Consider the following 230,686-nt stretch of genomic DNA (forward strand, 5'->3'; position numbering starts at 1 on the left):
GTTTTTACACACTCTGGGCCGAAAGCAGTCTGGGCGGACACGCTGCTAACGGCCAAAAAGCGGTCCTACGCGATGTGTCTAGAATACGTGGGGCAATTCATTATGGTCCTCTTCGTAATCATCGAACATGGAGCGCACCAAACGCTCGCGCTTGACGTCAGCAAGTATTCTGAAAAAGCACGTCTCACACAGCCGGAGCTCGTAGCTCTCGCCATTATGGGAAGAGCCGGGCCCCCAGTTTGCTCGGAGCACCCCGAACTCGGGAGGTAGCTCTCCTGATCGAAGGCCTTCGTCACAGAAATCGCAGTTCAGGTCATGGACCGGCTCCCTTTGTTCCTCTGTTTCAATGTTCATAGATTTTCCTCACGTAGCAATGCTACTTTTTTGAGTTTATCTTATCCCAGCTTTGAGCCGGAAAAGCTCTGGCTTTTCTCGGCCCGCGGGAAACGACTGAGGCCAAAAGTCTAGATTCATCGTTAAAGAGCGATGTCGCTGCTGATGATTGCTTCTGCGTAGTGAGGATTAATAGTCCGTTCTCCTTACTTAGCTTCCTGCCTTACCCATGCAGCTGCGGCCTTGCGAGGACTGTATGTGGATTACGTGGATGAGTGAGTTCGCCATTGCTTTGCTTGCACATAACCAATGAGAGCGTCACAGTGCGGACCCTTTGCCCGGCCGAACGGCTTAGCAGTCGGATGTGAGGGTGCAGCAGTTAGTGCTCCCCGAGCAGCCCAAGCGAGCGAAGTCGCGGCCGGGAAGGCTGACGAAGAATGTGCTCGCTGTAGGGTTGGCTATGCCCGCAGCTCGTGCGGCTAGGAAGCTTGATATCTTGGGCGGACACGGTAGGTCGCGATTATTACCATAGTGTGGCCAAACCGGCCAATCTATGGTTCTAAGAACATTCTAAATGGCTGGTACGACAAAAAATGGTGGGCCCAGTAGGACTTGAACCTACGACCAAGCGATTATGAGTCGCCTGCTCTGACCAACTGAGCTATGGGCCCGCGCTTTTGTAGCAGTCGCGGATTATACGGGCTGCCGAGCGTGCTGGCTAGGCTGCTTTACTGTGCAATGCACAGGCTTTGGGTCCGCTTCGGATCCTGGCGGCGGTTGGCTGCACAGGATCCGAAGGGGAGGGCGTTACTCGTCGATGGTGATGCTGGACTCCAGCTCGGCCTCAATCTGCTCTCGGGTAAAGGGTACCCGGTGCCATTGCTTGGCTGAATAGGCTTCGGTGTAGTCCGAGTAGTGGGGGCTGCTCGGGTCTGTGGACTGGGCGTGGGAGACCAGGGTGTAGGCTCTTACCGGTTCATCCTCAGGAAAGTCCACTACGTGCATGTAGCTGTTGCGCAGCACGGTGAAATAGCCTTCGCTGCCTTCCCCGCCATACTGCGGAATCTGCTCGCCGGGCTTGAGGAAGAACTGCACCTCGCCCAGCCTGGCATCCAGTGCTACACCGCTGGCGACCACCTCGACGACGCTGGCCGAGAAGGCTTCGCGCAGGCTGTTCTGCACATCGCTGCTGTTGCTTAAGCCGTCTGGGGTGTTGATCGGGTCGTTGGCGTCGAACGGCGTTGCATACAGATCCAGATTTCTGACCTTGGCCCAGAATGCACTCCAGATATGCGCACCTCTGGAGTCCAGATTGCCGGTGTTGTCCCAGGCCGAGAGAACCAGGCAGGCCTGTTGCTCGCTGGCAGGCGCATTGCTGTCACAGACGGCCGCCAGTACCTGCGTCTTGAGCCGCTCGGCACTGTAGACACGACTGTTGAGCGAGATGTCGCGGATGTTTTCGCTGCTCGCCAAATGGCCGTTGAGTCCATCGGTCCCAGTAAGACGTTCCCGTGCCAGGGTATGGCCCATGCGGGTACGCAGGCTCTGGGCGTAGTCTTCCCGGCCGATGATGCCGGCAAAGCCGGTCAGGGGTTGCTCCGGATTGCTCAGCCAGTAGCTGTCGTTCATGTTGGCTACGTAGTCTGTGCTGAACAGGCTGGGTAGATTGCCTGGGCCGAAGGCGCCGGGTTGTGCTGAGTCAGCATCGGTGCGCCAGTTGCATGCTAAACGACTGCCATCCAGTAGCGGCAGGCCTGGCGCTAGCTGCAATACTGCGGCGCCGAGGCCCGGTACCAGACACTTAGCCAGCATGTTGTCGGGTACATTGGGTACGGTGGTGATGTCGGAGTAGAGTGCGCGCTTATCGCCGCGGCCGATGGCAGCGGTGTTGACCCAGGGTATGCCGACATACTCGCGGGCCAGGTTGTAGAAGTCAGTCAGGGATTCGGCGTGGTTCCAGGCCAGGAAGTTCTGGAAGGCGCGGGTGTTCTCGAGGTTGGCGTCACGTAGGGTGAAGGCCGTCTGATTATTCCAGCCTGGGAGTTTGAGACCGCTCAGGTCGATCATCGGTCCGTAACTTGAGCGATAGAGTGTGCGAGCCGCAGGCGCGAGGGAGCCGTCGCTCTGTTTAACCTGTACAGTGATCTCGCTGGCGCTCATCTCGTGCACTTTGTCGTCCACTAGGTAGCGGGTGGGATCCCCTTCAACCAGTTGTAACTGGAACAGGGTAAAGCGTCGGGCGGTCGAGACGGTATGGGCCCAGGCCACGTTGTCATTGAAGCCCATCAGCACCATGGGCGAGCCGATGATAGCCGCGCCGGAAATGTCCAGTTTGCCGGGGATGGTCATCTGCAGTTGATAGAAGCGGTCGACACCGAGCAGATACCAATGCGGGTTAGCAAGTAGCAAACCTCCACCGGATTCGGTGGCATCGCCACCAAAGGCGAAGGTGTTGCTGCCGATTCCCTGTTTGCGCCCGAGCAGGAAGCGTTCTGGGGTCGGCTCGATGGCCACTTGCTGTTGGTCAAGCGTGCGCAGGGAGGCGGCCCCGATGGCGGGTGGTTGGGCGTTGCTGATTTCTTCCACCCAGTTGGCGCTGCTGGCGGCCAGGTTCAGGGCGATCAGTCGTTGCAGCACGTCATCTTCGCTGATGGTTACCAGCCAATCTTCATTGCGGCAACTGGCATGGCGGCCGACATGTTGGCCGTCTCTAATCTCCTTGACGTAACGACTGTAGCCCGCTGCAAACCCTTGGCTCAGTTCAAGCAGTTCCGGGGTCTGCTCGGCCTTGAAACGGTCAATCTGCTGATCATCGATCAAAAAACGGAAGAAAAAGTCAGCTTCCAGATTGGGTGGCGTGCCGAAGGTGCCCATGGGCGAAGCCGGTTGGTCGGGGCCAAAGTATTGGGAGCGCTCGCCGCGGAAAGTGACGAAGGCGTCCGCGAGGACGCACAGGTTGTCTTCGGCGATAGCATAGCCATGGCCATATCCGGCGCCGCCGTAGTTGTCTGCGGTGATGTGCGGGACGCCATAGGTGGTTCGTTCGATGGTGGCGTTGTAGCTTGGTGCCGGCGTGGGAGGGGTGTCGTTGCTGCTGCTTCCGCCGCCTCCGCCGCTGAGGCAGCCACCGAGAAGTATTGCCGTGGTCAACAGGCCGAGGCGGGTGAACCCTCGATACTGCAGAGAATTATGCATTGTTGTTTCCTCTTGTTTTTATAGGGCCCCATGGGGCCACTCGAGGAGACTAGATCAGAATGATTCTCGATAATTGAACGCAGCGGCTATTTGCCCATCGTTGTCAGAGCATTTCCACCTTCATGCCCTTTGCTACAAAGGAAGGTGTCAGGCCAAAGAAGTGCCTGATGGTGCGGGTCAGGTGCGCCGAATCGGAAAAGCCGACGTCGTATGCGACCGCGGAGAGAGGTTCGCCCCGTGCTATCAGGTCGACGGCGCGGCGCATCTTGGCCCAAAGGATATAGCTCTTGATCGGGATGCCCAGCTTGTCGGAGAACAGGTGGGAAAGGCGGTCTGCAGACAGACCTACTTCGGCGGCGAGCTCGGCTACTGTGCTGGTCAGCGGCAGCTCTTTTTTGATCTTCTGCGCTACATGCAGGGCGCGCATATCCATGGGCATCTTTATCGGGCGGTAGCCGCAGATAGCCTGGGGCAGTTCGGTGGTGAGGCGAAATAGCGATGCCTTGTCCAGCGTGCCCGAACCTATTCTGTGCATGTTCTGCTGGTCGATGGCGTACGGCTTGAGGGTCACCGAGCGCACGACTTGGCCGCTCAAGAAGGCGGTCAGCGCGTGGTGTTCGTAGCTCTGTGGGTCAAAGTTGAGCGACAACAAGGCGGTGTCACTGGCGTCGAGCGAGCGTGGGGTGTGGCGCGCGACCAGTGCGGCCTGATAGCGCTGGCGCTGGCCGTCGGGGTTGCCCAGCACAAAGCCGGCATCGCTCAGGGCGACAAGCAGGGTTACGGTGTGACGCTGGGTGATCTCCGAGATCATGCCGGGGGTGATGTAGAGAAACCGGTCATCCCAAACATAAAGGCGATTCTGGTAAGACATCCTTGTGGCTCCTGAGCTGACTGCTGCACGTTGTTGCCTGGTGCCGAACAAGCAGAACTGTAACAGAAAACCAAATAAAAACGCCCGGCATATAGCCGGGCGTCGGGTGCTGCAGAGCGTTGCTTACTCGTCGAGGAAGCTGCGCAGGTGGTCGCTGCGCGTAGGGTGCCGCAGCTTGCGCAGCGCCTTGGCTTCGATCTGACGAATACGCTCACGCGTTACGTCAAACTGCTTGCCGACTTCTTCCAGCGTGTGGTCGGTATTCATATCGATACCGAAACGCATACGCAGGACTTTGGCTTCCCGCGCGGTGAGGCCGGAGAGGACTTCGCGAGTGGCTTCCTTGAGGCTTTCCACGGTTGCCGAGTCGATCGGCGATTCCATGGTCGAGTCCTCGATGAAGTCGCCCAGGTGCGAGTCTTCGTCATCACCGATCGGGGTTTCCATGGAGATCGGCTCTTTGGCGATCTTCAATACCTTGCGGATCTTGTCCTCAGGCATTTCCATGCGCTCGCCCAGCTCTTCCGGGGTCGGTTCGCGGCCCATTTCCTGCAGCATTTGCCGCGAGATACGGTTGAGCTTGTTGATTGTCTCGATCATGTGCACCGGAATACGGATGGTGCGCGCCTGATCGGCAATCGAACGGGTAATCGCCTGACGAATCCACCAGGTGGCGTAGGTCGAGAACTTGTAACCGCGGCGGTATTCAAACTTGTCCACCGCTTTCATCAGGCCAATGTTGCCTTCCTGGATCAGATCGAGGAATTGCAGGCCGCGGTTGGTGTACTTCTTGGCGATCGAAATCACCAGACGCAGGTTGGCTTCGACCATTTCTTTCTTGGCACGCCGGGCGCGGGCTTCACCGATCGACATGCGACGGTTGATGTCCTTGACCTCGGAGATGGTCAGTTCCGCGTCTTGCGCTAGCGCAGCGAGTTTCTTCTGCGCGCGGATAATGTCGGCCTTGCGCCCTTCCAGAGCTTCAGCGTAACGCGGCTTGTCGGCCAGTAAACTATCAACCCAGTCAGCATTGATTTCGTTGCCGGGGAAGCCACGCAGGAAATCGGCACGGGGCATGCGTACATCGCGTACACACAATTGCATGATGGCGCGTTCCTGGGCACGAATCTGATCCTGAGCGCCGCGTACACGCTGTACCAGGGCTTCGTACTGCTTGGGAATCAGCTTGATCGGCATGAACAGCAATGCCAGCTCTTCCAGCTCGGCAGTGACCTGCTTGCTGCCACGGCCGTGCTTCTTCAGCGCTTTTTTGGTTTTGGCCAGTTGATCGGCAATAGCGGTAAAGCGCAGGCGAGCGACCTCTGGATCAGGTCCGCCGTCGCCTTCTTCTTCGGCGTCGTCGTCGCTGTCATCGTCGTCGTCTTTATCGTCCTTGTCCTCGGTCTTGGCTTCGGCAGGCGCTTCTTGCACTGCGGGCGGGCCACCGGACAGGCCGTCGTCGTCAGGATCGATGTAACCGCTGAAGATATCAGACAGGCGGCCACTCTCTTCCACTACGCGGTGGTAGTCGGCGAGAATGCCATCGACGGTGCCTGGGAACATGGAGATGGCCGCCATGACTTCACGGATGCCTTCCTCGATGCGCTTGGCAATTTCGATTTCGCCTTCACGGGTCAGCAGCTCGACCGTACCCATTTCGCGCATATACATGCGCACTGGGTCGGTGGTGCGACCAATATCGCTTTCAACGGCGGCGAGAGCAGCAGCGGCTTCTTCAGCAGCGGCTTCGTCGGCATCGTTGTCTGCCAGGAGCAGGGCATCGGCATCGGGCGCCGTCTCGAAGACGGTGATCCCCATGTCGTTGATCATGCGGATGATGTCTTCAACCTGCTCCGGATCGGAAATGTCTTCCGGGAGATGGTCGTTGACTTCCGCATACGTCAGATAGCCTTGCTCGCGACCGCGGGCAATAAGCTCTTTCAGACGGGATTGCTGTTGCGCTTTTCCGGACATAACAACCCTTTGGATGCCTTGGTATACAAAAAAGTAAGCTGCGGATTATACCCTGATTTCAGGCCATAAAGCCAGTTGGGTAGTCCTTTGCTTGTCTGATTACTGGTCTTGCACGTGTGCAGGGCGCCTGTGCAGGAGCTCGCGCAGTTGTTGCTTTTCCTCAGTGGTCAGCGGTGTGTGCGACGATTTATCGAGGAGATGCTCGATACGTTGTTCAGTTTGGCGTGCTACTAGACTGTTAATGGTGTCGAAAAACTGTTGTTCAAGGTTTGCGTCGGGAATATTCAACAACCATTCCTTTTCCGCCAGTTGACTGAGTTGCTCGCCCATCTCGGTGCCGTGCCAGCGTGCCAGCAATTGTACGGTACTGAGTGTAGGCGTTTTCTGCAGAGCTTCAATCAAGCCGACCAGCAGTTGTGCTTGCTCGCCCTCTTCGTCGGCAAACTGGTTGGCCTCGGTTACCAGGCCGGCCAGCTGCGGATGGTGAAGCAACGTGCGCGCAGCGTTCAGCAGCGGGTTCTCCACGCCGGCGCGCTCAGTCTTGCGTGGCTTGCTGCTGCGTTGCGGTTGGCGCTTTGGCGAGTAATCCTGGTTGCCGGCCCAGGCATCGGTTTCCACATCCTGATAGTCGGCATAGTCGTTTGCCGAGGCGGGCGGTGGCGGTGGCGGCGGCAGGCTGTCCAGATCCATGCCGGTCAGTTTTTCCAGCGATTGACGCAATAATCGTTTGAGCATGCTGCCGGGGATTTGTTCAATTAGCGGCAGCGCCAAGGTCGCCAGATGGGCTTTGCCTTCCAGTGTATCCGGGTTGGCTTCCTCGGACAGATGGCGAAACAGGTAATCGGTCAGCGCCTGTGCCTGCTGGGCCATGCGTGCGCGGAAGGCGTCTTGCCCTTCGCTGCGAATCAGGGTGTCTGGGTCCTGGCCTTCAGGTAGAAACATGAAGCGTACGTGACGGCCGTCTTCGAGCACAGGCAGGCAGGCGTTCAGCGCCCGCCAGGCGGCTTGCCTGCCGGCTTTGTCACCATCGAAGCAGAACACCAGGGTATTGACGATGCGAAACAGCCGCTTGAGGTGCTCTTCGCTGGTGGCGGTGCCCAGCGTGGCTACCGCGTTGGTGACGCCGTGTTGGGCCAGGGCGATGACGTCCATATAGCCTTCGACGACCAGTACGTCATCCAGTTGCCGGTTCTGCTGGCGCGCTTCATACAGTCCGTAGAGTTCACGGCCTTTGTGATAAATCGGGGTTTCCGGGGAGTTCAAATACTTGGGTTTGTCATCGCCCAGTACCCGGCCGCCAAAGCCCAGTGTGCGGCCGCGGCTGTCACGAATCGGGAATATGATGCGGTCACGAAAGCGGTCATAGCGTTTGCCGCTGTCGGGGTTTTCCACTACTAGCCCGGCTTCGATCAGCGCTTTGACTTCAGTGCTGTCCTTGCTCAGGTGGTTCATCAGGTTGTCCCAGCCGGGTGGGGCAAAGCCGATATCGTAGAGTTTAGCGATCTGGCCGGTCAGGCCGCGCTGTTTCAGGTAGTCGACGGCCCGGCGTTTCTGGGCGTGATGACGCAGTTGCTGGCGATAATAGGCGGCAGCCTGCTCCAGTAGCGCGTAGAGCGGGCTGTCCTGGCGTGGTGCGCGGGGCTCCCGGTGTGAGCCGGGGCGTTGTTCTTCGCGAGGTACGTCAACGCCGGCATGCCGTGCCAGCTCTTCGACCGCCTGGGGAAAATCCAGCCGCTCGAAATCCATGACGAAGCTCAGCGCGTTGCCGCCAGCACCACAGCCGAAACAGTAATAGAACTGTTTGTCCGGGCTGACGCTGAAGGAGGGCGATTTTTCGTTATGGAACGGGCATAGGGCCGAAAAGTTCTTGCCAGTCTTCTTGAGCTTCAGGCGCGAGCCCACCACCTCAACGATATCGGTACGGCCGATGAGGTCGTCAATAAAGCCTTGGGGGATCAAGCCTGCCATCGGAATTGCCTTGCGATGTCGATAGTGGCCGCAGGAAATGCCGCGCAGCTCTCATCCGTACCCAACCAGGGTATACCTGCTTGGTCGGTGTTTGCGAAACACTATAGCAGCCATAACGAACAGCCAAGCACAAAAATCCAGCCATTTCCAAATGCTTGGAAGGCCGGAAAAATGCTTAGAGCTTAGCGGTATCAATCTGTCTGGATCGTCGCCTTGCGGTTCAGATTCGGCGAGTCCGCTCGGACTCGCAAACAGACAGATTGAAACTCAGTACAGGCGTACGTGACGACGCTGTTCGCGCTGCAGCTTCTTGGCGTGACGCTTAACTGCGGCAGCAGCCTTGCGCTTGCGCTCGGTAGTGGGCTTCTCGTAAAACTCGCGGCGGCGGACTTCAGCCAGCACACCAGCTTTTTCGCAAGAGCGCTTGAAGCGGCGCAGTGCGACGTCGAAGGGTTCGTTCTCTTTTAATTTGACGGCAGGCATTTCGTACCTTTCTGACAATTTGCTGTGGGTCATTACCCTCGACCGTGGCCGGGGGCGATTGCATTTCTAAGGGGAGCGGATGTTACCGCCTTCATTAGGGAAATGCAAAATAAGATTCGATGTCAGGGTGAAAATCCCCTGGGTGCTACTTGAGTGCCAAGGGCATCGATACCCGGAAAGTCTGGTCTGGCGGCCAAGGGGCGATTATCATGCATGCCCACTTTGCTGATGTCCATGGGTAGCCGACTTTATTATGCGTGTTCTGGGTATTGAAACCTCCTGTGATGAAACCGGCATAGCGATCTATGACAGCGAGCGAGGGCTGTTGGCAGACGCGCTATTTAGCCAGATCGACCTGCATCGGGTTTACGGCGGTGTGGTGCCTGAGCTGGCCTCGCGCGATCACGTCAAGCGACTGATACCGCTTATGCGGGAAGTCTTCGAGAGTGCCGGTATTGCCGAAGGCGATGTCGACGGCGTGGTCTATACCGCAGGCCCCGGCCTGGTCGGCGCGCTGCTGGTTGGTGGTGCCTGCGCTCGGGCGCTGGCCTTTGCCTGGGGCGTGCCGGCGCTGGGTGTGCATCATATGGAAGGGCACCTGTTGGCGCCGATGCTTGAAGCGTCGCCGCCGGCCTATCCTTTTGTTGCGCTGTTGGTGTCTGGCGGGCATACCCAGCTGGTGCGGGTCGATGGTATCGGCCAGTATCAGTTGCTTGGCGAGTCGCAGGACGATGCCGCCGGCGAAGCCTTCGACAAAACCGCCAAGCTCATGGGGCTGCCTTATCCGGGCGGCCCCGAAATCGCCCGTCTGGCCGTTTCGGGAACGCCGGGACGTTTTGTATTCCCCCGTCCGATGACTGACAGACCGGGCCTGGATTTCAGCTTCAGTGGCCTGAAAACCGCCACTTTAAATGCCTGGCAGCAATGTGTCGCCAACGACGATGCGGGCGAGCAAACGCGCTGTGACGTGGCGCTGGCCTTTGAGCAAGCGGTAGTCGACACCCTGACGATCAAATGCAAACGCGCGCTCAAGGCGTGCGGGTTGAACCGGTTGGTGATTGCCGGTGGCGTCAGCGCCAACCGACATTTGCGCGCCTCGCTGGAGGCTATGGCCAAGGGGCTCAAGGGCGAACTGTTCTATGCGCGGCCGGAATTCTGTACGGATAACGGCGCGATGATCGCCTATGCAGGTTGTCAGCGGCTAATGGCCGGCCAGCATGACCAATCCGGTATCGAGGCGCGGGCTCGTTGGCCGATGGAAGAGTTACCGCCGATCAATAGGGCGTGACGCTAATGCTTGAAGTGGTTTTCGCTGCCGGTCAGTAGGCGGCCAATATTCAGCCGATGGCGCGCCAGAATCAGTAGCACCATAATGCTGCAAGCCAGCAATAGTTCTGGCCTATACCAGGCGAGCCAGGGCAACAGAGCGACGCAGGCTGTTATCGACGCGACGGAGGCGATGCGCAGGATGGCGAAGGTGGCCAGCCAGATCGCACAGACGAGCAGCGCCACGGGCCAGGACAGCATCAGCAGTGCGCCTGCCGCAGTGGCGACGCCCTTGCCACCGCGCAGGCGATGAAATATCGGCAGAATATGCCCGGTAACAGCGGCCAGCGCGACCCAGCCTTGCGCTGCCGGCTCAAGACCCGCACGCTGGGCCAGCCAGACGGCCAGCGCACCCTTGCTCAGGTCACCGAGCAGGGTTGCCAGCGCCAGCGGTCTGCCGCCCAGACGCAGCATGTTGCTTGCGCCGGGATTGCCCGAACCCATGCTGCGCGGGTCGGGCAGCCGCCGCAACTGGCTGATGAGCACGGCGAAGGACACCGAACCCAGAAGGTAGGCCGTACACAGCAGCAGGATGAATAAAGGGGACATGGCTCTTGTCGTGATCAAAACCCGATTGTAGTCGACCTGTTTGTATTCGGCCTGGGCATAATTGACCCTAATTGTATTAAAGATCGGAGCTTCATGTGGATCAGGTATTTATCAAAGGGTTGGCAGTCGAGGCCGTGATCGGCGTTTACGACTGGGAGCGGACCATTGTGCAGCCATTGGTGCTGGATCTGGAGATGGGCTGGGACATCCGTATGGCCGCCGCCGGCGATGATCTTGGCGCCACCCTGGATTACGCGGCAGTCAGCATGCGTGTGCTCGACTATGTTTCCGCCAGCCAGTTCCTGTTGGTTGAGGCCCTGGCCGAGCACGTCGCAGCGCTGGTGATGCAGGAGTTTTCCGTGCCCTGGTTGCGTCTGCGGGTCACCAAGCCCGGAGCGGTCGCCCAGGCCAGCGGGGGGGTGGGCGTGGTCATAGAACGTGGAACGCGCCCGGCATGACCATGGTCTTTCTTGGCGTGGGCACCAATACTGATCGGGAACATCATCTCGGCCGGGGACTGGATGCGCTCAAGCAATTGCTGGGGGCGCTGGATGTTTCTCCGGTGTTTGAAAGTGATGCTGTGGGTGTATTGGGGCATCGATTTCTGAATATGATTGTGGGTGCGCAGACGCATCTGTCGCTGCTCGATCTGACATCGGGCCTCAAGGCAATCGAGGCTGCCTGTGGGCGGCGCGACTCACCCTCACCAGGACGTATCACGCTGGATATCGATATCCTTACCTACGGCGATCTGGCGGGTGAGCATCAAGGGCTGACCCTGCCGCGGCCGGAAGTACTGCGCAATGCCTTTGTGCTCTGGCCGCTGGCCCTGCTGGCGCCGCATGCGATGCTGCCCGGCAGTGGTCGAACCCACGCCGAGCTCTGGGCTGGGTGGCAGGGTGATCAGGCTTTGTGGCCGGTGGCATTTGACTGGCGGGGGCTGGCGTTGACGCCGCCGGAGCTGATTGGAGCGCATGCGTTGCGATCGACGCTCGGCGGGTAACTGGTGGCCTTCTCGCGCCGAAGCCGGCGCTCCCTCAGGGCCCGCTGACCCCGCAGGGGGTGGTCTTAGCCGCGGCTAACCTGCCTTGTACTCCGCAATAGCTCTTTCCCGCTCGCGTTCCAGCGCTTTCCCCAGTTCCGCCCCTTCCAGCCCCAATGCCAGCAGCGACTCGACACTGACGCCGCGTGCCGCCTGGGCGGCAGCGCGCAAGTAATCCGCCTGGGGGTAAGGTTCGTTCTCCAGGCCGGCCCGGCCGCGGGCATCGGCTTCGCAGGTACCGAGAAACTGCTCGAAACGCTCTGGGCGGCGGTAGATATCGAACGCTTTGAACAGCTTGAGCAGTGTGCCGGGCTTTAGCTCCCGTGCGCGGTGGCAGTGGGTGTGGTACTCGCAGGCCAGCAAGGCGAGTTCCTGACAGTCGCGCGGTGCCTTGCAGCGTTGGTTCGCTGCTTTTACTGCGGCCAAACCTTTGGTCTCATGGCCGTGATGTTTCGGCCAATGTGCCGGATCGGTCAGGCCTTTGCCCAAGTCATGTAGCAGGCAGGCCCAGCGGGCAGGCAGGGGCAGTTGCATCTTCGCTGCGGCGCGCAGCACCAGCAACAGGTGCTCGCCGGTATCCACTTCCGGGTGGTGCGCCTTGGGTTGTGGGACGCCGAACAGGCGGTCGACTTCAGGCAATAGCTCGGCGAGGGCGCCGCAGTCACGCAGTACCCGGATAAAAATCTCGGGGTTGGGTTCCATCAGTGCGCGGCTGATTTCCTTCCAGCTACGCTCGGCGGTCAGCGCTTTTAGCTCGCCACTCTCAGCCAGTTCACGCATCAGCGCCATGGTCTCCGGCGCAACGCTGAAACCCATGCGATGGTAGCGGGCCGCATAACGGGCGACACGCAGTACGCGCATCGGGTCTTCGACGAAAGCGGGTGAAACATGTCGCAGCACGCGTGCGGCGAGATCGCGCTGGCCGCCGTAGGGATCGATCAGGTGGCAGTCGGTATCCATGGCCATTGCGTTGACGGTCAGGTCGCGGCGAATCAGGTCCTGTTCCAGCGTCACCTCCGGACTGGTGTGGAAGGTAAATCCACCGTAGCCCTGGCCGCTCTTGCGCTCGGTCCGCGCCAGGGCATATTCCTCTCCGGTTTTAGGGTGCAGAAATACCGGGAAGTCCTGCCCAACAGGCCGAAAACCAGCCTCGAGCATCGCCTCCGGTGTGGCGCCGACGACTACCCAATCGTAATCGCTGAAGGGGTGGCCGAGCAGTTGATCACGCACTGCGCCGCCAACCAGATAGGTTTTAAAAGTGTTGTTCATCGTGTTCGCAAGCCGTGGCCCAATGCCGGATGTCAGTTAACAAATATCGGATAACAAGCTTCGGGCTTGCGGCGCTGCGGTTCAAGCTTTTGTTCAGATAGGTGGAATATTCAGGTCGAAACGCGGCGGCTTGTCGCTTTGAGATTCCGGCTTGGGCGGGATATGCATCTGCGTGATCATCCGCTCGCCATCCAGGCTGTGCAGATGTATGTCAAAGCCCCATAGCCGATGCAGGTGCTTGAGCATTTCGCCGGTCGATTCGCCCAGCGGTTTGCCGTCATGCCGTTGGTGGTGCAAGGTGAGCGACCTGTCGCCACGGCGATCGACCTCCCATACCTGAATATTGGGTTCGCGATTGCCGAGGTTGTATTGCGCGGCAAGGTGCTGACGCACCGCGCGATAACCGCTGTCGTCATGGATGGCAGCGATCTCCAGGTGGTCATCGCTTTCATTGTCGGCGATGGCAAAGAGTTTCAGATCGCGTATCACTTTGGGCGATAGATATTGCAGAATAAAGCTCTCGTCCTTGAAGGTGCGCATCGCGAATTTAAGGGTTTCCAGCCAGTCTGTAGCGACGATGTCGGGGAACCATCGGCGATCTTCTTCAGTGGGGTGTTCACAGATGCGGCGAATGTCCTGCATCATCGCAAAACCCAAGGTGTAGGGGTTGATGCCGCTGTACCATTGGCTGTCGAAGGGTGGCTGATAGATCACGCTGGTGTGCGATTGCAGAAACTCGATCATGAAACCTTCAGTGACCTTGCCCTCGTCATACAGGTGGTTAAGCAGCGTGTAGTGCCAGAATGTCGCCCAGCCTTCGTTCATGACCTGGGTCTGGCGTTGTGGATAGAAGTACTGCGCGACCTTGCGCACAATACGCACTACTTCCCGCTGCCAGGGCTCCAGCAGTGGCGCATTCTTCTCGATGAAGTACAGCAGATTTTCCTGCGGTTCACTAGGGTAGCGGGGCTCTTGAGCCATTTTGTCTCGCGAGTTGGCACTGATGGGTATGGTCCGCCACAACTCGTTGACCTGGCGTTGCAGATGCTCCTCACGTTCCTGTTGGCGCAAGCGTTCCTGTTCGGCGGAGATCGGATAGGGCCGCTTGTAACGATCCACGCCGTAATTCATTAGTGCATGGCAGGAGTCGAGAATATCTTCCACCGCGTCGATACCGTGGCGCTCCTCGCACTCGTTGATGTAATGCCTGGCGAACACCAGATAGTCGATAATCGCGCTGGCGTCGGTCCAGCTGCGGAACAAATAGTTGCCTTTGAAAAAGGAGTTGTGGCCATAACAGGCATGCGCGATGACCAGCGCCTGCATGGTCATGGTGTTTTCTTCCATCAGATAGGCAATGCACGGATCGGAGTTGATCACGATCTCGTAGGCCAAGCCCATCTGGCCGCGCTTGTAGTTCTTTTCGGTATGCAAAAAATGCTTGCCGTATGACCAGTGGTGATAGCCCAGCGGCATACCGACGGAGGCATAGGCGTCCATCATCTGCTCGGCAGTAATTACCTCAATCTGATTGGGGTAGGTGTCGAGTCCGTAGACATCACGGGCTATGCGGCCGATTTCCTGATCGTATTCGCGGATCAGATCGAAGGTCCATTCCGAGCCGGTAGAGATAGGTTGCCGGATCATGTGACCATCCTCTTCTGAAACAGTTTGCGAAATACCGGGTAGATATCACCGGCACCGACGATCTGCTGCTGGGCGAAACTGTCGGAAAAGGACTCCGCTACCTGCTGATATTCGTACCAGAGGGCCTGGTGCTCACGCGGGGTAATTTCCACATAACAGTAGTACTGCATGGCCGGCATGATCTGTTTGAGCAGCAGCTCGCGACAGATCGGCGAGTCATCGTTCCAGTTGTCACCGTCAGAAGCCTGGGCGCAGTAGATATTCCACTCGCCGGGTGCGTAGCGTTCATCAACGATCTGCTGCATCAGGCGCAGGGCGCTGGAGACGATGGTCCCCCCTGTTTCGCGGGAGTAGAAAAACTCTTCTTCATCGACCTCTTTGGCGCTGGTGTGGTGGCGAATAAAGACCACCTCGATGCGTTCGTAATTACGCCGCAGGAACAGATACAACAGGATATAAAAACGCTTGGCCAGGTCCTTGGTGGCCTGGGTCATCGAACCGGACACATCCATCAAACAGAACATCACGGCCTTGGAGCTGGGGTTGGGCTGTTTGGTAATCAGGTTGTAGCGCAGGTCGAAGGTATCCAGAAAGGGTATGCGGTCAATACGCTGTTGTAGTGCTTCTATTTCCTCCTGCAGCGCTTTCTGGTCGGTGAGGTTGTCCGGCTGTTGTTGGCGCAGCAATTCCAGTTCTTGGGTTGCTTCGCGCAGCCGTCGGCGGCTGCTGCCGCTCAAGGCAATGCGACGGGCGTGCGAGGCACGCATTGAACGCACGATATTTATCCGCGACGGATTGCCCTGCTGGCTGATGCCGGCACGCACTGGTTTGAAGGTGTCGGTGCCGGTGAGGTGGCGCTTGACCAGATTGGGCAGGGCGAGATCTTCGAACATGAAATCGAGAAACTCATCCTGGGTAATCTGGAATACGAATTCATCCATGCCCTCGCCGCTGTCACCCGCCTGGCTGCCGCCTTGACCACCGCCGCCGCCGTCGGGCCGGGGAATACGGTCGCCCGTGCTGAACTCACGATTGCCTGGATGCACCCCGGTCTTACGCCCGCCCTGACCGTGGTGAAAAATCGGCTCGTCGATATCCCGGCCGGGAATGCTGATCTGCTCGCCGCCGGCGATATCGGTAATCGAGCGGCGACCAACGGCTTCTTCGACCGCCTTCTTGATATGAGTCTTGTAGCGTCGCAGGAACCGTTGCCGGTTCACCGTGCTCTTGTTCTTGCCGTTCAGACGGCGGTCGATCACGTGGCTCATAGGCCCCTCCGGGGCCAGCGGCAGGCTGCAAGCTTCAAGCTGCAAGCGAAACGCTGGCGGTGCTCTGCTCAAGTTGCTGTTGCGTGTGTCTCCACGGACTGTTTGCAGCTTGCCACTACAAACCTGCCGCTGCTCAATAACGGCGGCGCCTTTATTGAGCTTTGCGCACGCGCAAATACCATTCTGAGAGCAGGCGCACCTGTTTTTCCGTATAGCCACGCTCGATCATGCGGCTGACGAAATCGCCGTGCTTCTTCTGGTCCTCTTTTGACGCTTTGGCATTGAAGCTGATCACCGGGAGCAGGTCTTCGGTGTTGGAGAACATCTTCTTCTCGATCACCATGCGCAGCTTCTCGTACGACAGCCACGAGGGGTTTCGGCCATTGTTTTGCGCTCGGGCGCGTAGCATGAAGTTGACTATTTCGTTGCGGAAGTCTTTAGGGTTGCTGATGCCCGCCGGTTTTTCGATCTTTTCCAGTTCTTCGTTGAGCGCGACGCGGTTGAGAATTTCACCGGTATCCGGGTCGCGATACTCCTGATCCTGAATCCAGAAGTCGGCATACATCACATAACGATCGAAGATGTTCTGCCCATACTCGCTGTAGGATTCCAGATAGGCGGTCTGTATTTCCTTGCCGATAAAGTCCACATAGCGCGGTGCCAAGTATTCCTTGATAAAGCGCAGATAACGCTCGCTGACCTCGTTAGCGAATTGTTCCTGCTCGATCTGCTGCTCCAGTACATAGAGCAGGTGTACCGGATTGGCGGCGACCTCGCTGTTGTCATAGTTGAATACTTTGGACAGGATCTTGAAGGCAAAGCGGGTGGACAGGCCATTCATGCCTTCATCCACCCCGGCGCTGTCACGGTATTCCTGGATGGACTTGGCTTTGGGGTCTGTGTCCTTGAGGTTTTCGCCGTCGTAAATACGCATCTTTGAGTAGACGTTGGAGTTCTCCGGCTCCTTGAGGCGTGACAGCACGGTGAACTGCGCGAGCATTTTCAGGGTGTCGGGCGCACAGTGCGCGTGGGCCAGTGAACTGCTGGTCAGCAGTTTCTGGTATATCTGGATCTCGTCGCTAACACGCAGGCAGTAGGGCACCTTGACGATATAAATACGGTCAATAAAGGCTTCGTTATTCTTATTGTTGCGGAAGGTATGCCACTCGGATTCGTTGGAGTGCGCCAGAATTACGCCGTTGAACGGAATCGCTCCGAGGCCTTCGGTGCTGTTGTAGTTGCCTTCCTGGGTGGCGGTCAGCAGCGGGTGCAGTACCTTGATCGGCGCCTTGAACATCTCGACGAATTCCATCAAGCCCTGATTGGCACGGCACAGCGCGCCGGAGTAGCTGTAGGCATCCGGATCGTTCTGCGGGAACTCTTCCAGCTTGCGAATATCCACCTTGCCGACCAGTGCGGAGATATCCTGATTGTTCTCATCGCCTGGTTCGGTTTTGGCAATGCCGGTTTGCTGCAGGATCGAGGGGTATAGCTTGACCACGCGGAACTGACTGATATCGCCATTGAACTCGTGCAGGCGTTTGACTGCCCAGGGTGACATGATGCTGTTGATATAGCGTCGCGGTATGCCGTAATCCTCTTCGAGGATGGCGCCGTCTTCCTCTGGACTGAACAGGCCGAGCGGCGACTCAAACACTGGCGAGTCCTTGATGGCGTAAAACGGCACCTGCTGCATTAGTGACTTGAGTTTTTCCGCCAAGGACGATTTTCCGCCGCCTACGGGCCCGAGCAGATATAGAATCTGCTTGCGTTCTTCGAGCCCTTGCGCAGCGTGCCGGAAGAACGACACTATGTGTTCGATGGCGTCTTCCATACCATGAAAGTCGGCGAACGCCGGGTAACGTCTGATCATTTTGTTGGAGAAGATGCGCGACAGCCGCGGGTCCATCGAGGTATCAATCAGCTCGGGCTCGCCGATAGCTTTTAGTAGTCGCTCAGCACTGGTTGCATAGGTCAGAGGGTCGGTTTTGCAGAGGTCAAGATACTCTTGCAGGCTGTACTCCTCCTGCCGAGTGGTTTCAAAACGGTTCTGAAAATGACTGAATATACTCATGACTGACCTCGCTGTTACCTGAATGAGGTCTGTGACTTCCGGCCATAGGCCAGCCTGACGGCCGTTAAAGGGCGACAGCATTTCCCTGATGCAACATCCCCCAGTACCAACACGCACAGGCATGGTCGGGGAGTCTGTCGAGCCGTCCAGCGGGCAGGGTAGGGCTGCGCGGTGGGGCTCGGCAGGCTCCCGTTTTATCGGAAGCCGGCAGACCGGCTTTCATGTAATGAATGCCTCAGCTACAGAATAGAACGTTTAGCCAGTGCTGGCACAACCGTTTGGAAAAAAATGCGGGAAAATAATATTGCCGGGTATTTGTCAGCGCAATGTCAGCTGTCTTGGATAGCATCGGGATACTGCTGGCGCCATAGCTCGAAACCGCCGTCCAGGCTGTACACCTGGTCAAATCCCAGGCTGGCTAGATAGGCTGCGGCAGGCTGGCTGGAATTCCCGTGGTAGCAGCAGATGATCAGCGGGGTGTGCTTGTTGGCTGTGGCTAGGTAACCGGGCAGGTTGTCGTTATCCAGGCGCACGGCGTTGCTAATATGGCCCAGTGCGAAGCTTTGCGGGTCGCGGATATCAACCAGCGCCGCGCCTTGTTCCAGCAACTGATTGGCCTGCTGCGGGCTGATACGTTGAAAATCGCTCACGTCGGTTCTCCACAGTGGCACTGGTGACGTTCACCAGTGTCCATGTTCATCAGCGTCATACTGTTGCCCCAGACGCAGCCGCTGTCCAGTGCATGTATGCCGGGCACCCCGGTGTTTGCCTCCAGTGCCGCCCAGTGGCCGAACACGACTTGCGTCGTCGGATCACGTCTGGGGTAGGTGAACCAGGGGGCAAAACCCTTGGGCGCGGAGCCCACGCCTTCCTTGGATTTCAGGTCCAGGGTGCCATCTTGTTTGCAAAAGCGCATGCGTGTCAGATAGTTGGTAATGCAGCGCAGGCGCGCTATGCCGGTGAGCGAGGGCTTCCAGCGATCTGGTTCGTTGCCATACATCTCATCCAGAAACAGCGGTAAGCGCTCATCGCAGCGTAGTACTTCCTCGACCTCGGCAGCGCGCTTGCGCGTTTGTTTCACGCTCCAGATAGGCGGCAGGCCGGCATGCGTCATGAGTATGCCCAGGCGTGCGTCCCAGTGGGCAAGGGGGCGCTGGCGCAGGTTGGCCAGCAAGCGGTCACGGTCGTCGGCCTGGAGAATGGGCAGCAGGGTATCGGATTTGCGCAGCCGCGAGGCATCCCGGCTGGTAGCCAGCAGGTGCAAGTCATGGTTGCCGAGTACGGCGATACAGGCATTGTCGAGGTTGTCGATAAAGCGCAGGGTATTCAGCGAATCCGGTCCGCGATTGACCAAATCCCCAACCGCCCAAAGTACGTCACAGGAAGGGTTGAACCCAACCTCGTCGAGCAGGCATTGGAGGGGCTTTAGGCAGCCTTGAATGTCGCCAACCGCATAAGTGGTCATATCAGATCAATTAAGGGCGTTGGGTTTGGCCAGACGGAATAGAGCAACTGGCGCAGTAAAGTGGTGACCATCACTAGCGCGCATGCCGTAGCGGCCCTCCATGGTGCCGACAGGCGTTTCCAGCAAACAGCCGCTGGAATAGGTAAACACGGCGCCAGGCTCGATCAACGGTTGCTCGCCCACTACGCCAGGCCCTTTGACCTCCTTCAATGCGCCATTGCCGTCGATGATCTTCCAGTGGCGATCAATCAGCTGGGCGGCGATCGCCCCGGTGTTCTCGATGTGAATGGTATAAGCAAAGGCAAAACGCCCGGCGTCGGGGTCCGATTGTTCCTGCAGATAACGGCTTTCAACGCGGACCAGGATGTTGTAGGTGACCGGCATGCTCATGGGTCTGCCTTCTCTTTGGCCAATCTATTGGCCAGTCGCACGAAGCCCGCCAGGTCGACCTGCTCCGGGCGTAACGTAGGGTCAAGACCTTCGGCCTCGATGCTTTCGGCATCCAGCAACGGTTTGAGCGTGTTGCGCAGGGTCTTGCGTCGCTGATTGAACGCCTCGCGCACGACCTGTTCCAGAATACTGACGTCGTCGGCTGGATGCGGTAGTTGTGCGTGCGGGGTCAGGCGGACAATGGCAGAATCGACCTTGGGCGCCGGGCTGAATGCGCCGGAACCGACGTCAAACAGATGCTCTACCTGGCAGTGATACTGGACCATGATCCCCAGGCGACCGTAATGGTTCATGCCTGCACCGGCGGCGAGGCGTTGCACCACCTCTTTCTGCAGCATGAAGTGCATATCGGCGACGCAGTCGGATTGGGCAATCAGGTGAAACATCAGTGGTGTCGAGATGTTGTAGGGAAGATTGCCGACAATACGCAGTTTCCGCTCGTCAGTTGCCAGCGAGCGAAAGTCGAACTTCAAGGCATCGCCCTTGTGCAGGGTGAATTGCGGGTTGTCGCCGAAGCGTGCGAGCAATAGCGGGTGCAGGTCATGATCCAGCTCGACCACCTCCAGCTGCGCGCCGCTGCTCAATAGGCCCTCGGTAATGGCGCCCTGGCCGGGCCCAATTTCAACCAGATGCTGGCCTTCACGCGGGGCCACTGCGCGGAGAATGCGATTGATGACGCCGGCATCATGCAGAAAATTCTGGCCAAAACGCTTACGCGCCCGGTGCGGGGCGAACTGTTTCATGCTGACTCCCTGGCTTCAATCATGCTGATAGCGGTGTTTAGTGCGACCCTCAGGCTGCCCGCATCGGCCTTGCCGCTACCGGCTAGGTCAAGTGCCGTGCCGTGATCGACTGACGTGCGAATGATCGGCAGGCCCAATGTGATATTGACCGCATTGCCGAAGCCCTTGTGCTTGAGCACCGGCAGACCTTGGTCATGATACATGGCCAAGACCGCATCGGCATGGTCCAGATGTTTGGGGGTAAACAGCGTATCGGCGGGGAGTGGACCCTGAAGCAGCATGCCCTCGGCACGCAGCCGATCCAGCACCGGGACGAGCGTGTCGATCTCCTCAGTGCCCATATGGCCACCCTCGCCGGCATGCGGGTTAAGACCGCACACCAGAATGCGCGGGGCGGCGATACCGAACTTGCGCTGCAGGTCCATATGCAGGATGCGGATAACCTGTTCCAGCACTGGCTGGGTAATGGCATCCGCCACGGCGCGCAGCGGCAGGTGGGTGGTGACCAGGGCGACGCGCAAGCCGGGGCAGGCGAGCATCATGACCACCAGCGGCGTGCCGGTCAGTTCGGCAAAGAACTCGGTATGGCCGGAAAAGCGGATGCCGGCATCATTGATCACGCCCTTGTGCACTGGCGCGGTTACTACCGCAGCAAAATGCCCCGCCTCGCACCCGCGGCCTGCCAGACTCAATGTCTCAAGAACGTACTGGGCATTAGCGGTATTTAGAACGCCGGGTGTACAGGGCTGGGCCAGGCTGACCGGCATCACGCTAAGCTGGCCGGCGGCTTGGGGTGCGGGAGTGGCGGCGGGATCAAAGGGGCTGAGTTCGATATGCAGACCCAGCAGGCGGGCTCGCTCGGCAAGCAAATCAGGGTCGGCGATAACCACCCGTTGGTGCCGGCTTGCTTGCGCTGCCAGCATAAGACACAGGTCGGGCCCGATGCCCGCCGGCTCGCCGGCGGTCAGGGCAATGGCTCTGCAAGGCACTATATCTTGATCTCGACATAAGCTTCGTCGCGGATTTCCAGTAACCAGGTCTGCAACTCCTGTTCGTACTTGCGATTCTGAATAAGATTGATCGCCTGTTGTTCGCGCATTTCCGCAGTCATGTCGACGTTACGGCTGCCCCGCACCTCAAGAATGTGCCAGCCAAACTCGGACTGAAACGGGCTTGAAACGGTGTCTTGACCAATGCTGGTCATGACTTCACGGAATTCCGGCACCATGCTGTCTGGGGTGACCCAGCTTAACGACCCACCATTTAACGCAGAGCCTGGGTCTTCGGAGTAGGCGCTAGCCAGCGTCGCAAAAGATTCGCCGTTCTGAATGCGCTCATAAATGCGCTGGATCAACTGGGCGGCTTCGCCTTCAGTTCTGATTTCGCTAGGCTTGATAAGAATATGGCGGACATCGAACTCTTCGACCATCTGGCCTTCGCCGCCACGGGTTTCCAATAGTTTAAGAATGTGAAAACCAGCGGGCGAGCGCAGTGGTTGGGTTACACCGTCGACGTCCAGCGACGCAACAGCGCTGGCAAAGGGGCCAGGCAGTTGCGCGCTACGGCGCCAGCCAAGCTCACCGCCTTCCAGTGCGGTATCGCCACGCGAGCGGGCGACGGCCAAACCGGTAAAATCGGCACCGTCACGCAGCTCCTGATAGATTTCGTTGGCGGTGTCGGCAATCTCGCTGACTTCAGCCGGGCTGGCACTGTCGGAAATCGGCAGCACAATCATGGCCAGGCGATATTCCGCCGCAGTCTCGATACGGCCCATCTCCGAATTGAGGAAGTTGCGGACCTCCTGGTCGGATACCTGGATGCGTTCTGCGACGCGGCGCTGGCGCACACGGTTGATGATCATTTCGCGGCGGATCTGCTCACGGGCCTGGTTGTAACTGATGCCGTCGCGCTCGAGTGCGGCGCGAAACTCTTCGGTTGTCACATTATTGCGCTGGGCCAGTTGTTGCATGGTCTGGTTGAGCGTGGCGTCGTCAATGCGAATGCCGGCCCGCTCGCCCATCTGCAACTGGATGCTTTCAACTACCAAGCGCTCAAGTACCTGTTCGCGCAGGACCTCATCAGGTGGCAGCTGAGTGCCGCGCTCACGCAACTGGCGTTGCAGCTCTTGCATACGTTGATCCAGTTGGCTGGCCATGACCACGTCGTTGTCGACGATCGCCGCGACCCGATCCAGAGGCACAACCTGGGCATGCAACCCGGTGCTGAAGATCAGACCCGCGCACAGGCTGAGTAGTGCAGGATATAACTTAGAAACCTTTGCCTTAAAAACCATTGTTTTCACGCTCTCTGTAACCAGGGATGCCTTGATCGAACAGGCTTTCGACACGGTTGCCGGTGACGTTACCCAGTCCTTTGAGCACGATCTGAATGAAAATGCCACGGTTGCCGGTATCGTCAGTCACCGTCTCATATTCGTCGTAGTCTACCCAGTACCGGTTGATGAAACGGACTTTGTAGCAGCAGCTGTCATATTCCAGACCACCGAACGCTTCAAGCGTTCGGTCGCGGTTGAAATCGTGCTGCCAGCGACCGATGAAGCTCCATTGATTGTTGATTGGCCAAATGGTAGACAGGTCTGATTGGTCTATACGGTCATTCGCGTTGCGTCTGAATGTGCCAGACAGAGCGTCAAAGGTATTTACGTTGTTTCTGAACCGATAACCTGCATTGATGATTTTACGCGGCTCAGGCTGGTAGTTGAAGATGGCGCTACCGGCATCTTCGCCGTTGTTATCCGGGTTCCAGATCACATCGCTTCTGAATCGCCAGGCATCGCTCATTTGATACATGAATTCGCCCGCATAGGCGGAACTGGACTGCGTCGGGTCGGTAGTCGCCCCGGCGCCATCCGGTAGCAGCGCTACATCGCGATCGCTGAAATAGAAGATTTGACCCAGGCTGGCGCGAATGCGTTCGCGGCCAGCGTCGTCGAGGATTCTGCTAGTGGCTCCCAGCGTGAGTTGATTCGCATCGCCTATACGGTCACTACCGCTAAACCGGTTGTCGCGAAACAGCGAGTTATAGCTGAAGGCATATTCATTCGAATCGAACAGTGGCTGGTCGCTTTGATCGCGATAAGGCGTGTAGAGATAATAGGCTCTCGGCTCCAGTGTCTGTCTGAAAGTCTGGCTGAACCAGTTGGTTTGCCGGTCAAAGTACAGCCCGCCATCCAGGCTTGCGATGGGCGTGACATTGCCGGGTGTCGTTTCGGCGCCGGCATAGTCGAAGCCGTCGGCTCTGCGATCAAAATCCAGATCGTACTGGGTCATGACCGCTTTAACTGTAGGGGTAAAGAAGCCCCAACTGGTGGTCATCGGGTACTCGATTGCAGGTGCTGCGACTACCCGGCTACCGGATGCCCGTTGCAGGCCAACCAGGCTTTCGTCGGGCTCGCGGATTGCAGCATTGGCATCATCAAACTGAATGCCATTACGCCCTGAGAGAAAACCGCTGTTCAGGTCACGGTCAAAGTAGCTGTATTCGGTGCTGTAGTTGAATCTTAAGCCAGTGTCGCCCAGGCGATTCGCGCCATCCAACCGCAGTTGGGGCAGCCGGCTATATGGCGTAACTGATGTAATGTCGGCCAATTCGTAGCTATGCACCGCAGCCGAAAACCGCCAAGTGTTGCCTGCGTAGGTGGTGCCGGCACGTTGGTTTACGTAGGTGTCTGGCCGAGACTCCAGTGATGAATTGAGGTTCTGGAAATAGAAGGGGTCGCTGATATCGCTGTAATCAACATTGGCTCGCCAGCGCGGGGCCAGGACGTGGTCATGTTGTAGCTGATACATCCAGCGAGTATCACCAAACTCACTGTCATCAAGGAACGCGGCATTGACCTGCGACTGGCTCTGCACGCCAAGGTGTCGGGCCTCACCCTCCATCAGCAGGCCACGCTTGCTCATGATGCGCGGATACAAGGTCGCATCGTAGTTAGGCGCAAGATTGAAATAATAGGGTACGGTGAGCTCGGAGCCACTGTCGGTGCTGGAGGAAAAGCTCGGCGTCAGCAGGCCTGACTTGCGCCGGTCATCCAGTGGGAAATTCATCCACGGAGTATAAAAGACCGGTACATCCTTGACCTTTAGCGTGACGTGCTTCGCCTCGCCCCAGCCTTTCTCGCGATCAAGCTCAATGTCCTTGCTGTGCAGTGCCCAGGTATTTTCACCGGGCTCGCAGGTGGTGTAGGTGCCATCGGTCATGACGATAACCGCGTCATCACGGCGCATCAATTTGGTCGCAGTACCTCTGGCGCGCGACTCGTGCACGACATAACGCACTTGATCGATACGCGTTTCACCGGTGTCGATCTGCATCCGTGCGCTATCACCCAGAACCAGTACGCCCTGGTCACGCAGGCGGACATTGCCATCCAGAACGATCAGGTTATTCGCCTGGTCGAAGCTGGCCCGGTTGGATTGGGCTTGCAGGCGACCCTGTTGTAGTAGAACGTCGCCTTCCAGCGTACCGGTCTGGCTGCCTTGCTCGAAACGGCTTGAGTCCGCTGCGGCGGAAACCGGCAACTGGTCAAAAGGCGTTTCATTGTCACGCCCCTCGCGTTCAGGTTCTACATAGGTACCGCCGCAATAGGGTGCGATAGCAGCCTGTTGCTCGCTGCTGAGTTGCTCGCGGGGAACCCAGTCCAGCTCGCTGTACTCACCAGAATCAGCAACCTGGCGGGCGGTAGCCACCGGGGCATCGCTTTCAGGCGACTCGATGGGTGCCCGCTCTGCTGCGCGCTGTACTGGCTGCACGGGTTTGGCTGGCCGGGGAGGCAAGGCAGCCGGAGCGGACAGCGGAGCGCAGTCCCAGCCTGCGCCGCCACTGCTGGCGCGACATTCAACCTGATTGTTGGCCAAGCTGCTCAATGGCTGGGCTAATAGCAACCCGCTGACCAGCAACATGGGAAAGGTAGGGCGAAACGGTGGTGTGCGGTAGGCCATTGTATGTTTATCCGGGCTTCCAGTCGGTGCGCGCGACGCTTGTGCGAGACGAATGCGATATGCATGCTGCGAGTAATCCGCAAGATAGGGGATAATAAAGCATTGTAGGACGCCAGAGCCAGCGTCCGTCTGAATGGGATGGAAATGATGGATGCTAGAAAAGCACAGCTGCAAGTCTGGTTGCCGCCGCAACTGGCGCAAACCTACGCTTCTCAAGGTTGGGGAGCGGTAGGTCAGGGCCAGTTGTCGGCAGCCAGCGCCGATGCCAGTTTCCGGCGCTATTTTCGTTGGAGCGATGGCTCACGTAGCCTTATCGTGATGGATGCGCCCCCGGAGCAAGAGGATTCCAGCCCTTTTGTCAGGGTTGCTGGGCTGTTGGCAACGGCTGGGGTGCGTACCCCGGAGATTTACGCTGCCGATGTGGATAACGGTTTTTTATTGCTGGAGGACATGGGCACCAGCACTTATTTGCAGAGTATTCAGCGCGGGCTGGATACGGCTGAGGTAGAGCGTCTTTACGCAGCCGCTATCTCGTCCTTGCTGCGTTGGCAGCAGATCAGTAGCCCGGGCGTGCTGCCGGACTATAATGAAGCCGTATTGAGTCGTGAGTTATCGCTGTTTCCCGAGTGGTATGTCGGCCGCCATCTGAATCGCCAGTTCAGCGTGGACGAAGCGCAGCAGTGGCAGGCGGTTTGCCGCCTGGTACTGGAGAGCAATCTGGCCGAGGCTCAGGTGTTCGTGCATCGCGATTATATGCCGCGTAACCTGATGACGGCAGAAGGTGAGCCCGGCGTACTGGATTTTCAGGACGCGCTCTATGGCCCCTTGAGTTACGACGTGACCTCGCTGTTTGCTGATGCCTTTTTCACTCTGCCACTGGAGCAGCGCGAAGCCTGGCTCGAGCGCTACTGGCAACAGGCGCAGCAAGCGGGCTTGCCGGTACCCGGTGATTTTCAGACTTTCCTCGATCAGTCGAGATTGATGGGGGTGCAACGGCATTTGAAAGTGCTGGGTATTTTCGCGCGGATCAACTATCGCGACGGCAAAGCGCATTACTTGGGCGACACCCCTCGCTTTGTTGGCTACCTGCGTGAGGCCTGCGAACGCGATCAGCGTCTGGCACCGCTTGAGCGGCTGCTGGATAGCCTTGGCATGCCTCTATGAAAGCGATGATTCTCGCCGCCGGGAAGGGTGAGCGTATGCGTCCACTGACCTTGCATACACCCAAACCCTTGCTGCCGGTGGCCGGCAAGCCGCTGATTCAGTGGCATATTGAGGCGCTCAGAGCGGCGGGTGTGACTGATTTGGTGATCAATCATGCCTGGCTGGGTGAGCAGTTGGAGCAGCATTTTGCTGCGGGCGCGGCTCTGGGCGTGTCTATTCAGTGGTCACCCGAGGGCGAGCCGCTGGAGACCGGTGGCGGCATTTTCAAGGCGCTGGGGTTGCTCGGCGAACAGCCCTTTCTGTTAGTCAATGGTGATGTTTGGGTGCCGTTCGAGTTTGCCGGGCTGGCGCTCCCGGACGGCATGCTGGCGCACCTGGTGCTGGTGGATAACCCCGAATTCAAAACCACAGCTGATTTCGTGCTGGTGGACGGTGCGCTGAGTAATCCGCAGCCTGGCGAGCAGGGGCTGACCTATTCGGGCCTGGCAGTGCTGCACCCAAAACTGTTTGAGCATGAGCGGGCTGGCGCCTTTGCTCTGGCGCCATTGCTGCGCCGTGCGGCCGATACTGGAAGGCTGAGCGGCGAATACTTCGCTGGTCCCTGGGTCGACGTTGGTACACCCGCACGCTTGGCTGACGCCGAACGCTTGGCGCAGGGGAGCTGACGCCTGTGCTCTGGCCAGTAACGGTAGTAGGTGCTGCTCTGGGAGGCGCGATTGCGGGTATCCCCGGCGGTATCTTCGGCGCTGTACTCGGGCATGCGCTGGATCGTCATTGGCAGTTGCAGCGCTGGAGCGACTTGCCACGTCGTTGGCGTGAGCTCAGTGGTCGGGAGGCGGGCTTTGAGCAGGTGTTGTTCCTCTGCTTGGGCCGACTGGCCAAGGCTGAAGGGCGGGTTTTGCCGGCCCATCTGCAATTGGCACGGGACCTGATGCAGCAGTATCGTCTGGATGACGGATTGCGACTGCAGGCGATGCAGTGGTTCAATCAGGGCAAAATCCCTAACCAACGATTGACTCCGCTGGTCCGGCGATTACTCAAGCGCGAGCCGGAACGGGCAGCAGAGTTGCTGGACTGCTGCTGGCGCATGGCCCTGGCGGATGGGGTGCTGGGCGCACAAGAGCGCGAACTGCTTGACGAATGGGGTGGCCACGCCGGGCTGGGTCGGGCAGAGCAGCAGCGCATGCACCAACGTCATCAGTCGCGTGCCGGCTACGCCCAGTCAGGCGCTAAGCCGCAGAGCGGCGGCGCGCGGACGGCCAGTCGTGATCGACTGCAGGAAGCCGCCAGTTTGCTGGAAGTCGACCTCAGCGCACCACCTGAAGAGATCAAGCGGGCTTATCGCCGCCAACTCAGCCGTTATCATCCGGACAAGCTGATTGCTCGAGGCATCGACGTCGGAGCCAACGGCGCTGGCGAGCGTATTCATCGGATTCAGGAAGCCTACGAACAGATCAAACGCTATCGGGGGTTTCGTTAAGCACCCGCTGCAGCCAGCCGTCCAGCCGCTTGATCAGTATCTGCTGTTGCAGTTCAGAGGTCTCGCCCTGCGGCCACAGCAATTGCCTATAGCGGTCATGCCCCAGACGTTTTGCTTGTAGCCTGCGCGCTTCGGCTTGTTCGGGGCGTGACATCAGAATGTCGTAAGTGGGGCCTGACCATTGCTCCAGCAAGTGGTTGGTGGTTGTTTCACCCTGCGTCGTTTGTCGCAGGCCCTGAAGTATCAGCGCAGCAGCTAGCGGATTAGCCGCCTCAGCTGTGCTTTCGACGGCCACTGCGGCGCTCAGAGCCCAGAAAGCCCCTTCGCCCCGCCCCAGTAATACAACAGGTAGATTCTGTTGTTCGCCGCCCTCGGCAATTAACACCTGCCGCGCGGCCTGAATACGCGCCAGGGTCTGTTCCCGGTAGGCGTCGTCGCGTGTCAGACGCTCTGATGCTTCGAGCCCGTGCTCGGGGGCATCACGTTCTGGCAGGCTAATAGCCAGAGTGTGCCAGCCCGCCGCGCTGAGCTGCCGGCGTGCCGGAGCAATCAGCATGGGCCAGTCTGCGTGCTCGTCCTGGCCCGCAATCAATATGATGCCGCCCCAAGGTTGCGGCTGGGCTGCAGGGAGGAACAGCCCGAGAAAGGCCTGCTCGCCGATATTCAGGCGGCGCTGCTGGGTAGCGGGCAACAGTCGCTCAAGGCTCAGCTCCTGCACCTGGCTACGTGTTGGCGTGAGCACTGCAGTCGTCTCTCTGGCTGTTTCAGCCGGTGCCTCGGACGTCAATGGAGTATCTGCAACGGGTTCTTGCGCCAAAGCAATAGGCGGCCCGGCGAGCATCAGCATTAAGCCGAGCTGGAGTCTATGGGTGTGCAGGCAGGACAGACTTGGTAGGGATTGCATGGCAGGCGTCCTTGGGCATTTCCTCCGAGTATAACAGGGCAGCACGAAGCCGCTTGAGGTAGACTATGGCCGTCCTGAATTCACTCCCGAGGTCCGTCATGCCTGATTATGCGATTGCCCCTTCGATCCTGTCCGCCGATTTTGCCCGCCTTGGCGAGGAGGTCGACAAGGTGCTGGCCGCGGGTGCTGATATCGTCCATTTCGATGTAATGGATAACCATTATGTACCCAATCTGACCATCGGGCCGATGGTCTGCAGTGCGTTGCGCAAATACGGCATTACTGCTCCCATTGACGTGCACCTGATGGTCAAGCCAGTGGACCGCATCATCGGTGATTTTCTCGAAGCGGGTGCGTCCTTCATTACCTTTCATCCAGAGGCCAGCGAGCATATCGACCGTTCTCTGCAACTGATTCGCGAGGGCGGCGCCAAGGCCGGCCTGGTATTCAATCCGGCGACTTCGCTGGACAGCCTCAAGTACGTTATGGACAAGGTCGACATGGTGCTGTTGATGAGCGTCAATCCCGGGTTTGGCGGGCAGAAATTCATCCCCGGCACCCTCGACAAGCTGCGTGAAGCACGCGCGCTAATTGATGCCAGCGGCCGTGATATTCGCCTGGAAGTCGACGGCGGCGTCAGCGAGCAGAATATTCGCCAGATCGCCGAAGCCGGCGCCGATACCTTCGTTGCCGGTTCGGCGATTTTCAACCAGCCCGATTACAAGGTAGTGATCGACCGCATGCGTGCCGAGCTGGCCCAGGTTGCGCGTTGAAGCTTGGGCGGCTGTTCGGCGGGCAGCTGCCGAAGCTAGTAATCTTTGATCTGGACGGCACCCTGCTGGATTCGGTGCCGGACCTGGCTGGCGCTATCGACAGCATGTTGCTTGAGCTTGGCCGGCCTGCTGCCGGTATTGAACGGGTACGCGACTGGGTGGGTAATGGCTCGGCAGTGCTGGTGCGCCGCGCGCTCGCTGGCTCCATCGAGCATGCTGGCGTTGATGCCGAGGAGGCCGAGCTGGCGCACCGAGCCTTTTTGCAGGCGTATTCCGCTGGGCATGTGCTGACCACCATCTACCCTGGTGTGATGGCGTTTCTTGATGCGCTCAAGAAGCAGGGCATTCCGATGGCGGTGGCGACCAACAAGCCGGAACGTTTTGTCGCTCCGTTGCTGGAAGAGAAGGGCATGCTTGGTTATTTCGACTGGCTGGTGGGCGGCGATACGCTGCCGGTGCAGAAGCCCGATCCTGCGGCCTTGTACTGGATTATGCGCGAGGCCGGCGTAGCGGCCGCCGATACGCTGTTTGTCGGTGACTCGCGCAATGATGTGCTGGCCGGTCAGGCTGCCGGGGTAAAAGTGCTGGCGGTCAGTTACGGCTACAATCACGGCCGTCCGGTCAGCCTGGAAAACCCGGATTTGTTGGTTGATTCACTGGACGTGCTCATATAACCTTTCGGGTGTCTCCACACCTTACCAAGACGGATCAGCCGTGTTTGTCAGCAACCGCAAACTGATGAGAGTGATCAAGGCGCTCGCCCGCTGGCGTTGGCGCACCTGATTCTGCCTGCCTGCGTCAAGCGCAGGTCTTCTGTGTTTGTCTGACAATTACCCGCCCCATGAGGCTGATCATGACCCGAGAAGAATTTCTAAGCCTGGCTGCTCAGGACTTTAACCGTGTACCCGTGGTACGCGAAGTACTGGCTGATCTGGATACGCCGCTGTCGACCTACCTGAAACTGGCTGACGCGCCCTATTCCTACTTGCTCGAATCGGTACAGGGCGGCGAAAAGTGGGGTCGTTACTCGATCCTCGGTTTGCCCGCCCGCACCGTGCTGCGCGTCTACGAGCATAGTGTTCAGGTGCTGGTCGATGGCGTCGAAACCGAACAGTATGATTGCGCCGACCCGCTGGCTTTCGTCGAAGAGTTCAAGGCCCGCTACCGGGTGCCGAGCATTCCTGGGCTACCGCGCTTCAATGGCGGTCTGGTCGGTTATTTCGGCTACGACTGCGTGCGCTATGTCGAACCGCGCCTGGCGCATTGCCCGAACCCCGACCCACTGGGCAATCCGGATATCCTGTTGATGGTGTCGGATGAGGTGGTGGTGTTCGACAACCTGGCGGGCAAGCTGCATGCCATCGTGCTGGCCGATCCGGCGGACGACAATGCGTTTGATGCCGCCAACGTCCGCCTTGAGCAAATACTCGACAAGCTGCGTCAGCCCCTGGCCCAGCGCAAGCCGCTGTCACTGGACAATCCGCCGGACCGCGATCTTGACTACCGCGCCAGTTTCACCCGCGAGGATTACGAGCGGGCGGTAGACACCGTCAAGGAGTACATCCTCGCCGGTGACTGTATGCAGGTGGTGCCCTCCCAGCGCATGAGTATCGACTTCAAGGCCGAACCCATCGATCTGTACCGGGCGCTGCGCAGCCAGAATCCGACGCCCTATATGTACTTCTTCAATTTCGGTGACTTCCATGTGGTCGGCAGTTCGCCGGAGGTGCTGGTGCGCGTGGAAGAGGGTGAAGTGACAGTGCGGCCGATCGCTGGTACGCGCCCGCGCGGCGCGACCGAGGAGGCTGACCATGCGCTGGAAGTGGATCTGCTCTCCGATGCCAAGGAAATCGCCGAACATCTGATGCTGATCGATCTCGGCCGCAACGACGTTGGCCGTGTGGCCCAGACCGGCAAGGTGCAGGTCACCGAGAAGATGGTTATCGAGCGCTACTCGAACGTCATGCATATCGTCTCCAATGTGAAGGGCCAACTGCTCGGGCATCTGAATGCGATGGATGCGCTGCGCGCGATTCTGCCGGCTGGAACCCTGTCCGGCGCCCCGAAGATCCGTGCGATGGAAATCATTGACGAACTGGAGCCGGTCAAGCGCGGGGTATATGGCGGCGCAGTAGGTTACTGGGCGTGGAACGGCAATATGGACACCGCGATTGCTATTCGGACCGCGGTGATCAAGAACGGCGAGCTGCACGTGCAAGCCGGCGGCGGCATTGTTGCCGATTCGGTGCCGGCGCTGGAGTGGGAAGAGACCATCAACAAGCGTCGTGCGATGTTCCGGGCCGTGGCCCTGGCCGAACAGTCAGTCGAGTGAGGGAAAAGACATGTTATTGATGATCGACAACTATGATTCCTTCACCTACAACGTGGTGCAGTACCTGGGTGAGCTGGGCGCCGAGGTTAAAGTTATCCGCAACGACGAGCTAAGTGTTGCTGAAATCGAGGCGCTGCAGCCTGAACGTATCGTTATTTCTCCCGGCCCATGCACGCCGAACGAGGCGGGTGTGTCGGTGCCGGTGCTGCGGCACTTTGCCGGCAAGCTGCCGATTCTGGGTATTTGTCTCGGCCACCAGAGCATCGGGCAAGCCTTTGGTGGTGAAGTGATACGCGCCCGCCAGGTCATGCACGGCAAGACCAGTCCGGTGTTTCACCAGCATCAGGGTGTATTTGCCGGGTTGGATAATCCGCTCACGGTGACCCGTTATCATTCGTTGGTGGTGCGCCGCGAGCCGCTGCCGGCTTGCCTGGAAGTAACCGCCTGGACCCAGCTCGAAGACGGCTCGATAGACGAAGTTATGGGCCTGCGCCACCGTGAGTACATGATCGAAGGCGTGCAGTTTCACCCGGAATCGATTCTCACCGATCAGGGCCACGAGCTGCTGGACAACTTCCTTAAACAACAGGGCGGCCTGCGCGGCTAAGCGGACTAGGAGTGAACATGGATATCAAGACAGCACTGGCGCGCGTGGTCGAGCAGATCGACCTGAGTACCGAAGAAATGCGCGCGGTGATGCGCGACATCATGACCGGGCAGTGCACCGACGCGCAGATTGGCGCCTTTCTGGTCGGCCTGCGGATGAAGGGCGAGAGCATTGATGAAATTACCGGCGCGGCGATAGTCATGCGTGAGCTCGCTTCGGGCGTGCAGGTCGGTGGTCAGCGGGTAGTTGATACCTGCGGTACCGGCGGCGATGGTGCGAATATCTTCAACGTGTCGACTGCGGCGGCGCTGGTGGTGGCGGCGGCCGGTGGCAAGGTCGCCAAGCACGGTAACCGTGCCGTCTCCGGTAAAAGTGGCAGTGCCGATTTGTTGGAAGCGGCGGGCGTCAATCTGGCGCTTACGCCGGAGCAGGTTGGGCGTTGTGTAGAGGCGGTCGGGGTGGGTTTTATGTTTGCACCGGCTCATCACAGCGCTATGAAGCACGCCGTGGGTCCACGCAAGGAGCTGGGCTTGCGCACGCTGTTCAATATGCTCGGGCCGATGACCAACCCGGCCGGGGTCAAGCATCAGGTTATCGGTGTGTTCACCGACAAGCTGTGCCGGCCCATGGCCGAAGTGCTCAAACGCCTGGGCAGTGAGCATGTGCTGGTGGTCAGCGCCCGCGACGGGCTGGACGAAGTCAGCCTGGCGGCGCCCACGCATGTTGCTGAACTCAAAGATGGCGAAGTGCGGGAGTACGATATCAGTCCTGAGGACCTGGGTATTCCCAGTCGCAGCTTGATCGGCTTGAGCGTCAATGATGCGGCTGAATCCCTGGCGCTGATCAATGATGCGCTGGGCAAGCGCAAGACCGAGGCTGGCGAAAAGGCCGCGGACATGATTATTCTCAATGCCGGCGCGGCACTCTACGCCAGTGATCAGGCAGGCACTTTCCTTGAAGGGGTGCAACTGGCCTCAGATGCGTTGCATTCGGGCCTGGCTCGCGAAAAGCTCAATGAGCTGGTCGCCTTTACCGACGTATTTCGCGAGGAAGCTGCGCCATGAGCGTGCCAACGATTTTGCAGAACATTATTGCCCGCAAGCATGAGGAAGTCGCCGAGCGCCGGCCGCGCGTCAGCCTTGACGAGCTGGAGCGTCTGGCCGTTGCCGCCGAGCCGCCGCGTGGCTTTACTGCGGCTTTGCAGCGATGCGCCGCCGCCCATAAACCCGGTGTGATCGCTGAAATCAAGAAGGCCTCGCCGAGCAAGGGCGTGCTGCGTGAGAATTTCGATCCGGCGGAGATTGCCCGCAGTTACGAGCAGGGCGGTGCAGCCTGTCTATCAGTGCTGACCGATGTGGACTTCTTTCAGGGCCACGATGACTACCTGCGCGCTGCACGTGCCGCCTGTAATCTGCCGGTGATCCGCAAGGATTTTCTGATTGATCCCTATCAGGTGCTTGAGGCCCGGGCGATGGGGGCGGACTGCATACTACTGATCGTTTCGGCGCTGGATGATGGGCTGATGGCAGAGTTAGCCGCCGAAGCGCGTCGCCTGAAGCTGGATGTACTGGTCGAGGTGCACGACGCTGATGAGCTGCAGCGTGCATTGCGCCTGGATACGCCACTGATTGGTATCAACAATCGCAATCTGCATACCTTTGAGGTGACGCTGGAGACGACGTTGGACTTGTTGCCCAGGGTGCCAGCCGATCGCGTGCTGGTGACCGAAAGCGGACTGCTTTCCCGTGCGGACGTGGACTTGATGTTGGCCCACGATGTTTACGGATTCCTGGTTGGCGAAGCCTTTATGCGGGCGCCAGACCCAGGTATGGAGCTCAAGCGGTTGTTTTTCTGATCGCAATTGTCCGATCATCCTGGTGGAGATGGCCTGGTGCTAATCGGGTCATCTTTTCGTTAAGCTTGGTATCTATCTGATTACCAAATAATTCAGAACCAAATATTGCGCTTTTTGTCTGACTGATTCGATGTGAGAATCCCACTCATTGACATATCGGACTGACGTCATGCAGATCAAAAACACCTCACATAGCTATGGCTCTGTCGCTATTGCTATGCACTGGCTGGTAGCCTTGACCGTTATCGGGCTGGCTATCCTGGGCCTGTGGATGACTGACCTTACCTATTATAGCCCCTACTATCGAAGCGCCCCGTTCTGGCACAAAAGCATCGGTATTTCACTGGCGGTGCTGCTAGTGCTACGCATGGTCTGGCGCTGGGCCAACCCTAAGCCGGCGCATCTGCCGGACCATAAGGCCTGGGAAGTTCGGCTCGCCACTCTAGTTCACAGACTGCTATACCTGTTACTGATAGTGATCGTGCTCAGCGGTTATCTCATTTCCACCGCGACCGGGCAGGGCATCGATGTGTTTGGCTGGTTCACCCTGCCTGCGTTGGTCTCCGGCCTGCCAGAGCAGGCGGACCGTGCCGGCTTGGTACATTATTGGCTGGCGATAACCGTGTTGGTGTTGGCCGGTTTGCATGCGCTGGGTGCCTTGAAACATCACTTTATTGACCGCGATAATACCCTGCGGCGCATGCTTGGCCTGCGCTCGCATTCATCTGAGGAGCATTAATATGAAAAAGACTTTCGCCGGACTCGCCCTGGGCGGCCTGATGGCCCTGAGCGGTAGCCTGCAGGCTGCCGATTATGTGATCGACAAGGAAGGCCAGCACGCCTTCGTCAACTTCAAGATCAGCCATCTGGGTTACAGCTGGCTGTATGGCCGCTTCAACGATTTTGACGGTACCTTTAGCTGGGATGCGGACAAGCCCGAGGCCAGCGCGGTGAATGTCACTATCAATACCACTAGCGTGGATTCTAACCATGCTGAACGCGACAAGCACTTGCGCAGTGATGACTTCCTTAATGTGGCCAAGCATCCGCAGGCGACGTTCAAATCCACTGCAGTGGAGATGACTGGCGACGATACAGCGAATATTACTGGCGATCTGACGCTCAACGGCGTCACCAAGCCAGTGGTGTTGGATGCCAAGTTTCTAGGTGAGGGCGAGGACCCCTGGGGTGGTTACCGCGCTGGTTTTGAAGGCAGCACCCGCTTGCGTCTGAAGGACTTTGATATCCCGATGGATTTGGGGCCGGCTTCCCAGGAAGTAGAGCTGATTTTGACGGTGGAAGGCATCCGTCAATAAAGGCTCAGGGCCTGTTCCCTGGCGGATAACTTCCGCCTTCTCCAGCCCGAACCGCAGACCTGCGGTTCGGGCGTCGTTCGGATACCCGCAACGGCCTGTTTCGGCTTTTGTGCCTGTCTGCTGCAAGGGTGCTCTGGTAAAATCTAAACAATAACTATTCGCATGAGTGCTTTCGTATGGGGTGCTCGTGTGACCTCTTTGTTTTGTCTATCAAGGAAATCCGATGTCGCTACCTTCTCTGCCGCTGGGCCGCGCCCTGTCTGGGTTGCTGCTGGCCTTTGTGCTGTCTTCTGCCGTACAGGCCGCCGACACCGTAACCATCACCCATAGCAGTGGCGAAACTCAGGTGCCGGTCAGTCCGCAGAAAGCGGTGGTGATCGACTGGTCGACCCTGGATACCCTGCAGCAGCTCGGGGTGCAGGTGCAGGGCACGCCGAGCAACAGCGCACCGGATCTGCTCGCGCGTTATCAAGGTGAGGGCTTTATCCGCGCGGGCAGTCTGTTCGAGCCCGATCTGGAGGTATTGAAGAACAGCAGTCCCGATCTGATCATTCTTGGTCGTCGCGCACAGGGTCAGTACGCCGAGGTATCGAAATTCGGCCCTACCATCGATCTGACGCCTGACCCGAACGACCTGCTTGGCAGTCTGGAGCGCAATACCCGCATTCTCGGTGAAATCTATGGCAAGCAGGCCGAGGCCGAGGAGCAGCTTGCGCGCCTGAATGCATCAGTCACCGAACTGCGTGAGCTGGCTGCCGGCCAGGGCAAGGGCCTACTGGTGCTGACGACCGGTGGGCGAATGGCGGCCTTTGGTGCAGGTACACGTTTTGGCATGATTCACGACGTATTTGGCGTGGAACAGGCGGTGGATGACCTGCAAACCGGCAGGCACGGACATTCGGTGTCTTTCGAGTTTTTGCTTGAGGCTAACCCTGACTGGCTGTTTGTCATGGACCGCGATGCGGCCATTGGTCAAGAAGGGGTTGCCGCTGCGCAACTGATGGATAACGAGCTGGTCAAGGCGACGCCCGCTGGCAACAAGGGGCAGATCGTCTATCTCGATCCGGTCAGTTGGTACTTGCTGGACAACAGTGGTCTGGGCGTCATGCAGGCGAGTGTCGATCAGCTGATCGAGGTCTTCTCCGCTGGCCGCTGAAAGCCGGATGGAAGTCTGGTGACCTATGCCGCAAGATAATCTTCTACAGCGTGCGGCTCCGAGTGCACGCATGAGCTGGGTGCTGTTGGTTGTGCTGCTGACATTAGTCCTGGGTCTGGCGATTTGGAGCCTGAATGTCGGTGCTAGCCGCATGAATCTGCTTAATGCGCTGGGCGCCGATCCGGACGACCGACTGTCCAAAATCCTCTTTGCCAGCCGCTTGCCGCGTACCCTGGCGCTGATGCTTGCCGGGGCCGGATTGGCGGTGGCGGGGCTGATATTACAGATGATGGCGCGCAATCGTCTGGTCGAGCCTTCTACGGTGGGCACCATGGAGGCGGCGGCGCTGGGCATGTTGATGCTCGCCTGGCTGGTGCCGGGGGCCACGCTAGCACTGCGCTTTGCCGTGGTCAGTTTGTTTGCCCTGGGCGGCACCTTGCTGTTTCTGGCGGTGTTGCAGCGCATTCCTCTGCGCTCCGCGCTGATTGTTCCATTGGTAGGTCTGGTACTGGTTGGGGTGGTGGCCGCGGGCAGCGGTCTGCTGGCCCAGCAACTTGATTTGGCTCAGGCGCTGCGGGCCTGGAGCAGTGGCGATTTTTCTGCGGTGTTGCGTGGGCGCTACGAGCTGCTGTGGGTCGCGGCTGGTCTGACGCTGGCTGCCATGCTGGCAGCCGATCGCTTTGCCGTGATCGGTATGGGCAAGGATTTTGCGACCAATGTCGGCGTCAACTACGGCCTGCTGATAGGGCTGGGGCTGCTGCTGGTGGCGATGATTTCCGCTAGCGTGGTGGTGGTGGCCGGGGTGATTCCCTTTGTCGGCTTGATAGCCCCGAATCTGGTGCGCTGGGTGTGTGGTGATCAGCTGCGCCGCAGCATTCCATTGGTAGCGCTGCTTGGAGCTGCTCTTTTGCTGGCGGCGGATATTGCCGGACGTCTGCTTATCCATCCCTTCGAAGTGCCATCCTCTAGTCTGCTGGCGATAGTCGGCTGTCTGGCCTTTCTGTTCATTCTCTTTCAGGGGCGCCGTCAATGGGTATGACGCCAGCATGGCGCCTGACCCTGCTGGCGGCGCTGGCGCTGTTGTGCATGGGCGCATTCATGACGCTGCGGGCGCAGAGCGACTGGGCTTTCATTATCGAATACCGCGGCCCGCGGCTGGCGGCCATGCTGCTGGTGGCCTGGGCGATCGGGATCTCCACGGTGCTGTTCCAGACCATTACCCAGAACCGTGTGCTGACACCCGCGCTGATGGGCTTTGATGTGCTTTTTATGCTGGTCCAGGTTTTGGCTTTGCTGATATGGGGCGCCGCCCAATGGCGCGAGCTGGCATTGCCCCTGCGTTTTTCGCTTGAGGTGCTGGCCGTGGTGTTGCTGGCGCTGCTGGTTTTTCGGTTGCTGTTCAGTGGTGCGGTGCGCAGTCTACACCTGTTGATCCTGGCCGGTATGCTCGGCGGTATTCTGTTCCGCGAGCTGACTGAGGTGCTGCTGCGGGTGCTCGACCCTGGCGTGCTGGTCATCGACCGGGGACGAGGTGCGGCTAGCTTCAATCGCATCAATCTGGGTCTGCTGGGCGTCGCAAGCCTTTTTGTGGTTGTTGCCAGTGGCTATGTGCTGTGGGTGCTACGCAGGCTCGACGTGCTGGCGCTGGGGCGGGATATGGCGCTGAATCTGGGCTTGGACTACCAGCGTCAGGTACTGCGCCTGCTGGCGGTCATAGCGATATTGGTCGCCGCGACCACGGCGCTGGTGGGGCCGACGCTGTTCTTCGGGCTGCTGGTGGCCAATCTCGCCTACTGGCTGATGGGCACCCAGCAGCACCGTTGGACTCTGCCCGCCAGCGTGCTGACGGGCGTCGTCTGTCTGGTCGGGGGGCAGGTGTTGCTGGAACATGTCCTGGCCTCGAGCCTGCCGTTATCGGGGGTGGTCGAGCTGGTGGGCGGGCTGTTGTTTATCGTCTTGTTGATGCGTGGAGTGCGGCAATGATTGAAGTCCAGAAAGTCAGCAAGCGCTATGGCCATAGCCTGGTCGTGGATGACGTCAGTCTGAACATTCCCAAGGGTGGCTTCACCGCCATCATCGGACCCAATGGCGCGGGTAAGTCCACCCTGTTGTCGATGATCAGTCGGTTGCTACCGATGTCTGCTGGTCGAGTATTGATTGATGAGCTGGACGTGACCCGCACTCCGGGGGCTGAGCTGGCGCGGCGTCTTTCGATTCTACGTCAGCACAACCAGAGCAGTCTGCGCCTGACGGTACGTGACCTGGTGGCCTTCGGTCGTTTCCCGCATTCCGGGGGCCGCCTGAGCGCCGATGACCAGCACAAGATCGATGAAGCCATCGACTTTCTGCGGCTGACTCCGTTCCAGCACAAGGCCATTGATGAATTGTCCGGTGGCCAGCGCCAGCGCGCTTATGTGGCAATGGTTATGTGCCAGGACACCGACTATGTGCTGCTCGACGAGCCGCTCAACAATATCGACATGCGCCATGCTGTGGATATGATGCAGCTGCTGCGCAGTGCCGCTGACGACAAGGGTAAAACCGTGGTGGTGGTGCTGCACGATATCAATTTCGCCTCCTGCTACGCCGACCAGATCATCGCCATGCAGGGCGGCAAGCTGGCGGGTCAGGGGAGCCCGAACGAGCTAATCCGCGAGGCTGTGCTGCGCGACCTGTACCAGTTGGATATCCGCGTGCATGAAATCGATGGTCAGCGGATCTGCACTTATTATCGCTAGCGCGCAGCCGCAAGCGGTCCGTGTCGAGGTTTGACTCCAGCTTGCCGCTTGTCGCTTGCAGCTGGAGGCTGAGAATCGCGGTACATTCGCGCTTCTTCCACCAGCCAGTCCCTGAACGCCTGCAGTGTGGCGGACTCGGCTTTACGCTCGGGGATCACCAGATGATAGGCGTGATCGCTGTCGAAACTGTGTGGGCAGGGGGTGATCAGGCGGCCGCTTTCCAGTTCATCGCGGATCAGGAAGGGCGGAATCAGCGCGACCCCCATGCCGTGCATCGCGGCCTTGGCGAGCATCGAGAACAATTCCAGGCGTGTGCCGTTCAGGTCGTGCGCAACACGCATATCAAGTGAGGCGAACCACTGGCGCCAGGCGTACGGCCGGGTGGTCTGTTGCAGTAGCGGCATGTGGCTGATCTGTTCCGCCGTCAACGATTTGTGCGGCGCAATCAGGTCTGGGCTACACACCGGTACTGGCGACTCCTTCATTAAAAAATGCGTCTCGGTACCGGACCAGTCGCCATCGCCAAAGTAGATTGCGGCATCGAATTCGGTATCGGCGAACAGGAATGGCCGCGTGCGGTTCGTCAAGTTCACCGAAACATGTGGATGCGCCAGCAGAAAGCCGCTCAGGCGTGGCAGCAGCCATTGGGTGCTGAAGGTCGGTACCGCCGCCAGCTCCAGGGTGGCGGTGCCCTGATTGCCCATGACCGAGAGCGTATCGCGCTCCACCGCATCCAGGCGACTGCTGATGCGTCTGCTGTAGGTCTCGCCCGCCTCGGTCAGTTTGACGCCGCGCCGGGTGCGACGGAACAACTGCACATCCAGGAACTCTTCCAGATTGGCGATCTGCCGGCATACCGCGCTTTGGGTTAGCGACAACTCCTCGGCGGCCTTGGTAAAGCTTTCATGCCGGGCCGAGGATTCAAAGCAGATCAGGGCCTGGGTCGGGGGGATCTTGCGGCGCATGGGTGGGCTCCTTTGGAGCAGCGGTAAGTTTTAAGCGTTACGCTGGTCGTGGACAATAATGTCCAGCACGATTGCGGTTTGCTTGTGGCTTGCCGTTTGTCGCTGGTTTACGGAGTTCCAAAATAGCACAGGTTACTGACAAAAACGCGTTTGCCGGCAGGGCTAATCGGGTCTAGTCTTATTGCCACTGCAAGCATCCCCGCGATGCTCATTTAATCCTGATAATACAACGGAGTTTTCATGGCCGATTCCAAAGCGAGTTTCAACTGGATTGATCCGCTGCTGCTTGATTCGCAGCTGACCGAAGAAGAGCGCATGGTGCGTGATTCTGCTGCTCAATACTGCAACGCCAAGTTGATGCCGCGGGTACTGGAGTCGTTCCGTAATGAAAATACCGATATAGCCATCTTTCGTGAAATGGGTGAGTTGGGGCTGCTGGGCGCCACTATCCCCGAGGAGTACGGTGGCAGCGGGCTGAATTATGTCTGCTACGGCTTGATTGCCCGTGAAGTCGAGCGTGTTGACTCAGGCTACCGTTCGATGATGAGTGTGCAATCCTCGCTGGTCATGGTGCCGATCAATGAGTTCGGTAGCGAAGAGCAAAAGCAGAAGTATCTACCCAAGTTGGCTAGCGGTGAGAGCATCGGTTGCTTTGGTCTGACTGAGCCCGATCATGGTTCCGACCCAGGCTCGATGATCACCCGTGCGCGGTCCGTAGAGGGTGGCTATTCGCTCAGGGGCGCAAAGATGTGGATTACCAACAGCCCCATCGCTGACGTGTTCGTGGTCTGGGCCAAGACGGATGACGACGTGATCCGTGGCTTTATTCTGGAGAAAGGCTGGAAGGGCCTTAGCGCTCCGGCGATCAAGGGTAAGGTCGGTCTACGTACGTCCATTACTGGCCAGATCGTAATGGAAGATGTATTTGTGCCGGAAGAGAATATGTTGCCCGGGGTGACCGGTCTGAAAGGTCCTTTTACTTGTCTTAATTCGGCGCGCTATGGCATTTCCTGGGGCGCTCTGGGCGCGGCGGAGTTCTGCTGGCATACCGCTCGTCAGTACACGCTGGATCGAAAGCAGTTCGGTCGCCCACTGGCACAGACACAGTTGATCCAGAAAAAACTCGCCGATATGCAGACCGAGATCACCATGGCCCTGCAGGGTTGCCTGCGTTTGGGCCGCATGAAGGATGAAGGGACTGCGGCGGTGGAGATCACCTCGATGATGAAACGCAACTCCTGTGGCAAATCGCTGGATATCGCCCGTGTGGCCCGTGACATGCTCGGTGGTAACGGCATTTCCGACGAATACGGGGTAATCCGTCACGTAGTCAACCTGGAAGTGGTCAATACCTACGAAGGTACCCACGATGTGCACGCGCTGATCCTGGGTCGCGCACAGACGGGCCTTCAGGCGTTCTTCTAACGTTTGAAGGTGGCGGCAAGCGGCAAGTCGGGCTGAGTAAGTCTGGTTTGCTGCGGCTTTTCCGAGGGCTCGTGATCATGTTCGTTACCCCTATTTTTTTTAACTGCAGGGCTGGCTTGTCGCTTACAGCTTGCCGCTTGTGGCTGCGCGCATGAGTGCGCTAGCCGGTCTGAAAGTCCTTGATCTTTCCCGCGTTCTGGCTGGCCCCTGGGCTGGGCAGATGTTGGCTGATCTTGGCGCTGACGTGGTCAAGGTCGAGCGGCCGGTCGTCGGCGATGATACCCGTGCCTGGGGGCCGCCCTACCTCAAGGATGCTCAAGGGCGTGACACCTCGGAAGCGGCTTATTATCTTTCCGCTAACCGCAATAAGCGCTCTCTGGCGATTGATTTTACCCAGCCGCAGGGCCAGCAGTGCCTGCGCGAGCTGGTGGTTAAAGCGGATATTCTGATCGAGAACTTCAAGGTTGATGGGCTAGCGGCCTACGGCCTCGACTATGTCAGCCTGCAGGCGATTAATCCGCGCCTGATCTACTGCTCAATAACCGGTTTTGGTCAGGACGGACCCTACGCCCAGCGTGCCGGTTACGATTTCATGATTCAGGGGTTAGGTGGCTTGATGAGCGTGACCGGGCGTGCCGATGACGAAGCCGGCGCCGGGCCGGTCAAGGTCGGCGTGGCGCTGACCGATGTTCTCACCGGGCTCTACGCCAGCAATGCCATTTTGGCTGCGCTGGCCGAGCGCGAGCGCAGCGGGCAGGGCCAGTACATCGACCTGGCACTGCTGGATGTGCAAGTGGCCTGTCTAGCCAATCAGGGTCTTAACTACTTGACCACGGGACAGGCGCCGAGACGCATGGGCAACGCCCACCCGAACATCGTGCCCTATCAGGATTTCCCCAGCGCCGATGGTGATTTTATTCTGACGGTCGGCAACGATGCTCAGTTCCGTCGTTTCAGCACAGTCGCCGGGCATCCGGAATGGGCGCAGGACCGCCGTTTTGCCAGCAATGCGGATAGGGTTGCTAACCGGGGGGAATTGATCCCGCTGATTCGCCAGGTCACTGTTTTTCGCACTACCGCCCAGTGGATTTCAGACCTGGAGCAGGCGGGCGTGCCCTGCGGTCCAATCAATGATCTGGCCCAGGTGTTCGAGGACCCGCAGGTACGCTCCCGCGGGTTGAAAGTACGCATGGGCCATCCCCTGGCAGGCGAGGTGGCGCTGGTTGGCAATCCGATTCGTCTGTCGCGCACGCCGATTGAGTATCGCCTGCCGCCGCCGCTGCTCGACGAGCATGCTGCGGCTGTCCTCGCTGACTGGCTCGGGAAGTAGCGCCAGACGCGAAACGGAGGGGCGGGTCTCAGGGCACCAGCAGCACCGGATGGTGTGATTCGCGCGCCACGGTCGCCGCCGTGCTGCCGAGCAGCATGTCGCTGATTGGTGTGGTGCCGCGTTTGCCAATGATGATCAGCGCGGCATTTTCCTGCGCGGCAGCCTTGACCAGTTCCCGTGCGGGTTCCCCTTTGAGGCGCTGGGCCGTGGCGTTGTCGAACTGGCCGCTGATCGTTACCAGCGCCTCCTGGGCCGTGGTGTCTTCAATGTGTTCACCATCATCAACCCAGACCACCAAGCCATGGTTGCCGCGCTGCATGAATTCGCCGAAACGGCGCTCGGCAGCCCGCGCCGAGGGCGAGCCGTCGGTGGCCAGCATGATGACCGCGTCAGGTTCGATCACCTTGCCGTCCATGGGTACTACCAGCAAAGGCAGACGGGTCATGCGCACCAGGTTCATGGCAATATTGCCGCGAAGAATTTCCCGCCCTGCGGAATGGCTGCGGTTAAGGACGATGATGCCGTCGGCATCCAGCCGTTTGGCGCAATCGACGATTTCCGAGGCGGCAAAGCCCTGCTCTACGCGGTAGTCGACCTGAATGCCCTGGTCCTGTTGCAGTTGCGCGGCCAGTTTCTTCAGATGTGATTCGGCGGCTTGCGGAGTGTCTTCGATATGCAGGCGCTTGAATGTCTCGACCACGTGGACCAGCGTAAGGTGGGTTAGGCCTGTCAGCGCGGTAATAGCTGGCAGATGCTCAAGCATTCTGCTCCAGCCATCTGAATAGTCGACGCTGAGTATATAATGTTGGGGCATGGGCAAGCTCCTGCTGGTAAGTGTTGTTGTTCAGGCCCGGCTGTCGGCAACGCCTGTATCCTTAGCCTAGCATCCCTGGCAGGCTTGGCTATGATTCAGGTCAATAGCGCTAAGTCCCTCAGTACTATATTGATTGCCGCGATCCTTCAGCGATCCTTGTATGTGTCGCGCCAAAAAAATAGCTTTTATAGCTTGCGTGGAAATATAGCGTCAATTTAGTATCATTTTTGCTTGATACTCCTTAACATTACCCTACAATTGTATTAACACTAATAAGCCATCACGATTCCTCGTGCATGGCTCTTTTGTCATATTTTCGCATTAGCATTAGAAAGGGGAGTGACCGAATTGCTCAGTAACTTAGCAGGGAGGCGAGTTATTGCTTGCTGTTTCTCCTTGGGTCTATCCTTGGGCTCCAGTTTCGTCTGGGCTGATCAGGCCTACAGCGATCTGATAGAGCGTGCGCGCCTTGGCGACCAGCAGCCCGCGCTGAATTATCTTCGACAGTTGCCATCGCTGACTCCCACGCAGCATATTGATCTTCTACTCATTGCCAGTTGGGCTGGCGAAGATGATGAAGTGTTGCGTCTTTACCAATCCAATCCTGCTATATATGCAAAGCATCCCGATACGGTAGCGGCGATGGCTCGTGCCAGACGCAACCGTGGTGAATGGGATCAAGCTGTCAATGGCTTCCTGCTCGCTCGCTCACTCGCACCAGCGCGGGCCGATCTGTTACAAGCGCAATTAATGACGATGGCCGATATGGGTCAGACGCCAGCCGCGATTAAACGCGCCCGGGTCTGGACCGAGCAGGCTCCAAAGCAATTGGAAGCGCGCCTGGCGCTGGGCTACGCATTGATGCTTGACGGGCAGCAGCACGCTTCGTTGGCAGAATATGACCGTGCCTGGACATTAGCTCCCGGACGTCGCGATATATTGCGCGAGTATCTGTTTGCCCTCCAGCGCGCGGGTCTGCCAGTGCAGGCCCTGAGCATTGCCGAGCAGCATTCGGAGCTGCTCGGGGAGGACGAGTTGCGTGTCATGCGCGCCGATGCCCTGGCCGAACGTGTACGTCTGGCAGATACCTCCAGTCGCTCCGAATCCGAGCGCTTTGTGATTGCCGACCGTGCATTGTCCCAGGCCGACGCAATGATGCAAGAGTGGGCAGCTTTACCCGAGGCGCAGGCCGACGTCGCTCGTGTCCGTGTCGACCGTATGGGTGCTCTGCATGCGCGCGTGGACATGCAAGGCGTCGTCGATGAGTACTATGCATTGAAAGACATGCAGGTCGCGTTGCCGCCTTATGCATTGCGTTGGGCCGCCAGTGCCATGCTTTACCTGCGCCAGCCCGAGTTGGCTGTCGAGCTATACCGCGAAGTGATAGCGGCCAGCAACGACAAAGACCAGAGCTGGTTGAGTGATCACCAGAGCCTTTATTACGCGTTGATTGAAAGCGAAGAGCTGGAAGAAGCTGATCAGCTCAGCAAGCAACTGGCCGAAGCCCAACCAGCGCGTATCTATCCCTTGGGTGTGCCTGAGGGGCGGCCAAACAATAACTGGCTCGACAGCCAGATTCTGGTTGCCAACAATGCCCTTTACCGTGACGACTTGCCAGCAGCGCAGCAGGCTTTCGAGAGTCTATCCGATGCCGCGCCAGGCAACGTTTCATTACGTACCAGCCGTGCCAGCGTATACGCCGCGCGAGGCTGGCCACGGCGTGCCGAAGAGCAGTTGAAGATTGCCGAGAGCACCGCGCCGAAAACCATAGAGGTCGAGGCGGGTCAGGCCACCAATGCGCTGGCACTACAGGAATGGCGGCAGGTCGATGTGCTTGCCGACGATCTGGTAGAGCGTTTCCCAGAAAATCTCCGTGTACAACGTGTTGATCGACTGCGCGATGTTCATCATATGGCCGAGCTGCGTGTTGCCGGCTATCGCGGCAGAAGTTCTGAGGATAGCGTTTCAGGCAACAGCGATTTTGGTCTGGAAACCGTCCTTTACAGTTCGCCGTTCAAGGAAGACTGGCGGGTGTTCGTCGGCGGCGGTATCGGTCGTGGTGATTTCCTTGAAGGAGATGCAGAGCACGACTGGCTGCGTGCCGGTATCGAACATCGTATTCGCAATAATACCCTGGAAGCGGAAGTGTCCAGTCATGAATTTGGCTTTGGCCGTCGTGCGGGCGCCAGGCTGGCTGGTATTCACGACATCAACGATGTCTGGCAGTACGGCTGGTCAGCCGAACTGCTGTCGGGCTCAACGCCGCTGCGGGCTTTGAACAGTAATGTCGACGCAGACAGTCTGTCAGGTTACCTGCGCTGGCGTGAAAGCGAGCGTCGGGAAGTCAGTTTGTCCATCTTGCCGATGTCGTTCAGCGACGGTAACGACCGGCTGAGTCTGGTGCTCGATGGTAGCCAGCGGGTCTTTACTGCCCCGCGCATGATACTGGATGCCGGGCTGGAGCTGTCGACCAGCCGCAACAGCCAGGGCGGGGAAGGCCCGTACTTTAATCCGGATTCAGATGTCAGTGTGCTCTCAACGCTCAATCTGTCACACATTCTGCATCGCCGCTACGAGACGGTGTGGAGTCAGGATCTGCAGTTCGGCCTGGGTTACTACGATCAGCGCGACTTCGCCGGTGGTGGTATGGGCTTGATTGGTTATGGGCAGCGACTACGTATGAACGACGTGTTCGACAGCGGCTTTATGCTGTCTGCTTTAAGCAGACCCTATGATGGGGACCGCGAGCATGAATACCGGCTGGTCCTCGATATCAACTTCCGTTTCAAGGGTCTGTGATGATATTGCTCGGACGAATTTTCCTGTTATTGACCCTGTTGCTTGGCGCAGCCTGTGCGCAACAGTCGGTACCCTTCACCGCTCCCCAGGATAGGCCAGAAACCGGCCGGGAAGCTGCCTGGCCGAAAAATCATGTTCTGGCCCTGGCCTACCATGACGTGCAAGACGTTGATCCGGACAACACCTTCCTGTCTGTGCGTACCCTCAATCTGCTCGACCAGCTCGCCTGGTTGCGCGAGAACGGCTACCAAGCGGTCTCCATCGATCAGATCCTGGAGGCTCGCCAGGGTGGTGCGGTGTTGCCGGAAAAAGCCATATTGCTGAGCTTTGATGATGGCTTCAGCAGCTTCCGTGAACGTGTTCTGCCGGTACTTAAAGCCTATCAGTGGCCAGCGGTGTTGGCCCCGGTCGGCGCATGGATGGATACCCCTGCAGATCAGAAGGTTGATTTTGGCGGCCTGCCGGTTCCTCGTGAGCGCTTTGCAACCCGTGCGCAGATCCGTGAAATAGCCGATTCGGGTTTGGTCGAAATTGGCGCGCACACGGACAACCTGCACTTCGGTACGCTGGCCAACGCTCAGGGCAATAAGCTGCCGGCCGCAGCCAATCGCCTATACGATCCGGTAACGGGCAAGTACGAGACCAGTGACGCTTATAAAGCCCGACTCAATACCGATATCCAGCGCATTAGCCAGAAAATCCGTGAAGTCACTGGGCGTAGCCCGCGAGTTTGGGTATGGCCCTATGGCGCTGCCAACGGCATGGCGCTGGAAGTGATGGACAAAAACGGCTACCAGATGGCGTTGACGTTGGAAGGTGGCCTGGCGACGGTAGAGAATCTGCGCGATACCGGGCGCTATCTGATCGGTGAAGACCCGAGCACGCAGAGCTTCGCTGCCGCAATAAGCGGCATGCAGGACATGCCAGCCATGCGCGTAGCGCACGTGGATCTGGATTATGTCTATGATTCTGACCCGGTGCAGATGGAGGTCAATCTGGGTTTACTGATCCAGCGGATTGCCGATCTGCGCATCAATACGGTATTTCTGCAGGCCTATGCTGATCCCGAGGGCGACGGCACGGTCAAGGAGCTGTATTTCCCGAACCGCCACTTGCCCATGCGTGCTGATCTGTTCAATCGCGCCTCCTGGCAATTGCGTACCCGTGCCGGTGTGGAAATCTATGCCTGGATGCCGGTCATGAGTTTTGATCTGGATCCGGCGTTGCCGCGCGTGACAGCGATTGCTGCTGCAGGAGCGCATGATGCGACCGTGGATCCGGTGCAATACCAGCGTCTGTCGCCGTTTGATCCAATAGTGCGCAAACAGATTGGCGAGATCTACGAGGATCTGGCGGGGCATGCCAGCTTTAGCGGGCTGTTGTTTCACGATGACGCCCTGCTGTCTGATTTTGAAGATGCCGGCAACGCCGCGCGGCAGGCCTATGCCGACGCTGGGTTGAGCCTGGATCTGACAGCGCTACGTGCTGATCCAGAGCAGATGGCTGCTTGGACGCGCTTCAAGAGCCAGTATCTGATCGATTTCACCCTGGAGCTGGCGGATAAGGTCAAGGCCATCCGCGGGCCGCAGGTGAAAACCGCAAGGAATATCTTCGCTATGCCGATCCTTGAGCCGGAAAGCGAGGCCTGGTTCGCGCAGAACATGCATGATTTTCTGAATAACTATGACTGGACCGCCATTATGGCCATGCCCTTGATGGAAGGCGTCAGCAAGGCGGACTCAGATGCGTGGTTGTCGCGCCTGGTGCGCCAGGTCAAGCAGTACCCCGATGCGATGGACAAGACCCTGTTCGAACTTCAGGCCCGCGATTGGCGTGTGGGTCAGGAAGGTCCCATAGATAGCGAGTTGTTGGTGCGCTGGATGCATCGCCTGCAGTGGGAAGGGGTGCGTCACTTTGGCTACTACCCGGATGATTTCCATACCGATAATCCGCGCCTCGAGCTAGTACGCCCGGCATTGTCAAATGCATGGAGTACCCAGCGATGAGAGAGCGGACAATTGCCATTGTGGTATTGGTGCTAGTGTTGCTTGGGCCGTTGGCGCTGGCGCTGGCCATCACCGGCACGCTGTTGCTTAACTTCGTGTTTTTCTACCCGCTGCTGATGTCCGCTCTGTGGATAGCCGGGGGGCTGTACTTCTGGTTTAACTGGGAGCGCAAGTGGCCCTGGTCGCGCGAGGGTGATGTGCCGGCTCCGGAGCTGGCGGGTAGCCCGCTGGTATCCATATTGATACCTTGCTTCAACGAAGGGCCACGCGTGAACGAAACGGTTCTCGCCGCCTTGGCTCAGCGCTATCAGAACATCGAAGTCGTGGCCATTAATGATGGGTCGAGCGATGACACCGGAGAAAGGCTAGACCAACTCGCCGAGCAAAACCCGCTGGTGCGCGTTGTGCATCTAGCCAAGAATCAGGGCAAGGCCGTGGCTTTGCGTATGGGCGCCTTGGCTGCCCGTAGCGAATATCTAGTGTGCATCGACGGCGATGCGCTGTTGGCCGAAGACGCCGTGGCTTATCTGGTAGCGCCCTTGATCGAAAATCCGCGCGTCGGCGCGGTAACTGGTAATCCCCGGATTCGTACACGCTCCACGCTGATTGGCCGCATTCAGGTTGGGGAATTTTCCTCGATCATTGGTTTGATCAAACGCACTCAGCGGGTTTATGGCCGGGTCTTTACGGTCTCTGGTGTGGTCGCTGCTTTCCGCCGCAGTGCGTTGGACCGGGTCGGGTACTGGAGCCCGGATATGATTACCGAAGATATCGACATCAGCTGGAAGCTGCAGCTGGATCACTGGTCGATTTTCTATGAACCCCGCGCGCTGTGCTGGATTCTGATGCCCGAAACCCTGCGTGGCTTGTGGAAGCAGCGCTTGCGCTGGTCACGCGGCGGGGCCGAGGTGCTACGCAAGAACATCGCCAGTATCTGGAAATGGCGTTTCCGTTATATGTGGCCGTTGCTGGTGGAGTTCTGTCTTTCTGCAATATGGGCGTTCACCTTCGCCATCACCATTGTGCTATGGGCGCTGGGGCTGTTCTTTGTGCTCCCCGAAAATCTCCAGGTGGTACGCATCGTTCCTCCTGGTTTTACCGGGCTGGTGTTGGCCTGCGTCTGTCTTATGCAGTTCAGTCTTAGTCTGTTCATCGAGCGGCGCTATGAGGAACGCCTGGGGCGTACGCTGTTCTGGGTCATATGGTATCCGCTGGTGTTCTGGATGATTACGTTGTTTACCACTTTGGCGAGCTTTCCCAGGGTCATGCTCAGGCCGCGGCAGGAGCGCGCGCGCTGGACTAGCCCAGATCGTGGTATTGCGAGGAGCAACAGATGAATCTGATCTACACACCAAGGCACTGGTTGCCGCGATTGATTGATATCATCCTCACGTTAATTGCCTGGGTGGTATTTGTCTGGCTGTTGTATAACGGGATCACCGATCTAATAGCAGACCAAAGACAGGGGCCGCGTATTGAAATGGGTACGCAGCTTCTATCAGGCTTGGATAGTTTGCTGTTATATCTGGTCTTGAGCCTGTTGGTGGCTTGTATTCTGAGTATCTGGGCGGCTTACCGAAAGAAGCAGGCGGCAGGATTCGAACGCCGTAAGCGCGTGCCGATCATGAGCGATGAAACGCTGTCGACTAGTTTTGGCGTGGATCATCGATTGCTCAAGCTGCTGCAGGAGCAGCAGGTATTGACCGTTCACAATGATGAGCATGGTCAGTTGCTGTCAGTGGAAATGCGGGATCTGAACAAGCATTACGCTGCTCGTAAGCCGCTGGTGAAGCCGGAGTTGGTTGGCGAGCTCTCCTGATAGCGTGCCGCAGCTTGCTCAGTTAGAAGCAGCGGGAGAAGATTGGTGCTAGCTCATTCTAGAATAAAAAAACGGGCCTGTTGAGGCCCGTTTTTTTGCTGGATGTCGGCTTTATCGGCCGAACAAGGCCGGCTTCTCACGCTGTGGACGATTGCCTGCCGGCTTGCGCGAGTTCTCAGTACGAGGTGTGCTGGGCGCGCTCTTGTTGCCATTCGCCTGATGGCGACGCTCTTCACTGACACTGTCCTGCGGCTCGCTGTTAGGGCGTGCGGCACGTGGCGGTTGGTTGCTGCGCGGGCGATCGCTACGCGGTTTGTCACTGCGAGGCTTTTCCGAACGCGGCTTGTCGCTACGGCCTTGGCCACGACCTGCACCAGCACCGGCACCGGCGGCAGGGCGTTGGCCGCGACCGCTGCTGGGTGCGCCGCGCGCGCGTTCGGGACGGTCACTGTTGAGTTCGCCCTGAGCTGGTGGCTCGAAACCTTCTAGAGTTCCCTCATCGATCTGTTGCTTGGTCATACGTTCGATGGCCTTGAGCAACTTTTCTTCGTCCGGGCTGACCAGTGATACGGCGCCGCCGCTGCGTCCGGCACGACCAGTGCGGCCGATCCGGTGCACGTAGTCTTCGGATACATTGGGCAGCTCAAAGTTGACCACATGCGGCAGTTGATCGATATCCAGACCGCGGGCGGCGATATCGGTGGCTACCAGAATGCGCAGCTTGTTGGCTTTGAAATCGGCCAGCGCTTTAGTTCGGGCGCTCTGGCTCTTGTTGCCATGAATGGCCGCAGCGGGCAGGCCGTTCTTGTCCAGATACTCGGCGAGGCGGTTGGCGCCATGCTTGGTGCGGGTAAAGACCAGCACTTGCTCCCAGGCGCCCATGGTGATCAAGTGAGCGACCAGTGCGCGCTTGTGGCCTGCGGGCACACGGTAAACCGTCTGGGAGATACGTTCGACCGTGGTGTTCGGCGGAGTGACCTGAATGCGTGCAGGGTTGTCCAGCAGCTTGTTAGCCAGGTCGGTGATGTCTTTGGAGAAAGTCGCCGAGAACAGCAGCGTTTGACGCTGGCTAGGCAATTTGGCGATGACTTTCTTGACGTCATGGACAAAACCCATATCGAGCATGCGGTCGGCTTCGTCGAGTACCAGGATTTCTACCTTGGATAGATCCACGGCACGCTGGCCGACCAGATCCAGCAGGCGACCAGGGCAGGCAACCAGCACGTCGAGACCGGGGGCAATGGCTTTCATCTGCGGGTTGGCACCCACACCACCAAAGACGCAGGCCGTTTTCATCGGCAACTCGCCACCGTAGGTGACGAAGCTTTCATGTACCTGTGCGGCCAGCTCGCGGGTGGGTGTCAGCACCAGGACGCGAACCTGTTTAGGCGTGCGGCGGTGGGTAGAGTCGGGGTGCCCACCAGGGAACAGTTTTTCGATAATAGGCAGGGCAAAGCCTGCAGTCTTGCCCGTGCCGGTCTGCGCGGCGACCATCAGGTCGCGACCTTCGAGTACGGCGGGGATGGCTTGCGCCTGGACAGGTGTAGGAGAGGTATAACCAGTGGCTGCAACGGCGCGCACGAGCACGTCGGAGAGACCGAGAGTAGCAAAGGACATTCAGATAACCCTGTGATGGCCGTTGCGAACAGGGGTTGTCCGTGCGGCCGATAATGAAGAGCGCGGAGTATAACAGAAAGCATGCTGCAGCGCAGTGCGGTCTGCTTGGCGGTCAGGGTGCAGTCAGGTTCAAGAAGCCGTCGCGGGATTCGAGCCCATATTCCTCAAGTATTTCGCGGTACCGCTCAGTCTTCTTGAACTGCCGCAGCGCCTGGGAAAACTGCTCAGCAGGGACTCGCCATTTTTCCGTACGGTGAAACACCAGATAAAAGTCGCTGCTACTCAATGCTTGGCTATGGAAGCCTACCTGGTTTTCTATGCCCAGTAAGCGGCTGGTATAGATCCCAACGGGGCGGCTCATTGCGACCATGTCGACACGCCCGCGCAGCAGTTTCTTCAAGTTGGCTTCAAAGCTGGGTGCGGGCTCGCGGAAAAAAGCGTCGGAACCGATAAATTCAGCATTGTTGTATAGATAGCCTGGTGACACACCGATAATCAGGCCATCAAGGTCGTTTAACTGGGTAAAAGCGAACGGGCGGCGCAACTCATGGAAGAGGACGGTTTCATGGCGGGATAAAGGTTCGCTGGTAAACAGATAGCTATTCTGGTGATCTTTGTGGGGGGCTATGTCCAAAATCGCATCTGCAGCGCCTGTTGCCACGTTATGCAGTACCCGTCGCCAGGGCATCAGGTTCCAGGTAGCCTGGTAGCCGAGTTGGTTGAGCACGTGCTCAGTAATGTCTTTGTCAGCGCCCTTTATTTGTCCTTGTTCCGTGTAAATAAAAGGCGGCCAATCCTCGCTGACAATATGCACCGACTTGGCTTGCACGTTCATGCAAGCCGTTAGCCATAGCAGTATCGTCAGAGATGACAGCTTCATACTTACGTTTCAGGCTCATGCTGGGGTTTGGGGTGCTGGAGCCGGATTACCTGCCGTGCAAGTTGCGCCAGACGGCCAGACTCGGCTCGGCCTGATTCAAGGTATAAAAATGCAGGCTCGGTGCGCCGCCGTCAATCAGACGTTGGCATAGTTCGCTAATCACTTGTGTGCCGAATGCGCTAATGCTCTCGCTGTCGTCGCCATAGGATTCCAGTTGCTTGCGAATCCAGCGTGGAATTTCAGCGCCACATGCGTCGGAAAAACGTGCCAGTTTGCTGTAATTGGTGATCGGCATGATGCCCGGCACAATGGGTATATCCACCCCGGCCTTGCGCACGCGATCAACAAAGTAGAAGTAGCAGTCGGCGGTGAAGAAGTACTGGGTAATGGCGCTGTCGGCACCGGACTTTGCCTTGCGGATGAAGTTCTCCAGGTCCGCTTCAAAATGCCGAGCCTGGGGATGCGCTTCCGGGTAGGCGGCCACCTCGATATGAAAGTGATCACCGGTTTCTGCGCGGATGAACTCCACCAGTTCGTTGGCATAACGCAACTCGCCGGATGCCTGGCCCATGCCGGAAGGCAAGTCGCCACGCAATGCAACGATACGCTTGATGCCAGATTCGCGGTACAGGGTCAGCAGGCTGCGCAGATCTTCTTTGCTGTCGCCAACACAAGACAGGTGCGGTGCAGTGGGCACCTGCACTTCCTGATCCAGCTGTAGGACGGTTTTCAGCGTGCCTTCACGGGTCGAGCCGCCAGCGCCGTAAGTGACCGAAAAGAATTCGGGGTTTTCTGCCGCCAGCACCTTGCCGGTAGCAATCAGTTTTTCATGCCCGGCTTCGGTCTTGGTCGGAAAGAATTCGAAACTGACGGGTTTTTGTCTATTTGCACTCATGCTTTGTCTCACGCGAGCTTCAAGCTTTGAGCGACAAGCTACGAACGGTCAGTGCGCCGGGCACGTTGCGCTGGTAGCTTGCCGCAGACGGCTTGCCGCTGATTTTAGTAGCGGTAGTCTTCTGGTTTGAACGGGCCGTCGACGCTGACGCCGATGTAGTCAGCCTGCTTGCTGGTCAGCTTGGTGATCACGCCACCAAAGCCTTTGACCATTTCCAGGGCGACTTCCTCGTCCAGTTTCTTCGGCAACACTTCAACGCGCAGCAGCTCGGCTTTCTTCTCGGCTGGTTGCTTGGCATAGGCTTGGCCAAACAGGTGAATCTGCGCCAGAACCTGGTTGGCAAACGAGCCATCCATGATGCGGCTGGGGTGACCGGTAGCGTTACCCAGGTTGACCAGGCGGCCTTCGGCCAGCAGGATCAGGTAGTCGTCATTGGTCGGGTCGAAGTTGCTCTTGCCGGTGCGGTGCAGTTTGTGCACCTGCGGCTTGACCTCTTCCCAGTGCCAGTTGGCGCGCGTATAGGCAGTATCGATCTCGTTGTCGAAATGCCCAATGTTGCAGACAATCGCACGCTTTTTCAGGGCCTTGAGCATATTGGCGTCGCAGACGTTAACGTTACCAGTGGTCGTCACCAGCAGGTCGATCCGGCCCAGTACGTTGACGTTGATGCACTGTTCGGTGCCGTCATTGATGCCGTTGTTGAACGGGGAGACCAGCTCAAAGCCGTCCATGCAGGCCTGCATCGCGCAGATCGGGTCGACTTCGCTGACCTTGACGATCATGCCTTCCTGACGCAGTGATTGTGCCGAGCCTTTGCCGACGTCACCGTAGCCGATAACCAGTGCCTGTTTGCCGGACAGCAGGTGGTCGGTGGCGCGCTTGATCGCGTCGTTAAGGCTGTGACGGCAACCGTATTTGTTGTCGTTCTTGCTCTTGGTAACGGAATCGTTGACGTTGATGGCCGGGATTTTCAGCGTGCCTTTTTTCAGCATGTCGAGCAGGCGATGCACACCGGTGGTGGTTTCCTCGGTTACGCCATGGACCTTGTCGAGCATGGCTGGGTATTGGTTGTGCAGGATCTCGGTCAGGTCGCCACCATCGTCCAGTACCATGTTGGCTTCCCAGGGCTGGCCGTCCTTGAGGATGGTCTGCTTGATGCACCATTCATACTCTTCATCGGTTTCGCCTTTCCAGGCAAATACTGGAATGCCGGCAGCAGCGATGGCGGCAGCAGCATGGTCCTGGGTCGAGAAGATGTTGCACGAGGACCAGCGCACTTCGGCACCCAACGAAACCAGGGTTTCGATCAACACGGCGGTCTGGATGGTCATGTGGATACAGCCGAGGATCTTCGCACCCTTGAGCGGTTGTTCGGCGTTGTACTTGTTGCGCATCGCCATCAGGGCGGGCATTTCCGACTCGGCGATGATGATTTCACGGCGACCGTAGTCCGCCAGGCTGATATCGGCAACCTTGTAGTCATTGAAGTTCTTGTTGTTCATTACAGCACTCATGCGATTACTCCATTCGTAGTTAGCGAATGGGCGCGGTTGTTTCTTTAACGACCCCGCTCGAGCCTGACGACCTGTTAGCCTTCTGCTGGAATCGTGCCCGCATGGAGGCCCGGTGCCGGACTCGCCGTGAATACATCCCTGTAGGCTCATCGATGGCGTCCTTGCCATCGACGGTCCGACACCGAGCCTCCACGCAAGCACTCAGTGCTAGCTGAAAAAGCTGTCGGTCGCTGCAGCGCCCCTCGAGCGGGGTCAAAATCATTCGGCCAAGCACATACTGAAACAGCGCGTACTTGGCCCGCTTTGCGGAAGCCGTGATACTGTCTCCCGCTTTTTATCTCATCCTGATCGGGAAGAAACCATGCAATCTGTCTCCACCCGCAAAATACTGTCTTGCCTGTCCTTGACGCTACTGCTGACTGGCTGCGGCAGCCAGTCAGCAGATCCGGACTCGACCGAAGGCCAGCGCCAGGCCGTGTTCAAACAGTTCCTGGCGCACAGCGAGCCCATGGGCGGCATGCTCTCAGGCCGACTGGCCTTCGACGGCGAGGTCTTTGCCAGCCATGCCAGCCAATTGGCTGAGCTGGCCGACGCGCCCTGGGAGCATTTCCCCGAACCTGACCAGAACAACCCCCAGCCCAACACAGCGTTGCCTGAAGTCTGGTCCGATGCCGATGGTTTTGCCGAACTCATCACCCAGTATCAGGCCGCTGTAGCAGACTTGAGTCTCATCACTGCTGCAGGCATCGACAGCCCCGAGCAGGTGACCCCCGCGATGCAGGCGGTACAGCAGGCCTGCAAAGCGTGTCATGACGGCTATCGTCGGTAGTGATTCTAAGCTTGCCGCTTACAGCTTGAGGCTTGCCGCCGCTTTCAAAGCCTCGGCCTTGTCGGTCTTTTCCCAAGGGAATGCGGTAAAGGTATCGCCTTTAACCGTCATTTCCACCGGCGTGCGGCCGAAGTGACCGTAAGCTGCGGTGGCGCGGTACATCGGGTGCAACAGGTCGAGCATGCGCGTGATGGCGTACGGGCGCAGGTCGAAGTGCTCGCGAACCAGTTTGACGATCTTGTCGTCACTGATTTTGCCGGTGCCAAAGGTGTTGATCGATACCGAGGTGGGTTGTGCCACGCCAATGGCGTAGGACACCTGGATCTCACAACGCTCGGCCAGGCCCGCAGCGACGATGTTCTTGGCCACATAGCGGCCGGCATAGGCAGCGCTGCGATCGACCTTGGAGGGGTCCTTGCCGGAAAACGCACCGCCACCGTGACGGGCCATGCCGCCGTAGGTGTCGACTATGATCTTACGGCCAGTTAGGCCGCAGTCGCCGACCGGGCCACCGATGACGAAGTTGCCGGTCGGATTGATGTGATACTGGGTATCGGCGTGCAGCAGCTCGGCTGGGATCACATTTTTGACGATTTCTTCCATCACCGCCTCGCGCAGGTCCTTGAGGCTAATGTCCGGGTTGTGCTGGGTGGATAGCACGATGGCGTCGATACCGACCACCTTGCCGTTGTCGTAACGGCAGGTTACCTGGGATTTGGCATCGGGCCGCAACCAGCTCAGCGCGCCGCTCTTGCGTGCTTCCGACTGACGCTCCACCAGGCGGTGAGCAAAGGTCACTGGCGCAGGCATCAGTACATCCGTCTCGTTGCTGGCGTAGCCGAACATCAGACCCTGATCGCCGGCGCCCTGGTCTTCGGGGTTCTGGCGGTCGACGCCCTGGGCAATATCCGGAGATTGCTTGCCGATGATGTTAATCACGCCGCAGGTAGCGCCGTCGTAGCCAACGTCGGAGGAGGTGTAACCAACGTCCATGATCACGTTGCGCACCAGGTCTTCGAGGTCAACCCAGGCACTGGTGGTGATTTCACCGCCGACGATGGCAACGCCCGTCTTGACCATGGTTTCGCAGGCAACGCGGGCGAATTTGTCTTCGCTGATGATGGCATCAAGCACGGCATCGGAGATCTGGTCTGCGAGTTTGTCCGGGTGGCCTTCGGACACGGATTCGGAAGTGAAAATCGAATAATCGCTCATGCTGCGGTCCCTTCTGTTGGGAATAAGTTGTCAATGATCGGTTTGCTGAACTGTTGCAGCTGTATCTGGAAGCCGTTACGCAGGCCGATGTACAGGCTGTTACCCGGTACCAGTCCGGCTTCGCCGGCCCAGTAGCTTAGGTCAAGCTGGTCGAAGCCCAGCCACAAGTCACCGCAGGTGTCGCGTACCCAGCTCTGGTTGTGGCTGCACAGCTCGGTAAGGATCAGGCTGCCGCCGGGTTTGATCAGGCTGGTAAAGCGTTTCAATGCTTCTGCCGGGGCTGGCATATGGTGCAGCACCATATTGCACACCAGGCAATCGGCTGGGGCCAGAGGCTGAGGCACCAGTGCATCGGCGAGCAGGCATTCCACATTAGTAAGGCCGGCTTCGGCACACTGTTGGCGGGCGCGGTCGAGCATCGATGGCGCGTTATCTAGCCCCACGACTTTCTCAAAGCGGCTCGCCAGGTCAGGTAGAAAACCACCCTCACCGGGGCCCACTTCGAGCGCCAGCGCGTGAGCTGGTAGGGCCAGGCCGTCGATCAGGCTGAGCAGCGGTTCCCGATACAGACCGAAATGGGCAATCAGGTCCTGTTGTGCGGGTGTGCCATCGGTGAAGCGCGCGAAGAACTGCCGCGATAGGTCGGCCCGCTGGCTGTGCACGTCGGTTATGGCTTCGATCAGCGCTGGTTCCAGCGGCAGCGCATCAAGGCCATCCAATAGTTGGCTATGTACGCCGTACCAGGGCTGGCCGGTATCCGGCAGGCTGCGACGATAGAAAATCGAGTTGCCTTCGCGCCGGGTACTGACCAGTCCGGCATTGGCCAGAACCTTGAGATGGTGGCTCATGCCTGACTGACGCATGGCAAAGATCCTGGCTAGCTCCAGGACGCCGAAGGAGTCATTGCGCAGCACCCTTAGAATATCCAGACGCAGAGCATCGCCCGTGGCCTTGCAGAAGGCGGCGAGCTGTTCGGTAGCGCTGGAGGTGGGTGACACTAAGTGAGCTATAGGGTTCATTGGGGCAGTGTAGGTGCGCAAGCGGGTGGCCGCAAGACCTATATCAAAAAAAATTGATATAGGTTGCCGGATGTGACGGGCAAGGGTTTTATTCCAGTGGTGTTGTGACGGTGCGGGGTTTCTCGGGGTTTTCATTGCCCACGGGCGCTGTTTGCGCGAAAATGCCCGGCCTTGTTATTGGACTGCGGCCCGAAAAGGCGCCCGGTTCATCTGTCTTGTCAGCCACAGGAGTTACCCATGCCCAGCCGTCGTGATCGTGCCAATGCTATTCGTGCCCTCAGCATGGATGCCGTGCAGAAAGCCAACAGCGGTCATCCCGGCGCGCCCATGGGCATGGCGGATATCGCCGAGGTGCTCTGGCGCGACTATATGAAGCACAACCCGGTCAACCCTAACTGGGCTGATCGCGATCGTTTTGTGCTGTCGAATGGGCACGGTTCGATGTTGATCTATTCGCTGCTGCACCTGACCGGCTACGACCTGTCGATTGACGAACTGAAAAACTTCCGTCAACTGCACAGCAAAACGCCCGGCCACCCGGAATTTGGCTATACCCCGGGCGTGGAGACCACCACTGGTCCGCTAGGCCAAGGCCTGGCTAATGCGGTGGGCTTTGCGCTGGCGGAAAAGATCATGGCCGCGCAGTTCAATCGTCCTGGGCATGATGTTGTAGATCATCACACTTATGTATTTATGGGTGATGGCTGTCTGATGGAAGGTATCTCCCACGAAGTATGCTCGTTGGCCGGCACTCTGGGTTTGAACAAGCTGATTGGTTTTTATGATGACAACGGCATCTCCATTGATGGCGAAGTGCATGGCTGGTTCACCGATGATACGCCCAAGCGATTCGAGGCCTATGGTTGGCAGGTGATTCGCAATGTTAACGGTCACGACGCCGAAGAGATCAAGATCGCGATCGAGACGGCGCGCAAGAGCGATCGCCCGACGCTGATCTGCTGCAAGACTATCATCGGCTTCGGTTCGCCGAACAAGCAGGGTAAGGAAGACAGCCACGGTGCCGCGCTGGGTGATGCGGAAATCGCGCTGACCCGTGAAAAGCTCGGCTGGAAGCACGCTCCCTTTGAAATTCCGCAGGATATTTATGCCGAGTGGGATGCGCGCCAGGCGGGCGGTAAGGCGGAGGCCGAGTGGGACCAGCGGTTTGCCGCGTACCAAACTGCATTTCCGGAATTGGCCAGCGAGTTTGAGCGGCGCATGGCCGGTGAGCTGCCCGCCGACTTTTCCGAAAAGGCCTCGGCTTTTATTCGTGAAGTGGCGGACAAGGGCGAAACCATCGCCAGCCGTAAGGCCAGTCAGAATTGCCTGAATGCCTTTGGTCCCCTGCTGCCGGAATTGCTCGGCGGTTCGGCTGACCTGGCGGGCTCGAATCTGACCCTGTGGAATGGCTGCAAGCCGGTTACCCAGGAGGATGCGTCCGGCAATTACATGTACTACGGCGTGCGTGAGTTCGGTATGAGCGCGATCATGAATGGCGTGGCGCTGCACGGCGGCTTGATCCCCTACGGTGCGACCTTCCTGATGTTTATGGAGTACGCGCGCAATGCAGTGCGTATGTCGGCCCTGATGAAAGTGCGCGTGCTCTATGTATTCACCCACGACTCCATCGGCCTGGGCGAAGATGGTCCTACCCATCAGCCGGTAGAGCAGTTGTCCAGCTTGCGCAGTACGCCTAATCTGGATACCTGGCGTCCGGCGGATACGGTCGAGTCGGCTGTCGCCTGGAAATACGCGATGGAGCGCAAGGATGGTCCGAGCGCGTTGATCTTCTCGCGCCAGAATCTGCCCTATCAGATCCGTGATAGCGAAACCGAAACGGCGATTGCGCGTGGCGGCTACGTGCTGAAAAACTGTGAAGGTGAGCCGCAGCTGATTCTGATCGCGACTGGCTCCGAAGTGGGTCTGGCCATGCAGGCCTGCGACAAGCTGACCGAGCAGGGGTACCGCGTACGGGTAGTCTCCATGCCCTGCACCAGCGTATTCGATCAACAGGATGCGGAGTACAAACAAGCGGTGCTGCCGCTGGAAGTGGGGGCGCGGATCGCCATCGAAGCCGCCCATGGCGACTTCTGGTACAAGTATGTGGGTCTGGATGGTCGCGTGATCGGCATGAACACCTTCGGCGAGTCGGCGCCAGCGCCCGCTCTGTTCGAGGAGTTCGGCTTCACGGTCGACAATCTCCTGGCTACGGCCGAAGAGCTGTTGGAAGACTAACCCAGCGTCAAGCGGCAAGCAGCCTAGTGTAGCTTGACGCTTGACGCTTAACGGAGTTGCTGTATGCCTTCCCCCGGTCCCTACCGCATTGCGCTCAACGGCTATGGCCGTATTGGCCGCTGCGTGCTGCGTGCGCTGCATGAACGTGCCAGTGCCGGCATACAGGGGGCTGGCATGCAGATAGTTGCGCTGAACGATCTGGCCGATCAGGCCAGCATTGAATATCTGACCCGTTTCGATTCAACCCACGGGCGTTTTCCCGGTGAGGTCAGGGTCGAGGGTGACTGTCTGATGATCGATGGCCAGCCGGTACAGGTGCTGAGCCAGGCGCAGCCCGAAATGGTGGACTGGAAGGCGCTGGATATCGACCTGTTGCTGGAATGCTCCGGGCAATACACTACGCGTGAGGAGGCCTCGCGCTTTACCCATGCGGGCGTGCCTAGGGTGCTGTTTTCCCAGCCGATGGCCAATGAGGCTGCAGTGGACGCCACCGTGGTGTTTGGTGCCAATCATCATCAGCTCAATGGGCAGGCGCGGCTGGTTTCCAATGCGTCCTGTACGACCAACTGCAGCGTGCCTCTACTCACACTCTTGAATGAACAGATCGGCCTGGAATATGTCTCAATTACCACGATCCATTCAGCAATGAACGATCAGCCGGTGATTGACGCCTATCACCATACTGATCTGCGACGCACGCGGTCTGCGTTTCAGTCGATGATTCCAGTGTCCACCGGTTTGGCGCGAGGTATTGAAAGACTGATGCCGGAGTTGGCCGGGCGCGTTCAGGCCAAGGCGATTCGCGTGCCAACCCTGAACGTGTCGGCGCTGGACATTACTTTGCAGACTCGCCGCGATACCAGCGCCGAGGAGGTCAACAGGTTGCTGCATACGGCGTCTCAAGGCGTCTACAAGGGCTTGGTGGATTACACCGAGCTACCGCATGCCAGTTGTGATTTCAATCATGATCCGCACTCGGCGGTGGTGGATGGCAGCCAGACCCGGGTATCCGGGCCACGCATGGTGAACTTGCTGGTCTGGTTCGATAACGAGTGGGGTTTTGCCAATCGTATGCTGGATGTGGCGGACTACTGGTTGCAGATCGCCGGCCGGGACTGACCGAGCTCAGGATCTGAGTGCGGTTGCTGCGTACTCAGCGCTGAAACGAAATTGATGGCTTTATGAGGAGCAGGACATGAGCGTATTGACCATGAGCGAGCTGGAATTGAAAAACCAGCGCGTATTGATCCGCGAGGATCTGAATGTACCCGTCAAGGATGGCAAGGTTAAGAGCGATGCGCGTATTCTTGCTGCCCTGCCAACCATTAAGCTGGCGCTGGAAAAGGGCGCCGCAGTAATGGTCTGCTCGCATCTGGGGCGCCCGGAAGAAGGTGTGTTCAGCGAGGAGAACAGTCTGGCGCCGGTTGCGGCTTATTTGTCCGAGGCATTGGGCCGTGATGTACCTCTTGTGAAGGATTACCTGGCCGGCGTCGAGGTGCAGCCAGGTGAAGTAGTACTGTTGGAAAATGTGCGCTTCAACAAAGGTGAAAAGAAGAATACCGATGAGCTGGCGCAGCAGTACGCGGCGCTCTGTGACGTGTTTGTAATGGATGCCTTCGGTACGGCGCATCGCGCCCAGGGCTCTACCCACGGTGTAGCCAAATTTGCCAAAGTTGCCTGTGCTGGCCCGCTGCTGGCCACCGAGCTCGACGCGCTGGCCAAGGCGCTGCTCAAGCCCGCGCGGCCGATGACCGCCATTGTGGCTGGCTCCAAGGTGTCTACCAAACTGGACGTGCTTAACGCGTTGTCCGAGAAATGCGACCAATTAATTGTCGGTGGCGGTATCGCCAACACCTTTCTCGCTGCGGCGGGCTACCCAGTGGGTAAGTCGCTGTACGAAGCGGATTTGCTGGATACCGCGCGGGCGATCGCTGACAGGGTCAGCGTACCTTTACCTATCGATGTTGTGGTTGCCAGCGAGTTTGCTGAGAGCGCCAAGGCCACCGTCAAGCTGGTGGCCGAAGTGACCGCGGATGACATGATTCTGGATATCGGGCCACAAACCGCTGCGCATTTTGCCGAGCTGTTGAAGTCAGCCGGTACTATTCTGTGGAATGGTCCGGTCGGCGTTTTTGAGTTTGATCAGTTCGGCAACGGCACCAAGGCGCTGGCGCTGGCTATTGCCGAGAGTCCGGCGTTCTCGATTGCTGGTGGTGGTGACACCCTGGCGGCAATTGACAAATATGGTGTGGCTTCCCAGATTTCCTATATTTCCACCGGTGGTGGCGCCTTCCTGGAATTTGTTGAAGGTAAGGTGTTGCCCGCAGTAGCGGTGCTGGAAGAACGCAAGTCCAGCCAATAACTTGCAGCCTGTTGTCCGCTGCGGCAGGCTGAAACACGTTTTTTTTACTGATTACTGGAGATTATCAAATGGCCCTTATCAGCATGCGTCAGATGCTCGATCACGCTGCCGAATTCGGTTACGGCGTACCGGCGTTCAACGTCAACAATCTGGAACAGATGCGCGCCATCATGGAGGCCGCTGACAAGACCGATTCACCGGTGATCGTGCAGGCCTCGGCGGGCGCACGCAAGTACGCGGGTGCCCCCTTTCTGCGTCACCTGATTCTGGCAGCGATTGAGGAATTTCCGCATATTCCGATCTGTATGCACCAGGATCATGGCACCAGCCCAGCGATATGCCAGCGTTCCATCCAGCTGGGTTTTTCCTCGGTAATGATGGATGGCTCGCTGGGCGAAGACGGCAAGACCCCGACCGAATACGATTACAACGTTGACGTAACCCGTCGCACCGTTGATATGGCGCATGCCTGCGGTGTTTCGGTCGAAGGCGAGCTCGGCTGTCTAGGCAGCCTGGAAACCGGTCAAGCTGGCGAGGAGGACGGCATCGGTGCAGAAGGTATTCTTGATCACAGCCAGATGCTGACCGACCCTGAAGAAGCCGCTGACTTTGTCAAAAAGACCCATGTTGACGCTCTGGCAATCGCCATCGGCACCAGTCATGGTGCCTACAAGTTCACCAAGCCGCCGACGGGCGATATTCTGGCCATTGACCGGATCAAGGCGATCCACGCACGTATCCCCAATACCCATCTGGTGATGCATGGTTCATCGTCAGTACCCCAGGAATGGCTGGCGATCATCAACGAGTACGGCGGTGACATCAAGGAAACCTATGGTGTGCCGGTAGAGGAAATCGTTGAAGGCATCAAGTACGGTGTACGCAAGGTCAATATCGACACCGATCTGCGCTTGGCCTCTACCGGCGCAATGCGTCGGCATATGGCTAAATACCCTAGCGAGTTTGATCCGCGCAAATTCTTTGGCGAAACCGTCAAGGCCATGCGCGATGTTTGTATTGCTCGCTACGAGGCCTTCGGCACCGCTGGCCATGCCTCCAAAATCAAGCCGGTCAACCTGGAAGCGATGTTCATGCGCTACGCCAGCGGCGAACTGGACCCCAAGATCAACTGAACCGAGCGGAGGGGGGATACTCCCCCTCTGTTTGCCCTGCCGAGATGCCCACCATGCAAGCACCTGAAGACACCGCTTCCAACGATGAACAGGCTGACGCGCTTTTTGCCCATGAGCGTCTGCTTGAAGCCATTGAAAATCAGTTGGCTAGTAATGAGCCGGCTTTTGCCCAAGCGACGCTGAACAAGCTCACATTGGTTGGCTATAGCCGCGAGGACAGCATGGATTTGATGGCCGAAGTGCTTGCCCATTGCATTGGCGTTATGCTGGATCAGGATGCGCCTTTCGATATGGCCGCCTACGAAGCTGGCCTGCGTAATCTGCCGCAATTGCCCTCGGTGCAGGGCTGACAGGTTACATATCAGGTTACAGGTTCAGCGTGTCCGCTGAGCCCCCCAGATGTCACAATTTCGTTAATAAAACAGGATGTTCCGGCGATGCTGATAACTGTTCTGCGCGTTCTTTTCTTCTTTGTCGTCAGTGTGCTTGTGGCCACAGTGCTGGGCAGCCTGGCTCAGACTCAATTGAATCTCTTCGAGCTGCAACAACTGGGTACACCGATTTCGCTGGAGCAGCGTATGCTCACCAGTCTGCGTGATCTTACTGGGTTCACCCCGATCTTTGGCCTGATGGTGGCGGTTACCTTTATTTTTGCCCTGCCGGTGGCCGCGGGCCTGGGGCGTATTTTTAAGCCTTGGCGGGGGTTGTTGTTTGTGTTGGCCGGGGGTGTTGGAATCTGGGTAGCGTTCCGTATCGCTGACTATTTCCTGCCCATGCCAACCTTTATTGCCGCCACCAGGGACACCTGGGGATTGTTGCTGATGATGCTGGCAGTGGCTGTGGGGAGTTGGCTGTTTGGTCGGCTGACTCGACCTGTGGTCAAGCGTGGCTTGCGCGTACTGGGCTAGCACTCATTCAATTGGAGGGTTATGACATGTGGAAAAGAAGCGCCTTGCTGGCGGCTGTAGCAATGTCTTCTGCCTGGGCCGTGCAGGCGGCAGACTACCGCGTGGAAACACTGGCCGAAGGCCTTGAGAATCCCTGGTCGCTGGCGTTCTTGCCGGATGGCGGGATGCTGGTGACTGAGCGCACCGGTCAGCTTCGGCATATCAGCTCCGAGGGCGAGTTGCAGGCCGAGCCGTTCAGCGGTGTGCCGGAAGTTTTTGTTTCCGGCCAAGCTGGCTTGTTTGAAGTTGCCCTTGATCCAGAGTTCGAGCAGAACAATCGCGTGTTTCTCAGCTATGCCTGTGGGACCAGCAAGGCAAATCATACCTGTTTGGCTAGCGCCACCCTGGATGGCCAGGCGCTGACTGAGGTTGAAGAGATTTTTCGCGTTACGCCGGCCAAAGCAGGCTCGGCTCACTACGGCGGCCGGATTGCCTTTCTGCCAGACAATACCTTGTTGCTGAGCCTCGGTGACGGCTTTAATTACCGTGAAGAGTCGCAAAAAACCAGCAGCCACATCGGTTCAATCGTGCGCCTGAATCGCGATGGCTCGGTGCCCGAGGATAACCCTTATGTAGGGCAGGACGGTGCCTTGCCAGAGCTTTACAGCATAGGGCACCGCAATGTTCAAGGGCTTATATATGATGCCCAGGGGCAGCGCGTGCTCGCCCATGAGCATGGGCCAAGGGGGGGAGACGAGATCAACCTGGTCGAGCCAGGTAAAAATTATGGCTGGCCGAAAATCACCTTTGGCGTGGATTACAGTGGTGCCGTTATCAGCCCGCATACCGAACTGCCAGGTTTAGAGCAGCCGTTGCTGCATTGGACGCCGTCCATCGCCCCGGCGGGCTTTAGCCTATACCGCGGTGAGCTCTTTCCTGAGTGGGATGGCAATTTGATGGTCGCGGCACTGGCCGGGATGGAGGTGCGTCGCGTAGTCCTGAAGGGTAACGAGGTGGTCGAGCAGGAAAGTCTGTTCGGGGAGCTTGAAAGCCGCTTTCGCGATGTGCGCAGTGGCCCCGACGGCGCCTTGTATTTGCTCACCGACGCCGCGCAAGGCAAGCTGCTCAAAGTGCTGCCTGGCAACTGATTGGTGTGGGTGAGCGGTAGCGCTCACCCAGGGATCTATAGCCTGCAGTGCCAGCTCAGGCTAGTTGGTTGCTGAATTGTTCTTGCGCGTAGAAACTTACCCCCCCGCGCCCGCTGCGTTTGCGGTTGTACATCGCCATGTCTGCCTGACGTAGCATTTGCGCCATATCCAGCTCGGCTGAGCGCGTCATGCTAATGCCGATGCTGGCGCCCACGGCCACGCTCTGGGTATCCATATCAATAGTCAGGCTAAGCCTGTCGAGAAACCGCTCCGCCAGTGTGTGGGCCTGCTCTGGTGTACCGATATCCTCGGCGACCAGCACGAATTCGTCGCCACCCAGACGTGCGACGAAATCCGATTCCCTGGCGATGCTGCGTAACCGGTCGGCAATGGTGCGCAGAACCTGGTCGCCAGTTTCATGCCCAAGCTGATCATTGATCTGCTTGAAACCATCCAAGTCAATGAGCATGACCGCCAGGGGTGTATGTCGCTGCTGGGATCGGCGCAAAACATGGGTCATGTGCATATCCAACGCGCTCCGATTGGCCAGTCCGGTCAACGGGTCTTGCATGGCCATAGCCTTGAGCCGGACGTTGGCTATTTGCAGCTCTTCAGTGCGCTCTTGAACTTTTAACTCCAGTTCCTGCTCATGGGTTTTCAGGGTTTTGACCAGGTTAGCCTGGGTCTCCTCCTTCTGTTTTTTTAGCGTATTGAAGCGCGCCGCCAAAGCAAACGACAGTAACAGCATCTCCAGCGCCGAGCCCACATGCATAGCGTAGGTGGTCACCAGATTGGACGGGATAACGCCGAAGTTGCGTAATGACAGCAACACCACTCCGATAATCATACAGGCCCACGCCGTCAGGAAAATGCGCCCACCCGGCACCCGGTAACGTACGGCGAGCAGAATGCAGATCAGGGTCAGGGGTGCTCCAATCATGCCCAGTAACGACATGCTGAGGATCACCCAATGCACGGGGAGAAACAGGCTTGCGAGTGTGAGTATCAGGCTGGCCAACATCAGCGCGCAGAGCAGGCGGTGCCAGCCCGGCATATGCTGCCGCGTATTGAGAAAGCTGCAGGTGAACAGAGTGCCAATGGTGGCTGCCAGACACAGTCCCAGGGGTAATAGTCGCCCGCCCCAGGTGCCGATATCCGGCCAGATATACCGTGCGCCAAGACCGGTAAAAGCTAATGCACCCAGACCAAAGCTGAGCACGAAACACACATAGAGCAGATAACTACGCTCACGCAAAACGGTATATAGCAGTAGGTTGTAGAGTGCCAAGGCCAACAACATACCGCAGTACAGCGCGAGCAACGCAGTGCTATTGACGCTGAAACTGGCGAAGGCCGCACCAGACCACAATTGACTGGTCAGGGTCAGGCTGCCTTCGGATTGGGTTCGAATGTACAAGGTGGTTTGTTCGCCGGGTGCCAGGCGCAGTGAGAAGGCTGGATCGCGGTGCGCCAGATCGCGCTGATGCAACGGCACGATGGCGCCGCTGGTTTTTACTGCATGGTTTTGTTGATAGATGTCTACCCGGTTAAGTGAAGAGTAAGGGAAATGCAGGTGCCAGAGTGTATCGCGACTGGAGCTGGAGCTCAGGCTGAGTTTTAACCACACGGCGTCGCGGGTGTAACCGAAGTTCATGTCGCCGCGGTTGGAGCCTGCAGTCCAGACTGCCTTGCTATTGAGCAATTGTTGATAAGTGACCTTCCGCGCCGTTTGCTGATATTCCACCCAGGGTTGTAGATCAATGTGCTGTTCAGTACCGGTAAGAAACAGCACGCCCGGCGCGCCCTGGGCGTGCGCACTGATGCTCAGCAGCAATAGCAGCAATAGCGACGCTATCGCTGTTCGCCCGTTTGGGTAGGCTTCAGCGGTCACGCAGGTTATCTGCAGAGAATGGTGAGACGGCTTCGGGGCTGTACAGCCGCACGCCATTGCGCCCGCCGCGCTTGCGCAGGTACATCGCTTGATCGGCGTGGCGCATCAGTGCCTCGATATCAGGTTGAATGTCATTGGTCAGGCTGATGCCAATGCTGGCGCCGACGCTGATACTGCCATCATCTAGCGCAATGGGCAGGCTTAGCGCATCAAGCAGTCTTTCACCGAGACGCAAAGCGTCTTCCTGGTCGAGAATACCCTCGCTGATCAGGACAAACTCATCGCCGCCCAGGCGTGCCGCCAGGTCGGTCTCTCGGGCGCAGCCCTTGAGTCGTACCGCTACCTGTTTCAGTACCTGATCCCCGATATCATGTCCCAGTTGGTCGTTGATGGCTTTGAAGCTGTCCAGGTCAATCAGAACCAATGCCAGGAGTTCGTTGCGACGTTCGGTACGTAACATCGCTTGCTGAAGATGCTGCGTGAGCGCGGTACGGTTAGCGAGTCCCGTGAGCGGGTCCTGCATGGCAAGCATTTCCAGGCGGGCATTGGCCTGCGCTAGTGCCTCGGTGCGTTCGGTAACGCGCTGCTCAAGAATTTTTTCCTGCTGCAGGAGCGACATTAACACCTGTTTTTGCGATCTCAATGCCTGCCGCTGAGCTGATTCTTTAAGGCGCTTGAGCTCGTTGAAGCGTGCCGCTAGCCCCAATGACAGTAATAGCATCTCTATAGCCGAGCCGATTTGCATGGCATTGACAGTGAGGAAGGTGGACGGGATCAAGCTAAAGTTACGCAGCGCCAGCAGCATGGCCCCAGCCAGCAGCATGAGCCAGGCGAAGACGAAGATAAGCGATCCTGGAATACGCCGTGCTACGCAGATGATACCGGTGACAAACAGGACCAGTGTGGTAACCAGGCCGATCACCGACATCAGTTGCAATGCCCGCTGACCATCCACCACCAAGGTCAGCAGCGTGGCACTCATCGCGATCCAGGCCCAGATCGACAGGACGCGATTGAGACCCTCAGCGCGGCGCGCGGTATCCAGAAAGGATTGCGCAAAAAGAACGCCCACGGTGGCTGATAAACTGAGAAAGAACGGCAGTATTCGATTGCCTGTTTCGCCCAGGTTGGGCCAGAGGTATTGTGCGCCTAGGCCATTGATCGCCAACATGCCTATGCCGAAACTGACTACGAAGCAGACGTACAGTGCGAATGAGCGCTCACCCAATACAGCGAACAGCATCAGGTTGTAACTGGCCAGCGCGAGCAGCATGCCGAAGTAGATGGCCAGCAGAGCGTAGGTCATCTGGTTGTGTTCGTTGAATGCGGCCGTATGCCATAACTGGTTGTCCAGTGACAAACTGCCCTCGGAATGCGTCAGGATATACAAGCTACGTTCTTCGCCGGGCTCCAGCGCTATTGAAAACACCGGGTTGCGATGGGGAAAGCTGCGTTGCCTGTAGGGCAGCGTATCGCCGCCATGCTGTTGCTGTATGCCGTCGCTACTGATGTTGAAAAAACTGACTCTATCCAACGAGGCATAGCGCATTTCCAGTACCCAGCTGTGTGGCTCCTTGGCAGCCGACGCAATGTCGACCCGCAGCCAGACATGGTCGCGGGTGTAGCTGAAATTAAGGTCGCGGCGTTCATTAGCGGGCTGGAAGTCGGCATCATGATCTTGTATGTCGGTAATGGTCAGGATGCGCTGGGGGTCGCGTAGATAATAGGCGTGCGTCTGCAGGCTAATGCCCGCTTCGGAGCCGTCGAGTATCAGCACAGCCGGTTGCGCGTTGGCCAGGGTTGAAACAAACAACAGGCACAATATCAGCAGCGGCCAACACGGACGAAGTGTATGGGCTGAGTGAGGAGCTTTGGCGGGCGCTATATGCCCGGGCAGACTGGCTGCGCAAACTGCTGAAAAGACCATGTTCGGTGCCTGACCTGCTTCCCTGGCGTTTTTCGACGGCCTTGAACTCAAGGTTCTAGTCGATGATCAATATCTATACGGGTTCCGTGGCTTATTCGGTCACCTGTTTTCGAGCATAAGGCGCGATTATCGGCTTCAGTACACAACGATTGACTGCTGCACGCAAGGGCTAAACGCCAGCCGCTGCAGTCGGCTGGCGGCTTTCAATAAGTGACTACCAGCAAGTAAAAGTCAGTGTGCCACTATAGGGGGCGCGAGGGCGCCACGTCAAACCCTCCGGCCCGGGCTCGCGCGTTCTGGCGAAAGCTCCGTGGAGTAACGCCTAGCCAGCGTCGGAAGGTGCGGCTGAAGTTGGTCGGATCGAGATAGCCAAGACGTTCGGCTACAGCTTCAATACTCAGATCGGTTTGTGTGAGCAGCCAGCAAGCAAGGTCACACCGCACGTCATCCAGCAAGGTTTGATAACGCACCCCTTCATCGTTTAGATGACGTATGAGTGTACGCGGAGCCATGTGTTCTTCGCGGGCCATCTGCTCAAGTGTAGGGTAGCCCTCTTGGCAGGCCAGCAAGCGCTGCTTGATGCGCTCGCTCAATGTGCCGCCACGCAGCAGGCGTTGTAACTGATTTTCGCAGTCGCGCAGTGCCAGCCGTTCGGCTTCCGGGTCGGCCGCCAGACAGGGTGTATTGAGGTAGTCGCTGGGGAGTTCGATGCGCAATGTCCGGCTGTTGAATATGACCGTTCCGGCAATCTGTTTGTAATTGTCTGACCAGGGTGCCTCGGGCATCGGCCAGTGCAAAGTGATCTGGTCACGCAAGGGTAGCCCGGTGGCGGTCTCAAGCAAACGTAGCATCGCGGTTGTAAAATGGCCCAGAAGATATTCGCGCAGGGCCGGCAGAATAAGCTTCTCATCCAATACCAGGGCTGCACGGGTACCGGTGGCGTCTATGTTGAATACGGCAATGTTCTGCCGCAGGCCCGAGTAGCGCTGCAGTGTCGCGATGGCCATGCCCACGGTAGGCGCAGCGATGCTGGCGTAGCCGGCAGTACCATGAGCAGAAACATCGGTATGTTGGCCCACCTCAATTCCCAGCCAGGGACACTGGCTCAGCTCCAGGGCATGCAGCGCCAGACGATGCATCTGGTCGAAGCTGAGAAACCGATTGTTGTGATGGAGCAGATCCCAGTTCAAACGTGTATCGGCAATGATCTCCTGTGCAGTAAAACCCTGCCGGCGCAACTCAGCGCATATCAGTCGCGCATAGACAGGGTGAACGGAAGGGCTAAGCCATAGTTGTTGGGAGAGCATGTTCTACCGTCTGCGCGGGATGAGTTGTCACATTATGACGATTTATTGCCCGTTGCAACGGTAGGTTTTCAGCTGAGCCGGGAGCAGTATCGATCAGTAGCTGTTTGTCCAATGACAAAGTACGCATGACAATAATAAGAGAGTGCTCCCCTATGAATAGCCCTGCCCAAGCCGAGATGCCGGCTTCCGAGTATATTGATCACAAACGCCATCTGTGGCTGTTTTCGCTGTTGGTGCCCTGCACGGCTCTGGTCGGTCCACTGATGTACATGCTGGTGTCGCCGAAATTGCTTTGGCTGTGGTTGCCTACGCTGTTTTCTTACGCGGTGATTCCTGCCCTCGATGCACTGATCGGCGAGGATCGTAGTAATCCACCCGAGGAAGCAGTGCCGGGGCTTGAGGCGGATCCTTACTATCGCTACGTGACTTACGCGCTGGTGCCGATTTTGTGGCTCAGTTTTCTGGTCAGTGTGATTTTTCTGGGCACGCACGAGTTGCCCTGGCATGGCGTGTTGGCCGTAGTGCTGGCTGCCGGCGGCACCTTGGGTTACGGATTGAACCTCGGCCATGAAATGGGCCACAAAAAAACCGGGTTGGAGCGCTGGCTGGCGAAGATTACCCTGGCCTTGGGCTTCTATGGGCATTTTTTTGTAGAGCACAACCGCGGCCATCATCGCGACGTGGCAACGCCGGTCGACCCCGCCTCATCGCGGATGGGAGAGAGCCTCTATCGCTTCGTGTTCCGGGAAATGCCAGGGGCTTTTTTCCGTGCCTGGGACCTTGAGGCGGAACGCCTGGATCGCTGCGGGAAGTCAGTGTGGAGCCTGGACAATGAAATCATCCAACCGGCGCTGATCAGTATTGCGCTTTACGGTACTTTGATTGCTTTTCTGGGGGTGGGCATGCTGCCGATCTTGTTGTTGATTGCGTTTTGGGGGGCTTTCCAGCTGACTCAGGCCAACTACATCGAGCACTATGGATTGCTGCGTAAGCCGTTGCCGAATGGGCGTTACGAGCGCTGCCAGCCTTGGCACTCCTGGAACAGCAATCATCTGTTCTCCAACTGGGCATTGTTCCATCTCCAGCGTCATTCCGATCATCACGCGCATCCGACCCGGCGCTATCAGTCGCTGCGGGATTTCCCCAATCTCCCAAGGTTACCCAGTGGCTACTTTGGTATGTATTTGATCGCCTACGTTCCGCCGCTCTGGTTCAAAATAATGAATCAACGCCTGCTGGCAGCAGTTGATCGCGATCCGAGCAGAATCAATTTTGAGCCAGCCAAGCGTGACAGACTCATACGTCAGTATGGGCTTGCTGAGTCCGGGATGCGTCAGTCGGCAGAGGAGGTGGCAGCGTGAGCCGGTATCGTTGTCCTGAATGCAGCTATGAATATGACGAGGCCGCTGGTGATGTGCATATGGGCTTTGCGCCGGGCACGCGCTGGGACAGCGTGCCGGACGATTTTGTCTGTCCGGATTGCGCGATCAGTTATAAGGAGGATTTTACCTGTCGGGACGATGGGGCCGCTTAAAGCGGCCACACCCATAGGAGCATCGGTATGCTCAGGGAAACGACCAGTAACTCCATGGGCAAACCGAGCCGCCAGTAATCACCGAAACGGAACCCGCCGGGGCCAAGGATCAGCGTATTGTTCTGATGGCCAATGGGCGTCAGGAAGGCGCAGGATGCACCAATAGCGACCGCCATTAAAAAGCTGTCTGGATTAACGCCCAGCTGGCTGGAGATGCTCAGCGCGATTGGGCACATCACCGCCGCTGTCGCGGCGTTGTTCATAAAGTCAGACAGCGTCATGGTGATGACCAGCACCAGGGCCAGCCCGATTACCGCGTTACTCTGCGCGACATTTTCAAGCAGCGTTCTGGCCAATAGATCAGCTGCTCCGGTGTCGGCCATGGCTGCCGCCAACGGCATTAAAGCCCCGAGTAGCACAATAATCGGCCAGTCCACGGCTTCATAGATGCGCCGCAGCGGGATGACGCTGGTGAGCATGTAGCCAATGACCCCGAGCGTGAAGGCCAGCGCGGCGGGTAACACGCCGGTGGCTGCAAGCATAATGGAGCCGCCCATGATCGCGACTGCGGTGATCGCTTTGCGCTTGTTAGGGATCAATATGGCGCGCTGCGCCAACGGGATGCAGCCGTATACGGAGGCAAAGTTGGCAATCGCCTCGGCGCTACCCTGCATCAGTAACACGTCGCCTGCGTTCAGGTTGGTCCAGCGCAGACGTTTGATCGAGCGATGGCCCTGGCGCGAAATCGCCAGCAGGTTGATGCCAAAACGGGTGCGAATTTGAATGTCGGTCGCGCTCCGGTCTTGCAGCAGGGAGCCTGGCTGGACGGCAAGCTCCTGAATCACAACCTCTTCGTCGGTGCTGCTGTTGTGTTCTGGTTCTTCGAGCTCGTCGACTTTTTCGTCTGCGGCCTGATGATCGAGTTTGGCTGGCCGGATCCCAGAACGGCCATCGCTGCTGTCAGATGCTGCGGTTGCGATATTTGAAGGCTGTGCGGCGCTGTCCGCCTGCTGATCAACCTCGTCTGAACTGTCGCTCTCATTCTCTTCTTTTTTGTTCGGAGAGGTGGGTACAGCCTCTTCCAGCTTCAGTCCAAGGCGGGTCAGGGTGCCGCCGAGCGCTTCCGGTTCGGCTTCGACCACCAGAATATCTCCGGCCTTGAGAATCCGGCCTGGGAAAGGCGCAGTGACCCGAAAATCATTGCGTACCATGCCAACAATTTGAGCATCGCTATCATCCAGCAGTTGCTCGACCTCTCGCAGGGTTTTGCCGGCGACTTTGGCATTCTCTGCAATGCGTACTTCCGTGAGGTAAGTGCCGGTATCGAAGCTTTCGGCGTCATGTTTGTGCCGGTTGGGCACCAGCCATCGGCCGGCGAGCACAGCAAATATTACGCCCGTCACTGCCACCGCCAAGCCGACGGGGGAGAAATCGAACATGCTGAAGCCGGATCCGGTTTGCGCCGCGCGGAAGTCGGCAACAATCAAATTGGGTGGGGTGCCGATTAGGGTTGTCATACCGCCGAGAATGGTGCCAAAAGCCAGCGGCATTAGCACCTTGCCGGGAGCAATGCCCTGGCGTACCGCGACCTGCATGGCAATGGGCATCAGCAATGCCATGGCGCCGACATTGTTCATAAATGCCGAGAGGCACGCGCCAAGCAAGGTCAGGACGCCGATACTGACCAAGCTGCCGCCGCGTTTGGGCAGGACCTTCTGCGCCATGGACTCCACGGCGCCAGTGGTTTGCAGGCCGAAGCTGAGAATCAGCACGGCGGCGACGGTAATGACTGCAGGCTGTGAGAAGCCGCTGAAGGCCTGATTGCCCTCGATCAGTCCAGCGAAGACGCAGGCCACAAGGGCGATAAGGGCGACTACGTCATGGCGTAGGCGACCCCAGAGAAACAGGCCAATCGTGGCCCCTAAAATACTGAAGATCAGTGCCTGATCCGTGGTCATAGCGCATTCCAGAGCAAAGGCAACGTAAGAGTATGAATGTCAGAGCAGGCGTATTTTGAATCGTCGCCCCTTGATCTTGCCCTGCTCCAGTTTTTGCTGGGCAATAGGCGCAAGATCACGACGGATAGCGACCAACGCTTGATAGTCGGTAATACTGATCTTGCCTATGGCGTCAGCCGGCAAACCCGCCTCACCGGTCAGAGCTCCGAGCAGATCGCCTGGACGCACCTTGTCCTTGCGTCCGCCAGCAACGGCGACCGTGCGCATCGGCGCAATCAGAGGTTGCTCCAGGGTGGCTGGCAGGCTATTCAGATCACACCAGGCCAATGGAGTTCCCTGGGCTGCTTCGATACTGCTGGCGCGTCCACCCTCGGCAGGGGCCACCAGGCTCAGGGCCAGTCCAGGCTCGCCGGCTCGACCGCTACGGCCGATCCGGTGAGTGTGCAGCGCCGGGTCAGGCGACAGCTCGACGTTGATCACCGCGGCCACACCGGCTACATCAATACCCCGAGCGGCAACATCCGTTGCTACCAGTACGCTGCAGCTCTGGTTGGCGAACAGCGCAAGTACTTCATCACGCTCGCGCTGTTCCATATCACCATGCAGGGTCAGGGCGCTGATCTTGTTGGCCTGCAGGTGCTGAAGCAGGTCCTGGCACTGCTGGCGCGTGTGGCAAAAGGCGATACAGGGTTGCGGCCGCTCAGCGGCAAGCAGACGCACCACCGCTTGCAGCCGCTCGGCGGGGGTTATCTCGTAAAACCGTTGTTCTATCGGATTCTGTGGTTCGGTTTCTTCAATGCTGACACGCTCGGGTGCCTGCAGAAAACGGCCAGCCAGGCTATCGATCGATGCTGGGTAGGTGGCGGAAAACAGCAGCGTCTGCCGGCGTTTGGGGGCGAGGCTGATGATCTCGGCGATGCTGTCGTAAAATCCCATGTCCAGCATACGGTCGGCCTCATCCAGCACCAGACAATTGAGCCCGCTCAGTTCCAGCGTACCCCGGTCCAGATGGTCCTTGATCCGCCCCGGGGTGCCGACGATGACATGTGCACCCTGCTCCAGTGAGGCCGCTTGCGGGCCAAAAGGTGTGCCGCCGCACAAGGTGATGATCTTGATATTCGGCAGGCCGCGGGCCAGCGTGCGCAATGTGCTGGCAGACTGGGCGGCGAGTTCGCGAGTTGGGCTTAATACCAGCGCCTGACAGCCGAAAAAGGCGGGATTAAGCGGGGTCAGCAGGCCTATGCCAAACGCCGCGGTCTTACCGCTGCCGGTGCGCGACTGAGCGATCAGATCCTTGCCCGCGAGAATGACCGGCAAGGCTTGAGCCTGAATCGGTGTCATCTGGGTGAAGCCCAGGTGTTCAAGGGTGTCGAGAAGCGCCTTGGGCAAGGCCAGACTGGAAAAAGAAGTTGGATTCACGCACATAACCTGCTGGTGGGAGGGCAGACAGTGTATCAGAGCGAACCAGTTCAATCCGTGAGCATATCAGCCTGAATTCAAGTCTGCCGCGCGAAGCTGTGTCCGGTCTAGTCAGTCGCCGGCCTGAGTACTGCAGTTTCGACCCTTTTCCTTGGATTGGTAGAGCGCTTTGTCGGCAGACTCTATCAGCTCCTGGTGCGAGGTCATGGAATCATCCAGTTCGGCGATGCCGAGGCTGATGGTGACGCTGAGCACCTCGTCCATATGCTCGATAGTCAGCCTCTCAATAGCGCTGCGTAACCGCTCGGCGAATTGCGCAGCGCCTTCAATCGGGGTGTCCGGCAGCAATACCACGAATTCTTCGCCGCCATAGCGGCCAGCAAAATCGGTCTCACGGGCGAACAATTTGCTTAGCCGCGCGACCTCGCGGATGACCTCATCACCCAATTGATGGCCATAGGTATCATTGAAGCGTTTGAAGTGGTCGATATCAAACATCACCAGGCTGGCTGGGCTCTGGTAGCGTACATGGCGGGCGAATTCACGCTCCAGGCACTCCTCCCAGTAACGCCGATTAAGCAGTCCGGTGAGCCCGTCACGCAATGCCAGTTCCCGCAGTTGGGTATTTGCTGACTCGAGCTGGCGTTTGTTGATGGCGACCCCCGTTACATCGTAGATAATCAGGCACACATGGTCCGTAATGCTGCTGGTGCTGCGCAGTGGCAGGATGGTGACGTTCTGGTACATCTCGTCAGCCAGCCCGGTAATCGGTTGATAGCTTTTGAAGTGCACCAGGTTGGGTCTTTGCTCCCAGATGGTGAATGCCCGGGTGCCAAGCATGACGGCAGTCTCGACCTTTTTCTTGAACCAGTTGGGTTCGATTTCCGGAAACAGTTCAAACAGGGATTTGCGCGCCGCTTCGTCCGAACCTACCCCGGAATGGTTTTCCATGAAGCTGTTCCACACGTCGATTCGGTAATCGCGGTCCATGACCACTACGCCGACATCAATGCTCTGGACAATATCCAGTAACCAGTGAAGTTCATTGATATCAAACTGAGCAGACATGGCAGGGGTCCTATGGGGGGTCAATCGATCATAAAGTCGAGTTTTTCGCGTAACCGGGGCACAGAGTCCTCGGTGAAGAGCAGCAGCAGGTCGAAGTGAATATCCATGTCTTCCAGGCTGTAACTGATCTCAACTGCCAGCGTTCGCTTCCAGCGGCGCTGGTTGATGCGTATAAGATCTTCGATCGGGCAGTGTTGGCCAAGTACCAGCGGGTGACCTTGTGACAGATTGATATTGAGTTGTTCAGACAGGCCGTTGAGGCAGGCGCCGATAATGATGCTGGCCAGATCCAGAAGCATTTCCAGCTTGGCCGACTCGTCCTCCTGCGTATTCAGCAGTTTGGCAACGTCGTTAATCTCGGCATCGTGGAATACCAGCAGCGCTTCGCCAGCCACTCCGCCACCGATATAGCCCTGACAAATGGCTGACAGGCGCTCACCGCGCTGGGCGTCAGCCAGGGCCATGTGTAGCTCGCCCACCTCGAGAATATTGACATTGGGTATGGGTAGCTGGATAAACACCCCCAGCACGCGGCCGAGCAATTCGGCAGCACGACCCATGGCGATGTTGGTGATTTCACGGAAGGCATCGCGGAAGGATACATTGGGCAAGTCGGAAAACGCCGCAGTGGGCGCAATCGGCGTGCTATTCAGCGGGATGTCGATGCCCAGCGCGTTCAGCGCCTCTGCCAACTGCATAGGGTCAGCAGGCTTCTTGATGAAAGCCTTGGCGCCGAGCGCCTTGGCCCGACGCACGGCTTCTTCCTGAACGTCCCCTGAGACCACGATAACGTCTGCCTGCAAACCTTCTTCGCGGAGTTTCGCGAGCACGCCGAAGCCGTCCAGTTCGGGCATGGTCAGATCCAGCAGTACTATCTGTCCCAGCCCTTGGCGCATAGCTTCCAGGCCTTCCAGTCCGTTGGTAGCCTGGGAAACCTGAAACGGCCAGTTAGATGGAAGTGCGCGGATTAGTTGCTTGCGGGCCATGTTGGAATCGTCGCACACCAGCAAGGGTATTGTGCTCACATCCGCTATCCTTGTTGCCTTAAGACAAAATGTCTTGTTTCGAGTCAATGAAAGGAGATACTTAAAGTAGGAGGCATTTGGCCATATTCTTTAAGCATGCACATTTATTGGCCAGTTGAGAAGCTATTATGCGCACATACTGCGTTTATTTACTGTGATCTAAAGCAAAGGCCGAATATTATTCAGGGCTGCACTCATGCTTCAATGGGTGCGACACACTGTTGCACAAATAACGATAAAGCGATGGAGGCTGTCGATGGCGCAAATGCTGGGATCCAGTCAGCAGCACCGCAGGCTGGTGTTCAAGGCTTTGTTGTGGTTTACAGTAGGCGGGGGATTGCTTTTCGGTGCCGTGAATTTCGGCAGGGGAGTATGGGTCCTGGCAGGGCTTGAGATTACTTATGCTCTATTTGCGCTGGGGCTGTTGCGAATCGCTGATACAACACCGCATCTGCGCATGTGGACTCTACTCTATCTGTTTCCTTTTTTTGCTCTGATGACCTTTGCATTGTTGTTGCCGAGCACGTCCTTTACGGTTTTTGCCTGGATTCAGGCTATTCCGATCATTTGCTACTTGCTGCTGGGCCTGCGCGGCGGCTTCTGGATGTCGCTCGGATTCCTCAGTATGGGAGTGGCAGCGTTCAACTATCGGTATATGGTCGATGATTCCTGGTTGAATGCGATGGTGGCGGCCAACGTCGGTTTGAGTAGTGCGGCGATCATGATGTTTTCGCATATTTACGAACGTAGTCGCGTGGCCAATGAGGCGCGACTGCTTGAGCTGGCCAGCACCGATACGCTGACTGGCTTGGCTAACCGGATGAAGCTGGCTGAAGTGTTTCAACGCGAGCGCAGTCATGCGCTGCGCGACAACAACCCCTTGTCGTTGATCATTCTGGATCTGGATCACTTCAAACAGGTGAATGATCAGTTTGGTCATGGCGGCGGTGATCGGGCCTTACGTCATTTGGCGCAGTTGCTGCCGCAGCGGTTACGCGATACGGATCTGTTATGTCGCCTCGGCGGCGAGGAATTTGCCATTCTACTACCTGGGGCCGACCTCGGTCAGGCCGCCGAACGGGCTAATGACCTGCGCGAACTACTGGTCGCGCAACCGCCGGATATCGAGGGGCGCACTCAGGTGATGACGTTCAGTGCCGGCGTCGCCACTCTGGGCGAAGACGGACAAAGTCTGGACAGTCTGCTGTCGACCGCCGACCGGCGCATGTATGAGGCCAAGGGCGGGGGACGCAACCAGGTGGTAGCGGCTGGTCAGCAATATCATCTGGCACCTATGTCGTTTGGCCGCTAATGCGCCGCCGCTGTTGTGAGTAATTTACTCGGCGTCATTTTAAGCGAATGTACGGCTGGACCCTCTACACTGGAATAAAGCAAAGTGTTTTTAACGGAGGTGACGGCGATGCACGTTGGTGTCCCCAGAGAAATCAAGAATCACGAATACCGTGTCGGCCTTACGCCCATGGCGGTGGCAGAACTGATCGCCCACGGGCATCAGGTCAGTGTCGAAGCGGATGCTGGCTTGGCCATTGGTTACGACGATTCGGCATACCGTGCTGCCGGAGCGCGCATCACCGATGCCCGAGGGGTGTTCGAGCAAGCGCGGTTGATCGTCAAGGTCAAGGAGCCGCAGGCCAGCGAGCGGGCGTTGTTGCGAGCGGATCAGGTGCTCTTCACCTACCTGCATCTAGCCCCGGACCGTGAACAGACTGAGGCTCTGCTGGCCTCAGGGGCCTGCTGCATCGCCTACGAAACAGTGACTGATCAATATGGCGGTTTACCCTTGCTGGCGCCCATGTCCGAAGTGGCCGGTCGGATGGCTGTACAGGCCGGAGCAGGCTGTCTGGAGAAGGCACGGGGTGGGCGCGGCGTATTGCTTGGCGGGGTGCCGGGTGTGCCACGCGGCAAAGTGGTGATCCTCGGTGGCGGAGTGGTCGGCAGCAATGCCCTGGCCATGGCGGTGGGCATGGGCGCTGAGGTGCGGGTGCTGGATCGCGATCCGCAGGTACTGCGGCGTCTGGATCGTCAGTACGGCAACCGTATCCAGACGCTGTTTTCCACCAGCGTGACGCTGGAGGAGCAGTTGGTTGAAGCTGATCTGGTCATTGGTGCGGTATTGATCCCCGGCGCGGCCGCACCCCGATTGATTTCGCGGGCAGTGCTTGCTCGCATGCAACCCGGTGCCGTGCTGGTGGATGTAGCCATAGATCAGGGCGGGTGTGCGGAAACCTCTCGGGCTACCACCCATGCCGAACCGACCTACGTGGAGGAGGGTATTGTCCACTACTGCGTGGCCAATATGCCTGGGGCGGTGGCGCGTACCGCTACCCAGGCGCTGAATAATGCAACGCTACCCTACGTGCTAGCATTGGCCAACAAGGGTTTGGCACAGGCATTGCGCGAAGACCGGCACCTGCTGGCAGGCTTGAATATCGCCCACGGCAGGCTGACCAACGGCGGCGTCGGCGAGGCGCTGGATATGCCGGTGCAGGGGCTTGAGGACGCACTCGAGACGCTGGACTGATCTGGGTCAAGGCGCTTAGCACGGCAAGGCCTCAAGCTGAGGCGCACCCGTTATGCGGGTTTCTACCTAAAGGAGAGCACCATGCATGATAATCCGCTGCAAACCCTTGAGCATTTGCGCGAAGAGTACCTCCAGCGTCAGGCCGCGCTGAGCCGGGATTTGGCGGCCGCTCATTCTGCGGACTCTGCCGAGCAGGCTCAGGAGCGCGAGAACGATGAGGTGATGCGGGCCCTTCTGCAGGAGGCAGACCAATCTTTACAGCAGGTTGATGCCGCCATCAGACGCTACCATGCAGGGCAATACGGTTTGTGCACGCGCTGTAGCGAGTCTATCGGTGCAGAACGGTTGCATGCCTTGCCTGCCACCGACACCTGTATTACTTGCGCTGAGGTGTGATCAGCGCCGCTCCTCGCGCAGTGCCAGCAGACGCCGGTCCTTGTCCTCCCAGAGCTGGTTCACCCACCGCTGAAACTCAGTGCGAAATACCGGATCGTTGCTGTAGTCGCCGGCGAATAGGGCCGCCGATAATTCCACTTGGCGGATATCGACCACCACCCGGTCTACCTTGCCGCAAAGCAGCCCCCAGAAGCCGGGCGCCTTGCCTTCAGGGTAGAGAATGGTCACGTCCAGCAGCGACCTCATCTGCTCGCCCAGAGCGGCCATCACGAAGGCAATGCCACCGGATTTCGGCTTGAGCAGATTGTTGAAGGGTGATGTCTGCTGACGATGCTTGGTGCGGGTGAAACGTGTGCCCTCCAGGAAGTTCACTACGGTGACAGGCAGGTGCTGAAACTTCTCGCAGGCCTCGCGGGTAATTTTTAGGTCTTTGCCCTGGTCCTGGGGATAGCGGCTTAAATGTGCTTTGCTGTAGCGCTTCATGAATGGGTAATCGAGCGCCCAGAAAGCTAAGCCGAGAAAGGGGACCCAGATCAGTTCCTTTTTCAGAAAGAATTTGAAATAAGGCGTCTTGCGGTTAAAAGCCTGCAACAGAGCTGGAATATCAACCCAGGACTGATGATTGCTAACCACCAGATAGGAGTGCTGCGGATTGAGAGGGGTATCACAGCGGATATCCCATGCTGTGGGCGTCATCTTGTTGAAAGCCCATTTGACGCTTTCCGCCCAGCTTTCGGCAATCCACATCACGGCCCGTGAACAGGCTCTTTGATAGGCGGGTACCGGAATGAATGCTTTTATCAGTCCGATGATCAACATCGGCCCGATGCCGATCAGGGTAAACAACAATATCATCAGGCACGTCAGGGTGCCGGTTAACCAGGGCGGCATGGATTGGATTTCCTTCTTGCGATGGTCAAAGAATACCGAATTTTGCGGGTTGTGGCAGTGCTGTAAAGGACGAAAAGCGCTTATGGATCAGCGGCTTTTCACCCGAACAGGGGATGGTCTGTGTCTGGCGCGCTGAATAGAGTAGCTCGGCGGTATCGGCGGTATCGGCGGTTGATGCGCGGTGCATTTTGACCTGATTAGTTTCTGGAGGCGTGCAATGTCACGGCTAGATCCCGCTCTCCCGGCGGCTAGTGTGCGGGTGGAGCGACCCCAGTCACTGTTGTTGAGCCCAATGCTGCGCCTGCTGCTGGCCTTGGCTGGTGGCGTGCTGATGGGGCTGCCCTGGTTTGATCAGGCGCTTTATTGGAGCGCCTGGATAGGCAGCGTGCCCTTGCTGTTTGCGCTGCGTAGTGCCTCGCTGCCTTTCGCGCTGCTGCTGGGTTTCGTCAATGGCGTAGCCTATTTCGCGATCGCCAGTTACTGGATTGCTGAGTTCCTGATCAACCTGCGCGAACTTCCCTGGCCATTGGCGCTCTTGTTCGGGTTGCTGTTCTGGTGCTACGCGGGGCTCTCCATCGGTCTGTCGTGCTTGCTCTATCGCTGGGTTTCACAGCGATTGCCTGCTTGGGATCTGTTGAGCTTTCCGATCTGCATGGTGGTCATTATGGGCATCTACCCGCTGTTATTCGGCGCGTATTTCGCCGAGGCCCAGGCTAACTTCCTGCCTGCGCTGCAGGGCGTATCCCTGCTCGGGGTGCAGGCACTGGATCTGCTGATGCTGATGACCGGCGTGCTGATTGTTCAACTGCTGATCGATCGGGGCCGTACACAGCGCTTGGGCAAGCTGGTCGCGATGGCGGTGCTAGCCGCGTGGTTCATTTATGGCTTTATCAGTCTCCAGCAGTGGGATGAACGGATGTTGGCCTGGGACCTACGGCCGATCGGTTTGGTGCAGCCGAACGATGCCGTAACCTTGGACGTGCCTGAGCCTCTGCCAGGTTTCACCCGGGAATACCCTGAAGAAATGGCCGCAACCGAGCGTCTGGCTAAAGCCGGTGCTGAGCTGGTGGTCTGGCCGGAGGCTCGCTACAAGGGTTACTTTGATCGTTACAGTGTGCGTATGCGCTATGCCGAGGTGCTACGTGAGCGCGGCGTTTCGCTGATTCTGCATGATGCCGAGCGCGCCTGGGATGATGGCGAAGCCGTTTACTATAACGCGCTAACGCATCTGGATGCCGACGGCGAGCAGCGCGGTGTGTACCGCAAGGTGCTACTGATGCCTTTTGGCGAATACCTGCCGAGGTTCTTCCATCTGCCCGGTGTGGATTGGCTGACTAGAACGTTTTTTGGCGAATTTTTGCGCCCGTTGCAGCCGGGGCTGGAGCATACGATCTTCGAGGTGAACGGCATGCGGGTCGTGCCGAAGATCTGTTACGAGACGGCGTTTCCCGAGTTTATCGCAGCTTCCATCGGTGCCGACGCTGCGGGCAAGGTGCTGCTGTTCGTCTCTCAGGACAACTGGTTTGGCGAGACTAGTCAGCCCTTCCAGCACAGCGCCATGTCCGTGGTACGCGGGGTGGAAAATCGCGTGCCGATGATTCACCTAATCAACAATGGACCTTCTGTGGTGGCTGCGCCCAATGGGCGGCTCAACGGCAGTACCGAGGCCTTTCAACGGCAGGAGCTGCTGGTGTACATGCCCCATGCTGCCGAGTCGGGAGGAAGTTTTTACAGCCGGCACCCGAGAGTACTGTCGTTCATCCTGTATGCCAGCCTGACAGTGTTGTTGCTATTGGCGCTTCGGCGCCGGCCCGCCGGTCAGGCGAATTGGCCGGCGCTGTAACCGGAAGCCCAGGCCCATTGAAAGTTGAAGCCACCCAGGTGGCCCGTAACGTCCAGGACCTCGCCGATAAAATACAGGCCCGGTTGCTGTTTGGCTTCCATGGTCTTGGAACTGATGCCGGCGGTATCGACTCCGCCCAGGGTAACTTCGGCGGTGCGATAGCCTTCTGTAGCCGACGGTTTGAGCTGCCAGCCGTTGAGCAATTGGCCGATACGCTGCAACTCCCGATCGCTGAACTCTGCCAACGGCGCTTCTTCCTTGCCCGGCCACCAGAGCGCCTGGAGCTCGCCCACCAGTGCTTTGGGCAATGACTGTGATAACACCGTTCTCAGCCGGCCACGACCCTGCTCCTGCTTGTGCTGCAGTAGCCATTGCGCGGCGTGCTGTTCGGGTAACAGGTTGATACTGATCGCGTCGCCGGGGTGCCAGTAATTAGATATCTGCAGCATCGCCGGACCGCTGAGGCCACGATGGGTGAACAGCATGGCTTCGCTAAAGCAGGTGCCATTGCAACTGACGCTGACTTCCAGCGCGGTGCCGCTCAGGCGTTCGCACAGTCCCTTGATATTGTCGCTGAACATAAAGGGTACCAGTCCGGCGCGCCGTTCGGTGACGGCCAGGCCGAATTGTCGGGCGATCTCGTAACCCACGCCACTACCGCCCAGGGTCGGCACCGACAGCGCGCCAGTGGCAATTACCAGTGACTGGCACCGCAGGCGCTGAGGGCGGCCATCGTGGTGCAGTTCTAACTGGTAGCGGCCGTGGTCGTCATCCATTGCGCTGATGCTGTCAAGCTCACAATGGCTGCGAATCTCCGCGCCGGCCTCGGCGCATTCGTCCAATAGCATGGCGACGATATCCTTGGCCGAGTTTTGACAGAACAACTGGCTGTGCTTGCGTTCTTCGTAAGCAATACCGTGCTTCTCCACCAGGGCGATAAAGTCCCACTGGGTATAGCCCTTGAGGGCAGACTTGCAGAAATGTGGGTTGTCCGAGAGGAAGTTGTCCGCCTCGATGACATAATTGGTGAAGTTGCAGCGCCCGCCACCGGACATAAGTATTTTCTTGCCGACCTTATTGGCTCGCTCCAGGATCAGCACGCTACGCCCGCGCTGCGCAGCGGTGAAGCCGCAGAGCAGGCCGGAGGCCCCGGCGCCAAGGATGACAACGTCATGATATTCGCAAGCGGGTGGCACGGTGGTTTATTCCTGATAGTAAAAGGGAGGTTCTTACTGCTGTGCGGGCGGTTTAACCCGCACGCTGTTGTTGGTATCGCGGCTGCTGCGAATGAGGGCATCGCTGCCCTGAGCCCGTGCCGATTTGGCCAATCGATCGTAGAGTAATACATTCACGCTGGCCGCCAGGTTCATACAGCCGACGGTGGGCACATAGACCACTGCGTCGGCGCGATCTACCAGGGCCTGATCCAGGCTGCCATCCTCCGGGCCAAACACATAGAGTACGTTCTCGGGATGGACGAACGAGGGTAGGGCGGTGGCGCCTTCGACCAATTCCACGCACACCACCTTGGTGCCGCTGGGCAGATCGTTGAGCAGATCCGTGAGGCCCTTGAGTGGAATGTTCAGGCTGATGTTCTGGGTATCGGTGTGAAAACGCGCAGCGCGATCATAGCGGCTACCGGTATAACGCACCTCATCCACCTGATAGCAGCCAGCGGCGCGCATCACGGCGCCGACATTGCTCGGGCTTTTGGGATTGATCAGGCCGATACTGATAAAGGGTGCTGACATGCAAGCCTCGAGTACTGGGGCGCCGGGCACAAACTTAGCGCATCAGCCGCGCTTGCCCGTGAAGCCCGCGCCGGATAGGCGTATAATGTGCGGATCGTATTCTACCACGGACCTCCCATGAAACTGCTGATTCGTAATCTTGCCCGTACCACCACTGAAACCGAGCTGCGCAACCTGTTCGAGGGCCATGGTCTGGTAACCGAATGCACCCTGGTGCTAGATAAGGTGACGGGGGGGTCCAAGGGCTTTGGCTTTGTGGAAATGCCCAAGCATGATGACGCCAAAGCGGCCATCAAGGCCTTGAATAATCAGGAAGTGGCCGGTAGCCGTATTCGGGTGAAGAAGGATGAATCCGCCGAGGCCGCGCAAGGCACTCCGCGTGGCTGAGCAGCAACACGCCGATCCTTTGCACGGGGTGACCTTGAAGGTGATCCTTAGCGCGCTGGTTGAACGCTATGGCTGGGAAGAGCTCGGGCAGCGTATTACCATCAAGTGCTTCACCACCGATCCCAGCATCAATTCCAGCCTGAAATTCCTGCGCAAGACCCCCTGGGCTCGGGAAAAGGTCGAGGCCCTGTATCTCCAAACGCTGCGTCGCGACAGCTAAGCTCATCAACGCGACTGACACTCGTCTTGTTACAGTTGTTCGCGTTGTTGAGCTCAATTTTGCTCTAAGCTGCTTCAAAACGACCTGGTTATGCCGGAGGGCGCCGATGTTCGGACTGTTTAATCGTGATCCGTCGAAGAAGCTACGCAAGGCCTACGACGCCAAGCTAGAGGCTGCCATGCAAGCGCAGCGCAACGGCGATATTCGCAACTACTCGACACTGAGCCAGGAGGCCGATGCGCTGTGGAAGCAATTGGAGCCGCTGGAGAAAAATCAGCTCTGATGGCGTTGGCTCCGGCCTGGTCAGGCTGGTTTTAATGTGGCGACCTGAGAGCGGTTGCCGCCGGCCTGTTTGGCGTAATACATGGCCCGATCCGCCAAATTTAGTAGCTCGTTGTGCTCGTTAGTGTGTTCAGGGAACAGTGCGATACCAATGCTGGGGATCATCCTCAGATTATGTTCGGCGAGCTGAAAGGGCAGGTTTAACTGCTCGCGGATCTTCTCCGCGACCTGCAGGGCATGATCGAGCTGCTGGATGTCTTCGAGCATAATCACGAACTCATCTCCACCCACCCGCGAGACGGTGTCCACTTCACGCACGCAATGGCGCAGTCGGTTTGCCACGGCCTGCAGCAGCAGATCCCCGACACCGTGGCCGTAGCTGTCATTGACCTGTTTGAATTTATCCAAGTCCAGATATAACAGCGAGACTTTGGTTTTGTCTCGTCGAGCCCGTGCGAGTGCTCGTTCCATACGATCGAATAGGAGTGTGCGATTAGGCAGGCCGGTCAAATGATCGTGATGCGACAGGAATTGCAGGCGGGCCTGCATTTGCATGCGTTGTACCGCTGACGCTATCTGAATGGAAATATACTGCAGCAGCTCTAGCTCTTTGGCGGTGTAGCGCTGGTTAATAGCATGACTGTGGATCAATAACGCACCAAAGGTACTCTGGGCCGCGATCAGTGGCACGCCAAGCCAGTTGAGTGACGTCTGGTCGGTCAGCGTGAGTAGGTCCGAATCATTGCTGAGGGTATCCGTTGTCAGCAGTAGTGGCTCACTGGAACCGATGATCTCCGCGCAGAGTGTTCTGGCATCGGCGGACTCGCGCGCATCTTGCGGGCCGTGCTGATCGGCGTAGTAGGGAAAGTTCAGTGAACCGTCCGTCTGTTCGCGCAGGGCAACGCTGAACAGGCTCAGCGGTACTAGCCTGGCAATGATCTGGTGAATCAGCAAAAATAGCGCCGCAAGGTCTTCCGAGCTGTTGGCGGCTTCTGAAATGGCATATACCGCAGCTTGCATGGCTTCGGTGTGCTTACGTTCTGTCACGTCGTGGGCGACGGCTACACGTAGCTGTTCCTCTTCCGACCAACTGGCCGACCACATGATGTGGACAATCTGACCGTCCTTGCGCACATAGCGGTTCTCGAAGTGATTTTTCTGGCGGCCGAGCATGACTTCGCGGGCAGTAGCCAGGGTCATCTCACGGTCATCGGGATACACCAGCTCCATCATGGATGTGCCGACCAGTTCCTCGCAGGTATAACCGAAAATACGCTCGCAGGCCCCGCTGACGTACACAAACCGGCCTTGGGCATCGACAACACAAATGGCGTCGAGGAGTAGGTCCATCACTTTGGGGCTGGGTGAATACACCTCAAGTCCCTTCGGGAACAATTGCACCGCTTGTTGGCATTGTTTTTATAACCTTGCTGGAACGAGGCGCTTGACCCGTTGCCAGGATAGTCGGCGACGCCTCGGTGGGCTATCGGTCGCGTGTCTCTGAACAGCTGGACGCTGCGTAGAGCCGATGTTACCGCTTGCTTGCCGCCCTGTCTTGGGCATTGTGATACAGCGTGCGTAGCGCCTTTGCTGCTTTCCCCGAGCCGCTGCCGTGCGAATTTAGCACCCGCGTCCAGATGGCCTGCTTGTCTTGGTCCGATAGGCGCTTCCAGGATTTCTTTTCCTCGTACGTTCGGCCGCAGGCCTTGCAAATGTCATGCCTGTTGAATTTGCAGATATCGATACACGGCTTTTTGGTAATGTAATCGGACATGGTCAGCTCTGGTGATGTATCAGGTTCGGTCGCGGCTAATGGCCACTGCAGTGCTAAGTGCCGACTCGAAACGTTGTGAGCCGTGAACATAATCCCAGCGCTCTACGACGCACTCGAGGTTGCTCTGGATGGACTGATAGCAGATCAGGTTGACCGAGTTCGATATTTCGCCTCGTACCCGCTCTGACACGGCAGTACCAGCCTGCACTGTCCAGGCCTGACGGCCATCTTCGCCTTGCTGGCCATACAGTGGCAGTACGTAGGGAAGGTGGATATGCCCTGCGAGTACCAAGTCCATGCCAGCATCGACCCAGGCTGGCACGGCTTTTTCACGGCCAATTATCAGGTTAGCGGTATCGGAAGCCTCTATCGCACGCACTGGGTGATGCTGAACAACTACCCGCAGTTGCTCGGGACTAGCCTGTTTCAAGCGCTGAGCGACCCGAGTTATTTGCTGGTCCGACAACTCGCCGTCCTTGTGGCGGCGGGTGCGGGTGCTGTTGACGCCGATAACCAGTAGCTGCTCGGTTTCAAACTCCGGCTCCAGATCGTGGCCGAAAAAGCGCCGGTAGTTGCCGTAGGGGCTGAAGGCCCGGGCAAACAGATTGAATAGCGGCAGATCATGATTGCCCGGCACGCTCAGCAGCGGTGCATGCAACTGGTTGGTGAATTCACGTGCAGCGGCGAACTGACCTCGTCGCGCACGTTGAGTGATATCACCGCTGAGAATCACCAGGTCAGGCTTGTGCTCTGCGCAGAGCTGGCTGATGGCGTTCATCACCTCTGGACGCTCGGTGCCAAAATGGGTGTCGGAGATTTGCAGCAATCGGATCATGCGGTCTCCCGCAATTCAGGGTTGCGGGCTACTAATAGCGCTAATTGATGCTCAGCTACCTTGAACACCAACGGCGAGTGCATATAAGAAATTTCACCGTCCATGGCTACCTTGGTGCGCTTGCGGCCGCGACCCAGGCGCACAGTCATGGTGTGAAAGCCGAAGCTGATCAGGTTCTGGTCCTCTCCCAGGCGGCTCATCAGACCACGTAGCAGCAGGCCATACAGGCTCAAGGTGCTGAGCGGTTTGGAGGTCAGAGCCACCAGATAATTGTGTTGCAGCTCTTTGGTTTCATTAAGGCCCATATGCTTGAGTTGCAGCGCGTTGTTGTCGACTACAATGGTCGGGGTGCGCAGCGCCCGCTGCTTGCCCTCATAGTCAATCTGGACCTTGAGCTGCCGGTGGGCCTTGAACAGGGTGACCAGCGCCGACCAAAGTGCAACCAAACGGCTGCGACCGAACCGCTGTTTGTAGGCTTCGCGGTCCTCCAGCAATTGCGGGTAGAGGCCCAGGCTGGCGTTGACCAAAAATACCTTGTCATTCAGCAATCCAACATTGACCGGCTGGATTTTGGCGTCCACTAGGCATCGCGCAGCGATCTCGGTGTTTTGGGAAATGCCGTAGCAGCGGCCAAAATAGTTGAAGGTGCCCTGGGGTAGAATGCCGAACGGGACGCCGGATCCAAGTACCACTTGGCTCACGGCGTTCAGTGTGCCATCGCCACCTACCGCGACCACGACGCCACGCTGCTCTTTGGCCAGCTTAAGGGCTTTCTTCGCGGCTGGGATCAGTTCGGAGCCGTCATCAACGGCGATCAGTTCGTAGCGGCGGTTGGCCTCTTGCATGATCCGGGCGACGGTAGCCTGTATTTCCTTTGCGTCCTGACTACCGGATCCGGTGTTCATGACCATGAAAAAAGGTTCATTGCCGGTGAGCTCTGGCATAGCCTCGCGCGGTTGTTCGTTAGTGACGGTAGAAGTTGATGTCATGCCGCTTGGTTATTCCTTGAATAATGAGTGCTGGGCGTAACGCTCTGCGAATCAGCGCAGCTGGCTGTCCTTGCTGCCACGACGGTTGTAACCGCCATGCTGCGCCAGGGCCTGGTCTTGCGTCGTCTGGCAATGGATGCAGAGTCGCACGCCGGGTAGCGCCTTGCGCCGAGCCTCAGGAATGGCAGCGTCGCACTCCTCGCAGTGGTGCAGGCTTTCACCCTTGGGCAACTGGCTGCGCGCACGCTGCACTGCCTCATCCACAGTGTCATCAATCTGATCCTGCACAGCGCCGTCTTGAGCCCAGCCAGTAGCCATGAATGCCTCCGATTGACCGCTATGAACTTGCTATCCTTGTGGTCGGTCCAAGATGTATCCTTACAAAGGATAGACAGCAAAATGCCACAACAATTCGCAATCACCTCGCAAGGAATATGCAATGAACATCGCTTTGACGCCTCTGATATCTCTGATTGCCGGTATCCTGATCCTGATCATGCCGCGTTTGCTGAACTATATCGTTGCCATCTACCTGATCATTATCGGTCTGGTCGGACTCTTCGGTGGCGGCCTTAATTTCCGCTTGTAAGGCACCGGTCACCAGCCATCTGGGTGGCTGGTGATGTGATTGCGCCTAAAGGGGTATTGAGCCTCAGCGGTTTCAGCCATAAAGTGACCAATTGCTGAGGATTGGACCATCTCCATGGCTCGCGCAGTACCTTGTCGTTTTGTGTTGCTCACTTGTCTGGCCATGCTGGCGTTCGCCGGCAATTCGCTGTTATGCCGGCTCGCTCTGCGCGATACCGACATCGATCCTGTCAGCTTCACCGCGATTCGTATTCTATCCGGCGCATTCATGCTCGGATTGCTGATGCAAGTGCGCACCAGAAAACAGCCGGTCGGCGGAGATTGGCGTTCTGCTTTGGCTCTGTTCGTCTATGCTGCGGCTTTTTCGCTGGCCTATGTGTATTTACCGGCCGGGGCTGGCGCCTTGCTGCTGTTTGGTGCCGTGCAATTAACGATGACCGGATGGGGGTTGGTGCGCGGTGAGCGCCTGAAAACCGTGCAAACGGTCGGCTTGATACTGGCTGTGGCGGGTCTGCTGATGCTGCTGCTGCCTGGAGCGGCCGCCCCGTCATTGCTCGGCGCTAGCCTGATGCTGGTGTCTGGCGTGGCGTGGGGCATCTATTCGTTGCTCGGACGCGGAGCGGGCGATCCACTCGCGGCCACAGCAGGCAATTTTATTCGCGCTACGCCCCTTGCATTGCTGTTGTTGCTGCCGTTTCTCGGAAGCTTGAACCAGGACGGGCCTGGCCTGCTGTATGCGTTGATATCGGGCGCATTGACCTCCGGGCTCGGTTACGCCCTCTGGTACAGCGCGCTCAAAGGGCTGACTGCCATACAGGGCGCCAGCGTACAGCTGAGTGTACCGGTTCTTGCTGCCCTGGGAGGGGCGCTGCTGCTGGCGGAAAATATTACGTTGCGACTGGTGCTGGTGGCGATTTTGACGCTGGGCGGCATCGCCCTGGTGGTTTGGGGGAAAAGGTCCGCGGCGGGTTAGCGTTCGTTTCCCGCCGGATCGCTAGCGCAGCGCCGAACTTATGTGTTGGTGAGGCTGTCCTAAGTATTGTCCATATTATAAGGAGCGACCATGGCCGTTACCGCGACAGACCCCATCAAAATGATATTTGCCGTACTGTTACCGCCGTTAGGCGTTTTCATGGAAGTCGGCTTCAAAGGTCATTTCTGGCTGAACATCCTGCTGACTCTGTTCGGGTTCATACCCGGCATCATTCATGCGTTTTACGTGATTCTCAAGCACTAACCAGGTTCCCGGGACCCCTGTGCTGACCGCTGGCATTCTTATCAGGTATGAGCTATCGGCGGTCAGATATCTATTGCCAGGTGCCATCGCACCTGATGTTGACGTAATGTCTGCAAAATCCGCAGATATTCACTCAGATCGTCCAGCACTGCTTGCTGGTTCTCAAGCTGCCCCGGGTGCTCGGTAAGGTAATTGTATAGCGCGCGAATCGTTACCAGTCCGTCGGCGGCCGGGAACCATTGTTCTTCGGGCGTACTGAGTGGCTCTTCATCGTTATCGAGATAGGCTTCCAGTAGATTTTCGGTCTCCTGTGGGTCCACGCTGAAAAAATCCATCAACGGGCTGACTCCCAGTTCCAGGCACAGTTGTTCCAGGCGTTCCTCATCGCTATGGGCAATCGATTTGCCGTTGCAGAAGATGTCTAGACCAGCCACATCCCTCTCTGCCGCGATATACCAGGCCAGGCTCATAGGTGCGTTCTCTGTGTTATGTAATGCTGACATGATGCGCTGTTGCAGTGACTTTCTTCAATCGCCGATTGTGTGAGCCTTGTCGTGATTGTAAGAAAAAGCGCATAAAAAACCCCGGACGGACCGGGGTTTTGCTATTGCCTTGGGTAAATCAATGATTTACAGGCCGTAGCGTGCCTTGAACTCGCGACGGCGGCGGTGCAGAACTGGCTCGGTATAACCGTTAGGCTGCACGCTACCTTCTACACAGAGCTCGACGGCAGCTTGAAAGGCGATGCTGTCGTCAAAGTTCGCTGCCATAGGCTTGTAAGCCGGATCGTTGGCGTTCTGACGATCCACCACAGCAGCCATGCGCTGCAGGGTCTCCATAACCTGCTCCTGGGTGCAAACACCGTGGCGCAACCAGTTAGCGATATGCTGACTGGAAATACGCAGGGTGGCGCGGTCTTCCATCAGACCGATATCATTGATATCCGGCACCTTGGAGCAGCCCACGCCTTGGTCGACCCAGCGCACCACATAGCCGAGGATGCCCTGGGCGTTGTTGTCCAGTTCCTGTTGAATCTCGGCGGCAGACCAGTTGGTGTTGGGTGCCAGCGGGATGGTCAGGATGTCGTCGACTGATGCCGGTGTACGCTTGGCCAGTTCGGCCTGACGCTCGGCGACATTGACCTTGTGGTAGTGCAGTGCATGCAGCGTTGCGGCAGTGGGTGAAGGTACCCAGGCGGTATTGGCACCGGCCATCGGGTGAGCGATTTTCTGCTCCAGCATGGCGGCCATCAGGTCGGGCATGGCCCACATGCCCTTGCCGATCTGGGCGCGGCCCTTGAGGCCGGTAGCCAGACCGATATCAACGTTGTTGTTTTCGTAGGCGCTAATCCACACGGCGCCCTTGATATCACCCTTGCGGATAAACGGACCCGCTTCCATGGAGGTATGGATCTCGTCACCGGTGCGATCGAGGAAGCCGGTATTGATAAAGGCCACACGCTCGCTGGCGGCCTTGATGCAGGCCTTGAGGTTGATCGTGGTGCGGCGTTCTTCATCCATGATGCCGACCTTCAGCGTATTGCGCGGCATGCCGAGGATGTCCTCGATACGGCCGAACAGTTCGCTAGTGAAAGCCACTTCTTCCGGGCCGTGCATCTTTGGCTTGACGATATACACCGAGCCGGTACGGGTGTTCCTGCGGCTGGTGTTGCCATTCAGGTTGTGCAGGGCGATCAGGCTGGTGAACGCACCATCCATGATGCCTTCTGGTACTTCGTTGCCGTCCTTGTCGAGGATCGCGTTGTTGGTCATCAGGTGGCCAACATTACGGATGAACAGCAGCGAGCGGCCGTGCAGGGTCAGCGTGGAACCGTCTGCCTGGGTGTACTCGCGGTCGGGATTCATGGTCCGGGTGAAGCTGCTGCCGCCCTTGGCGACACTTTCCGCCAGGTCGCCTTTCATCAGGCCTAGCCAGTTGCTGTAAACCACGGTCTTGTCATCGGCATCCACCGCCGCGATGGAGTCTTCGCAATCCATGATGGTGGTCAGGGCAGACTCCATGAGTACGTCCTTGACACCGGCTGCGTCGGTCTGACCGACATTGCTGGTGGGGTCGATCTGGATTTCGAAGTGCAGGCCGTTGTGCTTGAGCAATACGCCCTCAGGCTGCTCGGCCTGGCCCGTGGAACCGATAAACTGGGCGCTGTCTTTCAGGCCGGTGTCGCTACCGTCCTGCAGCGTCACGGCCAGTTGACCGTTCTTGATCACGTAGGCAGTGGAGTCTACGTGGGAACCTTTGGCCAGCGGTGCTGCCTCATCGAGGAAGGCGCGGGCGAAGGCGATAACCTTGTTGCCACGGATTTCATTGTAGCCAGGGCCTTTACTGGCGCCGTTGGCTTCAGAAATCGCATCGGTGCCATACAGTGCGTCATACAGCGAACCCCAGCGGGCATTCGCAGCGTTCAGCGCGAAGCGCGCGTTCATGACGGGTACGACGAGCTGCGGGCCAGCCAACTGGGCGATTTCTTCATCGACATTGGCGGTTGTCGCCTGGAAGTCATCAGGCTCGGGCAGCAGGTAGCCAATCTCAAGCAGGAAGGCTTTGTATTCAACGGCGTTGTGGGCTTGGCCTGCACGGCCTTGATGCCAAGCATCAATCTTGGCCTGTAGCGCGTCGCGCTTGGCGAGGAGGGCTTTGTTCTTCGGTGCCAGGTCAGTGAGCAGGGTTTCAAAGCCGGCCCAGAAGGCATCGGCATTGACGCCGGAGCCGGGGATGGCCTGCTGATTGATGAAATCGTGGAGAACCTTGGCAACTTGCAGGCTGCCGACTTGGACGCGTTCAGTCATGGAAAACCCTCACTCTGCAGACAACCTGCGCGATCATGCGCAGGACGTGGAATTTGGAGGCAGTATGTTACACGATGATGGGTTGCAAATCATGTTCGAGGCGTGGAATTCTGTCGCGCTGCGTAGGCGGCTCGGCAAATCCGGGTCACCGCTCTTTTACCCAGTGGGTATGTGAATGGATCAGGCTTTTTTAGATTTGCTCGTTGAGCGGCTGCCGTTGCTGGAGCCGGGTCGCCCGTTAGATGACCCAGCGCGGCGTTATGCGGGCTACTACGGGATCGACTTCAGCGACCACTCGCCCCAGCATCTGGGGCGCATACAGGTCGATGAATTCGCCGTGGCGGTACAGGTCTGGCGCCCGGCTCAGGCCCACGGCACGCTGATTATCCTGCACGGCTACTACGATCACATGGGGCTGTACCGACACCTGATTAATTGGGCGCTGCAGCGGGGTCTGGCGGTGCTGGCCTTTGATTTGCCGGGTCATGGTTTGTCCAGTGGCGAGCGCGCCAGCATTGATTGCTTTCTGCGTTACCAAAAAGTCCTGGACGCGGTACTGGATCATGCCGCGCAGTGGGAGCTGCCAGCGCCCTGGCACCTGCTCGGGCAGAGTACTGGTGGAGCCATTCTGATCGATAAGCTGTTACATGGTCCGCTACCCAGAGAGCTGGGCCATACTGTGCTGATGGCGCCGTTGGTGCGCCCGCGGCAATGGGGTATGTCGCAGATGAGCTTGCGGCTGCTGGGTGGTTTCGTACAGCAGTTGGGCCGCAAGTTTACTGACAACTCCAACGACCAGGCATTCCTCGACTTTATCCGCGAGCGTGATCCGTTGCAGCCACAGGTATTGCCCGTAGCCTGGGTTCAGGCGTTGGAAAAGTGGATTCCGCGTATCGAGGCGGCGCAAAGCAGCACTTATTCGCCATTGATTATTCAAGGGCGAATGGATAAGACCGTCGATTGGCAGCACAACCTGAAAGTACTGGAGGATAAATTCAGCAGTCCAGAGGTGTTCTTTCTGGCCAAGGCCAGGCATCACCTGGCCAACGAAGGCGAGTCCATTCGCCGGGAGTATTTGTGCTGGCTGGGTGAGCAGTTTGATGAGATAGAGGCCTGACGGCCGTGGCGCATCAGCTTGATACCATCAGGGCTTAGGGATTCAATGCATCCTTAGCAGCCAACTCCATCGCCCGGCTGGTATTTCTACCCGCTTCTGACTGCGCCCAGTCCAGGTACTGCTGGAGTTCTGTATCACTCAGGTCCCGATAGACGTAAGCCAGGGTGTTTGGCAGATCCGGCTGCATCTGCCCACGCAGGGTATCGCGCCGGCTGTCGACGACGTTGCCGGGTACTTGGAACAAGCCGCCGAGCAGGTCGTTGGCGCTTTGCGTGGCCAGATTAGCCAGCGACATGGATACCTCAACGCCCAGCTCCAGCGCGGGCAGGCTGACGCTCAACTGGCGTAGCGTGGTCAAGCGTTCGGTGCTGACCTCCATTTGCGGTATGCCACGCTGCATGGCGGCTACAGAAGTGGCAGAGGTCGCCTGTGTTTCAAGTGCAACGATTTTGCCGCCCAGTGCGCTTTCATAAAAGGCCACTGCCTGTTCATGACTGCTCGCATTCATGGCCAATGCCAGCCGCGCCTGAGCACGATCAGTCATCGCCTGCGGGGCAAAGCGTTGATTGCTCTGACGCACCAGGCTTTCATATACATTGCGCGGCAATTGTTGCGCATAACGCTGCTGAGCTGCGGTCAGCGCGTGCTGGAAGTGGGTCTGGTGAGTGGCCATGCCAGACAGTTCATACAGCCTGTCGGTGTTGGCACGCGCGCTCATAGTGGTTAGGGCCAGCGCGGCCAGCAAAGACATGATCAGCAAATGCAGCGGTTTGAGGCGCATAGATTCTCGCAATAAGGACTAGTGGGGCTTGCCGGGTTGCTCGCAATGGATACAATGCGCGCAAACCCATGATCTGGTAATTGGGTCTTTCCAGTGCTATCCGGGGTGATCTCCGACCCTCCTTTTGAGTGTTTTAACATGGCCGAGTTCCCTGTGCCGCCAAGTACCTGCTTTGAGCGCGTGGCCGACGATCTGGCCAGTTGCGGCTGGTCAGTGCAGCAGGATGCGTTGTCGTCCGAGCTGGTTGATAGTCTGGCGGCCCAATGCAAGCGGCTCTGGCAAGCTGATGATCTGACCCCGGCGGCCGTTGGCCCGTTGGGCGAGGAACTGGTGATTCCTTCCATCCGTGGCGACTATACACGCTGGCTCGACGATTGCCCGCCCTGCATTGCGAATGACCAGTTTCTGGCGCTGATGGAGGCGTTGCGCGTGGCATTGAATCGCAGCCTGTTTCTTGGGTTGGACAGTTTCGAAACGCATTATGCCCTCTACCCGCCGGGCGCAGGTTATCGTAAACACCTGGATCGCTTTAAGGGGAATCCGTTACGGACGGTGTCGGTAGTGGCGTATTTGAACCAGCATTGGCGGCCGGGGGACGGCGGCGAATTACGCTTGCATCTGCCCCAGGGGCAGCGGGATATAGCACCCCGTGGCGGCAGCCTGGCGGTATTTATGAGTGACCGGACGGTCCATGAGGTACTGGCCGCCCATCGCGAGCGCGCCAGTCTGGTGGGTTGGTTTCGCCGTCGCCCGGACAACCCGTTGCTGTGCTGAGGAAACCCTGGTGGGTGGCCGTCAGTCAGGCGGTGAGCCGCTGGCGCAGTCGCCCAAGCATGCCCATAAAGTTACTGATCTGGTTCTGTTCCTCCGCCGCACGGGGCGCTTCGGCTTGGCGCATAACAGGCGCGCTAGGTTGTTGCCGCGCTTCTTCCACCCGGGCTACCGCGGCCTTGATTGCCCGTTCCAGCATCCCGCGACGAATCGGCTTGGGCAGGTAGCGGAAGATTTGCGCCTGGTTGATCAGCTTCAGCAGCAGATCGGTGTCCTGAAAAGGTGTTATGACTATGCTCAGCAACTGTGGGTACGCCAGGGCCAGCGTCATCAGCAGCGGTCGCAGGTCTTCACCACCCAGACGTATGTCGCTGAGCAGGATGTCGATCTCGTCCCCGTTCAATCGGGCAACCGCGGCCTCCAGCGTCGCGGCGGTCTGCAGTTGCACGCCTAGTTGCTGGCAAATTTCGCCACTCAGCAACTGGTTCTCGGCGTCGTCGTCGACCAGCAACAAGCGTACTGACTTGCCCTTGGTCGCGGCGGCGGGTAGCGCAACGGGCGCGTCGGCAAAGCTTCTGCGATGCAGTACTATTTTGGCGGCTTGCGCCAGGGTATTGGTTATGGCCTGCTGGTCCCAGGGTTTGGTCAGATACCTGAAAATGCCGCCGCTGTTGAGAGCGTCCACCGCAGCGTCCAGATCCGAATAGCCCGTGAGTAGGATGCGCAGGGTGTTTGGGTAAGCTTTCTGCACCTGGGCGAGCAACTGACTGCCGCTCATCAGTGGCATGCGTTGATCGCTGACAATGATATCCACTGGCTCGGCTACCAGGCGGGCCATGACCCGCTCGGGGTTGGCCTCGGTAAATACCTGATACTGACGTCGAAATTGCAGGGACAGCGTGCGTAGAATACGCTCTTCATCATCGACGAACAGAATGCGTACGGGATTGGCAGAGGACATCTAAGCGCTCCGTTGCTGCGGCTGATTTTGGTTTAGCGGCAGGCTGATAACAAAGCGCGTACCGCGCCCCGGTTCAGAGGCAAAGCGGATATTGCCACCGTGTTCCTGGATAATCTTGTAGCTGATTGCCAAACCCAGGCCAGTTCCTTCACCCACTGCCTTGGTAGTGAAGAACGGATCGAAGATGCGCTGCTGAACGGCTTTCGGAATGCCTTGGCCATTGTCCTGGATCGACAGGTAGGCGTGCTGAGCGTCAGCCCAGCTCTTGATCAGAATCTGCCCGTTGCCCTGTATGGCTTGAGCGGCGTTGGTCAGCATATTGAGCAACACCTGATTGATCTGGGACGGGGTGCAGGTGAGGGTTGGCAACTGACCTAGGCGGGTAATGACCTGAGCCTTGTCTTTCAGCGTGTTGCGGGCAATGACCAAGGCACTGCGAATGCAGTCATTGAGGTCGATATCTTCACTCATAGCGCGGTCGAGACGAGCAAAGTCCTTGAGGCTGACGGCCAGCTCGCCGATCTGTTCAAGACCGTAGAGCGTGTCCTCCATCAGTGGCGTGAAGTCCTCTTCGAAAGTCCCGGGGGAGGCCAGTGCGGTGGCGTCCTGTACCCGCGAAAATCGGGCTTCGACGGTCTCGGTGGGTGTGTCGGGGTTGGTCAGGCATTCGCTCAGTTGTGCCTGAGCCTCGGCCAGCGCCAGTAGCGGTTGGACCAGATCGCGGAGCAGTTGCACGTTGTTTTTCACGTAGCCCAGGGGCGTGTTCAATTCATGCGCCACGCCGGCAACCATTTGACCGAGGGAGGCCATCTTCTCCGATTGAATCAAATGAGTCTGGGAGTTCTTCAGCTCACGCAGAGCGCGATTGAGTGCGCGGTTGCGTTGGTCGATCCGCCCCTCCATGGCCTTGAGCAAGTCCAGTACGGTGCCCAGCCCCTGATAGCAGCCAGCTTCGTCGACCAGAATGAAGTCTTCGGTGATCGGGTACTGTAGCTGCGCCGTTACGATGCGGGCGGCCTCATCCAGTGAGGTGTTGAGTGCAATAACCAGGGAATCCGGGTTAACTGCTTCCGTTGCGGAATGCTTGCCCCAGAGATCGCGGCCAAAGCGCCGCATAAAAATATCCTGTAATCGATAGCGGCTGATCAGGCCCAGCGGACGTTGTTGCGCATCGACTATTGGTAGCGAAAGGAACGCCTTATAGGCGGGTTGCAGGAACTGGTCTGCGACGTCACTGACGGTCATGGTCGGGCTCAACGGAGCGACCGCTTTGAGCAAGGCAGCGAGGGACTGAATGGCAGACATGGTGTGAGTTCATTGGCGAGTTGAAGCGCCATTGAACCAGCGTCAGGTTTCCAGCGTATTACAGTAGAGCGGTTCCGGCTAGATCAGAAACAAACAAGGCGCAGCCTCTCACTGGAGCTGCGCCTTATTGTCCGGTGGCACAAGTTCTGCGGCACACGAGAGCGTGCTGCGGTAAGGGCCTAGAACAGTACGCGGGCGCGGATGGTGCCTTTGACCTGTTGGACTTTTTCCAGTGCCAGTTCCGATGCCTCGGCTGAAACGTCGATCACCACGTAACCGACTTTGTCATTGGTTTGTAGAAACTGGCCGCAGATGTTGATGTTATTGGCCGCAAATACCTGGTTGATTTCGCTCATCACGCCGGGCACGTTCTGGTGAATGTGCAGCAAACGGTGCATGCCTGGGTGCGATGGCAGCGCTACTTCCGGGAAGTTGACCGAAGTGATCGAGGTGCCGTTGTCGCTGTAACGAACCAGCTTTTCCGCCACTTCCAGGCCGATATTGGCCTGCGCTTCCAGCGTTGAACCGCCAACATGTGGGGTGAGGATGCAGTTATCAAACTCGCGCAGCGGGCTGACAAATTCTTCCTTGTTGGAGCGTGGCTCGACCGGGAATACATCGATTGCCGCGCCATTCAAGTGCTTGTCACGCAGCGCGCCGGCCAATGCATCGATATCCACCACGGTGCCACGAGCAGCATTGATAAGGATTCCGCCGGGCTTCATAGCGCGGATTTCCTTCTCGCCCATCATCCACTTGGTGGCGGCCGTTTCCGGCACATGCAGCGTGACGATATCGGCCATGCCCAGCAGTTCGGTCAGTGAGCCGACCTGAACTGCATTGCCCAGCGGCAATTTGGTCACTACGTCGTAGAACAGCACTTGCATGCCCAGGCCTTCAGCGAGGACTGACAGTTGGGTACCGATCGAGCCATAACCGACGATGCCCAGCTTCTTGCCGCGGATTTCGTAGGAGTTGTCGGCGCTCTTGATCCAGCCACCGCGGTGGCAGGAGGCATTCTTCTCGGGAATGCCGCGTAGCAGCAGGATCGCCTCGGCCAGCACCAGTTCTGCTACCGAGCGGGTGTTGGAATAGGGTGCATTGAATACTGCGATACCCATTTCCATGGCGGCATTCAGATCGACCTGGTTGGTGCCGATGCAGAAGCACCCCACGGCAACCAGCTTGTGCGCGTGGCTGAACACGTCAGCGGTAAGCTGGGTGCGCGAGCGAATGCCGATAAAATGTGCGTCGGCAATGGCTTCTTTCAGCTGTTCTTCCGGCAGCGAGCCAGTGTGATACTCGATATTGGTGTAACCGGCTGCCTTCAGGGTATCGACGGCAGTCTGGTGTACGCCCTCGAGGAGCAGAAACTTGATCTTGCTTTTGTCCAGCGAGGTTTTAATCATGGTGTCTGGTATCCGCAATGCTGATTAGGATGAACCGGCAGGAATCGGTGACTTTTTTTGTCGCAGCAAGAGTCCTGTTTCGGAAGCCGCGTATGCTAGCATAATCTCCCTTTTCTGATGCCTGTCCCTGCATGAAAAGTCTTCAGGTACAGCATGAATCCTGTTTGAGAGCCGCCCATGACCCCAGAAGCCGTGATTGAAACCCTCAAGACCCTGGTCGAACCGGACAAGGTGCGTACCGACCCAGAGTCGCTGAATACCTGGGGCAAGGACTGGACCAAGCACTTTGAGCCCGCGCCGCTGGCTATAGTGTTTCCCAAAAGCGTCGAGCAGGTGCAGGCCATCGTGCGTTTTGCCAACCAGCAGAAGCTCGCGCTGGTGCCCTCTGGCGGGCGTACCGGGTTGTCTGCGGCTGCGGTCGCGGCCAATGGCGAGATCGTTGTGTCCTTCGACTATATGAACAAGATTGTCGAGTTTAATGAGTTCGACCGCACGGTGGTCTGCCAGCCGGGTGTGATCACTGCGCAGCTTCAGCATTTTGCCGAAGAGCAGGGGCTGTATTACCCGGTGGATTTTGCCTCAGCTGGTTCGAGTAATATTGGCGGCAATATCGGCACCAATGCGGGCGGTATCAAGGTGATTCGCTACGGCATGACCCGCAACTGGGTGGCCGGCCTGAAGGTCATCACCGGTACCGGCGAGCTGCTCGAGCTGAACAAGGACCTGATCAAGAACGCCACCGGTTATGACCTGCGCCAGCTGTTTATTGGCGCCGAGGGTACGCTGGGCTTTGTCGTCGAAGCCACCATGCGCCTGGAACGGGCGCCGAAAAATCTCACCGCGATGGTGCTGGGTACGCCGGATTTCGATTCGATCATGCCGGTGTTGCACGCCTTCCAGGGCAAGCTGGATCTGACCGCCTTTGAGTTCTTCTCCGACAAGGCGATGGCCAAGATCATGGGCCGCGGCGACGTGCCAGCGCCATTCGAGACTGACTGCCCGTTCTATGCGTTGCTGGAGTTCGAAGCGCTGAACGAGGACGTCGCCAACGAGGCGCTGGCGACCTTCGAGCATTGCGTTGAACAGGGCTGGGTAGTCGACGGTGTGATGAGCCAGAGCGAGCAGCAGTTGCAGAACCTGTGGAAGCTGCGCGAATTTATTTCCGAGACCATCTCGCACTGGACGCCCTACAAGAACGATATCTCTGTCACGGTCGGCAAGGTGCCGGCGTTCCTGCACGATATCGACGCGATTGTCGGCGAGCATTATCCGGATTTTGAAATCGTCTGGTTCGGGCATATCGGTGACGGTAATCTGCACCTGAATATTCTCAAGCCTGAAACCATGGCCAAGGACGAGTTCTTTGCCAAGTGCGCGACCGTGAATAAGTGGGTGTTCGAAATCGTGCAGAAATACCACGGCTCGATCTCCGCCGAGCACGGCGTGGGTATGACCAAGCGGGACTATTTAACTTACAGCCGCAGTACGGCCGAAATTGCCGTGATGAAGTCGATCAAGGCCGTATTTGATCCCAACGGCATTATGAATCCGGGCAAGATTTTCGCCTGAACGCCCTCTACAAGGATCGGTTTATGACCTATCAGCACCTGTTCGTCGATGGTACTTCTGCGCAATTGCCTTTGGGCAAGGTTGTGTGTGTTGGGCGCAATTATGCCGAGCATGCCCGCGAGTTGAACAACCCGGTAACGAGCGAACCGCTGCTGTTTATCAAGCCCTCGACCTCGGTGGTGCCTTTGAGTGCGCCGGTCGTGCTGTCAGCTCGTCGAGGCCCTGTGCATTATGAAACCGAAATCGCTCTGCTGATTGGTGAAACGCTCAGCGGTGATGTGACCGAGCAGCAGGCTAAAAGGGCCTTGGCCGGGATAGGCCTGGCCCTGGATCTGACCCTGCGTGAACTGCAGGATCAACTCAAGGCCAAGGCGCACCCCTGGGAGCGCGCCAAGGCATTTGATGGAGCCTGTCCGCTGTCGGTGTTTATCGATCCAGCGCACGCGGCAGCCTTGAATGCACTTCCCTTGATGCTGAAGATCAATGGTGAGGTGCGCCAGCAGGGCAGCAGTGCGGATATGATTACGCCAATCCTGCCGCTATTGCAGCATATCGCCCAGGTATTCACCCTGCTGCCTGGTGATGTGGTTATTACCGGTACCCCGGCGGGCGTGGGGGTATTGCACGCTGGAGACCAGCTGGCCTTGTCGCTGGGCGATCTGCTCAAGGTAACGACCGAGGTCACTAACGAGGTTGCTTGATCATCACCTTGCGCTTATGTCAGGCCGCTGGCCTGCCATGACCTGCGCCCGCATTCCTGTCTGAACGGCCTGTTCTGGAGTCTGCGCCTTGAAAGTAAAAGCCCTTCTCACGCTTATGGGTGTTGTGCTGATTGGCGCCATAATATTGCATGCGCTGCATCTGGATGTGTTGCTTTGGCAAAATTGGAAGCTCAATCGCCAGAGCATGCCGGCCCAAGGCTTCAATCTGGGGCGTTATAGGGTCGATATCCAGGCATTGGAAATCGCGGGCATTGACGACGACTTGTCTGCACTGACGTTCAATTCGGCTACCAACAGCCTTTTTGGGGTGCTTAACGGCCGGCCGCTGATGGTCGAGCTATCCCTTGACGGTGAGCTGCTACGTGAGATCAGCATTCAGGGGGTTGTCGACATGGAGGGTCTGACCCATGTGCAGAATGACCTCTACGTGATTGCCGAAGAGCGTTCGCAGAGGTTGATTCTGGCCAGAATATCGGCCGATACCCAGAACCTGGATGTGAGTGACGCCCCAAGCTTGATGATCGGTTTGGATCAGGTAGGTAACAAGGGTTTTGAAGGGCTGTCCTGGGATGGCCAGCGCCAGCGCCTGCTGGTGGTCAAAGAGCGTGATCCGTTACGCTTGTTGGCGGTTGAGGGTTTTGTCGATGCCGACCCACAGCGCGCCATGAATATCAGTATCACCGAGGTCAAACCCGCCGCGTCGCCCCGCCTGTTCATGAGTGACCTGTCGTCGTTGACCCTACATGATCCTACTGGTCATATGCTGCTGCTCAGCGATGAGTCGCATATGGTGGTGGAGTACGATGCGCAGGGTAGCCCGCTCAGCCTATTGGGGTTATGGCGGGGCATGAGCGGTCTGCGAGCGTCTGTGCCACAGGCTGAAGGGTTGGCGGTAGACGACCAGCAGCGGATTTATATCGTCAGCGAACCCAACCTGTTCTACCGGTTTGTGCCTGGCGAGTAACGGCTGCGCAGTCGGTGGCGGTCAGGCGGGCTTTTTCAGCGTTTGCACGCCATTGCCAGTGCCCAGCAACAAGATATCCGCGGGTCGTGCCGCAAAAAGCCCGTTACAGACCACCCCGACGATGGCGTTGAGCTGTTCTTCCAGTTTGCGTGGATCGTGGATCTGCAGGTTGTGAACGTCCAGAATCACATTGCCGTTATCCGTTACACAGCCTTCGCGGTACACCGGGTCACCGCCCAGTTTGACGATTTCACGCGCTACGTGACTGCGGGCCATGGGGATGACTTCGACAGGTAACGGGAATGCGCCAAGGGTATCAACCAGCTTGCTCTCATCAGCGATGCAGATGAAGGTCTGGGCTACGGCGGCGACGATCTTTTCGCGGGTCAGTGCGGCCCCGCCGCCTTTGATCAGCTCAAGATGCTTGTTAGCTTCGTCTGCGCCATCTACGTAGTAATCCAGCTGATGTACGCTATTGAGGTCATATACTGGAATGCCATGCCCCTTAAGGCGTGCGGCAGTGGCGTCTGAGCTCGCCACAGCGCCATCGAAAAAACCCTTGTGCTGCGCTAGCGCGTCAATAAAGCAGTTAGCCGTCGAGCCAGTGCCAACACCGATGATGCTCTTGTCCTCCAACGTGGGCAGCAAAATGTCCACGGCGGCCTGGCCAACGGCCTGTTTGAGTTCATCTTGGGTCATGAGTAGCTACCTTTTAACGGCGTTATTAAAGTCATAGATTATACGCGCCCGATCCCCCGTGCGTGTAGTCGGCGAACGACTGATTCGCTAGACTGGTCGTTTTACCCACGGACAGACAGAAGCCCTCATGCTGGAAACCTACGTCAAGAAGATCCTCAGTTCCCGCGTTTATGATGTCGCAGTGGAAACGCCCATTCATGCAGCGCCTTTTCTGTCTGAACGCCTGGACAACACCGTGCTGCTCAAGCGCGAGGATCTGCAGCCGGTTTTTTCCTTCAAGATTCGGGGTGCCTACAACAAACTGGCACTGCTCTGCGATGAGCAGCGAGCTTGCGGGGTGGTCACTGCTTCGGCGGGTAATCATGCACAAGGTCTGGCCTATGCTGCACGCCATATGGGCGTCAAGGCGACCATTGTAATGCCGCGTACGACGCCGGAAATAAAGGTGCGGGCGGTGCGTGCGCGGGGTGCGAAGGTGGTGCTGCACGGCGATGCCTTTGATGAGGCGTTGGCCTATTCACAAAAGCTGATCAAGGAAAAGGGCCTGGTCTATATCCACCCCTACGATGACCCGGACACCATTGCCGGCCAGGGCACTATTGCAATGGAAATTCTGCGTCAGCATCAGGGTAGCCTGGACGCGATATTCGTCCCTGTGGGCGGCGGCGGCCTGATTGCAGGCATTGCTGCCTACGTCAAATACCTGCGGCCTGAGATTAAAGTGATTGGCGTGGAACCGACAGAGTCGGCGTGCCTGAAGGCCGCGATGGACGCCGGGAGCCGGGTGGTGCTGAGTCAGGTGGGCCTGTTTGCTGACGGCGTGGCGGTGGCGCAGGTCGGTGAACATACCTTCGAGGTGTGCCGGCATTATGTCGATGAGGTGATTACCGTCTCCACCGATGAAATGTGCGCGGCTATCAAGGATATCTACGATGACACCCGTTCGATCTGCGAGCCGGCAGGCTGCCTGGGGGTGGCCGGGATCAAGAAATATGTGGAACGTGAAGGTTGCAGCGGCAAGGTATTTATCGCGATTGACTCCGGTGCTAACGTCAATTTCGACCGCCTGCGCCATGTGGCCGAGCGTGCCGAAATCGGCGAGCAGCGAGAAGCCTTGCTGGCGGTGACCATTCCGGAAAAACCGGGCAGTTTCAAGGCGTTTTGCCAGGCCATCGGTAAGCGCGCCATTACAGAATTCAACTATCGCTACCACGACGCTAAAGAAGCGCACATTTTTGTCGGCGTGCAGACCCATCCTGAACAGGATCCGCGTAGTGAACTGGTGGCGATGCTCAGCGGCCAGGGTTTTCCGGTGATGGACCTCACCGATAATGAGCTGGCGAAACTGCATATTCGGCACATGGTCGGCGGGCATTGTGATCAGATCGTTGACGAAGTGGTCTATCGCTTCGAATTTCCCGAACGCCCGGGTGCGCTGTTTAACTTCCTCAACAAGCTAGGTGGGCGCTGGAATATTTCCATGTTTCACTACCGAAATCACGGTGCAGCCTACGGGCGCGTGGTGGTGGGTCTGCAGGTGCCGGTCGCGGAGCGCAGCAAAGTGCCCGAAGCACTGGATGAAATTGGCTATCTTTATTGGGATGAAAGCGACAATCCAGCCTATCAATTGTATTTGGGCTAGTCAGGCCACTCGTCATCGCTAGACATGACGCTCCGATTGCGCCCGGTGGCCTTGGCCGTATACAGGGCTTTGTCCGCCAGGCTGATCAGACTTTCTGGTCGGTCCTGTTCTGTGGCGGGCAAGCTGGCCGCACCGATGCTCACGGTAAGCCATTGTTGTTGGCTGGATGGATGCGGGATCTTGAGTTCCTTGACTGCGGCATGCAGGTGCCGGGCTACCTCCGCGCACTGGGCAATATCGGCCCCCGGTAAAATGATCGCAAACTCCTCGCCGCCGTAGCGGCATACCGCTTCACCCTCGCGTAACAAGGTGCCCCTCATGGCGTTGGCCAGTTGCTTGAGCGCATCATCCCCGGCTTGATGTCCCAAGCTGTCGTTGAACGCCTTGAAGTGGTCGACATCCAGCATCAGTAGGCCCAAAGGTCCGGATTGTCTGCGTAGCCGGCGCCACTCGCGGTTAAGGGCTTCGTCGAAGTAGCGGCGGTTGTACAGGCCGGTCAAGCCATCCTGTTGTGACAGTTCTTGCAGGCGTGCGGCAACTTCCAGTTGTTCGCTATTGTTGCGGCCCACGCAAATCAGATAGGCGCGGCCATAGCGGTTCAGATGCTGGACGCTGATTTCAAGCGGTATGCTCTTTCCGTGCCGGGTAGTGACATGTTGCTGGTAAATTGAGTTACCGCCCCGTTCGGCCAACTCCCTGAGTTCGGATGACCAAGCCAGAACGTCAGGCATGATGTCTGCGGGGGCTATGGCGATAATCTGCCGCAACTCTTCCTCGCTGTAGCCCAGGCTTTTCCAGCATGTACGGTTGAGGTACACCAGTTCCTGCGGATTCATGCCGATGATGAACAAGGCATCATGGCTGTAGTTGGTCATGTCCAGCACTAGTTTGAGTTGCGCCTGATTGCGTTGCAGGCTTTCTTCCGTACTTTGCCTGCGGACGATTTCCTGTTGCAGTTTGCGATTGCTGGCACCCAGGGCTTCAAGGCGTTGGGCGCTGAGCAAGGCCAGCCACAGGGCATAGCAAAGTGAAACGGCGGCGAGCAAGCCACTTATTAGGATGAGCAGTGGCAGATGCGTGGTGCTGCTAGCCAGTAAGCTGGAGGTAGGCATGGCGGTAATGTAGAAGCCGGTGTTGCGGCCTAGTTGCACAGGGCTGCTGACGGTCCAGCCTTGGTCTAGTGTGTCAGCGGTTTTGTGGCTGAATAGAAGTTGGTCTTGTTCATGAAAATCAATGCTCAACTGGTAGTTGCGCTCTTCGCGCAGTAGCGTGCCCAGCAGTACTTCCACGCGGAAAATACCGAGCAATAAGCCGTCAAAGCTGGTCGGATCATTGGCTCTGCGATATAGCGGGATGTAGTAGGCGAGCCCGCGGCCGCCCTGCAGCAATTCAAAGCTATTACTCAGCAACGGTGTCTGGGTGTCGCGTGCTTGTAACAGTATTGGGTAGTTCGGGTGGGCCGCTGTATAGACAAAATCCACTGCTTCTTCGTTGCCGGCAAGTGGCTCAATCCAGCGCATCCGGTACTGGCTGTCAAGCCACTCTATTGCCTGGAAGTTGTCGAATCCATCCAGTAGGGCTTGCACATCCTGCTGCCACGCCAATGCTTTGTCGTAGTGTGAGGGCCAGCGCTTGCCGAGTCGTTGCAGTGCTTGGGCTTGGAGTTCAAAGCGGGTCTGCAATTGCTGGGCAATGGCGTCCGTCTCGAGTTGGAGACGCGCCTTGGATTGATGTTGTTCGGCTCGCAATAACGCCTGCCAGCCGCTCAGAATGCCAGCGACCAAGATTGCCAGCAGTAGCGAAATGAGCACGCGGGTAACTTGGGGATGGCGGGCAGCGCGTTGGGCAAGCATGAGCTAATCCTGAAAATAGGCCTCAATGATAGCATATCGCCTTACCTTAATCCAGCGAGAATGGGCTCTCCAGAGGATTTGGGTCGTGACGTCTTGGTTATGACTCGGTTTCCCAGGGGCCGACATCAGCAACGGGTTGCACGCTATCGGTAGCTCGGGTTAGCGGTATGAATTCTCTATCGGTCATGATCGCGTCTAAGGGGATGTCCCAGGAGGCGACAGGCAGGTCCGCTACTTTCTGGCAGTGGTGGGCGAGTCCTAGCAGGGTAGGGCCGGCCCACACGCTGCGGCGGGCACGGTAACTGAGCGTGCGATCATAAAACCCGCCGCCCATCCCCAAGCGGTTGCCCTTGGCGTCAAACCCCACCAGCGGCATCAATATCAAGCCAAGACGCCACGACGGCACTTGCTGACGTGGGCAGTAAGCGGGCTCACTGATGCCGAAACGATTGGCCTGCCAGCGCTGCCCCACCGTTAACCGTTGAAAGCGCATTTGCGTGGCGGGCCAGCGGCTGAGTACGGGCACATAGCAGGTTTTACCCAGACGTTTTGCATGCTTGAGCAGGAGGGCGGGGTCAATTTCTCCGTCATTAGCAAGATAAAAGGCAATATGCTGGCTACGAATGAATAATGGATGCTGGGCGAGCCGGCGAAATAATTGCTTGCTGGCATGCCGCTGTTGATACGCAGGAAGGGCTCGACGAGCGGCGCGTAGCTGGCTACGAAGTGCGCTGCGCGAAGGTAAAGTCAAGATAGAGTCCCCGGAAACGCCGCTGTCGGGTTAGCCCTTGAACCCGAAAGTTCAAGGTGGGGGACACGGTACTGCCTCAGGCTTTCCGTCATGCGGACATGCGCACTGGCAGCAACGCGTGGCCTCCTTCTACAGGAGTATCGGCTCAGGGACATCGCCGACTGGCAAGCGTCCCAGGGACAGTGATGACTATACAGGGTTTTCACTGCGCTTTCATGGCTGATTGGGCTTGGCCGTTCAGGGCTGGTGGCGCGCCAGTGCCTGATCAAGCCGGCTGACCAGGTCATTGATGTGTTTCTGCTGGCTGTCCAGCGTGCTGTCCTGCTGCCGGCTACCGGTCAGCATGTCGTGGCTGATATTCAGAGCAGCCATCACCGCAATACGCTCAATGCCGATGACCTTTCCGCTATTGCGGATGTCACGCATGGTGGTATCCAGGTGGCGGGCGGCCTGCTCCAGATTGCTGCGCTCTTCGGGCGGGCAACTGACCCGGTATTCCTTGTCAAGGATGTGCAAAGTGACAGTCAGGGCGGTGCTCATGAATCATGCTCCAGGGATTTGAGACGCGATATCATGGCTTCGACCTTCTGACGGGCCAAATCGTTCTTTTCAATTAACTGTAGTCGTTCTTCGCGCCAGGATTTTTCCTGGGCGTGCAGATGCCGGTTCTGCACTTGCAGCCGGTCACACAGTTCGATTAGCTGCACCACTTTGAGGGTCAGCGTGTTGATGTCGGGTTCTTCCATTTGCGCCATTCTGTCATCCCGGTGTTGGCCAACTATAGTGGGGCTGTTCGAGGCGGTCAAACAACGGTTCCTGCTCATTTGTGTGCCAGCTCGGTGTCGGCTGGTAGACTGGACCCTGATGCTGTTGCGCAGTAGATTACACAACAATGGAAACATTTCCTGCAAAGTTATCTGCTTACCCTGCTTACGCTCCCCGAGAGGCCCCGATATTATGGCTTTGATGCCTGCCGTGTTTGATTTCGACCGTTACGTTCAGCTGTTCAATGATCTGGGCGCGGCGGGCTTCCCCGCCGAACTGCACGGCCACCTGGTGGGCCGGCTCTCTGCGGGTGCGCGCTATGACCACGGCACTTGGCTGAATGTCGCCGCTGAGCTGCTGGATGCCCGCGGCACATTGTCCGAGGCGGGCAAGGTTCAGCTGATTCAGTTATATGATGCGAGTATGGCCGAGTTGGCTGGCAGCGGGTTCGAGGTAACACTGCTGCTACCGGATGACAGTGCCACAGTGGATCATCGCACCCAGGCGTTGGGTCAATGGTGTGAGGGCTTTCTAGGTGGTTTCGGCTTGGTTGAACGCCAAGGCGAACTGAGCGAAGAGGCCGACAGCGCCTTGCATGACTTCGCGGCGATCGCCCAGGTGCAGACTGATTTGGAGGAGTCCGAGGCCAACGAGGTCGATTTCATGGAGGTGATGGAGTACGTGCGCATGGCGGTGCTGATGATTTTCAGCGAGTGTCAACCGGCGGCAGATAAGCAGCCCCAGCCGCCAGCCTCGCTGCATTGATGCGGTGATAGGCATCGCGCTACGTAGTTAATCCCTAATCACGAGGTAAGCATGCATATATCCAGGCAAGAATACGCACGTCGACGCAAGGCTCTGATGGCCCAGATGGAGCCTAATAGTATTGCGGTATTGCCGGCGGCGCAGGTGTATGTGCGCAATCGTGATGTCGAACATCAGTATCGGCAGGACAGTGATTTTCAGTATCTCACCGGCTTTCCCGAGCCGGAGGCGGTCGCCGTGCTGATTCCAGGCCGCGAACATGGTGAATATGTGCTGTTTTGTCGGGAGAAGGACAAGGAGCGCGAACTCTGGGACGGTTACCGTGCCGGCCAGGAGGGGGCGGTGAGTGAGTATGCCGCCGATGACGCCTTTCCCATCACGGACGTGGACGATATTTTGCCGGGTCTGATCGAGGGCCGCGAGCGCGTCTATTACGCGATGGGTGCCAATCAGGACTTTGATCGACGCTTGACCAACTGGATCAACGTGATTCGTAGCAAGGCGCGGCTTGGCGCGACGCCGCCCAATGAGTTCGTTGCACTGGATCACCTGTTGCACGATATGCGCTTGTACAAGAGCGCGGCTGAAATCAAGGTCATGCAGGCGGCAGCTGAGATTTCAGCCCAGGCGCATGTCCGCGCAATGCAGGTTTGCCGTCCTGGTGCTTATGAGTATCAGCTTGAAGCTGAGCTGCAGCATACCTTTATGCGCCATGGCAGTCGTTCGCCGGCCTATTCTTCTATCGTCGCGGCAGGGCGCAATGGCTGCATTCTCCATTACACCGAAAATACCAGTCAGATTCGCGATGGCGATCTGATTCTGATCGACGCTGGCTGTGAGCTTGACTGCTACGCCAGCGACATTACCCGCACCTTTCCCGCCAACGGTCGATTCAGTACCGAGCAGCGCGCCATCTACGACATTGTACTGGCTGCCCAGCAGGCGGCGTTCGAGGTCATTGCCCCGGGCCGGCACTGGAACGAATCGCATGAGGCTACCGTACGCGTCATTACTGCGGGGCTTCTGCAACTGGGTCTGCTCAAGGGTGATTTGGAAGAACTGATTGCCAATGAGACCTACAAGCGGTTTTACATGCACCGTGCCGGCCATTGGCTGGGCATGGATGTGCATGATGTCGGCGATTACCGTGTTGGCGGTGAGTGGCGCGAGCTGGAGCAGGGGATGGTGATGACCGTGGAGCCAGGCATTTATATTGCCCCGGATGATGATAGCGTGCCGCGCAAGTGGCGGGGTATCGGCATACGTATCGAAGATGATGTGGTCGTCACGCGCTCTGGCTGCGACATTCTCAGCGGCGGGGTACCCAAGGATGCAGATGAAATTGAAGCCTTGATGGCCGAAGCGCGGCAAGATGTTGGAGCGCTTGCGTGAGCAGTCAGTTGAGTATCGTTGGTGGCGGCATGGTGGGCGCATGCCTGGCGCTGGCATTGCAGCCGTTTGCTCGGCAGGCCGGCTGGCGAATCAGGCTGGTCGAAGCGCACCCCCCCGGTGACAAGTTGCAGACCAGCTACGATGCTCGTGCTACCGCGCTGTCGCATGGTAGTCGGTTGCTGCTGGAGCGGCTTGGTGTATGGCAGGCTCTGGCTCAAGGCGCGGAGCCGATTCGGCATATTCATGTGTCGGATCGCGGTCATCCCGGCATCACGCGGCTGGATGCGCACCAGGAAGGTGTGCCTGCGCTGGGTTATGTGGTTGAAAATGCGTTGCTTGGCCAGGTGCTGCTCAGTGCCCTGGACCGGGAGGTAGTTGAATGGCTAGCGCCAGCGCGGGTTGTCAGGCTGCAGGCGCAGGTGGGCGGTTACGCGCTGGACATCGAACAACAGGGGCAGCTAAGCCAGCTGGAAACCGATCTACTGGTGCTGGCTGACGGTGGTCGTTCGGGTTTGCTTGATCAACTGGGGGTGCACCGCGAGGTCAAGCCTTATGGACAGGCGGCGATTATTGCCAATGTGAGTTCGGCCGAGGGGCATAACTCGGTCGCCTACGAGCGCTTTACCCAGTCAGGTCCGTTAGCCTTGCTGCCCCTCTCGAGCAAGCGCAGTGCGCTGGTCTGGACGCTGCCGGAAGATCAGGCGGCCGAGGTCGCCGCGTTGCCGGATCCGCTGTTTCTGGCGCGGCTGCAGGAAGCGTTCGGCTACCGTATGGGTGCGCTGACGCAAGTCGGCGCGCGTGCCTGTTACCCGCTGCAGCTGATTGAGGCGCAGGAGCAGGTGCGGCCGCATCTGGTAGTACTGGGTAACGCCGCGCACAGCCTGCATCCGATCGCCGGGCAGGGCTTCAATCTGTCGCTGCGCGACACGCTGGCGCTGGCAGATACGCTGATTGCAGCGGGTCGGCAGCAGCGTCTGCCTGGTGATCTGGCGGTCTTGCAGGAGTACCTGCAGAGGCAGCAGCGCGACCAGCGCCAGACGGTTGCTTTTAGCGATTATCTGACTCGGTTGTTCAGCAACTCTCAGCCATTGCTGACTATAGGGCGTAATCTTGGGCTGTTGGGCCTGGACCTGCTACCGCCCGCGCGGCGACTGTTTGCCCGGCAGGCCATGGGCTTGAAAGCATGATCGGCCCCCATGAGGAATCCGCCTTGGCTCAGCAGTATGATCTGATTATTGTCGGCGCGGGCATGGTCGGGGCGACCCTGGCCATGGCGCTGGCAGATAGCCCTTTGCGTATTGCGCTGCTGGATGCCGTGGCACTCGATCGGCCGGTTACCCGTCAACTGACTGCGTCGGGTTACGATCCGCGTGTCAGCGCGCTAAGCGCCGCCTCTGAGCGCATTTTTACCCGGCTGGGCGTCTGGCAGTTGATAGATGCCCAAGCGCGTTGCGCCTATCGGCATATGCATGTTTGGGATGCCGACGGCACTGGTGATATTCATTTTGATGCGCACAGTCTGAATGAAAATCGCCTTGGTCATATCATCGAGAACCAGCGCATCCAGCAGGCCTTGCTCGACGCTCTGCGCGGCACCCGGGTCAGCTTGCTGGGTAGTCGGCGAGTTGAGGCGTTGGTCAAGGAGGAGCATGGTTGGCGCCTTGGTCTGGCGAATGGCGAACGGCTTTATGCGCCGCTTATCGTCGCCGCTGACGGCGGTCGGTCGCAGCTGCGCGAACTGGCTGGTTTTGCCATGCGTGAATGGGATTACCTGCATAGCGCGATTGTTACGACAGTGCAGGTAACTCAACCGCATCAGGATACGGCGTGGCAGCGTTTCTTGCCGAGCGGTCCATTGGCTTTTTTACCCCTGCCAGATGTAGAGGGTCGGCACTATTGTTCAGTTGTCTGGTCGCTGCTGCCCGAGCAGGCCCAGCGAGTTATGGCACTCGATGACACATCATTCGCAGGTGAGATTGGCGAGGCCATTGAGCGGCGGGTGGGCCGGGTCCTGGCGGTTGACGCCAGGCACTGTATCCCGTTGCGCCAGCGTCACGCCAAGGACTATGTGATGCACGGCCTGGTGTTGGTAGGGGACGCTGCGCACAGCATTCACCCGCTGGCCGGGCAGGGTGTCAATCTCGGGTTGCTGGACGCCGCCGAGTTGACTGATGTGCTCACGGCGGCCTTGCAGCGCGGCGAAACCTTGTCCGATCTGGCGGTATTGCAGCGCTATGAGCGGCGCCGGATGGGTGCCAATCTGGGCATGATGGCGGCGATGGAGGGTTTCGAGCGCCTTTTTCATGCTGATGCGCTACCGCTGCGCTGGCTGCGCAATGCGGGGATGCAGTGGTTGGATCAGCAGGCGCCACTGAAATCGATAGTCATGCGCAGAGCTATGGGTCTGGAGGGCCGGCTACCTTCCTTGGCGCGCAGTCCTGACCCGTATGCGGAAACAGACTAAATCAACGTTGCTAAACTAAATCCTAATCATTATCATCTTGTCTCGGTTTAATAATCTGAGGCTTGAACATGTCCTTTATCCGCTCCATAGCTGCCATGAGTCTGGCGATGACTGCCTTTACCAGCGTCGCCCAGGCTAAGGAACTGGTAGTGTATTCTTCCCGCCAGGAACATCTGATCAAGCCGGTTTTCGAGCTTTATACCGAAAAGACCGGGATCAAAATCAACTATATTACCGACAGCGAAGCGCCTCTAATGGCCCGCTTACGTGCCGAGGGCGTTAATACGCCGGCGGACATGTTTATCACTGTCGACGCAGGCAACCTTTGGCAGGCCGAGGAAATGGGGCTGTTCCGCGCGGTGGACTCGGATGTGATCAAAGGTAATATCCCCGCCCAGTATCGTGCCGAAAGTGGCCAGTGGACGGGTTTGTCACTGCGCGCGCGGACCATCGTCTACTCCACTGAGCGGGTTGATCCCTCGGATCTGAGCACCTATGAGGCGCTGGCTGATGACGAGTGGAAAGGTCGTCTGTGCCTGCGTACTTCGAAGAAGGTCTATAATCAGTCTCTCACTGCAACCATGCTCGAAACCCTAGGCGAAGAGCGCACCACAGAAGTGGTCAAGGGCTGGGTGGCGAACTTGGCGACGCCGGTATTTGCCAACGATACCTCGCTGATGGAGGCGATCGACGCCGGTCAGTGTGATGTGGGCATCGTCAATACCTATTATTTCGGGCGCCTGCAAAAGGACAAGCCGGATGTCAAAGCGGCACTGTTCTGGCCAAACCAGGATGATCGCGGTGTGCACGTGAATATCTCCGGTGCTGGTGTAACCAAGCATTCCAAACAGCCGGAAGAAGCTATCAAGTTTCTGGAGTGGATGACCACCCCGCAAGCGCAGCGCATCTTTGCCGACGTGAACCAGGAATTCCCCGCCAATGAATCGGTCAAGCCGTCTGATGAAGTCGCAGCCTGGGGCGATTTCAAGAAAGACACGATCAACGTTGAAGTGGCCGGCCGCCGTCAGCCGGAAGCGATCATGTTGATGGACCGCGAGCGCTGGGACTGATATCCCGCTGGCGACCCGTAGCGGATTTGCTCTGCGAAATGCGTTACGGATGAGCCTTGAATGGCGTTTGTCGATATACTGCACGCCCGGTCTTGAGCCGGGCGTGTCCGTTTCCGAGTATCGACTCTCAAGCCAACAGGAGTGGTTGTGCCCCAACGCCTGATGTCCACCATGCCCCGCTGGCGCTGGGTTGCCTACTTATCCGCTGCGCTGGTGGTGATGCCACTGTTGGTGCTGTTGCTGAGTTGGCAGTCGGTCGACACCCATATCTGGTCGCACCTGCTGCAAACCCAGTTGTTCCGCCTGATCGGCAACACCCTGACGCTAGTGGTTGGCGTGATCATCGGTGTGCTGATCCTCGGCGTGAGCCTGGCCTGGTTGATCAGTCTTTGCGAGTTTCCCGGGCGGCGCTGGCTTGACTGGGCACTCATGCTGCCCTTTGCGATACCCGCCTATGTGCTGGCGTTCGTGATGATTGGCGTGCTGGATTTCGCCGGTCCGGTGCAGACCTTGCTGCGCGGTTGGCTGGGCAGCGATTTTCGCATGTTCTCGATACGCTCCACCGGCGGTGTAATTTGCGTGCTGGTGCTGGTGTTCTACCCCTATGTTTACCTGCTCGCCCGCAGCGCCTTCATGGCCCAGGGCAAGGGCTTGATGGAAGCCTCGCGGATTCTCGGGCAGACGCCCTGGCAGGGCTTTTGGCGCGTGGCATTGCCTATGGCTCGGCCTGCCATTGGTGCCGGAACCGCTCTGGCTGTGATGGAAACCCTGGCGGATTTCGGTGCTGTATCGGCGTTCAATTACGATACGTTCACCACTGCGATCTACAAAACCTGGTACGGTTTCTATAGCCTGCAAACCGCGACCCAACTGGCCAGCGTATTGTTGTTATTCGTTTTCCTGGCGCTGTTTGCCGAGCGCCGCGCGCAGGGTAGCAAGCGCTTTCCTGGAATTGATCGGCCTCGCCAGGGCGCTATATACCGGCTGCGGGGCGTCAGGGCGTGGCTGGCGACTGGCTATTGTCTGCTGGTGCTGTCCATTGCCTTTATCATCCCGGTGACCCAACTTGCCTATTGGCTGATGCGCAGCGGTTTGAACGATCTGGATAGTCGCTATTGGTCGCTGATCCAGAACACCCTGCTACTAGGCGGCATGGCGGCGTTGATGACCGTGACCCTGGGTATCTTGTTGGTGTTGGCCAAACGTTTTCAGCCTATCCGCAGGGTACGCAGCGCCGTGGCTGTGGCTAATCTGGGTTACGCATTGCCGGGTTCGGTGCTGGCGGTGGCGATCATGTTCGCCTTTAGCCTGGCGGACAATCAGCTGTTGATCCCCTTGCGCCGCTGGTTGGGTGAGGAGCAGCCGTCTCCGCTGTTGTTGGGCAGTCTTTTTGCTCTGCTACTGGCTTACCTGATTCGCTTTATGGCAGTGGCCTACGGGCCGCTTGACACGTCCCTGGCACGCATCAGACCGTCGCTACCCGAAGCGGCACAAAGCTTGGGGCAATCAGGCTGGCGGGTGTTCACCCGCATTTATCTGCCGCTGTTGTTGCCGGGTATTCTCAGTGCTGCCCTGCTAGTGTTCGTCGATGTGCTCAAGGAAATGCCCGCTACATTGCTGATGCGGCCATTCGGCTGGGATACTTTGGCGGTTCGTATACACGGATTAACGGCCGAAGGCGACTGGGCCAGAGCTTCGCTACCGGCGCTGACGCTGGTGCTGGTGGGCTTGATTCCGGTGATTGTGTTGATCCGCCGGTCAGCGCGACGCTGAATCTGGGGCAAAAGCTGCAAAAGAGCCGCGTTTATGGCTACAATCCACACCCAACACTCCCCCTCAATATTGAAGGACGACCGCATGGGTTCGCGCACTCCCCTCTATGATCAACATCTGGCCTGCGGGGCCAAAATGGTCGATTTCGGCGGCTGGGATATGCCCCTTCACTATGGTTCACAGATGGAAGAACATCATCAGGTGCGCCGTGACGTGGGTATGTTCGACGTTTCGCACATGACTGTGGTTGATGTGACCGGTAGTGAAGCCAAAGATTTTCTGCAGCATTTGCTGGCCAATGATGTGGCGCGCCTGAAGACTGCAGGCAGGGCGCTGTATAGCGGCATGCTCAATGAGCAGGGCGGTGTGATCGACGATCTGATCGTCTACCTCGAAGACAACGGCTATCGTTTGGTGGTCAATGCAGCCACCCGTGACAAGGATCTGGCGTGGATGAATCTCCAGGCTGACAGTTTCGCCGTCAAGCTGGTCGAACGCTCGGACCTGGCAATGCTTGCCGTCCAGGGGCCGCGCGCACGGGAGGTTGCGGCCACTGTGGTCAGTGACCAGCGCGCCGCACTGATCAACGATCTCAAACCTTTCCAGGGTTTGGCCAGCGATGACTGGTTTATCGGTCGTACCGGCTACACCGGAGAAGACGGGCTGGAAATCATATTGCCCGCTGACCAAGCGCCGGAGTTGTGGAACGGGCTGCTCGCCGCTGGCTGCAAGCCCTGCGGCCTTGGCGCGCGTGACACCTTGCGTCTGGAAGCCGGTATGAACCTCTACGGTTCCGATATGGATGAAAATATTTCCCCCCTGGCGGCGAACATGGCCTGGACCATCGCCTGGGAGCCGGCCGAACGTGATTTCATCGGCCGCAAGGCACTGGAAGCGCAGCGCGAAGCAGCCGATCAGCCCAAGTTGGTGGGTCTGGTGATGAAAGAGCGCGCAGTCTTGCGCGGCCACCAGAAAGTCATTGTCGAGGGTGTTGGCGAGGGCGAAATTACCAGCGGCAGTTTCTCTCCCACCCTGAATTGCTCCATCGCCCTGGCTAGAGTGCCACGCACCACTGGTGACAAGGCACAGGTCGAGATTCGCGGTAAATTGCTGGACGTACGGGTGGTCAAACCCGGCTTTGTGCGTCACGGCCAGGCTGTATTCGAATAAGTTTTCCCTTTTCTGTTGAGGATCGTCCCATGAGCAATATCCCCGCTGATTTGCGTTACGCTGCCAGTCATGAATGGACCCGTCAGGAAGCTGATGGCACCGTGACCATCGGTATTACCGACCATGCCCAGGACTTGCTGGGTGATGTGGTCTTCGTTGAGCTGCCCGATGTCGGCCGTACCGTCAGCGCCGGTGAAGAGTGCGCCGTGGTTGAGTCGGTGAAAGCCGCCTCGGACATCTATGCCCCGGTCAGCGGTGAAGTGGTTGCGGTCAACGAAGCGCTGGCCGACGGCCCGGAGTTGGTTAACAGCGAGCCCTATGAGGGCGCCTGGTTCTTCAAGATCAAACCGTCTGACACTAGCGAGCTGGACAAGCTGATGGACGCTGATGCCTATGGTGCGTCTATCTGATTGCTGTGATTGACGCGCGTTTAGGTGTGCAAACACTGATTGATTCGGGTGTGGCGCTGGCGCCGTTGAGTTCGGCCTGTTCCGGACACGCTACAAGCACATCCATGTGGGCTCGGCGGTGCTAGTCCGACCGCCAGGGATGGCGGAAGTGGCGAATATGCAGGAGCGTTTTTCGCCCAGGGCACCGACGGTCCGAAACAGGCCGAACTCAACGACGCTCGTTGGCCTCGGTGTGCAATCAGTGTTTGAGTGACTCTTCAGCAAGCTGCTACGAGCTGGTCGCGTGGTACTGCGATGGCAGACCGTCGATGGCATGGACGCCATCGATGAGCCTACAGGGATGTATTCACGGCGAGTCTGACATCGCAGTACCACGCAGACACGCCACCTCGGCAGACACGATAAACAAAGTTTTTATTTTCAACAGGTGCCCCCCATGAGCCGTACCCCAAGCCTTACCGATCTGGAACAGACCGATGCCTTCCTGCGCCGCCATATCGGCCCGGATGCCGCAGAGCAGCAGGCCATGCTCGACACCCTGGGTGTCGAATCGCTGGATGCGCTGATCAACCAGACCGTGCCGCACAGCATCCTGCGCAAAGACCTGCTGAATCTGCAGGCGCCGCGCAGCGAAGCGGAAGTATTGGGGTACCTCAAGGGCGTGGCCAGCAAGAACGAAATCTACACCTCCTGCATCGGCATGGGTTACCACGGCACCCTGACCCCCACGGTTATCCTGCGCAACGTGCTGGAAAATCCGGGTTGGTATACCGCCTATACGCCGTATCAGCCGGAGATTGCTCAAGGCCGGTTGGAGTCGTTGCTGAACTTCCAGCAGGTATCGATTGATTTGACCGGCATGGAGCTGGCTAGCGCGTCGCTGCTGGACGAAGCTACCGCCGCCGCTGAAGCCATGGCCTTGGCCAAGCGTGTGGCCAAGAGTAAGAGCAACCTGTTCTTTATCGACCAGGATTGTCATCCGCAGACCATCTCCGTGGTCAAGACCCGTGCCGACGCCTTCGGTTTTGATGTGGTTGTCGATGATGTAGCAGACCTGGGGCAGCATGACGTCTTTGGTGCACTGTTTCAGTATCCCAATACCTGGGGCGAAATTCGCGACCTCAAACCGTTGATCGATAGCGTTCATGCACAGAACGGCTTGGCCTGTGTCGCGGCTGATCTGCTCAGCCTGGTGTTGCTGACTCCGCCCGGCGAGCTGGGTGCGGATGTGGTCTTCGGATCGGCGCAGCGCTTTGGCGTACCCATGGGTTATGGCGGGCCGCACGCGGCCTACTTCGCTACCCGTGATGCCTACAAACGCGCGATGCCTGGGCGCATCATTGGTGTGTCGATCGACACCCGCGGTAATCGCGCGCTGCGCATGGCGCTGCAGACCCGTGAACAGCATATCCGTCGTGAGAAGGCCAACTCGAACATTTGTACCGCACAGGTGCTGCTGGCCAACATCGCTAGTTTCTATGCGGTGTATCACGGCCCGGAAGGTCTGAAGACCATCGCCCAGCGTATCCAGCGTCTGACCGCCATACTAGCGACCGCACTGGAAAATCGCGGTATCAGTCGGCAGAATCAGAATTTCTTCGACACCCTGACCTTCAAGGTGCCGGGTAACGCAGCCGAGATTGTCGAGCGCGCTCGCAATGCGCGTATCAACCTGCGCCTGATTGACGCCGATCACTTGGGTGTCAGCCTGGACGAGACCAGCACCCGCAAAACCGTGGAGGCGCTGCTAGCCTGTTTTACCGGCGACAATCAGAGCCAGGATCTGGCTGCGCTGGACGACCAGGTAGCTGCTTCTGGCCTGGGTATTCCCGCAGCGCTGCGTCGGCAGTCGGCGTTTCTGACGCACCCGGTGTTTAACAGCTATCACTCGGAAACCGAGATGCTGCGCTACATCAAGTCGTTGGAGAACAAGGATCTGGCGCTCAATCACGCGATGATTCCGCTCGGCTCCTGCACCATGAAGCTCAACGCCACCACCGAAATGATCCCGATCACCTGGCCCGAATTTGGCCAGCTGCATCCCTTTGCGCCGCTGGCCCAGGCCGCCGGTTACAAGATCATGATCGATGAATTGGAGACCATGCTGCGCGAGATCACCGGCTTTGACGCCATCTGCATGCAGCCCAACTCTGGCGCGCAGGGCGAGTATGCTGGCCTGCTGGCGATCCGTAAGTTCCATGAAGCCAATGGCGACGAGCATCGCAATGTCTGTCTGATCCCGACTTCGGCGCACGGTACCAATCCTGCCTCGGCGATGATGGCCAGTATGCGCGTGGTGCTGGTCAGCTGCGATGATCAGGGCAACGTAGACACCGAAGATCTGCGTCAGAAGGCTGAAGACAATGCAGCCAACCTGGCGTGTCTGATGATTACCTACCCGTCCACCCATGGTGTGTATGAAGAGGGTATTCGCGAGATCTGCGACATTATTCACCAGAACGGTGGCCAGGTATATATGGACGGCGCCAACCTGAACGCTCAGGTAGCACTGACCCGTCCGGCGGATATTGGTGCCGATGTGTCGCACATGAACCTGCACAAGACCTTCTGCATTCCACACGGCGGTGGCGGCCCGGGCATGGGCCCGATTGGTGTCAAGGCGCACCTGGCACCTTATGTCGCCAACCACCCGGTGGTGCCTTTGGATGGCCCGAATGAAGAGAACGGCGCGGTCAGCGCAGCGCCCTGGGGCAGTGCGAGTATTCTGCCGATCAGTTGGACCTATATCGCACTGATGGGCGCGCAGGGTCTGCGTCAGGCTACCGAGGTGGCAATCCTGAATGCCAACTACCTGGCCAAGCGCTTGGGTGAGGCCTATCCGGTGCTGTACAGCGGGCGTAATGGCCGGGTCGCGCACGAATGCATCATCGACATCCGTCCGCTGAAAGCGGCTTCCGGCATCAGTGAGGAAGACGTGGCCAAGCGTCTGATGGATTTTGGCTTCCATGCGCCGACCATGTCCTTCCCGGTATCGGGCACCTTGATGATCGAGCCGACCGAGAGCGAATCCAAAGCTGAACTCGACCGTTTCGTCGATGCCATGCTGACTATTCGCGGTGAAATCAGCCGGGTCGAGAAAGGCGAGTGGAGTGCAGAGGATAATCCCCTGCATAACGCGCCACACACTCTTGCAGACATTACCGGCGAGTGGGAACGTGGTTATTCGCGGCAGGAGGCGGTGTTTCCGCAGTCATGGGTGGCGGCGAACAAGTTCTGGCCTAGCGTGAACCGTATCGACAACGTCTACGGTGACCGCAACCTGTTCTGCGCCTGCCCGCCGATCGAAGCCTACGAAGACTGAAGCCAGAGCGGCTGCCGTACCATCCCGGTGCGGCAGCCCCTTAGCTATAGCTGTGTGGTAACAACAATTCCGCTCTTACCCCTTGCCCGGGAATATTCAGCAGTTTGACGCTGCCGCGGTGCAGTTGCGCTACCTCACTGACCAGACTCAGGCCCAGGCCGGTGCTTTTGCGCTGGCCGTCCGGACGTGATAGCGAGTAAAAGCGTTCGAACACCCGCTCCAGGGCATAGTCCGGCACGGCCGGGCCGTCGTTGCTGACGCTCAGCAGAATCTGCTCCGCCTTTGCGCTCGCCTGCACGCTGACCTGTCCACCGGGCAGACTGAAATCGATGGCGTTGTCGAGCAGGTTGCTCAGGGCCTGTTCGAGCAGAAAAGACTCGCCTTCGACCGTCAACCCGGGCTCCACCTGCTGGCTCAGGGTCAGTTGCTTGCGCAGTGCCTGACTCTGCTTGGCGCTGAGCTCGGTATCGACCAACGTTGCCAGATCAATGGTCTCCGGGCTGTCCAGGTGCTGGCGCTTTTCCACGCTCGCGAGTGACAGCAGACGGTCGATCAGGCGCTGCATGCGCGCCGTTTCCATCTCGATATTTTGGGTGAAGCGTTGCCGCGCCTCGGCTGGCAGATCACCCTCTTGCAGCAGTTCAGCAGCGCCGCGGATGGCGGATAGCGGTGACTTCATCTCGTGGGTGAGGGTATGCACGTAGTTTTCCACATAGGCCTTGCCGTCGATTTCTGCGCGCATGGCCTCGGTAGCCCGGGCCAGACGATCCAGCTCCCGCTCACCAAGCACCGGTAGGGCAACACGCTCGCCCCCGCGCACCCGTTCTACATAGTTGACCAAACGCCTGATCGAGCGCGTGAGCCAGATCGACATGGTGCCGCCTAACAGCAGGGCGGCCAGCAGAATCAAACCCCCGCGCTGCCAGAAGTGTGCATTGGCCAGGGTAATGAAGGGCTGCAGACTGGCGGTGGGCTGGCCGAGGCTGAGCACCCCGAGCAGGCGGTCGTTGGCGTAAATTGGCGCGGCCACGTACATGAAACTGGTGGTTTGATCCTCCAGGTCGGTGCGCGTGGTGCGCGCGCCGTACTCTCCTTGCAGGGTCAGGGTTACATCGCGCCAGGTGGAAAAGTCTTCACCGATCAACGCCGCTTCGCTGTGGTAGAGCACCAGGCCGTTGTGATCAGTGATGTAGAGCTGCAGTTCCGGGCGGGTCTTTTCGCGCGACCAGATCAGCGCTTCCAGTTGCCGCTGCCGATAGGCTTCCAGTGCTTCACTGAAAGGGCTGCCCGGTGCGAAACCGGTTTCCCAGTGCAGGGCTGCAACTTCGGCAAGCAGGTTGCTACTGTCGACCAGGACTTCCTCACTGGCCTGGCGCATCGAGGAGGGCAATTGATTGATGACGCTATTGTAGAACAGCAAGGTGCCGATACCGGCCAGCAGAAACCAGGCGGCGAAAACTCTGACGCCCAGGCTCACCGCGACGAGCTCCCGTCCTGCAGATCGATGCTGTAGCCCAGGCCCCTGTGGGTAATGATCGGATCGGTATTCGGGGTGATTTTCTTCAGCTTGGCACGGATGCCCTTGATATGGGTATCCACTGCCCGGTCAAAACTGGCGGCCGGATCTTCCCAGGCCGAGTCCATCAATTGGCTGCGGCTCATCACATGTTCCGGGTGTTTCAGCAGAGTGCTGAGAATCAGGTATTCGTAACGGGTCAGGTCCAGCCAGTGATCGCGATAGCGAATGCGGCGGCGCTGTGGATCATGCAGAAAGGCAGAGCTGGATGCAGATGCCTGCGGAATATCGGGCGATGGTCGTGCGCGCCGCAGTATGGCCCGTACCCGGGCGGAGATTTCCCGTGGGCTGAAGGGTTTCACCACGTAGTCATCGGCGCCAATCTCAAGGCCAACGATACGGTCGACTTCCTCCTTGCGCGCGGTCAGGAACATCACCGGTACGCTGGAAAACTGGCGGATCTGCCGGCATAGCTCAAAACCGCTGATATCCGGCAGGCCGACATCCAGTACCACGAAATCCACCGGCTGCTGCTGCAGCCACTGCAGTCCGTCATGCGCCAGGGCGCACCAGTGTACCTCGAAGCCCTCGCTGCCCAGCGCGTAGAGCAGGGCATCGGCGATCGCTGCTTCGTCTTCGATAATCAGTATCCGTTCACCCATGGCGCCCGCTTCCGTGTCTGTCTGGGGCGATTGTGGCGGCTTTGCCAGGGTTGGCGCAATCATTCTGTGGGCTCCAGCCAGGCGTTGACCACATAGCGTAGCGGGCCGCCGCTGGTCAGCGCGCCAAAGGGATAGCAGGTGACCAGGCGCAGCTCGGCCACACCCTGGTGGAACTGCATCGCCTCCTTGCGGCTGTCGACCACGCGGGTATCGGCTACCCGGTAGTTGAACAGCTTGCCCTGCATGGTCTGCACTTGCAGGTCCTGATCCGCTTGCAAGTGCTCGAGAAAGGCGAAGTGACTGTCCTGATGACCGGCCAGCACTACAGTGGCTGTCTCCCCCGGTGCGGCGCTGGCCGGGTGGTGGCCCGGGCCGAAGGCCAGCGCCTCGCCACTGGTGCTGGCGAGTACATAGTGCATGCCGCCGTCGGGGTCGGTGAGTCGAGCCACTGGCCAGGTATCGGCCCAGGGCCAGGGCCGCACGGGCTCGCCTGATGCCAGGCTGGCCGTCCAGGCTCGGCTGATCAGCAACTGCGCCAACTCGGCCTTGGCCTGCAGCCAGAGGGCTTGGCCGGCCAGCCCACCGGCACTTGCCAGCAGCACTATTGCTGCCAGCCAGCGCAGACGTGTGCTGATCGATCTCATGCCAGGCTCCGCTGCCTGGGTAGCAGCACCAGTGCCAGCAGGGCCAGGAGCAGCGCCAGCATCCAGTACCGGCGCAGGCCCAGGGAGGTTTGCGGATAGGCATGGCTCATCTGGTGATCCACTGGGTTGCGGTTACCCAGCTCCTGGCTGTGAAGCGGGTCCTGCGGATTGCGTACCACTTGCTGGTCAACCGCGACAAAGCTGGTATAGCGGCTTAGCAGGCGGTGTTTGAGTGCGACCTCGAGCACGTCTTCGCGTACCTGTGCTTCGCTCTCGCCACGGCTCAGGCGATCCATCAGTACCTCTATCTTCTGTTTGGCCCAGAGCGTCGCGGCACCCGGGTGCTGGTGATGCAAGGGCAGGGTCAGGCGCTGCTGCCAGGGCTCCGGTTGCTTGCCGTGCAGGGTGATGTGTGCAGGCATCTGGTTCAGGCGCATGGCCACGATCAGCGGCTGACCGGCATACAGGTCGGGTAGTTGCTCAGGCCAGTAGTCGGCAGTGATACCGTCGGGCAACTCGATGCGCAGGTCGGTGAGTACCGGGCGCTCCAGTTTCTCGAAGAGCCGGGCCATCTGCTGCTCGACTTCATGCGAATGGGCGATGTAGCTGTAACCGCCGCGACCCATTTCTGCGGCCTTGCGCAAAAGATAGCTGTTTGGCGCAGCACCTATTCCCACGGTGAACAGGCGGGCGCGGTGAATCTGACGGTCGATCATGTCGAGAATGGCGGCTTCATTGCTGACCGAACCGTCGGTGATGAAAATGATCTGGCGCAGGTAGTCGGAGTCATGCGGGAAGGCCATGGCGTCGTGCAGCACTGGCAGCATGTTGGTCCCGCCGTCGCCCCTCAGCTCCCTTACCCATTGGCGGGCCTGAATGATATTTTCCTCGTCGGCGGCGACCAGGTCGCGGAACAGCAGGCGATGGTGGGTATTGAATTCCAGTACGTTGAAACGGTCTTCCGGCTGCAACCGCTCCAGGGCGTAGATCAGGCTCTCGCGCGCTTGGCGCATGCGCTCACCGGCCATGGAGCCAGAAGTATCGACCACCATGATCACTTCCCGCGGCATACGCTCGTTATCACTGGCCAGGTCGCCGGGCATCAGCATCACCAGTGCATGGTTGTCGCCGTCAATGATTTCGGAAAATACGCTGGCGGTACTGGTCAGCTCGGTCTGTAGTTGCCAGTCGAGAACAAAGTCGCGATCCATGGGTACCTGCTCCGCTGGCAACACCAGGCGGTAGCCGCGGCCGTCGTATTCGCTTTTAACGGTATGGCTGGGGCTGTTCAGGCTTTGCAGCTGCTGTCCGGCATCCAAGTAGGTCGAGATCATCACCTGGTGTGATTGCGCAGGCAGGTGTTCATTGGCCAGGATGCGGCCCTCGGGTGATGGGTCCTGCTGCTGGCTCTGCGGCCCTTCTGCATCGGACGGTTCAGCCAGCGGATTGAAGCGCGGCGTCATGGTCAGCGGCAGACGAAGGGAAAAGCGATTGCCATCCGGGACCAGCAGTTCGGTGTACTCCAAGGTGACACTGATGGACTCTGCCGCGGGGATATTGGCCACCGAAATGCTGAACAGGTTGGGGCGGCGCTGCTCTACCAGTCCGGCGCGCTGACCGCTGCTCAGGGCCTGCTGATAGATCTGCCGGGCCTCGGCTTTCTCATGTATGGCGCCGACGATGCGCCGTTGGCCAACCTGCATTTGCATGCCGTGCACGGCGGAACGCTCGGACAACGGGAACGCGTAGACGCCCTCGGCAGTCATATTCAAGCTGTTGCTGAAATGCTGCTGCAGGGTAATGCGCGCAACGGGGCCACTGATCTGAATATCCACTTCAGTGCCCAGCAGTAGCGCAGGGTGCCAGTCGCTCTCGGCGTCATGGCGGACCATCAGGGTGCCGGTTTCGCTGTGATTGAGCCAGCTGTTCAGGCTGGCGGGGGTGCTGGGCGGGGTGTTAGCTAGAACACTGTTGGCCAGCAGTGAGCCTAGTACCAATAGCCATCCGGTTAGGTTGCGCATGACAGGTGCCTCTTGTGGTGTGTGCAGGCAGTGTCGTGGGTCTATGTGGGTTGATGATGTGCTTAATGTGTGGGCGAGGTGTGACAAATCTCCACTTGGCCCTGAGGCTTGCAGTATGCTGTGGCTGGTCGCCGCTGAACTTGGTTCAGGCAACCAGAAAGTGCTTTGCAGCGCACCGGCTGCGTCTCAGCGCTGTTTGCTGTAACTCTTAATCCGGCCGGTCAGGAGACGTATTCTTGAGTAGTGAAGACAGTACACGCAACGTTCATACCGCACAGGATGCCGTGCTAGATGCGCTTGCCCGAGGCAAGCGCAAGAAGCTGCGCAAGCTGACGCGTGCCATGCATCCGGGCAAGCTGGCCAGCTTGCTTGAAGCACTGGATCAGGAGCAGCGCCATGCTGTATGGCAGCAGATTGCGGATGATCAAGAACAGGCCGTTTTGCGTCACCTTGATCCGCAACTGGCAGCCATGCTGCACCGTGACTCCGAAGAGGAGGGGGTTGAAGCGGAGCTGGGTGAAGAGGGTGAGCATGTCTTCACCCATATCGGCAATGTGCGCGAGGCGCTTGAGGCGGGCAAGTTCAAACGCATCGGCAAGGTCTTCCGGCATATGCATCCAGCCAAGGCCGCAGGCTTGCTGGAAGCCCTGCCACCGGAGGAGCGCAGCGCGGTATGGGAGACGCTGGATAACGAGCGGGCCGGCAAGGTGTTGGTGCATCTGCATGACGAGGTGCGGGCCAATCTTGCACTGGAAATGGATGAAGATGAGCTGGTCGCGGCCGCGCGCAAACTGGATCTGGATGATCTGGTCGACCTGATTCAGGCGCTGCCCAAGGGCTCGGGTCGGCAGTTGTTGCTGTCTATGGACGAGATCAAACGGCAGCAACTGGTGGCCATGCTTTCCTACCCGGAAGACAGTGCTGGCGGACTGATGAATACCGACCATATTTCCGTGCGCGCGGAGGTCAAGGTCGGTTCGATTTTGCGTTATTTGCGGCTGCTGGAAGATCTGCCCGACCACACCGACAAGGTCATGGTGGTCGATCGCAAGAATCGCTACCAAGGTGTTTTGCGTCTGAGCCGCTTGGTCACTAGTTCGCCGGAAGCCAGAGTGAGCGAGGTGATGGATGCGGATTTCAAACCGCTCGACGTAGAACTGACCAGCCAGGAAGTTGCCAGGCGATTTGAAGATCTGGATATGCTGTCGGCCGCGGTGACTAATGAGCAGGGTGAGCTGCTCGGGCGTATTACCGTGGATGACGTGATGGACATCATTCGTGAGGATTCCGACCGGGCGATCATGAACATGGCAGGTCTGGACGATGAGGCCGATATGTTCGCGCCTATTCTGACCAGCACCCGCCGGCGTTCCGTGTGGCTGGGTATCAATCTGGTCACCGCTTTTCTGGCCGCCTGGGTCATCGGCCAGTTTCAAGGCACATTAGAGCAAATCGTGGCGCTGGCGGTACTGATGCCGATCGTCGCCAGCATGGGCGGCATCGCCGGTAGCCAGACCTTGACGCTGGTGATTCGCGGTTTGGCCCTTGGGCAGGTTGAAGGAGGTAATGCCAAGGCACTGCTGGTCAAGGAAATGGGTATCGGCCTGCTTAACGGCTTGCTCTGGTCGGTGGTGGTCGCCGCGCTGGCGGTGTTGTGGTTTGGCAGCTGGAAGATTGGTGGCATCATTGCAGCGGCGATCTTGCTTAATTTGTTGTGCGCCGCGCTGGCCGGTTTGACCATACCCTTGATCTTGCGCCGCTTTGGCATTGATCCGGCGCTGGCTGGCGGCGTGATCCTGACCACTGTTACCGATGTGGTCGGGTTCTTTGCCTTCCTCGGCCTGGCGACGCTATTGCTGATCTGAAGCAGGCGGTTTGGCGCCGCTGGCCTAGATGCCCGGCGTCTGGTGATACTCCTTTCAGTCTGTGCCCCATCTCCGCCCAGTAGCAGGTTTGGCTCGGTGGTCCCTCTCTTGCCGGTCATGCCTGCGCAGGCGGGAATCCAAGCCAGCTCAACGACCGCTATCGGCCGTACCAGCATAAAATCCACGTCGCCACACCTTATATTCGCCATTCCATATATCCGTATTTTCATATATGGTTTATTGGAATCAAAACGGAGTTTTCACCGATGCAGCTGGTGCCTATTAACGTCTTCAAATGTCTCGCCGACGAAACGCGTTTGCGGGTGATGCTGTTGATCTCCCGCGAGGGCGAGTTGTGTGTGTGCGAGCTAACCTGCGCACTAGGCGCCAGCCAGCCGAAAATCTCCAGGCATTTGGCGGCATTGCGTCAGTGCGGCCTACTGCAGGACCGTCGGCAAGGGCAGTGGGTCTATTACAGCTTGTCCGAGCGTTTGCCAGAGTGGGTCACGCAGGTACTGCAAAGCACGCTGCAGGCCAACGTTGCCTGGCTAGGTGCTAACCAGCGCCAGCTCAATGCTATGGGCGATCGCCCGCTACGTCAGTTAGCCTGCTGCTGATCGCTAAGGAATACAAAGATGAATGATGATCTTCCCGCACTGGACCCAGGTCGGTTGCCAGCGCCCGATCTCGACCTGCTTGGTCGAGCGCCCAAACTGCAACATCCGCCGCGTATCTTGCTGTTATACGGATCCAACCGACCGACATCGTTCAGCCGCCTGCTAGTTGAGGAGGCCGCGCGCCTGCTGCAGCATTTGGGAGCGGAAACGCGCATATTCGACCCTTCTGGCCTGCCCATGCCGGATGATGCGCCAGACGATCATCCGAAGGTTCAGCAGCTGCGCGAGTGGATGCAATGGTCCGAAGGCCAGGTGTGGTGCTCGCCGGAACGGCATGGGGCGATGACCGGTGTGTTCAAGTCGCAGATCGACTGGGTGCCACTGGCCATGGGCGCAGTGCGGCCCACGCAGGGCAAAACGCTGGCGGTGATGCAGGTCTGTGGGGGCTCGCAATCGTTTAATGTAGTCAACCAGTTGCGCGTATTGGGCCGCTGGATGCGTATGGTGTGCATACCCAATCAGTCCTCGGTACCCAAGGCCTTTCTCGAATTTGAACATGGCCGTATGAAGCCTTCGGCGTATTACGACCGGGTTGTCGATGTGGTGGAAGAACTGATGAAATTCACCCTGATATTGCGTGAACAATCGGATTATCTGGTGGACCGTTATTCCGAACGTCGCGAGTCGGCTGCGGCACTGTCCGAGCGCGTCAGTCAACGCAGTATCTGAAACAGCTCTAAGCTGTTGAACTGGCCTGCAGGCTATCTATGTAATGTATTCAGGAGATCGACATGACTATCAAGGTAGGAATTAACGGCTTTGGTCGTATCGGCAAGTTACTGGTGCGTGCTGCCTGGGATTGGCCGGAGCTGGAGTTCGTGCAAATCAACGATCCGGCCGGCGACGCCACTACCCATGCGCATTTGCTCAATTTCGATTCGGTTCACGGTCGCTGGCAGCATGAAGCAGGTCATGTTGAGGGCGCGCTAACGATTGGCGATCGACACATTGCGCTGACTCAGAACAAGGCGATTGCTGATACCGATTGGTCGGCCTGCGACCTGGTGATCGAGGCTAGTGGCGTCAATAAAACCGTCAAGGCGTTACAGGCCTATCTAGACCAGGGCGTGAAGCGCGTGGTGGTCAGTGCGCCAGTCAAGGAGTCTGAAGCCTTGAATGTGGTGATGGGGGTCAATCAGCATCTGTTCGATCCCGCACGGCACAGGATCGTTACGGCCGCGTCCTGCACGACCAATTGCCTGGCACCAGTGGTCAAGATCGTGCACGAAAAACTCGGCATCAAGCACGGCTCGATTACCACCATTCACGACCTGACCAATACCCAGAGTATTCTCGATCAGCCGCACAAGGACCTGCGCCGTGCGCGGGCCTGCGGTATGAGTCTGATCCCGACCACGACCGGGTCGGCCAGCGCGATTGCGGAAATTTTCCCGGAGTTGCGCGGCAAGCTGAACGGCCATGCGGTGCGCGTGCCGCTGGCCAATGCGTCGCTAACCGACTGTGTATTCGAGGTGGAAAAGCCTACCAGTGTTGAAGAGTTGAATGCCTGGTTCAAAGCGGCCGCCGAGGGCGAGCTGAAGAATATCCTCGGTTACGAGGAGCGGCCGTTGGTATCCATCGATTACCGCACCGATCCGCGTTCGTCGATTATCGATGCGCTGTCGACCATGGTGGTCAACGGCACTCAGGTGAAGATCTATGCCTGGTATGACAATGAGTGGGGCTATGCCAATCGCACAGTCGAACTGGCCCGTCTGGTCGGTCAGGCTGGCTGAGCATGGGCATGCTCGCGCGCTTGTCGCCGGATGTTCGCCAGTATCTGGTGGTCACTGGCAACTACTGGGCCTTTACGCTGACCGACGGCGCGTTGCGCATGCTGGTGGTGCTGCATTTCTACAGCCTGGGCTATAGCCCGCTGCAGATTGCCGCGCTGTTTCTGTTCTACGAGATCTTTGGTGTGATCACCAATCTGGTGGGCGGCTATCTGGGTGCGCGTATTGGCCTGAATCGCACTATGAACATCGGCCTGGCGCTGCAGGTGATCGCATTGCTGATGCTGACGGTCCCCGCCGAATGGTTGACGGTGGTCTGGGTGATGGGAGCCCAGGCCATGTCAGGCGTGGCCAAAGATCTGAACAAGATGAGCGCCAAGAGCTCGATCAAGCTGTTGCTGCCGGACAACCAGCAGGGCGCCTTGTATCGCTGGGTGGCGCTGTTGACCGGGTCAAAGAATGCGCTCAAGGGTGTCGGTTTCTTTCTCGGTGGTGGCCTGCTGGCGCTGCTCGGTTTTGCTGGTGCGGTGCTGGTCATGGCCGTGGTGTTGGCCGGCGTCTGGTTGGCAAGTCTGTTCCTGCTGAAAAAGGATTTGGGCAAGGCTACGGCCAAACCCAAGTTTCGCGAATTGCTATCAAAAAGTCGGCGGATCAACATTCTGTCTGGCGCGCGGATGTTTCTATTCGGCGCAAGGGATGTGTGGTTCGTTATCGCCTTGCCGGTGTATCTCAGTAGTGTATTCGGCTGGGACTTTTGGCTGGTCGGCGGCTTTATGGCGTGTTGGGTTATCGGCTATGGCATCGTGCAATCGGTTGCGCCCTCAATCACTGGCAAGGGGACAGGGCAGGTGCCCGGCGGCAGGGCCGCTTTTGGTTGGGCCGCCGCTTTGGCGTTGTTGCCAGCCGCGATTGCGCTGGGTCTGTATGCTGGTCTGTATGCGCAGTGGGTATTGCTCGGCGGGCTGATGCTGTTTGGCGTGCTGTTTGCGGTCAACTCGTCGCTTCACAGTTATCTAATAGTGTCCTACGCCCAGGCAGACGGTGTGTCACTGGATGTGGGTTTTTACTATATGTCCAACGCGCTAGGGCGTTTGATAGGCACCTTGCTGTCAGGTTGGGTATATCAGGCGTATGGGCTGGAAGCCTGTCTCTGGGTTTCCAGCGCGTTTGTTGCTACAGCCGCGCTGATTTCTCTCGGGCTGCCCAAGGCCGTCCGCTAAGAGCGTTCAAGCGACGCTTTGACTGGGCAGGCTGACCGGGTTGGCTTGAAGCCGGCGCGCGCAATACCAGCCGATCATCGCCATACTGGCGCCGGCCAGACCAATCATCGGCATGGAAAACGCCTGGGTTACCTGGGCGCCGAGCGCTGCGCCGGCGCCTTGGCCGAGAAACATCATCGAGCCGTTCAGCGCCAACGTAACCTGCCGGGCATGCGGCGCCGCCTCTAGCAGTTGCGCCTGCACCAGCGGGGTCATAAAGAACAGTGCTGAGGCGCCGAACACCACGGCGAAACTCAGCCCGAGCCAACTGATAACGCCCTGACCTGGCAGCCAGTTCATCGATAGGGAGTACAGAATCTGCGTGGCAGCGACGATCACGAAAGCACGCTTGAGTACCCGGCCGGGATTGCTCGGCGTGCCGAGCTTGCCAGCAATCACGACACCGCAGAGCGCGCCCACTCCGACCAGCATCTGCGAAAAGGCGACCCATTCGGTGCTGCCGATGATGATTTTCATAACCGGCGCGATAAAGGGCACCACACAAAAGGTCGCGCAGAACGAGGTCAGCGTCATGATCAGCAGGCGCCGTACGGGCGGGTGCCAGCCCAGCGCTAACAGGCGCCAGCCACTCTGGTCCTGACTGGTCACGCGGGGCAGTACCAAACGGATGGCCAGCGCAGCGCCGAGACACAGCGCCGCAGCCAGAATAAACGTCGAGCGCCAGCCGAATTGCGCGCCGATAAGACTACCCAGCGGCATGCCGAACATGAACGCCAAGACCATGCCGCCCATAACCATGGCCAACGCCGGGCCGCGCCGCTCCGGCGGCAGCAGGCTGGCGACCACGGCTGGCACCACCGGGGTTACCAAGGTTGCACCCAGGCCGGCCAAAATACGCAGGCTGATCAGTTCGGTAAAGGTGCTGGCCATGGCGGCGGCGAGGTTGATCACCCCAAGTATCAATAACGAAACCCACAACAGCCTGCGCCGCTCCAACTGGCCGGTACGCAGCGCAATAAAGGGCGCGGTAAAAGCGTAGGTCAGGGCGTAAGCGGCAGCGAGGTAACCGGCCACCGCGACGGAAATGCCCATATCGGCAGCTAGCTCGATCAGCAGTCCGGCGAACACGAAAGTTTGGGTGCCCACTGCGCACGTGGCAGCGGTGAGTACCAGTACGTTTCTATTCATGACGGTTCTGCCTGGCTTGTGCCGGCGTTTAGCGCAACGCTGGCCTGGGCGAATCGATGTTGATAGCGCAGCCCTGATGGATGGCGATTCCTGCGCCGGCGAATGGTCAAAAAGTCGATGACCGAATCGATAACCTGCGGATCCCCCAGGGGCCGGTTGTGTCCGCCCTGATCGAGCCAGAGGGTTCGGATCTCGGCGGCGGCGGCGTTGCGTTGCGCCGCCTGTATTGGCACCACCCGGTCATCCTGTGCATGGACCAGCAACACCTGGCAATCAATTATGCCCAGCCCGCGATCCACCTGAAAGTGCTCAAGCGGCGCATCCAGGTGCGTCTGTATCTGCCTTTCCATGCGCTTTATCGCCCGACCCGACAAGCCTTTAGCCATAGCCTGGCCTACCGCCTGCTTTTTCGCCGCCTGGGGTGCGCCGATCAGAACCAGTTTACTGCTCTTCAGACTGTATTCCTCCATAGCCAGGACACTGGTGGCAGCGCCTACCGAATGAGCAATCACGGCGTGCAGCGGAGCCAAGGCATTGCCCACCGCAGCAATGGCCTGAGCCATGAGCGGCAGCGGGGCAATATGGCCATCTGCTTCGCCGTGGGCCGGCAGGTCCAGCGCGGCAACCGCGTAGCCCTGGTCCAGCAGCGACTGAACGAAACCGCCCAGCGCAAAGTGGTCATTCCCCCAACCGTGTACCAGCAACACTTGCGGGCCATTACCTTTGCGCCAGAAGGGTATGCGCAGACCGCCAACCAGGATCTCGGTTTTATCAAATCCGGCAAATGCCGTCTGCCAGCGGCTCGGCAGGGCGGCGCGTTGGGGTTGCAGAAACAGGCGAGTGCCGATAGCAGCGAAGTGCTCGGGAAATAGCCACGACAAGCTGTGAACCAACTTCAGACGCATTACCTGACCGACGGATTGGCTGTTCATTTGATTTCTCCATAACTACCTACCGATAGGTAGCTTATCAGTCGTTAAAAAAAGCCCTGGATGGGCTGGGTTTGGGGCGCTGACGATTAACCCATCGTGCCGGTTTCCAAGCATTCAGCGCGCAGCTGCGCAATAGTGCGCTCCAACGGCAAGGGGGTACTTTGCACTCTGGAAAGCAGCATGGCTCCCTGAATTCTGACCATGACCTGTTCGGCCCATGCGTCCGCCTCTTCGGTGTTGCGCGCATAACCACCCAGCTCGGCAATGTGCGCGAGCCAGCCACATTGCTCGTGGAGCAGCGCCAAGGCCCAACGCCGGGGCTCTTCGCCCAGATGGTCCCAGTCCCCGGTCACGCCGCTGACCGAACAAAGTCGGCTACCTGCACCGATATGCCGCTGGTAAATATCCAGAAACGCCTCCAACTGGCGCTGGGCCGGTTGGTTGCGCATGCCTTCCATACGCCGGCGAAAGCCGTTCAGGCTGTTTTCCAGTACATCGGCCACCAGGGCTTCCTTGTTCCGGTAATGATGGAACAAACTGGCTTTGCGAATCCCCACCCGATCAGCGACATCCTGCAGGCTGAAACCGTTGACGGTTTGTCGCTGGAGTAGGTCCGAGGCGATGCTGAGTATCTGGGTTCTGGTATCCATGAACCTACCATATGGTAGGTTCCATCTTGCCGTCAACTGGTTTTTTCTGATCCGCTGCCTTGGCCGTCCGGCGGGTGGGCTGCTTAAATATTTCACCTTTAACACGAGGCTGGCATACTGCCAGGGATTTCGTCGGAGCATGACGGCTTTGCTAGTACTGGACCCTAATGATCTGGCCTGATGGTTGGAGGTGTGTCGGCGGGGGAGGGTTGCGGCAACCGGGAGTGATGTAACGACCACCTTATATTGCATGGACAGGAGAGCGAGATGGGAGAAGTGACACTGGTTGTCGATGACAATGGTTATGCAGATCACAAGCTGGCCTGGCTGGATGCCGAGGGCAAGATTCAGACGCTGAAGATCCCCACCATCATCGGTACTGACCGGCTGAGTTCTAACAGCGGTGAAACCGTGGATCGTTATCGTGCGGATGGGGTCGATTACACCTGTAAACCCTCGGTGCGCTCGCCGATCAATCTGCGTAACGCCAACTACCCGGCGTCAGTGGAAAATCGCGTGCTGGTCACTCACGCGTTGCGCAAGGCCAAGCTGTTGAACAAGCCGCTGCACCTGGGGGTAACGCTGTCATTTCGCGACTATTTCTCTGAGCAAGGCGCACAAATCACTGAGAACAAACAGGCGACTATTGCCAATTTTAATGGCAGCCGGGGCACGGTTGAGGTGATTGGCAGCGAGGACAAACTGAATATCACACAAGTGGACTGCTACTCCGAAGCGTTATCAGCGTTCTTCGATTTCGTGCTGGATGACCAGGGCGAGTTCACTGATGCTGCCAAGTACACCAAGGGCGATGTGGCCATTATCGACATTGGTGGTTCCACCACCGACGTGGTCAACCTGATCGTTGATGACAGCATTACCATCAATAACAGTTATTCCGGGACTGACAAAGTCGGTGTGCTGGATCTGAAGTTTTCGCTGGAGAAAGCGATCAAGCAGGAGCTGATCGATCTGGGTCTGATCGAGAATTCCCACGATACCGAGATTCCGCCGAACCTGGTCAGTGAAGTGCTGGAAACGGGTTCGACCTTTTTTGCCGGTGAAATGCGCAATTTTGAAGTGCTGCGTGACGATGTGGCCTCTTCCGTGGCGACCAAGATCATCAACAACGTGAAATCGCGGCTAGGCTCCATCGGTATCTACCGGGCGATCATCATCACCGGCGGCGGCTCGGTGGTGTTCCATCACTGGCTGACCAAGGCGTTCCCCAATCCGGTCATGCTGGATGAGTTTTCCAATGCCCGTGGCGCCTTGAAATTCATGCGCAATGTGGCCGCGGGTCGGGTCAAAACCAAAGGTGGCAAGGCCGCAACGAAACAGCTGGAAGATGTCTGAAGCCCTCGGGCCGGTATCCTGAGGATGGCGGCCCTGTATTTACTGCAATACCTGTCGGCACTCGCTGTTGGCAATCCGTTCGTCAAGGTACACGCACTGTTCCAGGAGACCCCCATGACTACTGTCATTTCACCTTCTCTCGCCCGTCGTTCACGGCTTCAGGCGGCCTGGCTCGCCAGTGTCATGCTGGTGTTTACTGTGCTGGCATTTCCGGCCCACGCGCAGGATTCTGCTTTCGACGGCAAGGTAGCGGTCATTACCGGCAGTAGCTATGGGCTGGGCCGCGAGCTGGCACTGCTCGGTGCGTCTGAAGGCATGAAGCTGGTGCTGGTGGATCGGCGCCCTGAGGCTTCAGAAGCGCTGGCCGAACAAATCCGCAGTCAAGGTGGCGAAGCGGTGTTTGTCGAGGTCGATCTGGCACAGGCGGAGCAACGCCCCAGGGTGATTGAAGAGGCGATGGAAGCATTCGGCGGTATCGATTATCTATTCAACAATGCCGGGTATTCCTATCTGGCAACACTTGAACAGATGGATATGGAACAGGCCAAAGATATGTTCGAGGTCAATTATTGGGCCTACGCCGATCTGGCGCAGCGGGTCATTCCGGTCATGCGCAAGCAGGGCGGCGGGACTATTCTCAATGTGTCATCTATTCTCGGCATGAGTGCCGCACCTCCCGGTCTGGGCCACTATGCCGGCAACAAGCATGCACTGCATGGGCTATTCCAAAGTGCTGCGCAGGAACTGAAGGTGGATAACATCAAGGTATTTATCGCTGCACCGGCCGGCATGCGCACTAAAATCAGTCAGCATTCAGTAGGGCCGCTGGCTAACCCCGAGAACGACCGGGCTGCTGATTGGGAAGATCCGGCCATCGCCGCACGGGATATTTTTGATAATATCCAAGGCGACAAGGTTATTTTCAATCCAGGTTATATAGGCCGCCAATAGCCTTCCAAATAGTTGAAAGCCCAGGCCGTCGTGGGCTTTCAACTGCGGAGGATCCTTTGCGCTTTAATCTACGCCGTCGGCCAGGTCCAGAATCGCACCGACGATGTCATTCATGGTGATGATACCCACCAGTTCATTGGCATTGGTCACCAGAATTCGATGAATGTTCATATTCACCATCAGCCGCGCAACGTATTTGACTTCCAGCTCACGAGACACAATCAGTGCCGGCTTGGTGCAGATGTCGTAAACGTTGATCAGATCTATATCGCCCTCTTCTGCAACAATGGTTTTCAGAATGTCGTTGTAGGTCACCAGGCCGTAGGCGTCATGCTCGTTACCTTTATCGACCACCAGCGATTTGATTCCGTGCAAGCGCATGATATGCATGCCCTCGCGGACGGTGGCGAAGGCCGAAACGGTAACGACGTTGGATTTCATGATGTCTTTGACCAGCATGGCAGTTGCTCCTGAGTAGGTCAGATTTCGTTCTTGATCAGTTGTTCGAATTGCGCGATCTGGCGATGATCAATACCGGCGATATGTTCCAGTGGCAGGGTAAATACCACGCCACGGCTGTGATTGTTCAGGTCCAGATCCTTGACCAGTGTTTTCATCACCCGCAGCGATAGCTTCTTTTCCAATACCAGAATGAGAACTGACTGGCTGCCTTCGTAGGTTAGTCCGAAGAAGGTTTTCTTCTGTTCGGCGCCCAATCCGCGACCATTGAGGATGGTCATGCCGCCAGCGCCGGCGGCCTTGGCCGACTCGATAGCCTGTTCCTCTAGATCCTCGGCCAGCATGGCCACCAATACCGAGAATTTCATGATATCTCTCCTGTGTCTGCTTTGATCAGCTCCATGACGATAGCGTAGAGCATGACGGTGATGATGGGGAAAATCGACGCGAAGGCGATCAGGCCAAAGCCGTCGATCAATACATTGCGGCCCTCTATATGGGTCGCCAGGCCAATACCCAGGGCGGTGACTAGCGGAACGGTCACTTCGGAGGTAGTTACACCGCCCAGGTCGTAGGCCAGCGGCACGATAAAGCGCGGCGCAAAAAACGTCAGTGCTATCACCAGGGCATAGCCGCCCATGATGTAGTAATGGATGGAGTCGCCAGTGATGATGCGGTGCACACCGATGGTGATACCAATGGCCACACCCAGTGCTACCAGTAGACGAATATGCCGGGCATTCAGTTTGCCGTGCGCGGCTTCTTCGGCCTGGGCGCCGATCGCGATCAATGCCGGTTCGGCCATGGTCGTGGCGAAACCTATCGCAAAGGCAAACAGATAGACCCAGGTGTGCGTATCCAGTGCGATCAGTTGCTCGGCCATACTACGGCCTACTGGGAACAGCCCTAGCTTGAGGCCGACGACAAAGGCGTAGAGCCCCACTATGACCATGGCGAAGCCGAGTATTACTCGGCGCACATAGGGAATGGGCTTGCGAATAACACCGTATTGAAAAAACAGGATGACCAGGATGATCGGCAGCACATCACGCAGCATACTCAGCAGATCGAGCAGAATGCTCAAGGCTTGCTGGCCCGCAGTATTGGTCGGTGGGCTGGTCATTGCGGCAGCCGAGGCAGCCGCAGCTGCCAGCTGCGCAGCGTCGGCAGGGCTAGGCAAAAGTGTGTACACGACAATACCGTAGAGCTGTACCGCGATCATCGGCACCATTACTGCTAGCGCGACCAGGCCAAAGCCGTGAGCTAGCGGATTTCGGCCTTTGATCGACGCCGCCAACCCGACGCCAAGTGCGGCGATCAGCGGTACCGTAACAATATTAGTGGTGACCCCGCCGGAGTCATACGCCAGCCCGACGATTTCCTCTGGGGCAAAGAAGGTCACGGTGACGACCAATAAATAACCGCTGATCATGTACCAATGTAGCGGATGACCGAGCAGTGTACGCAATACCCCCAGTGCAACGACCAGGCCCACCGACAGCGCCACCAGCAAGCGCAGGGTCAGCGCATCAATGCGTCCACCACTGATCTCTTGCGCCTGTTCCGCAACGGCAATCAGCGCTGGCTCTGCAACCACGGCGGCAAAGCCGATGCTAAAGCCGAAGGCCATCAGTACGGGCAGGGAACCGCGTCTTGCGAAGGCGTTGGAGAGACTTTTACCGACGGGAAAGATGCCCAGGTCCAGGCCTTGCAGAAAAATCGCCACACCGAACACTACGATGCCCAGGCCCACCAGCATGGTGCTGAGGTTATCGGGTACCTGTCGGATAACCAGCACTTGAAAGACGCCGACCACCAATACGATTGGTAGCAAATTGCCAAAAGAATGCTTGAGATTGTGCCAGAAGGTCATGAGATGATTCACAATAGTGCTGGGTCCTTTGCTGGCTGTATGTGTAATCTCCAGCCTGATGTTAGCAGAGTGCTCCGATGCATACGCTGACTTCCATCAATGGACCGTTCCAACATGTCGAAAACCAACTCAATCGACCTGCGTAGCTGGATGTGGCGGGCTTTTGTCCAGAGTGCCCTTATTCCATTACTGCTGGTAGAAACGGTGCTGGTGGCAGCCTATCTGCTCTCCAATACGGCCATACGCGATGCCCAGATTGAGCATCTGCGCATGGCCGCGCAGAGTGATATGCAAACTTCCGCTGCCCAGGAGGCCCGCCTGGTAAATCAGCGCTTGAAAGGCGTGGGTGAATTGACCCGCTTGTATGCCGGTCAAGTTCGGGACGCTTTAGCCAACACCGATGTGCTACAGGATCCGCGGGAAGCCGCGTCGTTAAAGCATACCGAAACCGGCGTGCTCTATAGCCATCGTGATGAAGGGCGGGCGGCGTCCTTTTATTCCAACCGGACGCCGGTCAATGAGCAAGATCTGAACAAGGTCATGCGCTTGGCGCAACTGGACGGGCTGATGCAGGGTATCGAGCAGACCAATAGCCTGGTCAGTGCAATCTATTTCAATACGCATGATAGCTACAATCGCATATGGCCGTGGTTTTTCACGCCAGACCAGTATCCGCATGATATGGATATTCCCCGCTATAACTTCTACTACTTGGCCGACGCTGAGAATAATCCGGCACGGGAGGTGGTGTGGACAGACACCTATGTAGATCCCGCAGGGCAGGGTTGGATGATGTCGGCGTTAGCGCCGGTGTATGCCGGCGCAGTACTGGAAGGGGTTGTCGGGTTGGATATCACCATAAGCAGCATTTTGCAGGAAATTTCCTCGCTAGCGGTCCCCTGGGGTGGGTATGCCATGTTGGTCAGCCAGGACATGAATATTATGGTGCTGCCTGAAGCGGGTGAGCAGGATCTGGGGTTGGACGAGTTAACCCAGTTCAGCTATGACGAAGCAGTGCGGCGGGAGATCTTCAAACCGGGCGATTTCAATTTGACCAATCGCAATGACACCCGTGATCTGGCCGCACTGGTTGCGAGCGAAAGCGAGGGCGTGATGCCCATCCAACTGGGTGGCCGCTCTCAGCTTGCTGCCTGGTCAAATATTCCGGAAACCGGCTGGAAATTGATCACCCTGGTGGACGAGGCGAGTGTATTCAGCCGCACCAATGCCTTGGCCAGCCATTATCGGCAGATCGGTTTTCTGTTAATCGCGGGGCTGGTACTGTTCTATCTGGTGTTCTTTACTGCGATGTGGGTGCGTGCGCGCCAGCTCAGCCAGGCAATGCAGGCGCCGATCAGAGGTATTGGCCGGATGATGCAGGAGATCGGTGAGGGCAACTGGTATCCCGAAGCGCACCGGTCGCGGATCAAAGAGCTGGATGCCATGGCTCTCGATACCTCGGCCATGGGTGGCAAGCTAGCTGATAGTGAGTACTCCAGGCAGCAGGCGACGAGGCACCTTGAGCGCGTGCTGGATTCGACGACCGAGAGTATTTGGGAAGTTGACGTGGCTCAGAAGCAGATTCAGTTCCAGGGTCGGCTCACTGGGCGTTTCGGTTTGCCCACAGGTGTCATGAGGCTCGACACTTTCTTGCAGCGCGTTCACCCTGACGATCTCAATGCTGCGCGCAGCAGCCTTATGCCACGCAGTGCACAACACAAACTCGAAGCTGAATATCGCCTGCGCGACGCTGCTGGTGATTATCACTGGTTGTTGGGGCGGGGACGGATTGTCGAGATGGACGGACGGTTCCAGCGCCCGCAGCGCATTGCGGGTACCCATGTCGACATCGACGCCATCAAGGCTACTCAGGAAGCGTTGCGCACGGCTAGCTTGCAAGCGCAGTCAGCTAGCCTGGCGAAGAGCCGTTTCCTTTCCAGCATGAGTCATGAATTGCGCACGCCCTTGAATGCGATTCAAGGGTTTGCCCAGTTGCTGGCGCTTGACCTGGAGCAGCAGGGCGTTAGTCCGGCACAGCGCAGTACCATGCAGCAGCAGGTGCAGGAGATACTGCAAGCCAGTCAGCATCTGTGTTTGCTGGTTGACGATGTGCTCGATCTGGCACGTATTGAGTCCGAGCGTCCGGTTATTCAACTGGAAAGCGTTGATGCATGGCAGTTGTTATTGGCCTGTGCCGAGCAGGTGAGGCCGCAACGTGAGGCGGCGGGACTGATCCTGCACCTGGATACGCCGCAGCAGCAGCCCATGGTGCTTGCCGAGCCAAGGCGGTTGCGCCAGATACTGCTCAATCTGCTCAGCAACGCGGTCAAATACCATCGGCCGGGCGGCAGTATTACCCTGGATTGCCTGCGGGTTGGCGCACGCTGGCAATTACGCGTCACCGACAACGGTCTTGGTATCCGCCACGCCGATCAGGTCAAACTATTCAAACCCTTCCAGCGGCTGGGGCATGAAAATAGCACGATAAAAGGCACGGGGATCGGTCTGGCGTTGAGCCGCGAGTTGGCGAGCCTGATGGACGGCGAAATGGGTTTCAGCAGCGAGCCTGGCGTGGGTAGTTGTTTCTGGGTAACGCTTCCCGAGGCGCCCGTCCCCGGAGCTATCGAACCGGGTGATCAGGCACAGAACGCGCCAGGCCTTCTAGACGTCATCTACGTTGAAGACGATCGCTCCAGTCAGATACTGGTGCAGCACGCGTTAGCGGGTGTAGCTCAGGTCACACTGATTCACAATGGGCTGGAAGCGCTGCACCGTATTACTCAGCGGCCGCCGCAGGTACTGCTGTTGGATATTGATCTGCCGGATATGCAGGGTGACCGGCTACTGCGCTCGTTACGCGGCAGTGCGCGCACCCGAGATCTACCGGTGATTGTGATCAGCGCCGGTGCTTTACCGGCTGACCGTGAGCGCGTCAGTGATCTGGATGTGGCCTATTATCTGACCAAGCCGCTGCAGATACAGGATCTGCTGGACGCCGTAAGTCGCGTCAGAGCGTCTTGATTCAAACCGTTTGGTACATCTCAGCGAGCCTTTGTCTCAACGCTCGCTGAGTTCAACCATGAGATCATCCGCGAGGTTTTCCAGGTCATTACGCAGGGCGTCTAGATCCGTCTGTGGGTAGATGCCCAGATCCGCCTTGGCTTTGAATAACAGGTCTGAACTCATCGGCGCGGCACTGCATTCGGTGTCCAGCTTCTCGACGTTCACACCGTGCCTGGCGAGAATCTGCGACACTTCATGCACTATCCCTGGGCGGTCATTACCCAACAGACTCAGATGCAGGTGCGTCAACTGGGGATCATCGGCCTGACCGCTTACGGCCACCTGCACGTTAATACCCAGGTGGGTCAGTCCGTCAAGATCGATGCGCAACGCTTCAACCTTGTCGGCATCAATATCCACGCGCAGTATCCCGGCAAACTGCCCGGCCATGCGTGCCATGCGACTTTCCAGCCAGTTACCGCCGTGGCGATTGATGACTTGAGCAATGCTTTCGACTAAACCGGGTTTGTCGGCCGATATCACGGTTAGTACAAGTGGGGTAGACATAGTAACTCCTTGATCTGGCAGCCTCAGTCCTGATAATAGCGGCCTTCGCCACTGGTCATCATTTCCCGGCAATTAAATGCGATGTTCTCGAAATCGTACTCGGTCAAGCCGACATATTCGAGTACGCGCCCGCCCACAGCGCTCCATTCGTGATCAATTGGCTGGTTGGCCAGCACCTTGTGAGCCTGGCAGATATGCTCGGACATCTTCAGTATGGCGAGCAAGTTTTTCAGTCCAGCATCATGGTGATCTTCCTCACCGAAAATCGGCGCGGCGTTGTGATGGCTAGCGATAGCCTCGCACAGATGGCGTGGTAGCAGCCAGGACTTGGCGGTGAAATAGCCTATCACCGCGTGGTTGGTGTTCAATCGCTGATTTTCTACGTCCACGATACGCTGGCCGTCCTGCGCGTAGGACTCCTCCAGCACGTCGATATAGTCAGGAAAGCGCTTGAGCATCAAAGGTATGCCACAGTTGTGAAACAGTCCCAGCGCATAGGCCTCATCAGGCTCGACGCAACCGATCTTCTTGGCCAGGGTCATGCAGGTCATGGCTATATCCTGGGCGCTGTCCCAGAAGCGGTTGAGGTTGAGGATGTTCTCGTCGGTCATCTCGCTGCGGATCGACTGAGCGTTGACGATATTGATGACCCGCCGCACCCCAAGCAAGTTCACCGCCTGCTGGATGGATGAAATGCGATTGGCCAGGCCAAAAAAAGCCGAGTTAACTATTTTCAGCAGGCTGCCCGACAGGCCCGGATCCTGGCTGATAAGCCGTGCGATCACTCTGAGATCCGGGTCTGGCATGACCTGTTCCATCTGCAGATCGACCATGATCTGCGGCTGTGGTGGTACGCTAATGCCCTGTAATGCGTGCTTGATCTGCTCTTCCGTAAGATCTTCAGTCATGTTGCTACGAATCCGCTCTCATAAGGGAGATTGGAGTTTAGCCGCAGACTGGCGGGCAGGACAGCCTGTATAATACCTGCCCGGCGGAATGACCTGCCGCCCGAGAGTAAGGAGCCCCCATGACCCTGCCAAGTCTGCGTCTTAAATCCAATAGTGACAGGCGCATCAAAGCCGGCCATCTCTGGGTATTCAGCAATGAAGTGGATACTGCCCAGACCCCGCTGACCGCCTTCGAGCCCGGCCAGGAAGCACTGTTGGAAACCGCATCAGGCAAGCCCTTGGGCTTGGTGTGCATGAGCCCAACCAATCTGATTTGTGCGCGCATGCATAGTCGCGATGTGGCTCACGGGCTGGACAAGTCCTTGCTGGTTCACCGTATCCAGGTGGCCCTGAGCTTGCGCGAGAGACTGTTTGACAAACCTTTCTATCGCTTGGTTTACGGCGACGCTGATCTGCTGCCAGGTCTGGTAGTTGACCGTTTTGGCGATTACCTGGTGGTGCAGATAGCGACCCCTGGCATGGAGCGGGTGCGCGAGGCGATTGTCGAGGCCCTGGTTCAGGTGCTTAAGCCTGTGGGCGTGCTGTTCAAGAATGACAGCGGCGCGCGCAAGGCTGAGGATCTGCCCTCATACGTGGAAGCCGCGTTTGGCGACGTGCCTGAGCGTGTTGCTCTGGAAGAAAACGGCGTGCGTTTTGAAGCGCCGGTCTGGACCGGACAGAAGACCGGCTGGTTTTACGATCACCGCATGAACCGCGCACGTCTGGCGCCTTATGTGGCAGGCAAGCGCGTATTGGATCTGTATTCTTACATTGGCGGCTGGGGTGTGCAGGCGGCGGCGATGGGCGCTAGCGAAGTCATGTGTGTCGACAGTTCCGCACCGGCTCTTGATTTGGTCGAGCACAATGCCAGCCTGAATGGCGTAGCCGAGAAGATGGCAGTGGTCGAAGGCGATGTGATGGATGCGCTGCGCGAGTTGAAATTGGCTGGCGAGAAGTTCGATGTGGTGATTGCTGATCCGCCAGCTTTTATTAAAAAGCGCAAGGATGTACGCAATGGTGAAGCCGCCTACCGTCGGTTGAATGAGCAGGCTATGCGGTTGCTGAACAAGGATGGCATTCTGGTCTCGGCCTCCTGCTCCATGCACCTGGCTGAAGAAAGCCTGCGCGAGATTCTGCTGGCTTCCAGCCGGCATCTGGATCGCCATCTGGTGATCACCGAGCGCGGCTTCCAGGGCCCGGACCACCCGCTGCATCCCGCGATACCGGAAACCGGTTATATCAAATCGCTGTTTTGCCGAGTATTACCGGCTTAGGTTTTAAGAAGGGTTTGGGGGTTGGGACAGCAAACTCCGCCTCACTCGGAAGTGATATAGCGCTCGGTCTGATAGGGCGGAGAAAGTGTCGATAACAGGGATGTTATCGTCAAGCCTCCAGGGATGGATTCACGGCGTCTTTCGGAGTCCTGTCAGACCGAGTGCGGCCCCTCTCGGAGTTGTAGCGGCGCTCGTGCCAGGCCGCCGCAGCCCGACTGGTCACGTAGGCTAAGAATTGGCCAGCCATGCTCCTGCGCATGCGCACGCAACACCTCGTCAGGATCAACCGCGACCGGGTTATCGACCATATTCAACAGCGGCAGGTCATTCTGCGAGTCGCTGTAAAAGTAACTGCCGTCGAGTTTTTTCCCATTCTCCATCAGCCAGCGCTCAAGACGCGTCACCTTGCCCTCGCGGAAGCACGGAATGTCGGTAGTGCGGCCGGTGAAACGGCCATCGGCACGCTCGCACTCGGTCGCCAGCAGAATATCGATACCCAGACGCTCGGCAATCGGCGCCGTGATAAAGCGGTTGGTCGCGGTGATAATCATCAGCGTATCGCCGGCTTTCCGGTGTTTTTCTATTAATGCCAGTGCCTGGGGTAGCACTATGGGGGCAATGCGCTCCGCCATAAACTGCCGATGCCAGGCGTCCAGTTGCGCAGGCTCGTGCTCGGCCAGTAGCTGCAGGCAGAAGTTCAGATAGATCTGTATATCCAGGCGCCCGGCCAGGTAATCATTGAAGAACTCATCGTTACGTGCCTTGTAAGAGGCGCCGTCGACGATGGCATGATCGACAATGAACTCGCCCCAGGCATGGTCGCTGTCGCCGCCAAGAAGAGTGTTATCCAGATCAAAGATGGCCAGAGGCAAGGGGTATCTCCTGTATTGAAATGCCGAGTGCGCAAGGATAATCCAGGTCGCGAGCAAATGCTTGCGCTGTATCGGCGCGGCGCAAGGCAGTGAATGTGCGGGTGCGCAAGGCGTGCTTATAAGGCACTGAAATGCCTGTTACTCTGCAATTGCTGCGCCGCTCGTCTTTGTGGAACAATGCAGAGGACAATTAATCAAGGATACTGGCTGTGATCGACCCTGATGGCTTCCGTCCCAATGTAGGCATCATCCTGACCAATGGGTCCGGGCAGGTGCTGTGGGCGCGGCGTATCGGCCAGGACGCGTGGCAGTTTCCGCAGGGTGGTATTCAGCAACATGAAACGCCCGAACAGGCGTTGTACCGCGAATTGCACGAGGAAGTCGGCTTGATGCCCGAGGATGTCGAAATTCTTGCCTGCACTCGTGGGTGGCTGCGTTACCGCTTGCCGCAGCGCTTGATTCGCAGCCACTCGCAACCTGTGTGTGTTGGCCAGAAGCAAAAATGGTTTTTGCTGCGGCTGACAGCCAATGAGCAACAAGTCTGCATGACCAAGACACCCAAGCCCGAGTTTGATGGCTGGCGCTGGGTCAGTTACTGGTATCCACTGGGCCAAGTGGTGGCTTTTAAACGTGACGTTTACCGTCGTGCAATGAAAGAGCTGGCCCCAAGGCTCCCCCTGGCTGATTGGATGGAAACGACTGGATGGAAACGTGAGTAAACAGACGTGAGTATGCTCAACACCCTGCGGCGGATTGTTCAGGAAGTGAACTCCGCCAAGGACCTGACCACCGCGCTGGACATTATTGTCCAGCGCGTGCGCGAGGCCATGGGTACAGAGGTGTGTTCCGTCTATTTGCTCGACCCCGACAGTAGCCGTTACGTGCTGATGGCCACCGAAGGCCTGAATAAGGACGCGGTGGGCGTCGTCAGCATGGCCAATAATGAAGGTCTGATTGGCTACGTGGGCGCGCGTGAAGAGCCGGTCAACCTGGAAGACGCCGCCGCGCACCCGAAATTCCGTTACTTTGCCGAGACTGGCGAAGAGCGTTTTGCGTCTTTTCTCGGCGTACCTATCATTCACCACCGCCGGGTTATGGGTGTGCTGGTGGTGCAGCAGAAAGAGCGCCGACAGTTCGACGAATCTGAAGAGTCCTTTCTGGTCACCATGAGTGCGCAGCTGGCCGGGGTTATTGCGCACGCCGAAGCAACTGGTTCGATTCATGGACTTGGCTGGGCTGGTGAGGCGATTCAGGATACCCGTTTCGATGCGGTGCCTGGTGCGCCCGGCGTGGCCATCGGCCAGGCCGTGGTGATTTTGCCGCCAGCTGATCTGAAAGCCGTACCTGATAAGCATATCAGTGATATTGAGGCCGAAGTTCTGCGCTTTCGTAGCGCGATCGAGGCTGTGCGCCGAGATATGCATGATATGTCGGCCAAGTTGTCGACGCAGCTAAGGCCGGAAGAGCTGGCGCTGTTTGATGTGTATCTGATGATGCTCGATGACGCCGCGCTGGGGAGCGAGGTGCTTGCAGTCATCCGCCGTGGGCAATGGGCGCAGGGCGCATTGCGTGAAGTGGTCAACGCGCATATCAACCGCTTTGAAATGATGGACGATCCCTACCTGCGTGAGCGCGCATCGGATGTTAAGGACCTGGGGCGGCGTATCCTGGCGTATCTGCAGGAGGCCAACAAGGAAGAGCGGGTCTTCCCCGATCAAACCATCCTGGTAAGCGAGGAGTTGTCGCCGGTGATGCTCGGCGAGGTGCCAAAGGAGAAGCTGGTTGGCTTGGTCTCGGTACTGGGCTCAGGGAGTTCGCACGTAGCCATTCTGGCGCGAGCCATGGGTATTCCGACGGTGATGGGCGCAGTGGATTTACCCTACACGCGGATGGATGGCCTGGAGCTGATCGTCGACGGTAACCATGGCGAAGTGTATTCCAATCCTTCGCAGGAGCTGCGTCGGCACTATATGGAAATAGTGCGCGAGGAGCTGGAGCTGGTCCAGGGCCTGGAAAAGCTGCGCGATGTGCCCTGCGTGACCACGGATGGCCATCGGATGCCGCTGTTTGTTAATACCGGGTTGCTGGCAGATGTCGCACGGTCGCTTGATCGCGGCGCTGAGGGTGTCGGGTTGTACCGCACTGAAGTGCCGTTCATGATCCAGGATCGTTTCCCTAGCGAAAAGGAACAGCAGGCGACCTATCGCGAGCAACTGGAAGCCTTTCATCCTTTGCCGGTAACCATGCGCAGCCTGGATATCGGTGGCGATAAGGCCTTGACCTATTTCCCTATTCGCGAGGATAACCCCTTCCTCGGTTGGCGCGGTATTCGCGTGACTCTGGATCATCCGGAAATTTTTCTGGTACAGACCCGCGCCATGCTCAAAGCCAGCAAGGGGCTGAACAATCTGCGCATCATGTTGCCGATGATCAGTAGTGTCTACGAAGTGGAAGAGGCACTGCATCTGATTCACCGTGCGCATAGCGAGGTGTGCGATGAAGGCATGGCTGTGCCCATGCCGCCGGTGGGTGTAATGATCGAAGTGCCAGCGGCAGTCTACCAGGCACGCGAGCTGGTACAGATGGTCGATTTTCTCTCGGTAGGTACCAATGATCTGACTCAGTACCTGCTTGCAGTTGATCGTAACAACCCCCGCGTGGCGGACTTGTATCATTCCCTGCATCCTGCGGTATTGCAGGCGCTGATCAAAGTCGCTACCGCCTGCCGTGAAGCCGGCAAGCCAATGAGCGTCTGTGGCGAAATGGCCGGTGACCCAGCCTCTGCAGTGTTATTGATGGCCATGGGTTGCGATGTGCTGTCAATGAACGCGACCAACCTGCCCAAGGTGAAATGGCTATTGCGGCAGATCTCCCTGAGTGACGCCAAAGCACTGCTCGATGAAGTTATCGGGCTGGATAACCCGCACCTGGTGCAAAGTACGCTGCATCTGGCGCTGCGTAATATGGGCTTGGAGAAAGTCCTGCGTCAGGGCCGCTGAAGCGTTAGTCACCGGCCAGATGCCAGCAGGATTCACCTAGCGCCACACCCATGGCCGCAAACCTGCGTTCCACAAAAACGATGCCGCCCTGCTTATCCATTTTTAGCAGACTGCTGGCACGGGTCCCGTAGTCTTCACCCAAAATAAAGGTGGCTGACAGTCGTCGCTCCCACTCCAGGCTGACTCCGGTTTGGGGTAGCTGCTGATCGGGGTAAGTCTGAGTGTCGCTTAACAGGTCCAGCAATACATCGGCACCAGCGTTCAAATTGTCGGCCAGCTTGGCCCGCAGTCGTTGCAGTTTGGGCCAGTCGCTGTCCAGTGATGCATTGGATAGCCCGTATATCCCTGGCGGCAACTGCTGCAACTGATTTGTCTGGCTATTGAGATACCAAAGCTGCTGAAGGTCACCGACCAACAAATTGAATCCGGCATAATCGTCGCGCCTGGATTGCAGTTGCTGTAGGTAGTCCTTCGGCGTTTCTTTGCCGGCCAGGTAGTCCAGCGCCAACGCACCACGTGACTGTGGACCCTTATGGGCTCCAGGTGCACGGATGTTGGTTAGTGCCGCGAATCGGCCAGCCCGTGTGACTCCGAGCCAAGTACCCCCAGCGTCCAGATCCTTGCCCGCGAGCAGGTCCGGCTGGCCTTCTGCGGTCCAGAAGCCGGCTGCGCGAGTGGGTCTGGCATGGAACTCGTCCCGATTTCCCAGCAGGATGAGCGGGTAATCGCCCGTTTGCCAGGCAAAAGCCATCAGACACATAGTGGTTCCCCCCTGTTATTCGCCTAGTGTACGGATTTTTTGTCCGAGGCAGTGGCCCGTGAGGCCCATTGAAAGCGATAACAGGCACGTTCGACCGCAGTGTGAATGTGGCCATGGGATGACTTTCCTGGCACTCATCGGCGCTGGTTTCGGCTACACTAGCGGCCTGTCTGGCTAGGCTGATGAGATTCAGCGAGCAGCCATTGAAGCGGGGGTAAGTGTGGAGTTTCTGATTTATCTGGTACTGGGTGGGTTCGCTGGCACGTTGGCGGGTTTGTTCGGTGTGGGCGGAGGCATGATCATAGTGCCGGTGCTGGTTTACAGTTTCACTCTGCAAGGATTCGCGCCCGAGGTACTTACGCATATGGCGGTGGGTACTTCGCTGGCAACCATCGCCTTCACCTCTGTTAATGCCATTCGCGCGCATCATCTCAAGGGCGCGGTTCGGTGGCCGCTATTCATCTGGATGGCGCTAGGTATTGTTTTTGGTACCGTACTGGGAGCGCTGACCGCTGCGGTAATTCAGGGTCCCGTGTTGCAGAAGATCATCGGCGTATTTGCCATTGCCGTGGCAATCCAGATGGCTTTTGATCTACGGCCCAAGGCGACATCCGCTGTGCCAGGTAAGCCCGCACTGACCGTCGCTGGTGGGGTCATCGGCTGGGCGTCGGCGATCTTCGGTATTGGGGGTGGCTCGCTTACCGTGCCTTTTCTGGTCTGGCGCAGCGTGCCCATGCAGCAGGCAGTGGCCACTTCATCGGCTTGTGGCTTGCCTATCGCATTGGCCGGTGCGGCGAGTTTTATCTGGACCGGCTGGGCAGTGACTCCTCTGCCAGCCTGGAGCGTCGGGTATATTTATCTGCCGGCTATGATCGGTATTGCCGCTACCAGTATGCTATTCGCCGGTTTTGGCGCGCGTCTGGCACATCGGCTGTCGCAACAATTGCTCAAACGGCTGTTCGCCCTGCTGTTGCTGGGTGTGGGCATCAACTTTTTAATGTAGGGAGCGTTAATGCTGGCTTATCCGCAGATTGATCCGGTGGCGTTGTCCCTCGGCCCTATTCAGATCCATTGGTATGGCTTGATGTATCTGATTGGTATTGGCGGCGCCTGGTGGCTGGCGAGCCGCAGGGTGAATGCTTTTGATCCGAGTTGGAGCAGTGAGAAACTCTCGGATCTAGTGTTTTGGGTTGCCCTGGGTGTCATCGCTGGCGGTAGGCTTGGTTATATCCTGTTTTACGATCTTGCCTCCTATACCAACGATCCGACATTGATCTTCCAGGTCTGGAAGGGCGGCATGTCGTTTCATGGCGGCTTGCTCGGCGTATTGCTGGCGGTCTGGTGGTTTGCCCGGCGTAATGGCAAGCGCTTTTTTGAGGTGATGGACTTTGCCGCGCCCATGGTGCCGATTGGCTTGGGTGCCGGCCGCATAGGCAATTTCATCAATGCCGAGTTGTGGGGCAAGGCAACCGAGGTGCCCTGGGCTATGGTCTTCCCCACCGACCCGCTGCAGCTAGCCAGGCATCCATCGCAGTTGTATCAGTTCGCGATGGAAGGGGTGGCGCTGTTCATTATTCTCTGGCTGTACTCGGCCAAGCCGCGGCCAACCATGGCAGTCAGCGGACTCTTCGGTGTGTGCTACGGCATCTTCCGCTTTCTTGCCGAGTTTGTTCGCGAACCGGATGCGCATCTGGGTTATTTGGCGTTCGGCTGGCTGACTATGGGGCAGGTACTTTCCTTGCCGATGATTCTGATAGGCGCCGCGATGATGGCGTGGGCTTACCGTAACGGAGGCGTAAAGCGTGAAACAGTATCTTGATCTGATGCGCCATGTGCGTGATCACGGCACCTTCAAAAGTGATCGGACCGGGACCGGCACCTACAGCGTATTTGCTCACCAGATGCGCTTTGATCTGGCCGACGGCTTCCCCTTGGTGACTACCAAGAAATGCCACCTTAAATCCATTATCCATGAGCTGCTATGGTTTCTTCAGGGCGACACCAATATCGCTTACCTGAAGGAACATGGCGTGTCGATTTGGGACGATTGGGCGGACGAAGAGGGTAATTTGGGGCCGGTTTATGGCTACCAGTGGCGCTCCTGGCCAGCGCCCGATGGCGGGTCGATCGACCAGATCAGCAAGGTGCTGGAGATGATTCGCAGCAACCCTGATTCCAGACGGCTAATCGTGTCGGCCTGGAATCCTGCCCTGGTTGATGAGATGGCGCTGCCACCATGCCATGCCCTGTTTCAGTTCTATGTGGCGGATGGCAAGCTTAGTTGCCAGTTGTACCAGCGCTCCGCCGATATTTTCCTCGGCGTGCCGTTCAATATTGCCAGCTATGCGCTGTTGACGCTGATGGTCGCTCAAGTTTGCGGTTTGCAGCCAGGCGAGTTTGTTTGGACCGGTGGTGATTGCCATCTTTACGCTAATCATATGGAGCAGGCGGAACTGCAGCTCGCACGCGAGCCCTTCCCGCTACCCCGGATGCAGCTCAATCGGCAGGTTACCGATCTGTTTGCTTTTACCTTTGATGATTTCACCCTGGAAGGCTATCAGGCCCATCCCCACATCAAGGCGCCGGTGGCGGTATGAGCCATGCATCTAAGCCGCGCTTGGCGTTGATCGCCGCGATGGGCCTCAATCATGTGATCGGGCGAGACAATCAGTTACCTTGGCATTTGCCGGAAGATCTCAAGTATTTCCGCAGTATGACCTGGGGCAAGCCCATCATTATGGGGCGCAAGACCTTTGATTCGTTGGGGCGTCCGCTACCAGGGCGGACCAATATAGTCGTCAGCAAGCAAAGTGGTTTGCAGCTCCCCGGTGCCTGGCTGCACGCCAATATAGACGATGCCTTGCAGCAGGCCGAGCGTCAGGCGGCCCTGGACGGGGCAGACGAAATTATGATCATTGGTGGGGAGACGCTTTACCGGCAGACGCTGGAGCGGGCTGATCGCTTGTATCTGACGCTAGTAGAGGCTGAGCCGTCGGGCGACGCCTGGTTTCCGGCGGTCGATCTGGCGCAGTGGCACTTGGTCGACGAGCGAGTGGTGCCGGGCACGGCGGATTATCCGGCCCATCGTTATCAAGTATTGGACAGAGTCAAAGGCTGACCCATAACGTCTTCAAGCGGGCGTGGTCTGCCGATCCAGTAACCTTGCAGGAAGTCGCCGCCCCAACTGGATAATTGCTCGGCTGTCTGGGCATTTTCCACGTAGTTGGCGGTGATTTGTTTGTTCATACCGTGTGACAGGTTGATCAGATTGCGCAGGTAGGTAGCGTAGTCGTCATCATCGACCATTTTTCGTGCGTCCAGCTTGATGCCGGTAATCGGTAGCCGTGCCAGATAACTCATCGCACCGTACTCCTCGCCAAAATGATCAAGCCAGATATCCACGCCCAGAGAAGCCAGGGATTTACACAGCTTTTCTGCCTGGCTGGCGTGCTTTAACAGCGCATCTTCGCGCAGCTCGAGCTGAATCACGTTGGCGGGCACGTTGTTTTTGACCAACAGTTGGCGAAGTTGGTCGGCAAAACGCGGTTGCTTTAGTTCTCGATCGCTGAGGTTGATCGACAGACGGCAATCCACTCCAGCATTGCGCCATTTCATCACTGCTTCTAGCGCTTTACCAATGACCCAGTGACCCATGGGCAAAATCAGACCGCTGTGTTCCGCCAACTTCAGAAAGGCATCCGGCGTGAGTAGCCCCAGCGTCGGATGTTGCCAGCGTAATAAGGCCTCCCAGGCGTGGGTATCGCCATTGCGTGTATCCACTATAGGTTGAAAGTGCAGGCGAAACTGACCCTCTAGTAAGCCGTGGCGCAGGCCTTGCTCAATATCCAGGTTATGCTGAGTTTGCGCATCTTCTTCCGGGCTGTAAAAGCTGTAACCGTTGCGGCCGCCGGCTTTGGCCCGATATAACGCTTGGTCGGCGTTATTCAGCAGTTCAGAAGCGCTACTGCCATGCTGCGGATGAGTGGCAATGCCGACGCTGGCGGAAATAAGCAAATGATGGCCGTTCAGCGTGATCGGTTCGCTCAGCGTATGAATAATCTTGCTGGCGATCAGCGCGGCATCGTTTGGGTCGTGCAGGTCGGTCAGCAATGCGACGAATTCGTCTCCACCGATTCGGGTGATCATATCGAGATCACGCATGCTGCGCCGCAGGCGGTTGGCAATCACCGCTAGCAACAGATCGCCCAGCCCGTGACCGAAGCTGTCGTTGATCTGCTTGAAGTAATCCAGGTCGATATACAGCAGCGCAAAAGCGGTATGACTGCGCTTGCTGCGCAGCAGCAGCCGGTCAAGCTCCTCTTCGAGCATGGCGCGATTGCCCAGCCCCGTCAGCGGGTCCTGCTTTGCTTGTTGGGCCAGTTTGCCGCCGCTCTGTCGGCGGAATCCGGCATGTTCCAAGGCGCGCCGCAGTCGGTCTGACGTCAGCTCGGAGCGCAGCAGGATGTCGTCTGCGCCATCATGAATGGCCATGCTGTCGTGCTCTGGAGCGCGGGCATCGCTGACCAACAGGCACAAGGTGTCATTGGCGACGCGTCGCACGTCGCGTAACAGGGACAGATCATTGGGGATAAGGCAGGCGCTAAAGTTACCATTGGCCAGACGATTGATTGCTTCCTGCGGACGTGTGCACACCTCGACGGCCAGTGGGGCATCGTTTTCGGACCGGCAGAATGCGAGCAGTTGCTCGCGTTTGACCGGATCCATTTCAACCAGCAGCAGTTTGCTTGCAGTTGTGTCCATCGGAGTCCATGCCCGGCAGAGAGGAACGCCGCGTAGTACGCCCCATGTTGCGATTATGTTAACGCCATCACAGTTTCCGCACAGCATTAGGGAGTGGCGAACGGCCAGTTTGTCCGACCAATGGTATGACTGTTGATTAAATCAGACGTTCGATTGACTATTTTTTTGTTGCCAAGATGGAGTGACATTATTATGGCGCAGTATTTGACTGCTAATTAGCGTCAAGCCCAGGCCAATAGCTATCTGCCGGCGCCGGGAGCTGACAGTGCACTGCGCAAATAACCCTTTTCAGGAGGCTGCCAGGAGGGCATGCATCCGAGCCACAACGCTCGCGCGGGTGACTCGGATACATGGTAAAGATACAGGTACAGCGCTCACATTCTTGCAGATTTCGAGCAGCAACTGCCCTCAGCCATCGAGCATGGCCTTGTCGCGGACAGCGCCTTTGTCCGCGCTGGTGGCCAATAGGGCATAGGCCTTCAACGCGGTCGTTACCTTGCGTGGGCGCTGCTCTACCGGTTTCCAGCCTTTCTTGTCCTGCGCGATACGGCGCTGTGACAGTTCTTCGTCGCTCACCAGCAAGTTGATGCTGCGGTTGGGGATATCAATTAGTACCCTGTCGCCTTCTTGTACCAGGCCAATGGCGCCGCCCGCAGCGGCTTCTGGCGAAGCGTGACCAATGGACAGGCCCGAGGTGCCGCCGGAGAAGCGTCCGTCGGTTAGCAATGCACAGTCCTTACCCAGGCCCTTGGACTTCAGGTAGCTGGTCGGGTAGAGCATTTCCTGCATGCCAGGACCGCCCTTGGGGCCTTCGTAGCGAATAATGACGATGTCGCCAGCCTTAACTTCGTCGGCGAGAATGCCCTTGACGGCGGTGTCCTGGCTTTCGTAAATCTTGGCGTTGCCTTCAAACACGTGGATGGACTCATCCACGCCAGCGGTTTTCACCACGCAACCGTCCTGGGCGATATTGCCATAGAGCACAGCCAGACCGCCTTCGGCAGAATAGGCGTGTTCGACGCTGCGAATACAGCCATGCTCACGGTCCAGATCCAGCGTATCCCAGCGGGTAGATTGGCTGAACGCGGTCTGGGTCGGGATGCCTGCGGGCCCGGCCTTGAAGTAGGTATGTACGGCTTCGTCTTCAGTCTGGGTAATATCCCATTCGGTGATCGCCTGCTCCATGCTCGGGCTGTGCACTGTCGGCAGATCGGTGTGCAGCAAGCCGCCGCGGGCCAGCGAACCGAGGATGCTGAAAATACCGCCGGCGCGGTGCACGTCTTCCATATGGTACTTCTGAATATTCGGCGCGACTTTGCACAACTGCGGCACCTGGCGTGACAGGCGGTCGATATCGCGCAGGTCGAATTCGATTTCACCTTCCTGAGCCGCGGCCAGCAGGTGCAAGATGGTGTTGGTCGAGCCGCCCATGGCAATGTCCAGGGTCATGGCATTCTCGAACGCCTTGAAGTTGGCGATGCTGCGCGGCAACACACTTTCGTCACCGTCGGTGTAATAGCGTTTGCACAGCTCGACTATGGTGCGCCCAGCGCGCAGGAACAACTGCTCGCGGTCGCTGTGTGTGGCCAGCAACGAGCCGTTGCCGGGCAGCGCCAGGCCCAGTGCTTCAGTCAGGCAGTTCATCGAGTTGGCGGTGAACATGCCCGAGCAAGAACCGCAGGTCGGACAGGCGGAGCGCTCGTATTCGGCGACTTTCTCGTCTGAGCTGTTTTCATCAGCGGCGACGACCATCGCATCGACCAGGTCCAGGCCGTGGCTGGCGAGCTTGGTTTTGCCCGCTTCCATCGGGCCGCCGGAGACAAAGACCACAGGTACGTTCAGGCGCAGTGCGGCCATGAGCATGCCGGGGGTGATCTTGTCGCAGTTGGAAATGCACACGATCGCATCGGCGCAGTGGGCATTGACCATGTATTCCACCGAGTCGGCAATGATCTCGCGCGAGGGCAGGGAGTAGAGCATGCCGTCGTGGCCCATGGCGATGCCATCGTCCACGGCAATGGTGTTGAATTCCTTGGCCACGCCACCGGCGCGCTCAATTTCGCGTGCGACCAACTGGCCCATGTCTTTCAGATGCACGTGGCCGGGTACGAACTGGGTGAAGGAGTTGGCCACCGCGATGATGGGTTTCTTGAAATCCTCGTCCTTCATGCCGGTGGCGCGCCACAGCGCGCGGGCGCCAGCCATGTTGCGGCCAAAGGTGGATGTTTTTGAGCGGTAATCGGGCATGGGATAATCTCGTTGTGCGTTGCAATCAGCCAAGCATACCAAGTTGGCGATAAGCATGCAGCCCACGCCGGCAGATGGCTGCACGGCGCGGCTGGCAGAAGGGTCTAAAGCGTCTTTTCGAAGATCTTTGAGTTGCGCTGATAGTTATACAGCGAGGCGCGCTTGATCGGCAGACGTTCGACAGAGCTGGGCACGAAGCCGCGCTCACGGAACCAGTGTGCGGTTCGGGTCGTGAGCACGAACAGGGTGTCCAGTTTCATCATTCTGGCCTGGGATTCGATATGCGCGAGCAATTGGTCGCCGCGGCCGCCGTGCCGATAGTTCGGGTCGATCGCGACGCAGGCCAGTTCGGCCGCGCTGGAGTCGTCCAACGGGTAAAGGGCGGCGCAGCCGATGATCATATTGTCGCGCTCGATCAGGGTGAACTGGCCGATTTCGGTTTCCAGTACCTCGCGCGAGCGGCGCACCAAAATGCCCGCTTCTTCCAGCGGGCGTAGCAATTCGATCAGGCCGCCGACATCCTCGATGGTCGCCGTGCGGATCTGCTCGAAGGCTTCCTGGGTGACCAGCGTGCCGCCGCCGTCGCGGGTAAAGAGCTCGGTCAGCAGCGCGCCATCGTCGCAAAAGCTGACGATATGACTGCGTCTCACGCCCTTGTCACAGGCCTTGCAGGCGGCTGCCAGCAGTGAGCCGGGAAGGCTATTGCCGAGAATGTTGAGTAGGGGTTGGGCGCGGGTGGGTTTGAGTTCGCGCAATAATTGCCCATCGGCATTGACGATGCCTGCTTCGGGGCCAAAGAGGATCAATTTGTCGGCTTCCAGTGCGGCTGCGGTGCTGGTGGCAACGTCCTCACAGGCCAGGTTGAACACTTCCCCGGTGGGCGAGTAGCCCATCGACGACAGCAGTACGATGGACTGCTCGTCCAGATGCCGGCTGATCGCCTTGCGGTCAATACGCCGCACTTCACCGGTATGATGAAAGTCCACGCCGTCGACCACGCCGATGGGTTTGGCCGTAACGAAGTTGCCACTCACCACGCGCAGACGCGAGCCTTGGCCAGATGCGGTAGGTGCTGTACACAACTGTGCTTCGATGGCGATGCGCAGGCTGCCCACCGCATCCATCACGCACGCCAGGGTGTCGCTGTCGGTAATACGCAGGTCTTTATGGTAATGCGAGCTGAGGCCGCGGGCGCTCTGGCGCTCCTCAATCTGCGGCCGCGAGCCATGCACCAACACCAGCCGCACGCCCAGACTGTTAAGCAGCATGATGTCGTGGACGATATTGCTGAAATTCGGGTGCGCCAATGCTTCGCCAGGCAGCAACACAACAAAGGTGCAATCGCGATGGGTATTAATATAGGGCGTCGAGTGGCGGAACCAGTTGACGTAGTCGGTCATGGGTGGCAGTCCGGGCAAAACAGCAGTTTAGGGACTTTGCTGGACCCGCTTCAAGCGCTGATTGCAATCGTTGCTCGCAGGGCTATGCCCATCCCTGCGATTCCAGGCAAGATAAGCCATGTTCTACAACCAAGAGAGAGCCCTGTGAGTCCTGATTCGATTGAGCGCCCCGTTCCCTTTGTCACTGTCAGCAGCCCGGAAGAAGCGGTTGAGCGATTGGCTGCATTGTACCGCCAGGCTACCGGCGCGCTGGGTCTGGCATTGCAAGCCTACCTGCAGGATCGCACCCGACCAGATGCTGACCAGTTGGCCATGTACCGGTATCCAGAGTTACGGCTAACCTACCGTTGCAAAGAGGATGTACCGCCCAGTGTGCGCGCCTACGCCAAGGTGCAGGTGCCGGGCACCTACAGTGTGACGGTAACCCATCCGGAAGCCTTTCGTCCTTATCTGCTGGAGCAGTTGCGGCCCTTGATGAACGATTTCACCTTGCAGATCGAAGTGGGGTTGAGCGAGCAGGCCATCCCCTATCCCTATGTAGTGGAGCAGGGTGATGAGCTGGCGGGTTCTGGGGTTACTGCGGGTGAGTTGGCCCGGGTGTTCCCCAGTACCGATCTGTCGGCGGTCACCGATGGCACGGTCGACGGCTTGCTCGATTGGGAGCAGCTTGACCCCATGCCGCTGGCGCTGTTCGATGCGGCGCGGGTGGATTTCTCGCTACGCCGCCTGGTGCATTACACCGGTAGCGATTGGCGCCATGTGCAGCCGTGGATCCTGCTGACCAACTATCACCGTTACGTGGACCAGTTTGTGCGTCACGGGTTGGATATGCTCCAGGGCGACTCGCGTTTTCAGCGCATGATCATGCCCGGAAATATTATTATCGAACGGAGCATGAGTGCTGAGCAGATGCAGGCGCTGGTCGATACCGTGGTCTGGCACCGCTACCAGATGCCGGCCTATCACCTGCAGGCCAATGATCGAGATGGCGTGACTCTGGTCAATATCGGCGTCGGACCGTCCAATGCGAAGAATATTACCGATCACCTGGCGGTGCTGCGGCCGCATTGTTGGCTGATGATCGGCCACTGTGGCGGGCTGCGTCAGTCGCAGAGCATTGGCGACTACGTGCTGGCTCATGCCTATATGCGCCGCGACGGCATTCTCGATCGGGTGCTGCCGCCGAATATTCCGCTGCCGGCGTTGGCTGAAGTGCAAATGGCCCTGCAGGAGGCCGCCGCGACAGTGACGGGTGAACGGGGTGACGACTTGAAGCGGCGTCTGCGTACCGGCACCGTGCTGACTTACGATGACCGCAACTGGGAGCTGCGCTGGGCGCAGGAGCGGCCGCTGATCAACCAGGCCAGGGCCATTGCCGTGGACATGGAAAGCGGCACTATTGCTGCCCAGGGCTACCGTCTACGGGTGCCCTACGGCACGCTGTTGTGCGTCTCGGATAAACCGCTGCACAGCGAGATCAAGCTGCCTGGCGCCGCGGGTGCCTTCTATGAGCGCGCCGTGACCCAGCATCTGCACATAGGCATCGCCGCGCTAGATCTGCTGCGCAGTCAGCTGAACTCACTGCATTCACGCAAGCTGCGCAGCTTTGACGAGCCACCTTTTCGCTGAGCAAATCGCCGGTTACAGACAGAATTTTTCGATCAGGCCGCGCAGAATCTTCACTGTCGGGTCGATTCGGTCCATCGCCAAGTACTCATCGGGCTGATGGGCCTGGTCGATATCGCCTGGGCCGAGAATCAGCGTCTGCAGGCCGATCTGATTCAAGTACGGGCCCTCGGTGGCAAAGGCTACACTGCCAGCGCTGTAGCCGGTCAGTTGCTCACAGGCTTTGACGATCGCCGCATCGGCCGGGGTGTCCAGCGGCGACACGCCGGGGAACAGCGGTTTGAAACTGATCTCGACCTGGCGTTCGGCGGCGATGATCAGCAGGCGATCGTTGATATCCGCTCGCAGAGCGTCCGGATCCATGCCGGGTAACGGGCGAATGTCGAATTCCAGCGCGCACTTGGCGCAGATCCTGTTCGGGTTGTCGCCGCCGTGAATACAGCCCAGGTTTAAAGTCGGGGTCGGCACGCTGAACAGCGGGTTGCTCCAGCGCTTTTGCCATTCTGCGCGCAGCGCCAACAGGTCACCGATCACCAGGTGCATAGCCTCCATCGCATTGCGACCCAGCGACGGGTCGGATGAGTGGCCAGCCTGTCCGGTAATATCGACCCGCTCCATCATAATGCCCTTGTGCACGCGGATCGGTTTAAGGCCAGTCGGCTCGCCGATGACGGCATGCCGGGCGTGGAACAGGTCACTGGCCACCAGTGCCTGCGCGCCGCTCATTGAGCTTTCCTCGTCGGCGGTGGCGAGGATGATCAGTGGTTGTTTGAACGGCCGCTCGGCGTACGCCTTGAGCGCTTCGATCACCAGCGGAAAGAAGCCCTTCATGTCGCAGCTACCCAGGCCGTACCAACGGCCGTTCGCTTCGGTCAGCTTGAACGGGTCATGCTGCCAGCGCTCCGGGTTGCAGGGGACGGTATCGGTGTGTCCGGCCAGCACCAGCCCGCCGGGACCAGAACCAAGTATGGCAATCAGATTGGCCTTGCCCGGCTCATGCGGAATGTTCTGAATAGTGCAGGTGAAACCCAGCTCGCCCAGCCACTCGGCCAACAGGTTGACCACGCCCAGATTGGATTGATCCATATCGGCCTGGGTACAACTGATGGAGGGGGCTTTGAGCAGCGCGTCGAATTGCGCCCTGAGGGAAGGGATGGCCATTGAAAACTCCTGGCGGCGTAAGCGGTCGATCAATGTTCGACCAGCTTACGCTGCCAGGTAGTCAGCGTCAGCCGAAAATCCAGGTGAGAATAAAGAAATACGCAATGGAGAAGCCGGCGCCGGCTGGCAGGGTGATCAGCCAGGAGCTGAAGATGGTGCCAATCACGCGCAGATTCAGCGCGCCAATACCGCGGGCAATACCGACGCCCAATACTGCACCGACCAAGGTATGGGTGGTGGAAATTGGCAGGCCGATACCCGAAGCGCCCACCACGGTGATCGCCGTGGCCAGCTCGGCAGCAAAGCCGCGGCTGGGGGTCAGCTCGGTGATATGCCGGCCGATGGTGGCAATCACCCGGTAACCGTAAGTGGCCAGACCAATGACAATGCCGATACCGCCGATCAGCAACACCCAGCCAGGCACAGGCGACTGGGCGAGAACATCACCGGTGTGTAATACGCCGACAATCGCCGCCAGCGGACCGACTGCATTGGCCACATCGTTGGAGCCGTGGGCGAAGGCCATGGCGCAGGCGGTGAAAATCATCAGTACGGCGAAAACCTTCTCCACGCTGGCAAAGTGAAAGTCTTTATCCGCTTCCGGATCGGCCTTGACGCGGGTCAGCAATAGTACGCCAAGGGCTGTCACCAGCAGGCCAATAACAATTGCCAGGCCAAAGCTCTGCAGCGGGCTGAAATCCAGACCTACATGCTTGAGGCCCTTGGTGACCGTCATTAGGGTAACGAAGAAGCCGACAGCGAACATATAGAAAGGCACGTACTTTTTGGCGTTCTCGAAGGGTTTTGCAGTATCCAGGATCAGCTTATGCACGCTCATGAACACCAGGAAAGCAACGAAGCCCGACAACGTGGGTGAAATAACCCAGCTGGCGACGATAGGCGCTACACCGCTCCAGTTCACCGCTTCCATGGATACGCCAACGGCACCAAAGCCGATGACTGCGCCGATGATCGAATGGGTGGTGGATACCGGCCAGCCTTTCATCGAAGCAATAAACAACCAGGTGCCGGCAGCCAATAGAGAGGCAAGCATGCCGAAGACCATCTGGTCGGGACTGATCATGTCCGAATCGATAATGCCGCTACGGATGGTCTGCGTCACCGAGCCGCCAGCGAGATAGGCGCCGAGGAATTCGAAAACGATGGCGATCAGAATCGCCTGCTTGATCGTCAGTGCGCGTGAGCCGACGGAGGTACCCATGGCATTGGCGACATCATTGGCGCCGATGCCCCAGGCCATGAAGAAACCGAAAAGGCAGGCCAGTATCAGCAGGATCGTGCCGTATTCTGCAATCAGGGTCATGGTGACAGTACTCTGTTTGGGTGCATTTCAAAGCGGTTATAGCTGGCCACTAGCGGGCCATAAGTTGTTCCAGGCGGTTTCCTACGCGTTGGGCACGGTCTGCCACGTCACCGACCCATTCAATGATCTGATACAAAAACATGACGTTGATAGGTGGTAGATCCTTCTCCAGTTTGAACAGGTCCGAGCGCAGCTTGATCTGCAGGGTGTCGGTATCGTGCTCGATGCGGTCAAGCTCCTCGATCAGGTTTTCCACCAGTGTTACTTCACGGCCGGCAAAACCCGTTTCCAATAGTTCGTCCAGCTCGTTCATGGCTTTCAGCGCTTGAGCGGCGGCGTCCACCGAGCGCTGTACAAAAAACTTGAACGAGTCCTGTATCGGTTCGGGAATAGCCATCTGCCGGCCGAGCATCAGCCCGGCTATATCCTTGGCCCGATTGGCGACTTTGTCCTGTACACTGAGCAGCTCCAGCAGGTCCGAACGGGGTACTGGCAGGAACAGACTCTTGGGCAGGTGAATCCGAACATCCTTTTTCAGTTTGTCGGCATCACGTTCCAGTTGCGATATCTGCAACTGCAGCCGTTCCGCCTCAACCCAGTCATTGGCGATCACGGCATCGATAAAGGGCACCAGTTGCGCGGCACACTCGTGGGCCTTGCCAATATGCTGCTGCATGGGTCCTATCGGCGAGCGACCGAACAGATTGAGAAAAGGATTGCTGGGCATGGGGCCTCCGATGCGGGTTCGAGCCGCGAATTATAGGGGCTGAAATCCCGGTCGTCATTAAAACGACACGGTGCTGTCACAAATTAGCCATTTTTCTTCGGGTGCGGCCCGCGAGCCGACCTGTTTATTGCGAGAGTCATTACATGGTCAAAGAAACCGAAATCAAGTTGCGCGCCACACCCGAGACACTGGCGGCGGTGCAGCAGCACTCCTTGATCAAGGCCCGTCAGCAGGGCGAGTGGGTCCAGGGCACGCTGTACAATCAGTATTTCGACACGCCTGCCCGCGACCTGGCGGCGGCCAAAGTGGCATTACGTTTGCGGCGCGACGGTGAACAATTCATCCAGACATTGAAAAGCCGTGGTCAAAGTGTAGCCGGGCTTTCCGAGCGTAACGAATGGGACTGGCCCTTGGATCAGTCGGAACTGAACCTGGCATTGCTCGACGACAGTTGCTGGCCTGAGGCCTTGGCCAACCTGGACAAGGCGCTGCTGCAGCCGGTATTCACCACCGATTTCCAGCGCACCAAAGTGTTGCTCAGTTGGGAACGTGAGGGGGATGTTGTCGAAGTAGAGGCGGCGCTGGATCAGGGCCGGGTGATAGCGGGGCCTGGCGAGGAAGCGATCTGTGAACTGGAGCTGGAGATTCGTCAGGGTCCGGCTGCGGCACTGCTGGAGCTGGCGCTGGAGTTGAGTGCCGATCTGCCGTTGATGCCCTGCGATATTAGCAAGGCCGAGCGAGGCTATCGTCTGTTCGACGCAGGCAGTTATGACCTGCGACTGAATAGCGTTGAATGGCACGCAGAAACTACAGTAGATCAAGTGATTGCCGGCGCTGGCACGCAACTGCTGGGGCATAGCCAACGGCTTGCCGAACAATACCGGCACGCCGGAAAGTGGCGGCTGTTTCGTGAGCTGACGGTGACCCTGACGGCGTTGCGTGCTTCCTTCGGGGTGTTTGATCTGGCGTTGCCGCGCTCATCGGTGCAGGACTTCGTTCAGCCTTTGGATCAATTACTGGGTCAGTTCAAGCCGTTAGTGCTCGCTGGGTGGGCGGATGACGAGACGGGCCAACAGGCCCGAGAGCAGGCCGCCCAGGTGTTTGATCAGGCCATCAATGACCCTGCCTGGGGCAAACTGTTTATCGGGCTGGCGCTATGGCTCCAGCGTCGGGGTTGGACGTTGAATCGGCCACCCAAGGGCCAGCGCATTGGTGCATTGAGTTTGCCGCGCTGGTTGCTGGCAGCGGTTAGCAAGGAGATTCAGGAACTCAAGGTGCCGCATACCAATGACCCGGACTCTGCGGTCAGTATCTGGATGGACCAACAGCCCCGATTGGCTCGTTTGTATTATTTACTGTCGGGTTTTCGCGGTTTTTTGCAGGTCCCCGAGCCGGACCGCCTGTTCGGCGAGCTGAATAAATTGCAGGCCCTTCTCGAGCAGTATCCACAGGTGGAGGAGGAGCAGCGTCCGCTGTTGATGGATGCCTTGCGCAAGCAGGGTCAGCGGTTGCGCAAGCTCAACGCTTGGCGTGAATTGAACGGCTGATCGCGCTAATCTGATCGCGATAATGGATTGCCCTGGGGGATTGGATGAGAAAACTGGCCGACCTGGCGCTACCGGGATCTGACCGACCGCTGGACTTGGCGGATTTGCTCAATGTGCTGGTAGAGCAGGGGCGTTTGACCCAGGAGACGGCCGAGCAGTTGAGTATGCTGCGCCGCGCCGCGACGGGTGAAACGGCCAAGTTGCATCCGCTGGAGTTTATTGCCGGGCAAGCACCCGATGATCTCAATCGGCCGGGCAAGAAGCTCGATCTGGACTCTCTCAGCCGTTGGCTGGCGGTGGAAGCTGATCAGCCCTTCTATCGCATTGACCCGTTGAAGATCAATGTGGCAGCAGTGATTCCGCTGATGTCTTTTGCCTTTGCCCAGCGCCACCGGATCCTTGCGCTGGAGCTCAACGAGCGCGAGGTCGTCATTGCCAGCGCTCAGCCATTTGTCAGTAGTTGGGAAGCCAACCTGGTACATGTGCTCAAGCGCGAGATCAAGCGCGTGGTTGCCAACCCGGCCGACATTCAACGTTACTCGGTCGAGTTTTATCGTCTCGCGCGGTCGGTGACGGGCGCCAATGCCAGTGATCAGAAAAACAGCGCGATTGGTAACTTCGAGCAATTGCTGAATCTGGGCAGTATGGGCCAGGAACCGGATGCCAACGATGCGCATGTGGTCAATATCGTTGACTGGCTGTTTCAGTACGCCTTCGAGCAGCGCGCCAGTGATATTCATATCGAACCGCGTCGCGAGTCCGGCAGCGTGCGCTTTCGTATCGATGGCGTGCTGCATACGGTGTATCAATTTCCGCTGCAGGTGGCCATTGCCGTGGTCAGCCGCCTGAAGACTCTAGGGCGCATGAACGTGGCGGAAAAACGCAAGCCACAGGACGGGCGGATCAAGACCAAGTCGCCGCAGGGCAACGAAATCGAGTTGCGCCTGTCGACCTTACCGACTGCGTTTGGCGAAAAAATGGTCATGCGGATTTTCGATCCGGATGTGCTGTTGCGTAGCTTCGATCAACTGGGCTTCTCCGCTGAAGATCAGCGCCGTTGGCAATCCATGGTCCATCAACCCAACGGCATCGTGCTGGTGACCGGGCCGACTGGCTCTGGCAAAACCACCACGCTGTACACCACGCTCAAGCAGTTGGCGACTCCGGAAGTGAATGTCTGCACCATAGAAGACCCGATCGAAATGGTCGAAGACAGCTTCAATCAGATGCAGGTGCAGCACAATATAGAGTTGGATTTTGCCGGTGGCGTGCGCGCCTTGATGCGCCAGGATCCAGACATCATCATGGTCGGTGAGATCCGTGATCTGGAAACCGCGGAAATGGCCATCCAGGCTGCGCTCACCGGTCACTTGGTACTATCGACCCTGCACACCAATGATGCACCCAGCTCGGTCAGCCGTCTGATCGAGCTGGGTGTGCCGGCGTACCTGATCAAAGCGACGGTGCTGGGGGTGATGGCGCAGCGCCTGGTACGCACCCTGTGCCCGCATTGCAAGGAGCCGGCACCGGTAGATGAAGACGCCTGGAAAGAACTGACCAAACCCTGGAATGCGCCTTTGCCGACCCAGGCGCACCGACCCGTTGGCTGCCCGGAGTGCCGTGACACCGGTTATCGTGGCCGCGCGGGGGTGTATGAATTGATGCTGCTCAGTGACACGGTCAAGCCACTGGTGCAGGCCGATATTGATCTGAATGCCTTGCGCCGTCAGGCTTACAAGGAGGGTATGCACAGCCTGCGGTTGTCCGGCGCGCAGAAAGTCGCCGCCGGCCTGACTACCATCGAGGAAGTGCTGCGGGTCACGCCCACCAGTCAGCAGGCTTGAGCTGGTGCGACCCCGCGCCTAGAATGCCGCCGATCCCTGAACGGAACCTGCCATGAATTATCGTCATAGCTACCATGCCGGCAATCACGCCGATGTGTTCAAACACGCCATTTTGCTGCGCATGGCGCAGTTGCTGCAACGCAAGGACGCGCCTTTTTGCTACCTGGACAGCCACGCCGGCACAGCGCTGTATGATTTGCATGGCGAGGCGGCAGGCAAGACCGGCGAGTATCTCGACGGTATTGCCCGGCTATGGGGGCGGGATGACCTACCCGAGATGATTCAGGACTATTGCCAGGTGGTTGCCAGGCATAATCCGGATGGCGACTTGCGCTATTACCCGGGCTCGCCGCAGTTGATCGCTGACACCTTGCGCCCGCAGGATCGGATGATCCTCAGTGAACTGCATCCGGAGGATGCCGCCATCCTGAGCGCGCATTTTTCCGGCGCACCGGAAGTGGCAGTGCATCAGCGCGACGGGTATGAATTGGCCAAGGCGTTTTTGCCGGTGGCAGAGAAACGCGCGCTCTGGCTGCTGGATCCGCCTTTTGAAAAAGCCGATGACCTCGCGCGCTGCCTGAAGGCCATGCAGATCGGCATACAACGTATGCGCCAGACCGTTATTGCGCTCTGGTATCCGATCAAGGACGAGCGGCTGCTGCGGGACTTTTACCGGCAAGTGGCCAGCTCCGGTTTGCCCAAGGTCCTGCGCGTTGAACTGAACGTACGTCCGGCCGATAACAGCATGGGCTTGAACGGCTCAGGATTACTGCTGGTCAATCCACCCTGGCCGTTGTGGGAGGAGTTGGAGGTGGTGTTGCCTTGGCTGGCAGATACGCTGGCTCAGTCTGGATCCGGTGGGTTTCGGATGGATTGGCTGGTAGGGGCGCCCTGAGGCGTCCCTAACTAAAAAACGCTTTCGCGGCCAGGCGGCCGTTCCCACCAGAGCGTATTTCCGAGGTGGGAGCGTCTGCCTGGCCGCCAAGGGCTTAGTGAAATCAGTTCTCCAGCTTGAACGTCAACCCCGCATGCTCGACCAGGCGCTTGATCAGCTTGTCGCCCATGGCCGGGGCCGTGGTCCAGATGCCGCCAGCGGTATCGGTCGCATCGCGCACTAGGCAGATGGCGCTTTCGGCAATCATCCGCGAGGTTGAGCCATAGCCTGGATCTTTCTTGCCGGAGACGCTGGCCATCAAGGTCTTGCCGTCTTTCTCGCCAATAAAAAGCACATCGTAAAAGCCGTTTTCACGCTCTTCCTTGCTCGGACCTTCACCGGGTTTGGGGGCGCTGTCGCTGGACAGTGAACGGTCGGCGGCAACGCCTTCGGCGATGGCTTTGCCCTTGTCTCCGGGCCCGGTCAGCAGCATCTCGTCGTAGACGAAATCTTCGCCGTAGGCGTGGCCAAGCAGCGCGTTGGAGCGGTGTATATTGCGGGTATTGATCGCCGCCATGATAAAGGGCGCGGCCCAGGTGCCCAAGGCTTCGTCGTATTCAGGCTTGCTCGCTGGCGGTTGCGCCGGGCCACTGAAGCCGGGAGTGAGAGCGAAATGATTGCCGAGCAACTGCAAAATCTCTGGATTCTGCTTGGCGGCAACCATAGTCGCCTTGAGGCTGGCGGCGGTGCCGCCGGAGAAGGTGCCTTTCATCTTGCGTACGCGGGCTTTGATCCGCGGTAATGGGCCGCCCAATTGCTTCTGCGCTTCCTGCTGCAAAAAATACACGCCAAGGTCGAAGGGAATGGAGTCAAAACCGCAGGAGAACACAATCCGCGCGCCGCTTTTTTCTGCGGTAGCGGCATGGGCATCAATCATTTGCCGCATCCACGCTGGCTCGCCGCACAGATCGACGTAATCAGTGCCATTGGCGGCACAGGCGGCGACCAGCTCCGAGCCGTAGAGTTGGTAAGGCCCTACTGTAGTCAGGACCACCCGGGTACGTTTGACCATGGCGGCAATGCTTAGCGGATCTTGCGTATCAGCGACCACCAGCGGTATATCTGCAGGGGCGCCGATCTCGTCACGCACCGCAGCGAGCTTTTCGGCACTGCGCCCGGCCATGGCCCAGCGCAAGCTTTTGTCTGCAGCATATTCCTGGCTCAGGTACTCGGCGACCAGACGCCCGGTAAAGCCGGAGGCGCCGTAGACGATGATGTCGAACTCGGTTTGTTGCATGCCCATTATGATCAGTCTCCAGAGAGTGAGTTTGGATGGATTCAGCCAGAAGTCGAACTTATGTCGCTGCGCTGCTGTCTGCTAACTATGTACCGCCTTATTGTCAGGATGGGTTTTTTAAGCGCAGGGTGCAAAGTGTCCGGGAAGGTTTCGTGCATGCGAATACTCTGTCATACCCTTGCCATAGAATCGTCGCACTGACTGCAAATTCAGTGTAGACGGCTTTTATGTAGACCTTTGTGCATGAATAACCCACTCTGTGCAGTCAGGGATTGCGGACATTTACACTTACAGGAAGGAGAAACACATGACCACAGCTAAAGATAATCAAGTGCAGCAACAGGAAATTGATACGGGCAAAGAGGCCGTGCTGTCTGCCTACAGCAAACTGATTGAGGCCAAGAATCACTTCAAGCATGCTGCTGAAAGCGCTGGCGTTGACCTGAAGAATGACGCAGTCGACCAACTGCTCAAAGGCAAAGTCAAGGCTGAGGAACTCGGTAATGACGCTTCACGTTTCATGCATGAGAAGCCTCTTGCTACTGTTGGTATCGCGTTTGCTGCAGGCTTCCTGTTCTCCCAGTTGATGTCGCGGAAGTAATCGGCATGGTTGAACAAACCGACTCCGGCCGGCCCCAGGGTCAGCCGGAGCAGGATGCTGGCCCTCCTGGGCAGGACGCTTTGAATGAATGGGTCGAGCTGGGTAAGCAGGCCGGTGCAACAGCTAGCACTTTTGGCAAGTTGCTCAGTGCCGAGCTCAAGTTGGCCAGTGCCGATGTCGGTCGCCTGTTCGTAGTTGGTCTGGCGCTGTTTTCCCTGGCCTCCATAGCGTGGCTGGGTTTATCCGTGTTGTTGTCGTGGCTTGCGTACCAGCAACTGGCATCGGTAACGCTGGCTTTGCTGGTGTTTCTGGCTATTCAGGTGTTGGCGATCCTGGTGCTGGTCAAAGCAGCTAAAACATTCAAGCAAAGCTTGAGTCTGCCCGCTACCAAGCGGAATCTACGGGCCATAGTGAGCAGTGCGGCCGCGACTAAAACGGATGATGTTGAGTTGAAGGAGTCCCGAGATGGCACGCAAAGACCAAGTGCGTGAAATCCAGGCGCTCGACGCTACGCTTTGTGCGCAGCGAACAGTGTTTGAGAGCGTGGGCCATCGTCGCATGGAACAGCTGCGCACGGTGCCCTCCTACTGGTTGGTCGCCGGGGGTGCCTTTGCGGGTGCGCTGGTGCAGCGGGCGGGTTCGATGGATAATGTGGTTTCAAAGCTGGGCTCCATGGCCATTGCCGGTTTACGGCTATGGCCAATGGTATCCGGCGGTTTTAGTTCCGGGAGCGCGGCGAGCGATCCAGTTGAGTGAATAATAAAAAATGACGAAGGACATTACTGCGCCCGAAAATGCTGAGTTACCGGGCGTAGCATCCGCGCGGCATAAAACGCCGCGGTTTTTGTGGGTTGTGCAGTGGCTGCTGGCGCTTGCATTGCTGTACACACTTTACTTTGCAAAATCTCTTCTTATGCCGATTGTGGTCGCGTTGCTGTTTGCGCTGCTGCTCAGTCCTCTAGTGAGTCTTCTCAAGCGCTTGTATATACCCAGAACCATGTCTGCGGTATTGATACTGTGCTTGATCGGCGGCCCTTTTGCGTTGGTGGTCTCGCAGTTGGCCGAGCCTGCCCAGCGGTGGGCGAAGGCGATTCCAGAGCTTTCGGAGAAGCTGACCGATCAAGTCACTAGCCTAACCGGCGACTTGAGCTCCAATCAGATCACTGTGCCCCAGGCTCAGCCCCAGGTAGAACCGCGAAAGTTTCGATTTTTCGGCTGGTTCGGGAAAACTGACGAGGAGCAAGGGCAGGCCCCCGATCGTCCTGTCCAGTCAGCCCAACGCGGCGATAATGCAGTCAGTGACAGGATCAAATCCGGCAGTTTGGAGGCTGTGGTGTCGGCTCTCGGAGCGGCGCCGACGATGCTTGCCCAGCTGCTGACGGCAATCATCCTGATCCTCTTTCTGCTGATTTTCGGGCCGCGACTGTTCGCAGCCTATGTGAATATCTTTCCGCAGGTCCACGATAAAAGGCGTAGCATTCTTCTGGTCAGAACTATTCAGGTCGAGCTGTCTCGCTACATTCTCACTGTGAGCGTTATCAATACTTGTCTTGGCCTGACTACGGCTGCGGCGCTGTGGCTGTTGGGTGTTGAAGATGCGCTGCTGTGGGGTGTTCTGGTAGGGATGCTGAATTTTGCGCCTTATATCGGACCATTGATTGGTACCGTGATTCTATGTCTGGCGGGCCTGGTGCAGTACGGCGCAGTGAGCTTTGCAGTCGTTCCCGCACTGGTTTACTTCGCTATCAATATGCTTGAGGCACAGTTTGTCACGCCTCTGGTGCTGGGCCGAAATATGCGTCTCAATCCATTGGTGATCATGCTTTGGCTGATCATCTGGGGTTGGTTATGGGGTGTTGTCGGCGTATTGCTGGCGGTGCCGTTACTGGTGTGTCTGAAACTGTCGGCTGCCCAGCTAGGGGTGATGACCAACTGGGTACGTTTGATAGAAACCCGCGCCTAGTCCGGCCGCTCCTGATCCTGCCAAACCAATTCGGCCGAACCTGATCTTTTGTTGCCCCGGTAGGCGGCTCGTTCACGCCGGCTTGGGACTGCGCTGGACTAGAGCCAGCGCCGAAACGATTAGTGCTCCGCCGAGCAGCATGCGCAATGTGGGTTGTTCGGCGAACAGATACCAGGCAAACAGAATGCCGTAGACCGGCTCCAGCGCAAAAAACAGTGAAGCAACGCGGGCTTTCAATACGCTCAGGCTGGCAACAAACAGGCCGTGGGCCAACCCGGTGCAGAACAGGCCCAGTAGTGCAATCCATAACCAGTCCAGCGGCGCCATGTCGGCTACTGCACCGACACTGAAGGGTAGCAGGCAGGCGAGGATAACGATGTTCTGCCAGCAGGCGACCTGCACTGCGTGCAAGTCGCCGCTGGTGTAGCGGTTGCCTACCGATACAGCGGCAAAGCAGAAGCCAGACAATATAGCCCATAGCAAGCCAGTGGTGGCGCTATCGTTAAGGTCAAAGGTAGGGGCAACCAGTATCAGGCCAGCGCAGACCAGGCCCATCTTGAGCATGTCCATTCGGCTGGGCCGTTCTTTCCACAGCACCATTTCGAGCAGCACTACAAATGCCGGAAAGCTGGCAAATCCCAGGGTGGCAATCCCCACCCCGGCAATTTTCACGGCATGGAAAAAGGTCAGCCAGTGAATGCCCAGCAGCAGTCCGCAGGCGGCCAGTTGCATTAAGCGTACCCGGGTCACGCCACGCAGTATCGGGCGCGAGAATAGCCGGGCAAAGATCAGCAGGGCGAGTACCGCGAAGAAAGCCCGGCCCAGCACGATAGCCAGCGGTCCCGCCTCAGCCAGTTTGCCAAAAATCCCCGTCAGCCCGAACATCAGCGCCGCCACGTGCATGCTGGCAAGGGCGCGGTTATGGGTCATAGTTAACATATGAATGAGAAGTCGATCAGCAGCATGGCATATCCAGGCAAAACCCGCAGTCTACCTGCTGGGCGAGCTTGGGTAACGGTACAGTTGAGTAGCGGCTGCGATCTGTCGCTGGCGAATCAGGCAGATGTTATATTGATATCATTGGTTGTATTTTGTTTATGGATGCCTGGATGAAAGAACAGACGCACGGTTTGCAGCAATGGGTCGCTCAGTTGAACAAGGCTGAGCTGCCGGCGATGGCGGTGGTCGTACATGACCTGCTGCGCCTGTCGCAATCGCAAACCGCCTCGGTCAGGCAATTGGCAGAAGTGCTGCTGCGTGACGCTGCACTGACCTCCAAGGTGCTGCGCGTCAGTAACAGCGTCTACTGTAATCCCAGCCGGGAAGTGATCAAGACTATTTCCCGTGCGGTGGTGGTGATCGGTTTTGATCAGGTACGCATGATTGGCTTATCGGTCAGTCTGCTCGATAATCTGCTCAAGGACTCCCCGCGTCACCAACTGCAGGCATTGCTGGCGCGCTCCTTTCATGCTGCGATGCAGGCCCGGAACCTGGCGGACTACAATGCTCTGCCAGAAAAGGAAGAGATCTTTATCGCGGCATTGTTGCGTGACCTGGGTGAGCTGGCGTTCTGGAGCCAGGGCGGCGACCAGGCGGATCAATTGGCCGACGCTTTCCTGGTGCCCGGGGTGGATCAGGACAAGGCCGTGCGGCGGATTCTGGGGGCCGGGTTTGATCAACTGACCCTAGGGCTGTTAAAAACCTGGAATCTTGGTGAGATAGGGCAACTGGTGCAGGCCAGTCATGGCGCATCCGGCCCGGCTGCGCGCGCAGTGAATCTGGGCGCGGCGATCGCTGATGCAGCTCAGCATGGGTGGGCGGGCTGCGAATTACAGGCGTTGATCGCTCCGGTCGCGGAGCTGACCGGAATGACGCCCGAAGAAGCCATGCAGCAAATCCTTGCCAGCGCAGATGAGGCAGTCAGAGTCGCGGGTACCTGTTCCAACGCCGATCTGCGGGCCTGGATTCCAAGTACCGATGATCTGCCGCTGGATTTGTCCGAGTTGTTGTTGATGGATGCCACCCCCGCGCAAGCGGCCATATCGATGGTTCAGGAGCCTCTGCTGCAGCCGAATCTGGAAATGCTCAAGTTATCCTTGCAGAATATGAGGCTGATGGTCAGCAGCCCGATCAATATCGACAATACGCTGACGGCAGTGATTAATGGGTTGCACCTGGGTGCAGGGTTGGAGCGGGTAATGCTCTGTGTGCTGGCAGACAACCAGACCCGGTTTCGGGCGCGTAAAGTAGCCGGCAAAGGAACACAAAGCTGGCTGCAGGACTTTAGCTTGCCCTGTGGCGAGCAGCAGCATATTTTCAGTTACGCGTTACACCATCATCAGCCGCTATGGATGGGGATGTCAGCTACGGCGAGCCTGCAGGACATGGTCTCGCCGGAAATAGCTGGCTGGTTTGGCGCGGGCGCGTTTTTCATTGCCCCAGTGGTGGCGGGGCAGCGCGAGATCGGAGTGCTCTATGCGGATATGCGGCTGTCTGGCAGGGCGCTGTCAGATAGCCAGTTCAGCGCATTCAAGCGTTTTGCCGACATGACCGGTCAGTGTTTACAGGCACTCAGCCGGCACCGCTAGTTTGCTTTGGTGGCTGCTCGCGCTTCAGTTCGGCGGCAGGCAAATGCCGGTGCCGGCGAGGCTGCAATAGCCGCCGGGATTCTTGTGCAAGTACTGCTGATGGTAATCCTCTGCATAATAGAAGGCTGGTGCCCGTCTTATTTCAGTGGTCACCGACTCTTTTCCCGCCTGCTGCAGCAAGTCGGCATAGCGCGCCTTACTGACCTCCGCCGCCATTTGTTGAGCCGGGTCGGACACATAGATTCCCGAGCGATACTGAGTGCCGGTATCGTTGCCCTGACGCATGCCCTGGGTCGGGTCATGTGACTCCCAGAAGTGCTTGAACAGCGTTTCCAGGCTGACCTGCTCGGGGTCAAAGACCACGAGGACCACTTCATTGTGCCCGGTCATGCCCGAACAGACTTCTTCATAAGTTGGGTTGGGGGTAATGCCGCCGCAATAACCTGCCGCTGTGGTGTATACGCCAGGAATGCGCCACAACATGCGCTCGGCTCCCCAAAAGCAGCCTAGCCCGAAGATCACTTGCTGCATTTTAGTTGGGAATGGCGGGTGCAAGGGCGTGCCCAGCAGGCAATGGGTTTGGCTGCTGGCAATGGGCGTGTCGCGGCCCGGCAGTGCCTCTTCGGCACTCGGTAGGCGCAGCTTGTGTTCGGGAATGCGGCGAAAGAACATCGCAGGCTCCTGGGTCAGTTGGCAATAGTCATGATGCGCTGGCGCCCGCGTCGGTGTCCAGAGCCCCGAGTTCTAGCGCGGCCATTAGAGCGGGTGCATCGCCAACCGCAATAAAGTGTGGGTTCAGCCAGGTTTCGCGCTGCGGATAGCTGAAGCGTTGGCCATCCAGCCCGAGGACCTGGCCGCCCGCTCCTTCGAGAACCGCCTGTGCGGCACCGGTATCCCATTGGCAGGTCGGCGCATAGCGTGGGTAAAGGTCGGCGCGCCCCTCTGCGAGCAAGCAAAATTTCAATGAGCTGCCGACGTTGATGCGCTCAACATTGCCCTGAGCTTCCAGCTTGGCCAACAACGCTTCCTGCTCGGGGCTGGTATGTCTGCGGCTGGCGACCACCACCAGCGGCTCACCTGCGGTACGGCACTGAATGATTTGCGCGGGCTGTTTATCCTGGCTACGCCAGGCGCCCAGCCCCTTGCCGCCCCAGAAAAGGCTGTTGCGGGCGGGGATGCCAACTACGCCAAAGCGTACTTGACCGCGCTCGATCAGCGCGATATTGACGGTGAATTCGTCGGTGCCGGCAATAAACTCCTTGGTGCCGTCAAGCGGGTCGACCAGCCAGAAGCGTTGCCAGTGCTGGCGCTGTGCAAGCGGGATGTCGGCGTCCTCTTCGGAGAGCACTGGAATGTCCGGGGTTAGGCGCTGTAGCCCGTCAACAATGATCTGATGAGCCGCGAGATCGGCTGCGGTGACCGGCGAGGCGTCCGCCTTGTCAGTAACGGTGAGCGGTTTTTGCCACCAGTTGAGGGTTTCCGCCCCGGCACGAGACACAATCTGCAGTAATGCCTCCAGCTTGAACGGCAAATGCCGCTGCAGGTTCGGCGGCGGGTTCATCGGCATAACTCGCCACGTTGTTCAAGCAGATCGCGGACCAGGTACAGTGCTGCCAGTGCCCGGCCTTCGGTGAAATTGTCCCGGGCGATCAGCTCGCTGAGGGCATAAAGATCGACACTGTCGACGCGAATCGGCTCGGGTTCGTCTCCGGGCAAGCGTTTTTCGTACAGATCGCGGGCCAGCACCACTGCGATCGACTGACTCATGTAGCCGGGTGACAGGGATAGCTGAGTGATGTACTCAAGGCGTCTGGCACCGAAGCCGGCTTCTTCCATCAGCTCCCGGTTGGCGGCGTCGAGTACATCTTCTCCTGGCTCGACTAGGCCTTTGGGTATCGATAGCTGATAGTTGTCCATGCCGCCACAGTATTCTTCGATCAGCAGTACCGTGCGCTCGTCCTTCATCGCGACAATCATCACGGCACCGTAACCCTGACCTTTGTTGACCAGGCGTTCGTAGGTGCGCTCGACACCGTTGCTGAAGCGCAGCTGCACTTGCTCTACCGTAAATAATCGGCTTTTCGCAACGATGCGGGCTTCCAGGGTTTCGGGCTTCTGTGGCATGGGGGCTCCGTGGTTAACAGCAAATAGCTTGGGTATCATAGCGGCACACGCCAGCAAAGCCCACACGGCGCCCTTTACTCATCCAGGTCCACAATAAGGCTCTTTCTCGTATGCTGAACTGGAACACCATCGATACCGTACTGTTGGATATGGACGGTACTCTGCTTGATCTGCACTTCGATACTCATTTCTGGGTGCATTACCTGCCGCAGCGTTACGCTGAGCATCATGGCCAGTCTCTGGCGTGGGCCAAGGCGGAAATCTATCCATTGATGCATGCCAAGCAGGGCCAGCTCGACTGGTATTGTCTGGACTTCTGGAGTCGCGAGCTGGGCTTGCCAATTGTCGAGCTCAAGCGCGAGATCGCCCACCTGATCAGTCTGCGCCCCGATGCAGATGGATTTCTCCAGGTTCTGCAGAGCAGTGGTCGGCAGGTCATTCTGATCACCAACGCGCACCGCGATTCGCTGTCGTTGAAAATGGAGCGCATCGAACTGAAAACCTATTTTCAGCGGCTGATCAGTTCACACGATTTCGGCTTTCCCAAGGAAGCGCAGGCTTTTTGGCAAGCGCTGCAGGCCGAGGTGCCGTTCGACCCGGCGCGCACACTTTTTATCGATGACAGTCTGACTATTCTGCGCGCGGCGCGGGATTTCGGCGTTGCGCAGTTACTGGCTGTCAGGCAACCGGACAGCCAGGGCGCGCTGCGTGATACCGAAGAGTTTGACGCGGTGGAAGGCTACCGTGCGCTCAGCGCGCAGCTGCAAGCCTCAAGCGACTAGTCGAATTGAGGCTTGCAGCTGGTGTTGATGGTCGGCGCTGACGATTGCTGGCAGTTGAGGCTCCGGCGCTAGCCCTTGCCTTTGGTCCGCGTCTGGTTCGGTCTGACGTTCTTTTCCATATGCTCAATGATCAGCCCGGCGATATTGCGCCCGGTAGTCGACTCGATACCTTCCAGGCCGGGAGAGGAGTTGACCTCCATGACCACCGGGCCATGATTGGACCGCAGGAGGTCTACGCCGGCGAGGTTCAGACCCATGACTTTGGCTGCACGCACCGCAGTCATGCGCTCTTCCGGGGTGATCTTGATCAGGCTGGCGCTGCCGCCGCGGTGCAGGTTGGAGCGAAATTCGCCGGGCTTGGCCTGGCGTTTCATCGCGGCGATGACCTTGTCGCCCACGACCAGGCAGCGAATGTCGGCGCCGCCCGCTTCCTTGATGTATTCCTGCACCATGATGTTGGCCTTCAAACCCATAAAGGCTTCCAACACCGACTCGGCGGCTTGTTCGGTTTCGCACATGACCACGCCGATGCCCTGGGTGCCTTCCAGCAGTTTGATCACCAGTGGTGCGCCGTTGACCATATTGATCAAGTCGGGGATGTCGTCCGGGGAGTGAGCAAAGCCGGTCACCGGCAGACCTACGCCTTTGCGCGAGAGCAGTTGCAGGGAGCGCAACTTGTCCCGCGAACGGGTGATGGCGACCGACTCGTTGAGCGGATAGACGCCCATCATCTCGAATTGACGCAGCACCGCTGCGCCATAAAAGGTCACCGAGGCGCCTATGCGCGGAATGATCGCGTCAAAGCCTTCCAGCACCTCACCCTTGTAGTGAATCGACGGCTTGTGGCTGGCGATGTTCATATAGGCACGCAGGGTGTCGATCACTCGCACCTCGTGGCCACGTTCACGCCCGGCTTCTACCAGGCGGCGGGTGGAGTACAGATTGGGATTGCGCGAGAGAATCGCGATCTTCATGGGGTTGACCCTTCAGGCTTTGGCGTAAATAGATTGGTTTGCGGCTTGTCTTGTACAAAGCGCGTCCCCGGATTGATGACCAACTGACCCTCCAGCATCGCAGTGCAACCCATCAAAACTCGATAGCGCATGGATTTGCGACAGGTTAAGGTAAAATCCACCCACCAGCAGCGGTCACCGAGGACCAGTGGGGTGCGAATAACATGTCGCTCCTGTATGTGACCGTTGGAACTTTTAATCGTTTTATATTCGATCAGCGGCGCCTCACATAATTGTTTGCGCTGCTTCTTCAGGCTGCCAACATGGGCGTTGAAACGCACCCAGGTCTGGCCGTCACGCTCGAATGTTTCGATATCGCTGGCATGCAGCGCCGAGGTCTTGGCGCCGCTGTCGATCTTGGCCATGACCTGGTCGATCCCCAGGCCAGGCAAGCCTATCCATTCGCGCAGGCCAATCACGTTAAGATGGTCAAAGGTCTTCATGCGGAAAGCTCCGGGTGCGGGCACGAATGGCGCGCATCATGGGGCAAGTCATGCAGTTCGACAAGCCTGATACACTCAGTCCAGCACAGGAGTACAGACCCTATGACCGAAGAGTGCAAGGTCAGGTTGGATAAATGGCTCTGGGCCGCTCGATTTTTCAAGACCCGAGCGTTGGCCAAAGCGGCGATCGAAGGCGGCAAGGTGCAGTGCCAAGGTGAGCGCTGCAAGCCCGGCAAGGAGCCCAGAGTGGGCGACGAGTTTCAGGTTCGCCAAGGCTTCGATCAGCGTACGGTGGTGGTCAGGGTGCTATCTGGCCAACGTCGCAGTGCAGCCGAAGCGCAGTTGTTGTACGAAGAAACGCCGCAGAGCCTTCAACTACGTGAAGAAGCAGCGCTAAAACGCAAAGCTATGGGGCCGGGTATGCTAATCAGTGAGCATCGGCCGAGCAAGAAGCAGCGCCGGCAGATTCATCGCTTCCGCAACATGTACGATACCGCAAGTGACGGGTCGGAGGTATAATCGATCTTTTGCCGGGGCCCATTTTATGTCGTTTCAGGATACTACCCAGCGGTTTTTGTTCGAGCATGCCGATGTGCGTGGTGAGCTGGTTTCGCTGGATCAGAGTTATCGCGAAGTACTGGCCAAGCACGACTACCCGGAAGCGGTTAAAGCCCTGCTGGGTGAGATGCTGGCCGCGACCGTGTTGCTGTCCACTACCATCAAATTCGATGGTCTGCTGATACTCCAAGCCCGCTCCTCCGGCCCGTTATCGACTCTGATGGTCGAGTGCTCCAGCGATCAGGCTGTGCGCGGGATAGCGCGCTACAGCGACGATATTCAGGGTGACACACTGCCTGAACTGATGCCCGATGGCATATTGACCATTACCATTGATCCACAGCAAGGCCAGCGCTATCAAGGTATCGTACCGCTCGAGGGTCATTCGCTGGCAGAGGCGCTGAGCGCCTATTTTGATAACTCCGAGCAGTTGCCGACGCGTTTCAGATTGCAAGCGGACGGCCGCAGCGCCCGCGGCTTCCTGCTACAGGCATTACCAGCCGACCGGCAGATTGATCCCGAAGAGCGCGATGCGACCTGGGAGCATCTGAGTATCCTGGCTAACACCCTGAAGGCCGAAGAGTTGGTGTCGCTGGATAACCAGACGCTGCTGCACCGTCTGTTTCATCAGGAGGATCTGCGTCTGTTCGATCCTGCCTTGGTGCGCTTTGAGTGCAGTTGCTCGGCCGAGCGATCGGCTAACGCGTTGATCAGTCTGGGGCATGAGGATGCACTTGCGCTGCTGGCTGAACAGGGGGGCGCAATCGAAGTGGACTGTCAGTTTTGCAATTCCCGTTACGCGTTTGCTCAGGCTGAGTTGGACGACCTGTTCGAGGCTGCTCATCAGCATGCCCGCAGCTTGCACTAATTGCTTGGCGGTGTTCTGAATCATGGTTTCAGCCAGATAGCCAATGCCTATTAGTGCAATACAGCCAACTCGCCGATCAGTTTTAGCACGCTCGGGCTTTTTTTGGCATAATAGCGCGCCTGAGCGCTGACCCAGCGTAACTGACTTTTGTAACTGACTTTTGTTCTAATGACTTTGTTCTACTGAACTTAGCATACCTGACCCAGCGTAATTATAGAGCTGAGACCGAATGACCGGTCTTATAGAGATTTCGGTCACAGCCGAAGAGGATGACGTTCGATGACGCAAAATATCCACACCGTTTACACTGACCTGAGCATCGCTCATCTCATCGAGTTGGCGATTCAACGCAATGAGGGTCAGCTGGCTGATAACGGGTCCCTGGTTGTAAAAACGGGTGAGCGCACCGGTCGTTCGCCGATGGATCGCTTTATTGTTGAAGAGCCGACGACCCAAGATGCTATCGCTTGGGGGCCGATCAACCGCCCCTTCCCAGCAGACAAATTCGACGCGTTGTGGAAGCGTGTGGCAACTTATCTGGCCGAGCGCGCCAGCTTTGTCTCGCACGTTCATGTGGGCGCTGATCCCGAGCATTACCTGCCAGTGGTTATGGCCACTGAAACGGCTTGGCATAATCTCTTTGGCCGCACGCTCTTTATCAATCCTGAGCAGTTCAATCCCGCGGCAAAAGATCGTTGGCACATCATCAACGCACCACACTTTGTCTGTGAACCCGAGCGTGACGGCACCAACAGCGAAGGGTGCGTGATCATCAACTTTGCCGAACGCAAGGTGCTGCTGGCTGGGATGCAGTACGCGGGCGAAATGAAGAAGGCGATGTTCTCCGTGCAGAACTTCCTGTTGCCGGCCAAGGATGTACTGCCAATGCATTGTGCCGCCAATGTCGGCGACGATGGCGATACCACATTGTTCTTTGGCCTGTCGGGTACTGGCAAAACCACCCTGTCTGCGGACCCGGCGCGCAACCTGATCGGTGATGACGAGCACGGCTGGGCTACTGGCTCGGTGTTCAACATCGAAGGCGGCTGCTATGCCAAGTGCATTGACCTGTCGCAGAAGAACGAGCCGGTGATCTGGAACGCGATCAAATTCGGCTCCATCGTCGAGAACGTGGTCATCCATCCGGAAACCCGGGTTGCCGATTACGCTGACGTCAGCCTGACGCAGAATACCCGTGTGGCCTATCCGTTGAAGCACGTTGAAAAGCGTGTTGAAGCCAACCGCGCGGGCGAGCCTAACGCGATTATTTTCCTGACCTGTGATCTGACCGGTGTGCTGCCTCCGGTTTCCATTCTCAACAATGAGCAGGCGGCCTATCACTTCCTGTCCGGCTACACCGCGCTGGTGGGCTCCACCGAGATGGGTTCTGGCGGCGGTATCAAGTCGACGTTCTCCACCTGCTTCGGCGCGCCTTTCTTCCCGCGCCCGGCGGGTGAATATGCCGAACTGCTGATCAAGCGCATCAACGCATTCGGCAGCAAGGTGTACCTGGTCAATACCGGCTGGACCGGTGGTCCTTTCGGCAAAGGCAATCGTTTCAGTATTCCTACCACGCGCGGAATTATTGCTGCGATCCAGTCTGGTGCGTTGATCGGTGCTGAGACCGAGCATTTGCCGGTCATCAACCTGGACGTGCCCAAGGCCGTACCAGGCGTTGATACCGCGCTATTGAATCCGCGTAATACCTGGGTCGAAAAAGCCGAGTACGATGCCGCAGCGGCAGCCCTGGCGGCCCTATTCGTTGAGAACTTCAAGAAATTTGAAGTCGCTGACGAGATAGTGGCGGCGGGTCCAAAGCTCTAAGCTGTTCTCATAGCGTCAAGAAAAGCCCGCTGAATTAGCGGGCTTTTTCGTTCTGGGAGATCCGTTTGGGCATCCCTTGTCCGATTGTGCTGTCGCTAGGCGCCCCTCAAGGGCGCATTTTCCGTGGTGTGTTCCGCTGTTGTTGGTTAATGCATCATTTTGGGGTTGACAGGCTGACGCTGGCCGGTAAAATGGCGCGCCTTGGCAGGGGATATGTAACGCAAGTTACTGCTCTAGTCAGGGTGTTAAAAGTAATTCCGCGATAGCTCAGTTGGTAGAGCAAATGACTGTTAATCATTGGGTCCCAGGTTCGAGTCCTGGTCGCGGAGCCACTTGAAACATGATCGGGGTATAGCGCAGCCTGGTAGCGCGCCTGCTTTGGGAGCAGGATGTCGAGAGTTCGAATCCCTCTACCCCGACCACTTTTTTTCAGGTTTTTGAGCATGGGTCGTTAGCTCAGTTGGTAGAGCAGTTGGCTTTTAACCAATTGGTCGTAGGTTCGAATCCTACACGACCCACCACTCAATGCCGTCCTCTGTGTTAACCCTCCTCACTCAAGCATTACCCTGCGGCAACCACTCGGCTTGTACCTGTGCTACCCAAGCTCTATCGTGTGCGCAGTATTTGTGCAAGCAGATAGCCTTGCTTCCAGCCCCTTGTTTAGTCGATCGCCGCTCATGCCCTTATTGACGTCAAGTATGGCCAGCCGCTTCGCGCGTATTGCGTTGGGGCACGTACGCCGTGAATTTCCACACTCAGGCAATCTGCGTCTGAACTCCGCTGCTGATCTGGCTCTGCCGCACCAGCACCACCCGATTTTCTATGGTAGTTACGACTGGCATTCCTGCGTGCACAGTTATTGGCTGCTGGCCCGGCTGTTGAGAACCTGTCCTGATCTACCCGAGGCTCCGGCCATTGTGGCGCTCTTTGATCAGCAACTGACGGACGATAAGGTCGCGGGAGAAATGGCGTACTTTATGGCGCCAGGCCGGCAGGGCTTCGAGCGGCCCTATGGCTGGGCGTGGTTGCTAAAGCTGGCACATGAGTTGTCTTTGTTCTCGGCGGCCACTGGCGCGCCCTGGAGAGTCCGCCTGCAGCCCCTGGTCAACGAGATCGCTGGGCGCTTGGTTGCCTATCTGCCAAAGCTGGGTCGTCCGATTCGCAGCGGCAGTCATTCCAATACCGCGTTCGCGCTGACCCTGGCTCTGGAATACGCACATCAGGCTGCAGATGCGGCGTTGCAGCAGACCATACACGAGCGGGCGCTGGGATATTTTCAGGATGATCGCGATTGTCATCCCTGGGAGCCGGGCGGTGAAGATTTTCTTTCTCCCAGTTGGCAGCAGGCACTATTGATGCGTCAACTACTGACGGGGGTGGTATTTCAGCAGTGGTTCTCGGCTTTCCTGCCGAATCTCGCAGCCGGTCAGCCTGACTGTCTGTTGCAGCCGGCCAGCCCAGCAGATCGTAGCGATGGCCGGTTGGCACATCTGGATGGTTTGAATTTGAGCCGTGCATGGTGCATGCGTTCGCTGGCGGCGGCACTACCGGTTGCAGACGCTCGCAGGCAATTGCTTGAGCGTGCTGCCCAGGCGCACCTGCAGGCCGGCCTGGCCCATTTGCAGGATGACTATATGGGTGAGCATTGGTTGGCGACCTTTGCGTTGCTGGCGCTGGCAGACTAAACCCGCCAGCACCAGGGTCAATGCAGGCTCAATGCAGTTTGAGTCGCGGTTCGGTGCTGCGACCAATGCGATCGCTGAGCATCAACAGTAGCGTACGCGGGACGCCATACAGCGCCATCTGATGCATCCGGTACAACGATAGATAGAATATCCGCGCCAGTTTGCCCTCGAGCATGACACTACCGGTCAAGTTGCCCATCAAGTTGCCCACCGCGCTAAAGCTGGCCAACGAGATCAGCGAACCGTAATCACGGTACCGGTAAGTGAGCAGGTCCTTTCCTTCCATCAGGCGTAACAGATTCTTGGCCAGCAATGTGGCTTGTTGATGGGCAGCCTGGGCTCGCGGTGGTACAAACTTGCCTTCCTCTCCTGCGGGGCAGGCAGCGCAGTCGCCAAAGGCAAAGATGCGTTGATCAAGGGTGGTTTGCAGGGTGCGGTAGACTGCCAACTGGTTGATGCGGTTGGTCTCCAGGCCGAGCTCGGTAAGAAAGCGCGGCGCGCGGATGCCTGCGGCCCATACCTTGAGTGAGGCGGGGATGCGTTCGCCGTTATCCAGCAGCAGGCTGTCGGCAGTGACTTCCTTGACTGGTGAGCCGGTGTGCAGCTTCACGCCGAGCTTTGTCAGTGTGCTGGTGACCGGATCACTGATGCGCTCAGGCAAGGCAGGCAACACCCGCCCGCTCGCCTCGATCAGATTGATATTCAGGTCTTCCGGACTGATGCGGTCGAGCCCGTAGGCCTGCAATAGACGCGCGGCATGATGCAGTTCGGCGGCGAGTTCAACACCGGTCGCTCCGGCACCAATGATGGCCACATTGATTTTCTCGCTGTTATCCTGCTGGGCGCTGCCATGCTCACCGCCAGCCTGGGCCTTCATATATTGATTGAGCAGTAGCCGATGAAAGCGTTCGGCTTGGGCGCGGGTATCCAGAAACAGGCAATGCTCGGCGGCGCCGGGGGTATTGAAATCGTTGGTCGTGCTGCCGACCGCCAGCACCAGGTAGTCATAACCTATCTCCCGTTTGGGAATCAGCTCTTGGCCATGTTCATCGGCTATGGCGGCCAGGCGTATGATGCGCCGTTCGCGATCGAGGTCGGTCATGGCGCCGAGCTGGAAGTGAAAATGATTCCACTTGGCCTGGGCGACATAGTTCAACTCGTCGTCAGAGGAGTTCAGCGAGCCAGCAGCCACCTCGTGTAACAACGGCTTCCAGATATGCGTCATATTGGCATCGACGAGGGTGACGCGGGCGCGTTTTTTTTTGCCCAACCGGCGGCCCAGACGGGTAGCCAGTTCAAGACCCCCGGCGCCTCCACCTACTACCAATATGCGGGGAAGGGCGGCCTGGGGTTCGGCGGGCACTGCTTTAGCTTGCGACATGGATTTGACTCAGTAGGAAATAATCCGGGCGTCAGTGCAAGCGGGGTAACAGGATCTGTCTCTGGCACGGCTTAACCCAGTACCAGGCTGCCAAGCAGGCGCGAGAGCAGTCCCATACCAATAACCGAGCCCAGGATCACCAACAGCAACAGCCACACTTTGAAGGGCCGGCGCTCGACTTTCTGGGTCGGCAGGTTGAGGTACTCATCTACCTTTTTCTGATCTTCAGGGTACAGGCGGCTGGGCATCTTGAGACCTTTTTTATGCGCGGTGCAGTACGTTGCTGCGGTTAGGCTTGACTGACAATGGGCTCATTCTAGACCTTGATGGCGTGGAATGCATCCGTTGCTTGATGCTGCGCGCAAGCCGCTGTTTATGCCCCGATCAAGCTGCACCCCTGCGACAACCTGTCCGTGAGATGCGTCTGCGGTGCTGCTATGATCGCTTGAACACTAGTGGAGTACGAAGCATGTTGGCAGCCAGCTTGTTAACAGCCACCCAGTGCATTTTGGCCATGCTGCTGTATGGCGGGGTGCTGCTCTGGGCGTTGTGTCGGGTATCTTGGATCGAGCTGCTGGCTGATACTCGTCGTCAGCACCTGTTATTCGGTAGTGTATTTGTGATCGCCTTGCTCTGGATGGTTCGCCGCGATTTTGACAATGGCCTGACATTTCATTTCATCGGTTTGACTGCCGTAACCCTGTTGCTCAACTGGCAGCTCGCGCTTATCGCTGGGACGCTGGCGCAGCTCGGTCTGCTGGTTATCGGTTGGGATGATGTGGCGGCCTTTGGCGTAAACGGCGTCCTGCGGGTGCTGCTGCCGGTTGCGGTTACTCTGTTGATCAGCCAGAGCCTGGAGCGCTTCAAACCGCGCAACCTGTTTATGTACATTTTCATCAGTGGCTTTTTTGCCGCCGGCGTCAGTGCCGTAGTGACCATACTTGCGGGTATGGGGCTACTGGCCTGGTCTGGTGAGCTGGTAATGCCCGTAGCGTTGCTGGAGGTGTTCGGTTATCTGTTGTTGGTCGCGTTCCCTGAGGCTTTTATCAACGGTACCGTCATAGCGGGCCTGGTGGTGTTTTATCCTGACTGGCTGGAGACCTTTGACACTGACCGGTATCTGCAGGAACCTTTTGATCCGGATAACAAAGGCTGAGCCAGGTCAAGGTGGGGCAGGCAGCTTGTGTGCTGAAATAGCATTTTCAACAGGAGGGCAAATCATGTCGGTATATAAACTGGCGGCGCAGTTGATGCAGGATAATCTAGCGGCAGGTCAAGCGCAGGGGTTCAACGACCAGGAACTGGCCAAGGCGCTTATGAATGAGGTGATCGGCGTATATCGGCGTGAGCGAACTATTGCTGACATTGCCCATGAGCTGAACTTCCTCGCCGAAAATCTCGACGAGGATGCGGATTACGCGTTCATGCGGCCTTGAGGGCTTAAGGTAGGTTGACTTCAATAACGCCGTCGGCACTCACGGTTACGTCTGCCTGCCCACCTTCAACCGACGGGCTGGCTGACTCGGCATCGGCCATCATCGCCATTTTCGCGCCGCGGTACATTGGCGGCTGCATGAACTGGCTGTTGAGATTCAGGTTGACGATCTTGTAATCGGTACCGCCGAGGCTGCGCGTGGCGATATCAGCGCGGGCCTTGAAGGCTTCGATTGCCTCGCGAATCAGTTCGTCTTCGGTGCTGCGGCGGTTTTCCGGTGACAAGCTGAATTGCATGTCACCCAGATTCAGTTCGCCCATAAGTTTGCCAGTCAGGGTCGACAGACTGGCAAAATCGGTGCTTTCCAGCAGGATGTCGCCACGTTCGCGCCAGGCAACAATCTTTTCGCGTTTCTCATCGTAGACTGGTTGGCTGCTGCGGTTGCCACTCGATACGCTGACACCTGTGGTCTGGCGGGCGGTTTCCAGTGCCTTGTTCAATCGATCGGTAATGCGCCCGGCCAGCTTGCCGGCATCCTTGTCCTGGTCCTCGGCATACAACCGCACCTGAAGAGTGTCATGGCTGACGGCCTGTTGTACTTCGGCACGCAGTGACACTTGGTTGTAGCGAACCTCTTCGGCCATCAGGCCGTTGGCAGCGGATGCCAGAGCCAGGCCAACACAAATCGGTGCAATTGCGGATAAGCGCATGGTGTAACTTCCTGTTCAGAGTAGGGGCGGATCGCGGTGATGCTTAACATAGGACCGACATGGGCGCTTATAATTCCGCGCTATGAGGGTCAGTTGGAGCGTACCCTGTCGGGCGTTTTTATGCGACGCTGTTGGTGGCCATGTGGGGTGATCGCTGGCGATCCATTTTGGGAGTCTTGATACGTGTTACACCGGTTTTTTATCAGTCCCAACACGCTGGCATTGTCGCCAAGCAGACAAAACCTGTGGCGGTTGATCCTGATCAGGCTGCTGGTCTTGATGGTGCAGAGCCTGTCGGTCATGGGTGCCTACCTCAGTGGTTGGTTCCCATTGCCCTGGACGCCTTTGCTGCTGACTTTGGGCGTGTCTGCGCTGGTTAGCATACTGACGCTGTTGCGGTTGTCCCGGCGTTGGCCTGTAACCGATTTCGAGTACGGGCTGCAGCTCTCTTTTGACATGTTAGTGCACAGCGTATTGCTGTATTACTCAGGTGGCCCTACCAACCCTTTCGTGTCTTACTACCTGGTGCCACTGACCATCGCTGCTGCGACCTTGCCGTGGTTTTATACCGCGGTGCTGGCTGGCCTGTCTGTTTCCGCCTATAGCGTTCTGCTGATCTGGTACGAGCCACTGGCGGCCTTCGAGTTCGAGCTGTCCACCGGCCTGATCAATCTGCACATGATCGGCATGTGGTTGAATCTGGCAATGAGTGCTGGGCTGATCAGTCTGTTCGTTGTGCGCATGGCTGCGGCGCTGCGTCAGCACGCCGAGCATCTGGCTGAGCGCCGCGAGCAGAGTATTCGCGACGCGCAACTGCTTGGCATCGCCAGTGTTGCAGCTGGCGCGGCGCATGAATTGTCTACACCGCTATCGACCATGAGCGTGTTGCTCAAGGATTTACGTACCGACTATCCCGATCCGCAGTTGCAGGAAGACCTTGCTCTGCTGCAGGAGCAGGTGAAAATGTGCAAGGACAGCCTGCAGCACATGGTACGCCGGGCCGAGCATAGCCGCCTCCAGCCGCTGCAGGACGAGCGGGCGGATACATGGCTCAAGAGCTTGTTGGCGCGTTGGCAACTGATGCGGCCGGAGGCGTCCTGGCAGCTTTTACCCTTGCCCGACAAGACCGCACCCTTGATCAAAGCTAGCCCCGAGTTGGGTCAGGCAGTGCTGAACTTGCTGAACAATGCCGCCGATGCCTGTGCCGATGGAATACAGATCGCTCTGGAGTGGGATCAGCGCTGGCTGAGATTGTCGGTCAGGGATTATGGCCCCGGTGTGCCGCTGCATATTGCCGAGCAAATTGGCACCGCTTTTGTTACTACCAAGGGCAAGAAGGGCTTTGGCCTGGGCCTGTTTCTCAGTCATGCAGCGGTGCAACGCATGGGCGGTAGCGTCAAGCTGTTCAATCAGGACGGCGGCGGTACATTGGCCGAAATGATTTTGCCAATTACAGGGGAGAAGTCGAATGAATGACATGACAGAGCAGGAAGAGCAGCCCTTATTGCTGCTCGTTGATGATGATCCAACGTTCACCCGGGTCATGGCTCGGGCGCTGTCGCGGCGCGGGCTGCGGGTCAATACCGCAGGCGATGCCGAGGAAGCCATGCAACTGGCGCGTCAGGAGCAGCCGGAATATGCGGTTCTGGATCTGAAAATGGAGGGTGATTCCGGTCTGGTACTGTTGCCGCGATTGCTGGAGTTGTATCCAGACCTGCGCGTGGTCATTCTCACCGGTTATTCGAGCATTACTACCGCAGTGGAGGCCATCAAGCGCGGCGCGTGCAATTACCTGTGCAAGCCCGCCGACGCCGATGATGTGCTGACGGCGCTGCTATCCGAGCAGGCGGACCCGGACACCCTGGTGCCGGACCATCCGATGTCGGTTGATCGGTTGCAGTGGGAGCATATTCAGCGCGTTCTGGCGGAGCATGAAGGCAATATTTCGGCAACTGCCAGAGCTTTGGGTATGCACCGGCGCACCCTGCAGCGCAAGCTGCAGAAACGGCCGGTACGGCGCTGAGCCGCTTCGGCTGATCGCACTTTAGCTTGGGATTTGTTGGCAAAGCAGCTAGGGTGATAAACAGGTTTTCCGCAAAAGGCAGCGCAATCATGTTTGCAGCAATGCGTACTGACAGGATGCAGGCAGTGCACCTGTTCGCTGATGAGCAGACTGGCCTTGAGGCCATCATTGCTATTCACAATACTCGTCTGGGGCCAGCGCTGGGTGGCTGTCGCTACATGCCCTATGCCAGTACCGAACAAGCGCTGTCTGATGCCATTCGGTTGGCGCGCGGTATGAGCTATAAGGCGGCGCTGGCGGGTCTCGAGCAAGGGGGTGGGAAAGCGGTCATTATCCGCCCGGCTCATGTAGCCAACCGTGCCGCGCTGTTTGAGGCATTCGGGCGCTGCATCGAATCTTTGCGCGGCGGCTACATCACTGCCGTGGACAGCGGTACCAGCTCTGAGGATATGGACTGCATCGCCCAGCAGACGGGTCACGTGACCAGCACTACTCAAGCCGGCGATCCCTCGCCCCATACCGCGCTGGGCGTATTGATGGGGATTCGCAGTATGGCGCGAGCCAAGCTGGGTCAAGAGGATCTTGGTGGGGTGCGGATCATGTTGCAGGGTCTGGGTAACGTTGGCTACGCGCTGGCCGAGCTGCTGGTGGCGGAAGGGGCCGACGTAGCGGTGTCTGATCTGGACGCGGGCAAGGTGCGGTTGGCGGTGGACGAGTTGGCAGTCAAGCCGGTAGCTGCGTCTGCGGTGTATGAATCGCCCTGTGATATTTTTGTGCCCTGTGGTCTGGGTGGCGTGCTGGATCCGGTGACTATCAACCAGTTGCGCTGTGCGGGCGTAGCGGGGGCGGCGAATAACCAGTTGGTCAATGCGGCCGCGGCGGACCTGCTTGACGCACGGGGCATACTCTACGCCCCCGATTATGTCATCAATGCCGGTGGCCTCTTGTATGTCGCGCTGACCCATCGTGGCGTCGCGCCGGGCGACATTGCCCACCGGGTCAAACTGATTGGCTCACGTCTGGATAGCATCTTCAACCAGAGCATCGCCGAGGGCCGTTCACCCTCGGAGATTGCTGATCACCAGGCCGAAGCCATCCTGTACGCGGAGTGACGGGCAACTGATCCGAGTGGCCGTTTGCACGTCTGGCCTGCAGCTCAGGGCTTGCTCAGGCCGAAACGCTTGAGCAGCCTGGCATCGAGTATTGAGGTTGGCAGCCAGCGTTTCAGCCGCACCATGTTGCGGCTACCTGTGCCGATCAATACCTCTTCCGGGCGCAACGGGCTTTTTATGTAAGTCATTAGCTCTTTGGCAAATTCGGCGGCAGTGGTCGAGCTGGCTTTCTGCGACGCTTTGGCGCGCGCCTGAACGGCTTGCTCCCAGGGTTTGTACCAGGAGTCTGGCGCCAGGGTGATGGCGGCGCTGGCATTGTTGCCGAAGTCCGAGGCAATGGCCCCGGGCTTGACGGTCAGTACGCCAATAGAGAAGGGCGTTAACTCCAGGCGCAGGGCGTCCGAAATCGCATGCAACGCGGCTTTTGAAGCGCAATATACGCCTGAGAACGGCGTGGTGGTGACGCCCGATACGCTGCCTATATTGACGATCAAGCCTTTGCTGGCGCGGAGCAATTCCACAGTCGCCCGGACCATTTGCACTGGGGCAAACACGTTGGTGTCGAACTGTTTGAGTAAGGTCTCACGGTCGGCATCCAGCATTGGCCCCATGGCACCGTAGCCGGCATTATTGACCAGTAGATCCAGACGCCCGGCCTCTTGCCGCAGACGCTCGGCACACGCTGCTATCTGTGCTGCGTCATTGACGTCCAACATAACGGCAATGGCGCCTCTGGCGATTAACGGCTCAAGGCTGGCTGGATTTCGGGCCGTGGCCCATACCTGATAGCCTTCATCCAGGCAGGCAAACGCCAGTGCCTGGCCAATGCCACTGGAACAGCCGGTAATCAATGCAACAGGTTGAGTCATGGTATTTGCCTTGTTATTTGACGATCAGTCGTTAAAGTCTGCACGTATCCTGTCCATGCGATAGTCCAGATCCGGCGCTCTGGCGCCGCTGCGCAATGGCGGTACGGCATAACAGCCTTGCCATTGCTGGCCTGGCGCTATTGGTTGGTCAATCTGGTAGGTGGCGTCGGTGATGCTGATATCCAGCAGATTGGTATTGTAGTTAGGTGCAGTGGCCATTAGCTGCCAACTGATTTGACTGGCAGTACGCTCGCCCTTGTTGTCGATGATGACCCGCAGTGGCTTGCCGAATTCGCAGTTATTGGGTGTATATATGATGCGGGTCTCAAGTTGCCCGACCAAGTTCCCTGCGTACCACTTATGCACGCCAAAGGCGCCAGCGAGCAGCAGTGCCAAGGCCGCAAACACGCCGCTGAAGGGCAGCATGATCCGCGGGAAGCGCAGCAAGAGAACCAGCCAGATCAGAAACAGTGCGATGCCTAAGGGCATGCGAATCTCCTATATACGGGTCATGGCTATATGACCTTGACTCTACCAGACCTGACTCTATCAAGCCTGACTGTATTAGCCCAAGGCTTGGTCCGAGGCTCTCAGATCAATGTAGTGGATGACCAATCGAATATTTCGCAGCTGTTATGCAGGCATGCGCTCGCCAGGATCTCTGCCGACTCGCCACGCAGTGCTGCCAACGCCAGGCAGATCTGCGGGAGATATTCCGGGCTGTTGCGCTGGTATGCGTGAAAGCTGGGCGCCATGTCTGGCGAGTCAGTTTCCAGTACCAGGCTGTCCAGTGGCAGAGCCGCTACAGTGCGGTGCAACTTTTTCGCCTGGGGCCAGGTTGCGGCACCGCCAAGACCCAGCTTGAATCCGAGCCTGATATATTCCTGAGCTTCTTCCAGGCTGCCAGCAAAGGCATGGACTATGCCGGCGCGTGGCAATCGATAGCGCTTGAGTATGGCAATGGTGTCGGCATGCGCCCGACGCACGTGCAACAGCACCGGCAGATTGGCGTCAGCGGCGAGGCTCAGCTGGGCACAAAACAATCTTTGCTGGCGCTCACGGTTTAGTTCAGGCAAAAAGTAATCCAAGCCAATTTCACCCACAGCGCAACATTGCGGGTGCGCAGCAAGGCGTTCCAGGTATTCGGCAAGATCATGCAAATGCTGTTGTTGGTGCTGTGCCAGATAGATCGGATGCAGGCCGAAGGCAGCGAACAGTCGATTATCGGCCGCAACCATGCGCCACAGTCGGTCCCAATTCTCCCGGAAAACGCCGAGAATCACCAGGCGGTCTACACCCGCCGCCGCACAGCGCGTCAGGACCTGCTGACGGTCGCTGTCGAACTCGGGAAAGTCCAGGTGCGTATGGGTGTCGATATAACGCATACTTCAGGCCGGGTTGTGGTTGGCCGGCGGCGTTTCACTGGCAGCCGGCGGACTGGCAGCCAGCAGATGCTCGAGCAGCAAGGGTTTGCCGATATGAAAGCCCTGAGCATAGTCCACGCCAATCTCGGTCAATAGTTCAAGGATTGCTTCGCTGGAGACGTATTCGGCGACGATGTGCTTGTCGAGAAAGTGCCCCATCTCGGTGATGGAACGGACCAGCGCATAATCGAAATCATCTTCAGTTATTTGGCGAACGAAAGCGCCATCAATCTTGATAAAGTCCACCGGTAGCTGCTTGAGATACGCATAGGATGACTGCCCTGCGCCGAAATCATCGAGCGAAAATCGGCAACCTATCTCTTTCATTTCGTTAATGAAATCGGCAGCGTCAGCGAGGTTGTCGATGGCCGCAGTTTCGGTAATCTCGAAAATGAGTTTGTCCCGGGGTACGTCATAGCGCACCAGCATCTCGAACACATAATCGAGGAAGGATTCATCGTTCAAGGAGCAGCCTGACAGGTTGATTGAAAAGCCGCCAAAGCCAGCAAGTTCTTGTGGGTTGGCAACCATCCATTGCAGGACTGTCTCGATTACCCAGCGGTCGACCGCGCCCATGCGGTTATAGGCTTCGGCGGCCTTGATAAAATCCGTGGGTGCCAGGTGCTCCCCGTTGTCGCCAATCACCGTCAACAGAATTTCATAATGAGTGTGGGCCGGATCCGTGTCGCCGATGGGCTGGATCTTCTGGCAGCGCACTTTAAGGCGACTTTCATCCAGAGCCCGGTTGATCCGTGTGACCCAGGAAATCATGTCATCGCGTTCGCGGAAGCGTGTGTCCCCGGGCTTGATGATCTGAATATCCTTGTGTCCGGATTTTTTGCTCATGTCCGCAGCAGACTCGACCATACGCAACAGCTCCATCGGCTCGGGGCTGTTGTTATCCACGTTGATCAAGGCAACCGCCGAGGAAATGATGAAGCTGTGTTGGCCGCTCTCAAATCGCTGCGCTTCTATCGCCTCCTTGAGTTGAACCGCCAGTATGAAGCCGTCGTTGTGCGTCACTGCTGGCAACAGGACAGCGAACTGATCGACCCCAACGCGGCCGGCTATAGCATTCTTGTCCAGCCGGCTGCGTATCTGCTCGGCAATGTTACGTAAGAGCGTATCGCCAACTTCATATCCGCAGGTATTGTTGATCAGCTTGAATTGCAGAATGTCGATAAAGATCAGGACAAAGCGATCGCTGCTGTCTTTTGCGCGGCTGACACTTTGGGTAAGCCAGCGGAGAAATTCGCGGCGCGCCTTGAGACCGGTTAGCTGGTCTTGCGCGGCGTCCAGAGCCAATTTGTCGTAGACTTTTTGCACCAGTGCATCAAGTCCTTGTTCCAGCGCTGGCGCTCCGGCGTCGTTGAGCACTGTCAGGTTGCCGTCGCGGAGCAAATGCGCGACTTGCTCCAGTGACATTTCCTCCGCTTTCAAGCCGCGGTGATTGCTGAATACGTAGCGGCTGAATTCGTCCGCCACCCAGGTAAGGTAGTACAGCTGTGATTCGCTACCCAGCACATGACGCTGCAGCCACTGACCTACGTGGAGCGCCTTGGCTCGCTTGATCCAGCGCTGCAGTGTTTGATCGGGTTTTGCCGCTGCGGCTGCCTGGCCGGCATTGAGCTTGGCGGAGCCCATCTGGCTGACGTACTGAACGCTGGCGAAGTCAGTGCTGTGCGGGTGATCCAAGAGCTTTTCCAAATTCTGCAGTACATTTTTGTGGCTGGCGTTGGAATCAGGGATTTTCGATAGGCCCTTGCGAATCAGGGTTAGCAGCTTGTGACTGCTGAAGCGCAGCCGCGACTCGTCCCAGGCACCGGGTACCGTGCGTATGATGAGTTGTTCCAGCACCACCAGGGTCATTTCCCAAGCCAGACTTGAGGTACCCTCGCGGAAATAGCTCAGGCGCATAAGCTCTTTCCAGCCATGGTTGACCAGATCCAGGATCGGATTGGCTACCGGCTGCGGCGCCAGCCGCCGCTCAAGCTCCCATTCAATCAACAGGTTGGCCTGGGTAATGCGCTGCTGGCCCTCGCAGGCTTCGGTGACGCGGGTAAGGTTGCGTTCGAAATAATGTTTCTCGCGGCCGACCAGTTCATCCAGCCCGCCAAGAACCTGTTTGAAACCTTCGTTGTTCTCGCCTTCATTTTCCAGAATGGTGCCGATGGCATTGACAATGACAGGACGGTTTTCAGTGATATTGACGCTGCGGCGGTCGGATAGCAGAGCCAGATAATTGACCGCCTGACGGGCCGGGTGATACTCGGCCGAGAACAGCTCTGGGTCGCGGAGCATGACCTTGAGGATAGGTACTTCCAGTTTGCGCAGCTCGGCACGCAGGTCTGCCAGTACCTGCTCGTTATGCACGATATTGTCAAACAGACTCTCAACCATATCGGCCGAGTCCTGCTCATAATCGCTGATGCTTCCCGCAGCCTGACCACTTTGCATCAGATACTGTTTCAGTGCCCCAGGGGTGCCTAACTGAGCCTCGCCGCGCAACAGTTTGTGCTGAAGTTGGCGCAGCGCATCTTGCGTATCCAACGCGGTAATCTGAGCAGGCAACAGGCTGTCGGCTTGGCGTAGGCTTTCGGGGTGCTCACTGTGCAACTGACGCTGCACGCTCCACAGGCGTGAGACAGTGCTGAAGGCTGCTTTTAGACGCTGGATGCCGCTTCTGCCTTTGCTGCCGGCATCGCCGTTTGCCTGGCTCTGATCCTGGCCCTGCTCCGATTTGTTCTGCGCCGGATCCGGCGTGGCTGAGGTGCTTGCTTTGACCTTCGGCTCGGCCTTGACAGCGGCAGTCTGATCACGCACGAGCCGCTGATTGGCCAGGTAACGAGTAACGTCTATATCGGGAAGAATGCCGGTTTCGATAAACAGCTTGTTGAGTGACACGTAGGCGCTATCGAGATGGTCTAGTACCCCGTCGTGAAAGGTCTTGAAGATGACCCGCAGCAGGTCATTGCTCAGTTGCAGAGGGCGCAATGCAGTCGCCCAACTGGTCGCCAACGCCGCGGGGGAGTAGGGGTTATAGACTGCAGATGCGTCTTCGGTGAGCAAGGCGGCATCCAAGCGTAGCTGCAATTCCAGCAACAGTTCGCGTAGCTGTACTTCGGCCTTGGAAATAGACACCCTGACGACCAGCCAGTCTTCAAACTCATCCTTTTCGACCAGTGCGAGTGGGCTGGCCGATGCACTATCGCCGCTGTCAGACTGCGCATCAGCCAGCGGCTCCGGCCCTTTACCCCCAGCCACGGCGTCGGCATTGGCGGTTATGGTACTAATACACTGGCGAGTCAATTTGGTTTTCTGGGCGCGAATCAGGGTCATGGCGTCCAGAAAGGACTGCTGAATAGCATGGGTTTTCTTGTGGTCTGCCTCCTGTAACAGCACCTGTTCCAGCTGCTTGAAAAAGGTCTCGAACTGGCTTTCCAGGTAGCGCCGAATAATGTTGTTGGCCGAATTGATCAGACTGACTTTCTGCCTGGCGTTCAATGGAGCCTGATCTTTAGCGGGGTGCCAGGATAATCGGGATTGCTGCGCGCTGGCCTGCTGGGCGGCTTGTTGCAACATGGCTAGGTCGGCTGGGCGGTGCTCGCGCATGCGCAGGCCAATACCATGTTCGGAGACATGGGCGACCAGCACGTTAACCCTGACCTGGCGGTTGTGCAGCAGGAAACTTACGCTGGCAGGAACGCCTTTGCGTGTCGGCAACGAGAGAAGCGGATCTGCCTGGGCGGGCAGATCGAGGGTAATAAGCATGCCACCCTGACTGAAGTCACGGATGCGGCAGCTGCGATCAGTTCCATCGCCGAAGTGACACTGCGCATCGATCGAGACATTCTGACGGGCGAATTGGCGCTTATCCACAGCTCCACACCTTGACCTTGGCTAATTTTGCCGCGATGACTTGATTGCAGAAGTCTAGACGCATTGGCCCAAAAAAGCAGGGAATTCGCGTCTATAACTGACAAAACCCGGCCACATGGGTGGAGCAAAGGTTGCCTTAGTGATGCTCCCTGGTGGACAGAAAACGAATGTCCGGCCAACGCTCTTCGGTAACGCTCAAGTTGACCCGCGTCGGTGCCAGGTAAGTCAGATGGCCGCCCCCGTCTATGGCGAGGTTTTCCATCGCCTTGTTGGTAAACTCTTCAAGTTTCTTTTTGTTGCTGGAGTCGACCCAGCGTGCGGACCATACGGTCACGGGCTCGTACAGACACTCTACCTTGTATTCTTCTTTCAATCGGCTGGCGACCACATCGAACTGCAGCACACCGACCGCGCCGAGGATGATTTCGTTGCTGCGCTCGGGAAAGAACACCTGAGTGGCGCCTTCTTCAGCCAGCTCCTGCAAGCCTTGACGTAGCTGTTTGGATTTCAGCGGATCTCTCAGGCGAACCCGGCGGAACAGCTCTGGAGCGAAATGCGGAATGCCGGTAAAGCTGATGCTTTCGCCTTGGGTAAAGGTGTCACCAATCTGGATGGTGCCGTGGTTGTGCAAGCCGATGATATCGCCGGCCCAGGCCTCTTCGAGGTGTTCGCGCTCTGCAGCGAAGAAAGTCAGGGCTTCCGCTATACGCAGTTCTTTGCCGGTGCGCACGTGGTGCAGCTTCATGCCCCTTTCGTACTGGCCTGAACAGATACGCATAAAAGCGATGCGGTCGCGGTGTTTGGGATCCATATTTGCCTGAATCTTGAACACGAATCCGGTGAAGGGGTCTTCGGTGGGCTGCACGACTCGTTCATTGGCGGGGCGCGGCAATGGGGCGGGCGCCCAGTCGACGATCGCATCCAGCACCTGATCGACACCGAAGTTGCCCAGCGCGGTACCGAAAAATACCGGGGTCATTTCGCCCCGGAGAAAAGCCTCCTGGTCAAAGGTATGGCAGGCGCCCTGTACCAACTCCAACTGATCGACAAAGTCATCATAGAGGTCGTCAAGATGCGCGCGGGCTTCGTCGGAATCGAGATGGCGGATGATCCGGGCTTCGGTACGCTCGTGCCCATGCCCACTGGCGTAGACAATGATCACATCCTGTTCCAGGTGGTACACACCCTTGAAATCGCGATAGCAGCCAATCGGCCAGGTGATAGGGGCGGCCTTGATATTCAGTACCGCTTCAATTTCGTCGAGCAGCTCGATCGGGTCGCGGATATCGCGATCCAGCTTGTTCACAAAGCTGACGATCGGTGTGTCGCGTAGCCGGCAGACTTCCATTAGTGCAATAGTGCGGGGCTCTACCCCTTTACCGCCGTCCAGTACCATCAGCGCCGAATCCACTGCGGTCAAGGTGCGGTAGGTATCCTCGGAGAAATCCTCGTGGCCGGGGGTGTCGAGCAGATTGATCATGCAGTCCCGATAGGGGAATTGCATGACCGAGGTGCTGACCGAAATCCCACGCTGCTTTTCCATGGCCATAAAGTCGGAGGTGGCATGGCGATCGGATTTGCGCGCCTTTACCGTGCCTGCCACGTTGATCGCCTGACCCATCAACAGCAGGCGTTCGGTAATGGTGGTCTTGCCTGCATCCGGGTGGGAGATGATGGCGAAGGTACGACGTTTGGCGACTTCAGCAGCGTTGTTACTCATTGAAAACCTTGCGGATTGAAGAACAGGTGGGTTTCGGCCAGCGATTATAACCCATTGGCGCAGATCATTCGTCGGCAAAGCGCTATGGATTAGCGGGCTCTGCAGGCGTGGTCAGGCGGCTACCCAGCAGTTGTGCAAGCTTGTGTTCCAGCGCCGTCGTCGAGGCATATTGCAAACGCAGGCCGAGCTTGGTGCGGCGCCACAGAATGTCTTCAACGGTGAGAGCCCATTCCTCGCGGACCAGATAGCGCACCTCCTGCTCATACAAGCCTGCGCCATAGTGATCTCCCAAGCTTTCCAGGCTCTCGCAGCCGGTCAGAAAATGCCGGCACAAAGTGCCATAAGTGCGTACCCAGCGCTGCAACAGATCAGCGGGCAGCCAGGGATATTGCCCAGCGAGCTGGCGTTGCAGGCTTGGCTGATCTAGAAAATCACCCCCCGGCAGCACTGCCGTTTTGGTCCAGGCGGGTTTGGCATCCGGAAAGTAGCGGCATAGGCTATCAGTCGCCGCTTCTGCCAGTTTGCGGTAGGTAGTGATCTTGCCGCCAAACACGGATAGCAGGGGTGCCGCGCCCGGCGGCGTGTCCAGTTCAAAGCTGTAGTCGCGCGAGGCTTTCTGCGCGGAGGCCGACTCGTCATCCATTAACGGCCTGACGCCAGAGAAGCTCCAGACGATGTCACTGACGCTGATGTGTTGGCGAAAATGGCTGTTGACCACCGCCAGCAGGTACTCGGTTTCCTGCTCGGAAATAGTCACCTGTGAAGGGTCGCCGCAGTAATCGACATCCGTGGTGCCGATCAGCGAGAAGGCATCCTCATAGGGAATGACGAAGACGATCCGCCCATCGCTGTTCTGCAGAATATAGGCGTGCTCGCCGATGTTCATGCGCGGCACCACAATATGGCTGCCCTGGACCATGCGTATCTGTTTGGCCACTGTTTGACCCACGGCCTGGGTTAGTACCTTGCTGACCCAGGGGCCGGCGGCATTGACCAGGGCGCGGCAGCGATACTCGGACTGTTCACCGCTGTGCTGGTCTTCCAGACACACCCGCCATAGCGGGCCTTCGCGTACTGCGCTCACGCAACGCGAGCGGGTGCGGATCTGCGCACCCTTCGCGGCCGCTGCCTTGGCACAGAGCACCACCAGTCGAGCGTCATCCACCCAACCGTCGGAATACAGGAATCCACGTTTAATGCCCTTGACCAGAGGGCTGTCTGTGTCGAAGCGGATGCCTTTAGAGGCGCCGAGCAATTCGCGGCGGGCCAGGTGGTCATACAGGAACAGGCCGATGCGGATCATCCAGGCTGGGCGCAAGTGCGGCTGGTGGGGTAGGCAGAAACGCATCGGCCACATGATGTGCGGTGCATTGCGTAACAGCGATTCGCGCTCGGCAAGCGCTTCGCGAACCAGGCGGAACTCGTAGAACTCCAGATAGCGCAGGCCGCCATGAATCAGCTTGCTGCTGCTGGACGAGGTAGCCGAAGCCAGATCATTCATCTCGCAGAGTAGCACTTTGAGACCGCGCCCGGCGGCATCCATCGCGATGCCGCTGCCGTTCACCCCGCCGCCGATCACCAGCACGTCTAGGACGGGGTATTGCTCTGTAATCTTGGTCATGGCACAGGCTCTGGGAGGGTAATAACTGCCTCAATAGTACACAGCAAGAGAGGGCTGGTCATGCGGACAGAACAGCCGGCTGGCCAGGTCATATGATGCGACCAATCAGTGCAGGGTGCCGCCGCATCGAGCTGCAATGCGACCTGATAGCGCATGCGCGGGGCGGGTATAGCCTTAGTGCATGGGCAATTTTGCTTATTAATCATGGGTGATCGGTAATCTGGCACAGACCTTGCTTTTTCCACTTGCGGATGCGTCCGCCATGGGTAGTCAATCTACGTGAAAGCGCAGATCTAGCCAGTTGCTGCATCCTCAGATTATTTTCGGGCAAAGGCGTCCACCGGTTCAACCAAGTCTTGGTTGCACCTGTGGACGTTTTTTTTTGCTTTTTTTTCTTGGGGAGGAATGAAATGCGCAACAAGAACTCTGCAATGTCGGCTTTACAGGCTGTTCGCTTACCGGTTGCGGCCGCTGCTTTGATGCTGTCCGCTAGCGTTGCGCAAGCGCAAAGTGCTTCGCTGAGCGAGGCGCTCACCGGCGGCAAGGTAGGGCTGGATTTGCGCTATCGCTATGAGCATGTGGATCAGGACAATCAGCAGCGCAACGCCAATGCGTCGACTTTACGTACTCGTTTGAACTATGCCACCGGAGCCTTCGCAGGGGTTTCGGCTTTTCTGGAATTTGATGACGTGACGGTGATCGGGTCCGAGCGTTATAACAACGCGACCGGGTTACCCAGCGCGAAAACGCAATACTCCGTGGTCGCCGATCCTGACGGCACCGAAGTCAATCAGGCCTTTCTGAGTTATACCGGAGTACCCGGTAGCCTGCTCAAGTTGGGGCGTCAGCGGATCATTTATGACAACGCACGCTTTATCGGTAACGTTGGCTGGCGCCAGAACGAGCAAACCTATGATGCTTTCAGCCTGGTTAACAGTTCACTAGCAGATACCCAGCTCAGCTACGCCTATATCGATAAGGTCAATCGCATCTTTGGTGAAGATTCGCCGAATGGCGAGACCGAGATGCAGTCGCATTTGCTCAACCTGGGCTACAGCGGCTTCGATGCCGGCAAGCTGAGCTTGTACGGCTACTTTCTGGAGTATGTCGATGCGCCTGCGGCCTCCAACCGGACACTCGGCGCCCGCTTCGCCGGTGGCTATCCGCTGGGCAGCGACAACCGCCTGCTCTACACCCTTGAATACGCCAAGCAGGACGACTACCAGGACGGCGCCTCGAGTATTGATGCCGATTACTACCTGCTTGAGCTCGGTGCGCGGGTCAGCGGCGTCACTGCCCTGGTTGGTCACGAGGTTCTAGGTGTGGATGGCAGTGCCTTCAGTACGCCGCTGGCGACTGCGCATGCCTTCAACGGTTGGGCAGATGTGTTTCTGGCTACCCCGGCAGATGGCTTGCGCGATACCTATCTGAAGCTTTCTGGAACCCTGGCTGGGACCGGTCTGGCAGCGGCCTACCATGACTTTTCCGCCGACCGCGGCGGTGACGATTACGGCACGGAAATCAACTTGCAGGCTACCCGCAGTTTTGGCCGCGTCAATCTGCTGGCCAAATATGCGCGCTATTCCGCAGATGATTTTGCTACCGATACCAGCAAGCTCTGGCTCATGGCGCAGGTGGCCTTTTGAGGCGCCAATCGGCGCCCTTCCCCTACGCCCTTGCTCTACAGGAGAGGACCTATGAAACGATTGAATCTTGATTCTTGTGCACGTATTGGCGCTACGCTGCCCCGGCAGGGCTGGCGCAGCCTGGGTGCTGGCGCACTGCTGAGTCTGGGGCTGACCTTTGCCGCAGTGGCGCAGGTGCAGGCCCAGGGTAAACTCGAGAAGGAAGACCTGAACTTAGGCTTTATCAAACTCACGGATATGGCACCGCTGGCAATTGCCTATGAGAAGGGTTACTTCGAAGACGAGGGCCTGTTTGTCACGCTTGAGGCACAAGCCAACTGGAAGGTGTTGCTTGATCGGGTGATTGACGGCGAACTCGACGGTGCGCATATGCTGGCTGGGCAGCCGATTGGCGCGACCATCGGTTTTGGTACCGAAGCGCACATCATTACCGCCTTCTCTATGGACCTGAACGGTAACGCCATCACTGTTTCCAATGATGTCTGGTCGAAAATGAAGCCGCACGTAGCTCATGCCGACGGCAAACCGGTCCACCCGATCAGCGCCACGTCGCTCAAGCCGGTGGTCGAGGAATACCGCAATCAGGGATCACCGTTCCGCATGGGCATGGTCTTCCCAGTGTCCACCCACAACTACGAGTTGCGCTATTGGCTAGCGGCGGGTGGCTTGCATCCGGGCTTCTACGCACCGCATCGGGGGGATACCTCGGGGCAGCTGGATGCCGAGGTGCTGCTCTCGGTAACGCCGCCACCGCAGATGCCCTCGACCATGGAAGCCGGCACCATCCACGGCTACTGCGTAGGCGAGCCCTGGAATCAGCAAGCCGTCTTTATGGGCATTGGTGTGCCGGTGGTGACCAATGAGCAGATCTGGAAGAACAACCCCGAAAAGGTCTTCGGGGTCAGCAACGAGTGGGCCGAGAAGCATCCCAATACGCACAAGGCGGTGGTCAAGGCGCTGATCCGTGCAGCACACTGGCTGGACGCTGACGATAACGCCAACCGCATGGAGGCGGCGAAGATCCTGTCCCTGCCGCACTACGTCGGGGCAGATGTAGAGGTGATTGCCAACTCGATGACCGGTACCTTCGAATACGAGAAGGGCGACCGCCGCAGCGAGCCTGACTTCAATGTGTTCTTCCGCCACCATGCGACCTATCCCTTCTACTCCGACGCCATCTGGTTTCTGACCCAGATGCGCCGCTGGGGCCAGATTCCCGAGGCTAAGCCGGATAGCTGGTACCTGGATACGGCGAAGAAGATCTACCGCCCTGACGTCTATGCCGAAGCAGCCAAGGCGCTGATTGCCGAGGGCAAGATGGCCGCGGACGATTTTCCGGATTTTGCCACGGAAGACGGCATGCGTAGCACGCCCAGCGAGTTCATCGATGGCGTGCCTTACGATGCCACGCGTCCCAACGCCTATCTGGAAAGCTTCGAGATCGGCCTCAAGGGCGATGAATCAATTTGATCTGTAGCCGTCGTTCCGGGTGCTGGCCCGGGACGATTCGCGGTGCAGCACGTAAGCAGGTGATGCCATGAGTAACAGAATCATTCATTACATGGAGATGTCGGGATTCAACTGGCTGGTGCCGGTGGTCCGTCTGATCCGTGGCGAAAATCGCCGTGAGCAGGCGCGAGACCTGTTCAATCAAGTGGGTTTGCCACTGATAGCCATAGCCTTGTTTCTGCTGGTCTGGGCAGCGGCTGCGTCCAAAGTCGATACCAGTCTGGGTACGCTGCCGGGCCCCGTGCAGGTATGGGAGCAGGGGGGCAATCTGTATGACGATCATCAGCGTGAAAGGGCCCGTGAGGCTGCCTTTCTCGAGCGCCAGGAGCAGCGTAACGCCGAGCGCCTGGCGGAGGATCCGGATGCTGAGGTGCGCTGGCGCTCCTATGCTGGGGCGCCAACATTTGTTGATCAGGTGTTTACCAGTCTGAAAACGGTGTTTGCCGGGTTCATTCTCGCCAGCTTGATCGCCATCCCGATTGGTGTCGCCTGTGGCTTGAGCAAGAACCTGTATGGGGCCATCAGTCCACTGGTGCAAATCCTCAAACCGGTCTCGCCACTGGCTTGGCTCCCCATAGTGACGCTGGTGGTCAGTGCCGTATACGTCTCTGACGATCCGATGTTCAGCCGCTCCTTTGTCACTTCGGCGATTACCGTCACGCTCTGTTCGCTGTGGCCGACGCTGATAAATACCGCTGTCGCCGTGGGCTCGATCGATCGCGACTGGATCAACGTGGGGCGCGTCATACGCCTGCCGCTGAGCAAGCAGATCTTCAAAATCGCCATTCCGGCGGCGCTGCCGATGATCTTCACCGGGTTGCGGATTTCCCTGGGTATCGGCTGGATGGTGCTGATCGCCGCGGAAATGCTGGCGCAGAACCCCGGGCTCGGCAAGTTCATCTGGGACGAGTTCCAGAACGGCAGTTCCAATTCGCTGGGGCGCATCATGTTTGCCGTCCTGGTCATCGGCTTTATCGGCTTCCTGCTCGACTGGCTGATGGTCACGCTGCAAAAGTGGCTGTCTCACGACAAGCAGGCCGGGCAATGAACCTATACGAGGTAACACCATGTCAATCATGCACATGATCACACAGCCCGCTTCCGAGGCCCGCGCGGCGGAACAGGAAAGCGCACGGCGCGCGGCGCCCTTCCTCGACCTCAGCGGCGTATCCATCGACTTTCCTACCCGTGGCGGCGTATTCAGGGCTTTGGACAAGGTCAACCTGAAGATTGCCAAAGGCGAGTTCGTGTCGATTATCGGCCACTCCGGCTGTGGCAAGTCGACGGTGCTGAATATCGTCGCCGGGCTCAGTCAGGCCACTGAAGGTGGCGCCGTACTCCAAGGCCGTGAAGTCAACCAGCCGGGACCAGATCGTGCGGTGGTATTCCAGAACCACGCATTGCTGCCCTGGCTGACCTGCTATCAGAACATTGAACTGGCGGTGAAAGAGATCTTCAAGGGCCGCAAGAACCGCAAGGAAATGCGCCAGTGGATCGAGCACAATCTGCACCTGGTGCATATGGATCACGCCATGCACAAATACCCATCGGAAATTTCCGGCGGCATGAAGCAGCGCATAGGTATCGCCCGGGCGCTGGCGATGGAGCCAATCCTGTTGCTGATGGACGAGCCCTTTGGCGCGTTGGACGCACTGACCCGTGCGCACCTGCAGGATTCGGTCATGGCCATTCAGTCGGAACTGAAAAATACCGTGCTGATGGTCACCCATGATGTCGACGAGGCGGTACTGCTGTCAGACAAGATCGTCATGATGACCAATGGTCCCGCAGCCAAGATCGGCGAAGTGCTGAGTATTGAGCTGGAACGACCGCGCGAACGCCTGGCGCTGGCCAGTGACCCGCTATATAACCAGTATCGCTCAGAGGTCCTGCGCTTTCTATACGAGCGCCAACGACGTCCCGACGAGGTCAAATGATCCTCAGACGGGCGGCCCGAGCGAGCGGGCCGCCCGTCAGGCTGGCGCCTGGTCGCTGAGCTTGTCTGGCAGTGCTTTCAGGTTCAACTGGTCGAGCAAGCCGGGCAGGCCGTGAACATGGCCCTGGACGTAGTCCACGCCGATAGTGCGGACAGTATCCAGAATATCCTGAGCCGATACGTATTCTGCGATCACTTTCTTGTTTAGGTAATGACCCATTTCGGTGATCGAGCGCACCAGGGCGAAGTCCACGTCGCTGCGCGTGATGTCGCGCACGAAAGCGCCATCGATCTTGATAAAATCCACCGGCAGGCGCTTGAGATAGGAATAGGACGACTGGCCCACACCAAAGTCGTCCAGGGAGAACCGGCAACCGATACTGCGCATCTCATTAATAAAGTCGGCGGCGTCTTCCAGATTAGCCACCGCGGTGGTTTCGGTAATTTCAAAGATCAGCTTGTCGCGCGGTACCTGATAGCGCACTAGGGCGTCGAATATAAAATCGAGGAAGGAATCATCATTCATCGAATGGCCGGACAGGTTGATAGAGAAACCGCCGAACAGGTGCAGTTGATCCTGGTGCTCCATCATCCAGCGCAGCACGGTTTCGATGACCCAGCGGTCCACCGAGCCCATGCGGTTGTAGTCCTCGGCGACCTTGATGAAATCGGCCGGCGGCATATGCTCACCCTGGTCATCAATCACCGTGAGTAGCACTTCGTAATGGGGCAGAGCGGCTTCCTGAGTATCCAGGGGAGCTATCTTCTGGCAGCGTAGTTTGAGGTTGTTCTCGTCCAGCGCGCGGTTGATCCGCGTGACCCAGAGCATGGCCTCGTCGAGCTCCTCAAGACGTTCGTCGCCAGGCAGTACGAATTGAATATCCTTGTGGCCCGAGCGTTTGGAGATCTCAGCGGCGGTCTCAACCGAGCGCAATAAATCCATGATCTTCTGATTCGCCTGATCGAACCCGAGCATCGCCATGACGGTATTGATCACGAAACTGTGTTGCTCATGGACGAAACGGGTGGTTTCTATCGCCGTTTTCAGCTCCGTGGCGAGCCGGTAGCCGGCCTTGTCGGCATCAATGGGGGCGAGAATGGCGAACTGATCCGGACCCACGCGGCCGACTAATGCTTCTTCGTCAACAAAGCTGCTGATGCGCCGCGCCAGATCGCGCAGAAACCGGTCTCCGGTTTCGTAACCGCAGGTGTTGTTGATCACCTTGAACTGCTGGATATCGAAAAAGATCAGGGTGTGTGCGGTCTGCTCCTGTTGTGCCTGCGCCACGCATTGTGCCAGACAGCGCGAAAATTCCTTGCGTGTCAGCAAGCCAGTCAACTGGTCGTGGGCGGAGTCGAAAGACAGCTTGTCATAGATTTTCTGTACCAGGGCGTCGAGGCCCTGTTCCACAGCGGGCATGGCTGCGTCGTGGAGTAGCTCCAGATGGCCATCGCGGAGTAGCTGGGCAACCTGTTCCAGTGACAGTCCCGAGGTTTTGGTGCCGTGGTGATTGGCAAACATGAATTGGCTGGCATCGTCGGCCATCCATACCAGTTGGTAGAGCTGGGTTTGCTGACCTGCTTGGGTCAATTCGAACCACTGCGAGACTTTCAGGTTTCGGGCCCGCTTGAGCCAGCGCATCAGGCCCTTATCGGTTTCCACCTGTGAGGCCAGACGTTCCTCAAGCACCTCGCTGTTCAGCTCCGCTGAACTGTAAAGTGCCATTGGCGTGGTGTCTTGCACGCCGCTGGCCAATAGTTGGCTAATACGCTCAAGCAGTTCGGTATGGGCATAGCCGTTTTCCGGCACCTTGGACAAACCCTTGCCGAGCAGTTTCAACAGGTAGTCCACCGCGTGTGGCTGCTGGCGCTGGGTATTGGTTTGCGGGAGTAAATGCCAGAGCAGGTCGCAGATCACGGTCTGGGTCATGTTCCAGGACGCGCTGTTGATACCTTCGCGTAAATAGCTCAAACGCATCAGATCCTTCCAGCCATGATTGACCAGATCAATCAGGGCGGAGGGTACCGGGCGGTCAAACAGCTCGCTCAACTGACGCTCGATCTGTCTATTCGCCTGGATGAGCCGTTGCTGACCGGCGCAGGTTTCGCGGATGCGGTTGAGGTTGCGATCAATAAAGCGCTTTTCACGGGTGACCAGGGTATCCAGATTGTCCAGGCTCTGGCTAAAGGCGAGGGTGTCGTCCTCGCTCTCGAGGATATGCTGGATACTCTCGCGGATCGGGCCCTTGTTGGCCTCCAGGTGGATGCTGCCCTGGTCAGACAGCAAGGCCAGATAGTTGACGGCCTGACGCGCTGGGTGAAAATCACCGCTGAACAGCTCCGGGTCTTTGAGCATGATCTTTAGTAACGGCACCTGCAGTTTGCGCAACTCCTCCTTAAGGTCTTCGGCCACCCGCTCGTTCTGCACGATACTGTCGAACAGAGACTCGATCATCTCCACCGAGTCATGCTCGAACTCGCTCAGGTCGATCCGCACGCCACCGTTACTCTGTATCAGTTGGCTTTTCAACGCGCCTGGACCCTTGAAGCTGACCTGACCCTGAAGCAGCCGGGCTTTCATGGTGTCCAGCGCCGTCAATGCTGCACGTGAGGGTTGCTGGCTACTGGTCTGGCCTGAGTTAGGCTGCTCGCCGCCGGCCGGGGTCAACTGCCGCTGCAGGCTCATCAGTTGACTCGCCGCATTGAACGCCTGGCCTGCAACCGCCGTTGAGGCAGACGCGGGAGTCTGCTGTTCCAACGCCGTTTCCTCCGCGCTTCCTGGCGCTGCTGGCGGTGCTGGCGGTGCCGCAGAGTATTCGTCAGTGCGCGGGGTGTCCGCCGTCGCGGTGGAGGGCGACGCTTGCTGCGGCCAGGCTTGTTGGGCCTGGGACGCAAGATAGTGGTTTACATCCAGGCCGGGGAGGATGTTCGCCTGCACAAATGAACGGTTGAGCTCTTGGTATATGGTCTCCAGGTGCGCCAGAATGCTCTCTTGCAGTACCTTGAACACTACTTCCACAACCCTGTTGCTCAGGCCCAGATGACGGATGACCTCAAAGAAGGTATTGCACAGCGCCGAAGGGGAGTAGGGATTGAAGGTCCGGCTTGTGCTGCGACTACCGAAAGCGGCATCGATCCGTAGTTGCAGTTCGATAAGACTGTCGCGCACCTCCAGTTCGGTCCGCGATATGGCTACCCGCACCACTAGCCAATCCTCGAAGTCGTGCTTGTCGACCAATGTCAGGGTTTGCGTCTTGCCTTCGTTCTGCTCGGCCACTTGTTCCGGGACTTGCCGGCCTAGCGCGATATCCATCGCCGTTTCGCCGATCCGGTTGACGGTGGCCCCGAGCACGCGCTGGCGTTGTTTGCGAAACAGTGCGATGGCGTCGAAGAACGGTTGTTGCAACGCCTGGGTCTTCTGCCGGTCAGCCTCGACCAGCAGCGCCGTTTCCAACTGCCCAAAATAACGGGTGAAGTGATCTTCCAGAAACTGCTGGAACGCCAGGTTGGTAGTTTTTGCCAGCACCTTCCGGTGCTCCGGGCTGAGTTGGCTCTGGCCGGCCAACAGTTTGCGTGGCATCGGTGCGGCGGCGCGTTGGTTGCCCTCCGTCGCCTCTTGCAGTGCGCGATAGTTTTCCGGGCTGGGGTCCGCCAAGCGTAATCCGGCGCCCTGCTCGGTGAAGCGCACCACCTGTACATCCATAGCAATGCTGCGGTCAGATAGTTCCAGGCAGATGCTCGCAGGCCTTGCTTGGCTGGCGCTGACGCTGCGTTTGAGCCTGGCCAATACCAGATCATCCAGGCTGACAAGCATACCCGCCTGGCTGAAATCACGAATGATGCAGCGAAAGTTGTCGTTCAGGCTCAGGCTCAGAACGGCATTAAATTCGGCGGCCTTTCGTGGCCATCTTCTCTTTTCCATAACTACACCTTTCCATGTCTACAGCATGTGGCAGGACGGCAAGCAATGCTGGCAGTTTAGATGTGAACTGGGGAAATGTCCCTTGCTGGAATGTAACCAGACACCGCGCCGCCCCTTAAGTAGACACTTTGGCGCGGTCAGCCAGCCAAACTGAAGGTTTCAAGGCGCTCCGCGATTGTTGCAGATGCAGATGGGCGTGAGAGCAGGTTCAGTCTTTGAAGTCGGCCTTGTCCAGCCCGTGGCGTTTCATCTTGTCATATAAGGTCTTGCGTGCGAGCCCGAGCTGCATCATGACTTGTTTGATGCTGCCCTGGCAGGCTTGCAGCGCACTGGAAATAAGGCTCTGTTCGTAGGCGTCGAGCAGCTCGGTAAGGGTTTGCTGGCCTGAGGGGGTGGTTGGGCTGCCACGTTCTGGGGTTGTTAGCGCAGAGGCCCCCATCAGTACGTAGCGCTCAGCCAGGTTACGCAATTCGCGCACATTGCCCGGCCAGTCGTGTTGCATTAATGCGGCGGCCTGGGTCGCGTCCAGCGGAATGCTTTCGCGGTCGTAACGTGACGCTGCAATCAGCGCAAAGTGGTGAAATAGCAGCGGTACATCCTGTTTGCGTTCGCGCAAAGGCGGAATGTCTACTTGCACAACATTGAGCCGGTAAAACAGATCGGCGCGAAACTCCCCCGCATCGCTTTGCGCCTTGAGATCAGACTTGGTTGCGGCGATGATCCGCACGTCCACGGCAATTTGCTGGTTGCTCCCCAGTCTTTCTACCTTGCGCTCTTCGAGTACCCGCAGCAGTTTAACCTGCAGCGCCAGCGGCATGCTTTCCAGTTCATCAAGGAACAGGGTGCCCTTGTGCGCATATTCGAACTTGCCAATGCGGCGTTTTTCCGCACCGGTAAAGGCCCCCGCTTCATGGCCGAATAGCTCGCTTTCGATCAGGCTTTCAGGTACCGCGCCGCAGTTGATAGCGACGAAGTTATATTCACTGCGGTTGCTGTTCTCATGGATATAGCGGGCGATGGCATCCTTGCCAGACCCAGTCTCCCCGCGCAGCAGGATGTCTGCGTTGGTATCCAGTAGCGGGTCGAGCATGGCAATCACCCGCTGCATGCTGGGCGAAGAACCCAGCAGTCTCGGGCCGGGCTTGGTCAGGGTACGCAGCTGCGCCTTGAGCTGGCGGTTCTCCAATGCCAACTGACGCTTTTCCAACGCGCGCTTGAGTATTTCGATCAAGCCGTCGTGATGAAAGGGCTTCTCAATAAAATCATAGGCGCCCTGGCGCATGGCGCTGACGGCGGTGCTGATGTCGCCCTGGCCGGTCAGAATGATGACCGGGATGCTAGTGTCGAGAACGTGAATGGCCTGCAGAACCGCAAGCCCGTCCATCCCGGGCATGTGGTAATCGCACAGCACCACGCCGGCAAATTCACGGTCAATGCTGGCCAGCGCGCTGGCGCCGTCACTGAAGCAGGCGACGCTGAGGTTCTCCAGCGACAAGGTTTGCGCGACCACCTGGCGGATGTCTGCGTCGTCGTCGATAAAGAGGATGGCTGGTGCTGGCATCGGGTTGTCCGTTGGCTGGGCGTGGCTGTTCATGAGCGCGTCTGAAAGGTCAGTATAAACTCGGCGCCTGGGGTGTCTGAGCGATTCTGGCCAACCAGTTTGCCGCCCAGCGCATCCATGATCTGACGTGAGATCGATAGCCCTAGCCCCAGACCCTGTTTCATCGACTTGGTTGTGAAGAACGGCTCGAAAATCTGCTCGGTATTGGCTGGCAAGCCGGAGCCGTTATCGCGTACCAGACACTGGATCTGCTGATCCTGCTGCCTTAACTCCAGATGAATCTCGGGTATCAGGCTGGTCTCAACCGCCTGCACTGCATTGGCGATCAGATTGACCATCACCTGCTCTATGCGGATCAGATCGCCATGCACCATCACTGGCGTATCCGGGCGCTGCCACTGGATCAGTATGCCATTACTGCTGTCCTGGGCACGGATGATTTTCAGTGCCGCATCGATAGGCAAGCGCAAATCCACCTGGGACGGCAGACCTTCGGATTTGCGCGCGAACACCTTGAACTGACGGGTCAGCTCGGCCATCTTGTCGCATAGACTGACAATTTCGCCCAGATTCGCATCCACCACATCCTGTTCGCCGCGTTGCAGAAACCGTTGGCTGTTACGGGCGTAGGCCTGAATGGCGGTCAGCGGCTGATTCATTTCGTGGTTCAGGCCTGCGGACATTTGCCCGAGCACCGCCAGCTTGGCCGCCTGAATCAGCTCGCGCTGGGTTTCCTTCAGCTCGTTCTCGGCGCGCTCGCGTTCGCGGACTTGTTCCAGCAACTGCTGGTTGGATGCTTCAAGATCGGCCGTTCGCTCTATCACCCGGCGCTCGAGCTGTTCACTGCGCTGGGCCAATTCGGTCTCGCGCCGTTGCCGCTCGCGCAGGTATAACCAGGCCAGCATGAGACCGGAAAGCAGGATCAGTCCGGTGATCAGAAAGCGCACCTGGGTCCAGAATACCGGGCGTGTGCCAATTAACACCCTGAGCGTCCAATTGCCGTTGGGTAGGGGGGTTTGCAGGCTCAGGTAATCCTGTTGCTGGCCATCCTCTTCAATGACCACCCGTTCCACGTTGGCTGAGGCGCCCAGCGGGGTGCCGAGGCGGGTGATGTTCATCGGTCTGAGCTGCTGCGACGCATAGCGTTGCTCGCTCTGCAGAATGGCCTGCCCCTGTTCAGTCAGCGGCTCGAACGCGCGGTACAGCCAGTTCGGTCGGCTGGCCAGAAAACTGATGCCTTCAGCATCGGTGATCAACATTTCCGCTTGGTTGAGCGAGGTGGGTCTGCGCCATTGGGCCTCGAGTTCGGCGACTTGAATTTTCATCGCGATCACGCCTATTGGCCTGGTGCTGTCGTCGGGAGCCATCACCGCGTGCGCAAAATACAGGCCACGCATATCCGAGGTGGTACCCAAGGCGAAGTAAAACGCCGGTGCATTGGAGTTGAAAGCATTCTGGAAATACGGTCGGAAACTGAAATTCTGGCCAATAAAGTTGGCGCTTTGCTGGTAATTGCTCGCAGCGATGGTCAAACCCTGGTTATCCATCAGATACACATCGGAGCTGGCGACAATGTCCGCCATCAATTGCATGATCTGGTTGGCCGCGTCGATCAGTGCGGGTTGCTCCGGGGACGTCAGCGCCTGGCGTAACTGCGGATGCTGCGCGGCCAGAGTGACGATCGGCTCGTAACGTTTGATCTCGTTGCTGATCAACTGGCTGTAGCGAAAGGATTCGTCCTGACTTTCACGCTCCACCTGCCGATAGCCGAACAGTGTGCCAGTCTGCCAGGCAATAAGGCCCGCAAGGCTGAAGCACAGGGCAATCCAGAACGGATGTTTCATCATTGTTGGCCCATGGTTAACAGGGCTGAGATTAGCTGGCCCTAAGCGTAGGAACAACCCGCCAGCGAAAGCTGACGGGTGCCATCTGCCTACAGCGGATGCACGACGGCGCTATTGCCGCGCTTTTTCTGTACAGCGAAAGCCAGCACTGCGGCGCAGATCCCCAATATGTCTGTCACCCAGCTACCTTCAATCATCAGCAGGGCTGCGGCGATCAGCATCACCCGCACAAGCCAGGAGGCGCTATGGTTGACGAACCAGCCCTGCACCGCTGCCGATAGCAGATACACCCCGACGGTGGCGGTGACCAGCGCCTGGGCGATGGCTATCCAGGTGTCATTCATCAACAGCGCGCCGTTGTAGAAGAACATGAAGGGTACGATGAACGCGGCCAGGCCGATCTTGAATGACTCCATCGAGGTCTCCATCGGGTTGGCCCCGGAGATGCCCGCCGCCGCGAAGGAGGCCAGTGCCACCGGTGGGGTGATGGCCGATACCACCGCAAAGTAGAAGACAAAGAAGTGCGCCGTTAGCGGATCGATACCCAGTTGAATCAAACCCGGGGCGACCACCGAGGCAGCAACTGCGTACGCTGCGGTGGTGGGCATGCCCATACCCAGCATGATTGAGATCAGCATGGCGAACACCAGCGCCAGAAACTGACTGGCATCGGCCACGCCGAGCAATAAGGAAGAGAAACGCGAACCGACCCCGGTCAGCGAGATCACCCCAACAATCACCCCGGCGCAGGCGCAGACGACAATGATCTGAATCGCCATGATACCGGCTAGTTCCAGCGCCTTGAGAATGCCCGCCAAGCCCATCTTGTTCGGCGACAGCCAGCTTACGACGGCGGCGGAAATGGTCGCCAGGGTGCCCGCGCGGATAACTGAATAGCCCATAAACAGCGCGACAATCAATATCACGATGGGAATGAACAGATACACCTGGCGGATCAGTTTGCTGAGCAGCGGCAGCTCATCCTTGCGCATGCCGCGCATACCGGTTTTAGCCGCTTCGAAGTCGACCATAAAGTACACGGAGACAAAATATAGGATGGCCGGAATAACCGCCGCCATGGCGATCTCGGTATAGGGAATGCCGGTGATCTCGGCCATGATAAAGGCGCCGGCGCCCATGATTGGCGGCATGATCTGCCCACCAGTCGAGGCGGCTGCTTCAACAGCACCGGCGGTTTTCTTGCTGTAGCCGACTTTCTTCATCAGCGGGATGGTCAGCGAGCCGGTGGCTACTACGTTACCGGCGCTGGTGCCGTTGATCATGCCCATCAGGCCAGAGGCAAAAATCGACACCTTGGCCGGGCCACCACGTGAACGGCCAGCACAGGCAAAGGCGAAGTTGACGAAATATTCGCCGACCTTCGAGGCCTGCAAAAAGGCCGCGAAGATGATGAACAGAATGATATAGGTCGAGGACACCGCCGTGGTCGGCCCGAGGACGCCGATGTCGGTGTACACCTGACTGAAGAAACGCTTTACACCCAGGCCGGGGTAACCCAGAAAGCCCGGCAGGTAGGGCCCGCTGAATACATAAGCAAGAAAGCACAGGGCGATGATCACCAGTGCCATACCGGCCACGCGGCGGGTCATTTCCATGATCAGTGCAGTACCCGCCACGGCAGCGAAGGAAATCCCCACTGGCGAGAAGGAGGTGCCGGTACTCATGCGCAGGGGCGAGTTGTAGACGATCAACAGGTAACTCGCGGCCGCGATCGAGCAAATGATCAGCAGCAGATCGGGCATGCTGAAGTGCTCGCGCTCGCGGCGGTGAAACCAGCTCAGCAGAATGCCCAGCCCGGTCGCCGCCAGTAGCGGCCAGCCATAATGCCAGGTTTCCAAATCGGCACTCATGCGCAGGGTGCCGCTTTGCATCAGCCGGTACATCACCCCTGTTTGCACCAGGGCGTAGGTGGCGGGGACCATCAAGGCCAGGGCCGCAAGGCTAGTCCAGCGCCGAGCGGGGCGGGTATCGCCAGCGGTAACGAAGCGTGAGCCGGAGAAAAACAGATATCCTAGAATCAGCGCGCCAGTGACGTGGACAATCCGAAAACTCCACGACTCCATGGGTGAAATGTTCAGGACGTACAGATGGAAGGCCGAGTAAATGATCGCCAGCGCAGTCACGGCGCGCAGCATCCAGCCGCCATATTGGCGTCGGTTCGACTCGACTGGTTCGTCATCAACGCCCTCGACGACAATGGGCGTCAGTGGCTCGCCATGGGACGGAATCAGCGGCTCATGCTCGCTGACAGATTTGTGTATGTTTGTCATGGTGCACCTGTAAACCGGAGAGGTGAAGGGGCCAGAAAGGCGCTGGCCCGCTGATCACGCAGACTGCTGACCGATCAGTTATTGATCGGTGCCGAGTCGATGTTGTGGCCTTGCTCGGTGAAATAACGGGCTGCACCGGGGTGCCATGGCAGGAAGGTGTTCTTATCCAAATGCTCTGCGGTGCTGGTCACTGCGGCCTGATGAATGGATTGCATCCGCTCGTTATTTTCCATGGTCAGCTTGGTCACCTGGTATACGAAGCTCTCTGGCAGATCGCAGTTGGCCACGGTGAAGTTCCACATCGACACCGCGCGAGAGTCTTCGCTAAGTGAGCTGTAGGTGCTGGCGGGAATAATAAATTCGGCCACTGGATAGGCGTCCAGAATGGTCGCTATTTCGGCTTCGCTGAAACCGACAATATTGACCTTGGTTTGAACTTCGAGCTGGCTCACGGTAGGAATGGGCACGCCCGCAGCAAAGCCGATCGCATCCAGCAACCCATCCTGTAGCTGGCTGCCCAGGTCGTCCCAGCTGCCGTTGCGGCGCACGAATTTTACGCCCAGGGTTTCCAGCATTTTCGGGAAGTATTCATCCGAGCTGGATCCGGCCGGGCCAAAACCGATACGCGCGTTAGCCTTGATATCGGAGATGCTATTGATGCCTGAACTGGCCAGTGCGGCCATGGAAAAGGGCGTTTCATACAATGGGAACATGGCGCAAACGTTATCCATTTCCAAACCGGGCGCCAGCGGGCTTTTTCCATCAAAGGCATCGCGCGCTGGTCCCATGGTCGTCATCCCGAACGCTAGGTCGCCGGTATGTACTAAGGCCATATTTTGTACCGGCCCGCCAGTGACCTCGGCGCCACCGGACACTCCGGTTTGCTCGGCAATGAAGTTGGACCAACCGGAACCGTAGGCAAAATAGGTGCCGCCTTGGCTGGCGGTGCCGATGGTGAAGTTGGACGGCCAACCAGTACGGTCTTCGGCGATGGCCAGGGCGCTGGTCAGAAGGGTAGTGGCGGAGAGTGTGGCGAATGCCAGGGTGCGAAGCTTGTGCATGTTTGACTCCAGAGTTTTTGTCTTTGTTGGTCTGATTACGCGGCATGGGCAAACCCTTGCGTACAGGAGTCATAGCAAGGGCTGGGCCAGAAAGCGGAGAAGCCTGTTTCAGAGGGTTTTGGTCGTGCGCGAGGGGCCGTAAAGGGTGGTTGTCCACCCGCTTTTAGGAGGGCGATGGGTGGATAACCACCCATCGATGGTTAGACCGTCAAGTACTGCTGCACCAGCTCGTCACTCAGATCCGCAATGGGTCCGTCCGCCACCACACGACCACGCTCCATGATGAAGAAGTCATCGGCAGTGCGGCGCGCGAACGGCAGTTTCTGCTCGACCAGCAGCACCGTAAGACCCAGTTCATTGTTGAGCTTGCGGATCACATCGCCTATATCGCGGACGATATTCGGCTGAATGCCCTCGGTAGGCTCGTCCAGAATCAGCAGCTTGGGATCTAGCACCAGCGCCCGTCCGATGGCCAGCTGTTGCTGCTGGCCGCCGGACAGGTCGCCGCCGCGGCGGTTTTTCATTTCCTTGAGCACCGGAAACAGCTGGTAGATCTGCTCGGGAATCTGCCGCGCACGGTCTGGCCGCGCACCCAGAGATATCTTCAGGTTCTCCTCGACCGTCAGCAGCGGAAAGATCTCCCGGCCCTGGGGCACATAACCGATGCCAACACGCGCGCGATTTTCGGTGGACATGCGCGTGATGTCCTGGCCATTGAGCAGTATCTGCCCATCGCGCACTGGTAACAGCCCGGTAATGCATTTGAGCAGCGTGGTCTTGCCCACGCCGTTGCGGCCCAGCAGACAGCCGCAGGTGCCTTCTTTCAGATGCAGGTCCAGATCCCAGAGGATGTGGCTCTGATTGTAGAACTGATTAACCGATTGAATACGCAGCACCGTCATTCTCCCAGATAGACTTCGATCACCCGCGGGTCGTTCTGCACCTGATCCATGCTGCCTTCGGCCAGCACAGATCCCTGATGCAGCACCGTCACCTTGCGGGCAATGGAGCGGACGAAGGCCATGTCGTGTTCGACCACAATCACCGAATGCCGACCTGCCAGCGAGGTCAGCAGTTGCGCGGTGTGTTCGACCTCTTCGCCAGTCATCCCGGCGACCGGCTCATCGACCAGCAGCACACGCGGGTTCTGTACCAGCAGCATGCCGATCTCCAGCCATTGCTTCTGCCCATGGGACAGCGCACCGGCTTCCTGCTGGTAGTGCTCGGTCAGACCGATCTGCTGCAGTACTTCGTCGATGCGGTCGCGCTGCTCGCCGCTCAGGTCATGGTTCAGGGTGTACCAGACGGTCTTGTTCGAGGCGGTAGCTAGCTCCAGATTCTCGAACACGCTCAGGGCTTCAAAGATGGTCGGCTTCTGAAATTTGCGGCCGATGCCGCCGCGGGCGATTTCATGCTCAGCGCGCTTGAGCAGATTGATGCGCTGACCGAACCAGATGCTGCCGCTATCGGGTTTGGTCTTGCCGGTAATTACGTCCATCATGGTGGTCTTGCCAGCGCCGTTGGGGCCGATAATGCAGCGCAGCTCGCCATCATCGATATACAGGTTGAGGTTGTTCAGCGCCTTGAAGCCATCGAAGCTGACGCTGACATCCTCGACATAGAGAATCGGCCCGTGACTGGTATCGATCGGCTGGTCGAAGGCCGGCGCCGGCTGCACGAAATCGAAGACCTGATCGCGGCGCCAGGTTTCCCGCAGTTGCTCTATGCTTTTCATGATTTGTCTCCCTTGCGGCGTACGCGGTCGAGCAGGCCGACCAGGCCCTTGGGCAGCAGCAACGTAACCAGCACAAACAGGCTGCCAAGGATAAACAGCCAGGTTTCCGGGGAAAAGGTGGTAAAGAAGGTCTTGGCATAGTTCACCGCGAAGGCGCCGATAATGGCGCCGAACAGAGTGCCGCGTCCGCCGGTGGCGACCCAGACGACCATCTCGATGGAGTTCAGCGGCGAGAACTCACCGGGGTTGATGATACCTACTTGCGGCACGTAGAGCGCGCCAGCGACGCCAGCGAGCATCGCCGAAAAGACGAATAGCCAAAGCTTATAGGATTCGACCTGATAGCCGGAAAAACGTGTGCGGTTTTCCGCATCACGTATCGCGATAATCACCCGGCCCATGCGTGAGGTGACGATATAGCGACAGGCCAGGTAGCCCAGCACCAGGGCAATCGCCGAGGCGATAAACAGGCCGACACGAGTGGTTTTTGCCGCCAGATCGAAGCCGAGAATGTCCTTAAAGTCATTCAGGCCATTATTGCCACCAAAGCCCATCTCGTTACGAAAAAAAGCCAGCATCAGTGCATAGGTCAGCGCCTGGGTGATGATCGCGAAATACACTCCGGTGACCCGCGAGCGAAACGCTAGCCAGCCGAATACCAGCGCCAGCAGCCCTGGTACCAGCAGGATCATCAGCGCAGCGAACCAGAACATGTCGAAGCCCTGCCAGTACCAGGGCAGCGATTCCCAGTTGAGCACCACCATGAAATCCATCAGTTCCGGGTGGCCGTACACGCCCCGGTCACCGATTTGGCGCATCAGGTACATGCCCATGCCGTAGCCACCGAGGCTGAAAAAGGCGCCGTGGCCCAGCGAGAGAATCCCGCAGTAACCCCAGATCAGATCGACTGACAGGGCGAGCAGGGCAAAACACAGAAACTTGCCGAGCAGCCCCACGGTAAAGTTGGACACATAAAACGCTGAATCGGTTGGCAGCGCCAGGTTGCAGAACGGCACTATGATCGCGGTCAGCACGACCAGGCCGAGCACCAGCATACCGCCGCGGTCGCTGAGTAATAAACGTTGGGTCAGCATACTTCCCTCTCGATTGTCATTGGCTTGGTTGGCTAGCGGACGAGCTGATGCTCAGTCCGCCGCCGCCCGGCCTTTTTGTGGGAACAGACCCTTGGGCTTCTTCTGAATAAACAGGATCAGCATGATCAGCACCAGTACCTTGGCCAGCATCGCGCCGGCGTAGGGCTCGAGGAAGTTGTTGATCAGCCCCAGACTCATGGCACTGACCAGCGTGCCCCAGAGATTACCGACACCGCCGAAAACCACGACCATGAACGAATCGATGATGTAGGCCTGGCCCAGGTTGGGGCCGACGTTGGTGATCTGTGACAGGGCGACGCCGGCAATGCCGGCAATGCCGGAGCCCAGACCGAAGGTCAGGGCGTCGACCCAACTGGAACGCACGCCTACGGCGCGGGCCATGGCACGGTTCTGCGAGACGGCGCGGACCTTGAGGCCCAGCGAGGTGCGTTTGATCACCAATAGCAGCGCGAAGAACACCATCAAGCCGAAGATCAGGATATACAGCCGGTTGTAGGTGAGCGACAGCACCGGATTGATCACCAGCGTGCCGCTGATCCAGTCCGGCGAACTGACCGAGCGATTCAATGGTCCGAACAGGCTGCGCACCGCCTGCTGCAGCACCAGACTCAAGCCGAAGGTAGCGAGCAGCGTCTCCAGGGGCCGGCCGTAGAGAAAGCGGATCACCCCCCGTTCGATCAGCATGCCGATCAAGCCGGTTACCAGAAAGGCCGCCGGAATGGCGATCAGCAGGCTCCACTCGATCAGGTTCGGGAATAGCACTTGCACCCCCCAGGTGGTGTAGGCGCCGAGCATGATCAGTTCGCCGTGGGCCATGTTAATTACGCCCATTACGCCAAAGGTGATGGCCAGGCCGATGGCCGCCAACAACAGCACCGAGCCAAGGCTCAAGCCGAAAAACAGGCTTTCGATAAAGCGGTAGAACGTGATCCGGCCCTGGATCGAAGCAATCGCCTCCTGAGCCGCGATGCGCAGCTCAGGATCCGCGTCGTTGGCCGCCACATCGTTCAGGGCGATGCGCGCTTCCTGTTCCAGCGACCCGCTTAGCGAGTTGATGGCTTCCAAGCGTACGTCGCGGTCCACACCCTGAATCTGGAACAGCGCCAAAGCAGTATCAATGGCATCCAGTACCCGCCCTGACTCTTCTTCTGCTTGACGTTCGATCAGCAGCGCAATACTGCCGGCATCGATGCCGTCGCGGATAAAACGGCGTACAGCGTTGTAACGGATATCCGCGCTTGCGTGATTGAGGTTCAACTGCGCCAGTTGGCCGCGCAGTTGGGTGCGCAGGCTGTTGTTGACCGGTACCCGGCGCAGACCTTGATCGCTGTCGAGTGCTTCGCCGGTAAGCGCATCGGTTACCTGGTTGCCGCTGCGAATGGCGACCAAGGGTGGATCGTTGCGGTCGGCAAGCAGGTCGCCATCGACCAGCGCGTTAAGAATATCGACTAGGCGTTCGTCATCCTGGCTGAATAGCTGGCTGACGGTCTCGGCACGCTGGCGCAGGTTACCCTGCACTAACTGATGTACTTGTTGCTCAAAACCCAAGGGGGCGGGCTGAGCGGTATCCGCTTCGGCCTGGGCGCTGGCGTGCAAGGGGGCAAAGGCGCCCATAATTAGCATCAGCCAAAGGCTCAGAGCGGTCAGAGGGCGCCAAAATGGTGCGCGGCAGTTCGTGTTCATGACACCTGTCCTGGTTATCGTTTTGCATGCCCTGCGTCGGCGGGTGGGGCCGGGGCTGACTCCGTCATTCCCTTGGTCCGGCAATGACGGGCTTTACAGCGTTGTCTGGCCAGCGGGCTGGCCAGACATCTGATGGGTTACTCGGTGGTAACGCCCTGACAGGTTTTAGTCTTGGTGTTGTAGTTGCCGCAATTGATCGGCGCGGTCCAGTCGGACTTCAAATCTTTGCTGCCTTCGAGGAAATCCGACCAGGCATCACCAGGCACCAGATCATCGGTGCTGGATACGGTCAGAAACTGGCCATCGTCCTGAATCTCGCCAATCAGAACCGGTTTGGTGATGTGGTGGTTCGGCAGCATGGTGCTGATGCCGCCGGTCAGATTCGGTACTTCCACGCCGACCATCGCATCAATCACTTTGTCCACATCGGTGGTACCGGCTTTCTCGACCGCTTTTACCCACATGTTGAAGCCAATGTAATGCGCCTCCATCGGGTCGTTGGTAACGCGGTTAGTGTCCTTGGTGAATGCGTGCCAGGTCTTGATAAAGGCTTCGTTCTCAGGCGTTTCTTCACTCATGAAGTAGTTCCAGGCAGCCATGTGGCCGACCAGCGGAGCGGTATCGATACCGGACAGCTCTTCTTCTCCCACGGAGAAAGCGATGACCGGGATGTCTTCGGCGGAGACGCTCTGGTTACCCAGTTCGCGGTAGAAGGGCACGTTGGCGTCGCCATTGATGGTGGAGACCACGGCGGTTTTCTTGCCAGTGCTGCCGAAACGCTTGATCTCGGACACGATGTTCTGCCAGTCGGAATGGCCAAAGGGCGTGTAGTTGATCAGGATATCTTCCTCGGCTACGCCATTGGCCTTCAAGTAGGCTTCCAGAATGCGGTTGGTCGTACGCGGGTAAACATAGTCAGTGCCAGCCAGAACCCAGCGTTCGATGCCCAGTTCGTCCTTCAAGTAATCCACTGCGGGAATAGCTTGCTGGTTCGGTGCTGCGCCGGTGTAGAACACGTTGCGTGAGGACTCTTCACCTTCGTACTGAACCGGGTAGAAGAGGATGCCGTTCAGCTCTTCGATTACCGGCAATACGGATTTGCGTGAGACTGAGGTCCAGCAGCCGAAGATGGAATCCACCTCGTGCTGCTCCAGTAGCTCACGGGTGCGCTCAGCGAACAGCGGCCAGTCGGACGCGGGATCCACTACTACGGCTTCCAGTTGCTTGCCGAGCAGGCCGCCTTTCTTGTTCTGCTCTTCGATCAGCATCAGCATGGTGTCTTTCAGGGTGGTTTCCGAAATGGCCATGGTCCCGGTCAGCGAATGCAGCACGCCAACCTTGATGGTTTCTGCCTGAACGGCCATAGCGCTGAGAGCCATGCTGCAGGCAACGCCCAGGGCGCCCGCGCGTTTTACCAGTTTCTTCAGTTTCATCGGTCAATCTCCGTTTTTATGTTCTAGTCCACTGTGTGAAAAAATCTCTACAACTGCGGGTGCATCTTCGTCATGGCGGGGTGATCGGCGTGCCGTCAGCCCTTCTTTTTCAGCGGGCCACTGCCCAAGGGCTGGCTGGTGTTCAGCCTGAATAGGGCTTGAGCACCGTCCATGGTCGCATTCATTCGACCCGGGAGGCGATATAGGCGCGCCAGCCGCCTAGGTGAGTGATGTCCGTAGCGCCTTCCACCGCAGCCCCTTCACAGATAAAACCTTTGACCTCGCGGCCGTCCTGCAGAGTCAGGGTGCCGATGCCCAGCGGGGCAGGGACCAAGGCGACAAAGCTGCCGAATAGCTCCACTGGCACATCCCACAATTCCACCGCAATGGCTGCGCCCTCCGCCGAACGAATCAGACCGGGTTTCGGTGGGGTGGTGTTGGGTAAGGCATAGAGGCGATAGTTGTCGGCACTGAAGGTGCTTTCGACAAAGCGTGCATGCCGCTCGGTCAACTGCGTGTTGAGCGGCATGCCGCTGAGGTGCGCGCCGACTACCGCCAAGCGCACGTGGCCGGCTGGTGCTGCTTTGGTGTCAACTGGCGCCGGCAGCGTGCGATCCGTTGCACCGGCTTTCCACGGGGCAAAAACCTGCCAATGACGACCGAATTCAGCCAGCGCGCTGTCCTGCCAGGCGGCGCCGATCAGGGTGATGCCAAAGGGCAAGCCGTCGCTGCGGAAGCCGGCAGGCAATGCCAGCGCCGAACAATCAGCAAGATTGACGAAGTTGGTCCAGGTACCCAGTTGGCTGTTGACCGTGACCGGGTCCTGTTCGACCTGAGCAGTGGTTGGCATACGCGGGGCGGTGGGTACCAGCAGCGCGTCGACTGATCCCACCAGGGTTTGTATTTCGCGTGCCAGATCGGCGCGGCGATACTCGGCGCGGTAGGTGTCGGTAGCATCGAATTTTTTGGCATTGGCAAGAATGCCACGCACCACCGGGTTCATCTGCTCGCCGTTAGCGTCCATAAAGTCGGCAATGGCCGCATAACGCTCAGCGACCCATGGGCCGCCATACAGCAGTTCGGCGAGTTGCTGCATGGGGGTGAAGTCCAGCTCAAGCAGTTCTGCGCCCAGCTCGCGCACCTGCGCCAGGCTGGCCTGCCAAGCGGCTTCCGCCTGGCTGTCACCAAACCAGGGCAGGCTGGCAGGAATGCCCAGGCGCGGTTTGGCGCCAATCAATTTTGCCGAAGGCGGTGCTACCCGTGAGTAGCCGTCGCTAGCGTCGAAACTTTCCATCACGCCAGCCACGGTTTCGGCATCATCTATGCTTAACGCGAAAATCGAAATGCAATCCAGGCTGCGGCAGGCCGGGACCACACCGCGGGTGCTGAAACGTCCGCGGGTGGGTTTGAGGCCAACCAGATTATTGAAGCCCGCCGGCACACGGCCGGAGCCAGCGGTATCGGTACCTAGGCTGAAGGGCACCAGCCCACGCGCTACGCTTACGGACGAACCAGAGCTGGAGCCGCCGGAAATGTAGGCGGGATTAAAGCTGTTGGGCACAGCGCCGTAGGGTGAGCGGGTGCCGACCAGGCCGGTGGCAAACTGATCCAGATTGGTTTTGGCCAGCACGATTGCGCCGGCAGCACGCAGCAGCGCTACGCAGTGGGCGTCCTGAGCGGCAATATAGCTGAATGCGGGACAGGCAGCGGTGGTAGGCAGGCCGGCGACATCGATGTTGTCCTTGACCACGCAGGGTACGCCGTAAAGAGGCAACTGTTTCGCTTCAGGCAAGGCTTCCAGGTACGCGAGTTGTGACGCCAGCTCAGCAGGGGTGACAATATGGATAAAGGCTGGATCGTCGGCGCTCAATTCGGCAAGCAATTGCTTTAAAGCGTCCTGCGGGACGAGCCCATTCTGATAGGCCTGCAGCCATTCACTGATCGTCCATCCACATTGCTTTGCCATCGGGCCTCCCGCTGAGTGATTGAATATTGCCTTGTATACAAGAACGTATTCAGCAGGGACCGTGCCAATACATGACATTGTCAAGTTGATGACTTGTAAATCCTTAAAAAACAAATGGTTGCAATATTTTAAAGGCGTCTTGGTTGGTGCTCTGGACGCTGGGGTTGGGCCGCTGGAATACCTGAATGGGCATAATCGGTGCTGGCTGCTCCTTTTTGGTGCGCGTTGCCGGGCGTCGCAGCAGGGCAGTGGTAGGTAGGCGTCGGTAGCTAGAACCTGTACGCCATGACGGGGTCTAGTCTGTAAGGGTAACGTCATACCGGGATGAAAGAATGAAGGAAATGCTCAGCCCCTATTGACCCCGGGGTCGCTTGGTTTTAAGGTTCGCGTCGAACGTTGAGGCTGGCACGATCCATACGGCTCAAGTACTGACGACGAGACAGCAAGGCCGGCACTTTTTCGGACTTATTGCTTTCGGCGCACGCCTTGGGAAGTAGGCGAACCAAAGTGGGGATACTGATCAGACGTTCGCACCCCCGGGTTGTGTGTTGGCCATGACATTCAGTGCCTTTCCGTCGGAAAGTGCTGTTCCGTTCCTGCGTTGCGGGTGATGGAATACACTTGTCTGCCCTGCATCTGATCAGTCCTGTCCCCACGCGCCCCGAACCCAGAAATGTTGCTTTGGAGCCGAATTGATGACCATCCAGCTTGATGAATATTTTGATCGCGACACCTTCAACCGTATCAAGGCCTGCGCCGATCAGCACGACACCCCCTTCCTGGTTGTTGACCTGAAGACCATCGACCGCGCTTACGACGAGCTGGTCGAAGGTTTCCCTTTTGGCAAGATTTACTACGCGGTCAAGGCCAATCCGTCCAATGAAGTGCTGGGGCTATTGAAGGACAAGGGTGCCAATTTCGATATCGCCTCTATCTATGAGCTGGAAAAGGTCATGGCGCTGGGCGTCAAGCCCGAGCAGATCAGCTTCGGCAACACCATCAAGAAATCCAAGCATATCCGTGCCTTCTACGAGAAGGGCGTGCGCTTATATGCCACCGACTCCGAAGCCGACCTGCGCAATATCGCCAAGGCCGCACCCGGCTCAAAAATCTATGTGCGCATTCTGACCGAAGGCTCGACCACGGCCGACTGGCCGTTGTCGCGCAAGTTTGGTTGTCAGACCGATATGGCCATGGATCTGCTGGTGCTGGCACGTGAGCTGGGTCTGGACCCCTACGGCATCTCCTTCCACGTGGGCTCCCAGCAGCGCGATATCGGCGCATGGGATGCGGCCATCGCCAAGGTCAAGGTGATCTTTGAGCGGCTGAAGGAAGAAGATGGCATTACGCTGAAGATGATCAATATGGGCGGCGGCTTCCCGGCCAATTACATCACCAAGACCAACACGCTGAAGACTTACGCCGAGGAAATTACCCGCTTCCTGCAGGAAGATTTCGGTGACGAACTGCCAGAGATCATCCTTGAGCCAGGCCGGTCGCTGATCGGTAATGCGGGCATCCTGGTCAGTGAGGTGGTGCTGGTTTCACGCAAGTCGCACACCGCTCTGGAGCGTTGGGTGTATACCGATGTGGGCAAGTTCTCCGGCCTGATCGAAACCATGGATGAGTCGATCAAATTCCCGATCTACACCGAGAAGCAGGGCGAGCTGGAAGACGTCGTCATCGCCGGCCCGACCTGTGATAGCGCCGACATCATGTACGAAAGCTACAAGTATGGCCTGCCGCTGAACCTGGCAATCGGCGATCGCATGTACTGGCTCTCTACCGGCGCCTACACCACCAGCTACAGCGCCGTCGAGTTCAACGGCTTTCCGCCTTTGGAAGCTTTCTACATTTAATGTAGAAAGTAGCTGCAAGCTGATTGTGTAAAAGCCCGCTCCTGGTAACAGGTGCGGGCTTTTTTAGTATGCGGCCTACCGAGTTTGCGGGATGCCGGATCCTGGGACCGTTCGGTTTCACCGGGAACGTTCGAGTTCCACCTCGAACAAAGGCCGGCGCCGCCGGCCCAAGAACCAAAAAGCCCGCACTGCATACCAGTACGGGCTCCTTAGTCCATCAACACCACTGCCAGCTTGTAGCTCGAAGCTTGCCGCTGTGTTCAGCTGAACTTTTGGATATTCGCCATCAATTCACGTAGCGCTTCGATATTGTCCTTTGGATGCACAGCGCCTTCAAAGTCGCACAGTTTCTCGAAATTGGCTGCCACGTCTTCCGGGGTAAAGCCTGCATCGGGGTTGAAACCAATGCCCAGCGAGCGCTCCCAACGCACCTTGCCCATCCAGCCGCCGCCGACTTCAAACAGGCTGCCGGTTTCCTTGCACTCATCCGAGCACAGGTAGGCCACCAGCGGGCTGACCAGCTCAGGCTTGAGCTTGTCGAACGCGCCAGGCGGGAACAGGCCTTCGGTCATGCGCGTGCCGCCGGTAGGGGCAATCGCATTGACGAAGATATTGTTCTTGCGGCCTTCGATTGCCAGAGTGCGGGTCAAGCCGTACAGGCCCAGCTTGGCCATGCCGTAGTTGGCCTGGCCGAAGTTGCCGTAGATGCCGGAGGTAGAAGCAGTGAAAATCACGCGGCCGAAGTTGCTGTCTTTCATATAGGGCCAGGCAGCGTGAGTCACCTTGTAGGCACCTTCCACGTGAACGCGATAAACCAGATCCCAATCCGCATCGGTCATCTTGGCGAAGCTCTTGTCGCGCAAGATGCCGGCGTTGTTCACGACCACGTCAACACGACCGAAGTTGTCCATCGCACACTGGACGATTTTCTCGCCGTCGATCACGTTGTCCGGGTTGGCGACGGCTGTGCCGCCAGCGGCCTTGATTTCTTCAACCACTTTCAGCGCGGCGTCGCTGTTGGAGCCCTCACCTTGCGTGCTGCCACCCAGGTCGTTAACGATGACTTTGGCGCCATGTTTGGCGAACAACAACGCGTGGGCACGGCCGATGCCGCCGCCGGCACCAGTAACGATGACGACTTTGTCGTCAAAACGAATATCGCTCATGGAATGCTCCTAATTGGATGGGCAGTAAAAAACGTGGTCGCCAGTGTTAAACACTTGTTTCAATTCGGCAAGGGGCAAGAGCCCGGTGAATGGTGTCGTATAAGTCGGGTTAGCCGGTCGGCCTGGCCCAATGCAGGCTTCAATAGTGAAGAAGAGCTGATCTATAGCAAGATCCTTCGGGTCAGCGCTCCGATGACGCTGGCCGTCACGCTACTGTTCGCTGGTTAGCATGCAGCATCCCGGATGCAACCTCCCCGTTAGCGCTGAAACATATCCAGGCTCAGCAGCATCTGCACCAAGGTCGCGTTGGCGATATCGATAAAGAAGGCGCCCAGTAACGGAATGACCAGATAGGCCTTGGGGCTGGGGCCAAAGCGGTTGGTCAGCGCGTTCATGTTGGCGATGCCAATAGGGGTGGCGCCCAGACCCATGCCGATAAAACCCGAGCTGATACAGGCGGCGTCGTAGTTGCGGCCGAGCACGGGAAAGACCACGTAGACGGTCAAGAGGGTGATGACTATTGCCTGCATGAGCATGACCAGGCTGATCAGACCGAAGGCGCCCTGAAGCGAAAGAAGCGGAAGACTGATCAGGCTCATTCCTAGAAAAAGTTGCAGGCTCAGGTCGCCAACCAGTTGGATAGGTCGATGATCGATGTCGACGCCGAACAGCTCAAGACCATTGGTCAGCGCTATACCCAGGAACATGGCGGTCAGGAACGCCGGTAAGCGAATCCCCACTCCGGAAAGCCACCCGTACATCGTGGCGCCCAAGGCAAAGCACAAGGCGATCAGCAGCACGGCGGTGAGCACGCTGTTCAGTTCGATAATGTAGGTAACTTTGCTGCCCGACTCGATGTGCTGAAGTTCGGAAGCTTGCTCTGCCGAATGTAGATTGTGTCGTCGAATAAGCCAGGCTCCGACCGGCCCGCCAATCAGTCCGCCCATGATCAGACCTGCGGTAGCGAAGGTCATGCCCATGGAGCTGGCATTGGTCAGGCCAAAATGCTCCTCGAACAGTTGGCCCCAGGTGATGGCGGTACCGTGCCCACCTGCCAGGGATACGCTGCCGCCGATAAGGCCTAAAAGAGGGCTTTCCCCCGCGATCAGGGCCATCAGGGTTCCGGTCAGGTTCTGGAACAACAGCAGTGCTACCGCGAAACCGAGCATGATCGCCAATGCCTTTCCGCCCTCTAGCATCTGACGCAGGCGAGCAGACAGGCCTATCGTGCTGAAAAAAGCGATCAGGAGCAGATCCCGCAACTGCAGGTCAAAGCGGATTTCGCGCTCTGTCGTCGCCTCGATCACGGCCACCAGTGCACTGATCAGCAGCCCACCGGTCACGGCGGGGGGGATATTGTAGGTATGCAGAAAGGCCACCCGTCGATTGATGTGGACACCAATCCAGAGCGCGATAATTGCGATCGCCACTGTGACGGAGGTAGTGATTTCCATGGATGTAGCTTTCCTGAGGCGTGTATGCCCCAAGCCTAACAGGCTGGTTACCAGTGGAAAACAATCTTGCTTGCCTGGCGTAACAGCTCTGAAGGGCGGGTGGGGGGCTCGGATGCCGCCTGTCTACCGGCATATCCATTTGCGTAACAAAACGCTAGAATGCCGGCCGCGCGCAGCTATGGTGGTTGCGGCAATGGGTTCCCTAACCCCATTTCATCCTAAAAAGGACAGCATATGCCGTTGATATCTTCTTCGGTCAGCCGCTCTGTTATAGCCGGTCTGATCGCGTTTCATATTCTTATCATTATCGTCAGCAACTACCTGGTGCAGTTGCCGGTGACGCTGTTTGGCTGGCACACCACCTGGGGTGCGTTCAGTTTTCCGTTTATCTTTCTGGCCACTGATCTCACTGTGCGGCTGATGGGCAAGAGCGCAGCGCGGCGGGTCATTGCGCGGGTGATGCTACCGGCGTTGGTGGCGTCCTACGTGGTCTCGGTGTTGTTTCACGAGGCGCGCTTTGGCGGGCTGGCGGCCTTAAGTGAGTTCAACCTGTTCGTGTTCCGCATCGCGGTCGCGAGCTTTCTGGCGTATGCGCTGGGGCAGTTGCTGGATGTGCAGGTGTTTGATCGGTTGCGGCAAATGCGTCAGTGGTGGATCGCGCCCGCAGCCTCGACAGTGCTGGGTAATCTGCTGGATACCTACCTGTTTTTTTCGGCGGCATTCTGGCGCAGTGACGATCCGTTTATGGCGGCCAATTGGGTGGAAATTGCTACGGTCGATTATGTGATCAAGCTGGTAATCAGCCTGGTGCTATTCGTGCCGCTGTACGGCATGTTGTTGAGCTGGTTGGTGAAGTTCTTTCAACCGCGCCAGCTGAGTAGCAGGTCGGTCTAAGGCGCACTGTCTGAGTAGAAAAAGGCAGGCTACGGATAGCCTGCCTTTTTTATCCGCTTAGATCAGTTCGATAGCTACCGCTGTGGCTTCGCCGCCACCAATACACAATGACGCCACACCGCGCTTGCCGCCGGTTTTCTGCAGCGCGTTGATCAAGGTGACGATGATGCGCGAGCCAGTGGAGCCAACCGGGTGGCCCTGGGCGCAGGCACCGCCGTAGATGTTGACCTTGGCATGATCCAGGCCGTGTTCGCGCATGGCCAGCATGGTGACCATGGCGAAGGCTTCGTTGATTTCAAACAGGTCGACCTCGTCCTTGCTCCAGCCGGTCTTGTTGAATAGCGTGGTCATGGCGCCGATCGGCGCGATGGTGAACTCGCTCGGGTCCTGGCTCTGAGTCGCGTGGCCGACGATACGGGCCAGTGGCTTGAGACCGCGCTTCTCGGCTTCGGCAGCGGTCATCAGTACCAGTGCGCTGGCGCCGTCGGAGATCGAGCTGGCGTTGGCGGCGGTAATGCTGCCATCTTTTCTGAACGCGGGCTTGAGGCCAGGGATCTTCTCCGGATTGGCGTTGTGCGGCTGCTCGTCATCTTTAACAATGCTCTCGCCTTTGCGCGTGGTGACCGTTACCGGCACGATTTCACTATCGAGCGCACCGCTTTCAATGGCTTTCTTGGCGCGAGTCAGGGACTCGATAGCGTAGGCGTCCATGTCCTCACGGTTGATGCCGTATTTATCGGCGGTTTCCTGGGCAAAGGAGCCCATCAGGCGTCCGCTGCGGGCGTCTTCCAGGCCGTCTAGGAACATATGGTCCTTGATCTCGCCATGGC

General features: G+C 58.1%; 201 protein-coding genes, 4 tRNA genes, 1 other RNA gene, 1 pseudogene and 1 riboswitch (1 of these 208 cut by a window edge). Of the genes and pseudogenes, 102 read left to right on the forward strand and 105 right to left on the reverse strand.

The features are described from left to right. Positions 1–927: 927 nt before the first annotated feature. The 6 genes from K787_RS0104460 to rpsU all read right to left on the reverse strand — a co-directional run bounded on the left by K787_RS0104460 (position 928) and on the right by rpsU (position 8,824). Positions 928–1,004, reverse strand: a tRNA-Ile gene (locus K787_RS0104460). Between the two features lie 136 nt (positions 1,005–1,140). Continuing rightward, the gene (locus K787_RS0104465; protein WP_022961591.1) at positions 1,141–3,528 is read right to left on the reverse strand and encodes a penicillin acylase family protein; all 2,388 of its coding nucleotides are present in this window, start codon (positions 3,526–3,528) and stop codon (positions 1,141–1,143) included. 103 nt (positions 3,529–3,631) lie between these two features. Then, positions 3,632–4,399 (reverse strand): helix-turn-helix transcriptional regulator, encoded by a 768-nt coding sequence (locus K787_RS0104470; protein WP_022961592.1) that lies wholly within the window; start codon positions 4,397–4,399, stop codon positions 3,632–3,634. A gap of 123 nt (positions 4,400–4,522) precedes the next feature. Further along, positions 4,523–6,373 (reverse strand): RNA polymerase sigma factor RpoD, encoded by a 1,851-nt coding sequence (rpoD, locus tag K787_RS0104475; RefSeq protein ID WP_022961593.1) that lies wholly within the window; start codon positions 6,371–6,373, stop codon positions 4,523–4,525. Positions 6,374–6,472: 99 nt separating this feature from the next. Continuing rightward, positions 6,473–8,341, reverse strand: coding sequence for a DNA primase (dnaG, locus tag K787_RS0104480; RefSeq protein ID WP_022961594.1), 1,869 nt, complete (start codon positions 8,339–8,341; stop codon positions 6,473–6,475). Between the two features lie 267 nt (positions 8,342–8,608). Continuing rightward, entirely contained in the window at positions 8,609–8,824 is a 216-nt protein-coding gene (gene rpsU / locus K787_RS0104485; protein ID WP_022961595.1) for a 30S ribosomal protein S21, read from the reverse strand. A gap of 253 nt (positions 8,825–9,077) precedes the next feature. On the opposite strand from rpsU, the gene tsaD reads away from it, so the two are divergent. Further along, positions 9,078–10,112 carry a tRNA (adenosine(37)-N6)-threonylcarbamoyltransferase complex transferase subunit TsaD gene (gene tsaD, locus K787_RS0104490; protein WP_022961596.1) on the forward strand — a complete coding sequence of 345 codons (1,035 nt, stop codon included), beginning with the start codon at positions 9,078–9,080 and terminating at the stop codon, positions 10,110–10,112. Positions 10,113–10,114: 2 nt separating this feature from the next. On the opposite strand, the gene plsY is transcribed toward tsaD, so the two are convergent. Next, positions 10,115–10,699 carry a glycerol-3-phosphate 1-O-acyltransferase PlsY gene (plsY, locus tag K787_RS0104495; protein ID WP_022961597.1) on the reverse strand — a complete coding sequence of 195 codons (585 nt, stop codon included), beginning with the start codon at positions 10,697–10,699 and terminating at the stop codon, positions 10,115–10,117. Positions 10,700–10,794: 95 nt separating this feature from the next. On the opposite strand from plsY, the gene folB reads away from it, so the two are divergent. Together folB and folK are read left to right on the forward strand one after the other, a co-directional pair. Beyond that, positions 10,795–11,157 carry a dihydroneopterin aldolase gene (gene folB / locus K787_RS0104500; protein ID WP_022961598.1) on the forward strand — a complete coding sequence of 121 codons (363 nt, stop codon included), beginning with the start codon at positions 10,795–10,797 and terminating at the stop codon, positions 11,155–11,157. Beyond that, positions 11,154–11,702, forward strand: a complete 549-nt coding sequence (gene folK / locus K787_RS0104505) for a 2-amino-4-hydroxy-6-hydroxymethyldihydropteridine diphosphokinase (RefSeq protein WP_022961599.1) — start codon at positions 11,154–11,156, stop codon at positions 11,700–11,702. The genes folB and folK overlap by 4 nt, the downstream gene beginning before the upstream one ends. A 75-nt stretch (positions 11,703–11,777) precedes the next feature. Here folK and K787_RS0104510 read toward each other — a convergent pair whose 3' ends face one another. The 11 genes from K787_RS0104510 to K787_RS0104560 all read right to left on the reverse strand — a co-directional run bounded on the left by K787_RS0104510 (position 11,778) and on the right by K787_RS0104560 (position 25,618). Beyond that, positions 11,778–13,010: a multifunctional CCA addition/repair protein gene (locus K787_RS0104510; protein ID WP_022961600.1), complete on the reverse strand. Its 1,233-nt coding sequence runs from the start codon at positions 13,008–13,010 to the stop codon at positions 11,778–11,780. Positions 13,011–13,103: 93 nt separating this feature from the next. Next, positions 13,104–14,657, reverse strand: coding sequence for a SpoVR family protein (locus K787_RS0104515; protein ID WP_022961601.1), 1,554 nt, complete (start codon positions 14,655–14,657; stop codon positions 13,104–13,106). Next, positions 14,654–15,925, reverse strand: coding sequence for a YeaH/YhbH family protein (locus K787_RS0104520; RefSeq protein WP_022961602.1), 1,272 nt, complete (start codon positions 15,923–15,925; stop codon positions 14,654–14,656). Before K787_RS0104520 ends, K787_RS0104515 begins: the two co-directional genes overlap by 4 nt. 151 nt (positions 15,926–16,076) lie before the next feature. After that, a complete protein-coding gene (locus K787_RS0104525; RefSeq protein WP_022961603.1) occupies positions 16,077–17,999 on the reverse strand; it encodes a PrkA family serine protein kinase in 1,923 nt (640 codons plus the stop codon). Between the two features lie 329 nt (positions 18,000–18,328). Then, positions 18,329–18,649 (reverse strand): thiosulfate sulfurtransferase GlpE, encoded by a 321-nt coding sequence (gene glpE / locus K787_RS0104530; RefSeq protein ID WP_022961604.1) that lies wholly within the window; start codon positions 18,647–18,649, stop codon positions 18,329–18,331. Continuing rightward, positions 18,646–19,464 (reverse strand): symmetrical bis(5'-nucleosyl)-tetraphosphatase, encoded by an 819-nt coding sequence (locus K787_RS0104535; protein ID WP_022961605.1) that lies wholly within the window; start codon positions 19,462–19,464, stop codon positions 18,646–18,648. The genes glpE and K787_RS0104535 overlap by 4 nt, the downstream gene beginning before the upstream one ends. Before the next feature lie 6 nt (positions 19,465–19,470). Then, a complete protein-coding gene (apaG, locus tag K787_RS0104540; RefSeq protein ID WP_370736720.1) occupies positions 19,471–19,848 on the reverse strand; it encodes a Co2+/Mg2+ efflux facilitator ApaG/CorD in 378 nt (125 codons plus the stop codon). Positions 19,849–19,850: 2 nt separating this feature from the next. Further along, a complete protein-coding gene (gene rsmA / locus K787_RS0104545; RefSeq protein ID WP_022961607.1) occupies positions 19,851–20,657 on the reverse strand; it encodes a 16S rRNA (adenine(1518)-N(6)/adenine(1519)-N(6))-dimethyltransferase RsmA in 807 nt (268 codons plus the stop codon). After that, on the reverse strand, positions 20,654–21,646 hold the full coding sequence (gene pdxA, locus K787_RS0104550; RefSeq protein WP_022961608.1) for a 4-hydroxythreonine-4-phosphate dehydrogenase PdxA: 993 nt from the start codon (positions 21,644–21,646) through the stop codon (positions 20,654–20,656). Before pdxA ends, rsmA begins: the two co-directional genes overlap by 4 nt. Further along, the gene (locus K787_RS0104555; protein ID WP_022961609.1) at positions 21,646–22,950 is read right to left on the reverse strand and encodes a peptidylprolyl isomerase; all 1,305 of its coding nucleotides are present in this window, start codon (positions 22,948–22,950) and stop codon (positions 21,646–21,648) included. The genes pdxA and K787_RS0104555 overlap by 1 nt, the downstream gene beginning before the upstream one ends. Then, the gene (locus K787_RS0104560) at positions 22,940–25,618 is read right to left on the reverse strand and encodes an LPS-assembly protein LptD (protein ID WP_022961610.1); all 2,679 of its coding nucleotides are present in this window, start codon (positions 25,616–25,618) and stop codon (positions 22,940–22,942) included. Before K787_RS0104560 ends, K787_RS0104555 begins: the two co-directional genes overlap by 11 nt. 138 nt (positions 25,619–25,756) lie before the next feature. Between K787_RS0104560 and K787_RS0104565 the strand changes: the two genes are divergently transcribed. The 3 genes from K787_RS0104565 to djlA are packed head-to-tail and all read left to right on the forward strand — an operon-like array spanning position 25,757 to position 28,262. Beyond that, entirely contained in the window at positions 25,757–26,782 is a 1,026-nt protein-coding gene (locus K787_RS0104565) for an aminoglycoside phosphotransferase family protein (RefSeq protein WP_022961611.1), read from the forward strand. Beyond that, positions 26,779–27,447, forward strand: a complete 669-nt coding sequence (gene murU, locus K787_RS0104570; RefSeq protein ID WP_022961612.1) for an N-acetylmuramate alpha-1-phosphate uridylyltransferase MurU — start codon at positions 26,779–26,781, stop codon at positions 27,445–27,447. Before K787_RS0104565 ends, murU begins: the two co-directional genes overlap by 4 nt. A 5-nt stretch (positions 27,448–27,452) precedes the next feature. Next, the gene (gene djlA, locus K787_RS0104575) at positions 27,453–28,262 is read left to right on the forward strand and encodes a co-chaperone DjlA (protein ID WP_022961613.1); all 810 of its coding nucleotides are present in this window, start codon (positions 27,453–27,455) and stop codon (positions 28,260–28,262) included. On the opposite strand, the gene K787_RS24235 is transcribed toward djlA, so the two are convergent. Beyond that, positions 28,237–29,166 (reverse strand): DUF3530 family protein, encoded by a 930-nt coding sequence (locus K787_RS24235; protein ID WP_084671938.1) that lies wholly within the window; start codon positions 29,164–29,166, stop codon positions 28,237–28,239. The two genes, djlA and K787_RS24235, sit on opposite strands and share 26 nt — an antisense overlap. Before the next feature lie 98 nt (positions 29,167–29,264). Between K787_RS24235 and rpe the strand changes: the two genes are divergently transcribed. The 12 genes and pseudogenes from rpe (at position 29,265) to K787_RS0104645 (ending at position 39,943) form a co-directional block, all read left to right on the forward strand. Continuing rightward, the gene (gene rpe / locus K787_RS0104590; RefSeq protein ID WP_022961616.1) at positions 29,265–29,939 is read left to right on the forward strand and encodes a ribulose-phosphate 3-epimerase; all 675 of its coding nucleotides are present in this window, start codon (positions 29,265–29,267) and stop codon (positions 29,937–29,939) included. Next, positions 29,936–30,722 (forward strand): annotated as a pseudogene (locus tag K787_RS0104595) (phosphoglycolate phosphatase). Before rpe ends, K787_RS0104595 begins: the two are co-directional and overlap by 4 nt. Before the next feature lie 70 nt (positions 30,723–30,792). Next, complete coding sequence (gene trpE, locus K787_RS0104600; RefSeq protein ID WP_022961618.1) at positions 30,793–32,271, forward strand: anthranilate synthase component I; 1,479 nt, start codon at positions 30,793–30,795, stop codon at positions 32,269–32,271. A gap of 10 nt (positions 32,272–32,281) precedes the next feature. Then, positions 32,282–32,878 (forward strand): aminodeoxychorismate/anthranilate synthase component II, encoded by a 597-nt coding sequence (locus K787_RS0104605; RefSeq protein WP_022961619.1) that lies wholly within the window; start codon positions 32,282–32,284, stop codon positions 32,876–32,878. A 17-nt stretch (positions 32,879–32,895) separates the two neighbouring features. Further along, positions 32,896–33,942: an anthranilate phosphoribosyltransferase gene (gene trpD, locus K787_RS0104610; RefSeq protein ID WP_022961620.1), complete on the forward strand. Its 1,047-nt coding sequence runs from the start codon at positions 32,896–32,898 to the stop codon at positions 33,940–33,942. After that, positions 33,939–34,733, forward strand: a complete 795-nt coding sequence (gene trpC / locus K787_RS0104615) for an indole-3-glycerol phosphate synthase TrpC (RefSeq protein ID WP_022961621.1) — start codon at positions 33,939–33,941, stop codon at positions 34,731–34,733. The genes trpD and trpC overlap by 4 nt, the downstream gene beginning before the upstream one ends. 169 nt (positions 34,734–34,902) lie before the next feature. Continuing rightward, on the forward strand, positions 34,903–35,472 hold the full coding sequence (locus tag K787_RS0104620; RefSeq protein WP_022961622.1) for a cytochrome b: 570 nt from the start codon (positions 34,903–34,905) through the stop codon (positions 35,470–35,472). Position 35,473: 1 nt separating this feature from the next. Continuing rightward, positions 35,474–36,049: a YceI family protein gene (locus K787_RS0104625; RefSeq protein ID WP_022961623.1), complete on the forward strand. Its 576-nt coding sequence runs from the start codon at positions 35,474–35,476 to the stop codon at positions 36,047–36,049. Positions 36,050–36,272: 223 nt separating this feature from the next. Further along, positions 36,273–37,205: a siderophore ABC transporter substrate-binding protein gene (locus tag K787_RS0104630; RefSeq protein ID WP_022961624.1), complete on the forward strand. Its 933-nt coding sequence runs from the start codon at positions 36,273–36,275 to the stop codon at positions 37,203–37,205. A 70-nt stretch (positions 37,206–37,275) separates the two neighbouring features. Continuing rightward, the gene (locus K787_RS0104635; RefSeq protein WP_028614586.1) at positions 37,276–38,244 is read left to right on the forward strand and encodes an iron chelate uptake ABC transporter family permease subunit; all 969 of its coding nucleotides are present in this window, start codon (positions 37,276–37,278) and stop codon (positions 38,242–38,244) included. Beyond that, positions 38,235–39,188 (forward strand): iron chelate uptake ABC transporter family permease subunit, encoded by a 954-nt coding sequence (locus K787_RS0104640; protein WP_022961626.1) that lies wholly within the window; start codon positions 38,235–38,237, stop codon positions 39,186–39,188. Before K787_RS0104635 ends, K787_RS0104640 begins: the two co-directional genes overlap by 10 nt. Further along, positions 39,185–39,943: an iron ABC transporter ATP-binding protein gene (locus K787_RS0104645; RefSeq protein ID WP_022961627.1), complete on the forward strand. Its 759-nt coding sequence runs from the start codon at positions 39,185–39,187 to the stop codon at positions 39,941–39,943. The genes K787_RS0104640 and K787_RS0104645 overlap by 4 nt, the downstream gene beginning before the upstream one ends. On the opposite strand, the gene K787_RS22190 is transcribed toward K787_RS0104645, so the two are convergent. Further along, positions 39,940–40,908: a LysR family transcriptional regulator gene (locus K787_RS22190; RefSeq protein ID WP_022961628.1), complete on the reverse strand. Its 969-nt coding sequence runs from the start codon at positions 40,906–40,908 to the stop codon at positions 39,940–39,942. The genes K787_RS0104645 and K787_RS22190 overlap by 4 nt on opposite strands. Before the next feature lie 240 nt (positions 40,909–41,148). Here K787_RS22190 and K787_RS0104655 point away from each other — a divergent pair, with 240 nt between their 5' ends. Then, on the forward strand, positions 41,149–42,333 hold the full coding sequence (locus tag K787_RS0104655; protein ID WP_022961629.1) for an acyl-CoA dehydrogenase: 1,185 nt from the start codon (positions 41,149–41,151) through the stop codon (positions 42,331–42,333). A 151-nt stretch (positions 42,334–42,484) separates the two neighbouring features. Further along, complete coding sequence (locus tag K787_RS22195; RefSeq protein ID WP_022961630.1) at positions 42,485–43,663, forward strand: CaiB/BaiF CoA transferase family protein; 1,179 nt, start codon at positions 42,485–42,487, stop codon at positions 43,661–43,663. Between the two features lie 28 nt (positions 43,664–43,691). Here the strand turns inward: K787_RS22195 and K787_RS0104665 are convergent, their stop codons facing one another. Continuing rightward, positions 43,692–44,477: a universal stress protein gene (locus K787_RS0104665; protein WP_022961631.1), complete on the reverse strand. Its 786-nt coding sequence runs from the start codon at positions 44,475–44,477 to the stop codon at positions 43,692–43,694. A 339-nt stretch (positions 44,478–44,816) separates the two neighbouring features. Here K787_RS0104665 and pgaA point away from each other — a divergent pair, with 339 nt between their 5' ends. Genes pgaA through pgaD form a run of 4 tightly spaced genes read left to right on the forward strand, consistent with a single transcriptional unit; the run spans position 44,817 to position 51,101 of the window. Then, positions 44,817–47,276: a poly-beta-1,6 N-acetyl-D-glucosamine export porin PgaA gene (pgaA, locus tag K787_RS0104670; protein ID WP_268870404.1), complete on the forward strand. Its 2,460-nt coding sequence runs from the start codon at positions 44,817–44,819 to the stop codon at positions 47,274–47,276. Beyond that, positions 47,276–49,282: a poly-beta-1,6-N-acetyl-D-glucosamine N-deacetylase PgaB gene (pgaB, locus tag K787_RS0104675; protein WP_022961633.1), complete on the forward strand. Its 2,007-nt coding sequence runs from the start codon at positions 47,276–47,278 to the stop codon at positions 49,280–49,282. The genes pgaA and pgaB overlap by 1 nt, the downstream gene beginning before the upstream one ends. After that, positions 49,279–50,619, forward strand: a complete 1,341-nt coding sequence (gene pgaC / locus K787_RS0104680; protein ID WP_022961634.1) for a poly-beta-1,6-N-acetyl-D-glucosamine synthase — start codon at positions 49,279–49,281, stop codon at positions 50,617–50,619. The genes pgaB and pgaC overlap by 4 nt, the downstream gene beginning before the upstream one ends. Further along, positions 50,616–51,101: a poly-beta-1,6-N-acetyl-D-glucosamine biosynthesis protein PgaD gene (gene pgaD, locus K787_RS22200; protein ID WP_022961635.1), complete on the forward strand. Its 486-nt coding sequence runs from the start codon at positions 50,616–50,618 to the stop codon at positions 51,099–51,101. The genes pgaC and pgaD overlap by 4 nt, the downstream gene beginning before the upstream one ends. 111 nt (positions 51,102–51,212) lie before the next feature. On the opposite strand, the gene K787_RS22205 is transcribed toward pgaD, so the two are convergent. The 4 genes from K787_RS22205 to ahcY all read right to left on the reverse strand — a co-directional run bounded on the left by K787_RS22205 (position 51,213) and on the right by ahcY (position 56,007). Then, positions 51,213–52,718, reverse strand: coding sequence for a DEAD/DEAH box helicase (locus tag K787_RS22205; protein ID WP_022961636.1), 1,506 nt, complete (start codon positions 52,716–52,718; stop codon positions 51,213–51,215). Between the two features lie 112 nt (positions 52,719–52,830). Further along, the gene (locus tag K787_RS22210) at positions 52,831–53,598 is read right to left on the reverse strand and encodes a substrate-binding periplasmic protein (RefSeq protein ID WP_084671941.1); all 768 of its coding nucleotides are present in this window, start codon (positions 53,596–53,598) and stop codon (positions 52,831–52,833) included. 46 nt (positions 53,599–53,644) lie between these two features. Continuing rightward, entirely contained in the window at positions 53,645–54,493 is an 849-nt protein-coding gene (metF, locus tag K787_RS0104700) for a methylenetetrahydrofolate reductase [NAD(P)H] (protein ID WP_022961638.1), read from the reverse strand. A 104-nt stretch (positions 54,494–54,597) separates the two neighbouring features. Then, complete coding sequence (ahcY, locus tag K787_RS0104705; RefSeq protein WP_022961639.1) at positions 54,598–56,007, reverse strand: adenosylhomocysteinase; 1,410 nt, start codon at positions 56,005–56,007, stop codon at positions 54,598–54,600. A 21-nt stretch (positions 56,008–56,028) separates the two neighbouring features. Then, positions 56,029–56,257, reverse strand: a riboswitch (S-adenosyl-L-homocysteine riboswitch). A 111-nt stretch (positions 56,258–56,368) separates the two neighbouring features. Between ahcY and K787_RS0104710 the strand changes: the two genes are divergently transcribed. After that, positions 56,369–56,836, forward strand: a complete 468-nt coding sequence (locus K787_RS0104710) for a c-type cytochrome (RefSeq protein WP_022961640.1) — start codon at positions 56,369–56,371, stop codon at positions 56,834–56,836. A gap of 18 nt (positions 56,837–56,854) precedes the next feature. Here the strand turns inward: K787_RS0104710 and metK are convergent, their stop codons facing one another. Both metK and K787_RS0104720 read right to left on the reverse strand, forming a co-directional pair. Then, complete coding sequence (gene metK / locus K787_RS0104715; protein WP_022961641.1) at positions 56,855–58,051, reverse strand: methionine adenosyltransferase; 1,197 nt, start codon at positions 58,049–58,051, stop codon at positions 56,855–56,857. After that, positions 58,048–59,070 (reverse strand): ArsR/SmtB family transcription factor, encoded by a 1,023-nt coding sequence (locus tag K787_RS0104720; RefSeq protein ID WP_052185312.1) that lies wholly within the window; start codon positions 59,068–59,070, stop codon positions 58,048–58,050. Before K787_RS0104720 ends, metK begins: the two co-directional genes overlap by 4 nt. Before the next feature lie 237 nt (positions 59,071–59,307). Here K787_RS0104720 and tkt point away from each other — a divergent pair, with 237 nt between their 5' ends. From tkt to K787_RS0104755, 7 genes are all read left to right on the forward strand, one after another. Continuing rightward, positions 59,308–61,305, forward strand: a complete 1,998-nt coding sequence (tkt, locus tag K787_RS0104725) for a transketolase (protein WP_022961643.1) — start codon at positions 59,308–59,310, stop codon at positions 61,303–61,305. Between the two features lie 63 nt (positions 61,306–61,368). Then, a complete protein-coding gene (epd, locus tag K787_RS0104730) occupies positions 61,369–62,424 on the forward strand; it encodes an erythrose-4-phosphate dehydrogenase (RefSeq protein WP_022961644.1) in 1,056 nt (351 codons plus the stop codon). A 76-nt stretch (positions 62,425–62,500) separates the two neighbouring features. Then, positions 62,501–63,667, forward strand: a complete 1,167-nt coding sequence (locus tag K787_RS0104735; RefSeq protein ID WP_022961645.1) for a phosphoglycerate kinase — start codon at positions 62,501–62,503, stop codon at positions 63,665–63,667. 68 nt (positions 63,668–63,735) lie between these two features. Beyond that, complete coding sequence (gene fba / locus K787_RS0104740; RefSeq protein ID WP_022961646.1) at positions 63,736–64,800, forward strand: class II fructose-bisphosphate aldolase; 1,065 nt, start codon at positions 63,736–63,738, stop codon at positions 64,798–64,800. Positions 64,801–64,853: 53 nt separating this feature from the next. Next, positions 64,854–65,150 carry a hypothetical protein gene (locus K787_RS0104745; RefSeq protein WP_028614589.1) on the forward strand — a complete coding sequence of 99 codons (297 nt, stop codon included), beginning with the start codon at positions 64,854–64,856 and terminating at the stop codon, positions 65,148–65,150. Positions 65,151–65,237: 87 nt separating this feature from the next. Beyond that, positions 65,238–65,708: a hypothetical protein gene (locus K787_RS0104750; protein ID WP_052185313.1), complete on the forward strand. Its 471-nt coding sequence runs from the start codon at positions 65,238–65,240 to the stop codon at positions 65,706–65,708. A 26-nt stretch (positions 65,709–65,734) separates the two neighbouring features. Then, positions 65,735–66,835, forward strand: coding sequence for a PQQ-dependent sugar dehydrogenase (locus tag K787_RS0104755; RefSeq protein ID WP_028614591.1), 1,101 nt, complete (start codon positions 65,735–65,737; stop codon positions 66,833–66,835). A gap of 55 nt (positions 66,836–66,890) precedes the next feature. Here K787_RS0104755 and K787_RS22215 read toward each other — a convergent pair whose 3' ends face one another. The 3 genes from K787_RS22215 to K787_RS22225 all read right to left on the reverse strand — a co-directional run bounded on the left by K787_RS22215 (position 66,891) and on the right by K787_RS22225 (position 71,960). Continuing rightward, positions 66,891–68,726: a 7TM diverse intracellular signaling domain-containing protein gene (locus K787_RS22215; protein WP_022961648.1), complete on the reverse strand. Its 1,836-nt coding sequence runs from the start codon at positions 68,724–68,726 to the stop codon at positions 66,891–66,893. After that, on the reverse strand, positions 68,716–70,539 hold the full coding sequence (locus K787_RS22220) for a diguanylate cyclase (protein WP_235801901.1): 1,824 nt from the start codon (positions 70,537–70,539) through the stop codon (positions 68,716–68,718). The genes K787_RS22215 and K787_RS22220 overlap by 11 nt, the downstream gene beginning before the upstream one ends. Before the next feature lie 356 nt (positions 70,540–70,895). After that, on the reverse strand, positions 70,896–71,960 hold the full coding sequence (locus K787_RS22225) for a helix-turn-helix domain-containing protein (protein WP_022961650.1): 1,065 nt from the start codon (positions 71,958–71,960) through the stop codon (positions 70,896–70,898). A 152-nt stretch (positions 71,961–72,112) separates the two neighbouring features. Here K787_RS22225 and K787_RS22230 point away from each other — a divergent pair, with 152 nt between their 5' ends. After that, positions 72,113–73,321: an alkane 1-monooxygenase gene (locus K787_RS22230; RefSeq protein ID WP_022961651.1), complete on the forward strand. Its 1,209-nt coding sequence runs from the start codon at positions 72,113–72,115 to the stop codon at positions 73,319–73,321. After that, the gene (locus tag K787_RS0104780) at positions 73,318–73,494 is read left to right on the forward strand and encodes a rubredoxin (RefSeq protein WP_022961652.1); all 177 of its coding nucleotides are present in this window, start codon (positions 73,318–73,320) and stop codon (positions 73,492–73,494) included. The genes K787_RS22230 and K787_RS0104780 overlap by 4 nt, the downstream gene beginning before the upstream one ends. On the opposite strand, the gene K787_RS25470 is transcribed toward K787_RS0104780, so the two are convergent. The 4 genes from K787_RS25470 to K787_RS0104800 all read right to left on the reverse strand — a co-directional run bounded on the left by K787_RS25470 (position 73,491) and on the right by K787_RS0104800 (position 78,964). Next, on the reverse strand, positions 73,491–75,452 hold the full coding sequence (locus K787_RS25470) for an SLC13 family permease (RefSeq protein WP_022961653.1): 1,962 nt from the start codon (positions 75,450–75,452) through the stop codon (positions 73,491–73,493). The two genes, K787_RS0104780 and K787_RS25470, sit on opposite strands and share 4 nt — an antisense overlap. A gap of 39 nt (positions 75,453–75,491) precedes the next feature. Then, entirely contained in the window at positions 75,492–76,871 is a 1,380-nt protein-coding gene (dbpA, locus tag K787_RS0104790; RefSeq protein ID WP_152486786.1) for an ATP-dependent RNA helicase DbpA, read from the reverse strand. 111 nt (positions 76,872–76,982) lie between these two features. Continuing rightward, entirely contained in the window at positions 76,983–77,939 is a 957-nt protein-coding gene (locus K787_RS0104795; RefSeq protein WP_022961655.1) for a sensor domain-containing diguanylate cyclase, read from the reverse strand. A gap of 20 nt (positions 77,940–77,959) precedes the next feature. Beyond that, positions 77,960–78,964 (reverse strand): response regulator, encoded by a 1,005-nt coding sequence (locus K787_RS0104800; protein ID WP_022961656.1) that lies wholly within the window; start codon positions 78,962–78,964, stop codon positions 77,960–77,962. Between the two features lie 256 nt (positions 78,965–79,220). On the opposite strand from K787_RS0104800, the gene K787_RS22235 reads away from it, so the two are divergent. From K787_RS22235 to K787_RS0104815, 3 genes are all read left to right on the forward strand, one after another. After that, positions 79,221–80,276 carry a GGDEF domain-containing protein gene (locus K787_RS22235; RefSeq protein WP_022961657.1) on the forward strand — a complete coding sequence of 352 codons (1,056 nt, stop codon included), beginning with the start codon at positions 79,221–79,223 and terminating at the stop codon, positions 80,274–80,276. 108 nt (positions 80,277–80,384) lie between these two features. Next, positions 80,385–81,506 (forward strand): alanine dehydrogenase, encoded by a 1,122-nt coding sequence (gene ald, locus K787_RS0104810; protein ID WP_022961658.1) that lies wholly within the window; start codon positions 80,385–80,387, stop codon positions 81,504–81,506. 81 nt (positions 81,507–81,587) lie between these two features. Then, positions 81,588–81,902 (forward strand): TraR/DksA family transcriptional regulator, encoded by a 315-nt coding sequence (locus tag K787_RS0104815; protein ID WP_022961659.1) that lies wholly within the window; start codon positions 81,588–81,590, stop codon positions 81,900–81,902. Here the strand turns inward: K787_RS0104815 and yihG are convergent, their stop codons facing one another. Together yihG and K787_RS25190 are read right to left on the reverse strand one after the other, a co-directional pair. Next, positions 81,903–82,793, reverse strand: a complete 891-nt coding sequence (gene yihG / locus K787_RS0104820; protein WP_022961660.1) for a 1-acylglycerol-3-phosphate O-acyltransferase, YihG family — start codon at positions 82,791–82,793, stop codon at positions 81,903–81,905. A gap of 25 nt (positions 82,794–82,818) precedes the next feature. Beyond that, the gene (locus tag K787_RS25190) at positions 82,819–82,980 is read right to left on the reverse strand and encodes a hypothetical protein (RefSeq protein ID WP_022961661.1); all 162 of its coding nucleotides are present in this window, start codon (positions 82,978–82,980) and stop codon (positions 82,819–82,821) included. 30 nt (positions 82,981–83,010) lie between these two features. Here K787_RS25190 and lnt point away from each other — a divergent pair, with 30 nt between their 5' ends. Then, a complete protein-coding gene (gene lnt / locus K787_RS0104830; protein ID WP_084671943.1) occupies positions 83,011–84,636 on the forward strand; it encodes an apolipoprotein N-acyltransferase in 1,626 nt (541 codons plus the stop codon). Here the strand turns inward: lnt and K787_RS0104835 are convergent. Both K787_RS0104835 and K787_RS0104840 read right to left on the reverse strand, forming a co-directional pair. Further along, complete coding sequence (locus K787_RS0104835; protein WP_022961663.1) at positions 84,612–85,832, reverse strand: BaiN/RdsA family NAD(P)/FAD-dependent oxidoreductase; 1,221 nt, start codon at positions 85,830–85,832, stop codon at positions 84,612–84,614. The genes lnt and K787_RS0104835 overlap by 25 nt on opposite strands. A gap of 33 nt (positions 85,833–85,865) precedes the next feature. After that, positions 85,866–86,387, reverse strand: coding sequence for an RNA methyltransferase (locus tag K787_RS0104840; protein WP_022961664.1), 522 nt, complete (start codon positions 86,385–86,387; stop codon positions 85,866–85,868). 117 nt (positions 86,388–86,504) lie between these two features. Here K787_RS0104840 and K787_RS0104845 point away from each other — a divergent pair, with 117 nt between their 5' ends. From K787_RS0104845 to K787_RS25000, 3 genes are all read left to right on the forward strand, one after another. After that, positions 86,505–86,774, forward strand: coding sequence for an RNA recognition motif domain-containing protein (locus tag K787_RS0104845; RefSeq protein ID WP_022961665.1), 270 nt, complete (start codon positions 86,505–86,507; stop codon positions 86,772–86,774). Beyond that, positions 86,767–86,994, forward strand: coding sequence for a VF530 family protein (locus K787_RS0104850; RefSeq protein WP_022961666.1), 228 nt, complete (start codon positions 86,767–86,769; stop codon positions 86,992–86,994). Before K787_RS0104845 ends, K787_RS0104850 begins: the two co-directional genes overlap by 8 nt. A 106-nt stretch (positions 86,995–87,100) precedes the next feature. Further along, on the forward strand, positions 87,101–87,277 hold the full coding sequence (locus K787_RS25000; RefSeq protein ID WP_022961667.1) for a DUF6435 family protein: 177 nt from the start codon (positions 87,101–87,103) through the stop codon (positions 87,275–87,277). Between the two features lie 20 nt (positions 87,278–87,297). Here K787_RS25000 and K787_RS0104860 read toward each other — a convergent pair whose 3' ends face one another. The 5 genes from K787_RS0104860 to K787_RS0104880 form a co-directional block, all read right to left on the reverse strand. Further along, on the reverse strand, positions 87,298–88,626 hold the full coding sequence (locus tag K787_RS0104860; RefSeq protein WP_022961668.1) for a diguanylate cyclase domain-containing protein: 1,329 nt from the start codon (positions 88,624–88,626) through the stop codon (positions 87,298–87,300). A 181-nt stretch (positions 88,627–88,807) separates the two neighbouring features. After that, positions 88,808–89,050: a DUF1289 domain-containing protein gene (locus K787_RS22240; RefSeq protein ID WP_022961669.1), complete on the reverse strand. Its 243-nt coding sequence runs from the start codon at positions 89,048–89,050 to the stop codon at positions 88,808–88,810. Positions 89,051–89,069: 19 nt separating this feature from the next. After that, the gene (locus K787_RS0104870; RefSeq protein WP_022961670.1) at positions 89,070–89,885 is read right to left on the reverse strand and encodes a metallophosphoesterase family protein; all 816 of its coding nucleotides are present in this window, start codon (positions 89,883–89,885) and stop codon (positions 89,070–89,072) included. After that, complete coding sequence (locus K787_RS0104875) at positions 89,882–90,874, reverse strand: diacylglycerol/lipid kinase family protein (RefSeq protein WP_022961671.1); 993 nt, start codon at positions 90,872–90,874, stop codon at positions 89,882–89,884. The genes K787_RS0104870 and K787_RS0104875 overlap by 4 nt, the downstream gene beginning before the upstream one ends. A 51-nt stretch (positions 90,875–90,925) precedes the next feature. After that, on the reverse strand, positions 90,926–91,192 hold the full coding sequence (locus K787_RS0104880; protein WP_022961672.1) for a DksA/TraR family C4-type zinc finger protein: 267 nt from the start codon (positions 91,190–91,192) through the stop codon (positions 90,926–90,928). 121 nt (positions 91,193–91,313) lie between these two features. Here K787_RS0104880 and K787_RS24595 point away from each other — a divergent pair, with 121 nt between their 5' ends. The 3 genes from K787_RS24595 to K787_RS24600 all read left to right on the forward strand — a co-directional run bounded on the left by K787_RS24595 (position 91,314) and on the right by K787_RS24600 (position 92,699). Continuing rightward, positions 91,314–91,463: a DUF3096 domain-containing protein gene (locus tag K787_RS24595; protein ID WP_022961673.1), complete on the forward strand. Its 150-nt coding sequence runs from the start codon at positions 91,314–91,316 to the stop codon at positions 91,461–91,463. A gap of 114 nt (positions 91,464–91,577) precedes the next feature. Next, entirely contained in the window at positions 91,578–92,435 is an 858-nt protein-coding gene (locus K787_RS0104890; RefSeq protein ID WP_022961674.1) for a DMT family transporter, read from the forward strand. A gap of 90 nt (positions 92,436–92,525) precedes the next feature. After that, on the forward strand, positions 92,526–92,699 hold the full coding sequence (locus tag K787_RS24600) for a YqaE/Pmp3 family membrane protein (protein WP_022961675.1): 174 nt from the start codon (positions 92,526–92,528) through the stop codon (positions 92,697–92,699). 62 nt (positions 92,700–92,761) lie between these two features. Here the strand turns inward: K787_RS24600 and K787_RS0104900 are convergent, their stop codons facing one another. After that, the gene (locus K787_RS0104900; RefSeq protein ID WP_022961676.1) at positions 92,762–93,169 is read right to left on the reverse strand and encodes a hypothetical protein; all 408 of its coding nucleotides are present in this window, start codon (positions 93,167–93,169) and stop codon (positions 92,762–92,764) included. A gap of 159 nt (positions 93,170–93,328) precedes the next feature. Beyond that, positions 93,329–95,506, reverse strand: coding sequence for a malate synthase G (locus K787_RS0104905; RefSeq protein ID WP_022961677.1), 2,178 nt, complete (start codon positions 95,504–95,506; stop codon positions 93,329–93,331). Positions 95,507–95,681: 175 nt separating this feature from the next. Between K787_RS0104905 and bipL the strand changes: the two genes are divergently transcribed. Beyond that, the gene (gene bipL, locus K787_RS0104915) at positions 95,682–96,623 is read left to right on the forward strand and encodes a phospholipase BipL (protein ID WP_022961679.1); all 942 of its coding nucleotides are present in this window, start codon (positions 95,682–95,684) and stop codon (positions 96,621–96,623) included. A gap of 34 nt (positions 96,624–96,657) precedes the next feature. On the opposite strand, the gene K787_RS0104920 is transcribed toward bipL, so the two are convergent. Next, the gene (locus K787_RS0104920) at positions 96,658–97,404 is read right to left on the reverse strand and encodes a DUF2059 domain-containing protein (RefSeq protein WP_022961680.1); all 747 of its coding nucleotides are present in this window, start codon (positions 97,402–97,404) and stop codon (positions 96,658–96,660) included. Between the two features lie 138 nt (positions 97,405–97,542). On the opposite strand from K787_RS0104920, the gene K787_RS0104925 reads away from it, so the two are divergent. After that, positions 97,543–98,178 (forward strand): 2OG-Fe(II) oxygenase, encoded by a 636-nt coding sequence (locus tag K787_RS0104925; RefSeq protein ID WP_022961681.1) that lies wholly within the window; start codon positions 97,543–97,545, stop codon positions 98,176–98,178. Positions 98,179–98,203: 25 nt separating this feature from the next. Here K787_RS0104925 and K787_RS0104930 read toward each other — a convergent pair whose 3' ends face one another. The 3 genes from K787_RS0104930 to serA all read right to left on the reverse strand — a co-directional run bounded on the left by K787_RS0104930 (position 98,204) and on the right by serA (position 101,850). Continuing rightward, positions 98,204–99,136 (reverse strand): response regulator, encoded by a 933-nt coding sequence (locus K787_RS0104930; RefSeq protein WP_022961682.1) that lies wholly within the window; start codon positions 99,134–99,136, stop codon positions 98,204–98,206. Further along, the gene (locus K787_RS0104935; RefSeq protein WP_022961683.1) at positions 99,137–100,441 is read right to left on the reverse strand and encodes an ATP-binding protein; all 1,305 of its coding nucleotides are present in this window, start codon (positions 100,439–100,441) and stop codon (positions 99,137–99,139) included. A gap of 179 nt (positions 100,442–100,620) precedes the next feature. Beyond that, positions 100,621–101,850: a phosphoglycerate dehydrogenase gene (gene serA, locus K787_RS0104940; protein ID WP_022961684.1), complete on the reverse strand. Its 1,230-nt coding sequence runs from the start codon at positions 101,848–101,850 to the stop codon at positions 100,621–100,623. A 177-nt stretch (positions 101,851–102,027) separates the two neighbouring features. Between serA and K787_RS0104945 the strand changes: the two genes are divergently transcribed. The 3 genes from K787_RS0104945 (at position 102,028) to K787_RS0104955 (ending at position 105,105) form a co-directional block, all read left to right on the forward strand. Then, positions 102,028–103,419 carry a D-2-hydroxyglutarate dehydrogenase gene (locus K787_RS0104945; RefSeq protein WP_022961685.1) on the forward strand — a complete coding sequence of 464 codons (1,392 nt, stop codon included), beginning with the start codon at positions 102,028–102,030 and terminating at the stop codon, positions 103,417–103,419. 23 nt (positions 103,420–103,442) lie between these two features. Beyond that, on the forward strand, positions 103,443–104,120 hold the full coding sequence (locus tag K787_RS0104950; RefSeq protein ID WP_022961686.1) for a fumarylacetoacetate hydrolase family protein: 678 nt from the start codon (positions 103,443–103,445) through the stop codon (positions 104,118–104,120). Between the two features lie 88 nt (positions 104,121–104,208). Further along, complete coding sequence (locus tag K787_RS0104955) at positions 104,209–105,105, forward strand: SdiA-regulated domain-containing protein (RefSeq protein ID WP_022961687.1); 897 nt, start codon at positions 104,209–104,211, stop codon at positions 105,103–105,105. Positions 105,106–105,126: 21 nt separating this feature from the next. Here the strand turns inward: K787_RS0104955 and rpiA are convergent, their stop codons facing one another. Further along, positions 105,127–105,804, reverse strand: coding sequence for a ribose-5-phosphate isomerase RpiA (rpiA, locus tag K787_RS0104960; protein ID WP_022961688.1), 678 nt, complete (start codon positions 105,802–105,804; stop codon positions 105,127–105,129). A 127-nt stretch (positions 105,805–105,931) separates the two neighbouring features. Here rpiA and ilvA point away from each other — a divergent pair, with 127 nt between their 5' ends. After that, positions 105,932–107,446, forward strand: coding sequence for a threonine ammonia-lyase, biosynthetic (gene ilvA, locus K787_RS0104965; protein ID WP_022961689.1), 1,515 nt, complete (start codon positions 105,932–105,934; stop codon positions 107,444–107,446). On the opposite strand, the gene K787_RS0104970 is transcribed toward ilvA, so the two are convergent. The 5 genes from K787_RS0104970 to K787_RS0104985 form a co-directional block, all read right to left on the reverse strand. Continuing rightward, positions 107,443–109,299 carry a diguanylate cyclase gene (locus K787_RS0104970; protein WP_022961690.1) on the reverse strand — a complete coding sequence of 619 codons (1,857 nt, stop codon included), beginning with the start codon at positions 109,297–109,299 and terminating at the stop codon, positions 107,443–107,445. The two genes, ilvA and K787_RS0104970, sit on opposite strands and share 4 nt — an antisense overlap. Before the next feature lie 97 nt (positions 109,300–109,396). Then, on the reverse strand, positions 109,397–110,050 hold the full coding sequence (locus K787_RS22250; RefSeq protein WP_022961691.1) for a 5-formyltetrahydrofolate cyclo-ligase: 654 nt from the start codon (positions 110,048–110,050) through the stop codon (positions 109,397–109,399). A gap of 3 nt (positions 110,051–110,053) precedes the next feature. Beyond that, positions 110,054–110,233, reverse strand: a non-coding RNA gene (gene ssrS, locus K787_RS24605) — 6S RNA. 54 nt (positions 110,234–110,287) lie between these two features. Next, complete coding sequence (locus tag K787_RS0104980) at positions 110,288–110,590, reverse strand: cell division protein ZapA (RefSeq protein WP_022961692.1); 303 nt, start codon at positions 110,588–110,590, stop codon at positions 110,288–110,290. After that, positions 110,587–110,796 (reverse strand): TIGR02449 family protein, encoded by a 210-nt coding sequence (locus K787_RS0104985; protein ID WP_028614600.1) that lies wholly within the window; start codon positions 110,794–110,796, stop codon positions 110,587–110,589. Before K787_RS0104985 ends, K787_RS0104980 begins: the two co-directional genes overlap by 4 nt. Before the next feature lie 211 nt (positions 110,797–111,007). On the opposite strand from K787_RS0104985, the gene K787_RS0104990 reads away from it, so the two are divergent. The 9 genes from K787_RS0104990 (at position 111,008) to gcvP (ending at position 123,181) form a co-directional block, all read left to right on the forward strand. Further along, on the forward strand, positions 111,008–111,580 hold the full coding sequence (locus K787_RS0104990) for a UPF0149 family protein (RefSeq protein ID WP_022961694.1): 573 nt from the start codon (positions 111,008–111,010) through the stop codon (positions 111,578–111,580). Positions 111,581–111,631: 51 nt separating this feature from the next. After that, a complete protein-coding gene (gene pepP / locus K787_RS0104995) occupies positions 111,632–112,972 on the forward strand; it encodes a Xaa-Pro aminopeptidase (protein ID WP_022961695.1) in 1,341 nt (446 codons plus the stop codon). After that, entirely contained in the window at positions 112,969–114,159 is a 1,191-nt protein-coding gene (gene ubiH, locus K787_RS0105000) for a 2-octaprenyl-6-methoxyphenyl hydroxylase (RefSeq protein ID WP_022961696.1), read from the forward strand. Before pepP ends, ubiH begins: the two co-directional genes overlap by 4 nt. Beyond that, the gene (locus K787_RS0105005; RefSeq protein ID WP_022961697.1) at positions 114,156–115,436 is read left to right on the forward strand and encodes an FAD-dependent monooxygenase; all 1,281 of its coding nucleotides are present in this window, start codon (positions 114,156–114,158) and stop codon (positions 115,434–115,436) included. The genes ubiH and K787_RS0105005 overlap by 4 nt, the downstream gene beginning before the upstream one ends. 68 nt (positions 115,437–115,504) lie before the next feature. After that, positions 115,505–116,506, forward strand: a complete 1,002-nt coding sequence (locus tag K787_RS0105010) for an extracellular solute-binding protein (RefSeq protein WP_022961698.1) — start codon at positions 115,505–115,507, stop codon at positions 116,504–116,506. Between the two features lie 162 nt (positions 116,507–116,668). Further along, the gene (locus tag K787_RS0105015; RefSeq protein WP_028614604.1) at positions 116,669–118,279 is read left to right on the forward strand and encodes an ABC transporter permease; all 1,611 of its coding nucleotides are present in this window, start codon (positions 116,669–116,671) and stop codon (positions 118,277–118,279) included. Positions 118,280–118,363: 84 nt separating this feature from the next. Next, the gene (gene gcvT, locus K787_RS0105020; protein ID WP_022961700.1) at positions 118,364–119,449 is read left to right on the forward strand and encodes a glycine cleavage system aminomethyltransferase GcvT; all 1,086 of its coding nucleotides are present in this window, start codon (positions 118,364–118,366) and stop codon (positions 119,447–119,449) included. 29 nt (positions 119,450–119,478) lie between these two features. Next, on the forward strand, positions 119,479–119,859 hold the full coding sequence (gene gcvH / locus K787_RS0105025; RefSeq protein WP_022961701.1) for a glycine cleavage system protein GcvH: 381 nt from the start codon (positions 119,479–119,481) through the stop codon (positions 119,857–119,859). A gap of 436 nt (positions 119,860–120,295) precedes the next feature. Beyond that, a complete protein-coding gene (gcvP, locus tag K787_RS0105030; protein ID WP_022961702.1) occupies positions 120,296–123,181 on the forward strand; it encodes an aminomethyl-transferring glycine dehydrogenase in 2,886 nt (961 codons plus the stop codon). Between the two features lie 40 nt (positions 123,182–123,221). Here the strand turns inward: gcvP and creC are convergent, their stop codons facing one another. From creC to K787_RS22255, 4 genes are read right to left on the reverse strand one after another with little or no spacing between them, the layout of a single operon-like run. Continuing rightward, positions 123,222–124,658 (reverse strand): two-component system sensor histidine kinase CreC, encoded by a 1,437-nt coding sequence (gene creC / locus K787_RS0105035; protein WP_022961703.1) that lies wholly within the window; start codon positions 124,656–124,658, stop codon positions 123,222–123,224. Continuing rightward, positions 124,655–125,359 (reverse strand): two-component system response regulator CreB, encoded by a 705-nt coding sequence (gene creB, locus K787_RS0105040; protein WP_028614605.1) that lies wholly within the window; start codon positions 125,357–125,359, stop codon positions 124,655–124,657. The genes creC and creB overlap by 4 nt, the downstream gene beginning before the upstream one ends. Positions 125,360–125,418: 59 nt before the next feature. After that, the gene (locus K787_RS0105045) at positions 125,419–126,003 is read right to left on the reverse strand and encodes a class GN sortase (RefSeq protein WP_022961705.1); all 585 of its coding nucleotides are present in this window, start codon (positions 126,001–126,003) and stop codon (positions 125,419–125,421) included. Next, a complete protein-coding gene (locus K787_RS22255) occupies positions 126,000–128,024 on the reverse strand; it encodes a marine proteobacterial sortase target protein (RefSeq protein WP_022961706.1) in 2,025 nt (674 codons plus the stop codon). Before K787_RS22255 ends, K787_RS0105045 begins: the two co-directional genes overlap by 4 nt. 236 nt (positions 128,025–128,260) lie before the next feature. Here K787_RS22255 and mgtE point away from each other — a divergent pair, with 236 nt between their 5' ends. From mgtE to arsJ, 5 genes are all read left to right on the forward strand, one after another. Continuing rightward, positions 128,261–129,889, forward strand: coding sequence for a magnesium transporter (gene mgtE / locus K787_RS0105060; RefSeq protein ID WP_022961708.1), 1,629 nt, complete (start codon positions 128,261–128,263; stop codon positions 129,887–129,889). 266 nt (positions 129,890–130,155) lie between these two features. Continuing rightward, the gene (locus K787_RS0105065; RefSeq protein ID WP_022961709.1) at positions 130,156–130,506 is read left to right on the forward strand and encodes a metalloregulator ArsR/SmtB family transcription factor; all 351 of its coding nucleotides are present in this window, start codon (positions 130,156–130,158) and stop codon (positions 130,504–130,506) included. 18 nt (positions 130,507–130,524) lie between these two features. Then, on the forward strand, positions 130,525–131,235 hold the full coding sequence (gene arsH / locus K787_RS0105070) for an arsenical resistance protein ArsH (RefSeq protein ID WP_022961710.1): 711 nt from the start codon (positions 130,525–130,527) through the stop codon (positions 131,233–131,235). A gap of 62 nt (positions 131,236–131,297) precedes the next feature. After that, entirely contained in the window at positions 131,298–132,302 is a 1,005-nt protein-coding gene (locus K787_RS0105075) for an ArsJ-associated glyceraldehyde-3-phosphate dehydrogenase (RefSeq protein WP_022961711.1), read from the forward strand. A gap of 2 nt (positions 132,303–132,304) precedes the next feature. Continuing rightward, complete coding sequence (gene arsJ, locus K787_RS0105080; RefSeq protein WP_022961712.1) at positions 132,305–133,519, forward strand: organoarsenical effux MFS transporter ArsJ; 1,215 nt, start codon at positions 132,305–132,307, stop codon at positions 133,517–133,519. 6 nt (positions 133,520–133,525) lie between these two features. Here the strand turns inward: arsJ and K787_RS22260 are convergent, their stop codons facing one another. From K787_RS22260 to K787_RS24240, 3 genes are all read right to left on the reverse strand, one after another. Then, positions 133,526–134,707: an MFS transporter gene (locus tag K787_RS22260; protein WP_022961713.1), complete on the reverse strand. Its 1,182-nt coding sequence runs from the start codon at positions 134,705–134,707 to the stop codon at positions 133,526–133,528. After that, a complete protein-coding gene (locus K787_RS0105090) occupies positions 134,704–135,639 on the reverse strand; it encodes an alpha/beta hydrolase (RefSeq protein ID WP_022961714.1) in 936 nt (311 codons plus the stop codon). The genes K787_RS22260 and K787_RS0105090 overlap by 4 nt, the downstream gene beginning before the upstream one ends. An 86-nt stretch (positions 135,640–135,725) precedes the next feature. After that, positions 135,726–136,289, reverse strand: coding sequence for a TetR/AcrR family transcriptional regulator (locus K787_RS24240; RefSeq protein ID WP_022961715.1), 564 nt, complete (start codon positions 136,287–136,289; stop codon positions 135,726–135,728). Between the two features lie 267 nt (positions 136,290–136,556). On the opposite strand from K787_RS24240, the gene parM reads away from it, so the two are divergent. Both parM and K787_RS24245 read left to right on the forward strand, forming a co-directional pair. Next, entirely contained in the window at positions 136,557–137,645 is a 1,089-nt protein-coding gene (parM, locus tag K787_RS0105100) for a ParM/StbA family protein (RefSeq protein WP_022961716.1), read from the forward strand. A gap of 114 nt (positions 137,646–137,759) precedes the next feature. Further along, positions 137,760–138,596 carry an SDR family NAD(P)-dependent oxidoreductase gene (locus tag K787_RS24245; RefSeq protein WP_052185322.1) on the forward strand — a complete coding sequence of 279 codons (837 nt, stop codon included), beginning with the start codon at positions 137,760–137,762 and terminating at the stop codon, positions 138,594–138,596. 63 nt (positions 138,597–138,659) lie between these two features. Here the strand turns inward: K787_RS24245 and K787_RS0105110 are convergent, their stop codons facing one another. Genes K787_RS0105110 through K787_RS0105120 form a run of 3 tightly spaced genes read right to left on the reverse strand, consistent with a single transcriptional unit; the run spans position 138,660 to position 140,940 of the window. Continuing rightward, positions 138,660–139,055, reverse strand: coding sequence for a CBS domain-containing protein (locus K787_RS0105110; RefSeq protein ID WP_022961718.1), 396 nt, complete (start codon positions 139,053–139,055; stop codon positions 138,660–138,662). A gap of 20 nt (positions 139,056–139,075) precedes the next feature. Further along, positions 139,076–139,423 carry a P-II family nitrogen regulator gene (locus tag K787_RS0105115; protein ID WP_022961719.1) on the reverse strand — a complete coding sequence of 116 codons (348 nt, stop codon included), beginning with the start codon at positions 139,421–139,423 and terminating at the stop codon, positions 139,076–139,078. Beyond that, the gene (locus K787_RS0105120) at positions 139,420–140,940 is read right to left on the reverse strand and encodes a DUF1538 domain-containing protein (protein ID WP_022961720.1); all 1,521 of its coding nucleotides are present in this window, start codon (positions 140,938–140,940) and stop codon (positions 139,420–139,422) included. The genes K787_RS0105115 and K787_RS0105120 overlap by 4 nt, the downstream gene beginning before the upstream one ends. 102 nt (positions 140,941–141,042) lie before the next feature. On the opposite strand from K787_RS0105120, the gene K787_RS0105125 reads away from it, so the two are divergent. Further along, a complete protein-coding gene (locus K787_RS0105125; RefSeq protein WP_022961721.1) occupies positions 141,043–143,949 on the forward strand; it encodes an ATP-binding protein in 2,907 nt (968 codons plus the stop codon). A 36-nt stretch (positions 143,950–143,985) separates the two neighbouring features. Here the strand turns inward: K787_RS0105125 and K787_RS0105130 are convergent, their stop codons facing one another. After that, the gene (locus K787_RS0105130; protein WP_022961722.1) at positions 143,986–144,498 is read right to left on the reverse strand and encodes a glycine cleavage system transcriptional repressor; all 513 of its coding nucleotides are present in this window, start codon (positions 144,496–144,498) and stop codon (positions 143,986–143,988) included. 23 nt (positions 144,499–144,521) lie between these two features. Further along, positions 144,522–145,406: an HDOD domain-containing protein gene (locus tag K787_RS0105135; protein WP_022961723.1), complete on the reverse strand. Its 885-nt coding sequence runs from the start codon at positions 145,404–145,406 to the stop codon at positions 144,522–144,524. 119 nt (positions 145,407–145,525) lie between these two features. Between K787_RS0105135 and K787_RS0105140 the strand changes: the two genes are divergently transcribed. Next, entirely contained in the window at positions 145,526–146,719 is a 1,194-nt protein-coding gene (locus K787_RS0105140) for a class I SAM-dependent rRNA methyltransferase (protein ID WP_022961724.1), read from the forward strand. 152 nt (positions 146,720–146,871) lie between these two features. Here K787_RS0105140 and K787_RS22275 read toward each other — a convergent pair whose 3' ends face one another. Continuing rightward, positions 146,872–147,591, reverse strand: a complete 720-nt coding sequence (locus tag K787_RS22275) for a histidinol-phosphatase (RefSeq protein WP_022961725.1) — start codon at positions 147,589–147,591, stop codon at positions 146,872–146,874. A gap of 209 nt (positions 147,592–147,800) precedes the next feature. Here K787_RS22275 and K787_RS0105150 point away from each other — a divergent pair, with 209 nt between their 5' ends. Beyond that, positions 147,801–148,310 carry an RNA pyrophosphohydrolase gene (locus K787_RS0105150; RefSeq protein ID WP_022961726.1) on the forward strand — a complete coding sequence of 170 codons (510 nt, stop codon included), beginning with the start codon at positions 147,801–147,803 and terminating at the stop codon, positions 148,308–148,310. 12 nt (positions 148,311–148,322) lie between these two features. Continuing rightward, a complete protein-coding gene (gene ptsP / locus K787_RS0105155) occupies positions 148,323–150,590 on the forward strand; it encodes a phosphoenolpyruvate--protein phosphotransferase (protein WP_022961727.1) in 2,268 nt (755 codons plus the stop codon). A gap of 4 nt (positions 150,591–150,594) precedes the next feature. On the opposite strand, the gene K787_RS0105160 is transcribed toward ptsP, so the two are convergent. Further along, positions 150,595–151,350: an NRDE family protein gene (locus tag K787_RS0105160; protein WP_022961728.1), complete on the reverse strand. Its 756-nt coding sequence runs from the start codon at positions 151,348–151,350 to the stop codon at positions 150,595–150,597. A 220-nt stretch (positions 151,351–151,570) separates the two neighbouring features. On the opposite strand from K787_RS0105160, the gene K787_RS0105165 reads away from it, so the two are divergent. From K787_RS0105165 to K787_RS0105180, 4 genes are read left to right on the forward strand one after another with little or no spacing between them, the layout of a single operon-like run. Then, positions 151,571–152,353, forward strand: coding sequence for a sulfite exporter TauE/SafE family protein (locus K787_RS0105165; RefSeq protein WP_022961729.1), 783 nt, complete (start codon positions 151,571–151,573; stop codon positions 152,351–152,353). A 9-nt stretch (positions 152,354–152,362) separates the two neighbouring features. After that, a complete protein-coding gene (lgt, locus tag K787_RS0105170; protein ID WP_022961730.1) occupies positions 152,363–153,169 on the forward strand; it encodes a prolipoprotein diacylglyceryl transferase in 807 nt (268 codons plus the stop codon). Continuing rightward, positions 153,153–153,947 (forward strand): thymidylate synthase, encoded by a 795-nt coding sequence (locus tag K787_RS0105175; RefSeq protein WP_022961731.1) that lies wholly within the window; start codon positions 153,153–153,155, stop codon positions 153,945–153,947. Before lgt ends, K787_RS0105175 begins: the two co-directional genes overlap by 17 nt. Beyond that, positions 153,944–154,468, forward strand: a complete 525-nt coding sequence (locus K787_RS0105180) for a dihydrofolate reductase (protein WP_022961732.1) — start codon at positions 153,944–153,946, stop codon at positions 154,466–154,468. The genes K787_RS0105175 and K787_RS0105180 overlap by 4 nt, the downstream gene beginning before the upstream one ends. Here K787_RS0105180 and K787_RS22280 read toward each other — a convergent pair. The 3 genes from K787_RS22280 to argA all read right to left on the reverse strand — a co-directional run bounded on the left by K787_RS22280 (position 154,441) and on the right by argA (position 159,758). Further along, on the reverse strand, positions 154,441–156,111 hold the full coding sequence (locus tag K787_RS22280; protein WP_022961733.1) for a putative bifunctional diguanylate cyclase/phosphodiesterase: 1,671 nt from the start codon (positions 156,109–156,111) through the stop codon (positions 154,441–154,443). The genes K787_RS0105180 and K787_RS22280 overlap by 28 nt on opposite strands. Positions 156,112–156,519: 408 nt before the next feature. After that, on the reverse strand, positions 156,520–158,358 hold the full coding sequence (gene ilvD / locus K787_RS0105190) for a dihydroxy-acid dehydratase (RefSeq protein ID WP_028614611.1): 1,839 nt from the start codon (positions 158,356–158,358) through the stop codon (positions 156,520–156,522). Positions 158,359–158,462: 104 nt separating this feature from the next. Continuing rightward, positions 158,463–159,758: an amino-acid N-acetyltransferase gene (argA, locus tag K787_RS0105195; RefSeq protein ID WP_022961735.1), complete on the reverse strand. Its 1,296-nt coding sequence runs from the start codon at positions 159,756–159,758 to the stop codon at positions 158,463–158,465. Between the two features lie 159 nt (positions 159,759–159,917). Between argA and amn the strand changes: the two genes are divergently transcribed. Next, positions 159,918–161,387 carry an AMP nucleosidase gene (gene amn / locus K787_RS0105200; protein WP_040640829.1) on the forward strand — a complete coding sequence of 490 codons (1,470 nt, stop codon included), beginning with the start codon at positions 159,918–159,920 and terminating at the stop codon, positions 161,385–161,387. Positions 161,388–161,399: 12 nt separating this feature from the next. Here the strand turns inward: amn and argE are convergent, their stop codons facing one another. From argE to K787_RS0105215, 3 genes are all read right to left on the reverse strand, one after another. Next, positions 161,400–162,545 (reverse strand): acetylornithine deacetylase, encoded by a 1,146-nt coding sequence (gene argE, locus K787_RS0105205; protein ID WP_022961737.1) that lies wholly within the window; start codon positions 162,543–162,545, stop codon positions 161,400–161,402. A 67-nt stretch (positions 162,546–162,612) separates the two neighbouring features. Beyond that, a complete protein-coding gene (locus K787_RS0105210; protein ID WP_022961738.1) occupies positions 162,613–163,869 on the reverse strand; it encodes an inorganic phosphate transporter in 1,257 nt (418 codons plus the stop codon). A 49-nt stretch (positions 163,870–163,918) separates the two neighbouring features. Beyond that, positions 163,919–164,596 (reverse strand): TIGR00153 family protein, encoded by a 678-nt coding sequence (locus tag K787_RS0105215; protein WP_022961739.1) that lies wholly within the window; start codon positions 164,594–164,596, stop codon positions 163,919–163,921. Between the two features lie 143 nt (positions 164,597–164,739). On the opposite strand from K787_RS0105215, the gene K787_RS0105220 reads away from it, so the two are divergent. Genes K787_RS0105220 through K787_RS0105230 form a run of 3 tightly spaced genes read left to right on the forward strand, consistent with a single transcriptional unit; the run spans position 164,740 to position 168,882 of the window. Next, on the forward strand, positions 164,740–166,143 hold the full coding sequence (locus tag K787_RS0105220) for a CYTH domain-containing protein (RefSeq protein WP_022961740.1): 1,404 nt from the start codon (positions 164,740–164,742) through the stop codon (positions 166,141–166,143). Positions 166,144–166,187: 44 nt separating this feature from the next. Then, positions 166,188–167,987: a type IV pilus assembly ATPase TfpB gene (gene tfpB, locus K787_RS0105225; protein WP_022961741.1), complete on the forward strand. Its 1,800-nt coding sequence runs from the start codon at positions 166,188–166,190 to the stop codon at positions 167,985–167,987. Positions 167,988–168,039: 52 nt separating this feature from the next. Continuing rightward, the gene (locus tag K787_RS0105230) at positions 168,040–168,882 is read left to right on the forward strand and encodes a 23S rRNA (adenine(2030)-N(6))-methyltransferase RlmJ (RefSeq protein WP_022961742.1); all 843 of its coding nucleotides are present in this window, start codon (positions 168,040–168,042) and stop codon (positions 168,880–168,882) included. Positions 168,883–168,985: 103 nt separating this feature from the next. On the opposite strand, the gene K787_RS0105235 is transcribed toward K787_RS0105230, so the two are convergent. Next, positions 168,986–170,164 carry a saccharopine dehydrogenase family protein gene (locus K787_RS0105235; RefSeq protein ID WP_022961743.1) on the reverse strand — a complete coding sequence of 393 codons (1,179 nt, stop codon included), beginning with the start codon at positions 170,162–170,164 and terminating at the stop codon, positions 168,986–168,988. Positions 170,165–170,465: 301 nt separating this feature from the next. Between K787_RS0105235 and K787_RS22285 the strand changes: the two genes are divergently transcribed. The 4 genes from K787_RS22285 to K787_RS0105255 are packed head-to-tail and all read left to right on the forward strand — an operon-like array spanning position 170,466 to position 172,722. Next, positions 170,466–170,759 carry a DUF883 C-terminal domain-containing protein gene (locus K787_RS22285; protein WP_022961744.1) on the forward strand — a complete coding sequence of 98 codons (294 nt, stop codon included), beginning with the start codon at positions 170,466–170,468 and terminating at the stop codon, positions 170,757–170,759. 5 nt (positions 170,760–170,764) lie between these two features. Then, on the forward strand, positions 170,765–171,250 hold the full coding sequence (locus K787_RS0105245) for a hypothetical protein (protein WP_022961745.1): 486 nt from the start codon (positions 170,765–170,767) through the stop codon (positions 171,248–171,250). Then, on the forward strand, positions 171,225–171,515 hold the full coding sequence (locus K787_RS0105250; protein WP_022961746.1) for a hypothetical protein: 291 nt from the start codon (positions 171,225–171,227) through the stop codon (positions 171,513–171,515). The genes K787_RS0105245 and K787_RS0105250 overlap by 26 nt, the downstream gene beginning before the upstream one ends. Before the next feature lie 10 nt (positions 171,516–171,525). Further along, positions 171,526–172,722 carry an AI-2E family transporter gene (locus K787_RS0105255; RefSeq protein ID WP_022961747.1) on the forward strand — a complete coding sequence of 399 codons (1,197 nt, stop codon included), beginning with the start codon at positions 171,526–171,528 and terminating at the stop codon, positions 172,720–172,722. A gap of 72 nt (positions 172,723–172,794) precedes the next feature. Here K787_RS0105255 and K787_RS0105260 read toward each other — a convergent pair whose 3' ends face one another. After that, entirely contained in the window at positions 172,795–173,652 is an 858-nt protein-coding gene (locus K787_RS0105260) for a DMT family transporter (protein WP_028614615.1), read from the reverse strand. Positions 173,653–173,831: 179 nt separating this feature from the next. Here K787_RS0105260 and K787_RS0105265 point away from each other — a divergent pair, with 179 nt between their 5' ends. Next, positions 173,832–175,310, forward strand: coding sequence for an HDOD domain-containing protein (locus K787_RS0105265; protein ID WP_022961749.1), 1,479 nt, complete (start codon positions 173,832–173,834; stop codon positions 175,308–175,310). A 24-nt stretch (positions 175,311–175,334) separates the two neighbouring features. Here the strand turns inward: K787_RS0105265 and msrA are convergent, their stop codons facing one another. Genes msrA through nudE form a run of 3 tightly spaced genes read right to left on the reverse strand, consistent with a single transcriptional unit; the run spans position 175,335 to position 177,434 of the window. Further along, positions 175,335–175,982 carry a peptide-methionine (S)-S-oxide reductase MsrA gene (gene msrA, locus K787_RS0105270; protein WP_022961750.1) on the reverse strand — a complete coding sequence of 216 codons (648 nt, stop codon included), beginning with the start codon at positions 175,980–175,982 and terminating at the stop codon, positions 175,335–175,337. A gap of 28 nt (positions 175,983–176,010) precedes the next feature. After that, the gene (cysQ, locus tag K787_RS0105275) at positions 176,011–176,877 is read right to left on the reverse strand and encodes a 3'(2'),5'-bisphosphate nucleotidase CysQ (RefSeq protein WP_235801903.1); all 867 of its coding nucleotides are present in this window, start codon (positions 176,875–176,877) and stop codon (positions 176,011–176,013) included. After that, positions 176,868–177,434 carry an ADP compounds hydrolase NudE gene (gene nudE, locus K787_RS0105280; RefSeq protein WP_022961752.1) on the reverse strand — a complete coding sequence of 189 codons (567 nt, stop codon included), beginning with the start codon at positions 177,432–177,434 and terminating at the stop codon, positions 176,868–176,870. The genes cysQ and nudE overlap by 10 nt, the downstream gene beginning before the upstream one ends. Positions 177,435–177,544: 110 nt before the next feature. Here nudE and yrfG point away from each other — a divergent pair, with 110 nt between their 5' ends. Beyond that, a complete protein-coding gene (yrfG, locus tag K787_RS0105285; RefSeq protein ID WP_022961753.1) occupies positions 177,545–178,216 on the forward strand; it encodes a GMP/IMP nucleotidase in 672 nt (223 codons plus the stop codon). A gap of 68 nt (positions 178,217–178,284) precedes the next feature. On the opposite strand, the gene rimK is transcribed toward yrfG, so the two are convergent. Together rimK and rimB are read right to left on the reverse strand one after the other, a co-directional pair. Continuing rightward, positions 178,285–179,190 (reverse strand): 30S ribosomal protein S6--L-glutamate ligase, encoded by a 906-nt coding sequence (rimK, locus tag K787_RS0105290; protein WP_022961754.1) that lies wholly within the window; start codon positions 179,188–179,190, stop codon positions 178,285–178,287. Further along, entirely contained in the window at positions 179,187–179,672 is a 486-nt protein-coding gene (gene rimB, locus K787_RS22290; RefSeq protein WP_022961755.1) for a retropepsin-like aspartic endopeptidase RimB, read from the reverse strand. The genes rimK and rimB overlap by 4 nt, the downstream gene beginning before the upstream one ends. A 102-nt stretch (positions 179,673–179,774) precedes the next feature. Here rimB and K787_RS0105300 point away from each other — a divergent pair, with 102 nt between their 5' ends. From K787_RS0105300 to K787_RS0105330, 7 genes are all read left to right on the forward strand, one after another. Next, positions 179,775–180,191, forward strand: coding sequence for an RNA-binding S4 domain-containing protein (locus tag K787_RS0105300; RefSeq protein ID WP_022961756.1), 417 nt, complete (start codon positions 179,775–179,777; stop codon positions 180,189–180,191). Between the two features lie 25 nt (positions 180,192–180,216). After that, complete coding sequence (gene hslO, locus K787_RS22295) at positions 180,217–181,098, forward strand: Hsp33 family molecular chaperone HslO (protein WP_022961757.1); 882 nt, start codon at positions 180,217–180,219, stop codon at positions 181,096–181,098. A gap of 279 nt (positions 181,099–181,377) precedes the next feature. Beyond that, positions 181,378–182,922 carry a phosphoenolpyruvate carboxykinase gene (locus tag K787_RS0105310; RefSeq protein WP_022961758.1) on the forward strand — a complete coding sequence of 515 codons (1,545 nt, stop codon included), beginning with the start codon at positions 181,378–181,380 and terminating at the stop codon, positions 182,920–182,922. Positions 182,923–183,178: 256 nt separating this feature from the next. Beyond that, a tRNA-Asn gene (locus tag K787_RS0105315) sits at positions 183,179–183,254 on the forward strand. Positions 183,255–183,267: 13 nt separating this feature from the next. Then, a tRNA-Pro gene (locus K787_RS0105320) sits at positions 183,268–183,344 on the forward strand. Between the two features lie 23 nt (positions 183,345–183,367). Then, positions 183,368–183,443, forward strand: a tRNA-Lys gene (locus K787_RS0105325). Between the two features lie 177 nt (positions 183,444–183,620). Continuing rightward, positions 183,621–184,607, forward strand: a complete 987-nt coding sequence (locus K787_RS0105330; RefSeq protein ID WP_201765094.1) for a DUF2891 domain-containing protein — start codon at positions 183,621–183,623, stop codon at positions 184,605–184,607. A gap of 28 nt (positions 184,608–184,635) precedes the next feature. On the opposite strand, the gene K787_RS0105335 is transcribed toward K787_RS0105330, so the two are convergent. Then, positions 184,636–185,988 carry an NAD(P)/FAD-dependent oxidoreductase gene (locus K787_RS0105335; protein WP_022961760.1) on the reverse strand — a complete coding sequence of 451 codons (1,353 nt, stop codon included), beginning with the start codon at positions 185,986–185,988 and terminating at the stop codon, positions 184,636–184,638. 71 nt (positions 185,989–186,059) lie between these two features. Next, complete coding sequence (locus K787_RS22300; RefSeq protein WP_022961761.1) at positions 186,060–186,236, reverse strand: DUF3094 family protein; 177 nt, start codon at positions 186,234–186,236, stop codon at positions 186,060–186,062. Positions 186,237–186,457: 221 nt separating this feature from the next. On the opposite strand from K787_RS22300, the gene K787_RS0105345 reads away from it, so the two are divergent. Then, complete coding sequence (locus tag K787_RS0105345; protein WP_022961762.1) at positions 186,458–187,144, forward strand: energy-coupling factor ABC transporter permease; 687 nt, start codon at positions 186,458–186,460, stop codon at positions 187,142–187,144. 64 nt (positions 187,145–187,208) lie between these two features. Beyond that, entirely contained in the window at positions 187,209–187,424 is a 216-nt protein-coding gene (locus tag K787_RS0105350) for a hypothetical protein (protein ID WP_022961763.1), read from the forward strand. A 4-nt stretch (positions 187,425–187,428) separates the two neighbouring features. On the opposite strand, the gene K787_RS0105355 is transcribed toward K787_RS0105350, so the two are convergent. Beyond that, positions 187,429–188,133, reverse strand: a complete 705-nt coding sequence (locus tag K787_RS0105355) for an SIMPL domain-containing protein (protein WP_022961764.1) — start codon at positions 188,131–188,133, stop codon at positions 187,429–187,431. A gap of 183 nt (positions 188,134–188,316) precedes the next feature. Between K787_RS0105355 and K787_RS0105360 the strand changes: the two genes are divergently transcribed. From K787_RS0105360 to K787_RS0105370, 3 genes are all read left to right on the forward strand, one after another. Next, the gene (locus K787_RS0105360) at positions 188,317–189,609 is read left to right on the forward strand and encodes an ATP-binding protein (RefSeq protein WP_022961765.1); all 1,293 of its coding nucleotides are present in this window, start codon (positions 188,317–188,319) and stop codon (positions 189,607–189,609) included. Continuing rightward, positions 189,602–190,156, forward strand: a complete 555-nt coding sequence (locus K787_RS0105365) for a response regulator transcription factor (protein ID WP_022961766.1) — start codon at positions 189,602–189,604, stop codon at positions 190,154–190,156. Before K787_RS0105360 ends, K787_RS0105365 begins: the two co-directional genes overlap by 8 nt. Before the next feature lie 89 nt (positions 190,157–190,245). Further along, complete coding sequence (locus K787_RS0105370) at positions 190,246–191,268, forward strand: Leu/Phe/Val dehydrogenase (protein ID WP_022961767.1); 1,023 nt, start codon at positions 190,246–190,248, stop codon at positions 191,266–191,268. A gap of 44 nt (positions 191,269–191,312) precedes the next feature. Here the strand turns inward: K787_RS0105370 and K787_RS0105375 are convergent, their stop codons facing one another. The 6 genes from K787_RS0105375 to glpD all read right to left on the reverse strand — a co-directional run bounded on the left by K787_RS0105375 (position 191,313) and on the right by glpD (position 200,781). Further along, on the reverse strand, positions 191,313–192,137 hold the full coding sequence (locus K787_RS0105375) for an SDR family oxidoreductase (RefSeq protein ID WP_022961768.1): 825 nt from the start codon (positions 192,135–192,137) through the stop codon (positions 191,313–191,315). A 24-nt stretch (positions 192,138–192,161) separates the two neighbouring features. Next, a complete protein-coding gene (locus tag K787_RS0105380; RefSeq protein WP_022961769.1) occupies positions 192,162–192,626 on the reverse strand; it encodes a hypothetical protein in 465 nt (154 codons plus the stop codon). Positions 192,627–192,727: 101 nt separating this feature from the next. After that, positions 192,728–193,522: a TatD family hydrolase gene (locus K787_RS0105385; RefSeq protein WP_022961770.1), complete on the reverse strand. Its 795-nt coding sequence runs from the start codon at positions 193,520–193,522 to the stop codon at positions 192,728–192,730. 3 nt (positions 193,523–193,525) lie between these two features. Then, complete coding sequence (locus K787_RS0105390; RefSeq protein WP_022961771.1) at positions 193,526–197,440, reverse strand: DUF1631 family protein; 3,915 nt, start codon at positions 197,438–197,440, stop codon at positions 193,526–193,528. Positions 197,441–197,576: 136 nt separating this feature from the next. Further along, positions 197,577–199,160, reverse strand: coding sequence for a peptide chain release factor 3 (locus tag K787_RS0105395; protein ID WP_022961772.1), 1,584 nt, complete (start codon positions 199,158–199,160; stop codon positions 197,577–197,579). Positions 199,161–199,242: 82 nt separating this feature from the next. After that, a complete protein-coding gene (gene glpD, locus K787_RS0105400) occupies positions 199,243–200,781 on the reverse strand; it encodes a glycerol-3-phosphate dehydrogenase (protein WP_022961773.1) in 1,539 nt (512 codons plus the stop codon). Positions 200,782–201,191: 410 nt separating this feature from the next. On the opposite strand from glpD, the gene K787_RS0105405 reads away from it, so the two are divergent. The 4 genes from K787_RS0105405 (at position 201,192) to K787_RS0105420 (ending at position 205,873) form a co-directional block, all read left to right on the forward strand. Continuing rightward, entirely contained in the window at positions 201,192–202,427 is a 1,236-nt protein-coding gene (locus K787_RS0105405) for an alginate export family protein (RefSeq protein ID WP_022961774.1), read from the forward strand. Between the two features lie 51 nt (positions 202,428–202,478). Continuing rightward, positions 202,479–203,897 (forward strand): CmpA/NrtA family ABC transporter substrate-binding protein, encoded by a 1,419-nt coding sequence (locus tag K787_RS0105410; RefSeq protein WP_022961775.1) that lies wholly within the window; start codon positions 202,479–202,481, stop codon positions 203,895–203,897. A 67-nt stretch (positions 203,898–203,964) separates the two neighbouring features. Then, positions 203,965–204,984: an ABC transporter permease gene (locus tag K787_RS0105415; RefSeq protein ID WP_022961776.1), complete on the forward strand. Its 1,020-nt coding sequence runs from the start codon at positions 203,965–203,967 to the stop codon at positions 204,982–204,984. 34 nt (positions 204,985–205,018) lie between these two features. Beyond that, positions 205,019–205,873 (forward strand): ABC transporter ATP-binding protein, encoded by an 855-nt coding sequence (locus tag K787_RS0105420; protein WP_084671954.1) that lies wholly within the window; start codon positions 205,019–205,021, stop codon positions 205,871–205,873. Positions 205,874–205,909: 36 nt separating this feature from the next. Here K787_RS0105420 and K787_RS0105425 read toward each other — a convergent pair whose 3' ends face one another. From K787_RS0105425 to atzF, 11 genes are all read right to left on the reverse strand, one after another. Next, on the reverse strand, positions 205,910–209,794 hold the full coding sequence (locus tag K787_RS0105425; protein ID WP_022961778.1) for a DUF1631 family protein: 3,885 nt from the start codon (positions 209,792–209,794) through the stop codon (positions 205,910–205,912). Positions 209,795–210,002: 208 nt separating this feature from the next. Further along, the gene (locus tag K787_RS0105430; protein WP_022961779.1) at positions 210,003–211,388 is read right to left on the reverse strand and encodes a sigma-54-dependent transcriptional regulator; all 1,386 of its coding nucleotides are present in this window, start codon (positions 211,386–211,388) and stop codon (positions 210,003–210,005) included. After that, positions 211,385–213,202: a sensor histidine kinase gene (locus K787_RS0105435; protein WP_022961780.1), complete on the reverse strand. Its 1,818-nt coding sequence runs from the start codon at positions 213,200–213,202 to the stop codon at positions 211,385–211,387. Before K787_RS0105435 ends, K787_RS0105430 begins: the two co-directional genes overlap by 4 nt. A gap of 86 nt (positions 213,203–213,288) precedes the next feature. Continuing rightward, positions 213,289–215,490: a TRAP transporter permease gene (locus K787_RS0105440; RefSeq protein WP_022961781.1), complete on the reverse strand. Its 2,202-nt coding sequence runs from the start codon at positions 215,488–215,490 to the stop codon at positions 213,289–213,291. A 74-nt stretch (positions 215,491–215,564) separates the two neighbouring features. Continuing rightward, entirely contained in the window at positions 215,565–216,551 is a 987-nt protein-coding gene (locus K787_RS0105445; RefSeq protein WP_022961782.1) for a TAXI family TRAP transporter solute-binding subunit, read from the reverse strand. 200 nt (positions 216,552–216,751) lie between these two features. Beyond that, positions 216,752–217,447, reverse strand: a complete 696-nt coding sequence (urtE, locus tag K787_RS0105450) for an urea ABC transporter ATP-binding subunit UrtE (protein WP_028614628.1) — start codon at positions 217,445–217,447, stop codon at positions 216,752–216,754. Between the two features lie 2 nt (positions 217,448–217,449). Continuing rightward, positions 217,450–218,286, reverse strand: a complete 837-nt coding sequence (gene urtD, locus K787_RS0105455) for an urea ABC transporter ATP-binding protein UrtD (RefSeq protein ID WP_022961784.1) — start codon at positions 218,284–218,286, stop codon at positions 217,450–217,452. Then, entirely contained in the window at positions 218,283–219,377 is a 1,095-nt protein-coding gene (urtC, locus tag K787_RS0105460) for an urea ABC transporter permease subunit UrtC (protein WP_370736721.1), read from the reverse strand. The genes urtD and urtC overlap by 4 nt, the downstream gene beginning before the upstream one ends. Positions 219,378–219,431: 54 nt before the next feature. Beyond that, positions 219,432–221,084, reverse strand: a complete 1,653-nt coding sequence (urtB, locus tag K787_RS0105465; RefSeq protein ID WP_022961786.1) for an urea ABC transporter permease subunit UrtB — start codon at positions 221,082–221,084, stop codon at positions 219,432–219,434. A 137-nt stretch (positions 221,085–221,221) separates the two neighbouring features. Beyond that, positions 221,222–222,517: an urea ABC transporter substrate-binding protein gene (gene urtA / locus K787_RS0105470; RefSeq protein ID WP_022961787.1), complete on the reverse strand. Its 1,296-nt coding sequence runs from the start codon at positions 222,515–222,517 to the stop codon at positions 221,222–221,224. Between the two features lie 181 nt (positions 222,518–222,698). Further along, a complete protein-coding gene (gene atzF / locus K787_RS0105480) occupies positions 222,699–224,483 on the reverse strand; it encodes an allophanate hydrolase (RefSeq protein ID WP_022961789.1) in 1,785 nt (594 codons plus the stop codon). Positions 224,484–225,178: 695 nt separating this feature from the next. Between atzF and K787_RS0105490 the strand changes: the two genes are divergently transcribed. Beyond that, on the forward strand, positions 225,179–226,342 hold the full coding sequence (locus tag K787_RS0105490; protein WP_022961790.1) for a type III PLP-dependent enzyme: 1,164 nt from the start codon (positions 225,179–225,181) through the stop codon (positions 226,340–226,342). 260 nt (positions 226,343–226,602) lie between these two features. Here the strand turns inward: K787_RS0105490 and K787_RS0105495 are convergent, their stop codons facing one another. Continuing rightward, positions 226,603–227,508, reverse strand: a complete 906-nt coding sequence (locus K787_RS0105495) for an SDR family oxidoreductase (protein ID WP_022961791.1) — start codon at positions 227,506–227,508, stop codon at positions 226,603–226,605. A 257-nt stretch (positions 227,509–227,765) separates the two neighbouring features. After that, positions 227,766–228,962, reverse strand: a complete 1,197-nt coding sequence (gltS, locus tag K787_RS0105505; RefSeq protein WP_022961793.1) for a sodium/glutamate symporter — start codon at positions 228,960–228,962, stop codon at positions 227,766–227,768. A 234-nt stretch (positions 228,963–229,196) separates the two neighbouring features. Here gltS and K787_RS0105510 point away from each other — a divergent pair, with 234 nt between their 5' ends. Beyond that, positions 229,197–229,856 (forward strand): 7-cyano-7-deazaguanine/7-aminomethyl-7-deazaguanine transporter, encoded by a 660-nt coding sequence (locus tag K787_RS0105510; protein ID WP_022961794.1) that lies wholly within the window; start codon positions 229,197–229,199, stop codon positions 229,854–229,856. 57 nt (positions 229,857–229,913) lie between these two features. On the opposite strand, the gene K787_RS0105515 is transcribed toward K787_RS0105510, so the two are convergent. Continuing rightward, positions 229,914–230,686, reverse strand: the 3' portion of a protein-coding gene (locus K787_RS0105515; protein ID WP_022961795.1) for an acetyl-CoA C-acyltransferase. 409 nt of this gene lie beyond the right edge of the window; only the last 773 of its 1,182 coding nucleotides appear in the window; the start codon falls outside the window, past its right edge; the stop codon is at positions 229,914–229,916.

This window comes from Halopseudomonas pelagia CL-AP6, from assembly GCF_000410875.1.
Classification (GTDB): domain Bacteria; phylum Pseudomonadota; class Gammaproteobacteria; order Pseudomonadales; family Pseudomonadaceae; genus Halopseudomonas; species Halopseudomonas pelagia.

Excerpts from the sequence above, each read along its gene's own strand:
- K787_RS0104465 (WP_022961591.1), bottom strand. The coding sequence starts at position 3,528 with ATGCATAATTCTCTGCAGTATCGAGGGTTCACCCGCCTCGGCCTGTTG.
- K787_RS0104470 (WP_022961592.1), bottom strand. The coding sequence starts at position 4,399 with ATGTCTTACCAGAATCGCCTTTATGTTTGGGATGACCGGTTTCTCTAC.
- rpoD (WP_022961593.1), bottom strand. The coding sequence starts at position 6,373 with ATGTCCGGAAAAGCGCAACAGCAATCCCGTCTGAAAGAGCTTATTGCC.
- dnaG (WP_022961594.1), bottom strand. The coding sequence starts at position 8,341 with ATGGCAGGCTTGATCCCCCAAGGCTTTATTGACGACCTCATCGGCCGT.
- rpsU (WP_022961595.1), bottom strand. The coding sequence starts at position 8,824 with ATGCCTGCCGTCAAATTAAAAGAGAACGAACCCTTCGACGTCGCACTG.
- tsaD (WP_022961596.1), top strand. The coding sequence starts at position 9,078 with ATGCGTGTTCTGGGTATTGAAACCTCCTGTGATGAAACCGGCATAGCG.
- plsY (WP_022961597.1), bottom strand. The coding sequence starts at position 10,699 with ATGTCCCCTTTATTCATCCTGCTGCTGTGTACGGCCTACCTTCTGGGT.
- folK (WP_022961599.1), top strand. The coding sequence starts at position 11,154 with ATGACCATGGTCTTTCTTGGCGTGGGCACCAATACTGATCGGGAACAT.
- K787_RS0104510 (WP_022961600.1), bottom strand. The coding sequence starts at position 13,010 with ATGAACAACACTTTTAAAACCTATCTGGTTGGCGGCGCAGTGCGTGAT.
- K787_RS0104515 (WP_022961601.1), bottom strand. The coding sequence starts at position 14,657 with ATGATCCGGCAACCTATCTCTACCGGCTCGGAATGGACCTTCGATCTG.
- K787_RS0104520 (WP_022961602.1), bottom strand. The coding sequence starts at position 15,925 with ATGAGCCACGTGATCGACCGCCGTCTGAACGGCAAGAACAAGAGCACG.
- K787_RS0104525 (WP_022961603.1), bottom strand. The coding sequence starts at position 17,999 with ATGAGTATATTCAGTCATTTTCAGAACCGTTTTGAAACCACTCGGCAG.
- K787_RS0104535 (WP_022961605.1), bottom strand. The coding sequence starts at position 19,464 with ATGACCACTTATGCGGTTGGCGACATTCAAGGCTGCCTAAAGCCCCTC.
- apaG (WP_370736720.1), bottom strand. The coding sequence starts at position 19,848 with ATGCCGGTCACCTACAACATCCTGGTCCGCGTTGAAAGCCGTTATCTG.
- rsmA (WP_022961607.1), bottom strand. The coding sequence starts at position 20,657 with ATGAAACAGTTCGCCCCGCACCGGGCGCGTAAGCGTTTTGGCCAGAAT.
- K787_RS0104555 (WP_022961609.1), bottom strand. The coding sequence starts at position 22,950 with ATGGTTTTTAAGGCAAAGGTTTCTAAGTTATATCCTGCACTACTCAGC.
- K787_RS0104560 (WP_022961610.1), bottom strand. The coding sequence starts at position 25,618 with ATGGCCTACCGCACACCACCGTTTCGCCCTACCTTTCCCATGTTGCTG.
- K787_RS0104565 (WP_022961611.1), top strand. The coding sequence starts at position 25,757 with ATGGAAATGATGGATGCTAGAAAAGCACAGCTGCAAGTCTGGTTGCCG.
- murU (WP_022961612.1), top strand. The coding sequence starts at position 26,779 with ATGAAAGCGATGATTCTCGCCGCCGGGAAGGGTGAGCGTATGCGTCCA.
- K787_RS24235 (WP_084671938.1), bottom strand. The coding sequence starts at position 29,166 with ATGCAATCCCTACCAAGTCTGTCCTGCCTGCACACCCATAGACTCCAG.
- rpe (WP_022961616.1), top strand. The coding sequence starts at position 29,265 with ATGCCTGATTATGCGATTGCCCCTTCGATCCTGTCCGCCGATTTTGCC.
- trpE (WP_022961618.1), top strand. The coding sequence starts at position 30,793 with ATGACCCGAGAAGAATTTCTAAGCCTGGCTGCTCAGGACTTTAACCGT.
- K787_RS0104605 (WP_022961619.1), top strand. The coding sequence starts at position 32,282 with ATGTTATTGATGATCGACAACTATGATTCCTTCACCTACAACGTGGTG.
- trpD (WP_022961620.1), top strand. The coding sequence starts at position 32,896 with ATGGATATCAAGACAGCACTGGCGCGCGTGGTCGAGCAGATCGACCTG.
- trpC (WP_022961621.1), top strand. The coding sequence starts at position 33,939 with ATGAGCGTGCCAACGATTTTGCAGAACATTATTGCCCGCAAGCATGAG.
- K787_RS0104620 (WP_022961622.1), top strand. The coding sequence starts at position 34,903 with ATGCAGATCAAAAACACCTCACATAGCTATGGCTCTGTCGCTATTGCT.
- K787_RS0104625 (WP_022961623.1), top strand. The coding sequence starts at position 35,474 with ATGAAAAAGACTTTCGCCGGACTCGCCCTGGGCGGCCTGATGGCCCTG.
- K787_RS0104630 (WP_022961624.1), top strand. The coding sequence starts at position 36,273 with ATGTCGCTACCTTCTCTGCCGCTGGGCCGCGCCCTGTCTGGGTTGCTG.
- K787_RS0104635 (WP_028614586.1), top strand. The coding sequence starts at position 37,276 with ATGAGCTGGGTGCTGTTGGTTGTGCTGCTGACATTAGTCCTGGGTCTG.
- K787_RS0104640 (WP_022961626.1), top strand. The coding sequence starts at position 38,235 with ATGGGTATGACGCCAGCATGGCGCCTGACCCTGCTGGCGGCGCTGGCG.
- K787_RS0104645 (WP_022961627.1), top strand. The coding sequence starts at position 39,185 with ATGATTGAAGTCCAGAAAGTCAGCAAGCGCTATGGCCATAGCCTGGTC.
- K787_RS22190 (WP_022961628.1), bottom strand. The coding sequence starts at position 40,908 with ATGCGCCGCAAGATCCCCCCGACCCAGGCCCTGATCTGCTTTGAATCC.
- K787_RS0104655 (WP_022961629.1), top strand. The coding sequence starts at position 41,149 with ATGGCCGATTCCAAAGCGAGTTTCAACTGGATTGATCCGCTGCTGCTT.
- K787_RS22195 (WP_022961630.1), top strand. The coding sequence starts at position 42,485 with ATGAGTGCGCTAGCCGGTCTGAAAGTCCTTGATCTTTCCCGCGTTCTG.
- K787_RS0104665 (WP_022961631.1), bottom strand. The coding sequence starts at position 44,477 with ATGCCCCAACATTATATACTCAGCGTCGACTATTCAGATGGCTGGAGC.
- pgaB (WP_022961633.1), top strand. The coding sequence starts at position 47,276 with ATGATATTGCTCGGACGAATTTTCCTGTTATTGACCCTGTTGCTTGGC.
- pgaC (WP_022961634.1), top strand. The coding sequence starts at position 49,279 with ATGAGAGAGCGGACAATTGCCATTGTGGTATTGGTGCTAGTGTTGCTT.
- pgaD (WP_022961635.1), top strand. The coding sequence starts at position 50,616 with ATGAATCTGATCTACACACCAAGGCACTGGTTGCCGCGATTGATTGAT.
- K787_RS22205 (WP_022961636.1), bottom strand. The coding sequence starts at position 52,718 with ATGTCCTTTGCTACTCTCGGTCTCTCCGACGTGCTCGTGCGCGCCGTT.
- K787_RS22210 (WP_084671941.1), bottom strand. The coding sequence starts at position 53,598 with ATGAAGCTGTCATCTCTGACGATACTGCTATGGCTAACGGCTTGCATG.
- metF (WP_022961638.1), bottom strand. The coding sequence starts at position 54,493 with ATGAGTGCAAATAGACAAAAACCCGTCAGTTTCGAATTCTTTCCGACC.
- ahcY (WP_022961639.1), bottom strand. The coding sequence starts at position 56,007 with ATGAGTGCTGTAATGAACAACAAGAACTTCAATGACTACAAGGTTGCC.
- K787_RS0104710 (WP_022961640.1), top strand. The coding sequence starts at position 56,369 with ATGCAATCTGTCTCCACCCGCAAAATACTGTCTTGCCTGTCCTTGACG.
- metK (WP_022961641.1), bottom strand. The coding sequence starts at position 58,051 with ATGAGCGATTATTCGATTTTCACTTCCGAATCCGTGTCCGAAGGCCAC.
- K787_RS0104720 (WP_052185312.1), bottom strand. The coding sequence starts at position 59,070 with ATGAACCCTATAGCTCACTTAGTGTCACCCACCTCCAGCGCTACCGAA.
- tkt (WP_022961643.1), top strand. The coding sequence starts at position 59,308 with ATGCCCAGCCGTCGTGATCGTGCCAATGCTATTCGTGCCCTCAGCATG.
- epd (WP_022961644.1), top strand. The coding sequence starts at position 61,369 with ATGCCTTCCCCCGGTCCCTACCGCATTGCGCTCAACGGCTATGGCCGT.
- K787_RS0104735 (WP_022961645.1), top strand. The coding sequence starts at position 62,501 with ATGAGCGTATTGACCATGAGCGAGCTGGAATTGAAAAACCAGCGCGTA.
- fba (WP_022961646.1), top strand. The coding sequence starts at position 63,736 with ATGGCCCTTATCAGCATGCGTCAGATGCTCGATCACGCTGCCGAATTC.
- K787_RS0104745 (WP_028614589.1), top strand. The coding sequence starts at position 64,854 with ATGCAAGCACCTGAAGACACCGCTTCCAACGATGAACAGGCTGACGCG.
- K787_RS0104750 (WP_052185313.1), top strand. The coding sequence starts at position 65,238 with ATGCTGATAACTGTTCTGCGCGTTCTTTTCTTCTTTGTCGTCAGTGTG.
- K787_RS0104755 (WP_028614591.1), top strand. The coding sequence starts at position 65,735 with ATGTGGAAAAGAAGCGCCTTGCTGGCGGCTGTAGCAATGTCTTCTGCC.
- K787_RS22225 (WP_022961650.1), bottom strand. The coding sequence starts at position 71,960 with ATGCTCTCCCAACAACTATGGCTTAGCCCTTCCGTTCACCCTGTCTAT.
- K787_RS22230 (WP_022961651.1), top strand. The coding sequence starts at position 72,113 with ATGAATAGCCCTGCCCAAGCCGAGATGCCGGCTTCCGAGTATATTGAT.
- K787_RS25470 (WP_022961653.1), bottom strand. The coding sequence starts at position 75,452 with ATGACCACGGATCAGGCACTGATCTTCAGTATTTTAGGGGCCACGATT.
- K787_RS0104795 (WP_022961655.1), bottom strand. The coding sequence starts at position 77,939 with ATGTCTGCTCAGTTTGATATCAATGAACTTCACTGGTTACTGGATATT.
- K787_RS22235 (WP_022961657.1), top strand. The coding sequence starts at position 79,221 with ATGGCGCAAATGCTGGGATCCAGTCAGCAGCACCGCAGGCTGGTGTTC.
- ald (WP_022961658.1), top strand. The coding sequence starts at position 80,385 with ATGCACGTTGGTGTCCCCAGAGAAATCAAGAATCACGAATACCGTGTC.
- K787_RS0104815 (WP_022961659.1), top strand. The coding sequence starts at position 81,588 with ATGCATGATAATCCGCTGCAAACCCTTGAGCATTTGCGCGAAGAGTAC.
- yihG (WP_022961660.1), bottom strand. The coding sequence starts at position 82,793 with ATGCCGCCCTGGTTAACCGGCACCCTGACGTGCCTGATGATATTGTTG.
- K787_RS25190 (WP_022961661.1), bottom strand. The coding sequence starts at position 82,980 with ATGCACCGCGCATCAACCGCCGATACCGCCGATACCGCCGAGCTACTC.
- lnt (WP_084671943.1), top strand. The coding sequence starts at position 83,011 with ATGTCACGGCTAGATCCCGCTCTCCCGGCGGCTAGTGTGCGGGTGGAG.
- K787_RS0104840 (WP_022961664.1), bottom strand. The coding sequence starts at position 86,387 with ATGTCAGCACCCTTTATCAGTATCGGCCTGATCAATCCCAAAAGCCCG.
- K787_RS0104845 (WP_022961665.1), top strand. The coding sequence starts at position 86,505 with ATGAAACTGCTGATTCGTAATCTTGCCCGTACCACCACTGAAACCGAG.
- K787_RS25000 (WP_022961667.1), top strand. The coding sequence starts at position 87,101 with ATGTTCGGACTGTTTAATCGTGATCCGTCGAAGAAGCTACGCAAGGCC.
- K787_RS0104860 (WP_022961668.1), bottom strand. The coding sequence starts at position 88,626 with ATGGACCTACTCCTCGACGCCATTTGTGTTGTCGATGCCCAAGGCCGG.
- K787_RS22240 (WP_022961669.1), bottom strand. The coding sequence starts at position 89,050 with ATGTCCGATTACATTACCAAAAAGCCGTGTATCGATATCTGCAAATTC.
- K787_RS0104870 (WP_022961670.1), bottom strand. The coding sequence starts at position 89,885 with ATGATCCGATTGCTGCAAATCTCCGACACCCATTTTGGCACCGAGCGT.
- K787_RS0104875 (WP_022961671.1), bottom strand. The coding sequence starts at position 90,874 with ATGACATCAACTTCTACCGTCACTAACGAACAACCGCGCGAGGCTATG.
- K787_RS0104880 (WP_022961672.1), bottom strand. The coding sequence starts at position 91,192 with ATGGCTACTGGCTGGGCTCAAGACGGCGCTGTGCAGGATCAGATTGAT.
- K787_RS24595 (WP_022961673.1), top strand. The coding sequence starts at position 91,314 with ATGAACATCGCTTTGACGCCTCTGATATCTCTGATTGCCGGTATCCTG.
- K787_RS0104890 (WP_022961674.1), top strand. The coding sequence starts at position 91,578 with ATGGCTCGCGCAGTACCTTGTCGTTTTGTGTTGCTCACTTGTCTGGCC.
- K787_RS24600 (WP_022961675.1), top strand. The coding sequence starts at position 92,526 with ATGGCCGTTACCGCGACAGACCCCATCAAAATGATATTTGCCGTACTG.
- K787_RS0104900 (WP_022961676.1), bottom strand. The coding sequence starts at position 93,169 with ATGAGCCTGGCCTGGTATATCGCGGCAGAGAGGGATGTGGCTGGTCTA.
- K787_RS0104905 (WP_022961677.1), bottom strand. The coding sequence starts at position 95,506 with ATGACTGAACGCGTCCAAGTCGGCAGCCTGCAAGTTGCCAAGGTTCTC.
- bipL (WP_022961679.1), top strand. The coding sequence starts at position 95,682 with ATGGATCAGGCTTTTTTAGATTTGCTCGTTGAGCGGCTGCCGTTGCTG.
- K787_RS0104920 (WP_022961680.1), bottom strand. The coding sequence starts at position 97,404 with ATGCGCCTCAAACCGCTGCATTTGCTGATCATGTCTTTGCTGGCCGCG.
- K787_RS0104925 (WP_022961681.1), top strand. The coding sequence starts at position 97,543 with ATGGCCGAGTTCCCTGTGCCGCCAAGTACCTGCTTTGAGCGCGTGGCC.
- K787_RS0104930 (WP_022961682.1), bottom strand. The coding sequence starts at position 99,136 with ATGTCCTCTGCCAATCCCGTACGCATTCTGTTCGTCGATGATGAAGAG.
- K787_RS0104935 (WP_022961683.1), bottom strand. The coding sequence starts at position 100,441 with ATGTCTGCCATTCAGTCCCTCGCTGCCTTGCTCAAAGCGGTCGCTCCG.
- serA (WP_022961684.1), bottom strand. The coding sequence starts at position 101,850 with ATGATTAAAACCTCGCTGGACAAAAGCAAGATCAAGTTTCTGCTCCTC.
- K787_RS0104945 (WP_022961685.1), top strand. The coding sequence starts at position 102,028 with ATGACCCCAGAAGCCGTGATTGAAACCCTCAAGACCCTGGTCGAACCG.
- K787_RS0104950 (WP_022961686.1), top strand. The coding sequence starts at position 103,443 with ATGACCTATCAGCACCTGTTCGTCGATGGTACTTCTGCGCAATTGCCT.
- rpiA (WP_022961688.1), bottom strand. The coding sequence starts at position 105,804 with ATGACCCAAGATGAACTCAAACAGGCCGTTGGCCAGGCCGCCGTGGAC.
- ilvA (WP_022961689.1), top strand. The coding sequence starts at position 105,932 with ATGCTGGAAACCTACGTCAAGAAGATCCTCAGTTCCCGCGTTTATGAT.
- K787_RS0104970 (WP_022961690.1), bottom strand. The coding sequence starts at position 109,299 with ATGCTTGCCCAACGCGCTGCCCGCCATCCCCAAGTTACCCGCGTGCTC.
- K787_RS0104980 (WP_022961692.1), bottom strand. The coding sequence starts at position 110,590 with ATGAGCACCGCCCTGACTGTCACTTTGCACATCCTTGACAAGGAATAC.
- K787_RS0104985 (WP_028614600.1), bottom strand. The coding sequence starts at position 110,796 with ATGGAAGAACCCGACATCAACACGCTGACCCTCAAAGTGGTGCAGCTA.
- K787_RS0104990 (WP_022961694.1), top strand. The coding sequence starts at position 111,008 with ATGGCTTTGATGCCTGCCGTGTTTGATTTCGACCGTTACGTTCAGCTG.
- pepP (WP_022961695.1), top strand. The coding sequence starts at position 111,632 with ATGCATATATCCAGGCAAGAATACGCACGTCGACGCAAGGCTCTGATG.
- K787_RS0105005 (WP_022961697.1), top strand. The coding sequence starts at position 114,156 with ATGATCGGCCCCCATGAGGAATCCGCCTTGGCTCAGCAGTATGATCTG.
- K787_RS0105010 (WP_022961698.1), top strand. The coding sequence starts at position 115,505 with ATGTCCTTTATCCGCTCCATAGCTGCCATGAGTCTGGCGATGACTGCC.
- K787_RS0105015 (WP_028614604.1), top strand. The coding sequence starts at position 116,669 with ATGTCCACCATGCCCCGCTGGCGCTGGGTTGCCTACTTATCCGCTGCG.
- gcvT (WP_022961700.1), top strand. The coding sequence starts at position 118,364 with ATGGGTTCGCGCACTCCCCTCTATGATCAACATCTGGCCTGCGGGGCC.
- gcvH (WP_022961701.1), top strand. The coding sequence starts at position 119,479 with ATGAGCAATATCCCCGCTGATTTGCGTTACGCTGCCAGTCATGAATGG.
- gcvP (WP_022961702.1), top strand. The coding sequence starts at position 120,296 with ATGAGCCGTACCCCAAGCCTTACCGATCTGGAACAGACCGATGCCTTC.
- creB (WP_028614605.1), bottom strand. The coding sequence starts at position 125,359 with ATGGGTGAACGGATACTGATTATCGAAGACGAAGCAGCGATCGCCGAT.
- K787_RS0105045 (WP_022961705.1), bottom strand. The coding sequence starts at position 126,003 with ATGAGATCGATCAGCACACGTCTGCGCTGGCTGGCAGCAATAGTGCTG.
- K787_RS22255 (WP_022961706.1), bottom strand. The coding sequence starts at position 128,024 with ATGCGCAACCTAACCGGATGGCTATTGGTACTAGGCTCACTGCTGGCC.
- K787_RS0105065 (WP_022961709.1), top strand. The coding sequence starts at position 130,156 with ATGCAGCTGGTGCCTATTAACGTCTTCAAATGTCTCGCCGACGAAACG.
- arsH (WP_022961710.1), top strand. The coding sequence starts at position 130,525 with ATGAATGATGATCTTCCCGCACTGGACCCAGGTCGGTTGCCAGCGCCC.
- K787_RS0105075 (WP_022961711.1), top strand. The coding sequence starts at position 131,298 with ATGACTATCAAGGTAGGAATTAACGGCTTTGGTCGTATCGGCAAGTTA.
- arsJ (WP_022961712.1), top strand. The coding sequence starts at position 132,305 with ATGGGCATGCTCGCGCGCTTGTCGCCGGATGTTCGCCAGTATCTGGTG.
- K787_RS22260 (WP_022961713.1), bottom strand. The coding sequence starts at position 134,707 with ATGAATAGAAACGTACTGGTACTCACCGCTGCCACGTGCGCAGTGGGC.
- K787_RS0105090 (WP_022961714.1), bottom strand. The coding sequence starts at position 135,639 with ATGAACAGCCAATCCGTCGGTCAGGTAATGCGTCTGAAGTTGGTTCAC.
- K787_RS24240 (WP_022961715.1), bottom strand. The coding sequence starts at position 136,289 with ATGGATACCAGAACCCAGATACTCAGCATCGCCTCGGACCTACTCCAG.
- parM (WP_022961716.1), top strand. The coding sequence starts at position 136,557 with ATGGGAGAAGTGACACTGGTTGTCGATGACAATGGTTATGCAGATCAC.
- K787_RS24245 (WP_052185322.1), top strand. The coding sequence starts at position 137,760 with ATGACTACTGTCATTTCACCTTCTCTCGCCCGTCGTTCACGGCTTCAG.
- K787_RS0105110 (WP_022961718.1), bottom strand. The coding sequence starts at position 139,055 with ATGCTGGTCAAAGACATCATGAAATCCAACGTCGTTACCGTTTCGGCC.
- K787_RS0105115 (WP_022961719.1), bottom strand. The coding sequence starts at position 139,423 with ATGAAATTCTCGGTATTGGTGGCCATGCTGGCCGAGGATCTAGAGGAA.
- K787_RS0105125 (WP_022961721.1), top strand. The coding sequence starts at position 141,043 with ATGTCGAAAACCAACTCAATCGACCTGCGTAGCTGGATGTGGCGGGCT.
- K787_RS0105130 (WP_022961722.1), bottom strand. The coding sequence starts at position 144,498 with ATGTCTACCCCACTTGTACTAACCGTGATATCGGCCGACAAACCCGGT.
- K787_RS0105135 (WP_022961723.1), bottom strand. The coding sequence starts at position 145,406 with ATGACTGAAGATCTTACGGAAGAGCAGATCAAGCACGCATTACAGGGC.
- K787_RS0105140 (WP_022961724.1), top strand. The coding sequence starts at position 145,526 with ATGACCCTGCCAAGTCTGCGTCTTAAATCCAATAGTGACAGGCGCATC.
- ptsP (WP_022961727.1), top strand. The coding sequence starts at position 148,323 with ATGCTCAACACCCTGCGGCGGATTGTTCAGGAAGTGAACTCCGCCAAG.
- K787_RS0105160 (WP_022961728.1), bottom strand. The coding sequence starts at position 151,350 with ATGTGTCTGATGGCTTTTGCCTGGCAAACGGGCGATTACCCGCTCATC.
- lgt (WP_022961730.1), top strand. The coding sequence starts at position 152,363 with ATGCTGGCTTATCCGCAGATTGATCCGGTGGCGTTGTCCCTCGGCCCT.
- K787_RS0105180 (WP_022961732.1), top strand. The coding sequence starts at position 153,944 with ATGAGCCATGCATCTAAGCCGCGCTTGGCGTTGATCGCCGCGATGGGC.
- K787_RS22280 (WP_022961733.1), bottom strand. The coding sequence starts at position 156,111 with ATGGACACAACTGCAAGCAAACTGCTGCTGGTTGAAATGGATCCGGTC.
- ilvD (WP_028614611.1), bottom strand. The coding sequence starts at position 158,358 with ATGCCCGATTACCGCTCAAAAACATCCACCTTTGGCCGCAACATGGCT.
- argA (WP_022961735.1), bottom strand. The coding sequence starts at position 159,758 with ATGACCGACTACGTCAACTGGTTCCGCCACTCGACGCCCTATATTAAT.
- argE (WP_022961737.1), bottom strand. The coding sequence starts at position 162,545 with ATGGCCATCCCTTCCCTCAGGGCGCAATTCGACGCGCTGCTCAAAGCC.
- K787_RS0105210 (WP_022961738.1), bottom strand. The coding sequence starts at position 163,869 with ATGACCCTGATTGCAGAATACGGCACGATCCTGCTGATACTGGCCTGC.
- K787_RS0105215 (WP_022961739.1), bottom strand. The coding sequence starts at position 164,596 with ATGCCCAGCAATCCTTTTCTCAATCTGTTCGGTCGCTCGCCGATAGGA.
- K787_RS0105220 (WP_022961740.1), top strand. The coding sequence starts at position 164,740 with ATGGTCAAAGAAACCGAAATCAAGTTGCGCGCCACACCCGAGACACTG.
- tfpB (WP_022961741.1), top strand. The coding sequence starts at position 166,188 with ATGAGAAAACTGGCCGACCTGGCGCTACCGGGATCTGACCGACCGCTG.
- K787_RS0105230 (WP_022961742.1), top strand. The coding sequence starts at position 168,040 with ATGAATTATCGTCATAGCTACCATGCCGGCAATCACGCCGATGTGTTC.
- K787_RS0105235 (WP_022961743.1), bottom strand. The coding sequence starts at position 170,164 with ATGGGCATGCAACAAACCGAGTTCGACATCATCGTCTACGGCGCCTCC.
- K787_RS22285 (WP_022961744.1), top strand. The coding sequence starts at position 170,466 with ATGACCACAGCTAAAGATAATCAAGTGCAGCAACAGGAAATTGATACG.
- K787_RS0105245 (WP_022961745.1), top strand. The coding sequence starts at position 170,765 with ATGGTTGAACAAACCGACTCCGGCCGGCCCCAGGGTCAGCCGGAGCAG.
- K787_RS0105250 (WP_022961746.1), top strand. The coding sequence starts at position 171,225 with ATGGCACGCAAAGACCAAGTGCGTGAAATCCAGGCGCTCGACGCTACG.
- K787_RS0105255 (WP_022961747.1), top strand. The coding sequence starts at position 171,526 with ATGACGAAGGACATTACTGCGCCCGAAAATGCTGAGTTACCGGGCGTA.
- K787_RS0105260 (WP_028614615.1), bottom strand. The coding sequence starts at position 173,652 with ATGACCCATAACCGCGCCCTTGCCAGCATGCACGTGGCGGCGCTGATG.
- K787_RS0105265 (WP_022961749.1), top strand. The coding sequence starts at position 173,832 with ATGAAAGAACAGACGCACGGTTTGCAGCAATGGGTCGCTCAGTTGAAC.
- msrA (WP_022961750.1), bottom strand. The coding sequence starts at position 175,982 with ATGTTCTTTCGCCGCATTCCCGAACACAAGCTGCGCCTACCGAGTGCC.
- cysQ (WP_235801903.1), bottom strand. The coding sequence starts at position 176,877 with ATGCCGATGAACCCGCCGCCGAACCTGCAGCGGCATTTGCCGTTCAAG.
- nudE (WP_022961752.1), bottom strand. The coding sequence starts at position 177,434 with ATGCCACAGAAGCCCGAAACCCTGGAAGCCCGCATCGTTGCGAAAAGC.
- yrfG (WP_022961753.1), top strand. The coding sequence starts at position 177,545 with ATGCTGAACTGGAACACCATCGATACCGTACTGTTGGATATGGACGGT.
- rimK (WP_022961754.1), bottom strand. The coding sequence starts at position 179,190 with ATGAAGATCGCGATTCTCTCGCGCAATCCCAATCTGTACTCCACCCGC.
- rimB (WP_022961755.1), bottom strand. The coding sequence starts at position 179,672 with ATGAAGACCTTTGACCATCTTAACGTGATTGGCCTGCGCGAATGGATA.
- K787_RS0105300 (WP_022961756.1), top strand. The coding sequence starts at position 179,775 with ATGACCGAAGAGTGCAAGGTCAGGTTGGATAAATGGCTCTGGGCCGCT.
- hslO (WP_022961757.1), top strand. The coding sequence starts at position 180,217 with ATGTCGTTTCAGGATACTACCCAGCGGTTTTTGTTCGAGCATGCCGAT.
- K787_RS0105310 (WP_022961758.1), top strand. The coding sequence starts at position 181,378 with ATGACGCAAAATATCCACACCGTTTACACTGACCTGAGCATCGCTCAT.
- K787_RS0105330 (WP_201765094.1), top strand. The coding sequence starts at position 183,621 with ATGGCCAGCCGCTTCGCGCGTATTGCGTTGGGGCACGTACGCCGTGAA.
- K787_RS0105335 (WP_022961760.1), bottom strand. The coding sequence starts at position 185,988 with ATGTCGCAAGCTAAAGCAGTGCCCGCCGAACCCCAGGCCGCCCTTCCC.
- K787_RS22300 (WP_022961761.1), bottom strand. The coding sequence starts at position 186,236 with ATGCCCAGCCGCCTGTACCCTGAAGATCAGAAAAAGGTAGATGAGTAC.
- K787_RS0105345 (WP_022961762.1), top strand. The coding sequence starts at position 186,458 with ATGTTGGCAGCCAGCTTGTTAACAGCCACCCAGTGCATTTTGGCCATG.
- K787_RS0105350 (WP_022961763.1), top strand. The coding sequence starts at position 187,209 with ATGTCGGTATATAAACTGGCGGCGCAGTTGATGCAGGATAATCTAGCG.
- K787_RS0105355 (WP_022961764.1), bottom strand. The coding sequence starts at position 188,133 with ATGCGCTTATCCGCAATTGCACCGATTTGTGTTGGCCTGGCTCTGGCA.
- K787_RS0105365 (WP_022961766.1), top strand. The coding sequence starts at position 189,602 with ATGAATGACATGACAGAGCAGGAAGAGCAGCCCTTATTGCTGCTCGTT.
- K787_RS0105370 (WP_022961767.1), top strand. The coding sequence starts at position 190,246 with ATGTTTGCAGCAATGCGTACTGACAGGATGCAGGCAGTGCACCTGTTC.
- K787_RS0105375 (WP_022961768.1), bottom strand. The coding sequence starts at position 192,137 with ATGACTCAACCTGTTGCATTGATTACCGGCTGTTCCAGTGGCATTGGC.
- K787_RS0105380 (WP_022961769.1), bottom strand. The coding sequence starts at position 192,626 with ATGCCCTTAGGCATCGCACTGTTTCTGATCTGGCTGGTTCTCTTGCTG.
- K787_RS0105385 (WP_022961770.1), bottom strand. The coding sequence starts at position 193,522 with ATGCGTTATATCGACACCCATACGCACCTGGACTTTCCCGAGTTCGAC.
- K787_RS0105395 (WP_022961772.1), bottom strand. The coding sequence starts at position 199,160 with ATGAGTAACAACGCTGCTGAAGTCGCCAAACGTCGTACCTTCGCCATC.
- glpD (WP_022961773.1), bottom strand. The coding sequence starts at position 200,781 with ATGACCAAGATTACAGAGCAATACCCCGTCCTAGACGTGCTGGTGATC.
- K787_RS0105405 (WP_022961774.1), top strand. The coding sequence starts at position 201,192 with ATGCGCAACAAGAACTCTGCAATGTCGGCTTTACAGGCTGTTCGCTTA.
- K787_RS0105410 (WP_022961775.1), top strand. The coding sequence starts at position 202,479 with ATGAAACGATTGAATCTTGATTCTTGTGCACGTATTGGCGCTACGCTG.
- K787_RS0105415 (WP_022961776.1), top strand. The coding sequence starts at position 203,965 with ATGAGTAACAGAATCATTCATTACATGGAGATGTCGGGATTCAACTGG.
- K787_RS0105420 (WP_084671954.1), top strand. The coding sequence starts at position 205,019 with ATGATCACACAGCCCGCTTCCGAGGCCCGCGCGGCGGAACAGGAAAGC.
- K787_RS0105425 (WP_022961778.1), bottom strand. The coding sequence starts at position 209,794 with ATGGAAAAGAGAAGATGGCCACGAAAGGCCGCCGAATTTAATGCCGTT.
- K787_RS0105430 (WP_022961779.1), bottom strand. The coding sequence starts at position 211,388 with ATGAACAGCCACGCCCAGCCAACGGACAACCCGATGCCAGCACCAGCC.
- K787_RS0105435 (WP_022961780.1), bottom strand. The coding sequence starts at position 213,202 with ATGATGAAACATCCGTTCTGGATTGCCCTGTGCTTCAGCCTTGCGGGC.
- K787_RS0105440 (WP_022961781.1), bottom strand. The coding sequence starts at position 215,490 with ATGACAAACATACACAAATCTGTCAGCGAGCATGAGCCGCTGATTCCG.
- K787_RS0105445 (WP_022961782.1), bottom strand. The coding sequence starts at position 216,551 with ATGCACAAGCTTCGCACCCTGGCATTCGCCACACTCTCCGCCACTACC.
- urtD (WP_022961784.1), bottom strand. The coding sequence starts at position 218,286 with ATGAAAAGCATAGAGCAACTGCGGGAAACCTGGCGCCGCGATCAGGTC.
- urtB (WP_022961786.1), bottom strand. The coding sequence starts at position 221,084 with ATGAACACGAACTGCCGCGCACCATTTTGGCGCCCTCTGACCGCTCTG.
- urtA (WP_022961787.1), bottom strand. The coding sequence starts at position 222,517 with ATGAAACTGAAGAAACTGGTAAAACGCGCGGGCGCCCTGGGCGTTGCC.
- atzF (WP_022961789.1), bottom strand. The coding sequence starts at position 224,483 with ATGGCAAAGCAATGTGGATGGACGATCAGTGAATGGCTGCAGGCCTAT.
- K787_RS0105490 (WP_022961790.1), top strand. The coding sequence starts at position 225,179 with ATGACCATCCAGCTTGATGAATATTTTGATCGCGACACCTTCAACCGT.
- K787_RS0105495 (WP_022961791.1), bottom strand. The coding sequence starts at position 227,508 with ATGAGCGATATTCGTTTTGACGACAAAGTCGTCATCGTTACTGGTGCC.
- gltS (WP_022961793.1), bottom strand. The coding sequence starts at position 228,962 with ATGGAAATCACTACCTCCGTCACAGTGGCGATCGCAATTATCGCGCTC.
- K787_RS0105510 (WP_022961794.1), top strand. The coding sequence starts at position 229,197 with ATGCCGTTGATATCTTCTTCGGTCAGCCGCTCTGTTATAGCCGGTCTG.